Source organism: Bounagaea algeriensis, from assembly GCF_054491375.1.
The window spans coordinates 969,171-1,199,856 of the sequence record NZ_CM137102.1 but is presented as its reverse complement, the minus strand read 5'-3'; the positions used below and the strand labels follow the sequence as shown (position 1 = coordinate 1,199,856).

Here is a 230,686-nt window from a genome sequence, read left to right as displayed (position 1 = left end):
TCCTCGGCGCGGTGCCAGGACAGGATCTGCTCCAGCGCGTCCGCCCCGGTGATGAAGTACAGGTCCGCGTCCGGGTACTGGTGGTGCAGATCTGTGAGCGTGTCGACGGTGTAGGTCGGGCCGGGCCGGTTGATGTCCACCCTGCTGGTCAGGAACCGCGGGTTCGAGGCGGTGGCGATGACCGTCATCAGGTAGCGGTCCTCGGCCGCGGACACGCGCTCGTGGCTCTTCTGCCAGGGTTGGCCCGTGGGGACGAACACGACCTGCTCCATCCCGAACTGGGCCTGCACTTCACTGGCCGCGACCAGGTGACCGTGGTGGATGGGGTCGAAGGTTCCGCCCATGACACCGATGCGACGCCGCTGCGACATGGGTTCCAAGCCTAGGAATCCGCACCTGCGAAGGCCGCGCGGGGGTGCCCGCCGCGTGTCGCGGCACATGATCACCGTGCACCACGAAACGCCGTGTCCAGTCCGACACGGCGCGCGTTGTGGACAACTTGTCACTCGCTGGCGTGGGGACGGCTCTCAATTTTCATGAAAATTGAGTTTTCTGGAACGGATCCAGAGTGCGCCGCGGCAGGTAGTCGGCCGAGGACGGTCCGGCGGGCGAGGATCAGCTGGCCGGTCGCACGTGGCCGTCGCCGTGCACGAGCCACTTCGTCGAGGTCAGCTCGGGCAGTGCCATCGGCCCCCGCGCGTGCAGCTTCTGCGTGGAGATGCCGATCTCCGCACCCATGCCGAACTGGCCACCATCGGTGAACCCGGTCGAGGCGTTCACCGCCACCGCAGCCGCATCGACCCGCGCGGTGAACGCGTTCGCCGCACGCAGGTTCTCCGTCAGGATCGCCTCCGTGTGGCCCGTGCCGTGCGCGCGGATGTGCTCCACCGCGTCCTGCAGCGAGTCGACCACGCCCGCGGCGATGTCCATCGACAGGTACTCGGTGTCCCAGTCCTCGGCAGTGGCCGGAACCACGCTCGGCCCGCCGTAGGCGGCCACGCATTCGTCGGCGTGCACCGTCACCCCGGCCTGCCCCAGCTCCGCCAGCGCGCGGGGGACGAACTCCGCGGCGACGTCGGCGTGCACCAGCAGCGTCTCTGCCGCGTTGCACACGCTGGTGCGCCGCGTCTTCGCGTTGAGCAGCACCCGCAGGGCGGTGTCCACATCGGCCGCGGAATCCACGTAGACGTGCACGTTGCCCACCCCGGTTTCGATGGTGGGCACGGTCGCCTGCTGCACCACGGTGGAGATCAACCCCGCCCCGCCGCGCGGGATGACCACGTCGACCAGGCCGCGCGCGGTGATCAGCGCGTGCACCGAGGCGCGGTCGTGGCACGGCAGCAGCTGCACCGCATCCTCCGGCAGCCCGTGCTGCCGCAACACCCGGCCGAGCACCGACACGAGCACCCGGTTGGATTCCTCCGCCGAGGACGACCCCCGCAGCAGCACGGCGTTGCCCGACTTGAGCGCGAGCCCCGCGGCGTCGACCGTGACGTTCGGCCGCCCCTCGTAGACCATGCCGACGACGCCGAGCGGCACGCGCACCTGCTGCAACCGCAGACCGTTGGCCAGCGTGCCGCCCTGCACCACCTCACCGACCGGGTCCGGCAGGTCCGCGACGGAGCGCAGCCCGGCGGCCATGTCCCGGATCCGCTCCGGGGTCAGGCGCAGCCGGTCCACGATGCTCTCCGAGGTGCCCGCGGCGCGGGCCGCGGAGACGTCCTCGTCGTTGGCGGCGCGGATCTCCGCCTCGCCGTCGACGAGCGCATCGGCCATCGCCTGCAGCAGCGCGTCCTTCGCATCGCGCGTGGCCGCGGCCAGCTCGACCGACGCCGCCCGGGCGCGCTGAGCGGCGGAGCGGACCTGCTCCTGCAGCTGGGTCCCCTCGGCCGCCTCCTGGGTCTCTGCGGAATTCCTCGCGGTGGTCACGGTCCCAGGCTAGAGACCGCGCGGGCGCGCGCACCGGCCGGGTGCGGACGCCGGCCGGGCAGCGGGCACGGCGTGCGCGCGAGGTGCGGCAGTGCGCGGCCCGCTGGGCGCCGCATCGCGGACCGGTCCCGACACACCGCACGTCCTGCGTGCCCACCGCGCCCGAGGACGCCGCAGCGGTGCGGTAGGAATCGAGGTATGGACGAACACGTCGTGCGTGAGATGGCTCAGGAGCGGTTGCGCGCCCTCGCCGGGGAGGACGCCTCGCTGCGCGAGGACCAGTGGGAAGCGATCCGCGCGCTGGTGCTGCACCGCCGCCGCGCCCTGGTGGTGCAGCGCACCGGTTGGGGCAAGTCGGCGGTGTACTTCGTGGCGACGGCGCTGCTGCGCGAGCTCGGCGAGGGACCCACGCTGATCGTGTCGCCGCTGCTGGCGCTGATGCGCAACCAGGTCGCCGCCGCTGCCGCCGCCGACGTGCACGCGGCGACGATCAACTCGGCCAACGCCGAGGACTGGGGCGAGATCGAGGAGCAGGTCGCCATCGGCGAGGTGGACGTGCTGCTGATCAGCCCGGAACGGCTCAACAGCCCCGAGTTCCGCGAGAACGTGCTGCCCTCGCTGGCCTCCGAGCTCGGCCTGCTCGTCGTCGACGAAGCGCACTGCGTCTCCGACTGGGGGCACGACTTCCGCCCCGACTACCGGCGCCTGCGTGGCCTGCTCGGCGAACTCGCGCCCGACGTGCCGGTCCTGGCGACCACGGCCACGGCCAACGACCGCGTCGTCGAGGACGTCACCGAGCAGCTCGGCGTCGGCGCGGGCGAGCACGACGCGGGCGAAGCGGAAACCGGTGCGCTGGTGCTGCGCGGCAGCCTCGACCGGGAGAGCCTGCACCTGTCGGTGGTGCGGCTGCCGGACACGCGGACGCGTCTGGCCTGGCTGAGCGATCGGATGTCGCGGTTCACCGGCTCCGGCATCATCTACGCGCTGACGGTCGCCACCGCCGAGGAAGTCGCCGCTCACCTGCGCGAGCAGGGCCACGAGGTGGTGTCCTACTCCGGCCGCGACGAGACCGAACAGCGCCAGCGCATCGAGGACGACCTGCTGCACAACCGGGTCGAGGCGGTCGTGGCGACCTCCGCGCTGGGCATGGGCTTCGACAAGCCCGACCTGGGGTTCGTGGTGCACTTCGGGGCACCGGCCACGCCGATCGCCTACTACCAGCAGGTCGGTCGCGCCGGGCGCGGTGTGCAGCACGCCGACGTGGTGCTGCTGCCCGGCCCGGAGGACCAGGACATCTGGCGGTACTTCGCCTCGCTGGCCTTCCCTCCCGAACCGACGGTGCGGGCGGTGCTGGAGGCCCTGGGCAACGCCGACCGGGCGCTTTCCACCGCGGCGCTGGAGCCGCACGTGGAACTGGGGCGCGCCCGGTTGGAGATGGTGCTCAAGGTGCTCGACGTGGACGGGGCGGTACGCCGCGTCCGCGGCGGTTGGGAGGCCACCGGGCAGGAGTGGCACTACGACGCGCAGCGCTACGCACGCATCGCCGAACAGCGCGCCGCCGAGCAGCAGGCGATGCTGGAGTACCTGGACACCGGCGAGTGCCGGATGCGGTTCCTCCGGCGGCAGCTGGACGATCCGGAAGCGGCCGACTGCGGCCGGTGCGACAACTGCACCGGGAGGCAGCACGACGTCGACGTGCCGGAGGAGCTCCTGAACCAGGCGCAGGAGCGGTTGCAGCGGCCCGGCGTGGAGATCGCGCCGCGGCGGCAGTGGCCCAGCGGGCTGGACGCCTTCGACATTCCCGCCTCCGGTCGGATCGCTGCGGAGCACCGCGCCGAACCGGGCCGCGCTGTTGCCCGGTTGACCGACCTGTCCTGGGGTTCGCGGCTGCGCGGCCTGCTGGACGGATCGCAGCCGCCCGGGGAGGACCTGGTGCAGGCGTGCGTGCGCGTGCTCGCGGCGTGGGAGTGGGAACAGCGACCGGTGGGCATCGTGGCCGTGGAGTCGCGCCAGCGCCCCCACCTGGTCCGCGGGTTGGCCCAGCGCATCGGCTCGATCGGACGGCTTCCGCTGCTCGGCGAGGTCACCGCCACCACCGAGAGCGCGCCGCACGGCACGAACAGCGCCCGCCGGGTGCGGGCGCTGTGGTCGCGGTTCGCGCTGCCGGACGAGCTGGCGCAGCAGATCTCCGGCCTCGACGGACCGGTGTTGCTCGTCGACGACTACGTCGACACCGGTTGGACGGTGACGGTGCTCAGCGGCATGCTCCGGCAAGCCGGCGCTGCAGGGGTGCTGCCGCTGGCCCTGGCCAGCACGGGCTGACACGCGACCGCCATCGGAAAACACGTTCGGTGGAACCCGGTCGAGTGAGGAAGACCGTTCGTGTCATTGCGCGTGTCGATCAGACGGGAAAAATGGGCCGGACCAATGCGCGGACCCGCGGCTCGGACCGGTCGCACAACTCGAAAGCGTTGCGGCCCGATAGCGTTGCAGCGTGCCGCCCGGCAGCGCGACGTCACTGCCGGGTGCGGTCGCTGGGACGGTCGGGCTGCGGGTTCGTCGCAGTCGGGAAGGACGTACTCCGGGACTGCTCGCCACCGGCCACGCCATCGCGGGCGAGGCGGCGACGGGCGGACCGCAGCGACCCGACGCGAACAGGCGGTGATCCAGTCATGCCCCACCCGTTTCGCTGGCAACCCGGCGAGGGGAAGCGGCACGCGACGCTGATGCCACGTCCCCGCGGGGGTTTCCCGGACGGAACGGAGGTCGACACGCTCTGCGGAACGCGCGTGGCCGCCGACAACTCGGACATCGCCTGGCTGTGGAGCACGTGCACGGAGTGCAACGAACAAGCCCACGCGATGGCTGGAACACCGGGAGTGCCACCAAGCGCCCGCTCGTGACCGCACCGCCGCCGCAACGGCCGTATCAGCGCAGCGGCACCAGGTCGTCGGCGTGCACGACCTCGCGACGCTGCTCCGCCGGAAGTTCGTGGCTGGAACGCCCGACCAGCGCAGGCAACTCCGCCGAGTCGTAGGCGACGACGCCGCGTGCGGCCGTCTTCCCGCGCGGCGATACCAGATCCACCACGTCCCCGCCGTCGAACACGCCCTCCACGGCGGTGACGCCGGCGGCCAGCAGCGACTTGCGGCGCCGCGCGACCGCGTCGACCGCGCCCGAGTCCAACCAGAGCCGTCCGGAACTGCCGGCGGCGTGCGCCAGCCAGAACCGCCGCGGCGACAGCCGGTCCGCGCTGGCCGCGAAAGCGGTGCCCACATCGGCCGCGCGCAGCGCGCTTTCCGCCAGGTCGGAGGACGTCAGCAGCACCGGCACACCGGAGGTGCAGGCAACGCGCGCGGCCTGCACCTTCGAGGCCATGCCACCGGTGCCCACGCCGGAAGCGCCGGCCTCCCCGGCCTCCACGCCGTCCAGATCGGCGACCGAGGAGACCTCGCGCACGACGCTGGCGTCGCTGCGCCGCGGATCCCCGTCGTAGAGCGCGTCCACGTCGGACAGCAGGAGCAGCGCGTCGGCGTCGACGAGATGCGCCACGAGCGCGGCGAGCCGGTCGTTGTCCCCGAAGCGGATCTCGTGGGTGGCGACCGTGTCGTTCTCGTTGACCACCGGGGCGGCCCCGAGCGACAGCAGCTTGTGCAGCGTGCGCCGCGCGTTGCGGTAGTGCCCGCGGCGCACCACGTCCTCGGCGGTGAGCAGCACCTGCCCGACGATCATCCGGTGCCGTTCGAACGACGCCGCGTAAGCGCGGGCCAGCGCTTCCTGCCCCACGCTCGCAGCGGCCTGCTGCGCGGCGAGGTCACGCGGACGGCGGGAAAGTCCCAGCGGCGCCAGGCCCGCGGCGATCGCCCCGGAGGAGACGACGACCACTTGGGCGCCGGCGCTCGCACGCGCAGCCACCGCGTCCACGATCTTGTCCAGCCGCGCCCGGTCGAGCCCACCTCCGGGAGTGGTCAACGACGAGGAGCCGATCTTGACGACGATCCGCCGCGCGGCGCTGATCGCCTCCCGAGTACTCAGCTCCTGGCCGCTCACCGGCTGCTCCCCTCACCGTCCCATCCGTCGACGTCCTGCTCGTCATCCTCCTCGTCGGAGGCGTCCTCGACGATGTCGTCTTCGTCACCGACGTACGCCCCGGCCGCGTCGAGCGACTGGCGGCGTTGCTCCTTGGCCTGCTTGCGCGCCTCGGCCGACACGCGGCCGGTCTGCTCCAGCCGGGCGTCCCCGCCGCGACGTCCCTGCGTGGCGGCCATGCCAGCGGGTGTGGACGGCTCCCAGTCGAAGGTCATGCTGCCGATGGTGACCTGACTGCCCGGTTCCGCCCCCTGGCGCGCGAGCTCCTCCTCCACACCGAGGCGGGCCAGCCGGTCGCCGAGGAAGCCGACCGCTTCGTCGTTGTCGAAGTTCGTCTGCCGCACCCACCGTTCCGGTTTGGTACCGCGGACGACGAACGCGTCCGGTTCCTCCGCGTCGGGTTCGACGGTGAAGCTGTCGTCGTCGACCGCCTTCGGGCGCACCAGCACCCGCTCGGGCTGCGGCTCCGGCAGCTGCGCGCGGAAGGACTCGACCTCCTCGACGAGCGCGAACGTCAACTGCCGCAACCCCTCGTGCGCGGCGGTGGAGATCTCGAACACGCGCCAGCCGCGCTCCTCGAGTTCCGGCCGCACCAACTCGGCCAGCTCGCGCGCCTCGGGCACGTCGATCTTGTTGAGCACGACCACCCGCGGCCGATCGGCCAGGTCCGGCACCCCGTCGACACCGCTGAGCGCCGGGGTGTACTCGGCGAGTTCGCGCTCGAGCGTGTCGATGTCGGTCAGCGGGTCGCGCCCCGGTTCCAAGGTGGCGCAGTCGACCACGTGCGCCAGCACGGCGCACCGCTCGATGTGCCGCAGGAAGTCGAGCCCGAGACCGCGGCCTTCGCTCGCGCCCGGGAGCAGTCCGGGCACGTCGGCGACGGTGAAGGCCTTCTCGTCAGCGGTGACCACGCCCAGGTTCGGCGCGAGCGTGGTGAACGGGTACTCGGCGATCTTCGGTCGCGCCGCGGACAGCGCGGAGATCAGCGAGGACTTGCCGGCCGAGGGCAAGCCCAGCAGGCCGACGTCGGCGACGGACTTGACCTCCAGCACCAGGTCGAGCTGATCGCCGGGGTCCCCGAGCAGGGCGAAGCCGGGCGCTTTGCGCGCCCGCGAGACCAGGGCCGCGTTGCCGAGACCGCCGCGGCCGCCGCGGCCGGCGGTGAACGTCGTGCCCTCGCCGACGAGGTCGGTGAGGACCTCGCCCTGCTGGTTCAGCACGACCGTGCCGTCGGGCACCGGCAGCACGAGGTCCTCACCGGCAGCACCGTGCCGGTTGCTGCCCTTGCCGGCCCTGCCACTGCTGGCCTCGACGTTCGGCCGGTAGTGGAAGTCCAGCAGCGTGTGCACCCCGGGGTCGACGACGAGCCGGACGTCGCCACCGCGGCCGCCGTTCCCGCCGTCGGGCCCGGCCAGCGGTTTGTACTTCTCACGACGCACCGAGGCAACGCCATTACCCCCGTCGCCCGCTTTGATGCGGATGGTCACGCGGTCGACGAACCGCGACACGGACACGGATGCCTCCTGAGCAAAAAAGCGAGGGGCGGGTACCGGTGTCCCCGGACCCGCCCCTCGGCAGGATTCGTATCGGCCGAGAGCGGGTCAGCTCTCGGCCGGAACCACGGATACGGCCTTGTCCCGGCCGCGGTAGCGCCCGAACTGGACGGTGCCCTCGGACAGCGCGAACAGCGTGTCGTCCTTGCCGCGGCCGACGTTGGAGCCGGGGTGGAAGTGCGTTCCACGCTGCCGCACCAGGATCTCACCAGCCCTGACGACCTGACCGCCGAAGCGCTTCACACCGAGAAACTTCGGGTTCGAGTCGCGGCCGTTCCGGGAGCTCGATACACCCTTTTTCTGTGACATGACTCAGGCCCTCACTTGTTGATGCCGGTGACCTCAACACGGGTCAGCTTCTGCCGGTGACCCTGCCGCTTGTGGTAGCCGGTCTTGTTCTTGAACTTGTGGATGCGGATCTTGGGACCCTTGGTCTGCTCGACCAGTCGGCCGGTCACCGACGTGTTCGCCAGCTTGTCCGGGCCAACCGTGACCTCGGAGCCGTCGATGACCATCAGCGGCTGGAGGTTGACCTCGGAACCCGGCTCGCCATCGAGCTTCTCGACCTCGACGACGTCCCCGACAGCCACTTTGTACTGCTTGCCGCCGGTCTTGACGATCGCGTACATCAGTCGGAAGTCTCCTGCTGCTCGGTTTCGCTACTTCACCAGTTTTTCGGCGCTACGCCCCACTCCGACCGGGAGGCCGGAGGTCGACACGCCACTGGTGCAGCGTCTCGGTGGTTCCTGTCTCGACAGCCGAGCCACACGGGCGATCGCCGCCGCAACAGGCTTGCAGTCTCTCCGCCCGCAACGGCGGCGAGAAGTTCCCACCCATCGTACAGGCACCGCTCGGAGCACCAGGCGGCAGGGGCGACGACCCGCTCGTGCCACACCGCACCGCAGCGTTCCGCGGCGAAAGCCGGCAAGACCGGGCTCGGAATGACCCGGCGCGGAATGACCCGGCGCGGATTACCGAGGTCACGTCATCCAACCTCCGGGACGCTCCCCGATCGTACCGACAGCGTGCGCGCGTGTCGGGCCCGGGCCGCCCACCGCTCGACCCCGCTGCTCGACCGCGCTGCTCGACCGCGCCGACCGGGCCGACCGACCACCAGCGGAGACCGTCGCAGGAGGCGAACGGAACCCCGCCGAAACCCGCCCCGGCGGACGCGCAGCCCCGAGTGGAACAACACCACGAGTGACAACACGACTACGCAGCGGCCCGAGCTGCCGTATGGTGCTCCACGTGCCCCGCCTACCGCACACGTCAGCGCGTCGCGCGGCCGTGCTGGCCGGCCTGCTCGGAACGGTCCTGGCGCTGCTCGTCCCGTTCCTGCCGGTGCGGCACGACATCACCACGCTCGACTGGCCCACCCCCACCAACGGCACGCAGGCCGTCTCGGCCCCGCTCGTGGCCTACGCACCACTGCAGTTCGACGCGACGATCCCCTGCAGCACCCTGCGCGACGTGAACGCCCGCTCCGACGCCGGCGTCGTGCTGGCCACCACCCCGCCCGAGTCGCAGTACGGCCAGCTGACCGGACTGGCGCTGCGGGCGCGCGACGGCCAGGTGGAGCTGTTCAACACCGGCAGCAGCATCGGCTCCCGCGCCCTGCCCGCCGGCGACTGCACCGTGCGCGTGCACGCCGACGCCGAAGGCCTGCGCGCCGACCTGAACGGCCAGACCTGGGCCGAAACCTCCGGCGACCAGCGCCCCCAGCTCACCGGCATCTACTCCGACGTCGACGACGACGTCGACGACACGGCGGGCCTGGCGGTGCACGCCCGGGTGGACAACCGGTTCGACACCTCCGCGACCGCGGTCAAACTCGCCGCCATCGTGCTGGCCGTGGTCTCCTTCGCCATCGCGATGGCGGCGCTGCGCAGGATGGACAACACCACCGGACGCCGCCCGCGGCGACTGACCACCCCCAGGTGGGCGCGGTTGTCCACGCGCGACGCCGCCGTGTTCGCCGCGCTGCTCGCGTGGTGGCTGATCGGCGCCATGACCTCGGACGACGGCTACGTGCTCAGCATGCTGCGCGCGCGGGAGAGCGCCGGATACGTGAGCAACTACTACCGCTGGTTCGCCAACCCGGAATCCCCGTTCGGCTGGTTCTACGAGGTCTACGCCGGGTGGGTGCAGCTGTCCACGGCCACCCCGTGGGTGCGCCTGCCCGCCCTGGCGCTGGCCATCGGCAGCTGGCTGCTCATCAGCCGGGGAATGCTGCCCCGCCTGGGCCCGCAGCTGCGGCGCAGCGCGGCCGTCGGCTGGGCCGCCGCCGCGGTGTTCCTGGCGTTCTGGTTGCCGTACAACAACGGCCTGCGCCCCGAACCGGTCGTGGTGTTCTTCGCCCTGGCCGCCTGGTACGCGGTGGAACGCGCCGTCGCCTCCCAGCGGGTCACCCCGGCCGCCTGGGGGCTGCTGGCCGCGGCGTTGTCCACCGCCGCGAACCCGCACGGGCTCGTCGCGGTGCTGCCGTTCCTCGCCGCGATCCGCCCGCTGGTGCGCCTGCTGCGCCGCTTCGCGGCAGCGCACGGATGGTGGGCCGTGATCGCACCGGTGGCCTGCTCCGGATTCCTGGTGCTCGTGCTGGTGTACCTGGACCAGACCTGGCGCTCCGTGCTCGACGCGATGGCGCTGAAGACCCGCATCGGCCCGAACAGCCACTGGTACGAGGAGCTCGACCGCTACGCGCTGCTGTTCAGCCCCATCCCGGACGGGTCGCTCACCCGCCGGTTCCCCGTGCTGCTCATACTGCTGTGCCTGGCCACCTGCGCGTTCGTGATCGCGCGGCGCACCCGCGTCAACGGTGCGGCGGCCGGTCCGAGTCGCCGGCTGATCGCGATGACCGCGTTGTGCTTCGTGGTGCTGGCGCTCACGCCCACCAAGCACACGCACCACTTCGGGATCCTCGCCGCCTTCGGCGGCGGGCTGGCGGCCCTGACCGCGCTGGCCACGAGCAGCACCGTGCTGCGCTCGCGACGCAACCGGGCGGCGTTCCTCTCCGGGTTGATGCTCGTCGTCGCGCTGGCGTCCACCGGACCGAACGCGTGGTGGTACGTCTCCAACTGGGGCGTGCCCTGGTTCGACAAGGCGCCCTCGCTCGGCGGCTACGAGGCCAGCACGCTGTTCCTGCTGCTGGCCGGGATCGCCGCGCTCGTCGCCGTGATCGAACACGTGCGCATCGACCCGCGCGCGCCGCACGCGGGCACGCGACAGGACAGACCGGAGCAGCGCAGCCGCGCCCTGCGGCTGGGCACCGCACCGCTGTCGCTGGTGTGCGCCCTGCTCGTGCTCGGCGAACTGGCCGCCTTCGGCAAGGCCATCGCCGAGCAGGGCGGCCAGTACAGCCTCGGCGCGGACAACGTGCAGCAGCTCGTCGGCGCCAGCTGCGGACTCTCCGACGCGGTCATGGTGGAACCGCACCCGCGCGAAGGGGTGCTCACGCCTGCCGAACAGCAACCGACGGCGGCGGCGCCGGGAAGTCTGCCGCCGGAGCGCGGGCCCGAGTACCTGCAACCCGCGGAACGCGGATTCGACCGCTCCCGCCTGCCCCGCAGCGAGGAGGCCGTGCCGGAGGAGCCGAACTGGCACCCGCCGCACGGGTTCGGCGACGACCGGGCGCCGGTGTGGGGCAGCTACGCCCCGGACGGGACGAACACCGGGCAGCTGCGCACCCCCTGGTACGGGCTGCCGGCGCAGGCGCGCAACGGCGATCGCCCGGTGGCGCTGAGCCTGGCCGGCCAGGAATCCGACGCCAACCGGGTGGTGCTCGAGTACGGACGGCCCACGGCGGGAGGTTTCGAGATCCTCGGCCGCAGCACGGTGCGCGAAGGACCACCGCCGGGTTGGCGGGACTACCGCGGGGACGTCCCGGAGCGGGCCCGGCAGGCGACGATGGTGCGCGTGGTCGCCACCGACGCGGCGCTCGGCCCGGAGGGGTGGGTGGCCGTCAGCGCCCCGCGCGTACCGCGCGTGTCCACGCTCACCGAGGTCGTCGGCCAGGACCCGGCTTTCGTGGAGTGGCCCGCCGCTCTGGTGCACCCGTGCCTGCGGCAGCCGCGCCTCGAACACGGGATTGCGGAGCTGCCGCGTTACCGCGTCTCGGCCGGCACGGAGTTCCGCGGAACCGGTCAAGGGTGGTCGGCGCCGGACGCCGGCGGCCCGTTCGGTTGGCTCAACGTGGCCACCACCGCGCGGGAACTGCCCACGTACCTGCGGGGCGATTACGAACGCGACTGGGGGACGCTGTACCGCGTTCAGCGCTACGTCCGCGCCGCCCCGGCCGAGACCGCCCTGCGCATTCGTCCGGAGACGCACTGGGGAACGTGGTCGGCGGGGCCGCGGCCGGAACCGGTGCAGCTGCCCGGCGACATGCCCTCCACCGAGGAACGCGGCGACGTGCGCGGATTCGCCGAGGAGGACTGACCGGCCGAGCTTTCGCGAGCACCCCGCTCGGGGGTGTGCACGTTTCGCGCGAAAAGTACACACCCCCGCCGGGATGGGCGGAGTCAGTTCTCCTGCGGCGGTCCGGACTGGCGCGAGGACGCGCGGCGACGCCGCCGCACCGGCTGCGCTTCCGGCTCCGGTTCCACGACCGGTCCGGAGGTCCCGCCATCGGCCGGTTCGGCCGGCTTGGACACGACCACCGGCTGCGCGCTCGCACTGGTGCTGCCGCTCGACCGGGTGGCCTTGCGACGACCCCGGCCGCCCGCAGCGCTGCCGTTCGTGCTCGCCGCGGACGCGTCGGACTCCGCGGACGGCTCCTGCCCGGTCCCCGCGGCGGCAACGCTCGTGGAGGCCGTGGCCGCGGACGGCTCCGCGGTAGGAGCGGGCACGTGCGCATCCCGGCCCGACGCGGCCGCAGAACCGTCCGGCCCGTTCACCGAGGCCGATGGCGCGGCAGCCGCCCGGGAAGAGCCGGCGGCCCCGGCCGCCGTCTCCGCAGCGGCCGGGGCCGACTGCTCCGCGGGGGAGGATTCCGCTGCGGATTCGGACGGGGTCTCCTTGCCGGCCTCCCGCGCCTGCGCACCGCGCTTGTCGCGGCGGTTGCGCCGACGCCCCGCGGAGCGGGTGGGCTGCTCAGCCGTGTCCTGCGCGGCCTCCGCGGGCTTGCCCTCCGCCTTGGCGTCGACGCGCTGCGGCTCGGCCTCGCCCGAGCTCTCCTTGCCGTCACCGGAGTCCGCGCTCCTGTCCGAACCCTTGGCGGAGCCCTTGTCCGAGCTCTTCTCCGCGGCCTTGTCCGACCCCTTGCCAGCGCCCTTCTCGGAGCCCTTGTCAGACCCCTTGTCGGAGCCCTTGGCATCGGAGCGCGTCTCGTCCTGGCCCTTGCCGCGGCGGCGTCCTCGCCCGCCGTTGTCGCCGCCGTGGTGGTGCTGGTGGTGCACCGAATCCGTGGACACGAGCAGACCGCGGCCGCGGCAGTGCTCGCACGTCGAGCTGTAGGCCTCGATCAGGCCGGTGCCGACGCGCTTGCGGGTCATCTGCACCAGCCCCAGCGAGGTGACCTCGGCGACCTGGTGGCGCGTGCGGTCGCGGCCCAGGCACTCGGTCAGGCGGCGCAGCACGAGGTCGCGGTTGGCCTCCAGCACCATGTCGATGAAGTCGATGACGATGATGCCGCCGACGTCGCGCAACCGCAGCTGCCGCACCACCTCCTCGGCCGCCTCCAGGTTGTTGCGCGTGACCGTCTCCTCCAGGTTGCCCCCGGAGCCGGTGAACTTGCCGGTGTTGACGTCGATGACCGTCATCGCCTCGGTGCGGTCGATGACGAGGTAACCGCCGGAGGGCAGCCAGACCTTGCGGTCCAGCGCCTTGGAGATCTGCTCGTTGATCCGCCGCTCGGTGAACACGTCGTTCTTGCCGACGTGCTTGGACAGCCGCGAGACCAGGTCCGGCGCCACGTGCTGCACGTATGCCTCGATCGTGTCCCAGGCCTGGTCGCCCTGCACCGTCAGCTGCGAGAAGTCCTCGGTGAACAGGTCGCGGATGACCTTGATCAGCAGGTCCGGTTCCTCGTAGAGCAGCTGCGGCGCGTGCGTGTTCTTGGCCTCGGACTTCTCCTTGATGACCTCCCACTGCGCCTGCAGCCGCCGCACGTCGCGGTCCAGCGCTTCCTCGCTGGTGCCCTCCGAAGCCGTGCGGATGATCACGCCCGAGTCGTCGGGCACGATCCGCTTGAGGATGTCCTTGAGCCGTTTGCGCTCGTTGTCCGGCAGCTTGCGGCTGATACCGGTGGCGCTGCCGCCGGGCACGTAGACGAGGAACCGTCCGGGCAGGCTGATCTGCGTGGTCAGCCGCGCGCCCTTGTGCCCCATCGGGTCCTTGGTGACCTGCACGAGGACGTTGTCGCCGGTTTGCAGCGCCTGTTCGATGCGGCGCGCCTTGCCCGCGAGGCCGGCGGCGTCCCAGTCCACCTCGCCGGCGTAGAGCACCGCGTTGCGCCCGCGGCCGATGTCGACGAACGCCGCTTCCATGCTGGGCAGCACGTTCTGCACCCGGCCGAGGTAGACGTTGCCGACCAGCGAGCCGCTGCCGGAGGAGGTCACGAAGTTCTCGACGAGGATGTCGTCCTCGAGCACGGCGATCTGGGTCTGCTCGCCCTGCTGGCGCACCACCATCTGGCGGTCCACTGACTCGCGGCGCGCGAGGAACTCGGACTCGGACAGGACGGGAGCGCGGCGGCGGCCCGCATCCCGCCCGTCGCGGCGGCGCTGCCGCTTGGCCTCCAGCCGCGTCGAGCCCTTGACCGAGCGGACTTCGTTCTCGCTGCTCTCCTGCCGGCCTTCCGCGGATTCGCGCACGTGGACCACCGTGTTCGGCGGGTCGTCCTCGCGCGTGGAGCCGCCGCCGGAACCGCTGTCCTCCTCGCCGGAGCTCTTGCGGCGGCGCCGACGCCGACGGCGCCGGTTCCCGGCACCGGACTCGTCCTGTTCGGACTCGCCCTGCTCCGCGGCCGCGGTGGTCTCCTGCTGCTGGGACTCGCCCTGCTCCGCGGCCGCGGTGGTCTCCTGCTGCTGGGACTCGCCCTGCTGGGACTCGCCGGCGGAGTCGCCGACCTCCTCGCCCTCGGCGGGCTGCTCCTGCAGCGCCTGCTCGTTCTCCCCGCCGCGTCCGCGTCCGCGACCGCGCCGACCGCGGCGGCGCCGGCGGCGGTTGCCGCCCTGCTCGGAATCGTCGCCGCTCCGGTCGGCGGCTTCGTCCTCGGCCTCTTCCGCAGCCGTCTCGTCCGCAGCCGTCTCGTCCGCAGCGGTATGCGTCGGAGCACCGTCGGCGTCGGCCGCAGCGGCGGAGCCGTCCGAGGTCGTCCGCTGCTCGGAGCCGGACGCGGCCGGTGCGGACTCGGCCGCGGCCGTGCGGTTCTGCTGCGGTTCCGGCTCCAGGAACGTCGCGTTCGGCGCGGCGAACACCGGGGTCAGCGGTGGTGCCGCTTCCTTCTCGCCCGAGCCGGCGGACTCCTCGGCGGGCGCTGCGGCGGCGTCCGCGGTGGTGGCAGTATCCGCAGCAGCGCTGGACGCGGCAGCACTGGACGCGGCGGCCTCGGCCGCGGGCTGCTCCGGGGTTTTCGGCGCGGCGGTCCCGTTCGCGGAAACGGCCCCGCTCGCAGCGGTGCCCGCCTCGGCGGACGCTCCTGCGGCGGACGTCCCGGTGACGCCCTCGGCGCCTTCCGAGACGTCCCCTTCAGCACCGTCCTCCGCAGCGACCACCCGGTCCGGGAACAGCGCCTCGATCACGCGCAGCGCGACCTCCCGGGTGATGTTCGACTGCGCGCTGCGCACCGACTCGTCGAGTCCCTGCAGGGTCCGGATGACTTCCCGGCTGCTCGTGCCGAGCTTCTTCGCCAGCGCGTGCACCCGCAGCTTGGGCGGCAGTTCGAACGTTCCCTGCCCGGTCCCCTCACCGGCTGCGGCGCTCGCGGCGGTCTCCTGCGAACCCTGGTCCCCTCGTGCGGGTGTGGGCGATGACCCGCTGGGTGTCCCAGCGGGCGTGTCCGTGTTCAACATCCAGCTCCTCCGCCCCCGGGCGCGTCCGGAACGACGCGGGCCGCACAGGGGCATGCGTTCTTGTTCGTCTTTTCCGCCGTCCGCGGACGGCGGCAATCCTTTTCGGTCTGTTCCGCCCCGGCGAGACGCCGCGCGGCGGATTCGACGACCGCCCGGTGCTCCTCAGCCGCAGCGCCCCGGGTGCTGCGGCCGCGGACACCCGGGCACGGCTTCCCGTCACCCGTCCGGGCCGACGAGTCCCCGGTGGGCCTCCCCGTCAGCGAGCCGGCCGGCGCAGCGGTGAGCGGATCCCCTCCGCACCAGGTCCCGACTGGCGACGACACGCAGGCCGCGGCCTCGTCGTCGAACCGTTCGGTGGTGCTCTACCGGACGGCCACCACCAGTATCCCACACCGTCCCGGTGCGGTCCGCCGATCGTCCGACCGAGCGGGACGGATCGATTCCGTTCACGGAGCGCGACCGCCCCCCGCCGTGCACGGACCGGACCGACGCGCACGTCGCGGCGCCGCCAATGCACCCGCACCGGCGACGCCGCGCGAACTCACTCTCGCGTGTCGACTCAGGACGACCTCCCGATCAAGCTCACCGATGGCGGTCGCACCACGCGACCGCTTCGCCGACGATGCTTGCTCGTCGAACCACGTGCTGACAACACCCACGCGCCGACCGCGCGAAAGCTGCGCCGGTCCGAGTGGTTCCACGACCCCGCTGCGCCGGCCGGGCCGCGGTGGTTCACACCTCGCGGGTCAGCCAGATCCCGTCGCGCTCGTCCTCCGGGGAGATCCGGAACGCACCGGGCCAGCGCCCGCGCTCGACCCAGCCCTGGCCGGTGAAGAAGCGCTCCAGGTCATGGCCCGCGCGGACGAACACCTGGAGCCTGGCCAGGCCGCTGGCCTGCGCCTGCACGAGGACCGCGTCGAGCAGCTGCCGCCCCCACCCCCTGCCCTGGAGCAACGGGTCCACCATCAACCAGGTGAGCTGCCCGGTGTGCGCGTCCACCGGCAGCCGGCCCGGCACGAGCGCGGCCGCGCCCACGAGCACGTGCGACTGGCCGATCGTGAGCAGGCTCGTGCGCCGCTGCTGCGCGTCCTCGACCACCGATTCGGCTGCCGAGCGGACCTCGTCGACCTCGCTGGTCGAGCTGAATCCGATGGCGCCACCGGCGACCGTGACGCGTCCCCCCAGGTCGGTCAACGCATCCACGAGACCGGGGTGCGGGGTGTCCACGCGGTGCGGCCCCGTGACGAACCCGTCAGGATCGATAGCGGTTTCCGTCAACTCGCCTCAGAGCTCCGGGAACCAGAGCTTGATCTCGCGCTCGGCCGACTCCGGCGAGTCCGAGCCGTGCACCAGGTTGTACTGCACCTCGAGACCGTAGTCACCGCGGACGCTGCCCGCGTCGGCCTTCTCGACCGGGTCGGTGCCGCCGGCGATCTGGCGGAACGCGCCGACCGCCTTCGGGCCCTCCACGACGGCCGCCACGACCGGGGCCGAGGTGATGAACTCGACCAGCGACTCGTAGAACGGCTTGCCGTCGTGCTCGGCGTAGTGCTGGCGGGCGAGCTGCTCGTCCACCTGCCGCTGTTCCAGCGCGACCAGCTTCAGCCCCTTGCGCTCGATGCGGCTGATCACCTCGCCGATCAGGCCGCGCTGAACCCCGTCCGGCTTGACGAGAACCAGTGTGCGCTCGCTCACGGAAGTGCTCCTTCGTCGTCCCTGGGGCCGCCGCCGGGCGGCCCGGTGCCGCGCGCCCGCACCGTGCGGGCGCGCACACCCCGTTCGCCGCCAGGGTAGCGGCCCGAGTGCGCTGGTCACCGGCGAGGTCCGCGCAGCCGAGAGCGCCCCGGCGCACCACGCTCGGAACCGCCCCGCCCGGCACCTCTGGCCTGCGGGGCTTCGAGGCGGCTAGTGTTCAACACCACCTCGCACGACGGCGTCGACGGGAGCAGTTGGGATGCGTGCGGCAGTACACACCGCGGTGCACGAACCGATGCGGATCGAACAGTTGCAGCCACCGGAACCGCGCACGGGTGAAGTCGCCATCGACGTGCGGTCCTGCGGTGCCTGCCACTCCGACCTGCACGTGCTCAAGGGCGAGCTGCCCTTCCCCACCCCCGGCGTGCTCGGCCACGAAGTCGCCGGCACCGTCTCCGCGCTCGGTCCGGGCGTGCACGACCTGGCCGTCGGCGACCCGGTGGTCACGAGCTTCATCATGCCCTGCGGCGACTGCGGCCAGTGCGCCCGCGGCAACGAGGACATCTGCGAACGCTTCTTCGGCTACAACCGGGCGGCGGGCCTGCTCTACGACAACGACACGCGCCTGTTCCGCCCCGGTGGAGAACCGGTGGCGATGTACTCGATGGGCGGGCTCGCGGAACGCTGCATCACCCCCACCACCGCGGTCTACCGGGTGCCGGACGGGGTGGAGCTGGCCGACGTGGCTTCGGTGGGCTGTTCCACCATGACCGCCTACGGCGCGCTGCGGCACGCCGCCGACGTGCGGGTCGGGGACACGATCGCCGTCGTCGGTGCGGGCGGCGTGGGTTCGGCGCTGATCCAGTTGGCGGCCGTGTTCGGCGCGTCCACGATCGTCGCCGTCGACATCTCCGACGACAAGCTCGACACCGTGCGGCAGCTCGGCGCGACCCACGTGGTCAACGCCGCCACCGACGACGCGCCCGCGGTGATCCGGGAGATCACCGGCGGGCGCGGAGTCGACGTGGCCTTCGAAGCGCTCGGCTCGGTGGCCACGTTCGGCACCGCCCGCGACGCGGTCACCGAAGGCGGGCACATCGTGGTCGTCGGCATCGCCCCGCGCGGCACGATCGGCGAGTTCGACCTGGCCACCATCGCGCGCCGCAAGCTGCGGATCAGCGGCTCCTACGGGGCCAAACCGCGGCGCGACATGCCCGTGCTGCTCGACCTGGTCGCGCGGGGACAGCTGCGCCCGCAGGACGCCATCACCCGGCGCTACGACTTCGACCAGGTGCAGCAGGCCTACGACGCGCTCGACAAGCGGGAGGTCCTCGGCCGCGCCGTGATCGACATCGGCTGAAGCCCGCTGCCGGAGCTCCTCCCGCCCCGCCCATTGCACCTGCCTACTGGGCCGCCTATTGCACCCGCCTACTCCGCCTGGTCGGGGTAACCGGGCGGATGGCCGAGCTGGTCGTACAGCCGGCCTTCGCGCATCCGGCGGGCCACGTCGCGGCGCAGGTACAGCACGTAACCCCACACCGCGGCGAACAGCACGCCCATGATCCCGATGGCCGGATGCACGAACACGCACAGCACGGCGCAGACCTGCAGCGCCAAGGCCAGGCGCAGCCCCCACGGACGCTGCTGCACGAACCCGGCGAGCAGCATGAGCACGGCCAGCGCGGCGACGAGGCCGAAGCCGACGCTGGACACGCCGGCACCGAACTGCCACACGATGGGCAGGGCCAGACCGAACACGATGAACTCCAGCACGAGCGTGCCGGCCATCACCCCGCGCAATCCCTTCCACGGGTCGCGCACCCCTTCCGGCGGAACCGGAAGACCGCGTTCGGTGTTGCCGCCCACCTCGCTCACGCCGGGTCCTTGCCGAACAGGGCACGCCCCTCACCGGCGGTGACGACCGAACCGGTGATGAGCACACCGCCGCCGGAGACGGTCTCGCTCGGATCGCTGACCTCCTCGGCGAGCTGGATCGCGTGCTCCACGGCGTTGTCCAGCCGCGGTTCGACCACGATCCGCTCCTGACCGAAGACGTCCTTGGCCAGCGCGGCGAGCTCGTCGGGGTCCAGCGCGCGGGGCGAGGAGTTGCGGGTGATCACCAACTGCTCGACGACCGGTTCGAGCTCGGTGAGGATGCCGTGGGCGTCCTTGTCGCCGAGCACGCCGACCACCGCGACGAGCGTGCGGAAGGAGAACTCCGCGTTCACCGCCTGCGCCAGCGCCCGCGTTCCGTGCGGGTTGTGCGCCGCGTCGACCAGCACCGTGGGAGCGGCGCGCACGCGCTCCAACCGCCCCGGCGTGATCACGCTGGCGAAACCCTCGCGCACCGCGTCGATCTCCAGCTGCCGCTCGGCACCGGCGCCGAAGAAGGCTTCCACCGTGGCCAGGGCCACCGCCGCGTTGCGCGCCTGGTGCTCGCCGTGCACCGGCAGGAACACCTCGTCGTACACGCCTCCGAGGCCCTGCAGCCGCACCATCTGCCCGCCGACGGCGACGGTGCGCTCCAACACGCCGAACTCCTGCCCCTCACGGGCCACGGTCGAATCGACCGAGGCGGCGCGTTCCAGGATCACCCGTTCGGCTTCGGCCTGCTGCCCGGCGAGGATCGTGACGGAACCGGACTTGATGATGCCGGCCTTCTCCGCCGCGATCGAGCCGATGTCGTCGCCGAGGTAGTCCGCATGGTCCTTGGCGACGGGGCAGATCACGTTGATGAGGCCGTCGGCGACGTTGGTGGCGTCCCAGCTGCCGCCGAGCCCCACCTCGAGCACCGCGGCTTCCACCGGGGCGTCGGCGAAAGCGGCGAAGGCCATGCCGGTGAGCACCTCGAACTTGCTCATCGGGACGGGGCTGCGGTTGTCCACCAGCGTCACGTACGGCGCCACGTCGCGGTAGGCCTCGACGTAGCCCTCGGCGCTGATCGGCGCGGCGTCGATCGAGATCCGCTCCGTGGCCAGCTGCAGGTGCGGACTGGTGTAGCGGCCGGTGCGCAGGCCCAACCGGGTCAGCAGGGCATCGACCATGCGGGAGGTCGACGACTTGCCGTTGGTCCCCGCGATGTGCACCACCGGGTAGGTGCGCTGCGGCTCGGCGAGCAGATCGACCAACGCCCGGATGCGGTCCAGGGACGGTTCGATCTTGGTCTCCGGCCAGCGCTCGTTGAGCTCGTCCTCGACCAACCGCAGTTCGCGGAAGGACTGGGACTCGGTGCCGGGCACGTAGGTCACCTCTTCGCTCGGTTCAGCTCTCCGGCAGCGCGGCCAGTCGAGCGTCGATCCGCTCGATCTCCGCTTCGGCCGCGGCACGGCGGGTGCGGATCTTGTCCACCACGTCGGTCGGGGCCTTCGCCACGAACGACGGGTTGTTCAGCTTCTCGTCGGTGCCCTCGAGTTCCTTGCGCGCGGCCTCGAGGTCCTTGTTCAGGCGCTTGCGCTCGGCGGCCATGTCGACCGCACCGGACAGGTCCAGCTCGACCGCGACGGTCCCGCCCGGCAGCCCGACCTCCACCGAAGCCGAGGAGGTGAACTGCTCGCCCGGTTCGGTGACGCGCACCAGCGCGCGCACCCCGTCCGCGTGCTCGGCCAAACCGGCCTCGTCGATCCCGCCGAGCCGCGCGGCGACCTTCTGCCCCGGTTTGAGGCCCTGGTCCGAGCGGAACCGGCGGATCTCGGTGACGAGCTTCTGCACGGCGGCGACGCGCTCGGCCGCGCCCTCGTCGGCGGCCGCACCCGAGGGGGTCGGCCAGTCGGCCACGACCACCGAGTCGCGGCCGGTCAGCGCCGTCCACAACGCTTCGGTGACGAACGGCATCGTCGGGTGCAGCAGCCGCAGCAGCACGTCGAGCACCTGGCCGAGCACCTCGCGGGTGCGTTCGGCGCACGCCTCGTCCGCGTCGAGCTGCACCTTGGACAGCTCCACGTACCAGTCGCAGAACTCGTCCCAGGTGAAGTGGTACAGCGCCTCGGTGGCCTTGGCGAACTGGTAGTCGTCCAACAGGGAGTCCACATCGGACACCAGCTGGTCGAGCCGGCCGAGGATCCACCGGTCGGCATCGGTCAGCTCGGCCTCCTCCACCGGGAACTCCGGCACCCGCGCACCCTTTATCAGGGCGAACTTGGTGGCGTTGAACAGCTTCGTGCCGAAGTTCCGGGCGCCCGAGACCCACTCCTCGCTGATGGGCGCGTCCGCCCCCGGGTTCGCCCCGCGGGCGAGGGTGAACCGCAGCGCGTCGGCACCGTAGGTGTCCATCCACTCCAGCGGGTCGACCGTGTTGCCCGCGGACTTGGACATCTTCTTGCCGAAACCGTCGCGGACCATGCCGTGCAGCGCGATGACCTTGAACGGCGCGACCCCGTCCATGGCGTAGAGCCCGAACATCATCATCCGGGCCACCCAGAAGAACAGGATGTCGTAGCCGGTGACGAGCACGCTGGTCGGGTAGAACGTGCGCAGGTCGACCGTGTCCTCCGGCCAGCCCATCGTGGAGAACGGCCACAGGGCCGAGGAGAACCACGTGTCCAGCACGTCCTCGTCCTGGCGCCAGCCCGGTTCGGACGGCGGCTCCTCGTCCGGGCCGGGGCAGACCATCTCCCCGTTCGGCCCGTGCCACACCGGGATGCGGTGGCCCCACCACAGCTGGCGCGAGATGCACCAGTCGTGCATGTTGTCGACCCAGTCGAAGTAGCGCTTGGACATCTCCGTCGGGTGCACCGCGACCCGACCGTCGCGCACCGCGTCGCCGGCGGCCTCGGCCAGCGGGCCGACGCTGACGAACCACTGCTGCGACAGCCGCGGCTCGATCGGTTCCTTGGTGCGGGAGCTGTGCCCGACGCTGTGCACGTAGGGGCGCTTCTCGGCGACGATGCGGCCCTCGGCGCGCAACGCCTCGCGCACCTGCGCGCGGGCCTCGAAGCGCTCCGTGCCGTCGAACCGGGTGCCGGTGCCGTCGATCCGACCGCTCTCGTCCATGATCGTCGGCATCGGCAGGTCGTGCCGCTGGCCGATCTCGAAGTCGTTCGGGTCGTGCGCCGGGGTGATCTTGACCGCGCCGGTGCCGAATTCGGGATTGACGTGGTCGTCGGCCACCACCGGGATCTTCCGGCCGGTCAGCGGGTGCTCGAGCTCGGTGCCGACCAGCGCGCGGTAGCGCTCGTCCTCCGGGTGCACCGCGACGGCCGTGTCACCGAGCATCGTCTCCACGCGCGTGGTCGCCACGACCACGGACGCGTCGCCGTCGCCGTAGCGCATGGAGACGAGCTCGCCCTCGACGTCCTCGTAGTCCACCTCGATGTCGGACAGCGAGGTCTTCAGCTCCGGCGACCAGTTGACCAGGCGCTCGGCGCGGTAGATGAGGCCGTCGTCGTAGAGCTTCTTGAAGATCGTCCGCACCGCGCGCGAGAGCCCGTCGTCCATGGTGAACCGCTCGCGGGTCCAGTCGACGCTGTCGCCCAGCCGACTCATCTGCGACAGGATGGCGCCGCCGTGCTGGTGCTTCCACTCCCAGGCGCGGTCGACGAAGGCCTCGCGGCCGAGTTCGAGGGCGTCGGTGCCCTCCTCGTGCAGCTGGCGCTCCACCAGCGTCTGCACGGCGATGCTCGCGTGGTCCATGCCCGGCAGCCACAGGGCCTCGTAGCCCTGCATCCGGCGGCGCCGCGTGAGCAGGTCCATCAGCGTGTGCTCGTAGGCGTGGCCGATGTGCAGGCTGCCGGTCACGTTCGGTGGCGGGATGACGATCGAGAACGGCGGACGCCCGCTGTGCGGATCCGCCGTGAAGTAGCCGGCGTCCACCCAGCGCTGGTACAGCTCTGCCTCGGCGTCGGCGGGGTTCCAGCTCGACGGGAGTTCGCGGGGCTGCTGCTGCGCGCTGCGGGTCTGAGTCACGCCCGGAATTCTACGAGCCCCGGTGAGCACGCCTGTCGGGGAGTGCTCGTCCCCGCGGCGTGTCGGGCGCCCGGAAGGAGACTCGGCTACCACCGCCCGCGCGGGCCGTCGCGCACGGGCGCTTCCTCAGCCGCCGGCCCCTCCGGTTCCGCATCGGCGAAGCCGGGCGCACCGCAGCACTTCTTGTACTTGCGCTGCGAACCGCACCAGTGTCCCGCTGCGGCTGCGGCGCGAGCGGCTCGACGAACTCGTCGCGGGCGGTCCGGCGCCACTGCTCCGGTGCCCGGCAGCGCGACAGGCTCTCCCCAGGGCTTACATCGCGGGCCCGGCATGCGGCATCATCCTCGTATGGCGCGCGAAGCTCCCCGTGACGATGTGGACGAATCAGCCCTCGACGTTTCCGAGCGCGGAACGGCCGCCGCCGGCCTCACCGGCGTGTGGGTGTCGTTGCGGCGCGGCTGGGAGCAGATGGGGCTGTCGCGGACGATCCGGACGCTGCCGCTGCTGAACCAGCGCTCCGGCTACGACTGCCCGGGCTGCGCGTGGCCGGATCCGCGCAAGGAGGACGGCGAGAACCGCAGCCCCGCCGAGTTCTGCGAGAACGGCGCCAAGGCGGTGGCCGAAGAAGCCACGACCCGCCGCGTCGACCGGGAGTTCTTCGCCGCCCACCCCGTGTCCGAGCTCGCGGAGAAGACCGACTACTGGCTCGGGCAGCAGGGCCGGCTCACCGAACCGATGGTGCTGCGCGAGGGCGACACGCACTACCGCCCGATCGACTGGGACGAGGCCTTCGACCTCATCACCGAGCGGCTGCGGGGGTTGGACTCGCCGGACGGGGCGGCCTTCTACACCTCCGGGCGGACCAGCAACGAGGCCGCGTTCGCCTACCAGCTGCTGGCGCGGTCGTTCGGCACGAACAACCTGCCGGACTGCTCGAACATGTGCCACGAGTCCTCGGGATCGGCGCTTACCGAGACGATCGGCATCGGCAAGGGATCGGTGTCGCTGTCCGACGTGGAACACGCCGACCTGGTGCTCGTCGTGGGGCAGAACCCGGGCACGAACCACCCCCGCATGCTGTCCTCGCTGGAGAAGGTCAAGAACAACGGCGGGCGGATCATCGCCGTGAACCCGCTGCCGGAGACCGGGTTGATGCGGTTCAAGAACCCGCAGACCCCGAAGGGCCTGTTCGGCAAGGGCACCGCGCTGGCCGACGAGTTCGCGCAGATCCGCATCGGCGGCGACCTGATGCTGTTCAAGGCGTTGAACGCGCTGCTGCTGCAGCGCGGAGCGGTCGACCAGGCGTTCGTCGAGGAGCACACCGCCGGTTTCGCCGAGTTCACCGCCGGAGCCGAACAGGTCGACTGGGACCGCGTGGTCGAGGCGACCGGACTGGAGCAGGCGCAGATCGAGCGCATCGCCGACATGCTCGCCGCTTCCGAACGCACCGTCACCTGCTGGGCGATGGGGCTGACGCAGCACAAGCACGGCGTGGCCACGATCCGCGAGATCGTCAACACGATGCTGCTGCGCGGCATGATCGGCAAGCCGGGCGCCGGCCTGTGCCCGGTGCGCGGGCACTCCAACGTGCAGGGCGACCGGACCATGGGCATCTGGGAGCGGATGCCCGAGTCGTTCCTGTCCGCATTGGACGGCGAGTTCGGCATCACCTCGCCGCGTGAGCACGGCCGGGACACAGTGGACACGATCCGCGCGATGCGGTCCGGCGACGTGCGGGTGTTCGTCGGCATGGGCGGCAACTTCGTCTCGGCCACTCCGGACACCGAGGCGACCGCGCAGGCGCTGCGCGACTGCGAACTCACCGTCCAGGTGTCGACGAAGCTCAACCGCTCGCACGCCACGCCGGGACGCACGTCGCTGATCCTGCCCACGCTCGGCCGCACGGAACGCGACGTGCAGGAAACCGGGCAGCAGTTCGTCACCGTCGAGGACTCGATGTCGGTGGTGCACGCCTCGCGGGGCCGCCTGGAACCGTCCGGGCAGCAGCTGCTGTCCGAGGTGGCGATCATCTCGCGGCTGGCGCGGCGGCTGCTCGGCGAGGAGCACCCCGTGGCCTGGTCCGAGTTCGAGCGCGACTACGACACCGTCCGCGAGCACATCGCCCGCGTGGTGCCCGGCTGCGCCGACTACAACCGGAAGGTGCGCCAGGAGGACGGGTTCGTGCTGCCGCACCCGCCGCGGGACGAGCGCTCGTTCCCCACCGCCACCGGCAAGGCGAACTTCACGGTCAACACGGCCGAGCCGATCCACGTCCCGCGCGGGCGGCTGCTGCTGCAGACGCTGCGCAGCCACGACCAGTTCAACACCACGATCTACGGCCTGTCCGACCGCTACCGCGGCATCGAGGACGCCCGCCGGGTGGTGCTCGTCAACACCGAGGACCTGCAAGGGCTCGGCGTGGCCGACGGCGACGTGGTCGACCTGGTCTCCGAGTGGGAGGCTGCGGACGGCACGATCGAGGAGCGCCGCGCCAAGCGGTTCCGCGCGGTCGGCTACCCCACTGCGAGCGGGTGCGCCGCCGCCTACTATCCGGAGACCAACCCGCTGGTCGCGCTGGACTCCGTCGCCGACAAGTCGAACACCCCCGTGTCGAAGGCGATCATCGTCCGCCTCGAAGCGGCGTGACCGCGCGGGAAGCGCTGCCCGCCGGGCAGCCGGACCGACTCGACAGCCGGCGCGCTACCCGTCAGGGCCGACGACGCCACGCAGGCGGGCGCGACGCCGGTGGACGCGACGCAGGGAGTTGTGCATGGGACGAGTAACGGTGCGCCGGCCGATCCTTCGGGTCAGCCCCGGCAACACCGACAGGCGCCCGGACACGCTGGCCGCCGAGGAGCCGCTGGAGCTGCGGCTGGCCGGAGATCCCCTCACGGTGACCATGCGCACCCCGGGACACGACGTGGAACTGGCGCACGGTTTCCTGCTCACCGAAGGTGTGGTCGACGCGTCGGAGGACGTCAGCGGGGCACGCTACTGCGACAGCCCCGGCCCGGACGGGCGCAACACCTACAACGTGCTGGACCTCGTCCTGTCCCCCGGCGTGGCGCCACCGGACACCTCGGTGCAGCGGAACTTCTACACGACCTCCTCGTGCGGGGTGTGCGGCAAGGCCGCGCTCGACGCGGTCCGCGTGCGCACCCGCTTCTCCCCCGCCGCCGACCCGGTCTCCATCCCGGCCGACACGCTGGCCACGTTCGGCGACACGCTGCGCGCCTCGCAGCGGGTGTTCGCCAGCACCGGCGGACTGCACGCCGCCGGGCTGTTCACCCCCGACGGCACGCTGCTGGCAGCGCGGGAGGACGTGGGGCGGCACAACGCGGTGGACAAGGTGCTCGGGTGGGCGCTGCTGTCCCAGCGCGTCCCGCTGCGCAGCTGCGCGCTGATGGTTTCCGGCCGCGCGTCGTTCGAACTGGTGCAGAAGGCGGCGATGGCCGGGATCCCGGTGCTCGCGGCGGTGTCGGCGCCCTCCTCGCTCGCGGTGGAACTGGCCGCGGAGCAGGGGATGACGCTGGTCGGGTTCCTGCGCGGCGAGACGATGAACGTCTACACCCAGGCTGCTCGCGTGCTCACCGGTGCGGACTCCGATTGAGGCACCCCGCGGCCGCGGTGATGCCGTGACTTCGACCTCGGTGCCACGCGCTGAGCGGATCGACAGCGGTACCGTGAAGATGCGCGCCGAGCCTCGCGGGTTGCGCGGGCACGGCTGCGCGGGCACAGCCAGGGTCGACGTGTTCGGCGTCGGCCGAGGGCGCGTCGGCAGGAGCGGGTCGTTCCCCTCGTCGGCCGACGTGCTCGAGAGGAGGAGTGCATTGGCGCGAGAAGGACTGACCGGTTTGGTGCTCCCCGTCCCGGAGGCCGACCCCGTCCTGACGACCGTGAGCCAGGGTTATCCGGAGGCGGTGCGGGACGTCCCCGCGCACATCTCGCTGCTCTACCCGTTCCTGGACGCGGACGCGCTCGACGAGCAGCACATCAACATGCTGGACGACATCTTCCGCACGCAGCCCCCTGTTCCGGTCACTCTGTCCGAGTGCCGGCGACAGGAGGACGGTTTCGTCTACCTGCCGGCCACCAACGACGAGCTGACCACGCTGACGGAGACGGTGCGCGCCCGGTGGCCCGAGGCGGTGCCGCACGAGCGGCGCGCGAACGTGGCCGAGCCGCACGTGACCGTGGCGATGCAGGCTCCGGAGGAGTCCGCGACGCGGATCCAGGCGACGGTGACCGCCGCCCTGCCGATGGTCACCGTGCTGCAGGAGGCCTGGCTGGTGGTGTTCAGCGGCACCCGGTGGCACGTGCGTGAACACTTCTCCTTCGCCGTGGACGATCAGGCCGGTGACGTGGAGTGATACCGCCCCGCCAGGCGATTCGAACGAGCTCGCCGCGGATTCAAACGAGCTCGCCGCGGGGGAGCTCCGCGTCGTAGCGGTCCACCAGCGGGGCGGTGCCGTGCAGCACCCAGCGCAGCATCGCCGGCCACGGACCGTAACCGGCCTCGGTGGTGAGGTGCTCCCCGCCGAGGATGACGTCGAGGTCCACGCCGAGGCGCTCGGCCAGGGCGTGCGCCCGGGGCATGGGCAGCTGCTCGTCCCCAGTACCGACGACCAGGCGCGTCATTCCCGCGGCACGCCGGGTGGCGCTCACGTCCACATCGGGTGGCGGGTTTTCGGACGGCGCGCACAGCAGCACGCGGTCGGCCCGCCGGGTTGCCGGATCGAAGCGCGCCACGTGCTGCAACCACAGCGCGGCGCCGCGGGAGTAGGCCACGACGACGAGCTCATCGGTCTCGGACACGGCCTCGAGCGCACCGTGCAGCTCCGCGAGCAGCAGCGGGAGCGCAGGCCTGTCCGCGGCGGGCAGGCGCAGCGCGTTGAGCGCGACACCGTGCTCGGCCAACCGGTTGCTGAGCCACTGCTGCCAGTGCCACGGACCCGTGGCGCCATCGCGGAGTAGCAGCACGCGCAATTCGCTCATCGTCCCTCCCCCGAACGTCCGTCGCGGTCCCCACCATGATCGACGATGTTCGAGCATTCCGCAGCGGGAATCGCGATGTCGCGGGAACCGGTCCGGTGCGCGGCACGGGCTCGCGCCCAGAACTCGTACCGTCCGTCCACATGCGCGCGGGCGCCCCCGGTGCGGGGACGCCCGCGCGGCGGTGCTGAAGCCGGCTCAGGCGGACTTGTCGCGTCGCTCCCGACGCGTCGCCTGCCGGGCCACGATCGTGGGGTTGACGTTCTCCCGCACGGTCTGCTCGGTGATGACGACCTTGGCGACATCGGAGCGGCTCGGGATGTCGTACATGACCGGCAGCAGCACCTCTTCGAGGATCGCCCGCAGGCCGCGGGCACCGGTTCCCCGCAGGATCGACTGGTCGGCCACCGCCTCCAGTGCCGCCTTGGTGAACTCGAGCTCCACGTTGTCGAGCTCGAACAGGCGCTTGTACTGCTTGACCAGGGCGTTGCGCGGCTCCGTCAGGATCCGGATGAGCGCTTCCCTGTCCAGGTTCGAAACGCTGGCGACAGTGGGCAGCCGGCCGATGAACTCGGGGATGAGCCCGTACTTGATGAGGTCCTCGGGCATGACGTCGCCGAAGTGGTCGGTCGTGTCGACCTCCGACTTCGCCCGCAGGTCCGCGCCGAACCCGATGCTGTGCTTGCCGACGCGGTCCTCGACGATCTGATCCAGACCGCCGAACGCTCCCGCGACGATGAACAGCACGTTCGTCGTGTCGATCTGGATGAACTCCTGGTGCGGGTGCTTGCGCCCGCCCTGCGGCGGCACGCTCGCCTGCGTGCCCTCCAGGATCTTCAGCAGCGCCTGCTGCACGCCCTCGCCGGAGACGTCCCGCGTGATCGACGGGTTCTCGCTCTTGCGGGCCACCTTGTCGATCTCGTCGATGTAGATGATGCCCGTTTCGGCGCGCTTGACGTCGTAGTCCGCGGCCTGGATCAGCTTGAGCAGGATGTTCTCGACGTCCTCGCCCACGTAGCCGGCCTCGGTCAGCGCCGTGGCGTCGGCGATGGCGAACGGGACGTTGAGCATCTTCGCCAACGTCTGGGCGAGGTAGGTCTTGCCGCAGCCGGTCGGGCCGAGCATGAGGATGTTCGACTTGGCGAGGTCGACCTGCTCCTCGCTGCGGCTCTCCCGCTTCTCCGCGGACTGGATGCGTTTGTAGTGGTTGTAGACGGCAACCGAGAGATTGCGCTTCGCGGCGTCCTGGCCGATGACGTACTGGTCGAGGAAGTCGTGGATCTCGCCGGGCTTGGGCAGCTCGTCGAGCTTCGCATCACCCGTCTCGGCGAGTTCTTCCTCGATGATCTCGTTGCAGAGATCGATGCACTCGTCGCAGATATACACGCCGGGGCCGGCGATGAGCTTCTTCACCTGCTTCTGGCTCTTCCCGCAGAAGGAGCACTTCAGCAGGTCGCCGCCGTCACCGATACGTGCCATGACCGCTGACCCCGTCCCCTCCGGTGCGTCGTCCGGTGACGCACCTGACCGTGTTCGTGCCTTCGACAGTACCCGGCGTTCCCCTGCTTCGGGGAGACGCTGCGGCGCCGCGATCCTGGCATGCGCATCCGCGACGCGGCCACGCATCGCCACGCGGCGGGACGGCCGGGCGTGTCGTGCCCCGGCCGTGTCGCCCGGTTCGCTCGCTCACCGGGCGACACCCCAGGAAACCATTCGCGGACGGCGCAACGCCCGCGCCTGCCCGGCTCGGCGCCGGTGGCATCACTCACGAATGCGACAGCTTGCGGTAGGGCAGCACCTCGTCGACGATGCCGTACTCCATGGCGTCGTTGGCCGTGAGGATCTTGTCCCGGTCGATGTCCTGGCGGATCTCGTCGGACGTCCTGCCGGTGTGCGTGGCGAGCGTGCGCTCCATGAGCGTCCGCATCCGCTCCACCTCGGCGGCCTGGATCTCCAGGTCGGAGACCTGCCCGTAGAGACCTTCCACCGAGGGCTGGTGGATGAGCACGCGGGAGTTCGGCAGGGCGAGCCGCTTGCCCTTCGTGCCCGCGGCGAGGATCACCGCGGCCGCCGAGGCGGCCTGACCCAGGCAGATCGTGCTCACGTCCGGCCGCACGTACTGGATCGTGTCGTAGATCGCCATCAGCGCCGTGAACGAGCCGCCGGGCGAGTTGATGTAGATCTTGATCTCCCGGTCCGGGTCGTCGGACTCGAGGAAGAGCAGCTGGGCCATGACGTCGTTGGCCGAGGCGTCATCGATCTGCACCCCGAGGAACACGATGCGTTCCTCGAACAGCTTGTTGTACGGGTTGGATTCCTTGACCCCGTAAGGCGTGCGCTCGACGAAGGACGGCAGCACGTAACGGGACTGCGGTAGCTGGAACGAGCTCACGAGAGGTGACTCCTTGTCGCTGGAGTGGTTCACGAAGAGGCTGCACTGATTGCACGCCGCCGCTGTCCGCAGCGGCTGCGCACCCGCGACCGCGACCGGACGCGGCACGTCGAGGAGGCTCAGCTCTGCGGCAGGTTCGCCGCCGACGCGATGTGGTCGATGAAGCCGTACTCCTGGGCCTCCCGCGCGGTGAACCAGCGGTCGCGGTCGGAGTCCTGGAGGATCTTCTCCGGCGTCTGGCCCGTCTGCTCCGCGATCAGCTCGGCCATCTCCCGCTTGTGCTTGGAGAACACGTCCGCCTGGATCGCGATGTCCGAGGCCGTACCGCCCAGCCCGGCCGAGGGCTGGTGCATCATGATCCGCGCGTGCGGCAGCGAGAACCGCTTGCCCTGGGCGCCCGCCGACAGCAGGAACTGCCCCATCGACGCGGCGAAGCCCATCGCGACGGTGGCGACGTCCGGCTTGACCAGCTGCATCGTGTCGTAGATGGCCATGCCCGCGGTCACCGAGCCACCCGGCGAGTTGATGTACAGCGCGATGTCCCGCTCCGGATCCTCCGCGGCCAGCAGCAGCAGCTGCGAGCAGATCTGGTTGGCCATCGTGTCCTCGACCTGCGTGCCGAGGACGATGATGCGTTCCCGCAACAGCCGCTCGTACACCGAGTCGGTCAACGAGAGCCCGTTGGACGTGGTGGTTCGCATCTGCGGCGACCCGTCGGACGCCGGTTGAGTCAGGTGCTGCGTCACGATTCCCTGCCTTACTCCCACAACTGGGCTTTTCGCCGAGGGCGATGCTCCACAATGGACCGCCCAGGTGAGCCGAGCGGCTTTCGCGGTTGCGGGCCCACCCCCGGTGTGATCCGCTGACGTCGACCCTAACGAACGTGGGCGGCACCAGCTTCCCAGTACCGCCCACGTTCGCTCAGAGCATGTTCGTTTGACGTGCCGCCGGCGCGTCAGCCGCCCTTCTGCTCCGATTCGGACTCCGACTGCTCCGCGTCCGACTCGGACTCCGGCTCCGCTTCGGCGGAGACTTCCACGGACTCGCCCTCGACCTCCGTGATGGCCGGCTCGGACTCCTCGTCCTGCTCGCCGTTCTCGTTCTCGGTGCCGAACAGCTCGTCCATGTCCAGCTCGTTGCCGGAGGCGTCGGTGATCGTCGCCTGCCGCACGACGTCGAACAACGCCTTGCTGCGGCGGACATCGGCGTAGATCGCGCCCAGCTGACCGGACTGCTGCACCTGCTGCACGAACTGGTCGGGGCTCATGCCCGACTGCTGCGCCTGGTACATGATCCGCTCGGTGAGCTCGTTGTCCGAGACGGACACTTCCTCGGCGTCGGCGACGGTGTCCAGGACCAGCTGCGTCCGGACGGCCTTCTCCGCCTCCTCGCGGGTCTCGGCGTCCCAGTCCTCGCGAGTCCGGCCCTGCTGCCGCAACGACTCGTTGAACTGCTCGTCGTCGTGCTCGAACGGGTGCACGGCGTCGTGGTGCCGCGTCTCGATCTCGGACTCGACCGCCTGCTCCGGCACCGGCACGTCGGTGCTGTCCAGCAGGGCCTGCAGGACCTTGTCCCGAGCCTCCATGCCCTGCTGCATCCGCTTGACGCGCCCCATGCGCTCGCGCAGGTCCGCCATGAGCTCGTCGATCGAGTCGAACTCGCTCGCCATCTGCGCGAACTCGTCGTCGGCCTCGGGCAGGTGCCGCTCCTTGACCGAGCCGACCGTGGCGGTCACCTCGGCCTCGCGCTCGGCGTGGTCACCCGCGACGAGCGTCGTCGTGAACGTCGTGGTCTCGCCCGCGCTCAAACCGGTGATCGCGTCGTCCAGGCCCTCGATCAGGTTGTCCGAGCCGATCTCGTGGGACAGGCCGCTGGTGCTGGCGTCCTCGATCTCCTCGCCGTCGGCCGTGGCGGACAGGTCGAGGCTGACGAAGTCGCCCTGCTGGGCGGCGCGATCCACCCCGGTGAGGGTCCCGAAACGGGCCCGCAGGGTGTCGAGCTGCTCGTTGATCTCCTCCTCGGTGAGCTCGACGTCGTCCACGCTCACCGACAGCTCGCCGAAGGCGGGCACGGTGATCTCCGGGCGGACGTCCACATCGGCGGTGAACTCGATCTGCTCGCCGTCGGCGATGTTGGTCACCTCGATGTCCGGGCGGCCGAGGGGGCTCACCTCGGTGCTGTTGACCGCCTCGAGGTACTTCGACGGGACTGCCTCATTGACGACCTCGTCGAGCACTGGGGCACGACCGATGCGGCTTTCCAACACCCTGGCCGGCACCTTGCCCGGCCGGAAACCGGGAATGCGCACCTGCTGGGCGAGTGCCTTGTACGCGCGGTCGAAGTTCGGCTTGAGCTCCTCGAACGGCACCTCGACATTGATCCGGACGCGCGTCGGGCTCAGGTGCTCGACGGTGCTCTTCACGTGGTCTCCTAGTCGAACGTGCTTGCTCCCGGCGCTTTGCCTGCCGGGGTGACCTGACGGACCGCCGTCGACCGGCTCGCCGCCGTCACGCCCGCCAATGCCGGGCTGACCACTGAGTCTATTGCGTTGCGCGGCGGCTGCGCGCTCCGGGGTCAGCTGCTGCGGAGCCCATCGGCACCACCCGTGGCGGGCGAGCACGGAGACCACAGCGCACACGCCACGCACCACCACGCACGCAGCCACACACAGCCACGCACAGCCACTGCCGGCGGCTCCCGCGCAGCGCTGCGAGGGCGGTCCGCGGGACGGCTGCGGCGGGATGTCCCGGTGAGGTGGTCCCAGCGGGATGGTCCCGGTGAGGTGGTCCCGGCGAGGTGGTCGCGGCGGTTCAGCGCTGCGGAGGCGGCACGGCGGTACCGACCCGCTCGGACGGGACGTCCGGCTCGGGACCGTCGATCCCGAGGGACACGCCGACGAGCACCGCGACCACGAGCACGAGCCCCGCGCACACCAGCACCGCGGACCACCGGGGCGGCGAGGAGAATCTGTCCACGCCGTGAGCATCGCCCGATTCGCCGTGATCGTTACCCGTTCGGCGGACGACTGGAATGCGCTCGGTGATCGGCCGCGGCTGCAAGCACGTGCCGAGCAGGGGTCAAACCGGGCAGCCAAGCCGGGGAGCCAAACCGGGCAGCCAAGTGCCGAACAGGAGGCGCGGACGCATCTGCGGCCGCCCGCCGCACGACGAGCGGCCGCCCGGTCGGGGTGGCGATGTCCTGAGACATCACACCGCCTGAGACATCACACCGTCGGGGTGGCGGGATTTGAACCCACGGCCCCTCGCACCCAAAGCGAGTGCGCTACCAAACTGCGCCACACCCCGATCGCGTCCGCCCGGCGGACGCGCTGCCAGGAGCCTATCGCGCACCGACGAGCTCGGACACGCGTGGTCGAAGCCGCCCGACCGGGTGCGCGGCGAGCGCGGGGCGGGTGACTCGCCCGCAGCGGACTGGGTTAGGATCTCACCAGTCGTCACATCGGCACCGGCGGTGTCCGGCGCCGGTGGCACGGACGACCCGCGGGATCACGCAGGTGCCGCGGACAACGGAACACGCGCGGGCGTAGCTCAATGGCAGAGCCCCAGCCTTCCAAGCTGGTTATGCGGGTTCGATTCCCGTCGCCCGCTCCGCACGGGGTGCGTCGGCGCGATGCCGGCGCACCCCGTTCGTGTCGCGGGGGTTCTCGTCGCCGGGCTCTCCTCGCCGGGCTCTCCTCGCCGGGCTCTCCTCGCCGGGTTCTCGTCGCTGGAAACTCCCGCCGCGCGCCGTGCCCGCAACGGGCAAAACGACGCAACGAGATGGCTGCCCGATGTCGGGGGTCCCGGAGCGAGGCATCGCCGGAGGTTCCCCCACCTGACCCGCTACGCCAGCCGATCCGCGGACTCCCTAGGCTGGGCGGAACCGGGCCGGTGCGGCCGGGCGCGCGAACGGGCGGACTTTGACACGACCGGCGTGAGATAGCTCAATCTGACGCCACAGGCGAAAGGAACCGTGCAGTATGTGTGGTGTGATCGACATGCCACACGCCGATCAGGTGCGGAACTACGCCCGCTGGCGTCCCGGGTGGTACGCCGGGCGCACGAGCTACGCCTGGCTGCTGCCGCTGGGCGGCCAGCCTGGTCTGCGTGACCTCGTCAACCAGTACCAGTACGCGCTGCGCGACCTGCCCGGGTTCGACCCCGTCCCGCTGGAGTGGATGCACATCCTGGTCCAGGAGATCGGCTTCTCCGACGAGGTGGACCGGTCGAAGCTGGACTCGCTCGTCCCCGCGGTGCGCGAGCGCATCACCGGCACGGCCCCGCTGTCGCTGGTGTTCCAGCGCGCGGTCGTGCTGCCGGAGTCGCTGGCGCTGCCCGCGGAACCGCAGTCGACCGTGCGGGAGCTGCGCGACTCGGTGCGCTCCGGTGTCGCCGACGTGTTCGGCGGGGAGCACCTGCCGGGCGAACCGGAGGAGATCGACCAGCACATCAGCCTGGCGCATTCCAGCCAGGACGGGCCAGCGATCTTCGCCGTGGCCACCCTCGGGGCCACGAGCGTCGACCCGGCTTCGGTCCGGGTTCCCTCGTTGTCGCTGGTGGAGCTCAACCGCGACCACTCCTGCTCCGAATGGGAGACGATCGCCGAACTGCCCTTCGACGGAACTCCCGAATGACACGCCCGCCCGAGTGACGCGGGCGTGCGGGCGGCGCAGGCACGGTCACGCACGCAGCCACGCGGGCGGTGCGGGCGCGGATGATGCGCCCCGCAGGAGCGCGCCCGCGGAACCGATCGATCCGGCCCCGCGCAGCGCGTAGTCTCGGCAGCGAACGGACGTGTGCGGGAGGCAACGCGTGGAAGCGCTCATCATCATCGTGCTCGCGGCGGCAGTCATCATCGCCGCCGTCTGGTGGTCGCGGCGGAAGGCCGAGGACGCGCGCCGGCGAGAACTCGACGACGCCAAGGCGGAAGCGCGCCGCTGGGTCGAGCGGCTCGGCGGCCAGGTGCTGCACCTGGTGGGGACCAACGACGCCGCGAAGCAGGCCCTCGCCGACGCCTCGGAGCGGCACACCGCGGCGACGTCCCAGCTGGAGCAGGCGACGAGCACTCAGCAGGCGCGGTTGACCACGGACACCGCTCTGGAAGGCCTGTACTACGCGCGGGCCGCGCGCACCGCCATGGACATGGACCCGGGCCCGGAACTGCCGGACACCTCGGGCCGCGCCAGGGCCGGCCGGGTCACCGAGTACCGCGAGGTGGAGGTCGAAGGTCAGCAGCAGGTCGCCTCGCCCTCGCCGACCGAGCAGACGCCGCACTACTACCCCGGCGGCAACGTGGCCGGACGTCCCGTGCCCGAGGGCTGGTACAGCCAGCCGTGGTGGAAGCCGGCTCTCATGGCCGGCGCGTGGGGTGCGGGCTCTTTCCTGCTGATGAGCACCCTGTTCACCGGGATGGCCGGGGTGCCCGCGGCGGCCATGGCCGCCGATGGTGGCGGTGACGTGGGCGGCGACGCCGGCGACATGGGCGGTGACGCCGGTGACGGCGGCGATGCCGGTGACATGGGCGGCGACGGCGGCGGCCTGTTCGACGGCTTCGACTTCGACTTCTGACGAGCCGCGGATTCCCCGAAGTCCTACCGCGGGTCCTTCTGGCAGGCGGGGCACCAGTAGAGGTGCCTGCCGGCCAGCTTCTCGGTGAGCACCTCGCTGCTGCATACGAGGCAGGGCATGCCGGCGCGCCGGTAGACGTACACCTCGCCGCCGTGCCGGTCGCGCCGCGGTTCGCGCCCCGTGGTGACGGGATCGTGTTCGGTTCGGACCGTGTCGATGCGTCCGGTTCGCACGCCGTCGTGCATGAGGGCGACGAGGTCGGCCCAGGTGCTCTCCCACTGCTGCGGGGTCAGGTCGCGTCCGGGGGTGTGCGGGGGAATGCCGTGGCGGAACAGCACTTCGGCGCGGTAGACGTTGCCGACACCGGCGAGCACCGCCTGGTCCATGAGCAGCGCCGCGATCGTGGTGCGGCTGCGGGAGACGCGGCGCCAGGCGCGGTCCGGGTCGGCGTCGGCGCGCAGCGGGTCCGGTCCGAGCCGTTCGCGGACGGCTGCCACTTCGTCGGGGGTGAGCAGTTCGCAGGCCGTGGGGCCGCGCAGGTCCGTGCCGTGCGTGCCGCCGAGCAGGCGCATGCGCACTTGGCCGCGGGGTTCGGCCGCGGGCAGGTCGAATTCGGTGAACTTGCCGTACAGCCCGAGGTGGATGTGCACGATCCGGTCGCCGGCGTAGGTGTGGAACAGGTGCTTGCCGTGGGCTTGCGCGGAGCGCAGGACGGCACCGTCGACGTCGGCGGCGCCCGCGGCGAACCGCCCCTGCGGGCTGGACACGCGCACGGCAGCGCCGGCGTAGCGCTGCTCGTGCAATCGCGCGAGCCGGTGCAGGGTGTGGCCTTCGGGCATGAGTGATCGTCGACCGCGCAGATCGGCCCCGGCCCGTGCGGGACGGGCCGGGACGCCGTGGTTCGGGAAAGCTGGGACCTGCCGGGCCGTCAGTTCGGCAGGGCGGGCGGCTGGCCGGTCTTCTCGTAGTCGGCCAGCATGTCGATGCGCCGCTGGTGCCGGCCGCCCTCGAACTCGGTCGTCAGGAAGGCGTGGATGATGCCTTCGATCTCCTCGGTGCTGTGCATGCGGGCACCGATGCCGGCGACGAGGGCGTTGTTGTGCTTGCGGGAGAGCTCGGCGGTTGCCACGTTCCACGTCAACGCGGCCCGCACCCCGGGCACCTTGTTCGCGGCGATCTGCTCGCCGTTGCCGGAGCCGCCGATGACCAGTCCGCGGCTGCCCTCGTCAGCAGCGACGCGGCGTGCCGCTTCCACGCAGAACGGCGGGTAGTCGTCCTCGGCGTCGTAGACCTCCGGGCCCACGTCGACCGGTTCGTACCCGTTCTCGCGCAGCCACGCGACCAGGTGCTTCTTCAGTTCGAAACCTGCGTGATCAGAGCCTAGGTAGACGCGCACGCCGCGCAGTGTGCCAAACGCGCCGCGCCGTTCGGCAGCCCGGTAGGCTCTGCGCTCGAGGACCGGCCGGGCCGCACCGCAAGCGCTACCGGCCGCCCTGACTTCCCCGCACCCGAGCACGGAGGTGACCGGCGTGCCGTGGCACACGCTCGCTGCCGGGGTGCACATCCGCACCCACTCCGATCTGGATCTGACGGTCGGGCTCGTCACGGGTGCACGCGCGGCGCTGGTCGTCGACGCGCGGAGCGACGACGAGCAGGGCGCGGAGCTGGCACGCGCGGTGCGGGAACGGACCGCGCTGCCGCTGCAGCTGGTGCTCACGCACGGCCACTTCGACCACTGCTTCGGCGGCCGGGCGCTCGGCGCGGAGCACGTGTGGGCGCACCGCGGTTACCCGGCGTTCGTCGACGCGACCGCCGAGCAGCAGCGGCAGCAGTGGGCGCAGCACTTCACCGACCGGGGAGACGCGGCGCGGGCCGCCGCGCTGCGCCGGGCGGTGCCCGCGGCCGCGGACCGCCCGGTGGCCGAGCGGGCACGCCTCGACCTCGGTGGACGCACCGTGCGTTTCGTCCACTTCGGACGGGGGCACACCGATCACGACCTGCTCGTGCACGTCGAGGACGCCGGTGTCGTGTTCACCGGCGACCTCGTCGAACAGGCCGGGCCGCCGGATTTCGAGCACGCCCACCCGGCGCAGTGGCCTTCCACATTGGACGCGCTGCTGGCCGGGGGGAGCTGGCACACGGCCGTGCCGGGGCACGGCGAACCCGTGGACCGCGCGTTCGTGCGGCGCCAGCGCGACGACCTCGCCGCGCTGGCCGCGCTGTGCCGCGCCGTCGGCAACGGCGAGCTCGGCGCGGACGAAGCGCTGCCGCGCGCACCGTTCCCGGCGGAGACCACCGCTGCGGCGCTGCGCCGCTGCGGCCCCGGATGAGGTCGGTGGGCGCCGCTGCGGAACTCCCGCAACAGCACCCGATCCATCCGGACCTCACACCTGCGGCCCCTCGGTCCGAGTTCGCTTGAGCTCGAAGAAGTACGGGTAGCGCGCCATCGACACGGCGCCGTCGAACATGGCCGCGGCCTCCTCCCCGGTGGGGACCCGCGTGATGACCGGACCGAAGAACGCCACGCCGTCCACGTGCAGCGTCGGCGTGCCGACGTCGTCGCCGACCGGGTCCATCCCGGCGTGGTGGCTGCTGCGCAGCGCCTCGTCGTGCTCGGTGCTGTCCGCCGCCGCGGCGAGCTCGGCGGGCAGTCCGGCTTCCTGCAGGGACTCGGCGATGACCGCGTCGAAGTCCTTGCGGCCCTGCCCGTGCATGCGGTTTCCCATGGCGGTGTACAGCGGTTCGAGGACCTCGTTGCCGTGCTGCTGCTCCGCGGCGATCGCCACGCGCACCGGGCCCCACGCCTTGCTCATGAGCTCCTGGTAGTCCGCGGAGAGGTCGCCGCCCTCGTTGAGCACGGCCAAGCTCATCACGCGGAAGTTCAGGTCCATGTCGCGGACCTTGGCGACCTCGAGGATCCAGCGCGAGGAGATCCACGCGAAGGGGCAGAGCGGGTCGAAGTAGAAGTCCACCTGCGGACGGGACGTCGTCATCGCTTCTCCTTGCATCCAACGTGCGGTACCCGGCGGCGCACCGCCTCCACCGGAACAACTCGCGCGGCCCGCCGCGTCTTCCCGCATCCTCGGGGCACGCGTGCGCACCCGCCCGCGATGTCCGAAGCCGCCGGCGTGATTGGATTCGGCTGTCGACGCATTCGCGCCGGTGAAAACCGACCCGACGAGCAACGAGGTGATCCGTGGCACCGCCGAACCTCACCCGCGAGCAGGCCCGGGAACGCGCGGAGCTGCTGCGCGTGCAGTCCTACGTCATCGAGCTGGATCTGTCCGACGGCGCGGACGGCTCCGGGGCCGCGACGTTCTCCTCGACCACCACGGTGCGGTTCACCAGCGACCAGGTCGGCGGCCGGACCTGGATCGACCTGATCGCGACCCGCGTGCACCGCGCCGTGCTCAACGGCGTCGAGCTCGACCTGTCCGGCTACGACGAGTCCACCGGCATCCAGCTGCCGGACCTGGCCGCGGACAACGAGCTCGTCGTCCACGCGGACTGCTACTACACCAACACCGGTGAGGGCCTGCACCGCTTCGTCGACCCCGTGGACGGGGCCGCGTACCTGTACAGCCAGTTCGAGACGGCTGACGCGAAGCGCATGTTCGCCTGCTTCGACCAGCCGGACCTGAAGGCCACGTACCAGTTGACGGTGCACGCCCCCGAGTCGTGGAAGGTCATCTCCAACGCCGCGGTGGACGCGATCGAGGCGAACCCGAACGGCTCGCTGCGGCACGTGTTCGCGACGACGCGTCCGCTGTCGACCTACCTGGTCGCGCTCGTCGCCGGCCCGTACGCCGAGTGGCGCGACGTCTTCCACGGTGAGGAGGGCGACATCCCGCTGGGGCTGTACTGCCGCGCCTCGCTGGCCGAGCACTTCGACCCGGAACGCCTGTTCACCGAGACCAAGCAGGGTTTCGCGTTCTACCACCGGGCCTTCGGCGTGTCCTACCCGTTCGGCAAGTACGACCAGTGCTTCGTTCCCGAGTTCAACGCGGGGGCGATGGAGAACGCCGGCTGCGTCACCTTCCGCGAGGACTACGTGTTCCGGTCCAAGGTGACCGGTTACTTCTACGAGCGCCGCGCCGAGACCGTGCTGCACGAGATGGCGCACATGTGGTTCGGTGACCTGGTGACGATGCGCTGGTGGGACGACCTGTGGCTCAACGAGTCGTTCGCCACCTGGGCGAGCGTGCTGTGCCAGGTCAACGCCACGCAGTACGAGCACGCCTGGACCACGTTCGCGAACGTGGAGAAGTCCTGGGCCTACCGGCAGGACCAGCTGCCGTCCACGCACCCCATCGCCGCCGACATGACGGACCTGCAGGCGGTCGAGGTCAACTTCGACGGCATCACCTACGCCAAGGGCGCGTCGGTGCTCAAGCAGCTGGTCGCCTACGTCGGCCTGGAGAACTTCCTGGCCGGGCTGCGCGTCTACTTCGACCGGCACGCGTGGGGCAACGCCGCGCTGAGCGATTTGCTGCAGGCCCTGGAGGAGTCCTCCGGCCGGGACCTGTCCTGGTGGAGCGCGCAGTGGTTGGAGACCACCGGGCTGAACACGCTGCGGCCCGAGTTCGAAACGGACTCGCAAGGCCGGTTCACCTCGTTCGCCGTGCTGCAGGAGGGTGCCCGGCCGGGTGCGGGTGAGCTGCGCACGCACCGGCTGGCCATCGGCGTCTACGACGAGCAGGACGGCCGGCTCGTCCGCCAGCACCGCGTGGAAACCGACGTCTCCGGTGAGCGCACCGAGGTGCCGGACCTCGTCGGCGTGCACCGCGGCCAGCTCGTTCTGGTCAACGACGACGACCTGACCTACTGCTCGCTGCGGCTGGACCCGGAGTCGCTGCGCACCCTGGTGCGGCGGATCGGCGACCTGGAGGAGTCGCTGCCGCGCGCGCTGTGCTGGTCCACGGCGTGGGAGATGACGCGGAACGCGGAGATGCGCGCCCGCGACTTCGTCGACCTCGTCGTCGGTTCATCGGCGGATGCGGGCATCGGTGCTGAGACCGAAGTCGGCGTGGTGCAGCGGGTCCTCCTGCAGGCCCAGACCGCGCTGGCGTCCTATGTGGACCCCTCGTGGCAGGCCGAGAGCTGGCGGCGGTTCACCAGCAGGCTGTTCGAGCTGGCCGGCAAGGCCGAGCCGGGTTCGGACCACCAGCTGGCCTTCGTCACCTCGCTGGCCGGGTCCGTTCTGGACGGCGAGCAGCTCGGGGTGCTGCGCGGTTGGCTGGACGGTTCCGCCCCGCTGGAGGGACTGCACGTCGACACGGACCTGCGGTGGCAACTGCTGCAGGCGCTGGTGGCGCACGCCGCCGCGTCCGAGTCCGAGATCGACGCGCAGCTCGAGCAGGACTCCACGGCCATGGGCCAGCGGCGCGCCGAGCGGGCGCGGGCGCTCGTCCCCACCGCGGAGAACAAGTGGCGCGCCTGGCAGCGGGCGGTGCACGACGACGAGCTGCCGAACGCGATCAACGAGGCGATCATCGGCGGGTTCAGCCACCCGAACCAGAAGGAGCTGCTCGCCGACTACGTGCACACCTACTTCGCCGAGGTGGACGACGTCTGGCAGCGGCGTTCGAGCGAACGGGCCCAGCCGACGGTGATCGGCCTGTTCCCCTCGTGGTCCGTTTCCGAGGACACGGTCGCCGCAGCGGACGCGTGGCTGGCCGAGGAGCACCCGCCGGCGCTGCGGCGGCTCGTCTCGGAGGGCCGCGCCGGGGTGGTCCGCGCGCTGGCCGCGCGGGCGTTCGACCGCGGTGAGCAGCGCACCGGTTGACCGACCGGTGACGCGACCGACGGACACGGCCGGGGTTGGGCGATGCCCGCCCCGGCCGCCGCGTTTCCGGTGCCGTCACTCGGGGCGGGCCGTCACTCGGGGCGGTCGGATCGCTGCCCGGCCGCGTCGGCCAGCATGCGCAGCCCGCTCACCAGTCCTTCGGTGAGCTCGCCCTCCTGGAACGAAGCCATCATGCTCATGGCCGCGAGCTGGCAGCTGCGGTCGGTGATCCGCCGGTGCGCCTCCTCACCGGTGACGATCTCGAACGCGCGCTGCCCGGGCGAGACGGCGATGAGCACGCCGGACGAGGCGTACTCCCCCAGGCCGGCGTGCAGCTCCGCGGCTCGTGCGCGCGTCTCGTCGCCGAGGTCACCGAGGTAGATGGCGAATTCGAGGCCGGTGCTGCGACTGGAGAGCGCGAGGCCCTCGTCGATCCGTTCCAGCTGCGTGGGACTGAACGGCAGGCGGTAGTGATCCGGTTCCACGCGGCGGGCGATGGAGAGCCTGCCGGCGTCCATCACGACTTCACCCGAGGTCAGTTCCGCCTCGGCCCGAGCGGGGTCCCCCGCGACCTCACCAGTTGCCACGTGCGCCTCCCCGCGCCGTCTCGGGTCGCGTGCCCTCGGACGCCTCGGCGTCGGTGTCGGCGGGGACCGCCTTGCTCACCTCGGCCGGATTCGCGACCCAGAACACCGGAGAGAAGTTCCAATCCTGATCTGCGCGATAGCGCGGGCGGGTCAGCCGCGGCCACATCACCATGAGCGTGATCAACGCGTAGATGGCCGCCGGGATCACCGCCAGGACGAGCACAGCCTCAACGACAGTCACAGGACGTACGGTATCCGATGAGTCCTCTTCGATGCGGCACGACCGGCTCCTCGTTTCGGCGTCGGCCGCGCGTTCCCGGCCCGCACCCGGTCGTTTCACCGCAGGCACCGCACTGCCCAGCCGAAATCCTCCGGACACGCGCCACCCGGTAACGATTCGTGACTCAATTCACTCCTTTTGGCTCGAACGGAGTACCTTCGAGGTCCGTCCGAGCCCATCCAGGGGTACGCGCGGCGGGGCGACTTGGCGGCTTGTATCGAATGCGGAGCGGTTCTAGATTTCACCTGTCTGGATCTTGCACCGCTGTCCACGCACGTTCCAGAGGCCGACCGACCGTGGAGGGAACACTCGTGGCAACCACTGGGAGCACGATGGGGGCACCGTCCATCACCCGTACGGAGCGAAATCGAACACGCAACGCGCAGGGGGTGCGGATCAGCAGTCGGTGCACCCGGGGCGGCGAATCGCGCGGCCCCGCACGGGTCAGCAGCGCGGCCGGCGTGCGCATCAGCTGACCGCGCGCAACGGCCGATCGCGGCCGAGCGACCGCAGCTGATCAGCGGCAGCTGGTCGGAGGCAGCTGGTCGGAGGCAGCCGCCCGGAGGCGGGGCGACCCCGCTCCGGGCGGCACTACTCCGGGCGGCACCGGCCGGCGGAACGGACGAGAGCGCCGAACCGGCCGGCGCGTCCCGAGCCGCGGACTCGCCAAGCACCGCGGTGCTTCACCGGCCGGTCACGCGGCGACCTCGCCGAGGTACGGCAACCACATCGGATCGGCGTCCACGCCCATCAACCGCCAGTGCCGCCCGTGCGGCGTGCGCGGCACCACCAACAGCCGCCAGCCCAGCTCGGCCGGCGTCCGATCAGCCTTGCGGTGGTTGCACTTGCGGCAGGAAGCCACGCAGTTCTCCCAGGTGTGCTGCCCACCGCGACTGCGCGGGAGCACGTGGTCGATCGTTTCGGCCTTCGCACCGCAGTAGGCGCACCGGTGGTCGTCCCGCGCCAGCAGCGCCGCGCGACTGAGCGGCACCCGGCCGCGGTAGGGCACGCGCACGAACGTGCGCAACCGGATGACCGAGGGCACGGCCACCGCGTGGTTGGCCGAACGCAGCACCACGCCCGCCTCGTCGCCGTGCACGAGTTCGGCCTTGCCGCACACGAGCAACACCACCGCACGCCGCAGCGGCAGCGCCGTCAGCGGTTCGAACGTGGCGTTGAGCAGCAGCACCCGCCGCCGCACGGCCCGCGCGGGATCGCTGCGCTGCGTGCGGCTGCCCGTCACGCAGCGCACGGAAGATGCCGGCTCGCCATGGCCGCGCGCGGCACCGCTGTCCGGCGCGGTGCCGCCGTCCGGCGCGTTCGTCAGAGTCCGTTGCGGGTCGGGCACTCGACCACCTCCACGGGCTGTCCGGCAACAGTCGACCACACGCGCCGACCCGAACGCACGTGTGATTGGTCACGCCCGCTCGCCGGGACCCACGACCATTGTCCGCCACCCCGGACCGCTCTCCGCGGCCGCTGCCCCATCGCGTGATCACCTGGTTGAGCGAAAGCGCCGCGCTCAGGACGGATTCCGTATCGTCGGCGCCGTGAGCGAGTCACCAACCCAGTCCTGGCCGCACCACCCGCCCGCTGCGAACCCGCCCGCCTACCCCGAGGCGGAGCGCGAAGACCGGATCGACGTGCTGCACGGCCACTCCGTCAGCGATCCGTACCGCTGGTTGGAGGATCCGCAGGATCCCCGCGCGGTGAAGTGGAGCGAGGCTCAGGACGAGCTCGCACGCGCGCACCTCGACGCGCTGCCCGACCGCGAGGCGATCACCGAGCACCTCTCCGCGCTGCACGCCGCCGGCTCGGTGGGCACGCCGACCTGGCGCGCCGGCCGCGCCTTCTTCGTGCGCCGCGCACCCGCCGAGGAGTTCGCCGTGCTGCACGTGCGCGAACCGGACGGGACCGAGCGCGTGTTGCTGGACGTCATGCAGCTCGACCCGAGCGGTCTGACGACGCTCGACCGGTGGTCACCGAGCCGCGAAGGCGACCGGCTCGCCTATCAGATCTCGGTCGGCGGCGACGAGGAGTCACTGCTGCACGTGCTCGACGTGGACAGCGGCGAACTGCTCGAAGGCCCCATCGACCGGTGCCGCTACTCACCCGTGTCCTGGCTGCCCGGGGGCGCGGAGTTCTGCTACGTGCGCCGCCTGCCGCCGGAGGAGGTGCCGGCGGACGAGCAGCAGTTCCACCGCCGCGTGTGGCGCCACCGCGTCGGCACCGATCCGGCGCAGGACGTCCGGCTGCACGGGGACGGCCTCGACCCGACCTACTTCTTCGGCACGAGCGCCTCCCGCGACGGGCGCTGGTTGGTGATCAACGGCAGCCCCGGCACCGCGCGCAAGGACTCGGTGTGGCTGCTCGACCTGGACCCCGCTGCCGCGCAGCCGAAGCGGCAGCTCGTCGACACCACCGAGGGGTTCCGCGCGCACGCCTGGGTCGAACCGGACGGTCGGCTGTACGTGCTGACCACGCGCGATGCATCCCGGTGGGAGCTGTTCACGGCCGATCCGCAGCGGCCGGAGCAGCAGCACTGGAGCAAGCTGCTCGCCGCGGATCCCGAGGCGGTGCTCGACGCCGTGCGCTGGTTCGATCCGGGCGACGGGAAGCCACTGCTCGCGGCGCTGCGCACGCGGCACGCCGTCTCCGAGATCACCCTGCACGACCCGGCCAGCGGCGCGGCCGTGCGCGAGCTCCCGCTGCCGGGCACCGGCCAGGTCACCGGGCTCAGCACCGTCGACGAGCACACCGCGGGCGGTGCCGAGCACGTGTGGTTCGGCTGGACCGACTTCGGCACCCCGCCGTGCGTGCACCGCTACGCGCACACCACCGGTGAGGTCGTGCTCGAGCAGCGGGCGCCCGGGGCGAACCGGCTGCCCGAAGTGCGCACCCGCCAGGTGACCTACCGCTCCGCGGACGGCACACCGGTGCGGATGTTCCTGCTCACCCCGACCGAGCAGCCCGACGAACCGCGTCCGGCGCTGATGACCGGCTACGGCGGTTTCTCGCTGTCCCGCGAACCCGGCTACGCGCCGACCGCCCTGGCCTGGGTGGCCGCGGGCGGGGTGTGGGCTCTGCCGTCGCTGCGCGGCGGTGGCGAGGAGGGCGAGCAGTGGCACCGCGCGGGCATGCGGGAGAACAAGCAGAACACCTTCGACGACTTCCACGCGGCGGCGGAACACCTGATCGCCGAGGGCTGGACCGGCAGCGACCGGCTGGCGATATCCGGCGGTTCCAACGGCGGGCTGCTCGTCGGCGCGGCGCTGACCCAGCGGCCCGATCTCTACCGCGCGGTGGTGTGCTCGGCGCCGCTGCTGGACATGGTGCGCTTCGAGCACTTCCTGCTCGGACGCCTGTGGACCGAGGAGTACGGGTCCAGCGAGCACGCCGAAGAACTGGAGTGGTTGCTGTCCTACTCGCCGTACCACCACGTGCGTCCGGGCACGGGCTACCCGTCGGTGCTGTTCAGCGTGTTCGAGTCGGACACGCGGGTGGATCCGCTGCACGCCCGGAAGATGTGCGCCGCGTTGCAGCACGCGACCGGCGCCCCTCCCACCACCGCCCAACCGCACGGAACGGCTCAACCGCCCGAGCCCGTCCAACCGCGCGGGACCGCCCGCCCGCATGACGGGGGAGCCGCCGAGCAGCGACCCGTGCTGCTGCGCCGCGAGACGGAGGTGGGCCACGCGGCCCGCTCCGTGTCGCGCACGGTGGACCTGATCGCCGACCAGCTCGCGTTCCTGTCCGCGGCCACCGGTCTGCACTGGGTGACAGAATCGCCCGAATTCCCTGATCACATGGCGTGATAAGACCCATAAAAATCGGCGATCCGAGTAACGAACGGCCGTTGTCGTTCGACTGTCCGGGTGATGCGCGCCGTCTCCGTCCGCCCGGACGGCGGCGACCCCCGACGCCGTGCGCGGCGCGCATCCCCCGTCCCCCGATGGAGACCGCCGAGCATGGACCTACCCGATCTCTCGCAACCGAAGTGCGTGCAGGAAGTGGGCAGCTGGTGCCACGGCGTGTTCCGCATGACCGGCAACGAGTGGCTCGCCGCATCCTCCGACTTCTTGCTGGCCAAACCGTTCAAGATCGCGCTCATCCTGGTGGTGGCCTACACGATCCGCTGGGTCGTGCACCGGGTGATCACGCGGATGACCCAGCCGAACGGGCGGACCCCGAAGCTGCTGCAGCCGCTCAAGGAACGCTCGGACGTGCGCACCAACGCCGCGCTGTCCGAGCGGCGCCTGCAGCGGGCCCGCACCATCGGCTCGGTGATGAAGTCCGTCGCCTCGCTGCTCATCCTCGGCCTGGCGGTGATGTACATCCTGCAGGTGCTGGGTGTGCCCATCGGACCGCTGCTCACCTCCGCCGGGGTGCTCGGCATCGCCGTGTCCTTCGGCGCGCAGAACCTCGTGCGGGACTTCCTGTCCGGCATGTTCATGCTCGTCGAGGACCAGTACGGCGTGGGCGACTGGGTCGACGTCGGCGAGGCCGCCGGCACGGTCGAAGCGGTGGGCCTGCGCGTGACCACGCTGCGCGATGTGGACGGCACCGTCTGGTACGTGCGCAACGGGGAGATCCTGCGCGTCGGCAACTCCAGCCAGGGCTGGGCCGTCGCCGTGCTGGACCTGCCGATCTCGCACTCCAGCGACGTGCAGAAGGCCATCGAGGTCGCCTCGGAGGTCGCGGAGGAGGCCACCCAGCGCGACCCGCTCGCCGAGGATTGCCTGGAACCGCCGCAGATGCTCGGCGTGAACCAGGTCACAGTGGACGCGCTCAGCCTGCGGTTGACGATCAAGGTGCGCCCCGGCAAGCAGTGGACGGTGCAGCGCCAGTTGCACCGCGAGATCAAGCGCGCCTACGACCACGAGGACATCAAGCCCCCGTACCCGAACGGCCTGCCGCTGGGACCGGGCAGCAGCACGCAGCACAACTCGAAACAGCCGTGACGGTGTCATCGGAGTGCTGACAGGATGGGGACGTGACTTCGCAGACCTTCTACGACCAGGTGGGCGGCGAGGCGACCTTCGACAAGATCGTGGCGCGCTTCTACCAGGAGGTCGCCTCCGACGAGCTGCTGCGGCCGATCTACCCGGAGGAGGACCTGGGACCGGCGCAGGAACGCCTCAAGCTGTTCCTCATGCAGTACTGGGGAGGCCCGCGCACCTACTCCGAACAGCGCGGACATCCGCGTCTGCGGATGCGGCACGCGCCGTTCAAGATCGGCCTGGCCGAACGCGACGCGTGGCTGCGGTGCATGCGCATCGCCTTGGACGAGGCGGAGCTCAGCTCCGAACACCGCGAACAGCTCTGGTCGTACTTCGAGATGGCCGCGCACGGCATGGTGAATTCGTGGTTCTGACTCGGGTGGCGCGGTGATTGGCAACGAGGAGACGACCGACCGGCCGTGGTGGCGCGACGCGCTGTTCTACCGCGTGGACGTGCGCACGTTCGCCGATGCCGACGGCGACGGTGTGGGCGATCTCGAAGGGCTGCGGGCCCGGCTCGGCTACACGGAGCTGTTCGGGGCGGACGCGCTCGTGCTCACCGGCGTGCCCTCCCCGGAGGGTGATTCGTTCACCTCTCTCGTGGACGAGGTGCACCAGAGCGGCATGCGCCTGCTCATCGCCGCCGATTTCGACCCGTACGAGCAGGACGCGCGGGCGGTGCTCCAGCCGTGGCTGCGGCACGGCGTCGACGGCGTGCACCTCGCACCGCGGGACGATCCGGACGGGGTGGTGCGCGGCATCGTCGACGAGTTCCCCGAGCGCATCGTGCTCGGCACCGGCAAGGGGCCGTGGCACTTGGCGTTCAACCTGGAACTCGCCGTCACCGGGTTCGACCCGGCGGGACTGCCCGCGGTGATCGACCGCATCCTCGACGGCCCCAACGGCGCACCCACGCGGCAGGCCTGGGCGATGGCCAGCCGGGATGCCGAGAACAGCCGCACCGATGCCGCGCTGACGCCCGTGCGGTCCATGGCGCTGGTGCAGCTGGCACTGCCGGGTGCGGTGTGCCTGCGGCACGGCGAGGAACTCGGTCTTCCCGGTACCCGGCCGGTGCCGATGCCGTGGGAAGGCGGCACGCCGCCGTTCGGCTTCTCCCCGATGCCCGGTGACTGGGAGCAGATCCCGCCGGCGTGGTCCGAATTCACCGTGGAAAGCCAGCTCGAAGACGCCGACTCCACGCTGTCGCTGTACCGCAAGGCGGTGCAGCTGCGCAACGAGCACTCGGCGTTCACCGGCGACGGCGTCGAGTGGTTCGGCGCCCCGGAGGGCTGCTTCGCGTTCCGGCGCACCGGGCACGGGCTGACGTGCGCGCTGAACGTCTCGGCCGAACGAGTGCCCGCGCCCCCGGGCGAGTTGCTGCTGTCCAGCCGCCCGTTGCGCGACGGCGAACTGGAACCCGGCACGGCCGCCTGGTTGGCGGGCTAGGGACCGCCACCGGCCTGCGCTAGGTCCCCTGCGGCGTCACATCAGCAGGGGCAGCAGTGCGTGCCGACGCCGCACCACGGCACCGAACCGGGAGTCGATGCGCAGCCAGGACTCGGTGGCGCTGATCCGGACGACCTCCTCCTCGGGCGGTTCGGGAACCAAAAAGCCCATGCCGGACAGCGCGAACAGGCACCGCAGCGGCACCTTCACCTCCAAACCGGCGCCGTGCACGGTGAAGACCTCCTGGTCCATCAGCGACGCCGGCGGAGTGCCCTTCGGGCCGACGTTCTCGCGGGCGAGTTGAACCCCCTGGTCGGCGACCTCGCCGACGACCTTCGCGGGCAGGTCGTCGACGCGTCGCCAGCCCTCGGGCGGCGGCAGCTCGGAGCGCCACATGAGATCCCGCTCCGGACCGGGATCCATCCGCGGCCCGTTGGCCACGGTCAACGCGGCGAGCAGCTCACTACCTTGCACGCTCACGTCGGCCGGTTCGGCCTCCCCCTGCACCACGCGGGTGCACAGCGCGTCGAACGGGGTGGCGGTCCACACGTCCAACCGGTCGGTCCCGGCGCGGTTGCGCAGCCGCAGCACGGTCTGCTGCTCCAGGCGCACGGCGCGTGCCACGAACGCGCCGAGGTCCTCGCGCTGCGCGGCATCCGGCATTCGCAGTTCAGGCACTGGAAGGCTCCACGTTCTCCGCTCGCGCTGCGGCCGGTCGGCCCGGCCCCGGACCCTGCCAACCGCGGAGGAACGCGCGCTCCTCCGCGGTCAGCCGCCGCGGCCGGCCCGCAGCGAGGTCGTACGGAACCATGAGCGTTTCCGCGCTGGCCACCGTTTCCTCGGAGTGCGCGGTGTAGTCCACGACGAACGAAGCGGCCTTGACCTCCCGCACGGACATGCGCACGCGCAGCACGCGGTCCGCGTAGAACAGCGGGCTGTGGTAGTCGATCACCACGCGTGCCACCACCATGCCCGCGGACATGCCGTGCAACCCGCGCCGCTCCGCTTCGGCGAAGAGCATCTCGGCGCGCGCCTGCTCCAGCAGCGTGACCATCGTCGCGTGGTTGACGTGGCCGAACGCGTCCATGTCCGCCCAGCGCAGCGGGACTTCGGCCTCGAAGGCGCCCACCGGCCGCTCCTTTCAAGAAATCTCGTTCGCAGCAGGAAACGCCTGCTACCGCACCATGCCGCGCAGTTCGCGGACGGCGACGGACAGGGTAGCCAAGTCCAGTCTGCCCGATCCCATGATCTGGGCCAGCACCGAGCGGGCCCGCTGCAACCGGGAGGAATTGGCCGATTCCCACCGAGCGATCTTGTCCTCCGCGCTCTCCCCCGGCTCGCTCGCGCGCAGCACCTCCACCGCGATGTCCCGCAACGTGGCGTAGAAGTCGTCGCGCAGCGCCAACCGCGCCAGCGCGTGCCACCGGTTGCCGCGCTCCAGCTGGTTGACCGCCTGGAGCATGCGCTCCACGTCGAGGTGTTCCCACAGCGCGTAGTACAGCTCGGCGCTCTCCTGCGGACTGCGCTCGGGCGGAATGCCGGTGTCGCGTTCGGCCAGCTCCGCGACCTCGGTGATGTCCAGCAGCGCGAACGAGTCGAGCAGCGCTCCCACCCGTTCGGCCAAGGCCTCGGGCACGCCCTGCTCGACCCAGCTGCGGATCTTCTCCTCCGCGGCCGCGCTGGCCACGCCCCGCAGCAGGCCGCGCACCGACCCGGTGAGTTCCTGCACGACCGGCCGGAACCTGTTGATCTCCGCGCCGATGGCCAGCGGCTGCGGCCTGTTCGTCAGCATCCAGCGCGAGGCCCGGTCGAGCACCCGGCGGCTCTCCAGCACCAGGTCGTCGGTCACCGAAACGGGCACGCTGCCCGTCAGCTCGTCGATCTCGCGCCACACCGCGTGCAGGTCGTAGATGCTGGTGACCGCGGCGAACGCGCGCACGGCTTCAGCGGCCGTGGCGCTGATCTCCTCGGAAAGCCGGAAGGCGTAGGAGATCCCCGCGTTGTCCACCATCTCGTTGATCAGCAGCGTGGTGATGATCTGGCGCCGCAGCGGGTGGGCGTCGATCGCGCCGGAGTACTGCGAACGCAGCGGTTCCGGGAAGTACTCGGGCAGGCGCCGGGTGAACGCGTCCTCGTCCGGCAGGTCGCTGGAGAGCACCTCCTCCTTGAGGGAGAGCTTCACGTGCGCCATCAGCGTGGCCAGTTCCGGCGAGGTCAGCCCGGCTCCGGCGCGTTCGCGCTCGCGCACCTCGTCCTGCGTGGGCAGTGCTTCCAGCTCCCGGTCGAGGGCACCGGCGCGTTCCAGCGCGGTGATCTGCCGCGCGTGCACCGACAGCATTTCCGGCGCGTGCGAGCGGGCCACGCCGAGCAGGTGGTTCTGGCTGCGGTTGTCGTCCAGCACCAGTTCGGCCACGTCGTCGGTCATGTCCCCGAGCAGTTCGTTGCGCTGCTGCCGCGTCAGCTTCCCGGTCGATACCAGCCGGTCCAGCACGATCTTGATGTTGACCTCGTGGTCCGAGCAGTCCACGCCGGCCGAGTTGTCCAGCGCGTCGCTGTTGATCTTCCCGCCGGTGCGGGCGAATTCGATGCGACCGAGCTGGGTCGCGCCGAGGTTGCCGCCTTCTCCGACCACTTTCACGCGCAGCTGGTTGCCGTCGACGCGCACCGCGTCGTTGCCCTTGTCGCCGACGTCGGAGTGCGCCTCGCTCGAGGCCTTGACGTAGGTGCCGACCCCGCCGTTCCACAGCAGGTCGACGGGGGACTGCAGGATCGCCTTGATCAGTTCCGGCGGGGACAACTGCTGCACCGACTCGTCGATGCCCAGCGCGGTGCGGATTCGCGGGTTCAGCGGGATCGACTTGAGCGAACGCGACCACACGCCGCCGCCTTCGCTCAGCACCGAGCGGTCGTAGTCGTCCCACGTGGTCCGCGGTGTGGTGAACAGGCGCTGCCGCTCGGCGAACGACGCCGCCGGGTCGGGATCCGGGTCGATGAAGATGTGCACGTGGTTGAAAGCCGCGACGAGTTTGAGGTGCTCGGAGGAGAGCATCCCGTTGCCGAACACGTCACCACCCATGTCGCCCACGCCGACGGCGGTGAACTCCTCGCGCTGCGTGTCCACGCCGAGTTCGCGGAAGTGCCGCTTGACGCTCTCCCACGCGCCGCGGGCGGTGATGCCCATCTCCTTGTGGTCGTAGCCGACCGATCCGCCGGAGGCGAAGGCGTCGCCGAGCCAGAACCCGTAGGACGCGGCGACCTCGTTGGCGATGTCGGAGAAGCTCGCGGTGCCCTTGTCGGCCGCGACGACGAGGTAGTCGTCGTCGCCGTCGTGGCGAACCACCCCTCGCGGCGGGTCGATCTCACCGTCGACGAGGTTGTCCGTGAGGTCGAGCATGCCGGAGATGAACATGCGGTAGCAGGCGATGCCCTCGGCCTGCTGCGCCTCGCGGTCCGCGGCCGGGTCGCCCGTCGCCGCCGGCGGGTGCTTGACCACGAATCCGCCCTTGGCGCCGAGCGGCACGATCACCGCGTTCTTGATGGCCTGCGCCTTGACCAGTCCGAGTACCTCGGTGCGGAAGTCCTGCCTGCGGTCGGACCAGCGCAGACCGCCGCGCGCGACCGAACCGAACCGCAGGTGCACGCCCTCGGTCCGCGGCGAGTACACGAAGATCTCGTAGCGCGGCCGCGGTTCCGGCAGTCCGGAGATCGCCGCGGGTTCCAGCTTCAGCGCCAGGTAGGGCCGTGTTCCGTCCTCATCGGACATGAAGTAGTTCGTGCGCAACGTGGCGGTGACCAGGTTGAGGTAGCTGCGCAAGATCCGGTCGGTGTCCAGCCCGGCCACGTCCTCGAGCAGCGCGTCGACTTCCTCCCGCAGCCGCGCCTGCTGCTCTTCGCGTTCCGCTGTGGACAGTTGCGGGTCGAACCGCGCTTCGAAGAGCCGCACGAGCGCGAGCGCGATCTCCCGGTGGTCGAGGATCACGTTCTCGATGTAGTCCTGCGTGTAGGCGGTACCGACCTGGCGCAGGTACTTGGCGTAGGCGCGCAGCACGACGACCTGCTGCCAGCCGAGCCCGGCGCGCAGCACCAGCGCGTTGAACCTGTCCACTTCGGCGTCGCCCAGCCACGCGGCGCGGAAGGCCTGCTCGAAGCGCTCCTGCAACGTGTCCAGCGGCTGCGTGCCGTCATCGACGAGCAGGTCCTTCTCCACGCGCAGGCCGAAGTCGCAGATCCAGTAGCGCTCGCCGTCGAACACGACCTCGTAGGGACGCTCGTCGACGACCTCGACACCCATGGCCTGCAGCACCGGCAGCACGCGGGAGAGGCTGACCCGCCCGCCGCGCACGAAGATCTTGAACCGGCGCTCGTCCGGTGCCGAGCCCTGCGGGTCGTAGAAGTACATGTCGAGGTCCCGCTGCCCCGACAGCACCCGCAGCCGGGTGAGGTCGCGCAGCCCCTCCTCGGCGGGGAAGTCCTCCTTGTAGGCCTCCGGGAAACCGCCGGCCCACTGCTGGGCGAGCTGGTGGATGGCTTCCGAGCCGGCGGCGGGCCAGTCCGGGTGCGGCCGGGTGCGCTGCTCTGCGCGCAGCGCGTCGATCATCGCGTCGTCCCAGGTGCGCACGGCCTCGTTGAGGCGTTGCTGGATGCTGCCGAGATCCGGCCGCACCTGCTCCTGCGGGTCGGTGTGCACGGTGAAGTGCACCCGCGCCAGCGCCGACTCGCCGACCCGCGTGCTGTACTCCAGCCCGGTGCCGCCGAGTTCGTCGATCAGCACCTCCTGCATCGCCAGCCGCGAACTCGTCGTGTACCGGTCGCGCGGCAGGTACACCAGGCAGGAGTAGAACCGGCCGTACGGATCGCGCCGCAGGAACGGTTTGAGCTTGCGGCGGTCGGCCAGCGCGAGCACGCCGGTGATGATCTCGCGCAGCGTCCCCTCGTCGGTGGCGAACAGCTCGGTGCGCGGGTAGTCCTGGATCTCCTCCAGCATCTGCTGGCCGGAGTACGACTCGAGCGGGAAACCGGCGCGGTGGATGACGGTGCGCACGCGGCGTTCGATCACCGGGATGTCGAGCACGTTCTCGTGCAGCGCGGTCGTGGTGAACAACCCGAGGAAACGGTGTTCACCGGTCGTGCGGCCGTTCTCGTCGAAGGTCTGCACACCGACGTAGAACGGGTGCACCGGACGGTGCACAGTGGACGAAGCGCTGGCCTGGGTGAGCACCATCAGCTGCGGGGACAGCTCCGGAGACGGCGTGTCCGGTCCCGCGGTGAGCCGGCGGGATTCGACGCTGTCGCGGCGCAGCACGCCGAGCCCGGAGGCCAGCACCGCGCGCAGCGCCGGGGTCCGCCCCGTCCCGTCGGCACCGCTGCCGGCGGCCTCCTCGCCGGACTCGGAGCCCTCGAGCGCGTAGTGGCGGTAGCCGAGGAAGGTGAAGTGCCCGTCGGCCAGCCACCGCAGCAGTTGCGCGCCGTCGTGCACGTCCTCGGCGGGCAGCGGCGGCGGGCTCTGCTCGAGCTCCGCTGCGAGCGTGCGCGCCGTGGTGTGCATCCGGTCCGTGTCCTCGACGACCTCGCGGACGTCGTTGAGGACCTCGAGCAGCCGGCCTTCGAGCTCCGCCAACCGCGCGGGTTCGGCGATCTTGTCGACCTCCACGCACATCCAGGACTCGGTGATCGCACCGGACGGCGGAGCCGCGGGGTCGGCGCTGGGCAGCACCTCGCGCAGCTCGCCGGTCACGTCCCGGTCGGCAGCGATGATCGGGTGGATGATGCGGCGCACCTCGGCGCCGCTGCGGCCGAGCTCGGCGGCGACCGAATCCACCAGGTACGGCATGTCGTCGGTGACGATCTGCACGATCGTCGCCGAACTCTCCCAACCGTCGGTCTCCGGATCCGGGTTGAACACGCGCACCACGGCGCGTCCGGCCACGCGTTCCGCGGCGAGCCCGCGGTGCGCGCGCACCGCGGCGACCAGGTCGGCGGGCTCGTCCTGCGCGAACTCCTCACCGGGAACGTGCCGGTAGTAAGTACCGAGCAGTTCGGCGAGGTCGGGAGCCGAATCGGCCGCGCGGTCCAGCAGCCGGTTCCTGGTCTCCTCGGAGCCCTCGGGCCGTTCGTCCGCCACGTCTCCCCCAGCTTCGCGCGCCTGCGCTTCGGTGTCCAGCTGTTCAGCTCTCGAAATCATGCTCAGCTCCTGCTCCGCGGCACCTCGTTGTGCCCGCACGTCCACCATAAGCCTGCCAGGCCGACCCCTTGAGACGCGTCCCACAGCGAACATCCGGCACGAAATCACACGGCGGAAGGGTGCGGCCTCGCGAAGCATGATCAGCGCTCGGCACGGGAACTTCGCACGCAGTGCGTGGAAAAACAGCGGACGGCAGCGAAAACGGCGGAAAGCAGCGGGGAACGCATCGGCCTCGCGGGTGTTCGCGGTTCACCCGCCCGCGCGCCGGCGCCGACGCGGGCCTTCTGCTGCGTCTCCGTCGAGCACGGGATCCGCCGTTTTCTCCCCGCGCCGCAGGTTCTCCGCCGCGCGTAGGTCCGAAATGGACGCCGGGGCCCCGTGCGCGGGCAGACCGGCCGGGTCGGTGTCGTCGAACCGGCCGCCCCGCGTGCTCTCGAAGGCCGCGAGCGCACCGGCGAGCAGGTCCGCGAGGCCCGCGTTGCTCGGGTCGACCTCCTCGGCCGCGGGCGCACCGGTGGCTGCTGCCGCGCTCCCGCCCCCGGCATCCGCCAGCCCGGATTCCACCAGCCCGGATTCCGCCGGCCCGGCATCCGCTGGTGCGGCCACCGGCAGCGCGGACTCCTGCGCGGGCCGGTCGGAGCGCACCTCGCGCCCGGTGGGCGGCGCGACGCCAGCTTGATCGGCGAGCGCTGCGAGCTCCTCCGACTCGGAGGTCGGACGACCTCCGCCTCGCCCCTGATGTGCCGCGTCCCGGACGTCGGCTCTCGCGGCCCCGACCCCGGGCCCGGCATGACGGCCGCCGCTCGGCACGCGGGCTGCATCGCTGCGCGCCACCCGATGCCCGGTTCCGGTTTCGGCGGGCCACCCCGATGGCAGGTGACGGGCCAGCACCTCCGCGGCGGGCGTGCGCGTCCGCCGGGAGCGCGGCGAGGCCTCCGCACCCGGTTCCGCGGCCGCACCTGATTCCTGGGGCGCATCCGGCTCCGCGGCGTGCGCCGAACGCGACCGACCCGCGCGCCCGCCTCGTTCGTTCTCGCACGTGCCCGACTGCGCAGCGGAACCCTCCCGTCCGCGTGGTACGGGCACCGCCTCCGCCTCGCCCGGGGGAGGACCCGCGGACTTCACCGGAGCGGGCACGTCCGGCACGGGCCCCGTCGAGTCCGCCGGCCCGGTCGCTGCCGACCGGGTCCCCGCCGATCGATTCCCCGCCGGTCGGGGCTCCGCCCGGGCTGCCCGCGGCACCGGCAGCGCTGCGGGGACCTCGGTGCACAACCGCACCCGGACGGCATGCACGGCGCAGCGCCACCGCCGCTCGACGGCGTAGGCGGTGCGCAGCGCACGCAGGGCGGCGCGCGGACGATCGGTACGCTCGTGCAGCTGCGACAGAGCCCGCTGCACGTCGACACCGACCGCGTCCAGCCCGTGCCGCTCGGCAAGCGCCGCGGCGTCGTGCAGCACGCGCACGGCGGTGTCGAAGTCGCCGCGCGGGGCCTGCACGCGGGTGGCGAGCACGAGCCCGAGCCAGGCCAGGTGGGGCGCGGACGCTGCGCGGGCGGGCTGGCGCACGGCGTGCGCGGCGATGGTTTCGGCCTGTTCCCGCGAACCGAGTTCGAGCAGGGCCTGCACCCGTTCCAGCACGAGCCACGCCCAGGCCGCACCGCTGTCGGCCGCGGGATCGTCGAGCTCTTCCAGCCGCGCCAGACCGGCCTGCGCAGCCCCGGCCGCGGCGCGGAACTCCCCGCTGCGGCGCCGGTGCACCGCGCGCGCGGCGGCGACGCGCGCCAACGCGGGCAACGCGGCCCGCGCGGGCAGGGCGGAGTAGAGCCGTTCGGATTCGTCGAGTGCTGCGACGCGTTCCGCGGGCGGCTGCGGCAGGGCCGCTGCGGCCAGCAGGGCGTGCGCGCGCAAACCGGCGGGCACCTCGGAGTCGAGCACCGAGCGCAGCGCGCGCCGGGCGGTCTCGGGCGCACCGCACGCACCCGAGCACCAGGCGAGCTCGACGTACAGCTCGCCGAGGATCCGGTCGACGGCGGGATCGGCGGTGTGGCGGGCGGGCAGCTCCCGCACCACCGGCACCGCGCGTCCCGCCGCCGTGACGGGTCGACCGAGCCGATTGGCGGCGAAGGCGGCGAGCGTCTCGGTTTCGAGGCGGACGGTCCAGTCGCCGTCATCCCGGTCGCCGTCACCCCGGTCGCCGTCATCGGCTGCGCCCGCGCGGGCGCACCACGCCCAGGCCAGTTCGGGCGCTCGCCACCGCACATCACGTGCGGCGGCGAGCGCTGCCCGAACCGGGCCGCCGGCGTGGGGACCGGGTTCGTCCGCCACAGCCCCTCCTGTGCTTTCCGGGGCCTCCCGTGCCTTCCGGGCGCCCGCGTGTTCCGGGCGGTTCAGTCCCGGGTGAGCTTGCGGTGCGTGACCCGGTGCGGCCGGGCCGCTTCCGCACCCAACCGCTCGACCTTGTTCTTCTCGTAGCCCTCGAAGTTGCCCTCGAACCAGAACCACTTGGCGGGGTTCTCCTCGTCGCCCTCCCAGGCGAGGATGTGCGTGGCGACGCGGTCGAGGAACCAGCGGTCGTGCGAGGTGACCACGGCGCAACCGGGGAACTGCAGCAGGGCGTTCTCCAGCGAGCTCAGCGTTTCCACGTCGAGATCGTTGGTGGGCTCGTCCAGCAGCAGCAGGTTGCCGCCCTTCTTCAGCGTCAACGCCAGGTTGAGCCGGTTGCGTTCACCGCCGGAGAGCACGCCCGCGGGCTTTTGCTGGTCCGGTCCCTTGAACCCGAAGGCGCTCACGTAGGCCCGGGACGGCATCTCGACCTGGCCGACGTGGATGTAGTCGAGACCGTCGGAGACGACCTGCCACACGGTCTTGTCCGGGTCGATGTGCTCCCGGTTCTGGTCCACGTACGACAGCTTCACGGTGTCGCCGACGCGGACCGCGCCCTCGTCCGGCTCCTCCAGCCCGACGATGGTCTTGAACAGCGTGGTCTTGCCGACGCCGTTCGGACCGATCACGCCGACGATGCCGTTGCGCGGCAGGTCGAACGAGAGGTCGTCGATGAGCAGGTTGCCGTCGAAGCCCTTCTTCAGGTTCTCCACTTCGACGACCTGGTTGCCCAGGCGCGGACCCGGCGGGATCTGGATCTCCTCGAAGTCCAGCTTGCGGGTCTTCTCCGCCTCGGCGGCCATCTCCTCGTAGCGCTGCAACCGGGCACGCGACTTGCTCTGCCGCGCCTTGGCGTTGGAGCGAACCCATTCCAGTTCGTCCTTGAGGCGCTTCTGCAGCTTCGCGTCCCGACGTCCCTGCACTTCCAGCCGCTCCTGCTTCTTCTGCAGGTACGTCGAGTAGTTGCCCTCGTAGGGGTAGGTGTTGCCGCGGTCCAGTTCCAGGATCCAGCCGGCCACGTTGTCCAGGAAGTAGCGGTCGTGGGTGACGGCCAGCACGGCGCCGTGGTACTCCGACAGGAACTGCTCGAGCCACAGCACGCTCTCGGCGTCGAGGTGGTTGGTGGGCTCGTCCAGCAACAGCAGGTCAGGCTTGCTCAGCAGCAGCTTGCACAGGGCGACCCGGCGCCGCTCACCACCGGAGAGCTGCTGCACCGGAGCATCCGGCGGCGGGCAGCGCAGCGCGTCCATCGCCTGCTCCAGCTGGGAGTCCAACTCCCAGGCGTCCGCGTGGTCGAGCTCCTCCTGCAGCTTGCCCATCTCCGCCATGAGCTCGTCGGAGTAGTCGGTGGCGAGCTTCTCGGCGATCTCGTTGAAGCGGTCGAGCTTGCCCTTGATCTCGCCGACGCCCTCCTGGACGTTGCCCAGGACCGTCTTCTCCTCGTTCAGCGGAGGTTCCTGCTGGAGGATGCCCACGCTGTAGCCGGGCGAGAGGAACGCCTCCCCGTTGTTCGGCTGGTCGAGTCCCGCCATGATGTGCAGCACGGTCGACTTGCCAGCACCGTTCGGACCGACGACGCCGATCTTGGCACCGGGGTAGAACTGGAGGGTCGCATTCTCGAGGATGACCTTGTCGCCGTGCGTCTTGCGCACGTTCTTCATGGTGTAGATGAACTCGGCCATACCACGAATCGTAGTGGTGCGTCGCCACCTCGTCCGCATCCGGTGCGGCTATTCACCGCCCACCACCCGCCCACCACCTGCCCACCACCCGCACAGCGCCATCGCAGGCGACGCGGTCAGCCGCGCGTGCGGTCCTGCTCGGCGAGCTGCCGCAGCATCTCGTTGTAGGCGGCGAGCTCGGCGTCGCCGTCGGCATCGGCCTTGCGGTCGATGCGGCGCGCGCTGCGCAGGTCCGAACGCGACCACTGGACCAGCAGCGCCAGGGCGACCACGAGCAGCGGCGCCTCGCCCCCGGCCCAGGCGATGCCCCCGGCGACGTTCTGGTCCGCCAGCAGGTCCTGCAACCACGGCAGGTCCAGGCTGCGGTAGAAGTCACCACCGATCACCTCGTGCGACATCATCAGGATGATGCCGAAGAACGCGTGGAACGGCATCGACGCGAACACCAGGCCCAGCTTGCCGAGGTAGGGCAGCTCGCGCGGCGCCGGGTCCACCCCGATCGCGGGCCAGTAGTAGACGTAGCCGACGAGCAGGAAGTGCGCGTTCATCGCCAGGTGCGCCCAGTGCTCGGACACGGCGAGGTCGTACAGCGGGGTGAAGTACAGCACCCAGAACGAGCCGACGAACAGCGCCAGCGCCACCAGCGGGTGCGTGAGCAGCCGCGAGACCGGCGAGTGCACCGCGGCCAGCAGCCACTCCCGCGCACCCGGCGGTTCGCCCTTGCGCGCGGGTTTCAGCGCGCGCAGCGCCAGCGACGTGGGACCGCCGAGCACGAGGAACACCGGTACGAGCATGTTCAGCAGCATGTGCTGGACCATGTGCGCGCTGAACATCCCCATGGCGTACTTGCCGAGGCCGGTGGAGGTGCACAGCAGGATCGTGGCGCAGCCCGCCAGCCACGCCACCGTCCGCCCGACCGGCCAGCGGTCCCCGCGCTGCCGCAGCCGGTGCACGCCCGCCAGGTACGTCCCGGCCAGCACCAACGCCAGGGTGCCGAACACGAGGTCGAAGCGGAAGTCGAACAGCAGCGTGCTCACCGACGGCGGGTCGGGCAGCGGGAAGCCGATGAGCAGCTCGACCCGCCCGGGCGGCGGCCCCAGCTCCGCGGGCGGCGGGGTGCGTCCGAGCGCGACGGCCACCCCGACCGTGGCGAGCATGACCAGCACTTCCAGCGCACCGAAGCGCAGCAGCTCGCCCTTGCCCGCACCGCCGTCGAGCCGCCGAACCGACCGGCGGCGCTGCAGGTATCCGAACACGCCGAGCACGGCCAGGGCGACGATCTTGACCAGCAGCAGCGTGCCGTAGTCGGTGGTGAGCACCTCCGCCGGCGAGGTGCGCACGAACATGTTGACCACGCCGGAGAGGGCCATCGCGAACCAGCACCACAGCGCTACCGCGGAGAACCGGCGCGTTACCAGCGGCAGGTGCGCCCCGCCGCGCGCGGCGTGCGCCAGCAGCGCGACGAGCCCGCCGACCCAGAGCATCGCGCCGAACAGGTGCAGCAGCAGGCTGTTCATGGCCAGGTCGTGCGCCCCGCCGCTGGCCGAGTGCCCGGTGGCGATGATCGGGAAGACGCCCAGCAGCGCCAGCCCGAACAGGCCCACCGACCAGCCCCAGGACAGCACGAGGCGGCAGCCGATCGCGGTCAGCAGCGCCAGCACGGCGGTCAGCGCCCAGGCCTTCGCCTCGGCCAGCGCGTTGAACAGGCCGAACAGCACCTGCGCGTCCAGCATCCGCGACACGGGCGCGCCGCTGGCATCGGCGGCGGTGAACGGCACCACCAGGGCCGCGCCGACGCACCACACCGCGCCGGCCCAGCTGGCCGCACGCACCGCGGCCCAGCCGTCGGCGGTGAGCTCGCCCGAGCGGCGGGCGGGGATGCCGAACGCCGCCAGCAGCAACGAACCGATGGTGACCAGCGCTCCGACCTCGGCGATCGCGCGCACCACGGGCAGGCCGTAGTGCGTCAGGGCACCGGGATCGGGCAGCCCGAACAGCGCGTGGGAGTCGCCGGCGAAGGCGGCGGTCAGCGCGGCGGCGACGAACGCGGCCAGGACGGTGCCGGTGAGCACGAGGATGCCGATGGTGCGGGACTCGGCGCGGGAACCGCGCTGCGTCCGGGGTTGGTCGATCGGGGGCACGGCATCGTTCGCGGAGGGCACGCGTCGAGCGTAACGAGCACCTGATCGGCGCTTGCCCAGCGGTAGTGGTCGACCTTCGTGCGTGCGGGGCTCGGGCGCTACGGTGGATCGCCGTGAGTGCCGCCCGCCGCTTCCGGTTCGCGCTGTCCTGCGGCGCGGCCGTGCTGCTGCTCGGGTGCGCGGCGCAGATCCCCGGCAGGCCGATCCCCGCTGCGGGGTTCACCGACCCGCCGCAGGAGACGCCGGGCCCAGCGGCACCGGGTGCGGCGACACCGGTGCAGATCCCGCGTCCGCTGCGCGCCGCCGGCGACCCGTGCGCACTGTTGGATCCGCACGACCTGGAACCGGTGGGCGGGCTGCACGGGAGTCCGCACCCGGGCAACCCGTTCCCGGACACGTGCACGTTCCCGCTGGGCACGCCGGGCGACGGCGAAGGGCGCGGCGGGGCTGCGCGCAACACGGCCGCGGCCGGTTTCCACCGGCCGTACGCCGAGGCCGCGCGGGAACAGCCGGACGGGGTCGCGACCTCGGTGCGGGGCTATTCCAGCTGGCTGTACTGCGAGGTGGTGCAGGGCTTCCAGACGTGCACGGCGACCACGGCGGTGACCGAGGAGCGCTCGCTGGTGACGATGCTCTCGCTGCGCGACGCCGCGGCCGCCGACACGACCGCGCGTCTGCACGGCTTGACCGAGGCGGCGCTGCAGCGCCTGCGGCCGCGGTGAGCGGCTGGCCGCGCCGGACGCTGGGTCGCTGGGTCGCTGGGTCACTGGGTCGCTGGGTCACTGGGTCGCTGGGCATGGGAAACCTCCGCGGCGGGTATGCAGGGGGTGCGCGGCGCCGAGCCGATGGCGGTCGAACCGTCCGGTCCTGCGGCTACCGGTGCGCAGCACAGCGACCCTGCAGCACAGCGACCCTGCAGCACGGCGATGAGGAGGAACCGTGGCCGACGCGCAACTGCCGATCGCGGGATTCGACGAGCTCCCGCTGAACACCCTGCAGCACCGCATCCGCTCGTTGACCTCGGACCAGCTGGAGCAGCTGCTCACGCACGAGCGCGAGCACGCCGACCGCGTCCAGGTCGTGGAGCTGCTGAGCAACCGTTTGGAAGAGCTGGCCGAGGGCGCGGAGCCCACGCCGGGTGAGGGCGAGCCGATCGACGTGCCCGGCAAGTCGGCGCACGGCTCACCGGTCGGCCCCCAGGGGCCGCGCGAGAAGGGGCGTCCGGGCGTGCACGGCACGCGCAGCTCCACCGGCAAGGGCGCCGAGCACAAGTGAGCCCTCGCGCGGCCGCCAGCCCGACCGCCGCCGACATCTGGGACACCGTCGACCAGCTCCGCGAGCAGAACGCCGGCACGGGTGCCACCACCGAATCGATCGTCGCGGACGTGCGAGCCGTTCGTGGCGACTGACTGCGTCATCGACTGCTCGGCCCTGGTGGACGTGCTGCTCGGTGTCGATGCCGCGTCGAACTGGTCTCCTGAACCGCATCGTCCGGGGTGCCCCCAGCTGGACTCGAACCAGCGACCTAAGGATTAGAAGTCCTTCGCTCTGTCCTGCTGAGCTATGGGGGCCGAGCGGTTTCTCCCCATCAACCGCAGCAAGCAGGGTAGCGCTCCGTGGTCGATCTCGTGCCAACGATACCGGCCTGTTGCCGAGTCGGTATCGAACAGCAGCCCGTTCGGCGACAACCCGACCGCCGCCCGGCCGCGCACCTCCTGGCAGCGCCCTCCGCCGGCACCGCTGAACAGCCTTGCTGCGCTGCGATGAGCGCAGCGATCCGCACCCGCGCACGCAACGTCACCAAAAATGCACCCGCAACACGCGGAAAGCGCAGCGCTAGCGGCCGCGCCGCGGCGGGGACCCCGGCCGGACCACCAGCGCGGCCCCCGCCGTCAACGCAACCGCTCGATCACGTGCGGCGACTGGCGCAGCAGGCGACTGACCCCGCCGACGGTGAACTCGGTCAGCAGCTCGAGCAGCGCCTCGCGGCCGGGCGCACCCTCGGTGCGGGACAGGCGCACCATGGACTCCGTCATCGCGAAGTACAGGGCCACGAGCGCGTCGTCGGCACCTCCCGAGCTCACGCCCTCGGCTTCCCAGCGGCGCCGGCTCGCCGCTGCGTAGACGGGCGCGAGCCGGGTGCACAGCTCCGTGAGGCCGGGTCGGCCGGCTCGTTCTGCGACGTGCAGCAGGTCGTAGACCTCGGGGTGGCGCTCGACGAACTCGAACATCCGCGCGTAGCTGCGCCGCGCCACGGGTTCCAGCTCCCCGTCCTCCGGTTCGAGCGCCCCTGCGGACAACGCCGAGACCGCGCGGTCCAGCGCGCGCTGCGCCGCCACGTCGAACAACTCCTCCCGCCCGCCGAACAGTTCGTACACGGATTGGCGGGTGAGGCCGGCCGTGCGGGCGATGTCCTCGATGGTGGCCGAGTCGCCGCTGCGCGCGAACACGTGCACGGCGGCGTCGACGACGAGCTCCCGCTGGCGGTCGACCGGGATCTTGCGCGGGCGCCCCGGCCCGGCTCCCGTCCTACCCGTTGACACGTAACGCACCTCACAGCATTATTTCCGACAATCTTGTCGGATATTCCCCTCCGACGCCCGGTCGACCTCGAAGGAGAGGCGATGTCCCTGCTCCGCAGATTATCCCGTCTCACCGCCCTCACCGCGGCCACAGCGCTCGGCCTCACCGCAGCCACGAGCAGCGGCAGCGCCGCCCCCTCCTTCTACGACCCGCCCCGACCGCTGCCCGCCGGCACCAACGGCGACATCATCCGGCACGAACCCAGCAACTTCTACCTCGACCCGCTCCGCAGCGTCGAAGCCCCAGCCGACGTCGAACGGATCATGTACCGCAGCACCGACGCCCGCGGCCAACCCACCGCCGTCACGGGCACCGTGCTCACGCCGCAGCAGCCCTGGGGCGGCCCCGGACGACGTCCGCTCGTCACCTTCGCCCCGGGCACCCAGGGCATCGGCGACCAGTGCGCCCCGTCGAAGCGACTCGCCAGCGGCGAGGAGTACGAGGGCGCCATGCTGAAAGCCCTGCTGAACAAGGGCTACGGCGTGGTCGTCACGGACTACGAAGGCCTCGGCACGCCCGGCGTGCACACCTACGTCACCCGCGAATCCATGGGCCACGCGGTGCTCGACGCGGCACGCGCGGCGCAACGGCTGCCCGAAGCCGACCTGCCCGACTCCGGACCGGTCGCGACGTACGGTTACTCCCAGGGCGGCGGCGGCTCAGCCGCGGCCGCGGAACTGCAACCGGACTACGCTCCCGAACTCGACCTCCGCGGTTCCTACGCCGGCGCGGTTCCCGCCGACCTGCGGCAGGTGGCCGCAGCGCTGGACGGCAACGTCTCGGCCGGCCTGCTCGGATTCGCCCTCGTCGGCACCGACTCGGCCTACCCGGGGGCGGGCATCCCGGACATCCTCAACGAACGCGGCAAGGAGATGGCGCAGCGGATCCGCGAGGACTGCGTCACCGACGTCCCGCAGTACGCGTTCAACCGCTCCGAGGACCTCACCGCGGACGGCCGCTCGGTGCTCGACCACCTGGACGAGGAACCGTTCCGGTCCATCGTGGACGAGCAGACCATCGGCGAGCGCGCACCGGAAGTGCCCGTGCTCAGCGTGCACAGCATCGCCGACGACATCGTGCCGTACCAGCAGGGTCGCGAGATGACGCGGAAGTGGTGCCGCCAGGGCGCCCAGGTGCAGTTCTCCAGCTACGCCGCACCGACCCACGTCGCTCCCGCCGTGCTGGGAATCCCGGAAGCGGTGCACTTCCTGGAGCAGCGCTTCGCGGGGCAGGAACCGCCCGGCAACTGCGGCGAACTCCTCAACGAGTCCACATCGGACGCGATGGGGCGGCACGCGCGGGAGGCGTCGAACCGGTAGGACGTCGCCGGCCCGTCGCACCCGTTGCGGGAACGACGGGTTCACGCCCCGCCCTGCCGCGCCGCTCACGACCCGCCGCACTGCCAGCGGCGCCACTCGTGGTCCCAGAAGCGGGCCGCGTGCCTGCGCCCCACCACCTGGCACACCCGCGAGAGCAACCAGCAGGCCACCGCGGCGAGCAGCCACAGCAGCACGCCGGTGATACCCGCGACGAGGCCCCGTATCGGGGACGACATCGGTGGCGGGACGCGATCCCCGGATTGGTCCACCCACACGCGCACGGTGTCGCCGCGGGAGAGGTCCAGCGGCACGTCCACGGTGCGCGAACGCGTGCCCGCCTGGTTGTTCCACTGCACCGTGGCTTTCGCCGACTGCTGGTAGTAGCCGTTGCCCGCTGGTGACTGCATCCGCGGCTGCGAGACGAGCACGGCCTGCACCGGCTGCGCCGTGCGCATCGTCGAAGCCGCCCGCCGCTGCAGGTCGCGGTGCACCTCCGCGGCGGCCACCGCGGCCGCCGGGGCGGCCAGCAACGCCGCAGTCGCGAACAGCGCCGTGAGCCCGGCGACCACCCGGTCCACGCGCCGACACAGGGGATTGCCAGAACGCAGCGCGCTGCGCAGCCACGCCAGCTCCTCCCGCCACGCCGCGGCCATGCTCAACCCCCTCGCCGAACGCGCGGCGCACCGGAACGCGGCATGCCACCGGCGCACGCGCTGCCCTCCCGCAGTGACGGCCTCCGCCTGCGGCCTGTGCCACCACCCTGCCAGGGCGAAGCCAGCCCGCCAGCACCAGCAAACGCCCGGGCGCGGAAAGCAGCAGGCCACCCCGGTGGCGTGCTCCGCAGCTCGCCACCGGGGTGGCACGCCGGCTCGCTCGCCGAACCGAGCAAGGGGATCAGCGGCGGCTGATGAACCGACGGAACCACTCGCGTGGTCGCGGTGTGCGCTGGCTGCGGGGTCTGCGCGACAACTCCCGCAGCCACTCCTGCCACGCCCCCGCGGCGTCGTTGTCCACACCGCGCAGCAGGCGGTGCACGCGGATGTAGTCGCCCTGCCGATGCTCGCTCGCCCACTGCTCCAGACGCTTGTCCACCGCGCGCCGCACACCGTCGGGGGCGCTGTCGGACCAGGCCATGGCGAAGGCCAGCGCGACCGCCCGGTCCCGGCGCAGTTCACCGACGCCGCTGTCCTGCCACACCCCGGGCAGGCGTTCGGCCAGCAGCTGCGCGAACGTCTCCCCGCTGCCGATGGCGATCTCCAGCGCCACCCGCAACGACACGTCGAGGACGGAGGAGGCCAGCTCGTCGGCCCGGGCGGTCAGCACCGGTTCGGACACCGACTGCGGCACCTCCACTCCGGACGCGGGCAATTCACCGGTGCGTTGCAGCGCGCCGAGCCAGTGCCGCAGCCGCCCGTCCTCCTCCCACAGCTGGCGCAGATGTTCGTGCTCAGGGCCGGCGTGGTGCACCACCAGCCGCAGCACGTCCAACAGCCCCGCCGACATGGTCGCCCCGTCGAGCACGGCGAACACGCGTTGCGCCAGCGGCTCCCCCACCGCCGAGGACGGCACCACCGCCAGCAGCTCGGCCATCTCCTCGATGCTCGGACGAACCTCGTCGAACAGCGCCCGCCACGCGGCTTCGACGTCGATGTCCGCTTCGGATTTCGCGAGCAGGTCGCGGCAGCGGTCGATCGCCTCCCGGCGGGACTCCGCACCGCGAGCCACGGCTGTGCGCAGCACGAGGGCGTCCAGTTCGGAGGCCGGATCGCGCACCAGCGGCAGCAGCAGCGGCCACCAGTGGTCGCGCACGGCAGCGGCCGCACCACCGCGCTCGGTTCCCGCCGCGCTCTCCGCCGATTCGCGCTCCACCCGGCGGGCGAGTTCCTGCCGCAGCAGTTCCACCAGCTGCTCGCCGCAACTCCAGCGCTGCACGTCGAAGCCGAGCCGGGGTCGTTCGGCCCACCAGCGCACGAACCGCTCCATGGCTTCCCCGGTGCGTTCCAGCCGCGGCGCCAGGTCGAACCGGGTGGCGGTGCGCAGCACAGCGTCCACGCGTTCCGGCTCCGCGCTGTTCACGAACCGTTCGACCAGTTCGGTGGCGTGCTCGACGTCCCGCTCGGACCAGTCCAGCTCCGCCGGCAACGGCACCGCGTCGCCCACGCCCGCGGCCGAGTCCCGCGCCGCGATCAGCTCGGCCCGCAGCATCGCCAGCCACAGCCGCCCGGCACGGGCGCCCAGGTCCACATCGGCGAGGCGGTGCAGCACGCCGCGGTCGGGGTCGGTGGCCAGCAGGGCGTCGAGCACGGGCGCCCACGTCTCCGCTTCGAGCACGTACGGGGCGGTGCGCAGCCATTCGGCGAGCGCGTCGACCGCCTCGGGTGGCGCGGGTTCGTCGAAGGTCAGCACGGCGGCAGCGTGGCGGTCGGCGGCTTCCGGACGGCGCTGCCGCCGTTGCCGTCCGAACTCGTGCGCGCGTTCGACCGCGTCGACCACGCCGAACGGGTCGCCTTCGAGGAACCGCCGCACCCAGAACGCCGCAGCCGGGGTGGGGGTGATGTGACTGCGGGTGCCCTCGGCCACGTTGAACACCACCGCTTCGGACACGCCCGAAGAGTCGGCGAGCGCACCGGCGTTGTCCGGGGTCACGGCAACCACCGGGTAGCGGTGGTCGCGCAGCTCGGGACTGAACACCCGAAACCCCACGCGCAGCGCGCGTTCGCGGGGCAGCAGCAGGGTGGCGGCGACCAGCCAGCGGATCACCGCGGCGGCCTCGGAGGCGATGAACACCACCCGCGCCGGACTCGCCCCCTCGAGCTCTTCCACCGCGGACAGCAGCGCCAGCAGCCAGGACTCGCCTTCCGGTTGTGACAGCACCCAGTCGCGCACGCTCTGCGCGTCCAGGAGACCGGCCTCCGCGGCGCCGACCGCCGGGCATTCGCCCTCCGCGGGAGCGTCGGCCCAGCAGTTCGCGTCCCACAGCTGCGCGGGACGGACGGTGCCGTAGGTGGCGGGCTCGTCGGCCACGAGCGCGTGGGTGAACCGTCCGGGCTCAGCACCGTCGCCGTCGCGGGGCACGCCGCGGGCGGTGACGTAGGCGGTGTCGCAGGCGTGCAGCAGCGAGGGCTGCCGCCGCGCCGGCCCCTCCGGATCGGCTTCGGCGGCCACGCACCGCTCGACGAGGGTGCGCGTGTGCGCATCCGCGTTCGGCGATGCCGCGTGGAACGACAGGCCGCCCCGGTCCACATCCCGCACCGGGGTCTCGACGCAGTGCACTGCTTGGAACTCCCGCGCGCTCATGTCCCGTCCGCTCCGTTCCGTTCCGGTCACTCGCGGTGGGCGACCGTCGTTCGCCGTGTTCACCGAGCAGGCCGCTGATCCGGTGGCCGCTGATCCGGTGGCCGCGGATCAAGCCCTCATGATCCGCTCGACGGACACCGTAGGACACCGCGAAACAGCGGAACCTGATGTGGCCTCGGTCATGCGCGTGTCGGGCACCCCGGGCGAAGACGCGGCCGGCCCGATCTGGGGCGGACCGATCTGGCCGGACCGATCTGGGCGGTGCGGTCTGGGCGGTGCGAACCGGGCGGCCCGGCACGGCTGACCGGGCGCGGCTGTCCCGGCACGGCTGTCCGGGCGCGGCTGTCCGGCGCGGGCCGGAGTAGCGGGGAGTGCGGGCCGGGCGGCCCCGGCTCAGGCGAGCACGGGCAGGCCGAGCGCGGAGTCCACGGCGATGCCCACGAACAGCAGCGCCAGGTACGAGTTCGACAGGTGGAACAGGCGCATCGGGTTGACCGCGGCCCCGCGACGCACCGCGCCGTGCAGCCGCTGCGCCACGACGAGGAGCACGAGCCCGGAGGCCACGGCCAGCGCGACGTAGATCCAGCTGGTCACCGGCACGAGCAGCAACGTGCACGCCACGGTGGCGTAGCTGTAGGCGAGGATGCGGGCCGAGACCTGGCTGGGCGTTTTCACCACCGGCAGCATCGGCACACCCGCCCGCGCGTAGTCCTCGCGGTACTTCATCGCCAGCGACCAGAAGTGCGGCGGGGTCCACAGGAACACCACGCCGAACATGACCAGCGCGGGCCACTCGACCCGCCCGGTCACCGCGGCCCAGCCGACCAGCACGGGCATGCACCCGGCGGCACCGCCCCAGACGATGTTCTGCGTGGTGCGCCGTTTGAGCACCAGCGTGTAGACGAACACGTAGAACAGCAGCGCAGCGGTGGCCAGCACCGCGGCGAGCAGGTTCGCCCCCGCCCACAGCACGGCGAAGGAGGCGACGCCGAGGGCGACGCCGAACACGAGCGCGTGCCGCCGCGGCACCGTGTAGGTGGCCAGCGGGCGCTTCTTCGTGCGGTCCATGACCTGGTCGATGTCCGAGTCGGCCACGCAGTTCAGCGCGTTCGCGCTGCCCGCGGACATGGTCCCGCCGACGAGGGTGGCCAGCACCAGCCAGAGGCTCGGGACCCCGCGCTCGGCGAGGAACATCGCCGGGATGGTGGTCACCAGCAGCAGTTCGATCACGCGCGGCTTGGTCAGGGCCAGGTAGGCACCGAGCACGCCGCGGACGCCGGGTCCGTGCCCGGACGGGTCGCCCCCGGAGCGCGCGTCGTCGTCGTCGTGTGCGTGCGCCGAGGTGGTCATGACGTCCGGTCTTCCTCCGCGAGCCGTGACCGCTCCTGCGAGGTGATCGGTTCGCCCGCGGCACGCGCGCGGAACCAGCGCGTCACCTTGCGCTCCGCGAAGAACGCGCCGAACGGGATGGTGCCGGCCAGCAGGACCAGCAGCATCCACCCCAGCGGGATGCGCAGCCGCGTGGTGAGCACGAAGGCCACGAGCAGGTAGACGAAGTACAACCAGCCGTGCAGGAAGCCGATCCGCGCCACCCAGGTGTCACCGGCCACCTGCGTGGCCGTGCCCTGGTCCCAGCCGTACTTGAACACCATGGCCACGCACAGTCCGATCAGCAGGACCGCGGTGACGTAGGCCATGATCCGGTAGAAGGTCAACAGCCCGGGTTTCACGGCTATCGGCTTCACGACTACCCCTCAAATCCCGCGTCGCGCGACACGGTGTCCCCGCTCGTCCCCGGTGCGCGGGCGCGGAGCTCGCCGCCGCGGGACCGCCGGAACACCCGTGTCAGCGACCGTACGGCACGCGCCGACCACCGGCGTGACCGACCTGACCGCGGAGTGGCCCCGCACACCCTCGGCAGGTCCGCTCACCGGCGGCAGGTCTGCTCACCGGCGGCGCGCACGCGGTGCACCCGCGCGGCTCAGCACACGCCCGCGCGGTCGCCGGCACGCCCGGGCACCAGCCGGGAGGACAGCAGCGAGTCGCGGATCTCGCCGGCCCGCACCGCCCCGTTGGACAGCAGCGAGGAGGTGATGCCGTGCGTGTGCTCGGTGCCGCCCTGCAGGTAGATCCCGGCGTCGACGTCGGCGGTGGTGCGCACCCGGTAGTCGACGTCGACGGACGGGCGCCCCTGCTCGTCGCGCAGGCAGTGGGCACCGGCCTCGCCGAGCAGGGCGAAGGAGTCCCGCGGGCGGCAGCCGGTGGCGTAGACGACGACGTCGCTGTCCAGCACCTGCCGTTCGCCGGTGGGCAGGAACTCGACGTCCGCGCACACGCCGCCGGCGTGCTCGTCCAGCCCGCGCACCTCGCTGGCGTGGTGCACCCGCAGCCGGCGCTCGCCGGTGACCTTCTCCTGGTAGTGGCGCCGGTACAGCTCTTCGATCAGCCCCGTGTCGACCACGGAGTAGTTCGTGTTGGCGTGGTACTCGGTCAGCATGCCCTGGACGCTCTCCGGCGCCGCGTAGAAGTCCTGCACGGCCTGCGGATCGAAGATGCGGTTGGCGAAGGGGCTGTCGTCGGACGGGCTGTATCCGTAGCGGCGGAACACCGCGTGCACCTCGGAGTCGGGGAACGCGCGGTGCAGGTACTCCACCGTTTCGGCGGCGCTCTGACCCGCGCCGACGACGGTGAACCGCCGCGGCCGCCCGTCACCCAGCTCCTGCGTTCGCTGCAGCAGGTCGAGGTTGTGCCAGACGCGCTCGCTCTCGGCCACTCCCGGCGGCAGCGACGCTTCCAGTCCGAGACCGAGGACGAGGTTGCGGGCGCGGTAGGTGCGGTAGCCGTCGGCGCTGCGGGTGGTGACCGCGAACCGGCTGATCCGCTCCCCGTCGCGGATGGGGACGACCGAGACCACCTCGCTGCCGTAGCGCACCTGGTGGGCCATCTTGCCCGCGGCCCACTCGAGGTAGTCGTGGTACTCGATGCGGGTGGGGAACAGCGTCTTGTGGTTGATGAAGTCGACCAGCCGCCCGCGTTCGCGCAGGTAGCACAGGAAGGAGAACTCGCTGGCCGGGTCGCGCAGCGTCACCAGGTCCTTGAGGAAGGACACCTGCAGCGTGGTGCCGTCGATGAGCATGCCCCGGTGCCAGCCGAAACTCTCCTGCTGTTCCAGGAAGAGACTGGACAGCGGCGCTCCGGTGCGGGAGCGGTTGTGCTCCTCGATCGCGATGGACAGGGCCAGGTTGGACGGGCCGAAACCGACGCCGAGCACGTCGTAGTCGCCTTCGCCGGGATGTTCACCGTCCTGTCCGCTCATCGGATCCGTCGCCTCCCTGCTCGGGTGCACTGCGGTGGCCACGTGTCTCCTCGTCAGTCGCGGTCGTGGTTGTGCTTGTCGTGGTACTCCGGTTCGGGCATGCCGCGCTTCCAGTAGCCGATCGCCAGCACGGAGTCCGCACCGATGCCGCGGTCGCCGCGCAAGTGCCGGCGCATGTCGCGGACGAGCCCGGACTCGCCGGCGACCCAGGCGGAGACGTCGGCTCCGGCTGGCATGTCCACGGCGCGCACCGCGTCGGGCAGTGCGCGGCAGTGGCCCGGGGCGGCGCCGTCGCGGTGCAGCCACGTCCAGGTGATCCCGGGCGGGCATTCGACGGGTTGCTGCTCGGACTCGTCGGCGATCTCGACGAACACCTGCCCCCGGGCCGTGTCCGGGAGGGATTCGACGAGGGAGGAGACCGCCGGCAGCGCGGTCTCGTCCCCGGCCAGCAGGTACCAGCCCGCGGGGCGGCGGCAGGTCTTGCCGCCGGGTCCCATCACACCGAGGTGGTCGCCGGCTCGCGCGTCGCGCGCCCACGTGGCGGCGACGCCGCTGTCACCGTGCAGCACGAAGTCGATGTCGAGTTCGCCGCGCTCGGCGTCGTAGCGGCGGACGGTGTAGGTGCGCATGGTCGACCGCTGCGGGAGCTCGGGCCAGACGTAGCGCCCGGTGCCGCTGTCGAGCTGCGGCAGCGCCGGCCGGTCCTGGTCCTCGCGGGGGACGAAGACCTTGACGTTCGGGCCGCTGTAGCCGTCCTGGAATCCGGCCAGTTCCTCACCGCCGAGGGTGACGCGCCGCATCCCGGGGCTGAGCTGCGCCGTGCGCAGCACCTCGAGGGTGCGGGCCGGCGGGCGGGGGTGCTGCGCGCGGTGCGGGCGGCGGACATCCGCGGTGCTCATCGACGGGCTGCTCCTTCTCCCTGTGATCACCATTGATTAAGGTAAGGCTAACCATACATTTTTGTCCTGTCTGCCGCACAGTGGTCCAGATCTCCCCCTTCCGGCCCCTGCGAGCGATCAGTGCGGCGATGTTCGGAACTGCGGCGATGTTCGGAACTGCCCTGTTCGGAACTGCCCTGCCGACCGGAATTCCCGGTTCGGAACCGCAGCGCCAGCGCGGCCCCGAGCAGGGCGCAGACGGCCGAGAAGCCCATCGCCGCGTGGTAGGCCGCCGGATGCGCCGGCGAACCGCCGGAAGCGCCCCCGACTCCCGCCACGGCGAGCACACCCGCCGTCAGCGCCACCCCCACGGCCGATCCGACCTGCCGCTGCACCGTGAACAGCGTCGACGCCGACCCCGTGGCGGCACCGGAGATCGTCGCGAACGCGACCACCTGCAGCTCCGTGCTCGCAAGCCCCACGAAGAAGCCCGAGGCGAACTGCACCAGCGCCGCGTACCAGAGCCCGGCCGCACCCACGGTCGACATCGCCGCGAACGACACGGCCGCCCCGGCCATCGACGCGCTGACCAGCACGCGCGGTCCGAACGTGCGGTCGGCCCAGGCCAGCAGCTGCGAGGCCACCATCAACCCGAGCGCCTTCGGCACGGTCACCAGACCCGTCTGCCAGGCCGAGGCCCCCAGCTCCGACTGGTACAGCAGCGTGAACCCGTACAACGTGCCGAGGAACCCGGCCACGCACGTGACCAGCACCAGGCTCGCCAGCCGGAACGAGCGGTCGCGGAACAGCCGCAGGTTCAGCAGCGGCGCGGCGCGCCGCAACTGGCCGCGCACCAGCACCACCAGCAGCAGCACCCCGGTCCCGCCGGCCAGCCACGCCACCGGCGAGGCCCCGCCGGTGCGCGGCAGGGCCTGCAGCGCGTAGATCACCGCGCCCACACCCGGCACGGCCAGGGCGAAACCGGTCACGTCGAACCGCAGCGCCGCCGACTCCACGTGCTCGACCAGGTAGCGCGCACCGAAGGCCAGGCCCAGCAGCCCGACCGGCAGGTTCACGAAGAAGCCCCACCGCCAGTCGAGGTAGTCCACGAAGAAGCCGCCGAGCAGCGGCCCCAGCGCGGGCGCCACCGCGGTCGGCAGCACGAGCAGCCGCGACAGCCGGATCCGCTGCTCCGGCGGATACGCCCGGAACAGCATCGTCAACGCCACCGGGCTGACCACGCCCGCGCCCGCGCCCTGCGCGATGCGCGCCGCGGTCAACTCGCCCAGCCCCCCGGCCAGCCCGCACCACAGCGACGCGGCCACGAACACGCCGAACGCGGCGAGGAACACCCGCTTGGTGCCGAACCGGTCGCCGAGCCACCCCGACACGGGGATGCACATGGCGAGGCTGACCAGGTATGCCACGTTCACCGGCGCGGTGGCGTGCTCCGGGACCGCGTACTCCGCGGCGATCGCCGGCAGCGCCACGTTGACGATCGTCGCGTCCATGCCGCTGGTGAACATGGCCACGACGTAGACGACGCACACCGCGACCTTCGGATCGACGCGCCGCCTGCGCCCCCCGGCGTGCAACGTCGCCGCCATCAGCGGCCCGTCGCCCGCGGTCGGTCGTCGACGACCGACCGCGCCGGGCGGATGTCCGTCCACTGCGCCTCGATGTGGTCCAGGCACGCTTGCCGCCCCGCGGGGCCGAACGCGACCGACCACCCCGCCGGCACGTCCAGGGCTGCCGGCCACAACGAGTACTGGTCCTGGTCGTTGAGCAGCGCGCAGTACTCCGCCTGCTGATCCGCGAACGGGTTCGTCACCGCTACCTCCTGCTCTCGCCGGGCGGTCCCCAGTCGGGGGTTCCCGGGGCGTGGTTCCTCGGGGCGGTCACGGCGCGTCGGCCAGGCGCCGGTCCACCACCCGGGCGATCTCGGCGATCGGCCCGGGTCCGGTCATGTCCTTGTGCTCGCAGGCGATGTCGTGGTTCCGCACGGAGCCGCGCACGTACGGCTCCCACATCCGCGGCGTCAACGACGGTTTGGCCTGGTTCTCGGTGGCCGTGAAGAACAGCACCTCGCCGTCGAACGGGTCGTGCTCGGAGGTGTTCTCCAGCACCGCGCAGTTGACGAAGTTGTCGATGATCGCGTCGATCGTGTGCTCGGCCAGGTTCGCCAGCGCGCTGCCGTCCGCGGAGAGGATCTCGGCCACCGCGTCCCGGGTGAACTCGCCCTCGGCCATGCCGGAGGTGTCGTGCCCGGCCATGTACAGCAGCGCGCGCAGCGCGTCGACCTCGCCGGGCAGCTCGTCCCAGACGTCCTTCGGATAGGCGTCGAGCATGCACAGCAGGTCGACCTTCTCCCCCTGCGCCTGCAACCGCGTGCTCATCTCGTGCGCCACGACGCCGCCGAACGACCACCCGAGCAGCTGGTACGGCCCGTGCGGTTGCACCGAGCGCACGTGCTGCAGGTACTCCTCGGCCATCTCCGCCAGCGTCGCCGGCACCGGCCGCGGTTCGGCCAACCCGCGCGCCTGCAGCCCGTACACCGGGCGTTCGGGGTCGATGTGCTTGAGCAGTCCGGAGAACGGCCAGGACAGGCCGGCCGCGGGGTGCACGCAGAACAGCGGGTTGCGCTCGCCGCGGGTGCGCAGCGGCAGCAGGATCTCCAGCGCGTCCCGCCCGGTGTCGCCGTGCAACCGGTCGGCCAGCTCGGCCACCGTCGGCGCGGAGAACAGCGTGCCGACGTTGATCCGCACGCCCAGCTCGTCGCGCACCAGCCCCATCAGCTTCGCCGCCAGCAGCGAGTGGCCGCCGAGGTCGAAGAAGTCGTCGTGCACGCCCGCGCGGGTGATGCCGAGCGCCTGCGCGAACAGGCGGCACAGCGTCTCCTCCGCCGGCGTGCGCGGCGTCGTGATCTCCGCGGGCTCGTCGTCGCGGTCCGGCGCGGGCAGCGCGTTGCGGTCGAGCTTGCCGTTCGGCAGCAGCGGCAGCGCCTCGAGCAGCACCACCGTCGGCACCATGTGGTCCGGCAGCCGGTCGGCCACGTGCCTCCGCAGCTGGGCAGGGGTGACCTCCGCGGCGGCCTCGTCCTGCGGCACCACGTAGCCCACGGGCCGCCGGTCGCCCGACTCGTCGGTGTGCACCACGACGGCCGTGCCGGCCGCGGCCGGGTGCTCGCCGAGAGCCGCTTCGATCTCGCCGAGCTCGATGCGGAACCCGCGGATCTTGACCTGGTCGTCGACGCGTTCGACGAACTCCAGCGTGCCGTCGCGGCGCCACCGCACCACGTCGCCGGTGCGGTACATGCGCGAGCCCGGCGGGCCGTACGGGTCGGCGACGAACCGCTCGGCCGTCAGCCCCGGCCGGCCCAGGTAGCCGAGCGCCAAACCGGTCCCGGCGATGTGCAGCTCGCCCTCGACCCCGGCCGGCACCGGCCGCAGCGCCGAGTCCAGCACGTACAACCGCACGCCCGGGTCGGGCACCCCGATCGGCACCGAGCTGCCCACCTCATCGGTGGTGCACTCCCACAGCGTCGAGTTCACCGTGGCTTCGGTGGGCCCGTAGCAGTTGAACATGCGGCGGCCCCGCCCGAAGCGGCGCACCACCTCCGGCGGCACCTTCTCCGCGCCGCACAGCAACGTCGCCCGCTGCGGGAGTTCGGCCTCGGCGTCGAGCGTGCTCAGCACCGACGGCCCCAACGCCAGGTGCGTGACCTCGTGCCGCCGGGCGTATTCCGCCAGCGGCTCGGCCGGCACGCGCAGCTCGCTCGGCACGATCACGAGCGCCGCCCCGCTCAGCAGGCCCATGCAGGTCTCCCAGAACGCCACGTCGAAGCTCGGCGAGGCGAACTGCAACACCCTGCTGGCGGCGGTGACGCCGATGCGTTCGCGCTGCGTGGCCAGCAGCTTGCCGATGCCCCGGTGCGGCACCAGCACACCCTTGGGCTTGCCGGTCGAGCCCGAGGTGTAGATCAGGTAGGCCGCGTCGTCCAGCAGCGGCCCCTGCGGCTGGTCCTGTCCGCGCGGTTGGGCGTGCGACGGCACCACGGGCGGTCCCAGGTCCGCACCGGAAGTCTCGGGGGTGCTGATCACGCAGCGCGGCCGCGCGTCGCCGACCATCGCGCGCAGGCGCTCGTCCGGGTACTCCGGGTCCAGCGCCAGGTACGCGGCCCCCGCCGACATGGCCGCGAGCAGCCCGATGAACAACTCCGGCGACCGCGGCAGCAGCACGCCCACGACGTCACCGCGCCCCACCCCCCGTTCGGCGAGCACGCGGGCGAGGCGCTCGACCCGCTCGTGCAGCTCGCGGTAGGTCAGCTCCGCTCCGTCGAAGACCAGCGCGGTCGCCTCCGGGGTGCGCCGCACCTGTTCGGCGAACAGCTCCGGGAACGTGCCGCGGTCCGACTCGCGCATCTCGTCCTCCGCGCTGCCCCAGGCGGACAGCTGCTCCCGCTCGGCCGCCGAGAGCAGTTCCAGCCGCTGCAGCGGCGCGGTCGGGTCGTCCGCGGCCGCCCGCAGCAGCCCGAGGAACCGGTCCGCGAGCCGCTGCACCGTGACCTCGTCGAACAGGTCGCGGCTGAACTGGACGATCCCGTCCGCGCCGCCTTCGGCGTTGTCGGTGAGGTTGACCGCCAGGTCGAACTTGGCCGTACCGAGGTCCACTTCGGACACTTCGCCCGTTCGCACGCGCAGCCCGGGCAGCTCCGGCGGCTCGGGGCCCGGCTCGCCCCAGTAGGTGAGCATGACCTGGAACAGCGGGTTGCGCGCGGGTGAGCGGTGCGGCCGCAGCAGTTCCGCGAGCCGTTCGAACGGCATGTCCGCGTGCTCGTAGGCCGCCAGCGCGCGGTCGCGGGTGCGTTCGACGAGCTCGGTGAACGTCGGATCACCACCGGTGTCCACCCGCAGCACGAGGGTGTTCACGAAGAACCCGACGAGATCGTCGAGCGCGGTGTCGTCCCGGCCGGCCACCGGTGTGCCCAGCGGGACGTCCGTGCCCGCGCCGATCCGGGTGAGCAGCGCGGCGAAACCGGCCTGCAGCACCATCAGCGGGCTGGCGCGGTGCGCCGCTGCGAGCTCGCCGATCCGCGCTCGCAGCGCGGAGTCCACCGTGAACCGCACGGTCCCGCCGCGTCGGCTCGGCTCGGCCGGGCGGGGCCGGTCCGTCGGCAGGTCGAGCTCCTCGGGAACCCCGTCGAGCTCGCGCATCCAGAACGCGCGGGATCCGTCCGCATCGGACTCGGCCGCCTCCACGGCGGCGCGCTGGCACAGCGCGTGGTCGACGTACTGCACCGGCAACTCCGTCCACTGCGGATCCTCCCCGGAGCACCGCGCCCGGTAGGCGGTGGCCAGGTCTGCCAGCAGCGGCCGCAGCGACCACTCGTCCACGGCGATGTGCTGCAGCAGCAGCAACAGCACGTGCGCCTGCGGGCCGGTGCGCAGCAGCACCGGGCGCAGCGGCAGTTCGCCGGCCAGGTCGAAACCGGTGCGGGCGTGCTCGTCGAGCTCCGCGGGCAGCTGCTGCTCGCTGGTGTCGACCACGCGCAGCTCGGGCACCTCGTCGACGACCCGCTGCTCCGGTTCCCCCGCAGTTTCCGGGAAAACGGTCCGCAAGCTCTCGTGCCGCACGGCGACGTCGGCGACGGCCCGGCGCAGGGCCTGCTCGTCGAGTTCGCCGTCCAGGCGCAGCGTCACCGGCATGTTGTACGTCGGGTCCGGCCCCCACAACCGGTTGAGGAACCACAGGCGCTGCTGGGCGTAGGACAGCGGCACGCGGGCGGGGCGCGGCATGCGCCGCACTCCCGCCGAGCGGGCGCCCGCGTCCATCCGGCCCGCCAGGCCGGCCACCGTGGGGTTGTCGAACAGGGTGCGCACGGACACGTCGCCGCCCAGCCGCGCCCGCATCAGCGACAGCAGCCGCGTGGCCAGCAGCGAGTGGCCGCCCAGTTCGAAGAAGTCGGCGTCGACGGGAACTTCCGGCACGCCCAGGACTTCGGCGAACAGCCCGCACAGCGCGCGTTCCCACTCGTCCCGCGGAGCACGCCCCTGCGTGGACTCGCCGAACTGCGGCTGCGGCAGCGCGCGCACGTCGCGTTTGCCGTTGGCGGTGATCGGAATCCGCTCCACCGGCGTGAACGCGGCGGGAACCATGTACTCGGGCACGCGCGCGAGCAGGTGATCGCGCAGCTCGCCGGACCCGGCGGTGCCGACCACGTAGCCGACGAGGCGGCGCTCGCCGGCGCCGTCGGTAGTCACGACCACGGCGGTGTCGTGCACCGCGGGATGCTCGAGCAGCCGCGCCTCGATCTCGCCGGGTTCGATGCGGAAACCGCGCACCTTGACCTGTTCGTCGGCCCGGCCGCGGTACTCGAGTTCGCCGAAGGGCTCGCCGTCGGCGCGCCAGCGGGCGAGGTCGCCGGTGCGGTACATCCTGCTGCCCGGGCGCCCGAACGGATCGGCGACGAACCGCTCCGCCGTCAGCGCGCGCTTGCCCAGGTAACCGAGGGCCAACCCGGCGCCGGCGACGTAGAGCTCACCGGTCACCCCGGACGGCAGCGGGCGCAGCCACTCGTCCAGCACGTACGCCCGCAGGTCGGGGATGGGGGCGCCGATGACGCTGCCGCGGTCGGTGGCCACCCGCTCCGGGTCGAGCGGGTGGTGGGTGACGTGCACGGTGGTCTCGGTGATGCCGTACATGTTCACCAGCGCCGGCCCGCGCGGGTGCCGGGCGAACCAGTCGCCGAGCCGCGCGGGTTCCAGCGCCTCACCGCCGAAGATCACGAAGCGCAGGGCGAGTCCGCCCGCTTCGGCCGCTGCGGTGAGCTCCGCGTCCACCCGGTCGAGCTCGTGGAACGCCGAGGGGGTCTGGTTGAGCACGGTGACCCGTTCCCGTTCCAGCAGCCGGCGGAACTCCACTGCGGACCGCGCGGTATCGCGGTCGACGACGACGACCCGTCCGCCGTGCAGCAGCGCTCCCCACAGCTCCCAGACGGAGAAGTCGAAGGCGTAGGAGTGGAACAGCGTCCACACGTCATCGGCGCCGAAGTGGAACCAGGGGGCTGTGGCGGTGAACAACCGGACCACGTTGGCGTGCGGCACGCCCACGCCCTTGGGTTCGCCGGTCGAACCGGAGGTGTAGATGACGTAGGCGCTGTGCTCCGGGGTCAGGCGGCCGCGCGCGCCGGGCCGCGGGTCGCGTTCCGGCAGCTGCGCGAGCGCGCGCCGCGTCCGGGGACTGTCGACGACGATGCGGCCCGGACCGTCGGCTCCGTCCGCGGCGGGCTCTTCGGTACCTGCCGACTCCGCCGAGGCGGAGTCGGTGAGCACCAGCACGGGGCTCGCGTCGGCGAGGATGTGCGCGCGGCGGTGGTGCGGCTGCTCCGGGTCCAGCGGCAGGTACGCCGCACCGGACTTCAACGTGCCCAGCACGGCCACGACGAGTTCGACCGAGCGCTGGAACGTGAGCGCGACCAGCTGCTCCGGTCCCACCCCGCGATCGATGAGGTGCTGGGCGAGGCGGTTGGCGCGGGCGTTCAGCTCGCTGTAGGTGATGCCCTCGCCGCCGTCGCGCACGGCGACGGCCTCGGGGGTGAGCTGCACCTGCTGCTCGAACAGCTCCGGCAGGGTGCGGCCGTTCGGCACCGCTTCCGCCGCGGGGCGATGCACCGGTGCCGCATCGAGCCCGAGCGCCCGCTGCCGCTCCGCGTCCTCGAGCAGCGGCAGCTCCCGCAGGCGCGCGGAGCCCTCCGCGGTGGCGAACGTGCCCAGGAAGCGCAGGAAGCGCTGCCGGTGCCCGGTGAGCTCCTCCGCGGAGTAGCGGGCGGGGTCCGCGTCGAACTCCACGCGTCCGTCCTGCGTGAACAGCGCGACGGTGAGGTCGTCGACAGGTCCGGCGACGACGTTGTGCACCTCGGCGGGGCTGCCGGCGAAGTTCAGCTCGTAGTCGAACGGCTTGATGTTCACCTGCGGGCCGAACAGCGGGCGCTGGCCGCTGAGCAGGCCGAGGTCGCGGCGCAGGTCCTCGGCGCGGTAGCGCTGGTGCCGGCGCAGCCGGCCTCCCTCGGCGGCCACGCGGCGAACCAGGTCGTCGCGGGTGTCCGCGCCGTCGATGGCCAGCCGCAGCGGTAGCACGTTGACCGCCGGAGCGGGCACGCGCATCGCGCCCGAGCCGAGCCGAGCCGTCACCGGTACGCCGAGCACCACCTCGGGATTTCCGGTCAGCGCGCGGACGTAGGCGGCGAAGGCCGCCTGGAAGACGTCGGGCCAGACAGCACCGACCGGCTCGGCCGCTGCGGACAGCGCCGCGCGCAGGTCTTCGGGCAACTGATCGACCTGGCGCCGGAACTCGGGGGTCGCAGAGCTCGCCCCTCCGCCGAGGGAGGCGATCTCCGGCCAGTCCGCGCACTGCTCGGTCCAGTACGAGGCATCGGTGGCGAACCGCTCGGAGGCGCGGTACTCCCGCTCCACCTCGAGCAATGTGGACAGCTCGCGGAAGGGTGATTCCCCGGGGTCGCGCTGCTCGGCCAGCGCGGTGTAGATCTCGGCGGTGCGGCGCAGCAGCAGGGAGAAACCGTACCCGTCGACGGCGACGTGGTGGATGCGCTGGTACCACCACCACCGGTCGGTTCCCAGGCGCAGCAGCGCTCCGGTGGTCAGCCCGTTGGCGAACGCCCCGGTGCCACGGCCGCCGAGGGCGACCGGCGTGCGCAGGTCCGCCCGGATCCACTCCTGGGCACGGGATTCCGGGTCGTCCTCGGCGGCGAGGTCGACAACCGCGAGCGGGGCAGCGCCGGCGGGGTCGATGCTCTGCCGCGGGCCCGCACTCCCGGTGTGCACCCGGATGCGCAGGTTGTCGGCCTCGGCCACGACCTGCTGCCAGGCCGCGCGGAACCGCTCGGGATCGATCGGTCCGCGGATCTCCACCCGTTCGGCGGTGTTGTAGTGCGAACCGCGCGGTTCGCCGGTCGCCGCGGCGAGCTGGTCCGCGACGAGCACCCCGGCCTGCGCACTGGTCAACGGCATGCTCGCGGCAGCCTCGTCCTGCCCGGAATCACCCCGCGCGGAATCCTCCGGTGCAGCACCCTGCGCGGCGCCGTCCGATCCAGGAACCTCCGGCACCGGCCGTTCGCCGGCGCGCACCGGCAGCTGCTCCCCCTCGGACCGAGCAGCCCCTCCGGGCCGAGCAACAGACTCCCGCGGCATGACCTCTTCCTCCTCGAACGAAGTTAGCCTTACCTTAGTGCACCGCGGAAAGGAACGAACAGATCGGGTGGGACGACTCACCCGCGCGAACGCGTCGCCCGAAGTCCGCCCGCGCAGCGCACGGGCGGTTCATGAGCGCTCGAACACCATCAGCGCCGAGTTCTTCGTCGGCAGCCCCACCTCGCCCCGCTGCACGAAGCCCGCCTTGCCGAACGCCGCCACCGAGGCCGCGTTGCGCACGTCCGGCTCCGCCACGACCCGGCGCACCCCGGGGTCGGCCGCCAGCACGCCCTCGGCGAGCTGGCGCAGCAGTTCCGCACCGGTTCCGCGTCCCGTGCGGGCGGGATCGCCGATGGCGATGTGCACACCGACGTCGCGGTCGTCGAAGGAGTAGCAGGGGGCGAGCTTGTCCCGCACCACGCGGTAGATCTCGACGTAGGCGAACTCCCGTCCGCCCCCGCCCACGAGGCACGGGGCGGAATGCCGCCCGGAGAGCTGGGTGGACAACTCGTCGTACCAGGCCTGCCAGCTCCAGTCCTGGTTCCAGTTCACCGCGACGTGCTCGGCGTTCATCCACCGGTGCACCGTGGTGACGTCCGGATCACCGTCACCTCCGCCCAGGCGCACCGGGCGGAGCGCGAAGTCGGGCAGCTCGGGGATCGCGACGCCCGGAACCGCGGTGCCGTCGCGGTGCGGATCCGCGTGGGCGCGCAACGGGTTCGGCACCCGGTACGGCACCGCCTGCGCCCCGCCCTCGCCGATGCCCGAACCGTTGAGCACGGCGAGGTCGGCCAGCGTCGCCTCCCGCAACCACGAGCGGAGCACCGCACCGGCCCTCCCCTCGGTCGCCCCGGCGGTCTCTTCGGCGGCCTCTTCGGCGGCCTCTTCGGCAGCAGCCGCGGAGAGGCGCCCGGCGAGTTCGGCGAGCAGCTCGTCCTCCGCCGCCACACCGCGCCGCCCCAGGGCCCCGATCGCAGGCAGGAGTCCGCGGGTGAGCAGTTCCACCGTCGCCCGCTCCGGACCCGCGGCACCGCGCAGCGCCGGCAGCACGTGCCGATCGACGTGCTCGGCCAGGGCCGAACGCGCCTGCTGCGCATCGGTGACCTGCGCACCCCAGGACGGGGTCTCGACGCCGAGGTCCGGCGGCCCGGCCACGGCTGCGCGCACGGTGCGCTCCAGCAGCTGCTCACCGTCGAGCGCGTTGATCGGCGCGTCGGGAAGGGCGCGGCGGCGCGCCTCGAGAGCGCACGCCGTCGCCAGCAGCGCCGGTTCGGCCACCGCGACCGGTTCTTCCGCGTCGTCCAGCACGTGGATCGGCCCGAACCCGTGTTGGCCCGTCGGCGAGCGGTGGACGACATCCGCGCCGATGCGCAGCGGTCCGATGGACAGCCGCAGCGGTTCCGCGGCCACCGGGGTGTGCGTCTCCGCCAACCAGCACCGCAGCAGGGAGGCGGCCCGCTCGTGCGCGACTTCGGCGAGCTCCGCTTCATCGGTCACAGCAACTCTCCTTTCCAAGAAAGGAAGCCTAACCTAACCCGTCGGGTTTGTTAACTCCGCGGCTGCGATCGCCCCGGACGCCCCGCCATCGCGAAGATCATGCACGGTGCGTACACAGTGGACGCCAACGAAGTTGATCACTACCTGATCAGGTGGCGATCAGCGTTTCTCGTTGAGCGAAGCAACGCGAACCCTCCTACCCTCCACTCAGCGAGGCCGTCCACACGTCCGGAGGGAGTTTCCGTCATGGAAGACGCCGCCGATGCCGTCGTCCCGCTCCGTCCGGGTTTCGACATCCAGATCCGCGGGTTCAACCGCAACCAGGTCGTCGAGCACATCGAGCACCTGGAAGACCAGCTCAAGCTCGTCACCCTGGATCGCAACGAGGCGGCCCGCCTCAACAGCGATCTGCGCAAGCTCTGCGACGAAACCCGCAGCGCCCTCGACGAGACGGAACGGCGCCTGAAGACCGTCGAAGCCTCGGACACGGGACTTCCCGCCGCCTCCCACCGCGTGCACAACATGCTCACCAGCGCCGAGGAGGAAGTGCAAACCCTCCGTTCCGAAGCGCAACGGCAGGCCGAGATCATCCGCGGCACCGCCGAGACCGAAGCGCGCGAGCTGATCACGCAAGCCGAGGAGAACGCCCGCCAGCTGCGCGACGAATGCAGCTCGCTGATCGCCGAGGTCGAGGCCCGGCGCGACCGGATGCGCCGCGAGCACGACCAGAACCTCAGCGAACTCCGCAACCGCGAACAGCGCCTGCGCCAGGAGATCCGCAACGAGTACAAGCGGGTCATCGACGCCGCGCAGGACGAGGCCGACGCCGTGCTCGGCGATGCGCGACGCCGCTGCGGCGAATGGGACGCCGAGACCGAACGCATGCGCCTGGAAGCGCTCGAGGAGATCCACGCCAAGCACACGCAGCTCGAGCAGCTGCGCCACGGCGTACTGGCCACAATGGAGAACGCGCGCAGCCTGCTGGACAACTCCGCGGACACGTTGCGTTATCACGACTGGCAGACGCTGACCACGCCGGTGCAGGTCACCACCCCTGAGTCCACCGCGGAGTCCACCGCGGAGCCCGCCAACGGCGAAGCCCCGGCGGGCAGCGCGGTGAACCTGCCGGAACAGCGGGAAAACCAGCAGGACTACTCGCCAGCGCTCAACGACGCTGCACTCAACGACGCTGCGCACCAGCCCAACGGCGCCGACAACCACGACACCGGCGCCCTGCGGCAGAACTGATCCGCTGCTGCACGCAGCGAGGACCACCGCGGGGGTGCGCGCACAGCCCCGGAACCAACGAAGCGGAGACCGCAGTGGACATCGTGCTCGTAACCTTCGTCGGCGGTTTCATCCTGGCCACGCTGATCTTCTGGCCCCTGCTGCGCCGCTCGCAGCGGCGCAGCAGGGCCGCGCAGCGGCGCAACCGCGCGCTGCTCGTGCAGCAGTCCGTGGCCGGCAACGAGTCCTCCGCAGCGCGCGGGCGGCACGCCGCACCCGAACCGGACACGACCGGTGGCGAGCGCGACACCGCGGAGGCGGACACCGCGCGAACGGCGCAGGCGCAGACCGCGGCCCCCGACGCGGCGATCGACGGGACAGCCGCACCACCAGCCGCCCGCGGCAGGCACGAGGCGCGCGTTCCGGATGCCCCGGAGTCGCCGGGCGGAACCGCACCCGCAGGCGCGCGCCTGGCCGGCAGGCATGCCGACCCGGAGTACGCGGAGGCAGTTCGCCTGGACGGCGACCTGGGTGACGCCCTCGGCCACGGGAGCGCCCGAAGCGCAGCCGGCACGGCACCCGAGCCGCGGCACGGCGAACGCGCGGCGGCCTCCATCGTACCCGCCGAGCTGTACGAGCGGAAGTACGCCTGGCGATTCGCGCGCTCGCGCAAGCGGCTCGAACGCCTGCGCACCGAACTCGGCGAAACGCAGAAGACCGCATAACAAGCACGAGACGGGCGGACCGGGCGCAGCACCACGAGGTGGCGCCCGGTCCGTCGCATTCGGCCCGCCGCGTCCCCTGCGCGGACGGGCAAACCGGACCGCTGCGCCCGTCGAGAGCAGCCGGTGCCCACCGGATTGCTAGTTTCAGGTCCTCCCCATCGTGGACCCCGACAGGCTGGAGCAGTCGTGAACAGCAGTGCCGCAGCACCTCCGGGCACCATCTACCTGGTCAGCACCACCGGGAACCCGAACTACGGGGACGAGGTGATCGCCGCGACCTGGCTCCGCCACCTCGCGCGCATCGCCCCGCACAGCGACGTGTGGGTGGACTGCCCCAACCCGGGACCCAGCGCGACCCTGCTCGACGGGCTGCACCCGCGGGTGCGTTTCACCGACACCTTCTGGCGACTCTGCTGGGAAGCTCCTGCCGAGGAACCGTGGGAAGTGTCCGCGTTCGTGCAAAACGCCATCAACGACCCGGGCATCGCCCCGCGCTGGATCTCCGGGATCGAACTCGCCGCGCGCGCCGATCTCGTCCACGTCATCGGCGGCGGCTACATCAACGAGATCTGGCCGCGCCACTACGGCCTGCTGGCCGCCGCCGTCGCCGCCACCCGGCGCTCCGGTGGTCGCGCCGCGCTCACCGGTCAAGGACTGTGGCCCGCTGCCGAGGAGACGCGGCCGCTGCTGCGCAACCTGGCCGGCCAGTTCTCCCTCGTCGACGTGCGCGACACCCCCTCCGCCGAGCTCCTCGGCGACGGCATCCGCACGTCGAACAGCGGTGACGACATGTTCTTCGGCCTCCAGTCGGACCGCTACCGCGACGACGACCTGTGCGAGTTCATGCTCTGCCTGCAGTCGGACCTGCTGACGACCTCGCTGCCGAACCTCGCCGGGTTCGTGCTCGACACGCTGCGCTCCTGGGGGGTGCACCCGAGCCAGGTCGGCGTGGTCGAGGGCATCCCCCGCGTGGACCGCGAACTCTACAGCCTCGTCGAACACGACCTCACCGGTGCGCGGTTCTACCCGTTCTCCGAGATCATGGAGCGGGGACTGCCCGCGGCCGAGGGGCAGTACTGGCTGTCCACCCGGTTCCACATGCACCTCATGGCCGCGGCCGTCGGCGCCGACGGCGTCGCCGTGTCCGTCAACCCGGAGTACTACGCCAACAAGCACCGCTCGCTGATCGAGCGCGGATCCAGCTGGACCCTCAGCGAAGCCACCGACGTCCCGGAGCTGCCCCGCGGCGGCGGGTTCCCGCCCGACCGCTTGCGGGCGCTGCAGGAGGACAAGGCCAAGCTCGCCTGGTCCATCTACGGCGGCTGAGCCGGGCGGAGCGCGGCCGCTCCGCCCGGCGATGCGGCGACCACCCGCAACCTCGCCAGGTCGGCCCCGACAGTCCCGGGACCGGGCCAGCGGCGGGTCGGCGCAGCGGGCTTCAGCCCAGCAGCAGTTCAACGCACCGGGCTGCGGCGCCCCGGTGCGAGTTCACGCCTCCGCCGTGGCGGGCTCCGGTCGCCACTGGGCGGTGGGCCACTGCTCCCGCTGCCAGGCGCTGTTCCAGAACAGCCACTCGTACTCGGTCGCGCGGGTGAACGCGTCGAACATGCGGCGCCGGGTGTCCGCGTCCGCCCGCTCGGCCAGGCGGTCGGCCAGCTCCCGCGCGGTGAGCACGGAATCGGCGAACGCCTCGTCGGCGTAGGTCTCGATCCACGCCCGGTAGGGGTGGTCCGACACGTCGCCCACGGACTCCAGGATCGCGCTGCCCACGTGCTGGTACACCCAGAAGCACGGCAGGATGGCCGCCACCAGCACCGGGTAGGGCTCGCTGCCCGCGCATGCCCGCAGGTACGAGGTGTAGGCGTCGCAGGACGGCGACGTCCGCACCGCCGCGATGTCCTCATCGGACAGTCCGAGCTCGTTGATGTAGCCGGCGTGCAGCCGGCGTTCCTCCACCACCGCTTCCCGCGCGGCTCCGGCGAGGAAGGCCGCGTCGACCGGTTCGTCCGCGCGGCTGGCGGCCGCCGCCAGCGCCTGCGCGAAGGCGACGAGGTAGCGCCCGTCCTGGACGATGTAGAACGCGAACCGCTCCCGCTGCAGGCTCCCGTCGGCGAGCGCCGCGTTGAAGGGGTGCTGCACGATCGCGTCCTGCAGCTCGGCGGTGCGGTCCCACGCGCGGGCGCAGAACCCGCCCGGTGTCGGCGGGGGAAGGCTGGTCATGAGTGGTTCTCCTCGAATCGGCGTTGAACGGTCCGGCCGTGCGGCCGGTGCGGCCCGGGAACGCGGCAAGAACTCGGCCCGGCCGTGAACCCCTGCAGCGGTGAACCCCTGCGGTGAACCCCTGCGGCGGTGAACTCCTGCGGCGGTGAACTCCTGCGGCGGCCGAATCACCACCACTGGTGGAAGTGGTGCACCGGCCCGTGCCCGTGACCGACGTCGAGGCGCTCCGAGTGCCGGAGCGCTGCGGTGAGGTAGTGCTTCGCCTCGCGCACCGCACCCGCCCAGTCCGCGCGCTGCGGCCGCAGCGCCGCGATCGCGGAGGACAGGGTGCAGCCGGTGCCGTGGTCGTTGTCGGTGCGCACGCGCTCGCTGCGGAGGGTTTCCACGTCGCTGCCCGCCAGCAGCACGTCCACACTGGATTCCCCGCTGAGATGCCCGCCCTTGAGCAGCACGTTCTTCGCCCCCAACCCGGCCAGGCGCTGCGCCTGCCCGGACATGCCCGGTTCGGCGTCCAGCTCCGGCTCGGCGAGCAGGTCGGCCGCTTCCGGCAGGTTCGGCGTGATCAGGTCCACCCGCGGAACCAGGTCGTCGCGCAGCACGCGGACCGCCTCCGCTGCCAGCAGCCGGTCGCCGCTCTTGGCGACCATGACGGGGTCGAGCACCACGTGCGGCGGGTGGTAGCGGTCGAGCGCGTTCACCACCGCCCGGATCACGTCGGCGTTGCCGAGCATGCCGATCTTGACCGCGTCCACCCGCACGTCGTCGAACAGCGTGACGAGCTGCGAGCTGACGAACTCCGACGGGATCTCCCGCACTTCGGCGACCCCCGTGGTCGTCTGCGCGACCAGAGCGGTGACCACCGACATGCCGTAGGCGCCCTGCGCGGAGAACGCCTTGAGATCGGCCTGCGTCCCCGCGCCCCCGCTGGGGTCGGTTCCGGCGATGCTGACGACATTGGCGACCATGACGTCCCTCCGCTAGTGCGAGCTAGGTCAGGTTCGACGGGTCTGCTCTCAGCCCGGCCCACCGGGCACCCCGCGTCACTGGGGATCCAACCTAGCAACTCCACCGCCGCAAGAACACAGCCGAGCCGCTCGCGGTGATCGCGGACCGGCACCAACGCCTCGCGAGCACCGGCATGTCGGATTTGACCAACATCACAGCGACGGTCGTCACACCCCGCCGACGAGGCGGTGAAACACCCGGTGTAGGCCCACTACAGTGGAAAAGATGGAGACGACAACCGATGCCGTGAGCTCCACGCGTGCGCGCTCGGACAAGCCGGCGGAGGACCCCGCCAGGGTCTGGGAACCGCTGACCAAGCTGACCGAAGCCGCGGCGGCAGCCGCCGGACCGGCGGCGAGCGTGGCCATCACGCGCGGATTCGACCGCACCAACCGCGAACGCGCCAAGGCGCTGCGCTCGCTGCTGCAGGAGCGGAACATCCCGGCCATCGAGGTCACGCCGGCACCGGGCAGCGAACGGTTGCTCGCCGGCGCCGACATCGCGGCCGTGGTCAACCTGATCGGCGCCGGCAGCTGGCAGCCCTACCGGATCGCCGCCGAACTGCGGGCTCCGGTGCTGACCCCGAACCCCACGGAGCAGCCGGCCGAGGAGGTCCAGCGGCACGTGGTCGCGCTCGAAGCCGAGGACGGCAAGCGCGACATCGCACTGTCGCACGTCGCGATCCGAGCGGAGAACCCCGACGGCAAGCTGACCATCGCGCACGACACCGACGAGGTGTCCACGAGCGGCGGTTGGCTCAGCGTCACCGTTCAGGACGGCGCGCTGCAGCTGGAACTCGGCGGCCCGGACGTGTCCACCCGGCAGCTGTCCACGACGAGCCTGCGGGTGCAGGTCGAGGACACCCCGCACCGGCTGGTGCGCGATGAACTGCCGATCGCCGACTACGAGGGCACGCTGACCCTCACCGCCGAGGCGAACGGGCTCACCGTCCGCCCGGTCTGATCCCGTTCCGCCCCGCACACGATGGCCCGGCCCGCGCGCCGGGCCTTTTCGCGTCCGGGGCCTTTTCGCGTCCGGGGCCTTTTCGCGTCCGGGGCCTTTTCCTGCCCAGGTTCTTTTCGCGTCCAGGGCCTTTCGTGCTCTGAACCGCGGCGGGGCCGGCCCGCAGCCCGCACCGGTGTCGTCACACTACCCCTCGAACCGGGTATTCCCGACTTCCGTCGGCTTCCGGGGGCAACCCCTCCGATCTCCTCGGCGTCTCTGTGACGTGGACCATTCGCGGAACCGCCGCGAACGGTCCCGTGCACCAACCGCGGCGCGCGGCAGGTCTGCACCTCTGCAGCGTGCCGACCCACCGACCGAGGAGGCTCGATCAGATGTCATCCACGAAGTTCCGCATGCCACGGTCGCTGCGCGCCGTGGCAGCGACCACCGGTGCCACCGCCCTGGCCATGGGCGCGGTCTTCGCCGGCCAGGCCGCAGCCCAGGAGAACCAGGACGGCCTGGAGGCCATGGACGCCGCGTGCAACGAGGGCTACCTGTGCATCTGGGACGGCCCCAACGGCAGCGGTGACCGCATGGACCTCTACGTCTGCGACTACGTCAACGTCCGCGAGGGCGCCGAGGGGCAAGCTCCGATCCGCGGCGTCGGTTCCTTCGTGAACAACCAGACCGACGGAACGGTCACCGGTTTCCACGGACCGCTGCCCGAGGACCCGGAGGGTCCGCCGCAGCACCAGTACGACTCCACCGCCTTCGACATCCGCGGCGACACGACCGACCTCAACACCTACGAGGTGCAGGTCTGCTGACAACCACCGGCCCGGCGCCCCGGTGCTCCACCGGACCACCGGGGCAGCCGGCGCCGTCCGGCGGCGCCCGCTCGATGCACCGCGGTCCTCTCGCGATCGCCCTTTTCACGACTCCACTGCCACGGCATCATCTACTCCGAGCAGACAGCCGGCGAAAGGTGGACCGTGCACTCGCGAGCGACCCCGGCCTTGCTGCGTCACCTGGTCAACGGAGCAGCCCGCCTCTCCCCGGGCCTGCGCACCGCGTACGTCCTCGCCCGACAGGGAGTGCTGCGCCCCCTGCGCCCGGACAAGATCGTCCGCATCGCCGCTGCGTACCGCCGGTGGGGCGTCACCCCGCCACTGGGCTTCGCCATCGGCGCCGTGCGCCACCCGGACAGGCCCGCCGTGATCGACGAACGCGGCGTGCTCAGCTACGCCGAGGTGGAGCACCGCACCACGCGGCTCGCGCACGGGTTGCGGGACCGGCTGCACCCGGGCGAACGCATCGGGGTGCTGTGCCGCAACCACCACGGCGCCGTCGAAACGATCGTCGCCGCCGGCAAGCTCGGCACCGACGTGGTGCTGCTCAACACCGGCCTGAGCAGCGCGCAGATCGCCGGTGTAGTCGAGCAGCAGCGCGTCGGCGTGCTCGTCCTCGACGAGGAGTTCGCCGACCACCGCGACGAGCTCCCCGGCGAGCTGGAGACCGTGCTGGCCTGGACCGACGGGACGACGCGGCGCGCCACCCTCGAACACCTCATCGCGCGCGGCCCCAACCGGGCGCTGCCGCAACCGGCGCGGCACTCCCGGATGATCGTGCTCACCTCCGGCACCACGGGCTCGCCGAAGGGCGCACGGCGCCCGGACCCGCCGAGCCTGGAGCCCGCCGCGACGATCTTCTCCCGCATGCCGCTGCGCCACGGCGAACGCGTCCTCGTCAGCGCACCGCTGTTCCACACCTGGGGCGTGGCCGCGTTCCAGCTCGGCACCGTGCTCGGGGCGACGCTGGTGCTGCAGCGCAAGTTCACCCCCGAAGGAACCATCGAGGTGCTGCGGCGCCAGCGCTGCACCGCGCTGTTCGCCGTGCCGGTCATGTTGCAGCGCATCCTCGACCTACCGGAGGGCGTGCTGGCACGTTCGGCTCCACCCGTGCTGCGCACGGTCGCCAGCAGCGGCTCGGCCCTGCCCGCGGACCTCGCTGCGCGCTTCCAACGGCGGTTCGGCCGCGTGCTGTACAACTTCTACGGCTCGACGGAGGTGTCGTGGGTGAGCATCGCAACACCGAACGAGCTGCACGCCGCGCCCGACACCGCAGGCCGCCCGCCCCGGGGGACGACGGTCCGCATCCTCGACGATGCCGGGGATCCGGTGAGTTCGGGCTCGATCGGACGCATCTTCGTGCGCAACGACATGCTTTTCGAGGGATACACCGGCGGCGGCGACCGGGACCGGCACGACGGGATGATGGCCACCGGGGACCTCGGCAGGTTCGACGCCAAGGGCCGGCTGTTCATCGTCGGCCGGGAGGACGACATGATCGTCTCCGGCGGGGAGAACGTGTACCCGAAGGAGACCGAGGACGCCGTGGCCTCTCTCGAGGAGGTGGCCGAAGCCGCCGTCATCGGCGTGCGGGACGCGGAGTTCGGCCAGCGGCTCGCGGCCTTCGTCGTGCCGCGCGAGGCGGGGGCACTCACCGCCGACGGGGTCCGCGAGCACGTGCGCGCACGCCTGTCCCGCCAGGCCGTGCCGCGTGACGTGACGTTCCTCGACGAGCTGCCGCGCAACACCACCGGCAAGGTCGTGCCCGCCGAGCTGCAGGCGCGGCTGCAGGGCTGACCACCGGTACGAATGTTGGGCCGCCGCGTTAGGCTCAGCCGCGTGAACGACCGCCTGGTGTGGATCGACTGCGAAATGACCGGTCTCGATCTCCGCTCGGATGCGCTGGTGGAGATCGCGGGCCTGGTGACCGATGCCGAGCTCAACATCCTCGGCGAGGGCGTGGACCTCGTGGTGCACGCCGACGACGACGCGTTGGACCGGATGCAACCGGTGGTGCGGGACATGCACGAGCGTTCCGGGCTCACCGAGGAGATCCGCCGGTCGACGGTGACGCTCGCGGAGGCCGAGCAGCGGGTGCTGGAGTACGTGCGCGAGCACGTCCCCGACGGCCGCTCGGCGCCGCTGGCCGGCAACTCCATCGCGACCGACCGCGGGTTCATCGCCCGGGACATGCCCGAGTTGGACGCGCACCTGCACTACCGCATGGTCGACGTCTCCTCCGTCAAGGAACTCGTCCGGCGCTGGTACCCGCGGGTGTACTACGCCCAGCCCGAGAAGGGGCTGGCGCACCGCGCGCTGAACGACATCCGGGAATCGATCCGCGAGCTGGCCTACTACCGGCAAACCGTGTTCGTGCCCCAGCCGGGCCCGAGCACCGAGCAGGCCCAGCAGTCCGCTGCGGCGCTGCTCGATCCGGAACAAGCTGAATGACCTGCATCAACAGTGAACGACAACCCGTTTCACGATCGCGGAAGAAGGCGCGCTAGGATAGACGTGTTGCTGCGGTGGCTGCGGCCAACACGGTTGCGGCCAACACGGTTGCGGCCAACACGGTTGCGGCCAACACGGTTGCGGCCAACACGGCTGCGGCCAACACGGCTGCGAACGACGCGGTTGCGGCCAACGCTGCCGGGATTCCGCGAGCAAGCATGGTGGGTGTAGCTCAGGCGGTAGAGCACTGGGTTGTGGTCCCAGGTGTCGCGGGTTCGAATCCCGTCACTCACCCCACGAGGAAAGGGCCCCGTTCTGCGGAACGGGGCCCTTTCGCCTTGCGGTGTCAGCGATTGCCGCCGACCCACTCCTCCCAGGGCACCTGCCAGTCGCCGAAGCCGTCCCACGCCTCGAGCTGCGGCCCGCCCGAGTTGGTGATCTCGACGACGTCGCCCTTCTTCAGCAGGTCGAACACCCACTTCGCATCCGCCTCGCTGAGGTTGATGCACCCGTGGCTGGTGTTGGTGTTGCCCTGCTGCGGCACCGACCACGGGGCCGCGTGGATGAACTCGCCCCCGTTGGAGATCCGCACGGCCCAGTCGACCTCGGTCTGGTAACCGCCGTCCTCCACCGGCAGCCCGAAGGTTTCCGAGTCCATGAAGTACGAATCGTGCTTCTGCGTGACCACGTGCGTGCCGTTGCTGGACGGGTACTCCGGCTTGCCGATCGACACCGGCAGGGTGCGCAGGAGCTCACCGTTGCGCTTGACGGTCATCTGGTGAGTGCTGCCGTCGGCGTGCAGCTCGATCCCGTCCCCGATGGTGATCTGCGCGCTCCGGTCCTCGTCTCCCCAGACGCCGTCGCCGAGCTGCCGGCCGTAGACGTCGATGTCGATGTCGATGCGGGTTCCCGGTTTCCAGTACTCCTTCGGCCGCCAATGGACCTCGCGGTCGTTGAACCAGTAGAAGGCCCCCTGCACCTCCGGTTCGGTCCGGATCCGGATCGCTTCTTCGGCGCGCTCCTTGTCCGGCGCCGGGGCGTCCTCGCTGAAGTAGAAGGCCAGCGGCTGACCGATGCCCACGGTCTGCCCGTCGATCGGGTTCATCGACACGTACGTCCGGGCCTGCGGGCGCGCCGTGTGGAACGTCGTCCGGCGCTGCACCGGCTCGCCGCCTCCGCGAACGGTGACGGCCAGCGTGTAGTCGCGGTCGTAGCCGAGCTTGCCGTCGGCGGACCAGCGCGTGCCGTCCTCGCTGATCGCGCCCGGGATCTTCTCGCCCGTTCCGTTGGTCAGTTCCGCGTGCACGATCTTGCCGCCATCGGCCTCAGCGGTCACCGCGTCGGCCGGGCGCACGTCTTCCGCACCGTCTTCCGGGGTGAACCGCACTTCGGGCGAGGATGCGGGCGTGTCATCGGTGCGCCCTGCGCTGGTTCCCGCGCAACCGGCGATGAGCGCGACGAGCACACCGAAAAGCACGACGAGCATCGACCGACGTCCCGCCGCGGGAACACGTGACACCTGCATTGACGACAGTCCGTTCTCCGTTGCGACCTCTCCGCCTACTCGTGTGAGTGACCACGCCCACGCGAGCAGGCGGACGTTGTTTCCCCTCTGGAGACACAACGCCCCCCCCTTTCGGGTTGCGTTCCCGAAGAGATGAAATTGAGACCGGGCGCTCACCAGGGCTTCGTCCAGCGCGGTACCCGCCGTACCCGCGCCGCGGCATCCGAAGGGACCCCCCGTGAATCCGCCCCGCAGCGGGGTGCTAAAGTATTTTTCGTCAGCAGCGAGGGAACAGGAATGCTGCGAAGCAACACCGGGAACCTCGCTGGAGACGAGCGCCAATAGCTCAACAGGCAGAGCAGCAGACTCTTAATCTGCGGGTTCGGGGTTCGAGTCCCTGTTGGCGCACAGAAAGCCCAGGCCGCAAGGTCTGGGCTTATTCTTTCTGCGGATCCGTCCACATTTCCGCCGCATTCCCGCGCGGATTCGGTGCGCACCGGTGCCCGGGATCACGTGCCCGACGTGGCGTGCACGCCGCGACCTCCCGTTCGTAGCGCGGGAGCGGGCTCCACCCCTTGGCCGCACCACTCCAATTAGGTTAGGTTTACCTAAAGCACTGCCAGCGACGGTGGCGCGACTACGACCAGCGCACCAGGCAGCTCCGCGAACTCGTGGGCGGTGGGGAGAACGCCCCCACGGTCAGCGCGCTGCGCGCCACCGGCGAACAGCTCCGCCTGTTCGGCATCGGACCGCTCGCGGCCAACTGCGTGCTCGACGACCTGCACCGCGTGTTCAGCGAGTAACAACGGACGCGCAGAAACGCTCGTCGCCCGCGCTCAGCGGACGGTCAACCGCAGATCGCCCACGGACCGCCCGGCGGCCAAGCCGTGCTCCCCCTCGGCCAGTTCGTCCAGTTCCACCGGCACCTCCGCCCGGCTGCCCCGCTCGACGTGGACTTTGGCGAACCCGACCAGCCGCGGTGGTCGTTCCTCGGACGTGGCGTAGACCTGCACGACCTCGCTGCCCGCGCGCGGACCGACGTTGCGGATCCACACCCGGACGCTGTCGCCGTCGTCGGCCACCTCCGCGTAATCCCACTCGGTGTAGCCGAGTCCTTCCCCGAAGTGGAACGCCGGCATCGTTCCGGCACGGGCGTAGGCGCGGTAGCCGAGCACGTCGCCCTCCTCGTAGCGGAGATGACCGTCCCGCGGGTGAATCGCCGGCAGCGGAACCGGCACGTCGGCGAGCTCCGCCGGCACGGTCGTGGGCATCCGCCCGCTCGGCTCTCCCTCCCCGGTCAGCACGTCGGCCAACGCACCACCGAACTCCTGACTGCCGAACCATGCCCACAGCACCGCCGGAACCGACTCCGCCCACGGCAGCAACACCGGCGCCCCCGCGTTGACCACCGCGACGGTGCGCGGATTGACGGCGGCGACCCGGCGAACCAGCTCGTCCTGCCCTCCGGGCAGGCTCAGGTCGGACCGGTCGAACCCCTCGCTCTCCACCTCGGCACTCGTCCCGACCACCACCACCGCCACGTCCGCGTCCCGCGCGGCCTCCACCGCTGCGGTGAACTCGCGCTGCTCGTCCCATTCCTCCGGGCGCCAACCGAGCCCCACCGAGGTGATCCCGTCGAGGTCGGCGGGATCGAAGTCCACCGCGAGCAGCACGGTGCCGTCGGCGTCGAAGTCAGTGTCCAACAGCACCGCGGTCACGCGCCGCTGCGGTGGGGCCACGAGTTCCACGGCAGGATCGGTGGTGGAATCCTCCCGGCTCACGTACTCGTCGAAAAGCTCCCGGCCGGCGATGCGCAGCGCCACCCGACCGGTCCCGCTCACACCGAACAGGTTCTCGCCGGAGCGCGCCCGCACATGCGCGCTCAGCCGCAGACGACGCGTTTCCGGCGGCATGCCCTCGCGCCCCAGCCACACCAGGCGCTGCACCCCGCGGACCTCACTGCTCAGCACGTTTCCCTGCGCGTCGAGGTACTCCACCCGCAGTCCGCGGGAGCGTTCACCGTCCTCGTCCGCGTCCGCAGGGGCGAGAACGGCCTCGGGATCGAGCGGTTCCAGCAGGTGCTGGTGCCGGACCCCGCGTTGCGCCAGCACGGTCGCGTCCGGGAAGGCCTGCCGCAGTCCGTCCACCGGGCTGACCACGTGCATCGGCATCACCTGGGACGTTCCGCCGCCCTGCACGACGGGGGCGAACGCGTTCTCCCCGAGCACCGCGATCGTGCGCACCTTCCGCGGCAGCGGCAGGAGTGGAGATCCCCCGACGGGGTCGTTGCGCAGCAGCACGAACGTCCGAACCGCCATGTCGCGGATCACCTCCGCCGTCCCGGCCGCGTCCGGAGCTCCGGTCTCCGCGGGAGTCTCGGCCGTGACGTCCAACGCACCGGTGCGCCACGCCAGGCGGAGCAGGCGCAGCACCTTGTCGTCGAGGACGTCCTCGGGGACTCGCCCGGCCTGGACCGCTCCCGCCAGCGCACCTCCCGCCCACGGACTGCCGGTTCCGGGCATCGTCAGGTCGAGCCCCGCCAGAGCGGAAGCGTCCACCGAGGAAGTGGCGAACCAGTCCGAGACGAGCGCGCCGTCCCAGTTCCACTCGCTTTTGAGGACGTCGCTGATCAACGTGCGGTTCTCGGTCATCGTGCGCCCGTTGACGCTGTTGCAGGCGGCCATGAGCATCCAGGGGTCGGCGCGGCGCACGATCCTGCGGAACGGCTTGAGATGCACGTCCCGCAACGTGTCCGCGTCGACGACCACGTCGTAGCTGTTCCGCCCGGTTTCGGTGTCGTTGGCGGCGAAGTGCTTCGGCGTCGCCGCCACTCCGCGCCCCTGGATCCCCGCGACGAGTTCAGCACCGAGCTCGGCGACCAGCAGGGGGTCCTCCGCGAGGTTCTCGAAGTTCCGACCGCCGTACGGGCTTCGATGCAGGTTGACCGTCGGCGCGAGCACAGCGTGCACCCCGCGGTGTCGTGCTTGCGCCCCGAGCACCGATCCCGCTGCCCGCGCGACATCCCGATCCCAACTCGCGCCGATCGCGGCACCCACCGGTATCAGCGCCGAGGGATCGCGCTCATCCCAGCGCTGCCCGCGCACTCCGTTCGGACCGTCCGACAGCACGATCTCGGACAACCCGATCTTCGGTAGGGACGGGGTCGTCCAGAACCCGGCGCCGGCGACGAGCGTCGCCTTTTCCACGACGGAGAGCTCCGCGAGCAGGGCACGCAACGCCGTGTCGTCCGGCGCCTCCCGCTGACCCGTGGTTGTCATCCGGACACCTCTCTCCAGCAACGACCGGTGCAGGTGCCGAGGAGGCGCGGGATCATCGCGCGCAACTCCCGGGCGCGGTCCAGTCTCGGACCGCGGAGAGGGGTTGTCGAGCACACCGGGAACGGGGACGTCCGGTGGCCGGGCGGCGGGGTGGGTGCGCTGCGAGGGCGGGTGCCCGAGCGCCGGGTGCCGGCGTGTCGTGTACCGGAGCGGCCAGCGCTGGCCGTGCTGCTGGGGTACGGCATGCAGGGGCATGCCCCCGTCGCCGCGGGCGGTTCGCCGCCGCGGGGGGTGTGAAATGGGAAGAGCGGGGCAGGGGGATGTGGTCACCCCGTGCCCCGCTCTTCCTCCTTTTGTGGGTGTGTGTCGGCGGCGACTTACTCTCCCACACCCCACCGGGTGCAGTACCATCAGCGCTGGGAGACTTCGCTACCGGGTTCGGTATGGGATCCGGGCCTACCCCTCCCGCTATGGCCACCGACAACTCACAAACCCCTCACACCCGCACCGGGGTGGGGGGTGGGTGGTTGAGAAGCCGATCAGCAGGTGTGAACACCCCACCACCAGCAATACTGGCGCGTCGTGTCCGTGATGCTCGAGGATTGTGCCCTCACAAGAGGGGGTAAGCCGCTCGGCCGTTTAGTACCGGTCGGCTGAACTCGTTACCGAGCGTGCACCACCGGCCTATCCACCCAGTCATCTCCTGGAGGCCTTAACCCACATGGGGCGGGACACCTCATCTTGAGGCTGGCTTCCCGCTTAGATGCTTTCAGCGGTTATCCGTACCGAACGTAGCTAACCAGCCGTGCCCCTGGCGGGACAACTGGCACACCAGAGGTCCGTCCGTCCCGGTCCTCTCGTACTAGGGACAGCTCCTCGCAAGTGTCCTCCGCGCGCGGCGGATAGGGACCGAACTGTCTCACGACGTTCTAAACCCAGCTCGCGTGCCGCTTTAATGGGCGAACAGCCCAACCCTTGGGACCCACTACAGCCCCAGGATGCGACGAGCCGACATCGAGGTGCCAAACCATGCCGTCGATACGGACTCTCGGGCATGATTAGCCTGTTATCCCCGGGGTACCTTTTATCCGTTGAGCGACACCCCAGCCACCTGGAAGTGCCGGATCACTAAGACCTGCTTTCGCACCTGCTCGACCCGTCAGTCTCACAGTCAAGCCCCCTTGTGCCCTTGCACTCACCACCTGATTCCCAACCAAGCTGAGGGGACCTTTGTGCGCCTCCGTTACTCTTTGGGAGGCAACCGCCCCAGTTAAACTACCCACCAGGCACTGTCCCCAATCCGGATCACGGACCTAGGTTAGATGCCCGGAACGGCCAGAGTGGTATTTCACCAACGACTCCGCGCACACTGGCGTGCCCGCATCACCGTCTCCCACCTATCCTACACAAGCCGCACCACACACCAATGCCAAGCTGCAGTAAAGGTCCCGGGGTCTTTCCGTCCTGCCGCGCGAAACGAGCATCTTAACTCGTCGTGCAATTTCGTCGAGTCCGTGGTCGAGACAGCGCCCGATTCGTTACGCCATTCGTGCGGGTCGGAACTTACCCGACAAGGAATTTCGCTACCTTAGGATGGTTATAGTTACCACCGCCGTTTACCGGCGCTTCGGTTCAGAGCCTCGCCCCCCACAGGGGGCTCACCCCTCCCCTTAACGTTCCGGCACCGGGCAGGCGTCAGTCCATATACTTCGCAACCACGCTTCGCATGGACCTGTGTTTTTAGTAAACAGTCGATCAGGCCTCGTCACTGCGGCCGGCCCGCGCTTCCGCCGCCACGGGCGTACACGCCAACCGGCTCCCCATCTCCCGAAGTTACGGGGACAATTTGCCGAATTCCTTAACCACGGTTCGCTCGCTCGCCTCGGTATACTCTACCTGGCCACCAGTGTCGGTTTCGGGTACGGACCACCGACGCGTCCGCTAGAGGCTTTTCGAGACAGCATGGGCTCACCCACTTCGCCACTCAGGCTCGGCATCAGGTCTCAGGCACCCGGTGCACGGATTTGCCTGTACACCGCCCTACACCCTTACCCCGGCACAACCACCGGCCGGGCTGGACTACCCTTCTGCGTCCCCCCATCGCGGGCCCGCACACCCAGCGCGGCGCCACGGCCCGCCACGACGCGCAGCCCAAAGGCCACACGCCGCACGAACGATGACACCACCACCACGATGCCGGGCGGATCAGCGCCGGCAGGTACGGGACTATCAACCCGTTGCCCTTCGACTACGCCTGTCGGCCTCGCCTTAGGATCCGACTCACCCAGGGCGGATCAACCTTCCCCTGGAACCCTTGGCCATCCGGCGGAGGAGATTCTCACTCCTCAAACACTACTCATGCCTGCATTCTCACTTCCGGCTCCTCCACACCCGGTTACCCGGCATGCTTCACCGTCACCGGAACGCTCCCCTACCCAAACAACCCCCCACCAGGGGGCTGCTTGTCGCGGCTTCGGCGGTGTGCTTTCCAGCCCCGCTGAATTTTCGGCGCAAAGTCGCTTAACCAGTGAGCTATTACGCACTCTTTCAAGGATGGCTGCTTCTAAGCCAACCTCCTGGCTGTCCCAGCGACCCCACATCCTTTCCCACTCAGCACACACTTCGGGGCCTTAGCCGACGATCTGGGCTGTTTCCCTCTCGACCATGGAGCTTTTCCCCCACAGACTCACTGCCACGCTCAAACCCAGGCGTATTCACCGTTTAGCTGATCTCGGTAACCCACCGGGCCCCTCGACCAACCAGCGCACTACCCCACCCAGGAACCACGCAACGCTGCACCTAAATGCATTTCGGGGAGAACCAGCTATCACCGAGTTTGATTGGCCTTTCACCCCTGCCCGCAGCTCATCCTCCAGGTTTGCAACCCTGGTAGGTTCGGGCCTCCACCCGGTATTACCCGGGCTTCACCCTGACCACGGGAAGATCACTCGGTTTCGGGTCCAGAGCACGCGACTCCACCGCCCTCTGCAGACTCGCTTTCGCTGCGGCTACCCCACACACGGGTTAACCTCGCCACGCACCACTAACTCGCAGGCTCATTCTTCAAAAGGCACGCCATCACACCCCGCAGGTGCTCTGACGGCTTGTAGGCGCACGGTTTCAGGAACTCTTTCACTCCCCTCCCGGGGTACTTTTCACCATTCCCTCACGGTACTGATCCACTATCGGTCACCAGGGAGTATTTAGGCTTACCAGGTGGGCCTGGCAGATTCACACGGAATTCCACGGGCACCGTGCTACTCGGGAACAACCCAGACTTCCACGACAACTTTCACCTACGGGGGTCTCACCCACTCCGCCAGCGCCTTCCAACGCCTTCGGCTAGCCACGCTTCCATCCCCCGGAGCGGCAGCCCCGGAACAAGCCGTCCCAACAACCCCGGACACGCAACGCCTGCCGACTCTCCCACGCACCCGGTTTAGCCTCTTCCCCTTCCGCTCGCCACTACTCAGGGAATCGCTCTTGCTTTCTCCTCCTGCAGGTACTGAGATGTTTCAGTTCCCCGCGTTACCACCCACTGCCCTATACATTCAGACAGCAGCGACCGGACAACACTCCGGCCAGGTTCACCCGTTCGGACACCCTGGGATCACAGCTCGGTCGGCAACTCACCCAGGCTTATCGCAGCCACCCACGTCCTTCAACAACTCCTGGTGCCAAGGCATCCACCGTACGCCCTTCACAACTTACCACCACGAAGGACCACAACCAACAACACCACGACAGGATGTTCACACCCACTATCCACTTCTCAAACACCCAGAAACACCACCCCAGCCGGGCCGTGTTCCCTCACAACCCGACAGCGAATGCCTGTGCCACCACGCGCACGAACCCCAAAACACCACAAAACCAACACGAAACCCACACCACACGCTCCGAGGACACTCCCCGAAACACTCGCGGGCTTCTCCTTAGAAAGGAGGTGATCCAGCCGCACCTTCCGGTACGGCTACCTTGTTACGACTTCGTCCCAATCGCCAGTCCCACCTTCGACCACTCCTGCCGGACGCATCCGGTTGGGCCATGGGCTTCGGGTGTTACCGACTTTCATGACGTGACGGGCAGTGTGTACAAGGCCCGGGAACGTATTCACCGCAACGTTGCTGATCTGCGATTACTAGCGACTCCGCCTTCACGGGGTCGAGTTGCAGACCCCGATCCGAACTACGACCGGCTTTGCGAGATTCGCCCACCCTTGCGGGATCGCCACCCTCTGTACCGGCCATTGTAGCATGTGTGAAGCCCTGGGCATCAGGGGCATGATGACTTGACGTCGTCCCCACCTTCCTCCGAGTTACCTCGGCAGTCTCCCGTGAGTCCCCAACCACATTGCTGGTAACACGGGACAAGGGTTGCGCTCGTTGCGGGACTTAACCCAACATCTCACGACACGAGCTGACGACAGCCATGCACCACCTGTCCACCGGCCCCAAGGGAAACCCCATCTCTGAGGCGATCCGATGGATGTCAAACCCAGGTAAGGTTCTTCGCGTTGCATCGAATTAATCCACATGCTCCGCCGCTTGTTCGGGCCCCCGTCAATTCCTTTGAGTTTTAGCCTTGCGGCCGTACTCCCCAGGCGGGGCGCTTAACGCGTTAGCTGTGGCACGGAAACCACGACGGTCCCCACACCTAGCGCCCAACGTTTACGGCGTGGACTACCAGGGTATCTAATCCTGTTCGCTCCCCACGCTTTCGCTCCTCAGCGTCAGGCACGGCCCAGCAAGCTGCCTTCGCCGTCGGTGTTCCTCCCGATATCTGCGCATTTCACCGCTACACCGGGAATTCCGCTTGCCTCTACCGCCCTCAAGTGTGCCCGTATCGGCCGCCCGTCCGCGGTTGAGCCGCAGGATTTCACGGCCGACGCGACACACCGCCTACGAGCCCTTTACGCCCAGTAACTCCGGACAACGCTCGCGCCCTACGTATTACCGCGGCTGCTGGCACGTAGTTAGCCGGCGCTTCTTCTGCCCCTACCATCACCTTTGTCAGGGCTGAAAGAGGTTTACAACCCGAAGGCCGTCCTCCCCCACGCGGCGTCGCTGCGTCAGGCTTTCGCCCATTGCGCAAGATTCCCCACTGCTGCCTCCCGTAGGAGTCTGGGCCGTGTCTCAGTCCCAGTGTGGCCGATCACCCTCTCAGGCCGGCTACCCGTCGTCGCCTTGGTAGGCCCTGACCCCACCAACCAGCTGATGGGCCGCGAGCCCATTCCGGACCGGGCACCGCACCTCACAGCACGGCACCTTTCCGTCCCCCCGGATGCCCGAGAAGACGGCTATCCGGTATTAGCCCCGGTTTCCCAGGGTTATCCCCGAGTCCAGAGTAGATTACTCACGTGTTACTCACCCGTTCGCCGCTCGGTTATCTCCCGAAAGAGACACCTCGCTCGACTTGCATGTGTCAAGCGCGCCGCTAGCGTTCGTCCTGAGCCAGGATCAAACTCTCCAACAACAAATCCCAGCAAAAAAACAAGGGCCACGCACACGCGTGGACACAAACATCCGCTGTCGAGTTCTCAAAGAACACGCCACCACAACCCCGCGGCGGCACCACACAACCCTAACAAGCCACCACCAACCACCCCCACAACGGGGGCCCGCAGCAGAACGCCACCATCACACCAACAGCAGCACCCACACCGCAGCAGCAGCAGCAAGCTCAGGTATTCCACTCTAACAAACAACACCCGACAACACCGGACCGGCCCCGCAGTGCACCCTCGGAATCAAGAGAACCCGGAATCGGCCCGTCGTCGCCGACGCAGGACAATCTACACCCATCCCACCCCTCCTCGCGCACCCACCCCCCCACCACACGCGAAACACCAGGTCAGATGGCGGGGCACGACTCACCGGCGAAGTCGGCACCGCCCGCACGAGCGAGCCACGGTCGGGTGATCCCGGACGCACCGCCCTCCAGTCTCGCGGACGCAGTGCCGATAACCTGGCGGAAAGTCCCGTCGGAGCTCGGCTCCAGCGACGGACGATGCAAGTGCACGAGGCACGCGTCAGGACGGGGGACGATGAACGCGACGCCGATCTACGCCGAACTGCAGCAGACGGTCATGGACCCGGAGACGACGGACTGGGACGTGAGCTCACCTCCCGCCTTCGCCGCGGAGCTCGCCGAAGCGGCCAAGCGCCACGCCGCCGCGGAAGCGACGTCCGAGGACACCGACTCGACTGCGCACGCGGCGCGTACCGGGAGCAAGCGGAGCGGAAAAGCGGCGAACAGCCGTGCGCGCAGCGAGGACCAGACCACTGCGACCGGTTCCACGTCGGCGCACAGCGCCGCATCGGCCGGTTCCCGCGGCCGCAGCAACCGCCGGCACCGCGCCGGCGAATGACGACCGGCCCGTGCGCGGTTCCGGCGCGCACGGGCTTCAGCCGAGCACCACCTGCCGAGCCTGCTGCGCGTCCGGGTCCGCGACCGGGGCCGCTGCCAGCAGTTGCCGCGTGTGGGGGTGCGTCGGCTGCGCGAGCACCTGTTTCCGCCCGGCGCACTCCACGAGCTCACCCGCCCGCAGGACCGCCACGCGATCGGCCAGCCGGTTGATCACGGCGAGGTCGTGGCTGATGAACAGGCACCCGAACCCGTGTTCCTGCTGCAACCGCTGGAGCAGGCCCAGCACCGCGTCCTGCACGGACACGTCCAGGGCGCTGGTGGGTTCATCGGCGATCAGCAGTTCCGGCTCCAGCGCCAGTGCCCGGGCGATGCTCACACGCTGCCGCTGACCGCCGGACAGTTCGTGCGGATACCGCCGCTCAGTGCCCTCGCCGAGTTCGACCGCATCCAGCAGTTCGGCCACGCGCCGCGCACGCGCCCCGCGCTCGCCCCTGCGGTGCACCCGAAGCGGCTCAGCAATGCTGTCGCCGACGGTGCGCCGGGGATCCAGGGACGAACCGGGATCCTGGAACACCACACCGATGTGCCCTCGCCACCGCCGCAACGCGCGCTGCGGCAGGCGAGTGACGTCCTGCCCGAGCAGCTCCACCGCTCCCGCTGACGGACGGATCAACCGTGCCGCGCATCGCCCGATCGTGGATTTGCCCGACCCGGACTCGCCCACCAGACCGAGCACCTCCGCCCGGTCGATGCGCAGCGACACCCGGTCGACGACGCGGCGGGAACCATAATCGACACTCAGGTCCGAGATCTGCAACACCGGCTGGTCCCGGCTCGGTCGGCCGTCCGCGCCGGTGTCCTCCACTCGCAGGCTGGGCACCGCCGCGAGCAACCGGGCGGTGTAGTCGTGCCGCGGTTCGCGGAACAGCTCGCGCACGGGAGCCTGTTCCACGACCTCCCCGTGCCGCATCACGAGGACCCGGTCGGCGAGGTCCGCGACCACGCCCATGTCGTGCGTGATGAGCAGCACCGACATGCCGAACCGCTCGCGCAGGTCCCGCAGCAGCGCCAGGATGTCGGCCTGCGCCGTCACGTCCAACGCGGTCGTCGGCTCATCGGCGACGAGCACCTGCGGTCGGCACGCGAGCGCCAAAGCGAGCACGACGCGTTGCCGCTGCCCGCCGGAGAGCTGGTGCGGGTAGTACCGCAACCTCCTCCGGGGCTCCGGGATGCCGACGAGTCCCAGCAGTTCCGCGGCGCGTTCCCGCGCTCGGCCGGCACCGTCCTCGTCGTGCAGTCGCACGGTCTCGACGAGCTGCCAACCGATGGTGAAAACCGGGTTCAGCGAGGTCATCGGCTCTTGGAAGACCATCGCGATCCGACGTCCCCGCAGGCGGCGCAGTTCGGCCTCGTCCTGCCCGACCAGCTCGGTGCCGCCCAGGGCGAGACTGCCGCGGACCTCAGCGTTCTGCGGGAGCAGTCCGAGGGCGGACAGGGCGGTGACGCTCTTGCCCGAACCGGACTCGCCGACGACCGCGAGGACCTCCCCCCGGTCCAGGTGGAATCCGATGCCGTTGACCGCGTCCGCGTCACCGTCGTCCGCGCGGAAGCGCACGCGGAGATCCGTGCACTGCAGTAGCGGGCTCTCGCTCATCGCCTTGCTGCCGCGCGGTCACTCGGCCGAGGAGAACTGCGGCATCACCACGGCGGGAACGCGCGAGTCGGGTTCCGCTTCGTCGGATTCGGCTTCGTCGGGTTCCGCGTCGGAGCCCGTGCCGTTCGCAGCGGCCGGCTCACCGGTCGCAGGCTCGTCGTCCCGCGCGGACGGTGCGGCCGTCCCGCTGATGTCCAGCGGTTCCTCCGAGATGACCTCTTCCTGCTCGGCGGCTCCGGCGCCGGCGTCGGCGTCGTGCGCGGCTTCCTTGCTGAGGCGCTCCTTCGTGCGCTGGGCCGCGCCGCGGATCTGGTCGGTGAGATCGCGGTTGACCTTGCGGGAGCGGTGCTCTTCCTGTTCTTTCTGCCGCGACTTCGCGGGCTGCGGAATTCGCGCTCGCCGGACGTAGTGATCGAGCAGCGCTCTCAGCTCGCGGGCATGGCGTTCGTTCAGGTCAATTTCGTAAGTGACACCGTCCAGCGCGAAGGTGACGGTGTACTGAGCTGTCGAGCCGTCGAGGTCATCGACGAGTTCGACCTGAATGCGTTCGGCCATGATCACCTGTCTTGGGAACGTACCCCGCCGGACTCGCGCCGTGGCGGGACTGCTGCGAACCTCTGCCACGTTGTAGCACGCGGCCGATGCCGTTGTCTCTTTACTCCGCGAAGATTCGCGCAGCGGGCCGTGTTCTCCAATACCGGGGCCGCAACGCTGCCCGAGCACCCCGAAAACGCCCCACCGGACCGACCGGTGACCATCGGCACACCAGTTTCCAGAACAGACCCACGTCGCAATGTGCTTTCGCCGTCTTCAGCATACACAATACCGGAGTAGTCGACGACAGGAGTTTCCCGTGCTCGGCGGCGCGGAAACTCACGTAACGCGCACGAGCCCGTACCGAGCGCGTGCGCGCGCAAGTTCCCGAAACCGCTGGTCAGCGGTCGCGCCCGCCACCGCGGCAGTTGGAAACGCCGCCCGCCGAAAGGGCAGCATTGCGCCGCCGCCCAATTCGGCGAATGTGCACGAACCCCCGAAATCCCGGTCTGCCACCTCCCCATTCCGCCGCGCAGCGGGCCGGGTGAAACCGCGGACGTGCCCCCACGGCACCACCGCCGGCACCCGGCAACCTACCGCGCCAGCAGCGGTGACGGAAGCACCGCACTCCCCGGTGCGGGGCGCAGCCGTGCGGCGGTGAGCAATCACCCCCGGACGGAGCAGTGCCGAACCGAGCAAGGCGGACGAACAGCGCAGCGGTCGTTCAGCACAGCTGTCATTCGCCGAGGAAATCGAGGATCTCCGCGCGGTCGGGCATGGAACTGCTCGCTCCGCGCCGCCCCACCGACACGGCCGCCCCGGCGGAAGCCCAGCGCAGCGACTCCGGCACCGAGCGGCCTTCGCCCAGGGCCAGGCACAGCACGCCGACGAACGTGTCACCGGCGGCGGTGGTGTCCACCGCGTCGACCGGGTAGCTCGGAACGTGCACCTGCTCACCGCCGCGGCTGCCGTACAACGCGCCTTCCGACCCCAGCGTGATGACGACCTCCGGCACCCGCTCCAACAGGGTGGGCAGGGCCTGCCGCGGCTCCTCGTGCCCGGTCAGCACGGCGGCTTCGTGCTCGTTCGGCACGAGCAGATCGACGTTGGCCAGGATCTCGGCGGGCAGTTCCGCCGCGGGCGCCGGCGTGAGCACCACGCGCACGCCGTTGCGCCGCCCGGCGCGCGCCGCCGCCGCCACACCGTCCAGCGGGATCTCCAGCTGCAACAGCAGGCTGTCGGAACCGGCGATGCGCTCCTCGTCCCCCTCTGCGAGCTCGTCGACCGCGTCGTTGGCACCGCCGATGACGACGATGGAGTTGGCGCCCTCGTCGTCGACGACGATGTGCGCGGTGCCGCTGCGGCCGGGGACGGTGCGCAGCCCCTCGACGTCCACCGCGGAAGTGCTCAACGTCCGGCGCAGCTGCTCACCGAACTCGTCGCGGCCGACCGCACCGATCATCCGCGCCCGCGCCCCCGCCTTGGCGGCGGCGAGGACCTGGTTGGCGCCCTTGCCGCCGGGAACGGTGGTGAACTCGTGCCCGTGTACCGTCTCGCCCCGGTGCGGGGCCCGCGGCACGGACGCCACCAAGTCCATGTTGCAACTGCCGAAGACCACGAGATCCGTCACGGGCCTCATCATCGCGGACGGCGGCGCGGCCGCACCGCCCGGGCCGCGCACCCCGCGCACAGCTGCTCGCGACCGTGCGCGGATGATCGGCACGAGACGCGCCGGCGGGACCGAGCGATCCGGCCCGCCGACGCCGCGAGACGTACCATTCCCGCAACCCGTATGGAGAGGCGTGACACGGTGGATTACGCGGTGACCGCGGAGCTCAAGACCCCCGGGGAGGCCGAGCTCGACGCATTGCAGCAGGAAGGCGTCGCGGCGGTGCTGGACCGCCAGCTGGCGCTGATCGAGGGCATCGCCGGCGAGGACGAAGGCGAGATCGATGTGCTGGACTATCGCATCGCCGTGCACGCGAGCGGGGCGAGCGTGGTCCTGGCCCTGGACGCGCCGTCGCTGACGGACGCCGAGCAGGCCGCCGCCGCTGTGCTGGACCAGTTGCTGCAGGAGAGCGAGCTGCTCACGACCTGGACCGTGGACCACTCCGAAGTGCAGATCACCGAGGACGAGTTCAACCTCAGCCTGGCGGCCGCCGAGGGTGCCGAAGACGGCGGGGGTGCGTTGGAGACGTCCGAGGGCCAGCCCGACGAGCAGCTGCTCGCCGCGCTCGAACAGGCGCTCACCGAGGCGGAGGACGACACCGAGCTGGGCAGCGACGAGTGGCGCGAAGTGCTCGGTACGCAGGCGGATCAGCTGCGCGCGTTCGACCTGACCGCGTTCGTGGCCGCGCCGGAGGACGACGAGTCGGAGCAGCGCGCCCGCCTGGCGGCCGGGGCCTTGGTGCACGCGGCCACGTTCGTCACCGAAGCGCTGTACCAGGACGAACTGACCCTGGCGCTGCAGGGCGCGTCGGTCGCGGACGTGGACGACCTGCTCGTCCTGACCGACCTGCCCCCGTGCTACGACTTCCGCTACACGACGACGTTCGCCCGGGCGCTGCTGCTGTCCACCGCGGCGGTGGCCACGCGGCTGACCGCCCGCGAGTGGGTTCCGCCGCGCACCGTGGCCGAGTGCTGGGGGGTGCGACTGATGGTCGACGCCGCCCGGGAGACCCTCGAGGCCGCCGAGCTGCTCAGCGCGGAGGTCGCGGCGCAGCTGTTCGACACGTTCCTGGAGCAGGCGCTGCCGAACCGCTCGTTCGAGGAGCTCTACGAGATCGACCGCTCGCTCGACTCGGCCGAGGACACCGGTGCACCGGGTGAGCGCCCCGCCGAGGAGGTCGAGGACGAGTTGCGCGGCCGCGGGTTGGCCATCGACCAGTGGTTCGTACCGGAGGACACCGAGGGGCTGCACCCCTACCTGCTGCTGACCTGAGCCGGCGCCCGGTGCGCGGGGTCGCTACCGGGCGCACGGGGTGTCACTGCGCGCAGGGCCGGGTGGTCGCGGAGACCACCCGGCCCTGACGTGTCCGGCGTTGTGCTCGTCGGGCGGTGCCCGCCGGTCAAGCCTGCTGGTTGCGCACCGAGTACGGCGGCACGGTGCACCCGATGATGCTGGCGTCGTCGATCGTCCGCGGCCGGTAGGCGGATATCGGGAAGTTGTCCAGCATCAGGTTGGTCGGGTCGTCCACGTATTCGCCGCGGCCGAACAGGAACGACCACTCGTGCTCGTCGGAGCCGAAGTACACGGTGGTGTCGAACACGGACTGGAAGCGGTTGTAGGCGCGGACGAGCGTGGTGTTGCGCCACACGGTCGGCGAGCCGGCCTGGAACGCGGCGACACCCCCGGGCGACAGGACCGTGTGGCACTGCTGCACGAAGTCCTGCCCGTACAGCCGGTTGTGCTGCGCCTCGCCGGCGTCGGCCCGCTCGTCCGGCAGGTCCAGCACGACGACGTCGTAGCCCTCCGGGGGAGCCTTCTGCAGGAAGGTCTCCCCGTCCTGGTAGTGCACGGCGATCGGACCGTCACCGCTCTCCGCGCGGGAGAGCTCGTCCGCGGAGTAGCCGTACGGCAGCGTCTCGGCGCACAGCCGCACGCACTCCTGGTCGATGTCGACGTGGTCGACCTGCGAGGCGCCGGCCTGCACCGACATGCGGCTCGCCACGCCCTCGCTGGAGCCGATGATGAGCACGCGCTCGATCTTCTCGGCGAGCAGGAACGCCGGCACCATCATCGCCTCGTGGTAGACGAGCTGCGAGAACTCCGTGCTCTGTCGGTCGTCGTCGCAGAACAGCGAGATCCCTTGGCCGGTGCGGGCGATCACGACGTGCTGGTACGCCGTGTCCCGTTCGGCCAGCACCTCGTCGACCCGCCAGAGGCGCTGCATGTCAGCACCCATCGGTTCCTGGATCCACCGGTGCCCGTCGAGTTCGATCAACGGTGCTCCTCCTAGCATTCTGCGCCCGGCAGGGCGGCTCACGACAGGTGGGCGAAGTCTCGGCCGCGGCGAATGGATTGCAGGTTCGTCGAGGTGGGGCTCAACGCATCCGCGAGCAGCTGCACGGCACGCTCCGGCTGCGCAGTGTTGCCGCAGGTGAAGACGTCGATGAAAATCGACCCGTCTTCGGGATACGTATGCAGCGAAGCATGCGATTCCGACAGCAGCGCCAGGACGGTGACGCCCTGCGGGTCGAACTTCTCGGCGATCACCTGGCACACCGTGGCGTCCGAGCGATCGAGCGCGGATTCCAAGGTTTCCCGCAGGAACTGTTCGTCGTCGAGCAGTTCCGGCGCGACGCCTTCAAGTTCAGCGAGAACGTGCTGGCCGGCGAAGAGGCCGACCGGCGGCGTGGCGGTGTCCACGGACATTGAAGACCTCCCGACGAAGCGGCGGTTTTCCCTCCCCACTGGAGGCGATATCGCGTACGGATTTCTCCTGGTTGCTTCCCCGAACCGCGAGCGCGGTACACACCGGGGAAGATTCATCGGGCGAGGCTGTCGAAGCAGTGCGTGGGCAGCGGTGCGAAACCGTTGAAGCCCACGGACGCGTAGCTCGCCGTATAAGCGCCGGCGCTGAGCAGGTCCACCCAATCGCCGGCACGCAGCGTCACCGGTAGTTCGTACCGCGTGCGCTGGTACAGCACGTCGTCCCCGTCGCAGGTGGGCCCCGCCAGCACGACGGGCCCTCGCGGGTCACCGTCGCGCGCGGTGCGGAGCCGGTAGGTGATGGCCTCCCCCTCCGCTTCGGCCAGCCCGTTGTACCGGCCGATGTCCAGGTACAGCCATCGCACGGGGTCCGTGCCCGAGCGTTCGTCCCCGTCGGCGACGAGGACGACTTCCGAACGCAGCACGCCCGCGTCGCCCACGAGGAACCTGCCAGGCTCCACGAGCAGTTCCGGGCGCGCAGCGCCGAAGGCTTGGTCGAGCGCGCGCTCGATCCGCGTCACGTAGTCGGACACCTCGGGTGCCGACTCGGTGTAGGTCGCGGGCAGGCCACCGCCGATGTTGATCATCCGCAGCGTCAGCCCGTTGTCGGCGCATTCGCGAAAAACCCGCTGTGCGGCCGCAATTCCCTGCTCGAAAGCGGCCGGATCGTGCTGTTGTGATCCACTGTGGAACGACACGCCGTAGGGGTCGAGCCCGAGCTCGGTCGCGCGCAGCAGCAGCGTCGCGGCGTGCTCCGGCGGGCAGCCGAACTTCGTGCCGAACGGTGTGCGCGAACCGCTGTCGTCCACCAGCACCCGGCAGAACACGCTGGCACCGGGCGCCGACTCGGCGATCGCGGCGAGGTCGGCGGCGCTGTCGGTGGCGAACAGCCGCACGCCGCGCCGGTGGGCGGCGGCGATGTCCGCGGGCTTTTTGATGGTGTTGCCGTACGAGAGCGACTCGACCGCGGCGCCCGCGGTCAGGCACAGGTCGATTTCACCGATGCTGGCGACGTCGAAGGCGCTGCCGAGCCGGACGAGTTCCGCGACGACCTCGCGGGCGGGATTGGCCTTGACCGCATAGCAGATCCGCGCGTCCGGCAACGTGGCGCGCAGCTGCTCGAAGCGACTGCGCACCTGCGCCAAATCGACGACGAGGCACGGCGTTTCGGGATAGTACTGGTCGAAGTACTCCCGAATCGCTTCCGGCGCGGGAGCGTCGGCTGCTTGTGCGGTGCCGCTGGGGCGGTCCGTCACACCGAAGGTGGCGGACAGGTTGGTCAATCCCGGTACCTCCGTCTCGCATGGAAGTGCAATGACGGGCTGGCGAGCGCCCCCCGCTGAACATGACGCGACCCGATACGATACCGCACCGGGATGTGGATTTCGAACCGCTCACCGACGTAGCTCGTGCTGGCCGGCAGATCTGCTATCACCCCGCCCGGTACCTGCGGCGGGGACGCCCCCCATCGTACAAATCCCGTTCCGCGCGGCGACACCCACCTCGGGGATCTCACCGGCGCGCGCCGCACCAGCGTCATCGCTGGTCAGCTGGCCCGCGGCGCGTTGCCCGCCGGGCACGCCCGGACAGCGGTCGCACCCGGCGGTGCGGCACCGGTGCCGGCGCGGCGCACCGCCGGGCAGCGGTCGGCTCAAGGAGTTGTCCGCTCCAACCGCAGCGCCAGGTAGAAGTCCACGCGCGTGGCGAACGCGCCGAGGTCGCGGCCGGTGATCTGCTCGACCCGCCGCAGGCGGTAACGCAGCGTGTTGACGTGGACGTGCAGCCGTTGCGCGCAGCGCGCCCACGATCCGGAGCACGCCAGGAACTCGTGCAGTGTGCGCACGAGTTCGGAGTGGTGCTGCGCGTCGTACTCGTGCAGTTCCGCCAGCAGCCGCGCGCGGTACGAGCGGCGCAGGTCCTCCGGCACGGAGGCCAGCAGCACGTCATGGGTGCGCAGCTCCTCGGCCGTGGCGACCCGCGTCTCCGAACCGGTTGCCGTCCCGCGGCTTTCGACGAGGCGGCGCGCGTGCGCGGCCTCCTCCACCGCGGCGCGCAACTCGGTGGCGGCCTGCACCCCGCTGATCCCCACGGCGAGGTCCTCGCCGCACCGCGCGGCCGCGGCGTCGACGAGCCCGCGCACCCGCACGTCCAAATCGGACAGCTCGTCCGCCTGCGCGGAGAACAGCGTCACGGCCCCGTCCTCGAGCGGGGCGGTCACGGCCAGCGTTCCCGCCGCCGCTGCCAACTCGCGCAGCAGCGCCGCACTGCGCGCGGCATCGCCCGCGGTCAGCGAAACCACCCGCAGCGGGTCGCTCGCGGACATGCCGATGCTCTCCAACCGCGAGGTCACCTCGGCGGCCCCGGCCGTGCCGTCGAGCAGCCCGGGCAGCACCGCCTGCACGGCGCGCCCGGCGATGCGCCGCGCCTGCTCGACGCGGCCGCGCACGAGGGACACGACGGTGGCCACGTCGGCGGCGACGGCCTCCCGCCCCTCCGCGTCGTCGCCGTGCCGCACGACGACCCACCAGCGGGCGACCTCCACCGCGTCGCCGGTGTCCACCGGCCACAGCAGGAACGTCCCGTCCGGACCATCGGACCCGTCGGTGCGCCCCGCGCCGACCGCTGCCGCGGGCGCGCGCACCGTGCGCGGCACGGGGTGCCGCGGAAGCTCCGCCGCCAGCCGGGAGCGCACCGCGTCGGACAACGCGGCGCTGCCCGCCACCTGCGAGCCGATCGCCGAGAGCACCCAGCAGTCCGTGCCCGTGTCACCACCGGCCAGGGCGAGCACGTGCTCGAGGTCGGCCCCGGCGGCGACCGCGGCCATCAACTCCCGGCGCGGCGCCGCGTACGGCTGGACCCGGTCGGCGAGGGTGTTGAAGCTGACCGACAGCGGCACCTGCACCGCCGGCACGCCGTGCCGTTCGCACGCGGCCACCAGATCCTGCGGAGTATCACCCATCCGTGCGGTTCCGCAGGCGAGCGCGGCGACACCGGCCTCGGCCAGCGCGCGCACGAACCGCTCGGAGGAGTCCTCACCGGTCCACCACATGAGCCCGCTGAGCACGAGTTCCCCACCGTGCAGGTAGCGGCGCGGATCCAGCAGGTCGGTGACGTACACACCGCGGATCGGGCGCTCCTCCCCCGCAGGGGTGAGCCAGCGCAGCCCCAGGTCGGACTCCGCCACCAGTTCACCCAGCAGCACTTCGCACCTCCTCGCCCCGGCACCACCCCTGGTAGCGCGCGGATCCCACGCGGTGATTGGAGAAACATACAAACCACCCCGCGTCACCGGGAAGGCTTTTCGGCGGATCCACCGCTAGGCACCGGGCGGACGCGGGCGGTGTACTCGTCGGCAACCCGAACGTCGTTGGGAGGACGCCGTGGAATTCCTGCAGCCGACTTCGTGGGAGCAGGCCCTCGAAGTCAAGGCCGAGCACCCCGACGCGGTTCCCCTGTGCGGCGGCACTGACGTCATGGTGGAGCTCAACTTCGACCGCGCCCGCCCCCAGGCACTGCTGGACCTCACCCACGTCCCCGGGCTGAACTCCTGGTCGGAACGCGAGGGCGTGCTGCGCCTCGGCGCGGGGCTGACCTACGCGCAGCTGATCACCGAGCTCGCCGACCGGCTGCCCGCGCTGGCCATGGCGGCGCGCACCGTGGGCTCACCGCAGATCCGCAACCGCGGCACGCTCGCCGGCAACCTCGGATCGGCATCCCCCGCGGGGGACTCGCACCCGCCGCTGCTGGCGGGCACCGCGGAGGTGGAACTCGCCTCGACCCGCGGGACGCGGCGCGTTCCCGTCTCCGAGTTCTACACCGGGCCGAAACGCTCCGCCCTCGCCGCGGACGAACTCATCGCCGCCGTGCACACCCCCGTCGCGCACGGTCCGCAGCAGTTCAGCAAGATCGGCCCGCGCAACGCCATGGTCATCGCCGTGTGCGCCTTCTCCCTCGTGCTCGAACCGGAAACCGGTCGCGTCGGCACCGGCATCGGCTCGGCGGGACCGACCCCGCTGCGCGCTCCGGACGCGGAGGACTTCCTCACCTCCGCGCTCGACGAGCACTGGGCGCGCGGCGACCGCCTGCCGGAGGAGCTCACCCGCACCTTCGGCGAGCGGGTGGCCGCCGCGGCGCAACCGATCGACGACGTGCGCGGCTCCGCCGACTACCGACGACACGCCCTGTCCGTGCTGGCCCGCCGCACGCTCACCTGGGCCTGGGACGAATTCCGCACCGGGAGGCAACGATGCGCCTGAACCTCACGCTCAACGGCCGCTCCGCTCAGGTCGACAACGTCGCCGCGGACGAGAGCCTGCTGCGCGCGCTGCGCGAACGACTCGGCCTCGCCGGGTCGAAGAACGCCTGCGAACAGGGCGAGTGCGGCTCGTGCACCGTCTACCTCGACGACGTGCCCGTGTGCTCCTGCATGGTCGCGGCCGGGCAGGCGCAGGGGCGGACCGTGCGCACCGTCGAAGGGCTGGCCTCCGGTGAGCGGCTGGACCGCGTGCAGGAGGCGTTCGTCGAGACCGGGGCGGTGCAGTGCGGCTTCTGCACCCCGGGACTGGTGGTGCAGGCCCACGACCTGCTCGACCGCGTTTCCGAGCCCTCCGACGCGGAGATCCGGGAGGCGCTGGCGGGCAACCTGTGCCGCTGCACCGGCTACGAGAAGATCATGAGCGCCGTCCGGCTGGCGGCCCAGCGCGACGCGGAGGGCGCGGGATGAGCCGCACCGTGCTCGAAGGCGGCGCCGTCGTCGCCGTGGACGACGCGGGCTCGGAGTACCGCGACGGCCACGTGGTCGTCGACGACGGGCGCATCACCGCGGTCGGCCCGGGCTCGGCTCCGCCGCAGGACGTTCCCACCACCCGGATCGACCTGCGCGGGTGCCTGGTCACCCCGGGTCTGGTGAACACGCACCACCACCTCTACCAGTGGGCCACGCGCGGGCTGGCCGCCGACGAAGGCCTGTACACGTGGCTCACCACGCTGTACCCGGCGTGGGCGCGCATGGACGAGTGGGCGGTGCACGCCGCCGCGAGCGCGGGCCTGGCGCGGTTGGCCCGCAGCGGCTGCACGACGGTCGCCGATCACCACTACCTGTTCCCCCGCTCGGGCGGCGACGTGTTCGGCGCGGTCGTGCGGGCGGCCGAACGGCTCGGGACGCGGCTGCACGCGGTGCGCGGCTCGATGGACCGGGGGCAGCGGCACGGCGGCCTCCCGCCCGACGACGTGGTGGAGGACCGGGACGCGGCGCTGGCGGCCACGGCCGAAGCCGTCGACCGGTGGCACGACCCGTCCGATGACGCCGCGGTGCGCGTGGCCGTCGGGCCGTGCTCGCCGTTCACCGTCACCTCCGAACTCATGCGCCAGGCCGCGGACCTGGCGCGGCGGCGCGGAGTGCGGCTGCACACCCATCTGGCCGAGACCCAGGACGAGCACCACCAGTGCACCCGCGAGCACGGCTGCACGCCCGCGGAGTACGTCGACCGGCTCGGCTGGCTCGGCGCGGACACGTGGGTGGCGCACGGGGTGCACCTGGCCGCGGACGGGGTGCAGCGGCTCGCCGCCGCGGGCACGGGGGTGGCGCACTGCCCCTCGTCGAACGCGCGGCTGGGGGCGGGCAGCGCACCCGTGCGCGAGCTGCTGCGCGCGGACGCGCCCGTGGGCCTGGGCGTGGACGGGGCGGCCTCCAACGAGGACGGCGGCCTGGTCCGCGAACTGCCGCAGGCCCTGTTCACCGCACGCGTGCGCGGCGGACCCCGCGCCCTGGGGGTGCGCGAGGTGCTGTGGATGGCCACGCGCGGCGGTGCGCGCTGCCTCGGGCGGGATGCCGAGCTGGGCGCGCTGACCCCGGGCATGCTCGCCGACCTCGCCGTGTGGCGGCTCGACGGGCTCGACCACGCCGGGATCTCCGACCCGGTCGCGGCGCTCGTCCTCGGCCCGCCGCCCGCGGTGGAACTGCTGCTGCGCGGCGGCGAGACCGTCGTGCAGCACGGCGCGACCAGCGCGGTCGGCGAACGCGAACTGGCACACGACCTCAGCCGGGCATGCGCCCGGACGACGGACTGGGAGGTGGGACATGACCAGCAGGGCTCCCGCTGACGCGACGGGCACGCTCGTGTCCGAAGTCGCCGGCGGCATCGGCGAATCGGCGGCTCGTTCGGACGGTCCGGCGAAGGTGCGCGGCGACTTCGCCTACGCGTCCGACCTGTGGGTGGAGAACATGGTGTGGGGTGCGACCCTGCGCAGCCCGCACCCGTACGCGCGGATCCGCAGCATCGACATCGGCCCCGCGCTGCGGATGCGCGGGGTGCACGCGGTGCTCACCGCCGAGGACGTGCCCGGGGTGAACCGCTACGGCCTGAAGCACGCCGACCAGCCCGCGCTGGCCGAGGACGTGGTGCGCTTCCGGGGCGAGCCGGTGGCGCTGGTCGCCGCCGAGGACCCGGACACCGCGCGGCGGGCGACGGAGAGCGTCGTCGTCGACTACGAGGTGCTCACTCCGGTGACCGATCCGCAGCGGGCGGCGCACGACACCGAGCTGCCCGCGCTGCACCCGGACGACTCGGGCCACTCGGGCAACTCGGGCAACTCGGGCAACAACGTGGTGCGGTACCAGCCGATCCGGCGCGGCGACCCGTCCGCGCACGCCGGCCGCGCCGACGTGGTGGTGTCCGATGTGTACACCGTGGGCATGCAGGACCAGGCGTTCCTCGGCCCGGAGGCGGGCTTGGCGCTGCCCGCCGAGGACGGCGGTGTGGACCTCTTCCTGGCCACGCAGGACCTGCACACCGACCGGGCGCAGACGGCGCGGTGCCTGGGGCTCGACGCGGAGCGGGTGCGCATGACCCTGTCCGGGGTCGGCGGTGCGTTCGGCGGCCGCGAGGACCTGTCGATCCAGGTGCACGTGTCGATGCTGGCGCTGCACACCGGACGCCCGGTGAAGATGGTCTACGACCGGGAGGAGTCGTTCTTCGGCCACGTGCACCGGCACCCGGCCACGCTGCGCTACGAGCACGGGGCCACCCGCGACGGCGAACTGGTCTACGTCGAGGCGGTGCAGTACTTCGACGGCGGCGCGTACGCTTCGAAAACCCCTGTGGTGGTGGGAAACGGATCCACGCTCGGCGTCGGCCCGTACCGGGTGCCGAACGTGCGCATCGACAGCTGGGGCGTGTACACGAACAACCCGCCGTGCGGCGCGATGCGCGGATTGGGCGCGGTGCAGCCGACGTTCGCCTACGAGTCCCAGATGGACAAGCTCGCCGCCGCCCTCGGGATGGATCCGGTGGAACTGCGGCGCAAGAACGCCGTCGACAAGGGCGACGTGACACCGACCGGGCAGGTGCTCGACTACCCCACCTCGGTCGACGAGATGCTGCGCCGCGTCCGCGACATGCCGATGCCCGCCGCGGCGCCCTCCGGACCCGACGCGGACATCCGCGATCTGCCGGGCGGCGCGGCGAACACCACGCACGGCGAAGGAGTGGTGCGCGGCGTCGGGTACGGCACGACGATCAAGAACGTCTGCTACGCCGAAGGCGCCGACGACTTCTCCACCGCCCGGGTGCGGCTGGAACTGCTGGGCGGGCAGCCGGCGGCGGTGGTGCACACCGCCGCGGCCGAAGTCGGCCAGGGCCTGCTGACGGTGCAGCAGCAGATCGTGCGCACCGAACTCGGCGTGACGCGGGTGACGGTGCACCCCAACGACACCGATGTCGGCCCCTCCGGGTCCAGTTCGGCCTCCCGCCAGACCTACGTCACCGGCGGTGCGGTGCGCGAGGCCGCCACCGCGGTGCGCGAGGAGCTGCTGCGGCGCGCCGGACAGCAGCACGGTGTGGTCGCCCACCGGTTGTCGCTGATGGACGGTGCCGTCGTCGACGCGGAATCCGGCGAGCTCGCGGACCTGTCCGCGGTGCTCGCCGCCGGCCCCGTGGAGGCCACCCGCGAGTTCCACCACCGGGAGACCTTCCCGATGGACGAGAACGGCACGAGCGAGCGCGTGCACGTGCAGCACGCCTTCTCCGCGCACCGTGCGGTCGTCGACGTCGACGTGGACCTCGGCCTGGTGAAGGTCGTGCAGCTGGCCTGTTCGCAGGACGTGGGAAAGGCGATGAACCCGGAGGCGGTGCACGGCCAGATCCAGGGCGGTTCGGCGCAGGGCCTGGGGCTGGCCGTCATGGAGGAGATCCACGTCGCCGACGGGGCGATCCGCAACCCGTCGTTCACCGACTACCTCATCCCGACGATCGCGGACATGCCGCCGATGGAGATCGACGTGCTGGAAAGCGCCGACCCCAACGCCCCCTACGGGGTGCGCGGCGTGGGCGAGCCGCCGACGATCTCGTCGACCCCGGCGATCGTGGCGGCGATCCGCGACGCCACCGGCAAGTCGCTCGCGCACACCCCCGTCACCGCAGAACACATCACAGCGGAGGATTGAGCATGAACTCGAGAAGCACTACCACCGCCGACATCGAGCAGCGGTGGATGAACCGGGCGATCGAACTGGCCACCGACAACGTCGGCGACGGCGGCGGACCGTTCGGCGCGCTCGTCGTGCGCGGCGAGGAACTGGTGGCCACCGGGACGAACCGGGTCACCGCGGAGCTCGACCCGACCGCGCACGCCGAGGTCGGCGCGATCCGCAACGCCTGCCGCACCCTGGGCGCGTTCAGCCTGGCCGGCTGCGTGCTCGTCAGCTCCTGCGAACCGTGCCCGATGTGCCTGGCCAGCGCGTTGTGGGCGCGTCTGGACGCGGTCCTCTACGCCGCGGACCGCCAGGAGGCGGCCGAAGCGGGCTTCGACGATCGCGAGTTCCACCGCCTGTTCGAGGACCCCCACGCGGTGCGGCCGACGGAGGTCCGCCGCCTGGACGTGCCGAACCGCAACGCGGCGTTCGACGCCTGGCTCGCCAAACCCGACCGCGTCGAGTACTGATCCCGGGGCGCCGCCCCCGCTTCCGGCGGGAGTGAACGCCGGAAAACGGTGACCGGACCGGATCCGCGCGCGGAATCGTCGTTCCGCGCGCTTTCACCAATTCCTCTGCGGAGCGTGCCACCGGCATTCGCTCCGGCGGCCCGCGCGTGCTCCGCAGATTTCGCCCAGCAGCCGCACGGCGGCGGAATACCAGAGGACCCACCGGCAAGGGAGAAATCATGGGCGAACGCACCGCGACGAGCGAATCCACGGCAAGACCGGGAATCCTCGACACGTATTTTCGGATCTCACCTCGCGGGTCCACGTTGTCCCGCGAATTGCGCGGGGGCGTGACGACGTTCGTCGCGATGGCCTACATCGTCATGCTCAACCCGCTGATCCTCGGCTCCTCCAGCGACGCGACGGGAGCCGAGCTCACCACCGAACAGCTCACCACCGCCACCGCCGCCACGGCCGGCGTGATCACCATCCTCATGGGACTGGTCGGCAACGCGCCGCTGGCGCTCGCCTCCGGTCTCGGGGTCAACGCGGTGGTCGCGTTCACCATCGCACCGGCGATGACGTGGGCGCAGGCCTTCGGCCTGGTGGTGCTCGAAGGTTTCGTCATCATCGCGATGGCCATCAGCGGGATTCGCGAACGGATCATCAACGCCATTCCCGGTCCGCTGAAAACCGCTCTGGCAGTGGGGATCGGCCTTTACATCGCGCTGATCGGGTTCGTCAGCGCCGGTTTCGTCACCCGCAAACCGGATTCGGCCGACACGGACGTGCCGGTCCAGCTCGGACAGGGCGCGGAAGGGCATCTCGTCGGCGCGCCGATCGCGATCTTCTGCTTCAGCCTGCTGCTCATGCTCGTGCTCGTGGTGCGTCGCGTGCCGGGTGCGATGCTCATCGGCATCGCGACGAGCACGTTGGTGGCCATCGGCGCCAACGCGATGCTGGACATTCCCGGGCAGGAGTGGGGAACGGTGGTCCCGCAGCTGCCGGACCAGGCCGTCGGGAGCCCGGACTTCAGCCTGTTCGGCACCGTCGACCTGTTCGGCGGGTTCACCTCCGCGGGCGCGCTGGCCGCAACGGTGTTCCTGTTCACCCTGGTGCTGTCCGGCTTCTTCGACGCGATGGGCACGATCACCAGCGTCGGCAACGAGGCCGGGCTCATGCGCAACGGCCGCGTCGAGGGCATGGGGCGCATCCTGGCGGTCGACGGCCTGGGCGCCACCGCCGGCGGGTTGACCGGTTCGTCGCCGAACACGGTGTTCCTCGAATCGGCCACGGGCGTGGCCGAAGGCGCGCGCACGGGGCTGGCCAGCGTCGTCACCGGGGGCTTGTTCTGCCTGACGCTGCTGTTCACCCCGCTGGCCTCGGTCGTTCCCGCGCAGGCCGCGGCGCCGGCGCTGGTGCTCGTCGGCGGCATGATGATGGCCCAGGTCCGGCACATCCCGTGGGACGATCCGGACTACGTCGTGCCGTCGTTCCTGACGATCGCCGTCATCCCGTTCACCTACATGATCACCAACGGCATCGGGGCGGGCATCATCGCCTTCACCGTGATCAAGCTCGCGCGCGGCAAGGTGCGGGAGATCGGCTGGCTGGTGGGTGCGCTCGCCGTCGTGTTCACGCTGTACTTCGGGGTGGAGGCCGTCGAGGCGCTGCTGGGATAACCTCCGCGGCAGCAGGACCGCTGCGCCGGTGCCGCACCGCGAACGGAGGAACCGCATGCCCGCGGGAGTCGTCCTGGCCGCCGGAGCCGGACGTCGTTTCGGCCGTCCCAAGGCCCTCGTCGAGCACGGCGGGGAGCTGCTGGTGGAACGCGCCTGCCGGGTGCTGCGGGAGGGCGGCTGCTCGCCCGTGTTCGTGGTGCTCGGCGCCGCCGCGGAACAGGTGCGCGCGACGGCGCGGCTGCCGGACGTGCGACCGGTGGACAACCCCGATTGGCCCAGCGGCATGGGTTCCTCGCTGCGCACGGGCTTGGCGGCCGCGGAGGCGTCGGCGGCGCAGGCGGTGCTCGTGCTGCCGGTGGACATGCCGGGCATCACCGCCGAAGCGGTGCGCCGGGTGGCTGCGCGGGCCGCTCCGGACGCGCTCGCTGCGGCGTCGTTCGCCGGAGCGCGGGGGCATCCGGTGCTGCTCGGCCGGGAGCACTGGCCCGGGGTGCGCGAGGCGGCGCACGGGGACGTGGGGGCGCGGGATTACCTGCGGACCCGCCACGTCGCCCTCGTCGACTGCACGGACTGCTCCGATCAACGCGACGTGGACCGCCCCGCGGACCTTCCGGACGTTCCGCACCGTAGAGTCGACGGCGCCCCGCGAGGCTGCCGCGGTTCAGGGTGAGCGCCGTTCACCCGCCCGGCGGGACAGGCGGCGGTGCACGGCCCGCCGTGCGCTGCGCTGCCATCGCCGTGCACTGCGATCCCCCGCCCGTGCCGGTCGGACAGCCTCGTACAGTCGAGTGCCACGCGGGTCGCTCCAGTCCGCGTCCCGGGACGCGATCCCCCGCGCCGGCGCACTGGACGTGACCAGGCCGACGACGAGCAGGCCGGAGGCTTCGACAACAGCATGGCTACCGGACACATCACAGCCGACTACACCCTCGACGGTGCGGACTGGTTGGTCACCGTCACCGCGGGCTCCGACCAGCGGACCGTCCGCGCGCCCGGGCTGGTCGCCGCGCGCGACAAGGCGGAGCAGCTCATCGAGCAGCTCGCCGGCAGCGCGAGCGGGCGCGTGGTCATCCACCTGCTCGACGGGGACGGCTTCGCGTTCACCACCGCCTACCTGCAGGCCCGCACCGGGCTCTCCGACGAGGCGACGCAGCAGGCCGCGGCCGCGGCGAACGCGGGCACCGCGCAGCACCCGCTCGCCCAGTGACGGTCCCCCGTGATGTCCCCCAGTGACGGTCCCCCGTGATGTCCCCCAGTGACGGTCCCCGGTGACGGTCCACCCAGCCGGGTGAGCCCCCAGAAGCCGGGTGAACCCCCGATGAGCTGCCGCCGCGGAGCCGCACCACCGGGCGAGCAACCGCGTGCGCGCGCCCACCCGGCCGCTGCGCTTAGGATGTTCCCAGCGTCCACCCCGGAATGCTAGGAGGCACCAGCCGTGACCAGCGTCGAACCCACTCGGCCCGGCACGGGGCGGGGGCGTCCCCGGGATTCCAGCCGGGACGCGGCGCTGCGCGAAGCGGCGATGGAGGTCCTCGCCAACGTGGGCTACCGCGCGTTGACCATGGACGCGGTGGCCGCGCAGGCACGCGCCGGCAAGGCCACGATCTACCGTCGCTGGGAATCGAAGCTCGACCTGGTCATCGACACCTGCAACCAGCTGGTGCGGCGCAACATCCCCGAGCCCGACTCGGGCTCGGTCGAAACGGACCTGCGCGAGTTCCTCCGCGCCTTCGGCGGCTTCCTCACCGGACCGGTGGGCAAAGCCGCTCAGGCCCTGGTGGGCGAGCTGCCCCACGAACCCGAACTGGCCACCGCGTTCCGTCGGTCGTTCCTGCACCCGCAGCGGGGCATCCTGTGGCGCATCATCGAGCGGGGCATCGACCGCGGCGAGATCCGCGAGGACGTGCCGGTGGACACCGTGGTCGAGCTCGCGGGAGCGGCGCTGCTGTACCGCTTGATGCTCACCGACGAGCCGCTGGACACCGATTTCGTCGACCGGCTCATCGACGAGGGACTGCTGCGGCTGCTGCACTGAGATCCGGTGCGCTGCACCCGATTTCCGCCGCTTCGCCGCCAGGTAAGGTCGAGCGCGGCCTGGCGACGGATTCGGGGGAGGGCGCGGTGGAGCAGGACCGGGCGCAGACGCCGCACGGCAACGCACCGGTTGGGACGGTGGCGCAGTTGCACCGCTGGCCGGTGAAGTCCCTGCGCGGCGAGGACGTCGACGCCGCCCGGTTCGACGGGACGGGCATGACCGGCGACCGCGCCTACGCGCTGCTCGACGGCCGGGAGAAGCGCTCGGGCAAGGTGCTCACCGTGCGGCAGAACGCGGCGATGCTGCAGTGGGGTGCCGGGTACGGCGGCACGGTGGCCCCCGCCGAACCGCCCGCGCTCGTCTCCCCCGCCGGTGAGCAGTGGTCCTGGTCCGACGCGGGCCTCGGCGCAGCGCTGAGCACCGCCCTCGGCACTGCCGCCCGGCCGCACGCGGCTCCCGGCCAGCAGGACCGCGGGCCGTCGGTGCTGGTGACGTTCGCGGCCTCGCTCGCTGCGCTGAGCCGGGAGGTCGGCACCGCGGTGGACCTGCTGCGCTTCCGGCCGAACCTGCACGTCGACGCGGACCTGCCGGCGTTCGCCGAGACCGCGTGGCAGCCGGGAACGAGCCTGACCGCCGGCGAGGTGACGCTGCGCATCAGCACCGAGCGCACCGGACCGTGCGTGCGCTGCGCGGTGCCCAGCTGGGACCGCGCGGGCAGCCAGCGGTGGCCCGAGTTGCAGAGCCATCTGGTCGAGCAGCACGACAACCGCTTCGGCGTGATCATGGACGTGGCGGAGTCCGGCGTGGTGCGCCGCGGCGACGCGGTGCACCTGACCGAACCGACCGCCAACGGCTGAGGCGGGGGCGGACGGCGGACCCGGCTGGCGCGCTGCCGCCGAGTCCGCCGCGAGGTCAGCGCAGGATCTTGCGCACGACGACGAGCGCCGCCAACGCGCCCACGCCGATGAGGGCGTAGCGCACCCGCGGATCGTTGAGCTTGTCCTGAGCCATGGACTTGCCGTAGTCGACCGCCCGTTTCGGGTGCGCGCGCTCACTGAGGTGGTTCAGCGAATCGGCAAGCGCGTCCCGCGCCTGCTCGATGTCGCGCTCGATAGCATCGGGGTCACGAGCCACGTGTCTTCCTGCTTTCTTCTCCTGGGCACATGTGTGCACTGTGGGCGGGGTACGCAGATGTTCCGCTCTCCACCCGCCGTGGCGGGTCGGAGTTCTGGAGGAGCAGTCTCCTCCGGTCGGCGATCCAGGTGACCTTCACGACCTGCTCCCGAACTCGTCTTTGAGCTGCTTCTCGTAGCGCCGCAACCCGTCGAGGCGGCCGGCGAAGCCGTGCACGATCGTCACCAGGTCGTCGACGAGTTCCTGCTGCGGCGACAGCGATTCGGTGTTGGCGGCGGTGATGCGGCACCCGTTGCGCTGGGCCACGTGGTCGAGGTAGTCGAACCCGAAGCGAGCGAGCCGGTCCTGGTGCGCCACCAGCACGTGCTCGACCTGCCCGTCCTCGATGCGGTCCATGAGCTTCAGGAACTTCGGCCGGTGCAGGTCCATGCCACCACCGATCTCGCGGATCCACTCGTCCACGGCCACCCCTCGGGCGAGGCAGAACTGCCCCATGGATGTGACCTGCGATTCCAGCTCGCCGCGCTGTCCGCTGCTGGACGCGCGGCAGTACACCACCGTGGACCGGTCGGCGTGCTGAGCGGGCAGGTTCAGCGCGGCGCGCACGTCGATCTCATCGAAGTAGCGCTGACCGGTGCTGGTGCGCTTGGGCGTGATGCGTCCTTCCCGTTCCCACCGCCGCACGGTCGAGGCGGAACGACCGATCCGTTCCGCGAACTCACCGATCCGATACACCTTTTCCATGACAGAAAAATCTAGCCAACAGTAGTCAATGAATCAACCACTAATCAGACCTCCTGTTCACCCGCCTGCGCCCACGGTAGATCACTTGAGCTCCGCGGGCGCACCGGTGGTTGACCGTGTCGCGCTCGCTCGCGATCGCCCGAGCGGTGCTCCAGCGGTGTTGCCCGGCCCGGTGCTGCCCGGCCCGGTGCTGCCCGGCCCGGTGCTGTCCGGGCGATGCTCGAGTCGCCGGGCGGTGCGCCTGGTCCGTCGGGCGGTGCGCTGCCCGAGTCGCCGGTCGCGCCGCTGGCGACCACCGGTGGCGCCGCCCGCGTGCCGCGTCGATCACGCCCCGGATACGCTGGAGGCCGCGGGGCCGTAGCCCAATCGGCAGAGGCACTAGGTTTAGGTCCTAGGCAGTGTGAGTTCGAATCTCATCGGCCCCACGAGCGGGGAAAACGGAGATCGGTGGCTGCGCTCCAACCCTCCCGGAACGCACATGGAGCGCAAGCGAACACGCGGCGCGCTCCACAGAACGCACGACGGCGCCCCCGCTCCCGACGTGGGAGGGGGCGCCGTGTCTCCTGGGACGGACTACTCCGGTGCTGTGGCAACCGCCGGGAGCGGCCGTGCCCATTGCACAGCGAGAGCGCGCCAGCTCCGGTAGCGGGCGACGATGGTCGGATCGCTGTACACACACGCGCCGCGCAACACGTGATCGCAACCGTAGGCCGGCACGAGCACGCGCTCGTCGTCGACGAGCCAGAAGTCCCAATCGGGCAGCTCGAGCTCGAGCGCGTGCCCTCGCCGACGGCGGCGACCGTTTCACCGGCACGGCGGTGCACCTCGTCGGCAGCGCACCAGAACCGCTCGTGCGCGGTCGGAGGATCGCTGACCGCGCCCACGCGGGTCACCGACACCGCCGGGTAGCCATCGACCATCCGAACGGAGCAACCGCGCTAGGGCGCCTATACCAGGGTTGCGCACACGAAACGCCGCCGCTGGCTGTGTGCAGCGACGACGGCGCGGTGACCGTGCGTGTCCAGGTCATCGACAGGGTTTCGTACCGTCGATGTATCTGCGAGACGCGTGCAACTGGCAGGTCGGCAGCGCCACCGGGCAACGACCGCCAACTCGTAGCGGTACTACGTCTTCCCGTTGTCCTTGCGCAGCTTTGTGCTCAGTTCGTCGGGCAGTGGAAGATGGCGGCGTGCGGCGAAGTTCGCTGTGACTTCGCCGCTGGCGACGGAGTGCAGGATGCCGTTGTAGACGAGGTCCCACAGCGCCGGGTTGCTCTGCAGTTCGTGCAGGTCGCAGCCGGCTCTGCCGCCTTGACCGTCTTGCAGGAGAACGGAGAAGCCACCGGGTTTGGTGGTGTATTTGATCGACGTCAGTTCGTAGGTGCGCACCCAGTGGCGGCGACTTTGGAACCAGTCGGCGCCGGCGGCGAGGTACGTGCCGCGTACGTTCCACGCGATCAAAGCGGCACATACTACGGGGATGCTCCAGGGCCAAATTTGGAAGAGCACTTGCCCTTGGGTAGCAAGCAATCCTCCGACGATGATGATGCCCAGGCCGGTTAGCCCCGTCATCAGCGTCTCGCGCTTGCTGAGGCGGTAGTACTCGAGCATGGGGCCCTGTCCCGCAGGCGAGCTGGGATCCTTGCCGGGGCGGTAGGCATGGTCCGGTGGGCTGTAGTCATCGCTGGAGCCCGGGGCTTGCGGTGGGCGTGGCTCGCCGGTGATCGGGTCCGGGCGAGGGGGGAGCTGGGCGAGGTCCATCGTCATCACGCTGTCAGAACAGGTCGCGGAAGAAGTCTTTGGCGCCGGTGTTCTCGACGAGGGCGCCGACTCCGGCGGAGACGGCGGTACCGATGCCGACCGCACCGAGCACGGCCCAGCCGCCGCTTCCGAGGACGAGGCCGGCTCCGGCGGTGACCAACGCTCCGGTGGCGAAGGTGGTGACGCTGCTGCCGATCGCCTCGCTCTTGTCCTTGCCCTGGTTGATGGCCGAAGCGGTACTGAAGGCCGTGATGCCGACACCGACATAGGGCACTTTGCTCAGCACTGCTTTGCTGCCGCGAGCGAACGTCTTCGCGCTGTTGTCCAGCACGCTCTTGCCCGGGTAGGCCACCTTCCACGGTGCGACCGACGTTGATCAACGTCCTCTTCCCCTGTTTCCTACCATCGAAAACGTTGGTCAGGCACGCGGACGGTGGCGGCAAACCACCGCATACACGGTCATCGGTGCAATGGTCGAGTAGTCTGCCAGGGTTGCCCGAGGCGTAGCACGAAAACGCCTCGCACCCCGAAACATGTTCCGAACACGGGGTATTGATGTGCAATGACAGTGTCTGCTTCTGCATGCATTGCGACAAGCGCTTATAGCGCTTTGGAAGGGCATCCACCTGGCACTGCTAGGGAGAGAAACAACAAGATGACCACTCGCGAAGAAGTGATTGAAGCGGCCGGTCAGGTGCTCGCACAGGCACGCGCCGAGCGTGACTCGCTGCCCCGCGAGTCGCAGCAGAACGCGCCCACTACAGCGGCGGACCGAGCGTAGACGAGATCGAACGCCAGATCCGTCGACAACGTGGCCTGCCCCTATCAGAGTCGGAATGACCAGTGCACACACGTAAGCGCCCCGCACCCGGCTACGGTCGGGTGCGGGGGCGCTGTTCATGAACGCGTGCCGCTCATGTCGGGACCGGCTCTTCGCCGACGGCTCTGCGAGGTGCTCGCTCCGTAGCCACTGGAGCACCGTGGTCAGCGGTCAGCCCGCCACCCGATGAGCAGTGAGGTCGCGTGGTAGCCGGGGTCTCCCGAGTGCAGCCATTCCTCGGTTGCGCGCCGTTCGGCTGCTTGTCTGTCGGTGTAGACGGCGACGCCGATCGGGTCACGATCGGGGTCGTCCGGTTCGTTCCCTCCGCCGAGCAGCACCACGTGGACGATCTCGCCGTCGGCCAGCGGTGTCGTCCTGCCCGCAGCTCCTTGCAACGGGTGCTTCTCCCAGGAGGCGTACCGGTCGCGCGCGGTGCTTTCCGCCCTGATCAGCTCGGCTTCCTCCTCGGTGGCGCACACCGCGATCAACGGCTCGACCCCGGCGTCCACCCCGAACGGAGCGGTGCGTTCGTAGACCAAGCGCACGATGGATTCAGTCACCGCAGGATTTCTCCGCAGCATCGGCGTGGAACGGCGTCAGCCGAGCCAGCCGGCTTGATCGGCAGCGATCACGGCGGGCAGCGGCAACGCCAACAGCAGCCACCACGACAGCACACGACGACGCAGGACGAGCCGCGCGCAGGCGATCCCCAGCAATCCGGCGAGGACGGAGGCGACCAGCAGGTCCCAGTTCTCGACTACTCGCTGCGGGCGCTGCACACCCGTGTCGAAACCCATCAGAAAAGCCAGGAACGCCGACCAGTACAAGAAAAACGCGAGCACAACGACCGCGGCGAGCCACCGCAGCACCACGTGGAGAGTGTTGTTGACCACTGTGCCCCTGGATCATTGCACCGTGACGGGGTGTGACAGCCGTGCTGCCGCACCCCGCATGCTGTCAGACCGACCGGATCAGCGTACGTACTGGTACTGACGCGAACCGCGAACGGGCGAGAACAGGCACCTCGGGTCTTCGAATTCGTGATTGAAGATCAACTCGATGTCCCGCGTGCCGTCCGCGTCACGGGCGAGTTGCCGAGCGGTTTCATCCCATCCGGTTGGCCCTTCTCGACTTCGTAGAAGGGCACGTTCGGCCCCGACGTCGGGCTGGACATCACCGAGGAAGCGGCGTTGCTACGGCCAGGTTTCGATGACGGCGCTGTGTCCTGCGGTCTTGGCGAATTTGTGGTCGTCGGTAAGCAGGGGCATGTCCAGCGACTCGGCCAGCGCCACGTAGAAGGCATCGCAGGCGGTGACGTTGTCCCGCAATGCCAGGGCCCGTCGCTGGTAGGGCTGCATCGGGTAGCGCAGTCGTGACCAGCGCCATCGACCGACCGTTGATCGCCGGGCCCTGATCCGAGCCCATGCTGCGAAGCACAACGTTCTCCACCGGACCAGCGACGGAGGCTCGGGACGCTCATCGCCCGAGAGGCACGGCGGGTCGTGAGCGCCGCGAACCGCGGGTATCAGGTGTCGGTTCCGGGGTCGGCGGGCAGGTGCACCTCGCGGGTGATCACCTGCCGGGCCAGTTCGGCCAGCGAGAGGTCGTGGCTCATGGCGTGCGCCCGCAGCCGGGTGAAGGACTCCTGCAGGCCCACCCCCAGCTGCACGGCCAGCACGCCGACCGCTTGGTGCACCTCATCGCGCTCGCCGGCGCACCCCTCGGCCGGCCGGGTTTCGGCGGTCAGCGGCTGCGCGGGCTCGGCCGGCAGCAGCTGGCCCGCCAGCTCGGCCAAGACGTTCATGTCCGCCAGCGCCCGCGGCGGCAGGCCCCCGGGACTGGCCCGGTGGGTGGTCAGCACACCGGTCTGGGTGGAGGTGCCCAGGGGCAGCGCGAAGACCGCGACCACGTCCCGGGCCAGTGCGGCCGGCGCGAATCCCGGCCATCGGCGCGTGCTCTCGTGCAGGTCCGGGACCAGGATCGGAGCAGCGCGCGTGAACGCCTCCGTGCTGGGGCCTTCTCCCAGGGTCAGGTGCAGTTCTTCCAGGCGGGTGCTGGCGGCACCGCTGGTCGCGACAGGTTCCTGCCGCAGCTGGGCGCGCGCTGCCGGCTCGTGGCCGCCGGGCGGGGCCATCAGCGTCACGCTGGCCCCGTCCACCTCCAGATGCTGGCAGGCGGTGCGGCACAGCACCGCATTCGAGATCGGCTCGTTGCTGCTGCGGGCATCGGCGGCAAGCCACGCATAGACGGCCTCGGCACGGTTGCTTGCCATCATCTCCATGCTGACACAGCGACCCGGGCGAGCTGATCGGTCGCACCGGCTGCGGCCGGCTAGCATCGGCAGTGATGCGCACGCACGGCACCGTCGACTCCGCCCGCGGGCACGTGCCGGCCGGTCACCTGTGCTGGGCCTACACCAGCCGGTCCGAGTTCCACGACCGGGCAGTGGAGTACCTCCGCGACGGCATCGCCGCCGGCCAGTGGATCGAATACGTCGGTTCCGGCAGCACCGAGGCGTTGCGAGCCGAACTCGGCGAGGCCGACGGGCTCGGCCCCGCCCTGCAGGCCGGCACCATCGCGGTGACCCCGGTCGAGGACTTCTACACCCTGCACCCCGGCAGCAGCACCGTGGATCCGCACGCGGCCGTGAAAGCGCGCATCGCGGCCACCGAGCAGGCCCTGACGGCCGGCTACACCGGTTTCCGCGCCGTCGTCGACGCCACCACCATGGTCGCCAGCGCCGGGCAACGCGCCGCCTTCGTGCAGTTCGAACGCCTCATCGACCAGACCATGAGCACCCTGCCGGTCACCGCGCTGTGCGGCTACGACCTCACCGAACTCGGCAGCGCCGCGGTGGCCGAGCTGGCCTGCCTGCATCCGCTGACCAACCTCGAGACCCCCTTCCAGCTGTACTCCCAGCCCGACGGCAGCCTCGCCCTGGCCGGGGTCGTCGACCAGCACTGCGCGGAACTGTTCGCCCGCGCACTCGGCCACGCCGCCGAGTTGACCCCCGATCAGGACATCGTCCTCGACGTGCAGCACCTGACCGCCATCGAACCCGCCGGGCTGCTCGACCTGAACCGCCTCGCCCGCGAACACGACCGCCGGATCGTGCTCCGCTCCGCCCCGCCCGCCACGGCACAGCTGATCCAGCAGCTCCAGCCGAGACACCTCCGCACCGAGCCCGAGCCCGACCACGAGCCGGGCTAGCCGCCCGGCCAGCAGCGCTCGGAGCGCTCGCCCACCGCCTCCACCGGGTCCACCCTTGGGTACGGGCGATGCGATACGCGCGGCATCACCGGGCAGCAGGCGGTGTCGCGCTTCGACCGGAGGCGAGGCGGCGATGGCGGATACGGTCCTGGTTACGGGCGGCACCGGCACGCTCGGCGGCGCCCTCGTGGCGCAGCTGGTCGAGGCTGGTCACGCGGTCCGCGTGCTGAGTCGCACGCCCGTGCCCGCCGCGCACCGGCAGTACGAGTGGGCCCAGGGCGATCTGCGCACCGCTACCGGACTGGACGCGGCGGTCGCGGGCATCGACGTGATCATCCACTGCGCGACCGCCACCGGGCGCGGGGACGTGGTCGCGACCCGCAACCTCCTCCGCGCGGCCCGCGGCGAGCCGTCGCACCTGGTGTACGTGTCGATCGTCGGTTGCGACCGGATCCCGCTGCCGTACTACCGGGCGAAGACCGAATGCGAACGGATGGTGGAGCACTCCGAACTGCCGTCGACGGTCGTGCGCGCCACCCAGTTCCACGACCTGCTCGCCAAGTTCTTCGCCGCGCAGCGGCGTCTTCCGTTCGTGATCGTGCCCGCCGGCGTCAGCTTCCAACCGGTCGACGTGCGCGATGTGGCTGATCGGCTCGTCGTGATCGTCGAACGTCCGCCTGCCGGCCGGGTCTCCGACATCGGCGGACCCCAGGTGCGCACCACCACCGATCTCGCCCGCACGTACCGCGCGGCGACCGGGAACCGGCGCCTCGCGCTTCCGGTGCTCGTTCCCGGGAAGGTCTTCCGCGGCTACCGGCGGGGTGAGCACCTCGCCCCCGAGCAGGCGTCGGGCCGCATCACGTTCGAGGACTACCTCGGCGACCCGCCGAGCGGCCTCGGCTGAGGCCGAGGCGACCGGTCAGCACCACCAGTCCGATCGCCCTGCCCCGGCGCCGACGTCTGGACCCGCGCCGACGAGTGACGCGGACAGCGCAACGGGCCCGCGCCAGGCGCTCCGGGAGGAGGCCCCGCGGGCTCGCCACGATCACTGCCGCTGTCCGACGCCGGTGCACAACTCGCCCAGCCGTCCACCGGGCACGCGCGAACGCAGCGGTGGTGTGGACACGCCTTCCCCGCGCTGCAATCCCTCCAGGAACGCGAGCACCGCTTCCCGCGCGGTGTAGCGGGGTGACCACCCGAGTTCCTCGTGCGCACGGGTGGAATCCATGAGCGGGAGCCGCAGCACCGCGTCGAACAGGTGCGGCGAGGCCGGCACGAAACGCCCCGACCACGCCAGCGCCAGCGCCGAACGCGCCACCTCCGCGGGAACGTGCACGGTGCGCGCGCCGAAGGTCTCGGCCAGTGCGGGCGCGTCGAGAACCGGTTCGGCGGCGATGTTGAACGCCCCGCTGACCGGTTGGTGCACCGCGAGCCGGTAGGCCTCGGCCAGGTCCTCGCTGTGCACGGCCTGCACCCGCATGCCGGGCACGTCGGGCAGCACCGGCAGCACCTCGGGCCGCGCGAGCGATCCGGGCAGCAGCGGTCCGGCGAACAGCCTGCGCTGCTGCGCAGCCGAGCCAACCTGGAACACGAACGCAGGGCGCAACCGCACGACCCGCGTGCGTTCGTGCCGACGTTCGAACGCGTCGAGGCAGCGTTCCAGGTAGGCCTTCTCCCGGGTGTAGGCGGCGCCGGGCCAACCGTGCGTGGGCCAGGATTCGTCCACGGTCCTGTTCTTCGGTCCGGGCGAGTACGCACCGACCGAGGAGGCGTGGATCAGCGCGGGCACGCCGGCTTCGGCCACGGCGTCGAACACGCGCAGCGTGCCCAGCACGTTGTTGCGCCACGTGACCGCCGGATCGCGGGTCGGCTGGAAGATCCAGGCCAGGTGGATCACGGCGTCGGCGCCGCGCATGTGCTCGCTGAGCTCGTCGCGCGTGATGTCCGCGGCGAGCACCCGCGTCTTGCCGCCGAATCCCGCCGAGTCGCCCGCCGCCGAATCGCCCGGTGCACGCCGGGCGAGCGCGGTGATCCCGGCGACGTCCGGGTCGGCTTCCAACGCGTGCAGCACGCTCGTGCCCGCGTTGCCGGTGGCGCCGACGACGACGACGTGCTTGCCGGGGCTCGGTGTGCTCATCTCCCCTCCCGGTGCCTGCGGCATTTCGCTCGGTAATGCCCACTCGGGATACCCGCATCGGCTGCTGCGAACGCGTCCGCACCGCCGCGGAGCGCACCGTCCACCCGGACGGGCGAAACGAACAGGCCGCGGCAGCGGTGCCCCGCAGGCCACCGCGCACATCCGCGCGGTCGCGGAAAGTTCCGGAGGATTTCTTCCGCCCGCACCCGCAACCCCTCAGGACTCGGCGGCCACGGGGGTGTTCTCACCGGCGCGGTAGGTCCACCAGCGCAGCGCGGCGACCACGAGCACCAGCAGCCCGAGCACCACCAGCAGCCCCACCAGACCACTGCCGGTCAGCCCCAGCACGATGTAGCCGACCGCGGACACGGCCGCGATGACCAGTGCGTACGGCAGCTGGGTGACGACGTGGTCGATGTGGTGCACCTGCGCACCCGCCGAGGACATGATCGTGGTGTCCGAGATCGGCGAGCAGTGGTCGCCGAAGATCGCTCCGGCCAGCACGGCACCGAGCAGCGGGAACAGCAACGCGGGGTCGACGGCCACGGCGATCTGCCCGGCGATCGGCAGCATGATGCCGAACGTGCCCCACGACGTCCCCGTGGACACGGACATGAACCCGCAGACGAGGAACGTCAGCACCGGCATGAGCGCCAGGCTCAGCCGGCCGCTGACCAACCCGGCCAGGTACTCGCCCGTGCCCAGGTCGTCGATGACCTCGATGACCGTCCAGGCGAACAGCAGGATCCAGATCGCGGGCATCATCGACCGCGCACCGGTGCCCAGGCCGCGCAGGAACAGCGGGCGCGACACGGGACGTCGCGCGGCGAACCCCACCGACACCAGCCAGCCGAGGAAGCTGCCGATGAGCAGCGAGGTCGGCACGTCGGTGTTCTCGAAGACCACCAGCGGATCGGTGCTGCCGCCGGCCCGCGCACCGGTGACGACCATGGCCGCGACGGTGCCGACGACGAGCACGGCGATCGGCAGCACCAGGTCGCGGATCTTGCCGTTCGACGCCGCGCTCTCCTCCAGTGCGCTGGCGTCCCGCTCGAGTTCGCCGAGGCCCTCGCCGCCGACGGCGCGCCGCTCGTGCCGCCGCATCGGCCCGAGGTCGATGTTCAGGGCCACCACGCACAGCACCATCACGAGCGCGGCCACGGCGTAGTAGTTCAACGGGACCGTGCGCACGAACCCTTCCAGCCCGCCCGTGTTGATCCCGTGCGCGGCGAACACGCCCGCCAGCACCGAGACGATGTAGGCGCCCCAGCTGGACACGGGCATGCACACGCACACCGGCGCCGAGGTGGAGTCGACCGCGTAGGCCAGTTTCGCGCGCGAGATGCGGAACCGGTCGGTGACCGGGCGGCTGACGTTGCCCACCACCAGCGCGTTGAAGTAGTCGTCGATGAACACGATGACGCCCGCCACCGCGGGCAGGAACAGCGCGCCGCGGCGGGTGCGGATGCGGCGCCGCGCCCACTCGCCGAAGGCGCGGCTGCCACCGCACACCGAGATCAGCGCGGCCATCATTCCGAGGAACAGCAGGAACGCCAGGTTGAACACCTTCTCGGTGTTCACCCCGCCGTCGGCGACGAAGATCCCCGCCACGATCTCGAACAGCCGCTGCCCACCGGCGACCGGGTCGAAATCGTGCACCAGCGCGATGCCGGCGAGGATGCCGGCTCCCAGCGACAGCAGCACCTTGCGCGTGACGATGACGAGCGCGATCGCCAGCACGGGTGGAACGAGGGACAAGAACGAGTCGGCCATCAGCACGCTCCCCGGGGTCTGCCGCACGCGGCTCGGTAGCCGCACGGAATCACTGCACGGGCGGCTCGGAATCGCCGGCGAGCAACCGTACCGGTGCCGCACCGCGCAGCGTCACGGAGCCGGGCGAACGTCCACGCCGCCACGTGCGGTGTTCGCCTCGCCCGCCAACGCGCATGCCATTGCACACCTGATGTTTCCCGCCGCGCTTCCGCCGCGCCGCCGTTACCGCGTTGCGCCGCTCGCGCCAACTCGAGCCCCCGTTCGGACCTGCGGCTGCGCACGCACGTGCCCCCGCGGCCGGGATTGTGCGCACAGTGCCCACGCGTTCGCGCTCACAATTTTCATGAAAATTGTGAAAATACAGCCCGATGGGAGTAGTTCTCCGACTGCGGGCCGGCGGGGCGCGTCATTCGCCGAGCCACTCCAGTGCGGCGGTGGTCAACGCGGTCACCCCGGTGGTCAACGTGGGTTCGATGACCGGAGCGAAGGACGGCGAGTGGTTCGAGGCGACGTCGCGCCGCAGCGTGCCCGCCTGTTCGGCCGAGGCGAAGGCCTCCGCGTCCGCACCGCCCAGCAACCAGTAGGAAGTGGGAGCTCCGGCTTCGACGCCGAAGATGCCGACGTCCTCGCTGCCGTTGATGGACGGCAGTTCGTGCACCCGCTCGGCACCGAACTGCTCCCGCAGCGACTCGGCGACCCGCTGGCTGGCGTCCACATCGTTAACCAGCACCGGGAAGCTGTGCAGCGTGGTGAACTCCGGCTTTCGCAACGCACCCGAGGCATCGGCCTCGGCGTGCACGATGCGCTTGATCGCGGCGAGCACGCGTTCGCGCACCTCCGGATCGTAAGTGCGCACGTTCACCCGGATCTCGGCCTGGTCGGGGATGATGTTGTCCTTCGTGCCCGCGTGGATCGACCCCACGGTGACCACGGCCGTGTCGGAGGCCGACACTTCGCGGGAAACGACCGTCTGCAGCCGCAGCACCGTCGACGCCGCCAGCACCACCGGATCCACCGCGTGTTCCGGCTGCGAACCGTGCCCGCCCTGCCCGAACAGCGTGATCCGCAGCCCGTCGGCCGCGGCCATGCTCGGACCCGAGTTCCACCCCAGCGACCCGGCCGGGAACGGGAACACGTGCTGGCCCAGGCACACGTCCGGCTTGCCGAACCGCTCGAACAGGCCGTCGTCGACCATGGCTCGAGCCCCGCCACCGAGCTCCTCCGCGGGCTGGAACACGGCGACGACCGTGCCGGACCACCGTTGCCGGGCGTGCGCCAGCACGTCGAGCGCGCCGATCAGGCACGTGGTGTGCATGTCGTGGCCGCACGCGTGCATCACCGGCACGTCGTTGCCGTCCGGGTCGACACCCCGCTCGGTGCTGGCGTACTCCAGTCCGGTGCGCTCCTCGACGGGCAGCGCGTCGAAATCCGCCCGCAGCAGCACCGTCGGGCCGTCGCCGTTGCGCAGCACTCCGACCACGCCCGTTCCGCCGACGCCGGTGGTCGTCTCCAGCCCGATCCCCTCGAGCCGGCGCGCGACCTCGGCCGCGGTGCGATGCTCCTGGAACGACAGCTCCGGATGGGCGTGCAGGTCCTTGTAGAGCGATGCCAGGTCCTCCCGGATCTCGCCCAGCCGTCCCAGTACCGCACCACGATCCACGTCGCTCACCTCCAGCGGAAATCCCGTCGCCCGCGACGGTAGCTCGCTCGCGCACGGGTGAACCACTCGGCCTGCGGGTGAACCACTCGGCGCACGGGGCCCACCACTGTGCACGGACGCGCACCGGCGCGGCGTTGCCACCCCGCGGAGCTACTCCCGCGGGCGGTGCTCGGGGAACTCGACCACCTGCTGGTACGTCGGGCGGTTTTGCCAGCTGATCGGATCGTGGCTGATGCCGCCGAGTTCGGAGTGCACCAGCGCGTCCGCGCACCACTGGTCCCCGGCCTCGCAGGTGTCATCGCCCGGGTAGGTCTGCTCGGGCGGGGTGCGCTCGGCCTGGCGCAGCGTGTCGAGCAGCATCGCGCGGCACTGCGCCTGATCACCTCCGCCGCACTTCGCCCCGTCCGGCCCACCGGGGACGTCCTCGCCGAGGACGGTGCGCAGGTCGTCGAGAACCTGCCCGTACCAACCGCTTTGGAACGCCGATCCCTGGTGGCCCTGCCCGGCCTGCTGGTCCGGGTCGGCATTCTGCCACCCGGAGGGCGACTCGTTGACGCCCATGGCACCGGTGAGCGCGGTGAACGCCCGCTCGCCCACGGCCGGCTCGAACACACCGCGCACCAGCCGCGGCCACCAGGCGTCCATGAGTCGGATCGCCTCGGCGTGCGCGTACTCGCGGCTGCCCGGTTCGGTTTCCGCGCGCTGCCCGCCGGAGGACTGCCAGGTCCGCAACTCCTCGACGAGTGCGGCGGTGCGCTGATCGTCGACCGGGGCGCTGTCGATGATCCGCAGCAGCGCGGGCAGCACGCGTTCGGCCCGCAGATCGGTCAGCCCGGCGTCCGCCATCGCCGCGGTGAGATCGGCGCGGTCGACGCCGCCGCGTTCGACGAGCCCGCGCACCCGGCCGTCCAGCAGGTCCACCCGCTGCACCGCGCCCTTGTTCGGCTGCGCAGCGGCGGTGCCGGCGGCCTGCTTGTTGTTCCAGTCCACGAAGTAGTCCTGGTCGCGGGCCTGCGGGTGCTGCTCCGCCGGTGCGTAGTCCGCGGTGTTGCCCCGCGGATCCCACCCGCGCCACTCGTTGTTCGGGTCGGAGGCGATCGGCAGGCTCGGGTCGACGTGCGGCGGGCGGATCACGTTGTCGCCCGAGTTGAAGTAGGCCGTGTCCCGGTCATCGGCGTAGAACCAGTTGAAGGTGAAGTTCACGTCCTCGGCCGCGCGCTGGAAGTCCGCACCGGACCGGATCGCAGAGGGGTCGTTGAACTGCTGGAAACCGGTGATCGAGTCGACCTCGTGCAGGAACGTCGACCGCGCGGTCGTGTAGGCCACCGGACTGCCGTCCACTGTGGCCCGGTGCGTCACCGGACCGTAGGCGGTGCGGTAGGCGCGCAGCGTGTAGGAGCCCGCTCCGGTGCCGTCGCCGAGCGTGGGTTCCCAGGAGTTCTCGCGTTCCACGGTGCGCATCGGCACGCACTCGCCGCGGAACTCGTAGTGCTCGGAGGACCGGGTGGGCGCACTGCCGTCGGGTTCGCACAGCCGCACCGCGTAGGTGTCCACGATGTCCTGCTCCGCGCTCGTGGCGCTCCAGGCGTAGTCCTGGCCGCGGCCCAGCAGGGTGTAGAAGCTCAGGCCGGCGAACGAGGCGCCGCGCGAGGAGATGCCGGGTCCGTGCAGTTCCTGCAGCGTCAGCAGCTGCGGGGCGAAGTAGCCGGTCTGCGGCCCGAACACGGCGATCGGATGCCCGCTGCCGGTGTGCTCGCCGGAGACGACGAGCGCGTTCGACATGCCGCGCTGCCGCGCCATTCCCTCGGGCACGACGCCGTCGGAGAACATCCCGCGCAACGCCTCCCGCGGATGTTCGCGGGGGTCGCCGCGCGGCTGCGGTGAAGTCGCGGGCCCGGAGCCGGTTTCGGCGGCGGTGCCCTGCTCGTCGAAGGTGATGTCCTGCTCGATCACCGACCCGGGATCGGGCAGCGCCGTCCCCTTCGGGTTCTCCGGGGACTGCCCGTAGGGGAAGCTCGCGTCGTGCACCGTCGTGGTCGCGCCGGGGTGGTCCTGCGCCTGGAAGGTGCGCCAGGCGCGGTCGCCGCGTTCCGGTCCGAGGCGTTCCTGCAGTCGCATGCGGGCGACGGCGTTGTCCACTTCCCCGCCGCCACCGCCGCCGAACTGGGCACCGACGAGCGCGGCGAGCACGACCAGGTCGGTCAGGCGGAACGGTTCGATCTCGCCGACGTCGGTGATCGGGTCGACGTGACCGGTCGCCACGTACTCGCCCGGGAAGTCGCGGTTCTCCCGCGCGTGTCCGATGTAGGCGTTGATACCTTCCACATAGGACTTCGCGTCGCGCAGCGCTTGTTCACCGCGTTCGCCCTGGCCGGCCACGTCGGCGATCTGCGCGCGCAGTTCGTGCTCGGTGTACGGAGCGGCGGCGAAGAACTGCTGCTCCAGCTCGCGGTTCTGCTCGGCTCCGCCGGCGAACGAGCTGACCTGACCGCGTCCGGCGCGCCGCAGCACGTCCATGAGGAACAGCTTGTCCTCCGCCGTGGTGTAGCCCGCGCCGAAGGACGTGCCCGAGCGGGTCTCGCCGTAGATGTGCGGCACTGCCAGCTGCTCGTCGCGGACCACGGTGACGTCCTGCCGCGGCCGGTACTCGCGGGCGATGTCCTGTTCGTCCACGCCGAAGGAATTGTCCCGGAAGAACCGGTCGATGGTGCCGGTGTCCAGCTCCCGGTACCCGTCGGCCAGCCGCGCGTACGGTTCGAGCTGGTCGTCGGTGTGCGGTGGTTTCGTGCCCAGCAGGATGTGCCCGACCAGATCGCCGAAGGTGGCGTTGCCGTTCTGCCCGGGCGGCAGGATGTGGTCGCACTGGCCATCGCAGTAGTCGGTGGGTCCGCCCGGTGTCGCGTCGACGTCCCGCTGCGCTCCGGCGGCGGGGGCGAGCAGGCCTCCGGTCAGCACCGCGGCGAGCGCCAGGGCCGTGGCCGCGACCCACCGGCCCGTCCGGCTGCGCCGGTTCGTCCTGCCCCACCGGAACCGCGCGGCGCGCTCGTGCCCCGGCGTGCGCGCGTGTCGACCTCGTGCCATGCCTCGCGGCCCTCCCGTCGTTGACCTCCTGGCACAACGATCACGACGTTCCCGACGAAACGATCACCGGGTGGAAATGATCCGAACGGAGTAGCTCGCCGCGGTCTGCGCGAGAATGGGCGCACGAGCCCGCACCCCCGGCGGGCTCCGACCACCGACCGCAGCGGAGGCCACTGTGTCCACCCCGGAAGACCTGCCGCGCCCGTCGAGCGGTGCCGCGGCCGCCCTGCCGCGCGCTCCGCGGCACCGCGTGCACCGACGGGCGATCGCGTGGTGGACGGTGCGCTCCGCCGCCGGATTCCTGGTCGCGCTCGCCGCACTCGCGGTGCCGACGCTGCTGCTGCCGCCGGCCCGCGGGTGGCTCGTGGCGGCACTGGTGGTGCTCGCCGTGGCCGGTCTCGCGCACGCCACGGTCATGCCGCAGTGGCGTTACCGCGTGCACCGGTGGGAGGTCGCCGCCGAAGCCGTCTACACCCGCTCCGGTTGGATCAACCAGGAGTGGCGGATCGCGCCGATGTCGCGGATCCAGACCGTCGACACCGCCCGCGGACCGCTGCAGCGGGCGCTGCGGTTGGCCAGCGTCACGGTCACCACGGCTTCCGCGGCCGGGCCGATCACCGTCGAAGGGCTCGACCGGGAGGTCGCCGAACGACTCGTCGCGCACCTGACCGAAACCACGCAGGCCACACCGGGAGACGCGACGTGAACGCACCGCACGGATCCGACCCGGCAAGCGACCCGGCAAGCGGCGCGGCAAGCGACCCGGAAAAAACCCCGGGAAACGGCGTCCAACCCCCCGCCCCGTGGCGGCGGTTGGACGCGCGCGTGCTGCTGGCCACCGCCGCGCTCACCCTCGCCCCGCTCGTGCCGACGGTGCTGGTGATGCTGCTCGGGCCGGCCCGGATGACCACGGTGGTCCTCACCGCGGCGGCCTGGATCGCGTTCACCGCACTGGCCGTCGCGTCCAGCGCGGTCGACTGGTCCGTCACCCGCTACCGCGTCACGACCGAGCGGTTCGAACTGCACCGCGGCGTGCTCACGCGCAGCCACCGGTCGATCCCCCGCGACCGCATCCGCAGCGTCGATCTCACCGCCAATCCGGCGCAACGCGCCCTCGGCATCGCGGTGGTCAGCATCGGCACGGCCGAGCAGGGCGAGCAGGAGGCAGCGCTCAAGCTCGACGCGCTCGCCCGCGCGGATGCCGAGGCGCTGCGCGGTGCGCTGCTCGACCACCCGCAGGCCGCCGAGCAGCACGCCGACACCGGTGACGTGCTCGCCCGGATGCGGGCGCGGTGGTTCGGCTACGCCGCGCTGACCGCGTCACTGGTCCTCACCGTGTGGGGTGCGGTGCTGTCCGCGCTCAGTTCGCTGCGCGACCTGCTCGTGGCGTGGGGAACGCCCGAGCAGGCCGGCAGGCTCGCCGGCAGTCTTCCGCTGTGGCTGGTGATCGCCGCCGCGGTCGTGTTCGGACTGCTGCTCGGCATCGCCGGATCACTGGTGATCTCGGTGGAGCAGTGGTGGCGCTTCCGGCTCAGCCGGCGGCCGGACGGCACGCTGCTGGTGCACCGCGGTCTGCTCACCACGCGCGCGGTGTCGCTGGAGGAACGCCGCCTGCGCGGCGCGGAACTGGCCGAGCCGCTGCTGCTGCGACTGTTCCGCGGCGCCCGGCTCACCGCGGTGACCACGGGACTCGGGGGTGCGGCCGGACGCGGCGGCACGGAGAAGTCGGCCCTGCTGCCGCCGGCGCCGCGCTCCGCGGCCGAAAGCGTCGCCGCGGCCGTGCTGCAACGCCCGTGGCCCGCCGCCGCGCTCGTGCGGCACCCGCGCGCCGCGTTGCGCCGGCGCCTGCTGCGCGCTGCGGTGGTTGTGCTGCCGCCGGCCGCCGTGCTCGCCGCGGGCGCGTGGTGGGGGTGGCTGCCCGTGCCGGCGGCGGTGGCGCTCGGCGCGGTGGTGCTGGTGGCGGCCGCGGCGTTCGCCGTCGACGCCTACCGCAGTCTGGGGCACCGGCTGGACGCTGAGCTGCTGCTGGCGCGGTCGGGAACAGGGGTGCGCAGGACGGCGGTGCTCTACCGCGGCGGGATCATCGGTTGGCGCGTGCGCCAGACCTGGCTGCAGCGGCGCGCCGGCGTGCTCACGCTCGGAGCAACCACCGCAGCCGGCAGCGGTCATTACACCGTGCGGGACGTCGGCGTCGCGGACGGGTGGGCGCTGGCCGATCGGGCGGTGCCGGGACTGCTCGCGCCGTTCCGCGCGGACGAGTCCACCGCGGATACCACCGCGGACGCCGAGGAGTAGTGCGCCCCAGTGGTTTCGAGTTCCGCCGAGGCGGCGGAGGCCCGCTGGGCCAGTGGAGTGGTGCGGGAGCGGCGGTGGTCACCGCCCGCGGCGGCCGAGCCGCTCCCCCGCGGCGGCGTCAGCCGTCGAAGCCGCCCCGCTTGACCCGTTCGGTGAACAGCTGCCATTGCCACGGCGAGCACGTGACGTGCCCCGCAGCTCGGTTTTTCGTGTCGCGTACGCCGACGCGGTCGGCTCCGAAGCCGACTTCGACGCACTGCCCCTGCCCCTGCGTGCGGGTGCTGGTGCGCCAGTCGGAGATGTAGCCCGTCACAACTCCTCCATGCGGTCGTTGATCAACTGCACCGAGCCTCGCGGGCTCATCGCGTGCGCTCGCAAATGCTCCATCATCATCACGTAGTTCGACAGTTCAGCTTCCCGCTCCAGGTACAAACCGCCCACCTGGGTTTCCAGGTAGACCACGTCCGGGTCAACGTTGCTGGAGTACCGCAGGATCACGAACGGACCCGCCTGCGCCGGATGCGCGCCCGCCTCCAGCGGCATGACCTGGACGGTGACGTTGGGCAGTTCCCCGAGTTTGAGCACGTACTCCAATTGGCGGCGCAGCACGTCGGACCCGCCGACCGACCGGCGCAGCGCCGCCTCCCCGATCACCGTCCACAGCTCCAGCGGGTGGTCGCCGTGGACGCGGTCCTGCCGCTGCATCCGCAGTTCCACGCGACGCGCGATTTCCGCCTCGTCGGCGCGGAAGAGCGTGGCCCGGGTGATCGCGTGGGCGTATTCGCGGGTTTGCAGCAGACCGGGAATCGCCTCGGCCTCGTAGGTGTGGATCGACGATGCTTCGGCCTCCAAGCCGACGTACGTCTCGTACCACTCCGGCAGCACGTCGCTGTAGGAGTGCCACCAGCCGCGTTTGCGCGCGTCCCGGGCCAGGTTGACGAGCTGCTCCCTTTCCTCCCCGCGCACGCCGTAGAAGTCGAGCAGGCCGGAGACGTCGCCCACGGACGGCGAGCGCTTCGCCGTTTCGAACCGCCCGATCTTGGCCTGCGTGCACCCGAGGTGCGCGGCGGCCTGGTTCTGGGTGACTTCCGCGCGGCCGCGAAGCCTGCGCAGCTCCGCGGCCAGCCTCCGACGACGCACGGTGGGACTGACTGTCATGATCTCCAGTCTCCACGCGCGCACACCGCGCGTCACCACCTCGTCACCCGGACGGCAGCCAGTGGCGCACCACCCGCCGGCCGTGATCACCGCTGCCCGGGATCGACTCATCTCTCCCCTCACGGGCGGGGGACGTTGCGGATGTTGGACCGCGCCAACTGCAACATCTTCCCCACACCGCCGGAGAGCACGGTGCGGCTGACGGCGAGCGCGAAACCCTTGACCTGTTCACCGGTGATCTTCGGCGGCAGCGACAGCGCGTTCGGATCGGTGACGACGTCCACCAACGCGGGCCCGGGCCGGTTGAGCGTCTCCTGCAGCGCGCTGTCCACTTCACCGGGTTTCTCCACGCGCACCGCGGGGATTCCCATGGCCGTGGCGACGGCGGCGAAGTCGGTGCCCGCGTCGTCGGTGCCGAAGTCCGGCAGACCGTCCACGAGCATCTCCAGTTTCACCATGCCCAGGGACGCGTTGTTGAACAGCACGACCTTGACCGGCAGCTGGTGCAGCCGCAGCGTCAGCAGATCACCGAGCAGCATGGACAGACCACCGTCACCGGCCATCGCGATGACCTGCCGGTTCGGATCGGCCTGCTGCACGCCGATGGCTTGCGGCAGCGCGTTGGCCATCGACCCGTGCACGAAGGAGCCGAGCACGCGCCGCCGACCGTTGGGGGTGACGTAGCGCGCGGCCCACACGTTGCACATCCCGGTGTCCACTGTGAACACCGCGTCGTCGGTGGCGGCCGTGTCGAGCTTGTCGGCGACGTACTCGGGGTGGATCGGCACGTGGCTTTCCACGTTGCGGGTGTAGGCGTCCACCACGCGCTCCAGCGTCTGCGCGTGCTCGGACAGCATCCGGTCCAGGTAGGAGCGGTCCTGCTTCTGCTCCACCTGCGGCAGCACGGCGCGGATCGTTTCGGCCACGTCGCCCTGCACGGCCACGTCGAGCACGGTGCGGCGGCCGAGGTGCGAGGGTTCGATGTCCACCTGCACGGTGTTGGCCTGCGGCAGGAAGTTGTCGTAGGGGAAGTCGGTGCCCAGCAGCACCACCAGGTCGGCGCGGTGCATCGCCTCGTGGCACGCGCCGTAGCCGAGCAGACCGCTCATCCCGACGTCGTACGGGTTGTCGTACTGGATGCACTCCTTGCCGCGCAGCGCGTGGCCCACCGGCGCGTTGACGCGTTCGGCCAGCTGCATGACCTCGCTGTGCGCACCGCGGGTGCCCATGCCGCAGAAGAGCATCACCCGCTGCGCCTCGTTGAGCTTGCTGGCGAGTTCGCGCACCTGCCCCGCGGAGGGGACGACGGTGGGTGGCTCGCTGTGCACCAGGGCCTGCTCCGCGGGGTTCACCGAACTGCGTTCGGCGACATCGCCCGGCAGCACCAGCACGGACACCCCGCGGCGCCCGATCGCGTGCTGGATGGCCGTGCGCAGCAGCCGCGGCATCTGCTCCGGCTGGGACAGCAGCTCGCAGAACCGGCTGCACTCGGCGAACACCGACTGGGGGTGGGTTTCCTGGAAGAACCCGGTCCCGATCTGCTCGGACGGGATGTGCGAGGCCAGCGCCAGCACCGGCGCCCCGCTGCGGTGCGCGTCGTAGAGGCCGTTGATCAGGTGCAGGTTGCCCGGTCCGCAGCTGCCGGCGCACACCGCGAGCTTGCCGGTCACCTGGGCTTCCGCGCCTGCCGCGAACGCGGCGGTCTCCTCGTGCCGGACGGGAACCCATTCGATGCCTTCCGTCCGTCGGACCGCGTCCACCACGGGGTTGAGGCTGTCGCCGACGATGCCGTAGATCCGTTCGACGCCCACCTGCTTCAGCACCTCGATGAACTGGTCCGCGACCGTGGCCATCGTCCTCCGCCCTTCGGAATCGATCTCCGCCCGCTGGATCCGCCGACGCGCAGGCCCGGCGCACACCTCGAGGCGCTTCCCGCGGGCCCCGTTCCCCGGCCTACGCGTGCGGGCGGGCACGCGCAACTCGGACGCGCCCGGGCAGTCCCGGGACGCGTTCGGACAGCCCTGCCTGTTCGAATCTTCCGGCGGCGGATAACGTCGCGAACATGAGTGAACAGCAACCGTTGCAGGTGGGCGATCCCGCCCCCGATTTCACGCTGACCGACGCGGACGGCAACCAGGTCTCGCTGACCGACTACCGGGGCCGTTCCGTGGTGGTGTACTTCTACCCGGCCGCGAGCACACCAGGGTGCACGCGCGAGGCCTGCGATTTCCGGGACAACCTGGGCGAGCTGAACGACGCCGGTTTCACCGTGCTCGGCGTCTCGCCGGACAAGCCCGACAAGCTCGCCCAGTTCCGCGACGACGAGGGGCTGACGTTCCCGCTGCTGTCCGATCCGGACAAGGAGATCATGTCCGAGTGGGGCGCGTTCGGTGAGAAGAACAACTACGGCCGCGTCGTGCAGGGCGTGATCCGTTCGACGTTCGTGGTCGGACCGGACGGGACGATCGCGCAGGCGCTGCGCAACGTGCAGGCAACCGGCCACGTCGACCGGCTGCGCCGCGAAATCGGGGTCTAAAGGCCCCGCACTCCCCGCCACTGCTCTCCCGGCGGGCAGTGGAGGGACGCACGCTCACTCGAGGAACAGCCAGATCGCCACCGCGACAGTGATGCCGACGACGACGTAGCGCAGCAGCGTGCCCGGAAGCCGCTGGGCGAGCTTGCCCCCGAGGAACCCGCCGACCACCGTGGTCGGCACCAGCGTCGCCACCGCGATCCAGTCCACCGGGGCGACGAGCGAGTACACCACGAGCGTGACCGCGCTGCCGAGCAGGCCCAGCCAGCTCTTCAACGCGTTGAGACTGCGCATCGTGGCCGAGGCGCCGAGCATGAGCAGCGCGATCAGCACGACGCTGCGGGCGCCGCCGAAGTACCCGCCGTACACCGAGGCCAGCAGGATCCCCACGAACAGCAGCGCAGTCCGGTCGCCCCGCACGCCGTCGTCGGACGTGCCGAGCAACCGGCGGATCTGCTTCTGCAGCGCCATGAGCACCGCCGACAGTGCCACCAGCACCGGCACCACCGCGTCGAAGACCGAGCTCGGCAGCACCAGCAGCAGTACGCAGCCGCCGGCGGAACCGAGCACCGCCGCGATCGACGTGAGCACGAGGCGACGGGGAGCTCCTTCCAGGTCGGCGCGCTGGCTGTAGGCCGCACCGACGAAACCGGGGCCCTGCGCCACGGAGTTCGTCACGTTCGCGACCAGCGGCGGCATGCCGGTGGCCAGCAGTGCGGGAAACACCAGCAGCGAGCCGCCGCCGGCGACCGCGTTGATCGCGCCGGAGAAAAACCCGACGAGCGCCAGCAGGGCGGGTTCCAACCAATCGGTGAGCACGGGCCTCGAAATTAGTCGGTCCGCCACGCACGGTCAGAGCAAGGCGAGATCGATCACACCCGCGCTCGTCGTGCCCGGTCCGTGCGGTACCGCTGTCCGGCAGCCGCACCGCACGGACCGCCGGCCGACGCGAATCCCGCTACTCGGCGAGTGCGCGCAGACTCGGCAGCAACGCCCGCAACGCCCGGCCGCGGTGCGAATCGGCGTCCTTCTCCTCCGGTGGGAGTTCCGCGCTGGTGCGGGTCTCCCCTTCCGGCACGAACACCGGGTCGTAGCCGAAGCCGTTCTTCCCGCGGGGTTCGCGGACGATGGTGCCGGGCCACTCGCCCCGCACGACGGTGTGCGAACCGTCGGGGCGGGCCAGCGCCGCCGCGGCAACGAACGCACCGCCGCGCCGCTCGTCCGGGACGTCGTGCAACTGCCCCAGCAGCAGCTCCAGGTTCGCCCGGTCGTCGCCGTGCCTACCGGACCAGCGCGCGGACAGCACACCGGGCATCCCGCCCAGCGCGTCCACGGTGATGCCGGAATCGTCGGCCACCGCCGGGTAGCCGGTGGCGCGCATCGCATCGACCGCCTTGGCCACCGCGTTGTCCTCGAACGTCGCCCCGGTCTCCGGGGCTTCCGGGAACGCGGGCACGTCGCCGAGCCCGATGACTTCGAGCCCGGTCACACCCGCCTCGGCGAGGATGCGCCGCAGTTCGCCGAGCTTCGCCGCGTTGCGCGTGGCCAACAGCAGGTGGCTCATCACCCGCTCCCCGGCAACGTGCCCGGGTACGGCGCGGCCAGCGCCTCCGCCTGGAGCTCGGCCAGCCGGGAGCAACCTGCCTGGGCGGAGTCCAGCATCTGGTCCATCGTGGAACGTGGGAACGTGGCACCTTCGCCGGTGCCCTGCACCTCCACGAGGGTGCCGTGGTCGGTGGCGACGACGTTCATGTCCACCTCGGCGCGGGAGTCCTCCTCGTAGGGCAGGTCCAGCCGCACGCGGCCGTCCACCACGCCGACGCTGATCGCCGAGACACCGCAGGACAGCGGCTTCGGGTCGGACAGCCGGCGCGCCGCGCGGAGGTAGGTCACCGCATCCGCCAGCGCGACGTACGCACCGGTGATCGCGGCGGTGCGCGTGCCCCCGTCGGCCTGGATCACGTCGCAGTCGAGGGTGATGGTGTTCTCGCCGAGGGCGGACATGTCGATGCACGCCCGCAGCGACCGACCCACCAGCCTGCTGATCTCGTGCGTGCGTCCGCCGATGCGTCCCTTCACGGATTCGCGCACGCCCCGCGTGTTCGTCGCCGAGGGCAGCATCGCGTACTCCGCCGTGACCCAGCCGAGGCCGGATCCGGCGCGCCACCGCGGCACTCCTTCCTGCACGCTCGCCGCGCACAACACGCGCGTCCGACCGAACTCCACGAGTACCGACCCGGCCGGCCAGTCCTGGTACCCGCGCGTCAACCGCACCTCTCGGAGCTCGTCATCGCTCCGTCCGTCAACTCGTGCCACGTCTCCCACCTTAGGCACTCGATCGCTGCCGCCACGCGCCGCCTCTGCTCGGCGGCCGGCGGCCCTCGTCGTCGTCAGAGTCGTCAGATCTCGTAGCGGCCGCCCGCGACGACGAGCTCCACCGGACCTGCGTACTCCGCGGCGGCCTCGCCCCGCACCCGCTCGGCATCCATCCACGGCTGCAGGTGCGTGAGCAGCAGTCGACCGGCCCCGCCCGCCTGCGCCAACCGCCCGGCCTGCGTACCGGACAGGTGCAGGCCCTCCGGCACGTCCGGTGAATGCGGCCAGGACGCCTCCGCCAGCAACGCGCTGCCGCCCGCGGCGAGCGCGGTCAGCCCCGGGAACGGCCCGGTGTCGCCGGTGTAGGCCAGCAGGCCTTGCCCGTCCGAGATGCGGAAGCCCCACGTGGGGCAGACGTGGTGCACCGGCACCGGTTGCACGTCGAAGGCGCCGATCCGCAGCGGCAGCTCGGACAGCGGGTGGAAGTCGAACACGTCGCCGAGATCGGTCTCGCCCCACTCGGGCACGCTCGTGGCGTACAGCGCGGCCAGTCGCTGCGCAGCGCCTTCCGGGGCGTACACGGGCAGGCGCCGACTGCGCGGATCGTAGGGTGGCGACGGGTGGTACCGCCGCAGCACCGTCATCGTCGCCACGTCCGCGCAGTGGTCGGCGTGCAGGTGGCTCAGCAGCAGCGCGTCCAGGTCGAACGGGTCCGCGTGCCGCTGCAGCGGGCCGAGCGTGCCGTTGCCGAGTTCGAGCGCGATCCGCGTGCCCGCCGATTCGAGCAGGTATCCCGAGCAGGGCGAGTCCGGTGCGGGGATGCTCCCGGAACACCCCAGAATCGTCAGATCCACGCGCTCGAGCGTGCCACGGCCCGCGGCTGGACGGCATCGGCCACCAGGCCGGGACCGATGAACCTCGTGGCCAGCCGGCTGAACCGTTCGGGCGAGCCGGTGCAGCGGAACTCGTGGTGGGCAACCCGATCGGGTTCGGCCAGAAGATCCTGTTCGGTGAGCACGCGGAGCACGTCCTTGGCGGTCTCCTCGGCGCTGGAGACCAGCGTCACGTGCTCGCCCATCGCGAGCTGCACCACCCCGGTCAGCAGCGGGTAGTGCGTGCAGCCCAGCACGAGCGTGTCCACCCCCGCCTGCTGCAGCGGGTCGAGGTAGCTCTGCGCGAGGCCGAGGATCTGCCGCCCGCTGGTGGTGCCGCGTTCGACGAACTCGGCGAACCGCGGGCAGGCGCTCGTGGTCAGCACGATGTCCGGGGCCGCGGTGAAGGCGTCCTCGTAGGCCCGGGACGAGATGGTGGCGCGGGTGCCGATCACGCCGACGCGCCGGTTGCGCGTCGTGGACACGGCTCGGCGCACAGCGGGCAGCACCACTTCGACCACGGGCACGCCGTAGCGCTCCCGGGCGTCGCGCAGGCAGGCCGCCGAGGCGGTGTTGCAGGCGATGACCAGCGCCTTGACGCCCTCCTCGACGAGCGCGTCGGTCTGCTCCAGGGTTCGCGCGCGGATGTCGGACAGCGGCCGCGGGCCGTACGGCGCGTTCGCGGTGTCGCCCACGTAGCGCAGGGACTCCGCGGGCAGCTGGTCCATGATCGCGCGGGCGACGGTCAGACCGCCCACGCCCGAATCGAAGATGCCGATCGGCGCGTTGCTCACCGGTACAGTGTGCCACCGGGCGCGGACCCGGACGGGCGGCGCGTGCTGCGCGCCACCAGCCACGCGGCCAGCGCACCGCCGAACGCGCCGAACAGGTGCCCCTCCCAGGACACGCCCGGCTGCCCGGGCAGCACGCCCCACAGCATCGATCCCCAGAAGATGAACAGCACGATCGCCACCGCGATCTGCCCCGTGTTGCGCTGCAGGAATCCGCGCAGCAGCAGGAACACCATCCAGCCGAACACGAGGCTGGACGCGCCGATGTGCGGATCGGGCGCGCCGACGAGCCACGTGCCCACACCGGCGGTGATCCACACGGTCGCGGTGACCACGAGGAACTGCCGCACACCGCCCGACAGCGCGAGCCAGCCGAGCACGAAGAACGGCACGGTGTTCGAGACCAGGTGCGACCAGCCGCCGTGCAGCAGCGGGGCCCAGAGGATCCCGTCGAGGCCATCGACCTCCCGCGGGACGATGCCGTACTCGTTGATCAGTCGCAGGCTGTTGACCGCGCCCATGGCGAGATAGCTCTGCACGGCGTACAGCACGGCGAGGAACAGCAGCATGCCCACTGCCGACCGGGCCGGGTTGGCCGGGAGCACGCGCGCGTTCGGACGTTGCGGCAGCCTGTTCACGCCCCCGAGGCTACTGGTCGAAACGTCCGTTGACGCCAGGCCGGCCCGGAATCGTCCACCACCGGTAAGCTGACCGGCGTTCGCCCTCGTCGGCTGCTGCGACATGACTGCTGCGACACACCTGCTGCGACATGCCTGCCGGAAAGGTCTGGATTGGTCGAGTTCGACGTCGCCGTGCGCACCGCGGTGCGGCACGGCCGCTCACCCGTGTGGGACTCCCGAACCGACACCGTGCTGTGGGTCGATCACCCGGCGGCGAGCGCGCACCGCTACTCGCCCGGCCGCGGCACCGACTCCGCCATGCCCGCACCGCAACCGGTGGGGGCGGCGCTGCCGCGGGCGCGCGGCGGGCTGCTGCTGCACCTCGACGACGGGCTCGCGCTGTTCGAGGCGGACGGCGAGACGCGCACGTGGCTGGCGTACTGGGCGCGGGAGGGGTTGCACGCGGCCACGAGCGCCGTCGACCTGCACGGCCGCGCCTGGGCTGCGAGCACACCGCTGGGGGCACCCGCGCAGTGCGGCGGCTTTCCCGCAGAGCAGGCCTGGCCCGCCGAGCAGGCCTGGCCCGCCGAGGACGGGCAGGACGCGACGGCTGGCCGCGACGGCGAGCGCGCCCGCTCGACCGCGTCCGGAGGGGAACGTCACGCCGAGCGCGGGCAGGTCGCCGAGCGCGGGCAGGTCGCCGAGCGCGGGCAGGTCGCCGAGCGCGGGCAGGTCGCGGAGCGTGTCCGGCCCGTCGAAAGCGAGCAAGCCGCGGACGGCGGCGGGTGGCTGGTGCGCGTGGCCCCGTCCGGTCCGGTGCGCACGGGATTGCGTGCGCTGCCGGATCCGCGCGGATTGGCTTTCGCTCCGGACGGCACGCGGTTGTACCTGGCCGATGGCGCGACCGGGCGGGTCGAGGTGATCGCGTTCGACGCGGACGGCGCCGAACTCGGCCGGCGCCGAGCGCTGGCCGAACCCGGTGCACCGGCGGGCGGCCTCTGCGTGGACGCGGCCGGCTGCCCGTGGGTGGCGCTGCCCGGTGCGGGCGTCGTGCGCCGCTACACACCGGAAGGGGTGCTCGACCGCGAAGTGGCGCTGCCCGGGCACCGGCCGACGGACTGCTGCTTCGGCGGGACGCGCCTGAACGACCTGTACGTCACGACTGCCGACGGTCCGACCGGTGCCGCACCCGGCCCTCCCGCCGACTCGGCCGGTTCTCCGTCCAGCCCGCCCGGCGCCTCACCCGGTGGTCGAGGAGCCTCACCCGATGCTGCCGGCACAGCGGAGGGCACCGAGGAGGGCGCCGCGGAGCGGGCGGCGCTGCTCGTCGTCCCGGACGCGGGCGAGGGCGTGCGCACCCCCGCCTTCGCGGGCTGAGGCCCGAGCACGACCGCATCACGCACCTCACCCGCTCGGGCTGTGTGGACATTTCTCGAGAAATGTCCGCGACTTTTCTCGAGAAATGTCCGCACGCCCCGGGTGCGCGCTCGGCGCGTCAGGCCCAGAGCTGGCCGTCCAACCGCTCCGCCGCCTCGTCGATCGTGCCGCTGTAAGCACCGGTGGACAGGTACTTCCACCCCGCGTCGGCGACGGGGAACACGATGTCGGCGGACTCGCCGGCGGCAGCCGAACGTTCCGCCATGGTCATGGCCGCGTGCAGCACGCCACCGGTGGAGATCCCGGCGAAGATGCCCTCGCTCTCCAGCAGCTGGCGGGTGCGCCGCAGCGCGTCGTACGAGCCGACGGAGAACCGCCGGCTGAGCACGTCCTCGTCGTAGAGCTCGGGCACGAAGCCCTCGTCCAGGTTCCGCAGCCCGTACACGAGCTCGCCGTAGCGCGGTTCGGCGGCGACGATCTGCACGCCGGGCCGCTGCTGGCGCAGGTAGCGCCCCACGCCGACGAGGGTGCCGGTGGTGCCCAGCCCGGCCACGAAGTGCGTGACGCTGGGCAGGTCGCGCAGGATTTCCGGGCCGGTGCCGCGGTAGTGCGCGTCCGCGTTGGCCTGGTTGCCGTACTGGTACAGCATGACCCAGTCGGGGTTCTGCTCGGCCAGCTGCTTGGCCACCGAGACGGCCTGGTTCGAGCCACCGGCGGCGGGCGAGGAGACGATCCGCGCGCCGAAGGCCTGCAGCAGCTGGCGGCGCTCCTCCGAGGTGTTCTCGGGCATCACGCACACCAGGCCGTAGCCCTTGAGCTTGGCGGCCATGGCCAGCGAGATCCCGGTGTTTCCGGAGGTGGGTTCCAGGATGGTGCACCCGGGGGTGAGGCGGCCTTCCTTCTCCGCCGCCTCAATCATGCCCAGCGCAGGGCGGTCCTTGATCGAACCAGTGGGGTTGCGGTCCTCGAGCTTCGCCCACAACCGGACGTCCGGGGAAGGCGACAACCCCGGAAGCCCCACCATCGGAGTGTCCCCGAGGGCGTCCAACAGCGAGTCGTAGCGGGCCACGTTCTGCCTCCAAGATCAGGGCTGTGAGATCGAAGGACCACCCGTGCGCGGGCCGTTGCCGCGGCCTCCGCCGGCGGGAACGGCCCGGGGCGGTGCGTCAGCGCATGCCACCGGCGACGGCTGGCAGGATCGTGACGCTGTCCCCGTCGGACACCGGGGCCTCGAGACCACCGGTGAAGCGCACGTCCTCGTCGTTGACGTAGACGTTGACGAACCGGTGCAGGCTGCCCTCCCGGACGAGCCGGTCCTTGAGCCCGCTGAAGTTGCCGTCGAGGTCGTTGATGACCTCGCCCAGCGTGTTGCCGGCGGCCTCGACCGACTTCTCACCGCTGGTGTACGAGCGCAGGATCGTCGGGATGGACACCTTGACTGCCATGGAAATACCTCCTGATCGGGATACGCGGGACGGGACGACAGCGCGCCGCCGCGCCGGAACTCGGCGCGGCGTCGGGAAATGCGGGCTCAGCCCCGGTCGGGCACCTCGTCGGCACCGGTGTGGGCGAACATGTACGACTCCACGACCTCGACCGGCTCCTCGGTGACGGTTCCGTCCACGATGCGGTAGGAGCGCAGCTCGTAGGTCTCCGGGTCCCGGGTGGACACGAGCACGTAGTGCGCGTTCGGCTCCGAGGCGTACGAGACATCCGTGCGGGAGGGATAGGCCTCCGTCGAGGTGTGCGAGTGGTAGACCACCACCGGCTCCTCGTCGTTGGCGTCCATCTCCCGCCACACCCGCAGCTGTTCCTGCGAGTCGAAGCGGTAGAAGGTGGGCGAACGCTCGGCGTTGATCATCTCGATGAAGCGCTCCGGGCGCTCCGACCCCTCCGGGCCGGCGATGACACCGCACGCTTCGTCCGGGTGGTCCCGTCGGGCATGCGCGACCATCGCGTCGACGAGGTCGCGTCGGATCACCAGCACAGACACCATCCTAATGAATGCGGCACCGGCCTCCCATCATGTGGGAGCACGCTCTTCTCCGGTGCGGTTTCCCTGTCCAACGTCCCGTCCACCATGATTCATTCCCGCGTCGACGGGTACCGAGCCGTGTAGCAGCTCACCTCGCCGACCGGCTCCGCGGCGAGCACGCCGCGCACGATCGCCCGGGCGGTCACCTCGGCCGCGGCGGCGCACAGCGCGTCCAGCGCCGCCGGCCACCCCGCCGAACCGACCTCCGGCCACCCGGAGCGCCGCCCCGTGGCCAGGGCGAAGGCCGTGTCCCCGTCGGTGATCCCGTGCGCCGGGCGCACCGCCCGGGCGATGCCGTCGTGCGCGGCCACGGCCAGGCGCCGCGCCTGCGCCTTGTCCAGGGCCGCGTCCGTGGCCACCGCCCCGATGGTGGTGTTCAGCGGCCGGCCGACGGGACCGTGCCGGCCCGGCCGCTCACCCGCGTGCTCGCGCGCGGCGGCCACCTCGGCCGGGTCGGGCGCGCGCAGGTCCGGCGGAGGGTGCCAGGGCAGCCCCGTGCCCGCGTCGACGACCGGGCCGGCGGAGTTCACCGCCCACAGCGCGCCCACCGTGCTGCCCGCTGCGGCCGTGTCCCCGCCCACGGTGGCCGAGGCGGTGCCCAGCCCGCCCTTGAGGTCGCCCGCGACCGCACCGGTCCCCGCGCCGGTGTTGCCCTGGGGGAACTGCTCCGCCGTGGCCGCTGCGCAGGCCCGGTAGCCGAAGTCCGCGTCCGGGTGGTGGCGGTACTCGTTCAGCGGCAGGTCGAACAGCACGGCCGCGGGCACGACGGGCACGACCTGCGCCGGGTCCGGGCCCACCGGCACACCGCGTCCGCGCTCGGCCAGCCAGCGCATCACCCCGTCCGCGGCGGCCAGGCCGAACGCGCTGCCGCCGGCGAGCAGCACCGCCTGCACGCGCTGGACGAGGTGCTCCGGGGCGAGCACGTCGGTCTCCCGCGTGCCCGGACCGCCGCCGCGGACGTCGACGGCCGCGGCCGCACCGCCCGGGGTGAGGAGCACGCTGGCGCCGGTGGCCCGCTCCTCGTCGAGCTGCTGGTCGTGCCCCACCTGCACGCCGGGCACGTCGGTGATCGCGTCGCGCGCTACCACGCCACGGTCACTCCACCAGCGCGGTCACGAGGTTGTCCTGCACCCAGGTCAGCCAGTGGTAGACGCCGAGGTGCTCGCGGCGGAGCTCGTCGGTCTCCGCGTCGTCGACGAGGTCGTCCTCACCGTCCTCGCCGACCTCGAGCGCGGTGCCCAGGGCCAGCCGCACGTCGTTGAGGGCGGTCAGCCACTGGTCGGCCTGCTCACCGGTCAGCTGCACGGATCCCCCGTCGACCGGGCACGTGTTCAGCACCAGGTCGGCCACTTCGGTCTTGGCCTGCACGAGCTCCGGCTCGTGCAGCGAGCGCAGCGCGCCGGCGGCGTTCTCGTCGGTCTCGCCGTCGGACTCCGCGGCCGCGTCGGCGGCGTCGGTGCGGAAGAAGTCCGGCAGCAGCCGCTCCAGCACCTTGTCCTCGGGCGGCTCGGTGGGGCCGGTGCGGATCCCGGTCAGCTCGGCCAACTCGTCCTGCGGCGCCTCCCCCGACCGCGCGGTGAGCATGTCCTTGATCTGGCTCACGAGGCCGCGGATGACGGCGGCCTCCTGCTGGGACAGCTGGGTCACCACGTGACCGTTCCTCCGGGTCCAGCCCTCCACGTGACGTCCTCACTCCTCGTCTCGGCGTAGTGGGTCTCGGCGCAATGGGTCTCGGCGTGGGGCTCGACGTGCAGCCCGCCGCCCTCGCGCGGTGCGCGGCGGACGGTCAGGAGTCCTTCTGCATCGTCGCCCACAGGCCCGCGGCGTGGAGCTTGGCCACATCGCCCTCCACCTTCTCCTTGGAACCGGAGGAGACCACCGCGCGGCCCTTGTGGTGGACGTCCAGCATCAGCTTCGTCGCGTGGTCCTTGCTGTAGCCGAAGATCTTCTGGAAGACGTAGGTCACGTACGACATGAGGTTGACCGGATCGTTCCACACCACGGCCAGCCACGGCTGGTCCTCGGTGCCGTGCTCGGCCGGTTCGAGCTGCGCACGCTCAGCTTCAGCGGGCGAGGTCATGTCCCCAGTCTGGCACGGGCCTTCCGGCGCGGGTCGGCCGCGTGCTCACCGGGTGGCCCGCGCCCCGCCCCGGCGGGCGGCCGGTTTCACCCGCGCGGGGCAAAACGCCGACGAAGACGCCGACGAGGGCGAGCGGGCGCGACGGCCGAGCCTGGCGCGGACGACGCCACCGCAACACGTAGCCTCTGCGGCATGACCGCTGCGAGCACTCCGACCACAGCGCTGCGCACCGACCAGTACGAGTTGACCATGCTCGCCAGCTCGCTGCGCGACGGAACGGCGCACCGGCAGTGCGTGTTCGAGGTGTTCACCCGGCGCCTGCCGAACGGTCGCCGCTACGGCGTGTTCGCGGGCATGCCCCGGGTCCTCGAGGCGATCGAGAACTTCCGCTTCGACGAGCAGACCCTGCGGCACCTCGGCGAGAACGGGCTCGTGAACGAGCGGACCCGGCAGTGGCTGGCCGACTACCGCTTCAGCGGCGACATCGACGGCTACTCCGAGGGCGAGCTGCACTTCCCGGGCTCACCGGTGCTGACGGTGCGCGGCACGTTCGCCGAATGCGTGCTGCTGGAGACCGTGGTGCTGTCGATCATCAACCACGACAGCGCGATCGCCGCGGCCGCGGCGCGCATGGTCTCGGCCGCGAACGGGCGAAGCATCACGGAGATGGGATCGCGCCGCACGCACGAGCACGCGGCGGTGGCCGCCGCCCGCGCGGCCTACCTGGCCGGGTTCGGCGCGACGTCCAACCTCCAGGCCGGGGCGCACTACGGCATCCCCACGGCGGGCACCGCCGCGCACTCCTTCACCCTGCTGCACGACTCGGAGCGCGCCGCGTTCGAGGCGCAGGTGGCCGAGCTCGGTCCGCACACGACGCTGCTCGTGGACACCTACGACATCACCCGGGGCATCGAACTCGCCGTCGACGTGGCCGGCACCGACCTGCGGGGGGTGCGCATCGACTCCGGGGACGTCGGCGTGCTGGCGCGGCAGGCGCGGCAGCAGTTGGACGAGCTGGGCGCAACGGCCACGCGGGTGATCGTCTCCGGCGACCTCGACGAGTACGCGATCGCCTCGCTGCGGGCCGAGCCCGTCGACTCCTACGGGGTGGGCACCTCGCTGGTGACCGGCTCCGGTGCGCCGACCGCCGGGATGGTCTACAAGCTCGCCGAGGTGGAAGGCCGGCCGGTGGCCAAGCGCAGTTCGAACAAGGAGTCTCGCGGCGGCCGCAAGGCGGCGATCCGGCGGCACAAGGACACCGGCACGGCCGTGGAGGAGGTCGTGTACCGGCTGGCCCCGGACGTGGCGGAACCACCGGCGGGGCCGCACGACCGGCACATGCAGCGCCCGCTGATGCGCGGCGGGCAGCGGGTGGACGACCTGCCCACGTTGGAGGAGGACCGCGAACGGCTGCGGCACGCGCTGGTGAGCCTGCCGTGGGAGGGGTTGAAGCTCTCGCACGGCGAGCCGGCCATCCCGACGGTCTTCCCCCGGCCCTGATCCCCCCCCGGGCGAGCCCTTCTCGGACCCGGTCCTTCCCCGACCCGACCCGGCTGGGCATCCCTGCCTGGCCGCATCCCTGCCTGGCCCCACCCCGGCTGGGCCGTCCCCGGCCTGAACCAGGTCCGGGTCGGACGCCGGTCCCGGGGCGAGCTGGGAGCAGGACCTCCCCGGCGGCCGGGCCGCTGAACCCGCGCCTGTTCACCGCCGCCGGTGCACCGGCGCATACTGGGCGGCACAGCTCCCGCGGGCGGAGCTACCGAACCTCCCGCCGCGCGCAGGCGCGGCGGGAAGCAGGCGTCGCGCAGGCGCGGCAGGAAGCAGGTCGCAATGTCCAGGGCACTGATCATCGTGGACGTGCAGAACGACTTCTGCGAAGGCGGGGCGCTGGCCGTCACCGGCGGCGCGCGGGTCGCCTCGGCGATCACCGCCCGGCTCGGCGCGGACGAGCACGACGTCGTCGTGGCCACCCGCGACTACCACATCGACCCGGGGGCGCATTTCAGCGACCAGCCGGACTTCGTGCGCTCGTGGCCGCGCCACTGCGTCGCCGGCACACCGGGAGCGGCGTTCCACCCGGAGCTGGACGTCGGCCCGATCACCGCGGTGTTCGACAAGGGCCAGTACGACGACGGCTACTCGGGGTTCACCGGTGTGGATCCGCAGCAGCGGCGGCTGCCGGACTGGCTGGCGCAGCGCGGTGTGGAGCACGTCGACGTCGTCGGGCTGGCCACCGACCACTGCGTGCGTGCCACGGCGCTGGACGCCGCGCGGTCCGGGTTGGGCACGGCGGTGCTGCTCGACCTGACCGCGGGCGTGGCGGCCTCCACAGTGGACGCGGCGATGCTCGAGATGGACGAGGCCGGCGTGGAGCTCACCGGCAACCCCGTCGTGGCCTGACCGCCGTGGTCTGACCGCTGTGGCCTGAACCAGCGGGGTTGCGCCGCGGAACCCCGCGCGCAGAACGCAGTCCTGCTCCCGCCGCCCGGCGCGGTAACGTCGGAGCGTGGCCCGTTCCGTTCCCCGCTGGTCGAACCCCGACGCCTTCGCCCCCGATGAGGACGACACCCCACCGCCGGAGATCGCCGCGGCACTGCCGACCTCCGGCGGGGACTCCGGCCCGGTGGCGGACCTGTCGACGCTGCTGAGCGCGGCCGTGGAGGCCGTCGGCGGCACGGAACGCAGCGGGCAGGCGCGCATGGCCGAAGCCGTGGAGCACGCCATCGACACCGGCGAACACCTGGCCGTGCAGGCGGGCACCGGCACGGGCAAATCGCTGGCCTACCTGGTTCCGGCGCTGCGGCACGCGGTGCGGCAGGGCAAAACGGTGGTCGTGTCGACCTCGACGATCGCGCTGCAGCGGCAACTCATCGACCGCGACCTGCCCCGCCTGGCCGAGGCGCTGACCGGCGTGCTGGGTCGGCGGCCCACCTTCGCGATCCTCAAGGGTCGGCGGAACTACCTGTGCCTCAACCGGATCCACGGCAACGCCCCGGCCGAGCCGGAGGAGGGGCTGTTCGACCCGTTCGCCGCCTCGTCGCTGGAACGCCAGATCAACCGCTTGCAGGAGTGGGCGCAGGAGACGGAGACCGGTGACCGCGACGAACTGGTCCCGGGCGTGAGCGACCGCGCGTGGCGCCAGGTGTCCGTGACGGCGAAGGAGTGCCTCGGGGCGCACCGCTGCCCCATGGGCGACGAGTGCTTCGCCGAGCTGGCCCGCGCGGCCACCGCGCAGGTCGACATCGTGGTGACGAACCACTCGCTGCTGGCCATCGACGCGCTCGACGACCGCTCGATCCTGCCGGAGGCCGACGTGGTCGTCGTCGACGAGGCGCACGACCTCGTCGACCGCGTCACCTCCGCCGCGACGGGCGAGCTCACCGCACCGCTGGTGAGCAACGCGGCGCGGCGCTGCGGCCGCGTGTTGGACGAGCGCATCGCCGACGCGCTCGCCGAAACCGCCGACGGGGTGGAGACCCTGCTCGGCGACGCGCCGGTCGGCCGGGTGGACGAGCTGCCGGAGCAGCTGGCGGGGCTGCTGCGCTCGGTGCGGGACGCGGCCTCCTCGTGCGTCATCGCGCTCAAGCCCACGCGCGGCGAGGACGTGAGCGGTGACAGCGCCCGCGCGCTCGCGCACGCGGCGACCGAGGAGGTGCACGAGACCGCCGTGCGCCTGCTGGACGCGTTCGACGACGGCGAGACGCGCGACGTCGTGTGGGTCGCGGCGGAGCACAACCGGCCGCGGGCGCTGTGCGTGGCACCGCTCGGCGTGGGCGGGCTGCTGCGCGAGCGGCTGTTCGGCAAGCGCACCGCCGTGCTCACCTCGGCGACGCTGGCGCTGGGCGGGTCGTTCGACACGCTGGCCCGGCAGTGGGGGCTGCCGCCGCGCGAGTCGGCGCGGCTGGCGGCGGACGCGGCCACCGACCGCGACGTGCCCGCAGACGGCTCGGGGCCGAAGTGGACCGGGTTGGACGTGGGATCACCGTTCGACTACCCGCGCAGCGGCATCCTCTACATCGCGCGGAAACTCCCCTCGCCCGGACGCGACGGGCTGCCGACCGAGTACCTGGACGAACTGGCCGAGCTGGTCACCGCCGCGGGCGGGCGCACGTTGGGGCTGTTCTCCTCGATGCGCGCCGCGCGCCAGGCGGCCGAGGAGCTGCGCGAGCGGCTGGACCTGCCGGTGCTGTGCCAGGGCGAGGAGTCCACGTCCCAGCTGGTCGCCCGGTTCGCCGAGGAGGAGTCCGCCTCGCTGTTCGGCACGCTGTCGCTGTGGCAGGGCGTGGACGTGCCCGGGTCCTCGCTGAGCCTGGTCATCATGGACCGCATTCCGTTCCCGCGCCCGGACGACCCACTGGCCTCGGCGCGGCAGAAGGCGTTGAACGAACGCGGCGGCAACGGTTTCCTCACCATCGCGGGCACGCACGCGGCGCTGCTGCTCGCCCAGGGCGCGGGCAGGTTGCTGCGCACAGCCGCCGACCGCGGCGTCGTCGCCGTGCTCGACCCGCGGTTGGCGACGGCGCGCTACGCCGGTTTCCTGCGCGCCTCGCTGCCGCCGTTCTGGACGACGCACGACCCGCAGGTGGTGCGCGGCGCGCTGCAGCGGCTCACCACCACGTCCTGAGCTCGTTGCCCAACAGCACGATAAGCACAACTATTGCGACCCATTGATCTCAGTGACTGCAGTTCACATTACTGCAGGTACAGTGCACCCATGAGCGCGGAAGGGTTCCATCAGGACGATCCGTCCGACGGCGTCGACGTGAACCTGTCAAACGCCCGCCCCCACCTCTCCGACTACGCCGAGAAGGCCAAGCAGGGACAGACCGTCTACCTGACCAATCGCGGCAAGCGGGTCGCCGCGCTCGTACCGGTCGACGTCGCCGAAGCCCACGCCGAACTCGAAGACACCTACTGGGCCCGCCGCGCAGCTGAAGCCGAAGAGTCCGGCATCATCTCCTGGGACGAGGCCATCATCGCCCTCGAGGGTGGCGATCGGTGAGTCACCGGCACCTCGAAATCACCCGCGACGCCGCGAAATCTACGACCGATAACACCCGTTCCTGCTGCAGCGAACACCGACCACCGCTCCCGGCCGCCCGCCGAAGCGGGAACGGTCCGACCCGCCCGGCCGCCGCGCAGCTGAGGGCTCACGGGCCCGCGCCCGCGTGAGCCCGGGGGCCTGTGCACCGGATCCCCTGTGAGCCGGGACACGCCCGCCGTTGTGGACGTTCCACAACGCGGACCGCTTCTTTCTGTACCGCCGGGGACGCCGGGTACGTTGTGCCCGTTCGCCGCGCGGGCCACCCGCAACGGCGAAGCCCAGGATCGATCCAGGCTCCGCGGAGCACGACCGAGGGGAGACCGTTGTCCGCAGGAAGCGACGCGCTGCCCGCCGCCAACCTCGCGCGCACCGTCGTCTTCGCAGCGTTCATCGCCGTGCTGGGGTTGTTCCCCGGGTTGCAGTTCGCCGCCGTCCCGATCGTTCTGCAGAACATGGGGCCGCTGCTGGCGGGCAGCATCCTGGGGGCGCGACGCGGCGGTGCCGCCGTGCTGCTGTTCCTCGTGCTCGTGGCGATCGGCCTGCCGCTGCTGTCCGGCGGCCGCGGCGGGCTCGCCCCGCTGTTCTCACCGAGCGGCGGTTTCATCCTCGGCTGGCTCCTCTCGGCCGTGGTGACCGGTTGGATCGCCACCCGCTCGCCCGGGCCGCCGCGGATCCCGCTGCTGCTGCTCGCCAACACCGCCGGTGTCGCGGTGGACTACCTCGTCGGCATCCCCTACTGGGGCGTGCTGGTCGGCGACCTCCCCGCGGCCGCCCTGCAATCGGGGGTTTTCCTCCCCGGCGACGTCGCGAAGATCGTGCTCGTGTCGCTGGTCGCAGCAGCGGTGCACCGCGCCGCCCCGGCGGCCCCGGCCGCCGCGACGAGCCGGAGCGGGTGAGCCGTGCACCTGCCGATCCTGGACCGCACCCCGACCTCGCGGATCACGCACCTGCCCGCCGGTGACGAGCAGGCCCGCGAGCACGCGCCCGCCGACTGGCCCGCCCGCGTGCGCGCCGGCGCGACGCGCCTGCCCGCGGGCGTGCGGGTGGGGCTCACCGGCTCCGACGCGCACGCGCGGCTGTGCTGGTTCCTCGCCGCCGACCTCGCCGGCTGCGCCACGCTAATCACCGACACGTCGTGGAGCCGCGGCGAGCTCGACGCGGTGTGCGCCGACGCGCGCCCGGCGGTGTTCGTGCCCGGCGACTCCCCGCCGCCCGCGGAGGCGGACGCACCGCCGCGCGGACCGGCCGGTGACGCGGACACGCTGTTCTACCTGCCCACGACCTCGGGCAGCAGCGGCCGCCCCCGCGTGCTGGCGCGCACCCGCGAGTCGTGGCTGCGCAGTTACGAGGCGTTCGACGTGGGGGTGGGCGGCGACGACCGCGTGCTCGTACCCGGGCCGCTGAGCTCCTCGCTGTTCCTGTTCGCCGCCCTGCACGGCCTGCACGCGGGTGCCGACCTGTGGCTGCTGGACCGGTGGAACGTCGCCGAGGCCGCGGCCGCCTGCCGCCACGTCACCGCGGCGCACCTGGTGCCGGCGATGCTCGCGGCGCTGCTGGACCGCTGGGAGCACTCCCCGGAGGAGGCCGCCGCACTGCGGCTGCGCCGCGTGGTGCTCGGCGGTGCCCGCGTGGACGAGCAGCTCGCGCAGCGGCTGCACCGGGTGCTGCCCGACTGCGAACTCGTCGAGTACTACGGGTCCGCGGAAACCTCGGTGATCGCGGTGGGGCGCCGCGGCGCGCTGCACCCGGTGGTGGATGTGCGGCTCGACGAGCAGTCCGGAACGCTGCGGACGCGCTCCCCGCTGCTGTGCTCCGGACACCTGCGGGGCGGGGTGCTCGAACAGCTGGAAACCGAGCAGGGGTGGTTCAGCGTGGGCGACCGGGCGAGCCGGCACGACGACGGCTCGCTGCGGATCCTGGGCCGGCAGGGCGGCACGATCAACACCGGCGGTGCGCTCGTCGCGGCCGAGGAGGTCGAGGCCGTCCTCCGCGCGGTACCCGGCGTGCGCGACGCGGTGGTCGCGGGTACGCCGCACTCCCGCTTCGGCGAACTCGTCACCGCGGTGCTGGAGGGCGCCGGCGAGGCCGAGCTGGCCGCGGCGCGGCGTCACGCGCAGCAGGAGTTGAAACCCGACAAGCGCCCGCGCCGCTGGCTGCCGGTGCGGCGACTGCCGCGCACCACCTCGGGCAAGCCGGCGCGGGCCCGGGTGAGCGAGCTCCTCGCCCGCGGGCTACCGCCGGACGACGCCGCCGAATCACCGGCACCCGAGAATCCGGCACCCGAGAGCCCGACACCCGAAAGCCCGAACCCCGGCAGCTCCGCCTCGCCAGGCACTGCTTCACCGGGCACTGCCTCGCCAGGCACTGGCTCGCCAGGCACTGGGAGCGGCGATGGCTGACCGCACGCCGGTGGCCGTGGCCGCGCGCCGCTGCCCGATCACCACCGCCGGGCACGGCCTGCGCGACGTGCCCGTCGACCAGCTGGCCGCGCCCGTGCTGCGCGCCGCGCTCGCCGATGCCGGGCGCGAGGCGGCCGACGAGGTGGTGCTCGGCAACGTGCTCGGCCCCGGCGGCAACCCGGCGCGCGTGGCGGCGCTGCGCGCCGGACTCGGGTGCGACGTGCCGGGGATGACGGTCGACCGGCAGTGCGCCAGCGGGCTCAGCGCCATCACCACGGCCGCGGCGCTGCTGCGTGCGGGCCAGGTCGAATGGGTGCTGGCCGGCGGTGCGGAAAGCCCGTCGACCATGCCGTGGCGTGCGTGGCGATCGTCCTCGGCGACGGAACCGCCCCGCTTCTACACGCGCGCCCCGTTCGCGCCGGCCGACATCGGCGATCCGGACATGGGGCCCGCTGCGGACCTCGTCGCGGCCGAAGCGGGCATCGACCGGGCGCGGCAGGACGCGTTCGCCGCGCGCAGCCACGCGCGCGCAGTGGAAGCCCGGCGCGCCGGGCGGCTGGACGCGGAGCTGGTCGAGATCGCCGGCACCGACGCCGACGACCGGCCGCGGACCGGGTTCACCGCGCAGCGGCTCGCCCGGTTCCGCCCGGCGTTCACCGCCGGGGGCACGGCGACCGCGGCGAACTCCTGCGGGCTCAGCGACGGGGCCGCCGCGGTGCTGCTGACCACCGAGGACAATCGGAGGCGCCACGAGCTCGCGGGGATGCGCCTGGTCGGCGCGGAACACTCCGGTGTCGATCCGAACCGGTTGGGGCTGGGCGCGGTCGGCGCGATGCGCGCCGTCCGGGACGTGCGCGAGCCGGAGGTGGTCGAGTTCAACGAGGCGTTCGCGGGGCAGGCGCTGGCGTGCCTGGACGCGTGCGGGCTCGACGAGGAGCGCACCAGCCCGGACGGGGGCGCGATCGCCCTCGGCCACCCGTGGGGAGCTTCCGGCGCGGTGCTGGTGGTGCGGTTGTTCAGCCGCCTCGTGCGGCAGCAGTCGGAGCGCACCGGGATGGCGGCGCTGTCCTCCGGTGGCGGCCTCGGCGCGGCGACGGTCTGGGAGCGGGTGTGATCGAGTTCGACGACGTGGGCCATTCCTACGACGCGCGGACGGTGCTGACCGGCGTGCGGCTGCGGTTGGAGGAGCAGCGCGTCGCGTTCGTCGGGGCCAACGGCTCCGGCAAGTCGACACTGGCCCGGATGATCAACGGACTGGTCAACCCGACGCGGGGCCGCGTGCTCGTCGACGGCGTCGACCCGGCGCGCAACGGCCGCCGGGTGCGGCGCCGGGTCGGATTCCTGTTCACCCACCCGGACAGCCAGATCGTCATGCCCACCGCGGTCGAGGACGTGGCCTTCTCGCTGCGCCGCACGAGCCTGCCGAAATCCCAGCGGCGGGAACGGGCGGTGCAGGTCCTCACCCGCCACGGCCTGGGTGAGCACGTGGACCACCCGGCGCACCAGCTCTCCGGCGGACAGAAGCAGCTGCTCGCGCTGTGCGCGATGCTCGCCGTCGAACCGGACGTGCTCGTCTGCGACGAGCCGACGACGCTGCTGGACCTGCGCAACAAGCGCCACTTCCGGGACGTGCTCGCGGGGTTGGAGCAGCAGGTCGTGCTCGTCACCCACGACCTGGAGCTCGTGGAGGACTTCGACCGCGTCGTCGTGCTCGACGAGGGCCGCGTGGTCGCCGACGACAAGCCGCGTCCGGCGCTGGCGCACTACCGGGAGTTGATCGGTTGAGTCCGCTCGGGTTGTACGAGCCGGGGAACAGCCCGCTGCACCGGGCGCCGGCCGGGCCGAAGTTCCTCGGACTGCTGGCGTTCGCGGTGGTCGTGCTCGTCGTCGACGGGGCGTCCGCCCTCGCGGTGTGCGCGGGGCTGGTGGTCGCGGCCTACGCGCTCGCGCGGGTTCCGCTGCGGCGGTGCCTGCGGATGCTGCGGCTGTTCGTGCCGCTGCTGGTGCTCGTGTTCCTCGTGCAGTGGTGGCTGATCGGTTGGGACACGGCCTGGGCGGTGAGCCTGCGGCTGGCCGCCGCGCTCGGCGCGGCCAACCTGCTGACGATCACCACCCGGGTCGAGGACGTGGTCACCGCGGTGGAGCGCGGCCTCGGCCCGCTGCGCCGGTTCGGGGTGCGACCGGAGCGGTTGGGCCTGCTCGTCGGGTTGACGATGCAGGCGGTCGCGACGCTGTCCGCGCTCGCCGCCCAGACCCGCGAGGCCCAGTGGGCGCGGCACGCGGAGGGCTCCGTGGTCGCCTTCGCCGTGCCGTTCCTCGTGCGCACCCTGCGGCACTCCGATCAGCTCGGCGAGGCGCTGGCCGCCCGCGGCGTCGGCGACGAGGAGTGAACCGGCGCGCGCTGGCGCGGACTGCGTGCAGTGCCAGGCGCGGTCCGAGGGCGCGGTCCTCTTGTGTTCTGCGACACACTTTGGCGCCGTATGAGTTGCCGGGGTAAAGCCCGGGGATCGACCCGAGGAGCGCAGTGGCCCGGACGACCGGCCGCCCGACCTAGTGGCCCGGACGACCGAGGGCCGCCCGAGACCTAGCGATACGAGATCGCGAAACGCTTCTCGGGTCCGATCTGTGTCCGGCCCCAGGTGACGTAAACCTGCTCGGCCTCCGTCTTCCAGATCGCCAGGAACGCGTCCGCCTCGACGCGAAGCGGCGAGCAGGGCTCACGATCGGGCGCCCCGCGGATGCTTCTCAGCGTTTTCCTGGCGAGGACGGCCCCGAGGGTGCTCCACTCCCGCTGTTCGGGGAGGGTGGTCGGGGGCAGCTGGGAGTAGGTGACTACCCGATGTCGAAGCTCCCGGAACGAGGACCGCGCCTGAGGTTCCGCTGCGGAACCCGCTGCGCACAACGCCTCAACCGGTTGAGCGATCTCCTGGCCACTGGACGGCGACGGTGACGGTGCCGGGGTCGATCTCGGTGAATCCGGCGTCGCGGACGAAGGCCACGCCGTGTTCGAACCACGCCTCGCGGGCGCTCGCCGCGGTGGTGAACCGCCGCCACGTGGGGTCGTCGGCGACGCGGACCGAGCACGGCAGTCCTGCCTCGATCCACGCCTGAAGCTCGTCGTGCCTGTCCGTTCCGCGCAGCAGGGCGGCCAGGAACATCGTGGCGTGCCCGACCTGCGCAGCGGTTTTGCCGGCGCTCATCGGTGCGTCCGGGTTGAGCCACAGCACGGGCGCGTCCGGGCGGGGCGGGCCGGGGGAGTCGGCGTCGAGTTCGCTGCCGGAGATCTGCAGCCGCGTCAGCTCCTTCGGCATGTCCGCGACGCGGCAGGGCGGGAAGGCGCGCACCTGCGCTCGGCCGACCTGCACCGTGCGACCGGGCAGCTCTTCGACCGCCCGCCAGTGCGAGCCGCGGGCGCGCCGCGCCACCTTGCGGATGCGCCCGGAGGTCCAGCCGAGGACCGCGTCGTGCCACGCGCCGCCGGGTTCGCTGCGTTCGTCGACGCAGACCGCCAGGGCGGCCGCGGCGGCCGCCGCCAGCAGGTCCGAACGCGCCGGTGGGGCATTGCGCTCCAGGCGCAGCACGAGCGGCATGAGCACCACGGCCTCCGGATCCTCGTCGGAGGTGTCGGCCGTGGCATCGCTCGGCAGCCGCATCCAGGTGGCGTAGCGGGCGAGCAGTGGTTCGAGAACGGCGGCTGTGTCCGACACGCCTCCCATTCTCCGCGGCCCGTTCTCCGCACCGCGCCCGGCCACCGCACCCGCACCTCCCCTGCCGCCGTGGCACCGGTCACCCTCACCTGCTCGACGGTGGGGACATTTCTCGAGAAACGTCGCGTACTTTTCTCGAGAAATGTCCTCACCCCCAGCGGAGCGGGCGCACTGAGCCGGGGCTCCGGGGCGCTGATTCAGGCCAGCGTCTCCTCCAGCGGCACGCGGCGCAGCACGCCGTCCTCGGCGTCGGCGGCCTCGATCTCGGCGCGCGTGACACCCAGCACGAACAACACCGTGTCCAGGAACGGGTAGGACAGCGCGGTGTCGGCGACCTCCTGCAACGCGGGTTTGGCGTTGAACGCCACACCGAGCCCGGCGCTGGAGAGCATGTCCATGTCGTTGGCCCCGTCGCCGACGGCCACGCACTGCTCCAGCGGCACGGAGAACGACTCGGCGAAGCGGCGCAGCGCCTTGGCCTTGCCCGGCCGGTCGACGATCTCACCGATCACGCGGCCGGTGAGCTTGCCGTCGACGACTTCCAGGTCGTTGGCGGCGCTGAAGTCGAGCCCGAGGTCGTCGACCAGCGAGTCGATGATCTTCGTGAACCCGCCGGAGACGACGCCGGTGTGGAAGCCGAGGCGGCGCAGCGTGCGGATCGTGGTGCGCGCACCCGGGGTGAGTTCGAGGTCGGCGGCCACCTCGTCGAGCACCGAGGCGGGCAGGCCTTCCAGCACGGCCACGCGTTCGCGCAGCGACTGGGCGAAGTCGAGCTCGCCCTGCATGGCGCGTTCGGTGACCTCGCGCACTTCCCGCTCGCGGCCGGCCTTGGCGGCGAGCATCTCGATGACCTCGCCCTGGATGAGCGTGGAGTCGACGTCGAACACGACGAGCCGCTTGGCGCGCCGCGCCAGGCCGATGCGTTCGACCGCGATGTCCAGCTTCGAGCGGGCCGCCAGGTCGGCCATCGTCGAGGTGAGCTGGTCCTCGACGGGGTCTTCCTGCTCGGGCGCGCTCACCTGCAGTTCCAGCCCGGTCACCGGGTAGTCGGCGACGCGGTTGATCGCGTCGATGTTCACGTCGACGTCGGCCAGCGCCCGGGCGACGTCGCTGAAGCTGCGCGCGGTGACCGGCTGGCCCATGACGACGACCGCGTGCGTGGAGCGCAGCGTGTCGGCGTCACCGTCCTCGACGCCGATCTCGACCTCCACGGACATGCCGACGGTGGCCATGGCCTGCTCCACCGCTTCCTGGAGGGTTTCGGGGTCGTCGGGTGTGGACACCAGGACGCCGAGCGTCAGGCGGTCGCGGATCACCACCTGCTCCACGTCCACGATGTCGACGCCGTGGGCGGTGAGCGCGGCGAACAGCACCGAGGTGACGCCTGGTTTGTCCTTGCCGGTAACGGTGATGAGGACCGTGCTGGAGTTGGTTGTGCTCACGACTGACGACGTCCTTTCTCTCGAAACACTGCGAGCCCCGGCAAGACCTGCTTGCCGGGGCTCGTCGTCGAGCTGGCGTCCAGATTGGCACACCGCCGGGCGCCGGAACTATCGTTCAGGTCACTCCTCGCGCTCCTTGACCGCGGTGCCGCCGCGCCCGTCGTCGGAGCCGTGGTTGCCGCCCACCGGCTTGCCGGTCAGACCCACGTGCGCTTCCAGCCGCATGCGCTCGGCCACGTGCGGGTAGTGCAGCTCGAACGCCGGGCGTTCGGAGCGGATCCGCGGCAGCTCGGTGAAGTTGTGCCGCGGCGGCGGGCAGGAGGTGGCCCACTCCAGCGAGTTGCCGTAGCCCCACGGGTCGTCGACCGTGGCCACCTCGCCGTAGCGGTAGCTCTTGAACACGTTGTACAGGAACGGAAGCATCGAAGCGCCCAGGACGAACGCGCCGATCGTCGAGATCATGTTCAGCGTGGTGAACCCGTCCGAGGGCAGGTAGTCGGCGTAGCGCCGCGGCATGCCCTCGTTGCCCAGCCAGTGCTGCACCAGGAACGTGCCGTGGAAGCCGATGAACGTCAGCCAGAAGTGCAGCTTGGCCAGCCGCTCGTCCATCATCCGCCCGGTCATCTTGGGGAACCAGAAGTAGATGCCGGCGAAGGTGGCGAACACGATCGTGCCGTAGAGCACGTAGTGGAAGTGCGCCACGACGAAGTACGTGTCCGAGACGTGGAAGTCCACCGGGGGCATCGCCAGCAGCACACCGGTCAGCCCGCCGAAGAGGAACGTCACCAGGAAGCCGACGCTGAACAGCATCGGCGATTCGAACGTCAACTGGCCGCGCCACATCGTGCCGATCCAGTTGAAGAACTTGATGCCGGTGGGAATGGCGATGAGGAACGTGGTGAAGGCGAAGAACGGCAGCAGCACCGCGCCGGTGGCGTACATGTGGTGCGCCCACACGACCATCGACAGCACGGCGATGCCCAGCGTCGCGAAGACCAGGCCGGTGTAGCCGAACAGCGGCTTGCGGCTGAACACCGGGAAGATCTCGGAGACGATGCCGAAGAACGGCAGCGCGACGATGTAGACCTCGGGGTGGCCGAAGAACCAGAACAGGTGCTGCCACAGGATCACGCCGCCGTTGGCGGGGTCGAACACGTGCGCGCCCAGGTGCCGGTCCGCGGCCAGGCCCACCAGCGCGGCGGTGAGGATCGGGAACGCCATCAGCACCAGCACGCTGGTGATCAGGATGTTCCAGGTGAAGATCGGCATCCGCCACATGGTCATGCCCGGTGCGCGCAGGCAGACCACGGTGGTGATCATGTTGACCGCACCGAGGATGGTGCCGAGACCGGACACGAGCAGACCCGCGACCCACATGTCCGGCCCGGTCCCCGGGGAGTGGATCGCGTTCGACAGCGGCGTGTAGGCGAACCAGCCGAAGTCGGCCGCACCGCCGGGCATGAGGAAGCCGGCGATGACGATGATGCCACCGAAGGAGAACAGCCAGTAGGAGAAGGCGTTCAGCCGCGGGAACGCCACGTCCGGGGAGCCGATCTGCAGCGGCAGGATGTAGTTCGCGAAGCCGAACAGGATCGGCGTCGCGTACAGCAGCAGCATGATCGTGCCGTGCATGGTGAACAGCTGGTTGTACTGCTCCTGGGACAGGAACTGCATCCCCGGCACGGCGAGCTCACCACGGATCAGCATGGCCAGCAGGCCGCCGATCATGAAGAACGCCATCGACGTGGTGAGGTAAAGGATGCCGATCTGCTTGTGGTCGGTGGTGCGGAACATCCCCACCAGGAACGACCCCTTGCTGGGCCTGTGCCCCTGTTGGGGCCGCGTGGCGATCGGCTGTGGCGCGACGGCCGTCACGATGCCTCCTGCACTGATCCCTCGATGCGTCGGGGAACTCGCCCGAGTTCCCCCCGGCCCCGGTGGGCCGACGGTTCGGCAGCGCGCGGACCGGTTTCGGACGCCGGGGCGCCACCTGCCACCGCGGATACTAGTCGCCGCCCATGCGCACACGAGCAGCGGGCTGTAGCCAACCTAGTCATGGAGCAGCCGTCGATCACCCCGAGTGAGACGCAGGTGACACGACGGAACGGAGCGTGATCCGCATCGCGCAACCCCGCGGTGGATCCCCTCGGTGCGGCGCCGCTCCGGCGAGGTCACCAGGACGCGCCGACTCGGCGCCGGTTAACCTACGTCCGAGAGGTTCCGGCAGCCCAAGCCCGGCAGCCAAGCACCGGCGAGCGGCAGCACCGGCGAGCCGCGATCGCGGACCCCGCGGGAGCACGCCGGGGGCCGGTCGACTCGCCGTGCGGGTCTCGCCGGGTCGTCGGACCGGGTCGTCGGACCGGGTCGTCGGACCGGGAGGCACCGGTTGGGCCGCGCTGGGACGACCAACGCACACTTGTTGGAGGGGAAGCACGTGCGGAGGAGCACGATCATCGGCGCCGTGCTGGTCGGCGGGCTCGCACTCGCGGGCTGCTCGCCGTCGCAGGAAGCCAGCGACATGCCGCCGGCGCCGGGCACGCCGCCGGCGCACGCTCCGGAGCGCGCCCAGGACACCGGCGGGGGCGGCGAAGGCGAGCAGGCTTCCGGGCAGCAGTTCCAGCAGCAGTTGGTCGCCAGCCAGCGGCGCCTCGCGGAACTCGCCCAGGCCGGGCAGCAGAGCCAGAACCAGCAGATCAGCGAACTGGCCGGCCGGATCGGGCAGCAGGCGCAGGCGCATTTGGACTCGCTGCCGCAGCAGCTGCGCAGCAACGTCGAGGACGCCGGGCTCGCGGAGACCGAGGGGCTGCCGACCGGCGAGGAGATCGAGCAGCTGACCACGCTCAGCGGCGACCGGTTCCGCGAGCAGTGGACCTCGACGACGCTCGAGCTCGAGCAGTTCGTGCTCCAGCTGGCCGACAACGAGGCCTCGCAGGGCGAGCAGCCCGCTGAGATCCAGCAGCTGGCGCAGCAGGTCGCTTCCGAGGCGGAGAGCAACATCGCGGAGCTCGAGGCGCTGAACTGATCGGTGGGCGCGGTGGCGCCACCGCGCCCCGCAAAGCAGGTCCCCTGCACGGCCGGGCCTGCCGAACCGGGAGCCTGCGCAGCCCGGGCCTGCCACCCGGGTCCGGGCCGGGTTCCGCGCAGCGGCGGACCCGCACGGCCGGAGCCCTGCGCAGCCGGGCCGATGCGGAGCGGTGCGCCGTTCGCATCGGCCCGTTCTCTCGTCCCCGGTCGCTACCGGTGCCGCGGGCACCGCCGCAGTGGACTCGCCGCACCCCCTTCCGCCGCCGACCGACAGAACCTACTATCAGTAACCTACTGATCGGTAAGCGGTCGCGCTCAGCAGGGAGGCGTTCATGGCGAAGTCGTCCGGCCCCGTCCTTTCCGGCAAAGTCGTGTTGATCACCGGTGCGGCCCGAGGCATCGGCGCGGAGACCGCGCGGCGACTCGCCCGCCGCGGCGCACGACTGGCCCTGGTGGGACTCGAACCCGAGGAGCTGGCCCGCGTGGCCGACGAGCTCGGCCCCGAGCACTTCTGGACCGAAGCGGACGTCACCGACGGCGAATCCATCGGCGGCGCGGTGACCGCCGCGGTCGAGCACTTCGGCCGGCTCGACGCGGTGATCGCGAACGCCGGCCTGGCCCCGCTCTCCACGGTCCGGATGAGCGAGCCGCAGGCGTTCCGCAAGACGATCGACGTCAACCTCAACGGCGTCTTCGAGACGGTGCACGCCGCGCTGCCGCACATCATCGAAAGCCGCGGCTACGTCCTCGCCGTCTCCTCGCTGTCCGCGTTCGCCCCGGTCGCGGGCATGGCCGCCTACACCGCGAGCAAGGCGGGCGTCGAGGCCCTGGCGAGCGCGCTGCACTCGGAGGTCGCCTACCTCGGCGTGGCGGTCGGCTCGGCGCACCCATCGTGGGTGGACACCGACCTGGTGCGCGACGCCTCGAGCGATCTGCCGACGTTCCGCGAGATGCGCGCCAAGCTGCCGTGGCCGATGCGGTCGACGACGACGGTGCAGGCCTGCGCGGAGGCGATGGCCGACGGCGTGCAGCGCCGCGCGCGGCGGATCTACGTCCCGCGGGCGATCATGCTCATGCACTGGCTGCGCAACCTGCCCGCCTCGAAGCTCGTCTCCCGCCTGATGGCCAAGACCGAACGCGAGCTCGTGCCGAAGATGGAGCGCGAGGTCGCCGAGCTCGGCCGCCAGTTCAGCGCGCGCAACAGCCGCATCCAGCGCTGAGGCCGGTCGCCGAGCGCGTCCGCAGCGGCGCCCGGATGCGCGCACCCCTTTTCCGCGTACCTCGTTGCACCCACCCCTGCGCGTGCCCCTTTCCGCGGGAGCGAGCGCACACCGCGCGGGCATCCCCGGAGACACCGCCCTTCCGGGGATGCTCGAACACGCGCGAAACCGCCCGTCTCGGGCCGGGCGGGCCCGGAGAACCCGACGGGCTCGGACACGGGTGGGGCCACCGCCTCCGCCCGGCGGCCCCACCTGTTCAGGCGCGCGCGGGCTGCGCGGTCAGCTCCTTGACCATCTCGTCCAGCTGGGAGACCAGCTTGCGGTTGTCCGCCGGGGCGATGGTGCACCACTCGCGCCCGTCACCACTGGTTTTGCGGCGGAGGAAGTAGGTGCCTTCGGTGGTGGTGAAGAACTGGAGGTTGCTGCTGAGCTTGTGCGGCCGCTGCAACTTCCGGTCGTAGGCCCGCAGGGTGAACACCCCGTCCATGGTGCGTTCGCCGGTCAGCGCCTTGACGAGGACCTGCGCGTCGCTGCCGCCCACGCCGGCCGAGCGCAGCGCGGCCAGCAGTCCCCCGCTGCCGCGCCTGCTGCCGACCCGGTCGAGCTGTTCGGTGGGCAGCGAGACCGACCCGCCGGTGGCCGCGCTGACACCGCCGAGCAGGTCGACCGCGTTGCGCGCGGGCCCGCCGAACTCGTGCCGGCTGAGGCGGATCTCCCGCACCTGCTCGGCGTTCTCCCCGTCGGGCTGGTAGGCCTGGATCGTGTCCCGCCCCTGCTCGACGAGGACCGCGTTGAAGTCCTCGCCGGCGGGCACGCGCGCGGCCAGCGCCACCGCCAGCGGCGGTTTGGCCAGCAGGTGCAGCGCATCGTCGACGAACGGGTGCGGATCGCCCTCGTCCAGCAGGCCCTGCTGGACGAGTTCGTCGTGGGCGCGCCGCTCCAGGGCACGCCGGTCGTCGTCGGTGGCCTCCACCGGGAACCACCCCACGCGCAGCACGGGGTGCAGGCGCAGGTCGAACCGCTCGCACAGGTAGTGCACGGCTTCCGGGGAGAGGCTGAGTTGCCGTTGTGCGCGGGTGTTCATCAGCGCCCTTCGTTCGGATCGCCGAGCACCGGCGGCGCGACCCGCTGCATGTCGTTGGTGAACACGTCCTCGTTCTCCACCAGCCAGCTGGGACGCTCGTGTTCCTCGTCCTCGCCCTGGCCGCCCTGGGCACCGCGGCCACCGCCGCCCATCGGGCCGCCGCGCGCGTTCTGCGCGTTGTTCGAAGCGGCGTTGGCGCCCGCGTTCCCGCTGCCGGGAGAGGCGGTGTTGCCGATGCCCGCGCGTCCGCCCGGACCTGGTTGGCCACCCTGAGCGCCGGGGCCGCCGCGGGGCGCGCCCGCTTGCGCACCGCCAGGGCCGCCCGCCGCGCGGGGACCTCCCGCGGCGCGCGGTCCACCGCCGGAACCGGGGCCGCCGGGGCCGTAGGGAGCCGGCGCCCACCGGCCGTTGTGCGGGTTCTGCCGCTCCCACGCACCGGTCTGCGGGTTCTGCCGGTACATCATGCCGCCGTGCCCGGGCACACCGGCGGAGTTCGCCCAGGACGAGCTCGTCGGCGCCGGCGCGGAGGGCGCGGGGGTCGCGGTGGATGCCGCGCTCGGCGCGGCCGCCGGGGCCGCCGAGACGGAGGAGGTGGCCGCCGGGGTCGCCGTGCCCGCGCCGGAGCCGGCAGGACTCGCGCTGGCACTGCTCGTGCTGCTGCTCGGCGGCGGGGAGGACGGCGCGTCCTCCTCCGGCCGCTCGAACCGCGGGGTGCCGTCGACGACGCCCTCGGTCTCCGAGCGGTAGCGCCGCATCGCGGTCTCGGCCTTCTGGCTGGTGGTGGCGAAGTCCTCCTGGCGCTCCTCGTAGTCGCTCATCCAGCCGGTGACCGGGTTGCCGTCCAGCCCCGTGTTCTCCACCCAGCCCTTCTCGGGCGGGTCGAGCTGCACGTCCCGGCCGTTCTCCAGCTTGTCCCCCCGCGCCGGCAGGTCGTTGAACGCCGTGTGCTGGTACTGCACCTGCTGTTCGAGGGAGGACTTCACCCCGCGCGCGGTGCCGGCCGCCTGCTCCGCGAGCGGCTTGATCTCGGCGATCGAGGCGTTCGCCGCGTCGGCGGCGCGGCCCTGGTGCGCCGACTCGGCCTGCCGCAGCGCGCCGGCGACGTCCTCCATGATGCCGTCGAACTCCTTGCCGACCCGCTCCCAGGCCTGAACGCCCTCCTGCGTGGGCCCCGGCAGGCTCGTCGCCTCCACCGAGCCGCCCATCTGCTTGCGGTACTCCTTCGCCGGGCTCTCGTAGCAGAGCGAAGCGATTTCCGTACTCACGAAACCCCCACCATCACACTGTTCTTCATCGAGTCACTTCGCATCGGGAATGTTCGACACGGCTTCTTCGAGCGCCTGCTGCGCCGCACCGCAGGGATCATTCCTTGCTGGGCCATCCATGATATCGATCTGCGAGCTTACGACCTGGTTTTCGCTGGTAGCGAGGAACACATCGCACGCTCCGATCTCCTGCGGATTGGCCTTGTTCGCCCGAACCGCCGGATAGCCGGCAATATCAAGCTCAGCGAAGTCCGTGTACGTATTCCGCTTTTGCAGGTAGGACTGAATCGAACGGTCCTCAATCACCGCCATGTCGAGGTGATTTCCGGAATCGGGGTTATCCCAACCGCACGTCTGCGAACCGGTGGTCACCGAGCTCCGCTCTTCTCCCTCGGGATTCATGCCCAACGACTCCGCCTTCTGCGGCGAGAGAAAATCGCAGGGTGAAACGCCGGACGCATTCTTCGGATTTTCGACCTGCTTGCCAGAGCTCGCGGACTGCTCCGGTTGAGCGGATTCGGACTGCGCGCCGCCCTCCGGAGAGCCTCCACCAGAACACGCCGTCAGCACACCCGCAGCAGCAAGCAGCAGACTTGCTGCCGCATTGCGCTTCAACACTTGACCTCCCAACGTCAAAGCGTCATTTCCACCGCAGGAAATCACAGTCGAGATTGGAGTTCCGCGGCACTTTGATCGGCTTCCTCGTATTGCTTCAAGGTTTGCTCGTACGCATCGATCTTTTCCTGGATCTTATCCGCCAGGAACCTGCTGAACTCCTGCAAGGAGTGCTGTTGAGTGGAGGCACGACCATCGAAAGCCTTTCGTGCAGTGTCAGTCGCAGCATCGTTTGCCGTGAGCTCGCCTGCCTCAAGCCTGCTGGCCTCGTTGCCCAGACTCAGCGTCCGCTTCCGCGCTTCCTTCAGCTTGTTGATGGCGCTGCGCAACGCCACCGGGTCCACGTCGTAGCCCGACATCGCCACGCCTCCTCCCCTGGGACGCACTCACCTCCGATCGAGCCATCTTCTCGAACGCCCCTCATCGGACGCAGGGGAATCGCACGATCAAAGGTGTGGCGATGATCACGGGCCAGTTCGGCTCATCCGAAGACCGACCCCCGAAAAGAGCAGCCCGCGAGCGCCCGCGAAGACACGGAGGGTCCACGAAGACCTGACGCAGATCCGAAACCGGTGATCACCGCTCGAAGCTCCCGTTGCGCACCGCGGCGAGAAAGCGCGCCCAACCGGCCGAATCCTGCCACAACCGCGGTCCCGAACGATCCTTCGAGTCGCGGGTCGCCACGCAACGCACCGGCCCGCCGAGACCAGCCCGAACAGCGCCCCGTGACCCGACTTGACCCGCGCGGTCACCGAGCCACCGCGGTCACCGAGCCGCCGCGCACACCGCCGGGGCCTTCCGCCCCCGGAACGCCCCCATCCAGATCAGCACCGCCCAGCTCAGCGCCGCCCAGCTCAGTGCCGGTCAGCGCCGACGACCCGGCCGGTCAGCCCCCGTGCAGCTGGCCGCCGAGCCCCTCGTCGTCGACGTGCCCCCACAGGGACGGGTCGTGCTCGGCCTCCGGGACGAACACGGTCCCCTCCTGCCGGCCACCGCCGGTCCGGGAAGCTCCGGCCGACCCCTCCGCACCGGACCGGGGTTGCCCACCCGCCGGCGGCTGCTGCGGCAGCTGCCCGAGGAGAACGCCCAGTTCGGCGATGTCGATCTGCAACCGCTCCACGTCCTCGTCCACCGCGATCAGCTGCGGATGCTCGCCGTACCGCGCCCGCAGGGCGTGGGCCGTGCTCCGCAGCTGCCCGACGAGCCGCCGCAGGTCGGCCAGCTCCACCCTCATCGCCATCGCGCCACCTCGCTGCGCACCGGGCCTGGTCACCTCCAGGGTTGCCCACGACGAGCGGGAACGACACACGTTCGCGCAACCCGGGAAGTGAAACCTCGTTCATCGCACACTCTTTCGATCGCCCTGGCTGCCGCGCCGGGTGAAGCATTGCACGCCTGAACCGCCCTGGCTTAGGCTCTCGGCAGCGGCGCGGCGCCGATCGCGCGCACCGCGCTCGCCGTCCACGACAGGAGCCGGCTGGATGACCTTCGCGCCCGCGTACGTGGCCAGGATCGCGCGTCTCGCCCAGTTCTCCGCCGAACTCGGCATCCCCGGATGACCCGGCCGACACCACGGAGGAGCACGATGCCAGCGCTGCACGAGAACCTGCGGACGGAGCCGGCGAGCGTCGGCGGGTGGTGCTCCATCCCCAGCCCGTTCGCCGCCGAACTCATGGGCCGGTGCGGCTTCGACTGGGTGTGCGTGGACACCCAGCACGGGCTGATCGGCTACGACGCGCTGGTGCCGATGCTGCAGGCGCTGCACGCCACCGGAACGCCGAGCCTGGTGCGCGTGCCGTGGAACGCGCCCGAGCACATCATGAAGGCCCTCGACTCCGGTGCGCAGGGCGTCATCGTGCCCATGGTGGACAACGCCGAGCAGGCGCGCGCGGCCGTGGCCGCGGCGAAGTACCCGCCGCTGGGAACGCGCAGCTGGGGCCCGATCCGCGCGTCCTTCGACGTGCCCGACTACTCACCGGAGACCGCGAACCACCGCACCATCGTGGCCACGATGATCGAAACCCCCGACGGGGTGCGCAACATGGACGACATCCTGTCCACGCCCGGTGTGGACGCGGCCTACGTCGGCCCGTCCGACCTCGCGCTGGGACACGGGATCGCGCCGCGCCTCGACGTGGTCGAACCGGAGCACGAGCAGCTCGTGCGGTCCATTCTGGCCAGTGCTCGGCGCAACCGCGTCATCCCCGGCATCCACTGCGCCGACGCGGCCACCGCCCAGCGGTGGCGGGGCCTGGGATTCGGGATGCTGACCCTCGCCACCGACGCCGCCCTCATGCGCTCGGCGGCCACCGAAGGCCTCCGGCACGTCCGCGGAACCGACGAGGAGGTGACGCCCCGGCCCACGACGTACGCCTGAGACGGCGCTGCCCGCGTCGTTGACCCACTGCGCAGCGGTGGCCGGGTTCCGCCGGGAAATCCCCTGCCGGGAAACCCCCTGCCGGCGCCCGTTTCCGAACGCCCGACGTCGGAAGCGCCACCACTCCCCCACCACGAAGCGACTGCGAGGAAGCATTGAGCATTCTCGGCACCCGGGTCGAACGCCGCGAAGACCCGCGTTTGCTCACCGAGGGTGGCACCTACGTGGACGACCTCGACGAACCCGAACTGTCCGGTGCCGCCCACGTGACGTTCGTGCGCAGCCCCATGGCGCACGCCCGGATCACGGCGATCGACACCGCCGAAGCCCGCACCCGGCCCGGTGTGGTCGCGGTGTTCACGGGCGCGGACCTGGACATCCCGCCGCTCGGACCGGGTGGGCAGCTCGGCGGCCCCGCTCCGGAGGCCATGAGCCGCCCGCACCTGGCCCGCGACGCGGTGCGCTACGCCGGTGAGCCCGTGGCCGCCGTGCTCACCGAAACCCGCGAGCAGGGCAAGGACGCGGCCGAGCTCGTCGAGGTGGACTACGACCCGCTCGACGCGGTCGTCGACGCCCGCGAAGCCGCACGCGACGAGCTGGTGCTGTTCGACGAGGCGGGCACGAACGTCGTCGGGTCCACCGGCGAGGTCGACGAGGACATCTTCGCCGACTGCGAAGTGGTCGTCACCCGCGAGATCGAGAACCAGCGCGTCGCCGCCGTGCCGCTGGAAGGCCGCGCCGCGGCCTGCGCCTGGGACGGCGACAAGGTGACGCTGTGGCTGTCCAACCAGAACGCGCAGTCCTGCCGCGACGTGGTGCAGGAGAACCTGGGGCTCGCAACCGAGCAGATCCGCGTGGTCACGCCCGACGTGGGCGGGGGTTTCGGCGCGAAGATCGGCATCGACCAGGAATCGGTGCTGCTGCCGTGGCTGGCCCGGCGCAGCGGCCGGGCGCTGCGCTGGGGCGAGGACCGCGGCGACAACATGCTCGGCATGACGCACGGCCGCGGGCAGTGGCACACGATCACCATCGGCGGCCGCCGCGACGGCACCATCGAGGCCTACCGGCTGGACATCACGCAGGACACCGGCGCCTACCCGCGGCTGGCCGCGTTCCTGCCCACGTTCACCCGCATGATGGTCTCCGGCGTGTACGACATCCCGCGGGTGCGCTCGACCGCGCGCGCCGTGGTCACCAACACCACGCCGACCGGCGCCTACCGCGGCGCGGGACGCCCGGAGGCCACCGCCGCCGTCGAACGCGCCGTGGACCTGTTCGCCGCCGAGATCGGCGCCGACCCGGCCGAGGTGCGGCGCAGGAACTTCATCCAACCCGAGCAGTTCCCGTACACCACGGCGGGCGGCCCGGTCTACGACACCGGCGAGTACGAGCAGGCCCTGGACAAGGTGCTCGCGGCGGTGGACTACGACGAGCTGCGCGCGGAGCAGCGGCGCCGGCGGGAACGCGGCGACGTGCACCAGCTCGGCGTCGGCGTGTCGGCGTACGTGGAGATCACCGCGCCCGACGCGAAGGCGGGCGAAACCGGCCGCGTCGAGATCCGCCCCGACGGCAGCGCGCTGGTGCTCACCGGCAGCTCCCCGCACGGGCAGGGCCACTGGACCTCCTACGCCATGCTCGTGTCCGACCAGCTCGGCATCGACCTCGACCACATCGAGGTGGTGCACGGCGACACCGACCGCATCCCGCAGGGCGTGGGCACCATGGGTTCGCGGTCGCTGCAACTCGCCGGCACCGCGGTGCACCGGGCGACGGAGCAGGTGCTGGAGAAGGGCCGGGCGCTGGCGGCCGAACTCGTCGAGATCGACGAGCAGGACCTGGAGCTGGACCTCGAAGCCGGGTCCTGGCGGGTCCGCGGCTCGCCGAACGTGTCGGTGTCCTGGGCGCAGCTGGCCGCGCGCGACGCGGAACGGCTGGCCGCCGACGACCACTTCACCGAGGAGAGCCCCACGTTCCCGTTCGGCGCGCACGTGGCCGTGGTCGAAGTGGACACCGAGACCGGCAAGGTCGAGCACCGGCGGCACATCACCGTCGACGACGCCGGCACGGTGCTCAACCCGGTGCTCACCGAGGGGCAGCGGCACGGCGGCATCGCCCAGGGCGCGGCGCAGGCGCTGCTGGAGCACATGTCCTACGACGAGGAGGGCAACCCGCAGACCGGCAACCTCGCCGACTACGCCATCGTCACCGCGCCCGACCTGCCCAGCTTCGAACTGCTCGAGCAGGAAACCCCGACGACGCTGAACCCGCTGGGAGTCAAGGGCATCGGCGAGGCCGGCACGATCGGTTCCACTCCCGCGGTGCACAGTGCGGTCATCGACGCCGTGTCGCACCTGGGAGTGCGGCACTTCGACATGCCCGCCACGCCGGAGCGGGTGTGGCGAGCGATCCGGCAGGCGAACGAGCAGCGCTGAACGAACTTCGAGGAGCTTTTCCGTGCGCGTTTCCACCACCGTCAACGGCACACCACGCGAGCACGACGTCCAGGACCGGACGCTGCTGGTCAACTACCTCCGCGATGCCTGCGGGCTCACCGGCACCAACACCGGCTGCGACACGACCTCCTGCGGCGCGTGCACCGTGCTGCTGGACGGCGAGTCGGTCAAGTCCTGCACGGTGCTCGCCGCGCAGGCCGACGGCCGCGAGGTGACCACCATCGAAGGCCTCGCCGACGGCGAGCAGCTGCACCCGATGCAGCGGGCCTTCCAGGAGGAGCACGGCCTGCAGTGCGGCTTCTGCACCCCCGGCATGGTCATGGCCGGGGTGTCGCTGCTGCGGGAGAACGACGACCCCACCGAGCAGGACGTGCGCTCCGGACTGGAAGGCAACCTGTGCCGCTGCACCGGCTACCACAACATCGTGCGGGCCGTGCTCAGCGCGGCCCAGGACGGCGCCGCGGCCACCGCGACCCCGCAGGGCTCGGCGCGGACGGGAGGTGACGCATGATCCCCGCAGGATTCACCTACCGCCGGGCGAGCTCGGTGGACGAGGCGCTGAACCTGCTGTCCGAGCACGGCGACGACGCGAAGCTGCTCGCGGGCGGGCATTCGCTGCTGCCGCTGATGAAGCTGCGGCTGGCCGCGCCCGAGGTGCTCGTCGACGTGGGCGGCATCCGCGAGCTGTCCTACGTCCGGCGCGCGGACGGCGAGGTGCGCATCGGGGCGCTCACCCGGCACCACGATCTGGCCGCATCGGACGTGCTGCGGGCGGACGCGCCGCTGCTGGCCCACGCCGCGGGCACGATCGGTGATCCGCAGGTGCGCCACCGCGGCACGCTCGGCGGCTCGGTGGTGCACGGCGACCCGGCCTCGGACCTGCCCGCGGTGCTGCTGGCGATGCAGGCCGTGTTCGTCGCGCAGGGGCCGAACGGCACCCGCGAGGTCCCGGCGGCCGAGTTCTTCGCCGACTTCTTCGAAACGGCCGTCGGCGAGGACGAGGTGCTCACCGAGGTGCGGGTGCCGAACGCCGCGGGCCGGGCCTGGGACTTCCAGAAGTTCACGCGCCGCGCGATCGACTGGGCCGTGGTCGGCGTGGCCGTGTGCGGCGACCGCGTCGGGCTGGTGAACATGGGGCCGACACCGCTGCGCGCCGCGGGCGTGGAGCAGGCCCTGGCCGCGGGAGCGGGCCACGCGGAGGCGGCCGAACGCGCCGCCGAGGGCACCTCCCCGGCGGACGAGGCCGGCGCCAGCTCCGAGTACCGCGAGCACCTGGCGCGCGTGCTGGTGCGGCGCGCGCTGGACAACGCCGCGTCCGGCTGAGCACCGGGCCACCCGGGTCGGCACCGCCCGGCCCGGGTGGCCTCCGCCGGTGCGCGATGAGGACGTCCTCCCGTGCTGCACCGCGCGACTGCGTCTGCGTCTGCGACTGCGCATCATGGCGTCGAGTTGTGGCGCCCTGCGGTGCTGCCGCGCGCGATCGAATCACGCCCGGAGGGCGGACCGGGTACAACGGGCGCACCGCGCGGAGGGTGACGGCCCCTGCGGGCTCGGATCGCTACGGTGGGGGTGTCCATGGCCGCCGCGAAGCATCCCGCCGTCCGCATCGGCACGTCCGGCTGGGTCTACGACGAGTGGTACGGGGCGTTCTACCCCCGCGATCTGAAGCGCGGCGGCGAGCTGGCCCACCTGTCGCAACGTCTGGGCTCGGCGGAGATCAACGCGTCGTTCTACTCGCTGCAGAAGCCCGAAACCTACCGCAAGTGGGCCGAGCAGGTCCCCGCGGACTTCGTGTTCGCGGTCAAGGGCAGCCGGTTCCTCACGCACATGAAGAAGCTGCGCAACGTCGAGACGCCGCTGGCGAACTTCCTGGCTTCCGGCGTGCTGGCGCTGGGCGGCAAGCTCGGTCCGATGCTGTGGCAGCTGCCGTCGTCGCTGCCGTTCGAGGCCGAGCGGATGGCGGGGTTCTTCGAGCTGCTGCCGCGAAGCGCCGGCGAGGCCGCCGAAGTGGCCGCGCGCCACGACGAGCGGCTGCGGGGTCGCGCGCTGACCGAGGTGGACGACGCGGACCGGCCGCTGCGGCACGCCGTGGAGGTGCGGCACAGCAGCCACGCCACGGCCGAGGCGGTGCAGCTGCTGCGGGAGCACGACATCGGCCTGGTCATCGCCGACACCGCCGGGGAGTGGCCGTATCTCGAAGACGTCACCAGCGATTTCGTCTACGTGCGGCTGCACGGGGCGCAGGAGCTCTACGCCAGCGACTACGGACCGGCGGAGCTGGCGGAGTGGGCGCGGCGCATCCGCGCCTGGTGCGCCGGCGAGAACGGCGGCACCGAGCACGCGGTGGCGCCGGCGATGGAGCGCCGAGCCCGCGACGTGTACGTCTACTTCGACAACAGCATGCATGCGCACGCCCCGCTCGACGCGGTCGATCTGATCGAGCGCTGCGACGCCGGGTTTCCACCGACCGGAGGCTCATGAGCAACGACGTGACCGTGATCATCGGAGCGGGTGGCGGCGCGAGCCCGCCCGCCGGGCGAGCGCGCGTTGAGCGGTCCGATACCTTCGAGGGGTGATCACAGCGACGGAGTCGTGGGTGCAGGGCGACCTGCTGGCGCTCGATTTCGAAACGACCGGTACGGACACGGCCACCGACCGGATCGTCACCGGCACGGTCGTGTCCATCGTCGCCGGGCAAGCCCCGGACATCCGCACGTGGCTGGCCGCGCCCGGGGTGGACATCCCCGAGGAGGCGGCGGCCGTGCACGGCATCAGCACCGAGCACGCCGCCACCCACGGGCAGCCTCCCGCCGCGGTGCTCACCGAGGTGCTCAAGGCGCTGGCGCCGTGGTCGGACGCGGTGCCGCTGCTGGTGTTCAACGCGCCGTTCGACCTGTCGCTGCTGCACGCGGAGCTGCGCCGCCACCACGAGCGCGAGTGGGAGCCGGCCGGCCCGGTCGTCGACCCGCTGTGCCTGGGCCGGGCGATGCTGGGACCGAAGGGCAAGCGCACGCTCACCGCGCTGTGCGAGCACTACGGCGTCCAGCAGGAGCAGGCGCACAGCTCCGCCGGCGACGCGCTGTCCACGGCGCGGCTCGCGTGGAAGATGGCCAAGGCGCATCCGGACGAGATCGGCTACACCGCGCTGTCCACCCTGCACGAGCAGCAGACGGCGTGGTACCGCGAGCAGCAGCGCGGTTTCGCGGAGTTCCTCCAACGCAAGGCCACGCCCGGCAATCCCGAGGCGGAGCAGTTGCGGCAGCGCGCCGCGCAGGTGCGCGCCGAAGCGGACGGGTGGCCGTTGCTGACCGAAAAACCCGCCGTGCCGGTGGAGACCGAGCAGCCGCAGCACGTGTGGCTCGACGTGCCGTTCGCGGAGAAGGACGCGGCCAAGGCCGCGGGCGCCCGCTGGGACCGGCACGAGAAGCGCTGGTACGCACCGCGACCGGGCATGGCGGAATTGGCCGCGTGGGAGGCGCTCGAGGACGTCGACGACCTGCTGCCCGGTGAGGACCGCTCGTTCGGTTCCGGGCTGTTCGTCGACCTCGTGCCGTCGACCTGCTGGTTCACCAACGTGCGTTCCTGCGTCAGCGGCAAGGACTGGGAGCGGCTGCGGCGGATGATCACCCGGCGCGCCGAGCACCGCTGCGAGGTGTGCGGGCGCGGCCAGGACCGCGACAGCGGCCGGTGGCTGGAGGCGCACGAGCGCTGGTCCTACGACGATGCCGCGCGCACCCAGACGCTGCGGCGGTTGATCTGCCTGTGCACCGACTGCCACGCGGCGACGCACTTCGGCTACGCGCAGGTGCGCGGACGCGACGAGGAGGCGCTGCGGCACCTGTGCTCGGTGACGGGACTGTCCGAACAGGACGCGAACGAGCACGTCCAGGCGGCCTTCGAGCTGTGGAGCAAGCGCTCGGCGATCACCTGGGAGCTGGACCTGAGCATCCTCACCAACGTCGGTGTGACCATCACGCCACCCCCGCAGGCCGAGGACCGCGCCGAGATCGCCCACGAGGAACTCGACCGGCGGAACTGAGCCCGGGCCGCGGCCGCCGCGGGGGTGTACATTTCGCGCGAAATGCACACCCCCGCCGCTTGACATCGAGCGCGCTCGAAGTCCCACGCTCGATGCCGACAGCGTCTCTGTCTCTCGGCACAGCAGGAGGCCCCGCGATGACCGTCGAGCTCAATCACACGATCGTGCAGTCCCGGGACAAGGAATCCTCCGCCCGGTGGTTGGGTGACCTGCTCGGGCTGCAGGTCCAGCCGCAGTTCGGGCCGTTCATCCCGGTGCAGACGGGCAACGGCGTCACGCTCGACTACCGCGACACGGACGAAGAGATCGCCCCGCAGCACTACGCGTTCCTCGTGTCCGAAGCCGAGTTCGACACGATCTACTCCCGGCTGCAGCAGGCCGGGATCGCTTGCTACGCCGACCCGGCGCGCGAGAGCACCGAGAGCATCAACACGCGCGACGGCGGCCGGGGCACGTACTTCGACGATCCGAACGGCCACGTCATGGAAATCCTCACGCGTCCCTACGGCAGCGGCGAGCAACGCGCGTGAGCAGCCGCTGACCACGGCGGCACCGTCCGCTGACGCGCAGCTGCTCCGCGAGCGCGCCGACCGCGCCCGGCACCGCCGGATGCCCGCGAATGCCATGATGCGTGTGGATCACGTTCACCGGGGCGGCGTCGCTGCGGGGCTCCGGCGAACGCATCCGGCAGAAGCGGACGCGAGGAGTGATCATGCTCAGCGAGGACCAGCGGACCAGGCTGCGCGCGCTGTCCATCGGCGCGGCGCTCGTGTGGATCGCCTTAGGACTGATCAGCGGCTGGCCCGCGTGGGTGTGGATCGCGCTCGCGGTGGCCAGCGCGTTCGTGCCCACGATCGTCGCCTACGTGCAGGCCGAACGCGTGCTCCGCCGCAGCGGACGCGGCGCGCGCCGCCGCAGCGCCCGGCGGTCCCGCGCGGCCGAGGACTCCGACGAGGACTCCGACGGCGAGGGCGGCACGCTCAACGCGCAGGAGTCCGCCCCGGCGGCCGCGCTCGCCGCCGACCGCGCACCGGCCCCGCGTCGCGAGGCCACCGCGGCCGACCACGCGCTCGCGCTCGTCGCCGCCCTCCCCCCGTCCCAGCGGCACCGCTTCGCCCGCGACCTCGCCCGCCTGCTCGACGACAACGAGCTGCGCACCGCGGCCCGCGCCGTGCGCCAGGAACGCGCCGAAGCCGTCCGCCAGGAGGACGCGCGCCCCGCGCGCAGCGGCGCGACCGGCGCGTCCCGGGTCAGCGGCTCCCCCGACAGCGGGCCCCGCGGCAGCAGCTCCCCCAGCAACGGCTCCCCCAGCAGCGGCTCCCCCGGCACCGAATCCCGCAGCAGCAGCTCCCCCAGCAGCACCGGGTCCCGCAACGCAGGGGCGCACAGCGCAGGAGCTCGCAACGGCCCAGCGGTCCGCAGCAGCGGCCGGAGCATCGCCGAGGACGCCGATCCGGACGACGTCGTACTCGCAGGGGTCTCGCCGGAGAACCGCTCGGCGGTGGAGAACTTCCTCGATGCGCGCCCGCGCATCCACATGCCCGAGCCCCCTGCCGAACGCGTGCCCGCGCGCGATTCCCACGACGAGGCGGACGAGGACGACGACGGCTGAGCACGGCGGGACGACCGTTGTGACGCGGAGCGGGCAGCGGGTGGCCACGATCAGCCCCGCATCCCGGGCGAACGGGTTCGCGGTGCGGAAGGTGCTGCACCGCTGGCGCGAAAATCCTCCGGGGGATGCGGCGTTCGCCGAGCGAGTGGCGCAGGCGCGGCGGGCCACGAGCGGCGAAGACGCGGACCCGCTCGCCTAACGCGCAGCGGTGGTTTCGCTCCTCACCTGCGCGCTCACGTTCAGCCGCGAGGCCACCAGGCAGCCGATGGCCAGCAGCACCGCGGAGACGATGAACGGGACGACCCAGCTGCCCGTGCGGTCGACCAGCAGCCCGAAGAGCGCCGGCGAGAGCATGCCCGCCAGGCCGAACCCGGTGTTCATCACGCCGCCGGCTGTTCCGGCGTGCTCCGGTGCCATGTCCATGGCCGTGGCCCACAGCACGGGGTTGCAGATCTCCAGGAAGAAGAACGCCACCGCGAGGCACAGCGTGACGAGCACGAGGTCGTGCACGAGCAGGGTCGGGATGACGAACACGAACGAACCGGCCAGGCCGCCGACGAGGATGCGGCGCCGGGCGATGCGCGCGTCGCCGGTGCGGGCCAGCAGCCAGTCGGACAGCAGCCCGCCGACGGTGTCGCCGACGACGCCCGCCACCAGCACCAGCGAGGTGAACAGGGTGAACTTCTCGAGTTCGAGGTCGAAGCTGCCGGAGAAGAACGACGGGATCCACGTCAGGTAGATCCACAGCATCCAGCCGTAGCAGAAGTCCACGAACGTCAGCGGCAGCACGGTCGGCAGCAGGCGCCGCCACGGCGTTTTCGGCTTGGCGCTGCGCTGCTGCTCGGCGGGCAGCTCGTCCAGTTCCTCCTGCGTGACGCCGGGGTGGGCCGCGGGACGGTCCCGGTAGAACCACCACCAGATGACGACCCAGACGATGCTGGCCGCACCGAGGATCCAGAACGCCGCGCGCCAGTTCCACATGGCGATGATCGCGCCGACCAGCACCGGGGTGACGGCGTTGCCGATGCGGGAGAACGCGTGCGTGATGCCCTGTCCCCAGGAGCGGCGTTCGGGCGGCAGCCAGCGGGCCATGGCCTGCGTGGCCGAGGGGAACGAGGCGCCCTCACCGAAGCCCAGCGCCAACCGGGCGGCGAACAGGCTGATGATGCCGCCGGCGAACCCGGTGAGCACGGTGGACAGCGCCCAGACGATGCCGAAGATCCCGAGGATGCGGCGCGGCCCGAACCGGTCGGCCAGGATGCCGCCGAACGCCTGGAAGAACGCGTACGGCACGGCGAACGCGGACAGCGCGAGCCCGAACTGGGTGTTGTTCAGGCCGAGGTCCTCGCGGATCGCCGGGCCGGCGGCGGAGATGTTGACCCGGTCGACGTAGGTGATGAAGTACATGGCGCACAGCAGCGCCAACAGCCGACTGCGCACCTTCACCCGCGGCAACAGCGACCGCCGGGCACCGTTCGTTGGCAAGGGCGTTCCCATGGTGCTTCTTCGTCCTCGATCGTTGGGAATGGCCGAGCGGCGTCACCGCAGGAAGTGCCCCCAGGGCACGCGGGGACGCCCGGTCAGGACCTTGCTCGCGGGCAGACGCCGCAACACGTCCGCGAGCACCACGGTTCCGATGACCGTGGCCAGGTACAGCAGTACGACGGCGGGGACCACGCCGATCACTCCTGCCAGCGCCCGCGCCGGGATGACCAGGGCGATCAGCACGAGCGGGTGCGCGAGGAAGATCCCGAAGGAGCGGTCGGAGGCGTAGTCCACGATGCGCGAGGCGGTACCGCCGAGGCGACGCCGCGCCGCCCACCACGCGCCGGCCGCGTACAGCGCGGCGATGACCGCCACGAAGTACGGGATCACGAAGGGTTGGAACACGTGGCTGGCCAGCACCGGCGACTCGCCCCGCGCGACGATGGCGGAGTACGCGCCGACCGCCCAGGCCAGCGCCGCGACCAGCGCCGCGCCGATCCAGATGCCGTGGCGGCGCACCCACGCGTGCCACGCGTCGAAGTGCATCGCGATGACCGCGCCGAGCACCGTGTAGAACTGGTAGCCGAGGACCGTGACGTCCACGTTGTCCCACAGCCCGCGGGCGAACGGTGCGGTGATGACGCACCACGCCACGGCGATCTGCACGACGAGGCTGACCAGCAACACCCACCTGTGCCCGCCGGCGGTGGCGCGCAGCAGACCCACCAGCGCGGGGAACACGAGGTAGACCTGCAGCGTCACCAGCAGGAAGTACAGGTGGTACCAGCCGCTGCCGGTGGCCATGCCGGGCAGCAGCCCGCCGACGACGGCCTCGCCGAAGGTAACGTCGTCGCGCTCGGGCCAGGTGGCGACGAACCAGTACACCACCGTCCACACCACGTACGGCGCGGCGACCAGCGGGAACCTCTTGCGCCAGAACTTCACCGCGGGCAGCGGACGCCGCAGCGCCTGGTAGGTCAGCACGAACCCGGTGAGCGCGAAGAACGCCTCGCGGGTGAAGTGCAGCAGCGTCTGCGCCAGCTGTCCCGACCACAGCGGCAGCAGCGCCACGGCGCTGAGCGTGTGCACCAGGATCACGGCGGCGAAGGTCAGCAGCCGGAACAGGTCGATCTGGTACAGGTGTCCGTGTCCGCCCGACTTGCCGGATCCCGCGGAGCCCGATCCCGCGGATCCGGGCTGTGCTGCCTCGGGGCCCGCAGCGGCGGCAGGCCCCGTGGCTGCGGAGGAGCCCGTGGTCGCCGATCCCGCGGCTGCGGGGGCCGCCTCGTCCTCGGGAGCGGTCGCCGCGGGGGCCGCTTCGTTGCCGGAACCGGCCGCGGCCCGCTCGGTGCTGCGCGCGCTCATGTCGGAACGGAGGTCGGTTCGTGCAGGCGGTGGCGCTGCACCTTGCCGGTGGACGCGCGCGGGAAGTCCGGCACGAGCCGGATCTCCTCCGGTTGCTTGAAGCGGCTCAGCCGCTCGGCGCACCGCGCGTTCAACCGCTCCACGACCGCGTCGCGCCCGGCCTGCTCGTCGGGCATTTCCTCCGGGATGACGTGCGCGACCGGCACGGCCCCCAGCACCTCGTGGCTCTTGCCGACCACGGCGACCTCGTGCACCTGCGGGTCCGCCAGCACGACTTCCTCGATCTCGCGCGGGTAGATGTTCTCCCCGCCGCGGTTGATCACGTCGTCGGCGCGGCCGACGAGGTAGACGAAGCCGTCGGTGTCGGTGTAGCCCACGTCGCGGGTGTCCAGCCAGCCGTCGGCGTCGAAGCGCTCGGCGGCGCGCCCGCCGACGTAGCCGGTGATCACGCCGCTGCCGCGGATCCACACCTCGCCGACCTCGCCGACGGGCAGGACCTCGCGTTCGGCACCGCGCACCTCCAGCTGCACACCCACCGGTCGGCCGCAGGAGCCTTCGGGGGCGCTGCCGTCCAGCGGGGTGGCGGTGATCTGGCTGGCCGCTTCGGTCATCCCGTAGCTCTCGACCACGGGTGCGCCGATGTGCTGGCTGATCCGGTGCCGCACGGCGGTCGGCAGCGGTGCCGAGGCGGAGCGGACGAACCGCAGGCGCGGCGGCCGCGCGGGCACGGGCTCCTCGGAGAGGATGGTCAGGATCGCGGGGACCGCGTTGATCCAGGTGACGTCCAGGGCGGCCATCCGCTCCCAGAAGCCGTGCCGCTGGAACCGCTCGTCGAGCACGAGGCAGGCCCCGGCGTGCAGGCTGGCCAGCAGTGCGACGACCTCGGCGTTGATGTGGAACAGCGGCAGCGAGTTGTAGCCGCGGTCGGCTTCGGTCAGCCCGTTGTGCGCGGCGATGGCCGCCGCCACGTGCAGCAGCCGGTGCTCGGACAGCTCCACCGCCTTCGGCGCGCTCGTGGAGCCGGAGGTCACCAGCAGTGCCGAGCCGGTGGCCCCGGCCGCGTCAGCGGCGGATCCGGCCGCGTCAGCGGCGGATCCGCGGACGTCAGCGGCGGTTTCGGTGGACTCGGCGGAGTCGGTCGGCCCGGTGGGATCGGTGGTCCCGGCAGGATCGATGTCGTGCCCGCCGGCGGGCCCGTCGACGTCCACGGTCAGGGCGGGCAGGCCGTACTCCTCGAAGCGCTCCTGCCGATCGGTGATCGCCAGGCACGGCTCGGCGGCCGCCGTGTCGCGGTGGACCTCGGCGATGGGGGCCTTCGGGTTCACCGGCACGGCACAGCGTCCGGAGGCGATGAGTCCCAGGTAGGCGCCGGCGAAGGCGAGGGGGTTGACCACGTCCACGAGGACGCGGCCACCGCCGGGCACGCCCGCGCCCGTCAGCGCGCGGTCGTAGCGCTGCACCAGGTGGTGGACACCGGTGTAGCTCAGCCGACGCCCGCTGCGCGCGTCCTGCAGGAACGTCGCCTCCGCGCGTGCGCGCGCCCTCCGGGCGAGAAGCCGGGCGAGCGGACGGGGGAGTTTCTCGTCACCGCTCTCCGCTGAATGCTGGTCAGTCACTGCGTCGATCCTGTTTCGTCACTCGGTTAGCACGGATGGACGGGAACACTCCCCGAAACGAACACACGCCAATCTTCTATTTCACACCCTCAGTAACAGGCGTGCCCGCAAATCGTGCGACAGCGTTGCACCGTTCGAGGGGCGAGCCGGTCTGCAGCACCCGCAGAACGCTAACAGACCGTCGCGCGGCCGCGGCGAACCCTTCCGGATCCCCCGCCTTTCCACCGAACGAAACACGAGCACTGCCCCGCATTTCTGCCTTTTCGGCACGGGCAGCGCATTCCGGTCGACCGGAACGGCCGATTCATTCTCCGATGTGCGGATTGCCAGAATTCCGGACGGGTGCCGCCGGGGCACTTCAGGCGCCGGGGCGCCTCGCGATTTTCCGCGCTTTTCGCCGACCGTATCGGAACGATCACAGCGCGCAACATCGCGCCGGATCCCGCCCCACCCCTACCCGAGGATTCCCCGCGACGCACCGCCGTGCGGCAACAGCGAGGTCACGACCACCACACACCGGTAGCTGTCCCGCAATTCGGGCGCGTAGTCTCACTCGGTCGGACGTTGTGGGCGTCGGGAGGACCGCTGTGCGACAGATCAAAGCAGTGAGCGACTTCGTGGGCCGCTGGTTCGCACCGATCGTGCTCGTGGCCGGGGCGATCGCGCTCACCGCGCCGGGGGCGTTCGGCGCGCTCGAGCCGGCCGTTCCCTGGCTGCTCGCGCTGATCATGTTCGGCATGGGCATGACGCTGCGCGCCACCGACTTCGGCTACGTCGTCCGCAGGCCCGGCGCGTTCCTCATCGGACTGGCCGCGCAGTTCGTCGTCATGCCCGGCCTCGGATGGATCGTCGCCACCGCGCTGCAACTGCGGCCGGAGCTGACCACCGGCGTGCTGCTCGTCGCCTGCTCCCCTGGCGGCACGGCCTCGAACGTCATGGTCTACCTCTCCCGCGGCGACACCGCCCTGTCCGTCGCGATGACCTCGGTGTCCACGCTCGTCGCGCCGCTTGTCACACCGTTGCTGGTGCTCGGGCTGGCCGGCCGCTACCTCGAGGTGGGCTTCGCCGACCTGTTCACGTCGATCCTGCAGGTGGTGCTGCTGCCGGTGCTGCTCGGCGTGCTCGTGCGCCGCTTCGCCGCTCCGGTCGTCGACCGGGCGCAGCCAGCTCTGCCGCTGGTCAGCGTCCTCGGCATCACGCTCGTGGTGATGGCCGTGGTCGCCGGCAGCGCAGCCGATCTCGTCTCGGTCGGACTCGCCGCGCTGATCGCCGTGGTGCTGCACAACTGCCTCGGCCTCGCCGTCGGCTACGGCGCCGCGCGGGTGTGCGGGCTGGACGAACCCGCCCGCCGCGCGGTGAGCATCGAGGTCGGCATGCAGAACTCGGGGCTTGCCGCGACTCTGGCGACCACGCACTTCAACCCGGTCACCGCGCTGCCCGCCGCGATCTTCTCGGTGTGGCACAACATCTCCGGCTCGCTCGTGGCCGGGTACTGGGCGCGCCGCGCGGACGAGGCCGAAGAGCAACCCGCGAGCTGAGCACGGGGCAACTGCAACGCCGCGAGTCCAGGTCGTGGCCGCTGATCGTTTCGCCGGCGGTGTCCGCGAGGGGTTCCCTTGCGTGCACGTGTCGGCGGGTTCCAGCTACGTGTTCGCGCTCTGTGCCGTGAAGTTGCGGTGCCACCGGCATATGACCGTGCGACCTGGCCACGAGCAAGATCATCGGCTGGTGCCCTCGATGCCGACGGGACAGAACACCCGCGATCGGTGATCGGATAATCTGGCGGGCGCCGCCCCGCAGGACAACAGGCCCCAGGAGTGCACCAGCGATGACCGACGCCCTGTCTCTGACGCAGCTTCGCGATGCGGTCGACCGGACAGTCGCTGCTGGTGCGGCACGCGTCACCCTGCACCTGGACTTCGCGCAGAACCGGGCGAAATTCGACGCCGCAGTACCGCGACGCCGCGGGATCCTGCCCGCCCTCACCAGGGCGATCATCCGTCGTCTGCCCAAGGGCCTGGATGCCGAAGGATTCCTCGATCTCGCAGGACGCCGCGCCATGTTCGACGAGGGCCGCCTCGCGCTGCTGCAACTCGAAGACCGGGTGTGGACTGGTCGCCCTGGACGCACGCTCGATTCCCTCGACGCCGAAGCACCACCGCAGTTCGTCACCCCGCTGTGGCTGTTCGACACGCTCACCGATGTCACGGCGCTGGAGGACCACGGGGTCGATGACGGCCCGACGCGGCCATGGCGACACATCACCGCCCGGACAACCGCGCAGGGCAACGACGAAACGGTCGAGGTGTGGCTCGACGACACGCACATCCGACGGCTCCGGCTCGGAAGGGACACGACGACCATGACGCTGAACGAGTTCGGCGTCGATGCCGACGAGCTGGATTGGACGCGTCTGCCGAGCTACCAAGCAAACGCCGGCACGTCCTGATCTGACACGACCACCCCGCAGGTGTTCTCGCCGAATCCGTGCAGGGCCGCTCAGCGCAGCCGGGCGAGCATCACGAGCTCGGACCCGGAACGCCCGCGCACCTGCTGGCCGGTCGGTTCGAAACCGCACTTGCGGTAGGCCCGCTGCCCCGCACGGTTGTCGGCGTGCACGGTCAGCACGACCACGGCCGCGTCGGGGAACCGCGAGCGCGCCAGTTCGACCGCGGTCCGGGTCGCCGCCGTGCCGATCCCCCGGCCCTGCCACCGCGCGTCGACGACGAAGCCCCGCAGCAGCACGTGCGGCTCCCGGCACACCGCGGGGCTGGCGGCGCCCGGGTGGAGCGCGCCGATGCCCGCCACGGTGGCTTCGGCGGCGTCCTGCTGCTCGACGAGGATCGCGAACGTCCGCCGCGCCGGGTTGTCCTCGCCCTTGCGCAGGACGACCTCCGGCGGCAGGCAGAAGCGCTCCTGCTCCCGGGCCAGCTGCACGGTTGGAAGCATTTCGGCCAGCCGTGCCCGATGCACGGGCCCGACCTCGTCGAGCAGCACCGTCTTGACCCCGTTCACCCGCGTGCGAGTCCGCATCGGACGAAGATAGCGCGGCACGGGTAGCGCCCCCACCGCCGCCTCACCGCAGACCCGCACCACCCCCGAGTCCGGCCCTGCCCCAGTTCACCGGTCCTGCCCCAGTTCACCGGTCCTGCCCGTGGAGCCCCGCCAGCGCGATGCGGCATGCGCGCACGGCGCAGAACCGGTGTACTCGCCGGGGAAGACTGTCGCACCGACCAGGACGCAGGTGAGCTATGGGTTCCCCCTCGAACACGGGACAGGCGCAGATCGGCGTGACCGGTCTGGCGGTGATGGGCCGCAACCTCGCCCGCAACTTCGCCCGCAACGGCTACGCGGTGGCCCTGCACAACCGCACCCCGGCACGCACCCGCGAGCTCGTTGACGAGTTCGGCCACGAGGGCCGGTTCGTGCCGACCGAATCCCCCGCCGAGTGCGTGGCCGCGCTGCAACGCCCGCGGCGGCTGGTCACCATGGTCCAGGCCGGCCCCGCGACGGACACGGTGATCACCGAGTTCGCCTCGCACATGGACGAGGGCGACATCATCGTCGACGCGGGCAACGCGCACTTCGCCGACACGATCCGCCGCGAACGGGCGCTGGCCGAACGCGGCATCCACTTCGTCGGCACCGGGGTCTCCGGCGGCGAGGAGGGAGCGCTGCACGGTCCGAGCATCATGCCTGGCGGTTCGGAGCAGTCCTGGCGGACGCTCGGCCCGATGCTGGAGGCGGTCGCAGCACGCGCACCCGACGGCAGCCCCTGCGTGACGCACGTCGGCCCGGACGCGGCTGGGCACTTCACCAAAATGGTCCACAATGGAATCGAGTACGCCGACATGCAGCTCATCGCCGAGGCCTACGATCTGCTGCGCCGAGGTGCCGGCATGTCCTGCGAGCAGATCGCCGAGGTCTTCCGCGAGTGGAACCGGGGGCGGTTGGACTCCTTCCTCATCGACATCACCGCCGAGGTCCTCGCCCACCGCGACCCCGAAACCGGCGCACCGTTCGTGGACGTGGTGCTGGACCGGGCCGAGCAGAAGGGCACCGGCCGCTGGACGGTGCGCCAAGCGCTCGACCTCGGCGTGCCCGTCAACAGCATCGCCGAGGCCGTGTTCGCCCGCTCCCTGTCCGGCCACACCGATCAGCGCGACGCGGCGCGCGGCCTGCCGGGGCCGCAGGCCACAGTGGACGCGGGCACCGCGCAGCAGCTGGCCGAGGACACCGAAAAGGCGCTGTACGCATCGAAGATCGTCGCCTACGCGCAGGGCTTCCACCAGATAGCCGCCGGCAGCGCGGAGAACGAGTGGAACATCGACCGCGGCCGCGTCGCAGCGATCTGGCGCGCCGGTTGCATCATCCGGGCCCGGTTCCTCGACGACATCCGAGCGGCCTTCGACGCCCGTCCGGACCTGGCGAGCCTGCTGGGCGACCCGTCCTTCGCGGCCGCGTTGTCCGAAGCACAGGAACCCTGGCGCCGCGTGGTGTCCACATCGGCCACTCTGGGCATCCCCACACCCGGTTTCTCGGCCGCGCTGGCCTACTACGACGCCCTCCGGGCCGACCCGCTGCCGGCGGCGCTGACGCAGGCGCAGCGCGACTTCTTCGGCGCGCACACCTACCGCCGCACCGACCGCGAAGGCACCTTCCACACGCGCTGGGCCGAGCAGGGCCGCCCCGAGGAACGCGTGGACTGACGCGGCGCACCCGCCCGGTCGAGCGGCGGGTGCGAAGCCCGGGCCCCGGGGCTCCGGTGCACAACCGCGCCGTCTCGCGCGCCACCGGCTGCGCCGCGGCCGGCTACGACCGCGGTGCAGCGGTCCCTCCCGGGCGGGCCGGTCCGGAGCACCGGTGGATCCTTCAGCTGGGGCAGCCGGCCTCGATCCAGGCGCGGAATCGCTGCACGTGCTCGGCCGACCAGGCTTCGTCGCAGGGCATGTCGCCCGCGGCGAGCCGCTGGTGGATGTTCTCGGCGTTGGCGCGCACGTCCTGGTAGGAGGACAGGTCGAAAGCACCCGACATGGCCTCGACGTCCTCCGCGCGGAACAGCGGCCGGATGTCGCGTTCGAAACTCGGCTGCTGGATCGCGGTTCGCCCGCCTTCGGTCGCGACCTCCCCGGTGGGGCGGCGGACGTCCGAGCGGGCGCGGCGCAGTTCGATCGTGCCGTCCCGGACCCGCGCCTCGTACGTCATCTGCGGGAACACCGCGGGTCCTTCGACGACCCCGCCGGTGCGCACGTCGAACCGTGAGCCGTGCCAGGGGCAGGTCACCACGTCACCACTGCGCTCGCCGGACGCGAGCGGTCCGCCGAGGTGGCTGCACGTGTTGGCGATGGCGCACGGCTCCCCCGCCCGATCGCGGGTGAGCAGCACCGGGAAGCCGTCGACGTCGACCGCGCGCATCGACTCCGCGGACAGCTCGCTCTCGCTGAGCACCGGGGTGAAATCGGCCGGCGCGCTGCGGGCGGTGAAGGCGCTCCGATTCACGCGCACACCCAGGCCGAAGCTGAGCTCTCCCCCGAGGTGGGCCGCCAGCCCCGACAAGCCCAGACCGGTCGCGCTCAGCACGCGGCCGCTGCGGCGACGACCTCGCGCCCGCTGCACCAGCGCGGCGACGGTGCAGCCGAGACCGACCATGTTGAGGAACGCGTGCAGGGTGGCGATCCGCCGCTCCTGCCCCTTCAGGTCCCGCCAGTCACCCGTGCCGGTCACCGCGGCCGGCAACGCGCCGAGGGTGCCGATCGTCAACGCGGCATCGGCGGCGCGCTCAACCGCGGGATCAGCGCGGAAACCCCCGTACGTGTCCAGCACGAACGCGCTGGTCCACGATCCGAGCGGAACATCGGTCAGCGCCGCGTGCAGCGGAACGCCCAACCAGGTCCCGTCCGACACGTCGTGCAGCCGTCGAATTCGCCTGAACCGCTCGCGGACGCCCGGCTGCACCTTGTCGGCCAGCCGGTCCAGCCACGGCTGGGAATCAGCGAGCCGTCTCGCCAGTCTCAGGGACATGCCACACCCACCTCGTGTCGGACCGCCAGCCGCCTGGCCGCGGGGAGCTCTCCGGCACTGCCCGGTTGCTCGTGCAGCGCGCAGGCCGTGCAGGATCTTCAGTGCCACCCGGTCGCGATCCGGCCCAGCCCGTCGAGGGCCACTCTAAGCCGCACCGGCGGTGCGCACCTGTTGGCAGGCTCAGCCGCGCGGGGGTCGTACCGGCTGTTCGGGTTCGCGCGGGCAGGCGGGGCTCCGCGCCCAACGTGCCGGGCACGCAACGTGCCGGCTTCCCGCGGCGCGGGCTTCTCGGCGTGCGGGCTTCCCGGCGTGCGGATTTCTCGGCGCGCGGATTTCTCGGCTTGCGGGCTTTTCGAGGTGCAGGTCTCACGTGCGCGGGCTGTGGTCGACGTGGTGCCAGAAGCGCGCGCGGAGCTGATGCCGAACCTTGTCGGAGAGGTCGTAGATGCCCAGGGCGTCGGAGAGGTCCAGCAGCAGCGCGCGATCGACGTCCTGCGGGATCGAGGGCCGGTTCGCCCGGAGGTCGAAGTGGCGGTCTGCCGTGCCGTCGAGCCAGGTGGCCAGAACCCGTTGCGCCACGCGGTCAATCGTTTCGGACAGTTCACCCTCGTCCGGAACTTCGGAGACCTCCGCGCCCCCGTCAGTGCTGCTGGAGTACACGACCCTTTCAGCGGCATCGCCCGCGTCCGGTGCGGCAGGCCGGGCGGCCGCGGCACCCCGGCTCCGCTGGGCGAGCCAAGCGGGCGAGGGGACGGGGGCTCGCGATTCCGCGGCGGCAGGGGCGGCGGGACCACCCCGCCGCGGCGTGACCGCAGCGTCGAAAGCATCCACGTCCAACAGCTCCAGCCCGTCCGCCGCGGCCTGCAGGTGCCTGCTGACGCCGCGCGGATTCCCCTCGGTGGTGGGCACGCCCAGGACCATGACCTGCACCCCGTGGGCCTGGGCTTCCTCGACCGCCTCGGTGAGGTCGTCATCGCCGGAGACGAGGTACATCACCTCCACACCCGCGGTACGCGCGTGCGCGACCAGATCGAGCCCGATGCGCAGGTCCACGCCCTTCTGCTCACCGTCGACCCCGATCCGCCCGAGCCGGAGCTTCACGCGCGGCAGCAGCCCGATCGCCTCCTGCGTCTGGTCCGGCATGCCGTGGCGCGCCGAGTCGTACCAGTGCACCCGCAGCAGCGGCAGCTGCGCGTGACTCGTGGCGTGCGCGGTCAGAGTCTCGACGAGGCGCTCGTGGTCGGCCCGGATGCTCCCCCGCAGGGACGTTCCGGTGACCCGCGTAGCTGCCGCTGCCAGCAGGTAGCCGGCGTCGACGTAGACCGCACAGTGCGATCGCATGGTGATGTTCCCCCACTGCTCCTCGGCGGCAACGAAGCTCCTCGGCGTCAACGAACCGAACGTGCCATCAGTATCGCCTGCGGTCTCCCCGCCCCTGCACCGGCCGGGTCAGTGCAGGTGCCGCCACCGAGCGTGCACGCGGGCCGAGAACGTCGAACGCAGTGAGCCCCACCAGCGCGGCAGTCCTCGGGCATGACGAGCCCGGGCATGAAGTCGATGTCTTCTTCGGTCGAGTTGATGACCTGGCGAAAGCCGACGGCAACGAGCGCGAGCGCCCGCCCACCCGCGCGCTGGTGAGCGCAGCGCCGACTGACTATCACAGCTGTGATAGTCTCCTGGGCGTGTCCACCTCCACCACTGCCGCGTCCGCCACCGCGAAGACGCGCATCCTCGAGGCCGTCCTCCGCCTCGTCGTCCGCGGCGGGATCGCCGAGGCGTCGCTGCGCAAGGTCGCCGAGGAAGCCGGCATCAACATCGGCTCGGTGCGGCACTACTTCGGCAGCGCCGAGAGCCTGATGACCGCGGCGGCCGAGGAGGTCGGTGCGCGCATGGCGCAGCGGCTCGACGAAGCCCTGCCGCCGGGAGCGGACGCACAACCGGCCGGATTCGAGCACCCGGCCGACTCCGCGGGCCCGATCGGACTCGGGGACGCGGCCGAGCCCGGCAACGATGCCGAATCCGGGAACGGCGCCGCCCCGGGGCGCCCGGCCGGGTTCGGGGACGCGGAGGTTCGGCGCGAGCGGCTCGAGGCCGTGTGCCGGGCCGTGCTGCCGCTGGCGGAATCGGACCGCGCCGAACTGGTCGTGCTCGTCGAGCTGATCACGGCTGCGCGGCTGCGCCCGGAGTTCCGACCGATCGCCGTGCGCATGGGCGAGGACCTGCGCGCGGTCCTGCGCCAGGCCCTGCGCACGGCGCACGTGCCCGACGCCGAGGTCGAGGCCGAACGGCTGCACGCCGTGATCGGCGGGCTCACCTTCGAGCTCGTCTATCCGCACGGACCTGCCGACGGCGACGCGGCGCTGGAAGTGCTGCGCAAGCACATCGCCGAACTCGTCCCCGCATGACCCGAACTCGTCCCCGCACGACCCGGCGGCGGGAACGAGCCGCCGTCCCGACTTCTCCCAGGAGAACCCCGTGGGCCACATCGCCGTGCAGAACGCGCACCACGTCCTGCCGGACGGGCGCGTGCTCTTCGACGACGTCTCGTTCCGCGTGGGCGAAGGCGCCAAAGCCGCCCTGATCGGCGCGAACGGCAGCGGCAAGTCCACCTTGATCCGGCTGCTGACCGGCGAGACGGCCCCCGCCGGCGGCGCCGTCACCTGTTCCGGCGGTCTCGGCGTCATGCCGCAGTTCATCGGCCACGCCCGCGACGGCGAGACCGTGCAGGACCTGCTGGTGTCGCTGTCCGGAACACGGCTGCGCACGGCGGCGCGGCGACTGGAACGGGCCGAGGAGCGCGCGATCGAGAACGCGGACGACGCCACGCAGATGGCCTACGCCGAAGCGCTCGCCGAGTACGCCGACGCCGGCGGGCACGACGCCGAGGTGCGCTGGGACCACTGCTGCACGGCGGCCCTCGGCCTGCCCTACGACCGGTGCCGCTTCCGCGAGCTGCGGCGGCTGTCCGGCGGGCAGCAGAAGCGGCTCGCGCTGGAGCACTTGCTGCGCGGCCAGGACCGGGTGCTGCTGCTCGACGAACCGGACAACTACCTCGACGTGCCCGGCAAGGAGTGGCTGGAGCAGCGGCTGCGGGAAACACCGAAGACCGTGCTGTTCGTGACCCACGACCGGGAGCTGCTGCACCGCACGGCGGACCGCATCGTCACCGTCGAACTCGGCGCGGCCGGCAACCGCGCGTGGGTCCACGGTGGAGGGTTCGCCAGCTACGACCAGGCCCGCGAGGACCGCCTGTCGCGGTTGGCGGAATCGCGGCGCCGCTGGGAGGAGGAGCGCGCGAAACTGCGGCGGCTCGTCGCCGAGCTCAAGCAGAAGGCCTCGTACAACGACGACATGGCCGCCCGCTACCAGGCCGCGCGCACGCGGCTGCAACGGTTCGAGGAAGCCGGCCCGCCGGAGGATGTCCCGCGCACGCAGCAGGTGCGGATGCGGCTGCGCGGTTCTCGGACCGGGCGCCGCGCGGTGGTCTGCGCAGACCTCGCGCTCGACGGGTTGACCGGAGCTTTCGACGCGGAGTTCCGCTACGGCGAACGGATCGCCGTGCTCGGCGCGAACGGCACCGGAAAGTCGCACTTCCTGCGGTTGCTCGCCCGCGGCGGCAGCGATCCCCGGACGGTCGTCGAGGGGGCGAGCGAGCCGGTCGGCCACAGCGGCAGCGCACGTCTGGGCGCGCGGGTGGTGCCGGGCATGTTCGCGCAGACGCACGAGCATCCGGAGTTCCGCGGGGTGCGGCTGCTGGAACTGCTCACCGGCGGCGGTCCGAACCGCTCCGGGGTGGAACGCGAGCAGGCCCACCGGGCACTGGCGCGCTACGACCTCGTGCACGCCGCGCAGCGGCCGTTCGACACGCTCTCCGGGGGCCAGCAGGCCCGGCTGCAGATCCTGCTGCTCGAACTGGAGGGCGCCAACCTGCTGCTGCTCGACGAGCCCACGGACAACCTCGACCTGCTCTCGGCCGAGGCGCTGCAGGCAGGGCTCGAGCAGTTCGCGGGCACCGTGCTCGCCGTGACGCACGACCGCTGGTTCGCCCGCTCGTTCGACCGGTTCCTCGTCTTCCACGGCAACGGGCACGTGCGCGAGAGCGCCGAGCCGGTCTGGCACGACCCGGCCGGCTGACGCGCTCGTCGCATTTCGGACCCGCCCACCGGCCGCAGCCATCCACCGGCCGCAGCCATCCACCGGCCGCAGCCATCAACCGGCCGCAGCCATCAACCGGCCGCAGTCAACCACCGGCCGCAGTCAACCACCGGCCGCAGTCAACCACCGGCGGGGCGAGACCTGACCGTGGCTGCACCCCGCAAGCGCCTCACCTGACCGAGGGGTTTGTACATTTCTCGAGAAACGTACAAACCCCAGGTCAGGGAAGTCGCAGGCGAGGCGGGAGCTCCGGGCCGATCACGATCCGGGCACGGCACATCGCACGGGGTTTTCACCCGAAAGACGCACTGCCATGCTGCGTGTCCGCGGTGAGAGGTCTCGCGGTGAGGGGTCGAGGCTTCAACGAAGAACCTGGAGGCACGCATGGCCGCCGGATTCCTGGATCGCAGCAGGATCGTGGCACCGCTGGACTGGAACCGATGGCTCATCCCGCCCGCCGCGCTGTCGGTGCACCTGGCGATCGGCCAGGTCTACGCGTGGAGCGTGTTCAAACCGCCGCTGGAAGGCTCGCTCGGGCTGAGCGGGACGCAGAGCGCGCTGCCGTTCCAACTCGCCATCGTCATGCTCGGGCTCTCGGCCGCCTTCGGCGGGACCGTGGTGGAGCGCAACGGCCCCCGCTGGGCGATGTTCGTGTCCCTGGTGTGCTTCTGCACCGGATTCCTCGTCTCCGCGCTCGGCGCGCTGACCGGCCAGTACTGGCTCGTGGTGCTCGGCTACGGCGCGATCGGCGGCATCGGGCTCGGCATCGGCTACATCTCACCGGTGTCCACATTGATCAAGTGGTTCCCGGACCGGCCGGGCATGGCCACCGGCATCGCCATCATGGGCTTCGGCGGTGGCGCGCTGATCGCATCTCCGTGGTCCAACCAGATGCTCGCGTCCTTCGGCACCTCGGCCGACGGGATCGCCGCGAGCTTCGCCGTGCACGGCGTGGTCTACGCGGTGTTCATGACGCTCGGCGTGCTGCTCATCCGCCTGCCCGCCGAGGGTTGGCGGCCGAAGGGATGGCACCCCGAGCGGGCCGCCAGCGGCGGGATGATCACCACCGCCAACGTCGCGGCGAACACGGCCCTGCGCACCCCGCAGTTCTGGTTGCTGTGGACAGTGCTGTGCCTCAACGTCACCGCGGGCATCGGCATCCTGGAGAAGGCCTCGCCGATGATCACCGACTTCTTCGCGGACACCCCCGCGCCGGTCTCGGTCGCGGCTGCGTCCGGATTCGTCGCGATGCTGTCGCTGACGAACATGCTCGGCCGGTTCGTCTGGTCCTCCGCTTCGGACGTCGTGGGCCGCAAGAACATCTACCGCCTCTACCTCGGCGGCGGCGCGCTGCTCTACCTGGCGATCGTGCTCAACGGGGACGCCTCGAAGGCCGTGTTCATCCTCGCCGCGCTGGTGATCCTGTCGTTCTACGGAGCCGGCTTCTCCACCGTTCCCGCGTACCTCAAGGACCTGTTCGGCACCTACCAGGTCGGCGCCATCCACGGCCGCCTGCTCACCGCCTGGTCGGCGGCCGGTGTGCTCGGCCCGCTCATCGTCAACGCGGTGGCAGACAGCCAGGCAGGACTGGGCAAGTCCGGTGTCGAGCTGTACAGCGTGTCGCTGTACATCATGATCGCCCTGCTGGCCGTGGGCTTCGTCGCCAACGAACTGATCCGCCCGGTGCACCCGAAGCACCAACTGCCCAGCGACGAGCGCTCGAAGACCGCGCAGGAGGCCCGCGATGAATGAGCAGACCCCGACGAACCCGCGTCCCGCCCTGCTCGCGGTCACGTGGCTGTGGGTGGTGCTGCCGTTCGGCTACGGCCTCGTCGAGCTCGCGCGCCAGATCGTGCAGCTGTTCACCGGCTGAGGCAGCACCGGGCGGGTGCTCGCCGCGCGCTCACCGGCGGCGGAACGGCCGCCACCCCTTGCGCGGCGCGGCCTCAGCCGCGGTGAGCAGGTGCGGGGCGCGTTCGCGGACGAGCTCCTCGACCTGGCGGAAACGCGGGTTGACGAGGGCGCGGTCACCGACGAAGACGGTGGGCACGGTTTCGTCGCCGCCCGTGGCCTCGCGGACCCGGTCCGCCGCGTCCCGGTCCTGCCAGATGTTGATCTCCCGCACGGGCAGGCCGCTGCGGCGCAGCGGACGCCGCAGCGCCATGCAGAACGGGCAGCCAGGCCGCCAGTAGAACTCGACGGCGCCGATCGACGCCGGGGACTCGTCAGCGTGGTCGTTGGCCATGCACCGCAATCTACGCCGCCGGTGCGGAGCACGGCTCACTGCGCGAGCCGGCGAAGGCGTGCAGGTCCGGTCGTCGGTACCGTCGTCAGCGCAGATCGCGGTGCCGGAAACCGGGGGTGGGCGTTGTCCGTCGACTCGGTGCGTGCGCTCGCGCGCCCGTTGCGCACGCTGGATCCCGACAGCCGCGAGCACGCCGACCTCGACCCGCTGCGCGAGGTGATCGGTGATGCGCGGGTGGTCTGCCTCGGTGAGAGCACGCATTTCGCATCGGAGTTGTACCGCCTGCGCGACCGGGTGCTGCGCTTGCTCGTGCGGGAGTTGGGCTTTTCCGCGTTCGTGCTGGAATCCGGGCTGCCGGAGGGCCTGGCCGTGCACGACTGGGTGCGCGGTGCTCCGGGACGGCTGCCGACGATCGCCCGCGACGGCACCACGTGGGCGATGGGACGTTGCACGGAGATGCACGACCAGCTGCGCTGGATGCGGGAGCGCAGCGCCATGAGCGATCGCCCCGTCGGGTTCTACGGCATGGACGTCCCGGGCTGGCTGAGCAACCCGGCCCCCGGGGTGAACGCGTGCCTGGCACGGCTCGAACCGCGCGCGGGGGACGAACGGCTGCGGGCGATGGCCGAGCTCGGCGAGCGCACCAGCGCGCCGGCACCGGACGGATCGGAAACCGCACCGGTGCCGGACGGACTTCCCGGACGCCTCGATCAGCTGCTCGAACGCGCGGAGTCCGCCGGCGACCGGTTGGCGGTGCAGTGCGCGCGCGGCGCCCGGCGAGTCGTGGAGTTCCTGGAGCACGGCCTGCACCCGGGCCCCGGACGGAACCTGCGCAACGAGGTGATGGCCGAGAACCTGCGCTGGATCCTCGAACGCGAGGAGCGCGTGCTGGTCAGCGCGCACAACGTGCACCTGCAACGCGTGCCGTCCTTCGACGGGACCGACCCCCTCGGACGGCTGTTGGGCCCCGAGCTCGGCGAGGACCTGGTGGTGATCGGCACGACCCGGGCCGGCGGACCGGTTCCCGACCCCGACCTGGCCGCCGGACCGGAGCACCGGTACGCCACCTCCGCCGGCGCACCGGTGGCCCCGCCGCACTCGCTCGATGCGCTGTTGGACACCGCGGGGCCGCTGCACCTGACCGATCTGCGGCACGTGGCGAGCGAGGCTCGCACCGGGACCACCGCGATGCTGGGCCAGCACGCGGTCCTCGAGCTGGACCCGTTCGAGGCGTTCGACGCCATCGTGCACGTTCGGGAGCTCACCCCGGTGCACGGCGCGGAAGACACCCGCACCTGACCGGACGCGCCCGCGGGCCTCGCACGGACGAGCAGGCACTGGTCACCGCGCGAAAAGAGATCACCGCACTGGGTGCCTGAAACGACGCTGGTGAACGTTCTGCTTCCGTCACGGCTGCGCACCTTTTCAGTTGCGGCGGAGCAGCAGGCTGCCACCCCACAAGAGGAAGAGAATCGCGATTCCTATGCGCGCCGGGGGCGGGCCGTCGGTGTGCGTCCCTCCGGGAACCTCCCAGGTGCACGTACGACCCGGCGGAAGCCACGACCAACCAGCGGTGCCGTGGAAGGACGAGGTGGGAGTCAGCGGGCATGCCGCCGGTCCGCTGAAGTACCACTCGATCGCCATGAGGACGATCCAGCCGAGCAGGGCGAGTGCCCACAGCGCACCGAGGCCGGTGATCCACCGACCCTGCCTGCTTCCACTCGTCGTATCGGCGTCTGCTCGCAATTCGGCTCCTCCGACGAACGCCCTGAACCTGCTGCCCACGAACTGGGTTTTCGATCAACTCGCGGCCGTGTCCTGCCAGGTGCCGCAGCACGTCGTCCCCGTCCGATCGACAACGGCCGGGCCGTCTTTCGACTACAGCGGTCCGAGCACGTCGTAGCGGAGCTGCACCATCCCGTTTCCGAAGCGTCGTTCGTCGACGAGCTCGAGCTCTGCTCCCAGCTCCGCCGGCAAGCAGCTCTTACCTGCTCCGACGAGCACCGGCACGGCCATGAGCTGGAGCTCGTCGATCAGGTTGGATCGGAAGGCGTGACCGGCCAGCTCGGGGCCGGCGATGTTCAGATCGGAGCTGCAGGCCGCTTTCAACTGCCGGACCGACTCGGGGTCGAATTCGCGTTCCAGCTTGGTCCTGCTGGTGAACACCCGCGGCAACGTGGTGGAGTAGACGACCTTGTCGGCGGCTTGCCACACCTCGGCGAACTCGGCTGACTTGGGTGATTGGGCGGCCGCTGCGGGATCGGTCTCCCAGACCGCCATGAGCTCGTACATGCGGCGTCCGTACAGGTAGGTGCCGACGGCTCGTTCCTGCGCGTTCACGAAGTCGAGCACCTCTTCGCTGGGCACCGCCCAGTCGAAGTTGCCGGCCCGGTCGGCGACGTAGCCGTCGAGGGAGCAGATCACCGAGTAGATCAGCCGCGCCATGGAACACCTCCACCGGGTGTGTGCGCTGGTCGCCGAAGCACAGCCGTCCGCAGGGCGGACTGACCTCGACGCCACAACTCGTCACGCATCGCAGTTCAGCGACCGCCGTTGCGCCGAGGGCCTCCCCATCGTCGGCCCGTTCCGCACGCACGGCAACGGCGCCCGGGACCGTCCGGACAGCGGTGCTGCCCGACAGCGGTTGAGCGCATTCGGGCACAGCCCCATCGGCGTGACCACGAACGTCTACGCCCACGTGCTCGACGACAGCAAGCGGGAGATGACCAGCCGGATGGACCGCTTCCCGAGCGAGGACTGATGTCAGCCGTAGATGTCAAATGCGGATGTCAAATGCGGATGTCAAATGCGGATGTCAAATGCGGATGCGAAAAGGGGCCACCGGAAGAATCCGGTGGCCCCTTTTCGCTGGTGGAGCTGAGGGGATTCGAACCCCTGACCCTCTGACTGCCAGTCAGATGCGCTACCACTGCGCCACAGCCCCGTGTGCTCTTGGTGGCAACTCGGGCTCGCCGTTTCCGGTCCCTTCCGTTGCCTGCGGTGGACACTCTACACGACCTTCACGCTCGGCCTCGCAGGGGGCCTCCGCCCCGCAGGTGCCCTGGAAACAGCGCTGAACCGCCGCCCACGCCCGCACGCCCCGAACACCGCGCGAACGACTGCCCCGCAAGCCGCTCGGCCGGGCCTACCGCGCGTCGCCGTGAGCTGTTACACCATGAAGTGTGACCGCGACTCAACGCGTTTCTCCCCCACTGGTCGCGCCGGAGGTGGAGGGGGCGGACCCGGAAAGACGGCGCACCAACCAGCAACGCCGCCTGCGCCGGCTCATCGATCGGCTGCTGCACGCGGACGGTGTGCAGGGCCGCCGCCTGCGGGAAGCGGGGGTGTCCGCGGGTGCGGACGTGACGATCGACGACCTGCCCCGCCTGCCGTTCACCGGCAAGCAGGACTTCGCGGAGCACTACCCCTTCGGGCTCCGCACCGCGGAGGAGGACGAGGTCGTGTGCGTGCACGGCTCCTCCGGCACCAGCGGCCGCCCGACGCTCGTGCCCTACACCACGCACGACATCGACGTGTGGTCCGAGGTCATGGCCCGCGCGCTCGGCGGCGCCGGGGCCACCCGCCGCAGCCTGGTGCACTGCGCCTACGGCTACGGCCTGTTCACCGGCGGGCTCGGGGTGCACCACGGCACGGTGCGGCTCGGCGGCACCGTGCTGCCGGCTTCCAGCGGCGCCACCGACCGACAGCTGCGGCTGCTGCTGGACCTGGCCCCGGACGTGCTGTGCTGCACCCCGTCCTACGCCGTCTACCTCGGGGAGGCGTTCCGCTCGACCGGCATCACACCCGAGCAGCTCTCGCTGCGCTACGGCGTGTTCGGCGCGGAGCTGTGGACCGAGGAAATGCGCGCGGAGATCGAAGAGCTGCTCGGCCTGCGGGCGCTGAACATCTACGGGCTCACCGAGGTCATCGGACCCGGGGTGGCCTGCGAATCCCTCGACTCGCAGGGCATGCTCAACATCGCCGAGGACCACTTCTACCCCGAGGTGGTCGACGCCGACGGCACCGCCCTGCCGGACGGCGTGCCCGGTGAGCTCGTGTTCACCACGCTCACCAAGACCGGCATGCCGCTGCTGCGCTACCGCACCGGCGACACCGCCTCGCTGCACCCGCCGTCGCCGGACTCACCGCGCACGCTGCGGCGCATGGGACGCGTGCTCGGGCGCACCGACGACATGCTCATCATCCGCGGGGTCAACGTCTACCCCGCGGAGATCGAACAGGTGCTGCTGGCCGACGCGCGCGTGGCGCCGCACTACCTGATCGTGGAGGACCGGCGCGACAGCTCCCGCCCGGAGCTGCGCATCGGCGTCGAGGTGCACGGTTCGGGGCAGAACACCGAGCAGCTGGAGCAGGAGCTGGCCACCGCGCTGCGCAACCGCCTCGGCTTCAGCTGTGCGGTGCGAGCGTTCCCGCCGCACCACATCCCCCGGGCCGAATCGGGCAAGACGACCCGGCTGGTGCGGTGGCGCCACGGCCCGCCCCCGCTGCCGGGCCTGGAATGAGACGTCCTCACCGGTGCGCCCGGCAGGGCAGAGGGGCTGCCGAGAACTGCGTCATCCGAGTTCACGGCGAGGGGTGGACGTTTCTCGAGAAAAGTCGGGAACTTTTCTCGAGAAACGTCCACACCCCCGGCGGGTGAGTTCGAAGCAGCGGGGGCCGGTGCTACCCGGCCTGGTCCTTGGGTTGGGGCAGGCCGCGGGTGTTCGCCGCCTTGACGAACTCGGCGCGCGGGTGGTGCAGCTCGCCGAGCGCCACCAGCTGGCGCCGCAGCGGCAGCTCCATCAGCCAGTCGCCGAGGATGCGGCCCTTCGACGACCACGTGGGCATCTTGGCCAGGTGGTAGACGCGGTGCAGCAGCCACGCCGGCAGCCCCTTGAGCTTCACGCCGTAGACCTCGGCCGCGCCCTGGTAGAGGCCCAGCCCGGCCACGGACCCGGCGTGCTTGTGCTTGTACACCTGCATCGGCTCATCGCGCAGCACGGCCAGCAGGTTGTCGGCGAGCACGCGCGCCTCCCGCACGGCGTGCTGCGCCGACGGGCCCAGCGTGGCGTCGGGGTCCTTGCTGGTCAGATCGGGCACGGCGGCGCAGTCACCGGCGGCGAACACGTTGTCGGTCCCGCGCACCTGCAGCTGCGTGGTGCACTGCACGCGGCCCGCGCCGTCCCGCGGCAGGTCGCTCTCCTCGAGCATCGGGTGCGCCTTCACGCCCGCGGTCCACACGACGGTGTCGGTTTCGAACTCGTCGCCGTCGGAGAGCTGGGCGTAGCCGTCGGTGAAGGAGTGCGCCGTGGTGCCCAGCTTCACCTCGATGCCGCGCTCTTCGAGCCGACGACGGGTGTAGTCGCCCATCGCGGGGCTGACCTCGGGCATGATGCGGTCCATCGCCTCGATGAGCACCCAGCGCATGTCGCGCTTCCGCAGCTGCGGGTAGTGCTCCATCGCGTGGCGGGCCATGCATTCCAGTTCGGCCATGGCTTCGATGCCCGCGTACCCGCCGCCGACGAAGGTGAAGGTCAGCAGCCGGCGCCGCAGCTTCTCGTCGGCCGTGCTCGCCGCGATGTCCAGCCGGGACAGCACGTGGTTGCGCAGGTAGATCGCCTCGCCGACCGTCTTGAAGCCCACGCCCTGCTCGGCCAGCCCGGGGATCGGCAGCGCGCGCGAGATCGAACCGGGCACGACGACGAGGTAGTCGTACCCGAGCTGCTCCTCGGTGCCGTCGGCCAGCGTCGTGCTCACGCGCTGGTGCTCCTGGTCGATGCCGCTGACCTGCGCGGTGAGCACTTCGCACCGGGGCAGGGCCGCGCGCAGCGGCACGACGACGTGCCGCGGTTCGAGCGAGCCGGCCGCCGCTTCGGGCAGGAACGGCTGGTAGGTCATGTGCGGCTGCGTGTCGACCAGGGTCACACGTGCCTCCTGCGGCCGGACCTTCTCCTGCAGCCGCAAGGCCAGGGTCAAGCCGACGTGCCCGCCTCCGATGACGACGATGCGCGGCTCAGGCATGGTGCGCCTCCCTCGCGCCGATACGGGTGCGTCGCGGATCGACATCCCGCTCCGGATGCCGCCGCAGGTATTCCTGCTCCAACTCGAACGTGCGGGCGGTGTGCTCCCGCAACGAGTCGTCGGATCCGTGCATGAAGGTCTCTGAGCGCGTGTAGTGCAGGTGCCTCAGTTCGCGCAGCAGTGCGTCCTCGTCGAGTGCGTGACCCGGCACTCCGCTGTGCGTGGTCATGTCGTCCTCCAGCGCTGGCCGGCCTGGCTGCAGTGGCGCCGGACGCGTGCACGACCCGGCGCCACTGCAGACCTACCCGGAGATCGCGGTGCGGAAAACCTGTGATCTGTGGCTTTTCGTCCGCGCAGCACGCCTGCGCGGGCGGCGGTCAGCGCGTCTGCTTCGCACGGGTTTCGGGGGCGGTGGTCCACACGGCGAAGGCCAGCACGGCCGCGAGCCCGGTGGCGGTGAACGCCAGTTGGAACGACACGGCGTCGGCGATCATGCCGGTCACGAGCGGGCCGAGGATCGCCCCGAGGTCGGCCGACATCTGGAAGCCGGCCAGCACCGGTCCGCCGCTGCCCTTGCTGCCGACCACGTCGGCCACGGCGGCGTTCTGCGCCGGGTTGAGCAGGCCGGCGCCGATTCCGGCGATCAACGAGGCGAGCAGGAACCACACGATCGTGCCACTGAAGCCCAGGGCCACGCTGCCCGCGGCGGAGACGGCGAGTCCGAGCAGCACGAGGGGTTTGCGCCCGTAGGCGTCGGAGAGCCGTCCGGACACGAGCAGCACGGCGGCGTTGCCGGCGGCGAACACGGACAGCGCCACCCCGGACATCGAGCGGTCGACGTGCAGCACCTCGACGACGAACAGCGGGATGAGCGACATGCGCACGCCGAAGACGGCCCAGCCGTTGCTGAAGTTGGACAGCAGCGCGGCACGGTAGCTGCGCAGCCGCAGCGCGCTGCGCACGCTCATGGCCGGTCGCTCGCCGCCGGTGGCGGGGGCGGCGAGCCGGGAACGGCGCAGCATCAGCCAGCCGACCAGGGTCGCCAGCGCCAGCGCCACCGCGTAGGAGACGAACGGAAGGCGCAGCGAGAACCCGACGAGCACACCACCGACGATCGGACCGCTGATGTTGCCGAGCAGGAAGCTCGTCGCCCACATCCCGGTGGCGCGGCCGCGCAGGTGCGGCGGGGCCAGCCGCACGAGCAGGGCGACGCCGGAGACGGTGAACATGGTCGAGCCGATGCCGCCGAGCCCGCGGAACAGCAGCAGCTGCCAGTACGCCCCGGCGAGCGCGCAGGCCGCCGTGCTCACGCCGACGATGGCGATGCCCCACAGGTAGACGGGCCGTTCGCCGAAGAAACCCACGAGCCGGCCGCTGACCGGGGCGAAGGCCAGGCGCATGAAGGCGAAACCGCTGATGACCATGGACACGGCGGTGACGCCGACGTTGAAGCTGGTGGCGAAGGCGGGCAGGGCGGGCGCGACGATGCCGGTGCCGACGGCGATGATGAAGTTGCCGAAGACGAGGATCCAGATCTCCGAGGGCATCCGCTCCGCGGCGGGGTTCGCCGACGCGCCCTCGGGGGCGTCGCCGGAGTGCGCCGGTGCTCCTGCCGACCCACCCACGCAGACCTCCTTCGCTCGGCGAACGGACAGGCAAGCACGCCGACCACCGCCGCTGAAAGACGCGTGTGCCAATGCGCACAACACCGCCGAGCGGTGACTGATTCCCGCGGGAGCGGCCGCGCGCTGCTCCCGGCAGGTCGGCGGAACGCTCAGAGCAGTTCGTCGATGCTGCGGGCATAGGTCGTCACCGGGTAGACGGTTTCGAAACCGCACTTCTCGGCGAAGCGCTCGGCCACCCCGCCTTCTTCGCCGTGCGCGGCGACGAGCAGGGCACCGCGCTCGCGCAGCGCCTGCACCGTCTCCCGCGCCAACGCCTGGCCGAGCCCGCGGCGCCGGCGCCCCGGGCGCACGTGCAGCTGTTCGACGAGCCCCACCCCGCGGTGGACGTAGCCCTGGGCGAACCCCGCGACCCGTTCGTCGCCGGTGTCGGTGGTCTCGGCGACGACGCGCAGCACGCAGTGCGCATCGTCCACCCGGTGGCCGAGGTTGCGCTGCAGCCGTTGCTCGGCGGTGGTCGACAGCCCTTCCTCGTCGGCGAGCAGTTCGACGATCCCGGGCAGATCCTCGCCGGTGCAGCGGCGGGTGTGCTCGGTACCGGCCTGCTCGACGCGGTGCAGCAGCGCCACCCCCTCCTCGACCGCCCGCCAGCCCGTGTCGTCGGCGATGCCGTCGATCTCGGCAACGGTCGTCGGGGAGGCGTGCACGACGGCTTCGGCACGTCCGGCTTCGGCGAAGACCTGCTCCAGCTCCAGCAGCGTGTTGCCGACCTCGGCGAGCGTTCCCCACAGCCCGCAGGCGTGGTTGGCCTGCGACAGCGGGTTGTCCTGGTTGAGCACGACCGTCGCCGCCCCCACCCGGGTCCGGGTGCCGTACCGCACCACGGCCGAGGCCATCCGGGTGTTCTCCACCAGCCCCGCGAGGTCGCGCGCTTGCCGCGGGCTCAGCAGCGCCTCGTCGTCCGGATCGTGCAATGGGTCCACCCGGCCATTCTGACCGCACGATCGGCGGCCGGTGCACTCGCCCGGTCGGGCCTTTCCGCGCGCACACGGGTGACCCGCCGCGCAGCACTGTCCACACCGGAGCCTTCGCGCGGATGCCGCGCCCTACCTGCTACATCCGGGTGATCAACTCGGCTGTCCCCCGAAAACGCGCCGCACAGCAGTGAAGCCGGCACAGCGCGTGCCCGCGGTGGTGATCCGGAACGCCGGTGCGTTCACCGGGGAGGGCGTTGCGGCGAACGCGGCGGCCGGTTCGTCCCGCGCTGCGCCGAGCCCTGGGAGGATCCGCGCTGCGTCCGGTCCGCACCGGGACGCGCGCCGGCACCGCCGCGGGAGCGCTGCTGCGAGCCGCCGCGCGCGGACCGCGCGTCCTCGCGTCTGGCCGGCCGGGACGGCCGCGCCTGCGGGAACGGGCGGTTCGCCCACGAGTCGAACAGCAGCAGCAGCCCGACCATGACGAGCGCCACGAAGCCGAGCACCCACGTGCCCAGCACGGCCAGCGCGATCGCGATGATCACCCCGGGAACGGCCGCCAGCCAGCAGAACGGGTCGATGCGCCCGAACGTCTTGAGCGGTTTCACCCCGCCACGCGGCATCGACGAGCTCCTTCCCCTCCGTCGGGGCCGTACCGGCACCCCGACCACGCGGCTGGCCAGCATGCCACACGTGCGCGCCACCACCGACAACGAGGGGCGCGTGCCCAGCAAAATCGCCGAAAGCGGGCAGATTCCGCGCCCGCCGGCCGACCACGGACACGGGCCACCTCAGCCGCGTGCTCCCGGCACGCGCTCCGCCACGCCCACCGAAACGCGGTGCAGGACCCGTTCGAGCGGCCCGCGGCCGAGCAGCCACCGCCACAGACCGCACAGCAGCAGCGTCGCGAAGGTGAACGCGCCGAGCAGCAGCCACGGCCACCGGGCGAAGGCGTCCGCGCTCCCACCCAGCACGGGGATGAGCGCGAGCGCCTGCGCGGTGTAGGTGCTCAGCGCGAGCGCCCCGGTCGCGGCCAGCGGCGACAGCACCGCTGCGCCGCGCGCATCACCGAGGAACAGGCAGACCGCGAGCACGGCCAGGGCGCACCCGCCGGAACCGAGGATCTCGAACGGAGTGCCGGAGTGCGGCCCGGACAGCAGCAGGGCCGCGGGGCCACCGGTGGTGGGCACGGTGCCGAACGTGCTCATCGTCAGCATTTCGAGCGGGTCCGCGCCCGTTTGCTCGCCCAGCGGGCGCAGCAGGTCCAGCAGCGGTTCCAGAGCTCGGACGCCGCCGAAAACGTGCAGCCCGAGCCACGAACCGCCGTAGCCGAGCACGGCCAAGCCCGCTCCGGTGGCGAACACGCGCAGGCGCACGGCGTTCGCGCGCAGGTCGAGACGCCCGAGGGCCATGCCGGCGAGGACGAACGGCATCCACGTCAGCACCGGGTAGGTCCCGGTCAGCAGCAGCCGCAGCACGGCCTGCCCCGCATCGGCGGGCGAGGCCACGTCGGAGAAGGCGATGGCGCCGCCGGCCGTGCTCTGCTCGAGGCCGCTGCGCAGCGCGAACGAGATCACCGGGCCGAGCAGGGCCCAGACGGCGGCGGTGGCGGCGAGCACCGCGGGAGGCATCCGCAGCAGCGGCAGCGCCAGCAGGAAGTACACGCCGTAGAACGACAGGATCACCATGATCGGTGCTCCGAGCTCGGTCAGGACCATGCCCAGCAGGAGGAGCGCCACGGCGCGCACGGCGATGCGCACCCGGTCCCGCCGCAGCGCCGCGCGGTCGCGGGGTGCGCGTCCGCCGCTGAGCAGGGCCAGTGACACCCCGGCCAGGGTGGCGAAGAGGATCGCGGCGTGGCCTGCGGACAACGCGTCGAGGACCGCGGCGGCGGCCCCGCCCTCGCCCGCTGCGAACCGGCTCGGGCCGAAGTGCGCGACGAACATGCCGAGCACGGCCAGGCCGCGGGCGATGTCCACGCCGATCACGCGTGCCGGGCGCGTTCGCGCCGAGCTGCCGGGCGGTTCCGCGGTGGTGCGCGCGGCGCCGGACGCCGCGTCGGGAGCGTTCACATCGTTCACGCTGTCAGCTTGCCCCCGACGCGCCCGCGGACGCGTCGGGCACGAGTCGTGACTTCGACCTGCCCCCGCGGGTGGAGGTGCCTCGCACCGCGGGTTGACCACGTGCTGCTTCCCGACCGGTTCGGCGCGCCCTCCCCGACCGGTCCCGCCCGGCGATCCCGCTGCTCCGAGCGGTCACGCACTGCACGACGAGGCGATGCACGAAAAGGGGCCACCCGCCGGGCGGGTGGCCCCTTTTCGCAGTGCTGTGGAGGTGCCGGGATTCGAACCCGGGTCCTTCGCAGCCTCACCAAGGCTTCTCCGTGCGCAGTCCGCTAAGTCGCTACTCGGCTCCACCGGTCACGCGGACGAGCCGGTGTGACGAGCCCAGTCGCTGTGCGATGTCCCACGAAGCTCCGCGACCGAGCGACGTGGTGAGCCTCCTAGTCGATGCCGGATTTCGGGCCGGAGGCTTACCCCGATCCGACAGAGTCGCTCCTCGCTCAGGCGGCGAGGGCGAACTCGCGCTGACTCTTGTTGTCGGCGCTTATTGGTTACGGCGACGCTTCACGGTGGTCTCCCGCCTGCACCGGCACGCTTCCCTCGGATCAACCTACGAAGTCGAAACCAGTCACCCCCTCGTCCTGACACGGCCGTCCTGACACGGCGTCATCTCGATACCGCGTGTTTCACTACCGCGTATCTCGCTGCTGCGTGTCCCGGCACGGTGTTCGAGCCGTGCACCCAGCATAACGCCCGGGGGCGCGCCGATCATTCCCGGTTCCCGAGATTCATTCCAGCGGGTGCCGGATCGACCCGCTCAGCGGCGCCCCTTCCGGGCCAAGCCGATCGCGCGCTGCATCTCCCGCTCGGCATCGCGCTTGGCCATGTCACGGCGCTTGTCGTGCTTCTGCTTGCCCCGGGCCAACGCCAGCTCGACCTTGGCCTTGCCGTCCGAGAAGTACAACGACAGCGGCACCAGGCTCATTCCGCTTTCCTGGACCCGCCCCAGCAGCTTGGCGATCTCCTCGCCGTGCAGCAGCAGCTTGCGGGAACGCCGCGGTTCGTGGTTGGTCCACGTGCCCTCGGTGTACTCCGGGATGTGCACGTGGCGCAGCCACACCTCGCCGTCGTCCACGGTGGCGAAGCCGTCCACCAGGGACGCCTTGCCCTGGCGGAGGCTCTTCACCTCGGTCCCGGTCAGCACGATGCCGGCCTCGTAGGTGTCCAGCACCGACCAGTCGTGCCGCGCGCGCCGGTTCTGCGCGATCAGCTTGCGACCGCTCTCCTTGCCCATGCGGACAGCCTACAGCCGGACGTACAGCCGCAGCGTCACGTACCCGGTGACCGCCGAGATGCCCGCCGCCACCAGCAGCAGGATCGGCGCCACCACGGCGATGTCGCCCATCCCGATCGGCGGCACGACCCCCGCGGACGCGATCGGCGTGATCATGTTGTCCAGGAAGGCGAACTTCGCGACCACGAGCCCGCCGACCGCGAGCAGCGCGCCGATCAGCCCGGACACGACCGCTTCCAGCAGGAACGGCAACTGCGTGTACCAGCGGGACGCGCCGACGAGGCGCATGATGCCGGTTTCCGTCCTGCGGGTGAACGCGGAGAGCTGGATCGTGTTGGAGATCAGCAGCAGGGCCGCCAGGGCCTGCACCAGCGCCACCGAGAACGTCGCGTTGCGCACCCCGTTGAGCATGTCGAACAGGCGGTCGAGGTACTCGGCCTGGTCGGTGACCGTGTCGACGCCGGGCTGGCCGCTGAACTGCTGCACCAGCGCCTGCGAGCGCGACTCGTCCGAGAGCTTCACCCGCAGCGAGGCCGGCAGCGCCTCCTTGCGGACCACGTCGCGCAGCTCCGGCTGCGACTCGAAGACCCGGTTGAAGTTCTGGAACGCCTCGTCCCGGTTCTCGTAGTTCACCGACTCCACGGCGGGCAGCTGTTGCAGCTCCGAGCTGAGGTTCGAGCACGGCTGCTGGTCGCAGGAGGGGTCGTTGGCGCTGACGTCGTCGGTCATGAACACGACGACCTCGACGCGGTCCTGGTAGGTGGCCTGCATCTTGTCGATCATGCGCACGACGAGCAGGCCACCGCCGAGCAGGCCGACCGAGATCGCGGTCGTCAGGATCATGGCGATCGTCATCGTCACGTTCCGGCGCAGGCCGTTGACGACCTCGCTGAGTACGAAGCTGGCGCGCATCTGAGTTCCCTGGCTGGGTTCGGGGTTCGGGGGAAGCGGGGAGTTACCGGCCCACGCCGTAGACACCGCGGGCGTCGTCCCGGATCACCCGGCCGACACTGAGTTCGACGACGCGGCGGCGCATCGAGTCGACGATCGAGTGGTCGTGCGTGGCCATCAGGACCGTCGTGCCGGTGCGGTTGATGCGCTCCAGCAGCAGCATGATGTCCTGGCTGGTGTCCGGGTCGAGGTTCCCGGTCGGCTCGTCGCACATCAGCACCAGCGGCCGGTTCACGAACGCGCGGGCGATCGCGACCCGCTGCTGCTCACCACCGGAGAGCTCGTGCGGCATCCGGTCGGCGTTGCCGTCCAGCCCGACCAGCTGCAGCACCTCGGGGACGACGCGCCGGATGGTGTGCCGGGGCTTGCCGATGACTTCGAGCGCGAACGCCACGTTCTCGGCGACCGTCTTGTTGTTCAGCAGCCGGAAGTCCTGGAACACGCAGCCGACGCGCTGGCGCAGTCGGGGGACGCGCCGCCGCGGCAGCTTGGCCACGTTCCAGTCACCCACGAGGACCCGGCCCTGGGACGGCACTTCCTCGCGCAGCAGCAGCCGCAGGGCCGTTGACTTCCCCGACCCGGACGGGCCGATGAGGAACACGAACTCGCCCTTGTCGACATGCATCGAAACGTCGTCGAGGGCGGGCCTGGACGACGTCTTGTACGTCTTGGACACGTGCTCGAGGCGGATCACGCCAGCGAAGTCTAGTCACGGGCCGTGCCCGCTCCGCCGCCCGGCCCAGCATGACGGCCTCACCAGTAGTTTCGCCGCAACTACGACACGCCGCGCATCCGAGTGATGACGCAGGCGATTCACCACGTTATGAGGTGATCACGGGGTGATCATGCGCGGTGATCACGCGCGGAGCGCTCCGCAACCGGGGACCACGCAGTGCACACGGAATGTCGGGATGATGCCGCCGCGGGCGGTCCCTCAGCAGCGTTCGGACCCACCGATGAGCGCGCCGGTGCGCGCCCGGGGAATCTGATCCGCCGGGAAGCCGTTCGGCCGGAAGCCGACTCCCCGGGAAGTCGGGTCAGGCCGCTTCCTGCTCCTGCTGGCGGCGCCAGCGGATGCCCGCTTCGAGCAGCCCGTCGATCTCCCCCTCCAGCACGGCCTCCGGATTGCCCACTTCGTAGTTCGTGCGCAGATCCTTGACCATCTGGTACGGGTGCAGCACGTAGGAGCGCATCTGGTTGCCCCAGCTGGTGCCGGAGTCCTTCAGCGCATCCATCTCGGCCCGTTCCTCCTCGCGCTTGCGCGCCAGCAGCTTGGACTGCAGCACGCGCATCGCCGCTTCCCGGTTCTGCAGCTGCGACTTCTCGTTCTGGCAGGACACGACGATGCCCGTCGGCAGGTGGGTGAGGCGCACCGCCGAGTCCGTGGTGTTCACGCTCTGACCGCCGGGCCCCGAGGAGCGGAAGACGTCCATCCGCAGGTCCTTCTCGTGGACCTCGACGTGGTCGGTCTCCTCCACGACGGGCAGCACCTCGACCCCGGCGAAGGAGGTCTGCCGGCGCCCCTGGTTGTCGAACGGGGAGATGCGCACCAGCCGGTGCGTGCCCTGCTCCACCGAGAGCGTTCCGTAGGCGTAGGAGGCGTTCACCCGGAACGTCGCGGACTTCACCCCGGCCTCCTCGGCGTAGGAGGTGTCGTAGATCTCGACCGGGTAGTCGTGGCGCTCGGCCCACCGCACGTACATGCGCATGAGCATCTCGGCGAAGTCGGCCGCGTCCACACCGCCGGCTTCCGCGCGGATGGTGACCATGGCCCCGCGCTCGTCGTACTCGCCGGACAGCAGCGTGCGCACCTCGAGCGCCTCGAGGTCCTCCTTCAGCTGCGCGCGTTCCTGCTCGGCCTGCTGCAGCTCGGCGGTGTCGCCCTCGTCCTCACCGAGCTCGTAGAGGACCTGCAGGTCTTCCAGGCGCTGCCGGAGCGCGGTGACCTTCCGCAGGTCGCTCTGCCGGTGCACGAGCTGGCTGTTGACCCGCTGGGCGTACTCGACGTCCTCCCAGAGGTCGGGCTTGGCCGCTTCGGCCTCCAGCTCGGAGATCTTCGCGCGCAACGACTCCAGGTCCAGCACGCTCTCGATGCTCTCCAGCGTGCTGGACAGTTCCTTGAGTTCAGCGCCGACGTCGGACTTCACGGTTTCAGCGTACTGCACGGATGCGGCTCACCGACATGCGGACGCGTCCCGTCGCGGACGGCGGTGCGGCGCAGGCGCGCCCGGGCGGGCGCTCGAGAGGTGCTCGGGCCGGCGTTCGGGTGAGCGCCCGCACCCCGCATTGTTCATCCGTTCGTGTGAAACCTGGTTCGGCCGCGTCGGCCGAGGGCGCGGAGCACCACTGCGGCGCCCCTGCGAACGGGCGCCGCGGCACCGCACGAGCCCCGCAGGAAGCTCACTCCGGGATGGCGTCGATGAGCTTGATGAGCGCCCGGTTGTAGGAAACGGTGAAATCAGCGGCGGCCTTCTCGTACGGGTCGCTCGCCGCCTTCGCCGCGGCCTTGGACGCGTCGAGCTTCTCCTGGTATTGGACACGCGCCGAGGACTTGAGATTGGCCCGCTGCTTCGGAGTCAGCGATCCGGAGTAGACCAATCGCAGGATCAGCGGGCTGCGCACGTTGTCCGGCCCCGGCTCGGTGTTCAACCAGGACTTGAACGCGCGCTTGCCTGCCGCGGTGATCACGTACTGCTGACTCGACCGCGGCCCCTGCTTGCCCAGGCGCAAGTAGCCGGCATCGGTCAACGCGGGCAGCTCGCGGTACACCTGGCTGCGCGTCACGCTGAAGAAACCGCCGAAACGCTCGGTGGCGGCAGCAACGAGCTCACCACCGGTTTTCGGCCCGTCGTGCAGTAGCCCCAGAAGGGCAGCGGATGTCGCATTCAGCTCGCTCACACCTTCACGGTGCCACGACCGGGCCGTGCTGTCCACAATGGTCCTGTTTTCTGTCCACAGTGGTTGTAGTGGACTGGTCCGAGTGGACGAATGCCCGCCCCCGGGCCGCGCGCCGGGCGAGCACGCGAACACGCTTGCGGGCCGGGGCCGCGCGCGATGCGCACGCTGTGCAGCCACCCTCCCGTTGACTCCCCTGAACGGGCGGTTCCCGAGCGCGACACGGTTCTCTTCGGCCGCCGGGTCTGTCCAGGCGGGCCCCGCGAGGAGCACCATGCGGGGCACCCGGCGAACGGAGGTCGGCCATGCACGGGCGATGGAACCGCACCGAAGTCATCCGCGGCCGCACGCGAACCGCGGCCCGCTGCGGTGAGCACGGCGCTGCGGCACCGCCGCGGCAGGCGCACGACCCGTGCGTGGTGTGCGGACGACTCCTCCCCCGCCTCGCAGAGGCGCGGGCCGGCGAGCGCGTGTGCTCGGCCGCGTGCGCCCGCTCCTGGGCCGCGCGCCGCTGACTCCGCGGAAGCGTGGCGGTTCTGTGGCCGTTCGCACAGCACCACGCCCGCCTCCGCAGGCGGAACACATCAGTGCCGGCCAGGCACCACGCCGGCCGGGCACGAGGCTGGCCGGGCACGATGGCTGGCCGGGCACGATGGCTGGCCGGGCACGATGGCTGGCCGGGCACGAGGCTGGCCGGGCACGATGGCTGGCCGGGCACGATGGCTGGCCGGGCACGATGGCTGGCCGGGCACGATGGCTGGCCGGGCACGAAAAACCGGGAAGGGTGCACCACCCTTCCCGGTTACCAGTAGCGGGGGCAGGATTCGAACCTGCGACCTCTGGGTTATGAGCCCAGCGAGCTACCGAGCTGCTCCACCCCGCGCCGTATGCGGACTTTCCGTCCTTGTGATGACCACTCTACACCCGCTGCGGAGGGCGTTCACACGGGGTCCCCGCGGCGGCGCACGCTGCTCGGATCGTGGCAGAACAAGCAGCCGTGTCGAACCGGGAGGCGAAAAGTCGGGAGGGGCGTCAACCCCTCCCGACTTCCAGTAGCGGGGGCAGGATTCGAACCTGCGACCTCTGGGTTATGAGCCCAGCGAGCTACCGAGCTGCTCCACCCCGCGTCACCACGGCTCACGGTGGCCGTGCATCACGCTGTCCACGAACTCACCACCGTCAACGCATCAGCGAATTGCCGCATTCCGGGAGCCGACCACTCAATCCGGTTGCGTCCGCGGCCTGAGCACGTGGAACACCGTGTTCGGTTGTACGCACAGCTTAACAACCGTCCAACCACGCCCCGCACGGGGGGTCGATCGGCCGGCACGGAGCCACCCCGGTCCGCCCGGCGGCCAGCAGACCAGCGGGCCAACGCGGAGCCCACCGCACGTCACCCGCCGAGGTGGTGAACATTTCGCGCGGGTGCTCACCACCTCGGCGGGGACTCCAGGTCACTCGCCCTGCGCCTGCCGGTAGGCCTCGATCGCGGAACCGAGCTCCTGGTAGGCGGCGCCGATCTGGTCGTAGTTGTTGGACGACTGGGCGTTGCGCAGGTTTTCCAGTGCCGAGTTGATGCGCTCGACCGCCTGGGAGGTCTGCTGGTCGTTCCCCTGGCCGTCCTGCGGCGGACGCTGCTGCTGGTCCTGGCCGTCCTGCTGCTGGTCCTGACCGTCCTGGCCGGTGTCGGCACCGCTGCCGGCGCCCGCACCGAAGACCTGCTCCAGCGCCCCGTTCAGGGTTTCGTGGAACCCGACGCGGCCGCCGAAGGAGACCAGCACCCGCGCCAGCTGCGGGTACGAGTCCTCCTCGTTGCGCTGGATGTAGATCGGCTCGACGTAGAGCAGACCACCCGCCACGGGCAGCGTCAGCAGGTTCCCGAAGATCGCCGTCACGTTCGGGTTGTTGAACAACGTGCGGTTCTCGGTGACCTCCGGGGTGGACTCCATCTGGTTCTGCACCTGGTTGGGGCCCGGTGTCTGCGTGTTCGTCGGCAACCGCAGCACGTTGATCTCACCGTAGTTCTGCGGGTCCGAGGAGGCCGACATCCACCCGGCCAGGTTCTGCCGCCGCAGCTGCGTCATCGGGCTCATCAGCTGGAACGTCGGCTCGTCCTGACCGCGCGTCTGGGCCACCACGTAGTACGGCGGCTGCGGCCCGGACTCGCCCTCGCCCTTCTTCGTCGGGTCGGGCGGGACCTCCCAGAAGGTCTGCGTCGCGTAGAACGCACCCGGGTCGTCGACGTGGTACTTCGTGAGGATCTCCCGCTGCGTCTTGAACAGGTCCTCCGGGTACCGGAAGTGCTGCCGCAGCTCGGGGCTGACCTCGCTGGAGGGTTTGATCAACCCGGGGAAGACGCCCTTCCACGCCTTGAGCACCGGGTCCTGCTCGTCGTTGGTGTACAGGTTCACGGACCCGTCGTAGGCGTCGACGGTGGCCTTCACCGAGTTGCGGATGTAGTTGACCTGCTCGTTCGGCTGGCCCGTGACGCCGCTGCCGGTCTGGCTGTCCTGGGTGGCCTGGCCGAACTCCGTCCGCTGCGAGTACGGGTAGTTGTCCAGCGTGGTGTAGCCGTCGATGATCCACTTGATCCGCCCGTCGACCACGGCCGGGTACGGATCGCCGTCCAGCTTGAGGAACGGCGCCACCTTCTGCACGCGCTCCCGCGGGTTGCGGTCGTACAGGATCTTCGACTCGGAGCCGATGGCCTGGTTGAACAGGATGTTGCGCTCGCCGTGATGGGCGGCGAACACGAGCCGCTTGAACAGGTTGTCCAGCGGAACGCCGCCCTGGCCGTCGTAGGTGTAGCGCCGCGTGTCGGTGTCGTACTCCCGCGGCTGGTCACCCGGGTCGCCACCGGTGATCGCGTAGTCGTCCTTGTCACCGACCAGCTCGCCGTAGTAGATGCGCGGCTGGTCCACGGGGATGCGGCCCTGGCCCCCGTTGGCCACGTCGCTGATCGAGAACTCCGGGTAGCCGCCTTCGGAACCGCCTTGCTCGGGCGCGGAGTTGACCCGGTCGGCCGGCGCGGACACGAGCCCGTTGCCGTGCGTGTAGACCATGTGGCGGTTGATCCAGGTGCGCTGGTTCGCCGCCAGGTTGTCGGTGTTGATCTCGCGCAGCGCGAGCAGGTAGTCCTGCAGCTCGCCGCCGGGACCGCGGTAGCGGCCCACGTCGAGCTTGTCGGGGAAGCCGTAGAAGTTGTACTGCTGCGTGAGCTGGGTGAACGTCGGCGACAGCACGGCCGGGTCGAGCAGCCGGATGTTCGGGATGGTGCCCTGGTCCTGGGCGACCTCCTGCGGTTGCAGCTCGGTCCGCCCCGGGTAGGGGTGGAAGTTCACGTGCTCGTCGCCGACCCGGTACGCGTCCTTGGTGGCCGCGAGGTTGCGCTCGATCGACTGCGCTTCGCGCTGGTTGGCGTTCGGCCGCACCGAGAACTGCTCCATCAGCGCCGGCCAGATCGCCCCGAGGACCACGCTGGACAGCACCAGCAGCACCGTGGCCAGCGCGGGGATCTGCAGGTTCTGCAGGAAGATCACGGCGAAGAACGCCACCGCGCAGAACAGCGCGATGAACATGAGGATGAGCTTCGCCGGCAGCACCGCGTGCAGGTCGGTGTAGCTGGCGCCGGTGAACAGGTCGTTGCGCGAGGACAGCAGCAGGTCGTAGCGCGCCAGGAAGTAGTCGACGGCCTTGAGCAGCACGAAGATGCCGGCCCAGACCGCCAGCTGCACCCGCGCGGCCACGGAGAACTGCCCCGTGCGGCCGGCGAGCCGGATGCCGCCGAAGATGTACTGCGTCACCAGCGCGGCGAAGAACGCCAGTGCCACGGCGATGAACGCCCACGTCAGCAGCAGCCGCCAGAACGGCAGCTCGAACGTGTAGAAGCTGATGTCGTTGCCGAACTGGGGATCGGTCTGGCCGAACGGCACGCTGTTGAAGAACAGCTGCACGACCTGCCACTGCGCCTGCCCGGCCAAGCCGCTGAAGACCGCCACCACGATCGGGATGCCCAGTCCGAACAGGCGGGACCGCTCGGTGGCGACGGTGCGGTAGCGCGCCAGCGGGTCGTCCGGACCGCTCGCGGGCACGAACACGGGCCGGCTGCGGTAGGCCGACCACAGCGACAGCAGCACGACGGCGCCGACGAACACCGCCACGGCCACGCCCAGCCCGAGCCTCGTCAGCAGCTGAGTGGTCATGACCTGGCGGTAGTCGACCGCACCGAACCACAGCCAGTTCACATAGGTCCCGAGCAGCCGCGATCCAGCGATCAGGGCGACGAGCACGACGCCGCCGAGGATCAGCAGGATCCGGGCTCGCCTGGACAGCTTGGGCATCCCTGCCGGGGGCCGCATGGCCACAGCGCACGCTCCTGGTCACGATCGTCGGGCCCGGGCGGCGGCACGCTCCGCCCTCGTGAGTTTTCACTCTACGATGTCGGAAAAGCACTCGCGGAAGCGCCTGCACGAACTGGATGTACCGGGCATTCGGCGGGATCCGTCCCCCGGTCGGAGACCCGGGCAAGCCTCCCGGTCACGCGGGGTGTCGACACCCCCGGCCGAGCGCGGCCACCCGGCCTGCCGCGGTCACTCGGCCTGCCGTGATCACCCGGTTGCCCGCGGTCACCCGGTTGCCCGCGGTCACCCGGTCGTCCGCGGTCACCCGGTCGTCCGCGGTCACCCGGCGAGCGTCTCGTGCAGCGCGCGCAGCAGGTTCGGTGCCAGCGAGGCGTCCTGGACCAGCTCACCGTCCGCGGCGCCCTCCAGGTCCTGCGGAGATTCCCCGTCCTGGGGGGGCTGCTGCCCCTGGCCGACCTCCCGATCCTGCGGGGCCTGCTGGCCCTGCGCCAACTCCTGGTCCTGGGCGCGCAGCCGCAGCACGCACGTCTCCGACCCGTCGCGGAGCACCGCGGCCACCAGACGCGCCTCGTGCCGCTCCGGGTGTTCGGCAGCGGCCTGCCGGGCGGCCTCGTCCTCGCCGGGCAGTTCCGCCTCCGCCTCCGGCGGCAGGACGACGATCTCCTGCGCGACGGCGCACCCGGCGACCTGCTCGGGCCAGGCGATGCGCGCCAGTGCCTCGCCGAGGTCCTCGCTCGGCAGCGATTCCTGGGCGATCGGCGTGAGCACGGCTCCGGGATCCACCTGCTCGGCCAACCCCGGCTCGGCTGACAGCAGCTGCCCGGTGGGCACCAGGGCGAACAACTGCACCGGCTGGTTCCAGCCGTGGGCGTGCACGAACTCTTCGATCTCGCGGGTGGCCGAGGGCAGCGCCGCGGCGGTTTCCTCGGGGATCTGCGCGGACATGACCCCATGCTCCCCGGCGGCCCGTGCAACGCCGCACCGGGTCCGGCCCGAACCGTCCGCGAACGTCCGGCCAACGACCAGCAACGTCCCCGTGGCAGCGAGAGCACTGTTCGGCAGCACCCCGTGCGGCAGCACCCCGCGCCGGCAGGGCCCTCGCTCAGCGAGGCCACAGCCCAGCCAGCCCCTCCAGTCAGACCACGGCTGCCAGGCCACCATTCAGCAGGGCGCCACAGCTCAGCCAGACCCCGTCCAGCCAGACCCCGTCCAGCAGGGCGCCACAGCTCAGCAGGTCCGGGGCTGCTCGCCCGCGCGCACGGCGTCGAGGGCGCGGACCGCGTCGTCGAGCGTGCCGACCTTGACCAGCCGCAGCCCGTCCGGGGCCTGCGCGCTCGCTTCGGCGCAGTTGCCCGCCGGCACGAGGAACGTCGTGGCCCCCGCTTCGCGCGCCTTGGTCATCTTGAACGGGATCCCGCCGATCGGCCCGACCTCGCCGCTCGGGGTGATCTCCCCGGTGCCCGCGACGAACTCGCCGCCGGTGAGCGGGCCCGGCGTGAGCTTGTCGATGATCGCCAGCGAGAACATCAACCCGGCCGAGGGGCCGCCGACGTCGGCCAGGCTGATGTCGACGCCGAAGTCGACGTCGGCCTGCTTCTGCGCCTGCACGCCGAGGAAGCCCTGCCCGTTCTGCCCGTTCTGCTGGTCCTGGCCGTGCGGCCGCTCCGCCAGCCGGACCGTGGCGTTGCGTTCCGGTTGCCCGTCGCGCTGGTAGCGGATGTCGACCCGGTCGCCGGGCTGCGTGTCGCTGAGCGCCTGGTGCAGCGACTGCGCGTTGCGCACCGGGTCGCCGTCGGCGCGGATGATCGTGTCGCCGGGTTCCAGCACGCCCGCGGCGGGACTGCCACCGACGACCTGGCCGACGGACACCTCGGTGGGATAGCCCAGATAGCTCAGCGCGGCGGTCTCGGCGGTGGTGCGCGAGTCGTTGAACGCCGCGGTGTTCTCCCGCTCGACCTCGCGCTCGCTCTTGCCCGGCGGGAAGTACACCTCGCGCGGGGTCAGCGCGTAGCGGCCGCTGGCCCACATGCTCAGTGCGCTGAACAGGGACAGCCGGTCCGTGACGGAGACGGTGGTCATGTTCAGCTGCCCCTCGGTGGGGTAGGTCCGCTCCCCTTCGATGCCGATCACCGGCGCGTTCCCGTCGGTGCCGAGCGTGTCGTAGGTGGGACCGGGCCCCAACGCCACGTACGGCACCGGAGCGGCCGCACCGAGCAGCCCGAACACGACGACCAGTCCGACGCTGAGCACCAGCGTCCACGTGCGGCGACTCACGGGCCGCCAGGATACGTGTTCGCCCTGCGCGATGCCGCAACCGGCCGGTGCGGCCGCCACCTCCGTCCCGATCGCCGCCTACGCCCGGGTTGCCGCGGGTCAGGCGTCCGGGCCCCGGGCACGGGGCCGCTGCCGGGGCGCGCGGAGCCCGCCTGCCTGTTCTGTGCACCGACCGCGGCCGCGTATCGTGGGGGCTATGAGCAACTCGCCGTTCGGGTTCGACCCGCAGGATCCCGACGACCCGGACCAGCCCAACGAGCCCGGCCGAGGCGGGTCCTCGGAGGGTGGCGGGAATTCCGGGGACCCCTCGGGCTTCGGTTTCTCCGGCATGCCCGGTCCCGGCGGCATGCCCAACTTCGACCTCGGGCAGCTCGGCCAGATGCTGACCCAGCTCGGGCAGGCGATGAGCCAGTCCGGCAGCTCGGGCAGTTCGTCCGGCCCGGTCAACTACGACATGGCCAAGCAACTGGCGGTGCAGCAGCTGCAGAACACCGGGCGCACCGAACGCCCGAAGCAGGAGCAGGTCAAGGCGGTCGAGGACGCGGTGCACCTCGCCGAGCTGTGGCTCGATCCGAACACCGCCCTGCCCGCCGGGGTCCGCTCGGTGCGCACCTGGTCGTCGGTGGACTGGGTGGAGAACACCCTGCCCACGTGGCGCCAGCTGTGCGACCCGGTGGCGCAGCGGATGTCCAACGCCTGGTTGGAGGCGCTGCCGGAGGAGGCCAAGCAGGCGGCGGGACCGCTGCTGTCCATGCTCGGCCAGATGGGCGGCATGACCTTCGGCACCCAGCTCGGCAACGGGCTCGCCCAGCTCGGCGGTGAGGTGCTCACCTCCACCGACGTGGGCCTGCCGCTGGGGCCGAGCGGAACGGCCGCGCTGCTGCCGGCGAACATCGAGAGCTTCGTCGAGGGGCTCGACCGCGATGCCGGCGAGGCGACCGTGTTCCTGGCGGCGCGGGAGGCCGCGCACCACCGGCTGTTCGGGCACGTGCCGTGGCTGGGCCAGCGGCTGCTGTCCACGGTCGAGGAGTTCGCCCGCGGCATCCACATCGACACCTCCTCGCTGGAGGACATGGCCAGCAAGATCGACCCGTCGGACCCGAGCTCGATGCAGGAGATGATGAACTCCGGCATGCTCGAGCCGCAGAACACGCCGGAGCAGCAGGCCGCGCTGAGCCGGCTGGAGACGCTGCTGGCGCTGGTCGAGGGCTGGGTCGACGTGGTCGTGGCCGACGCGCTCGCCGACCGCCTGCCCGGTGCGGAGGCGCTCGGCGAGATGGTGCGGCGGCGCCGCGCCACCGGTGGTCCGGCCGAGCAGACCTTCGCCACGCTCATCGGCCTTCAGCTGCGGCCGCGGCGGATGCGCGATGCGGCGAACCTGTGGCGGATCATGACCGAGCGGCACGGCACCGCCGGCCGCGACCAGGTCTGGGACCACCCGGACCTGCTGCCGACCGCCGAGGACCTGGACGAGCCGCTGGACTTCGCCGACCGGTGGGGCCGCCCCGGCGATCTGGACGACCCGATCGCGGCGATCAAGCGCGCCGAGGAACGCGAATCCGGTGATCAGAGCTCCGGCGACTCCGGTGGGGCCGAGTCCGCGGGCTCCGAGGAGTCCGGGCGCGGTGACGATTCCGCCGACGACTCCGAGGGCGGCAGCGGTTCGGACCGCGGCTGAGCCGAGCAGTCGACGCGAAGCGCACTCGGCCGCGTGGTGGCCCCGGGCAACCTGCCGCGGCGCGCTCGTCGGGCCGGCCCGACGAGCTGGTGCGCGGACGCGCGGGGCCGGCCCCCGCGCGACGACGGCTGCCGCCGGTGTTCGGGCACGGTTGCGCAGTCACCGGGGACGCCGGCCGCGGGCACCGAGGACGGTGCGCCAGCCCTCGGTGCCCGCTCCCGTCGCCGGACCGGCTCCGCGGCTCTCAGCCGTCGTTGTCCGCGTCGTCGCCGAGTTCGAGGTGCGCGGCCGCGGAGAGCCCCTCCAGGTAGCCGATGGCCCGGTCGGTCTTGTCGTAGCGCCGAACCCACGCCCAGAAGTCCGAGCCGTGCCCGGGCACGAGCAGGTGCGCCAGTTCGTGCACGAGCACGTAGTCCAACACCCAGGCCGGCACTTCGCGCAGCCGCCGGCTCACGCGGATCGACCCCTCGGCCGGGGTGCACGAGGCCCAGCGGGTGCGCATCGGACGCACCCAGCGGGCGACATCGGGAAGCGCCAGCCCGTCCAGGTAAGTGCGGGACAGCTCATCGCAGCGGCGCAGCAGGTCCCCGTCGGACTCGCGCGCCGGTGAGCGCCGGCGCGTCTCACTGCGTTCGAGCCGGCTGAGCATGTCCGAGACCCATCGCTTTTCTTCCGCAGCGCTCATGCGAGCCGGGAGCAGCACCACGACCCTGTCGCCGTCGCGGTAGGCGCTCACGCTCTTCTTGCGGCGAGCACTGCGGCGTACTTCCACCCGCGGTTCAGCCACGTCGTGCGAGCTTAGTCGGTGCCGCCACCCGTGCTAGCCCCCTGTGATCCGTACCGCACCCGATGTTTCCCGGTGATCTCGGGACACTGCTCCATTCAGTCGAACACGCGATGCGTCAGATGCATGCGTGCCCGGGGTGCCGCCTGTACCTTCCTGAACAACACGCCGAGCCGCGCGGAGGCACCGCGCGGAACGGCTCGACGCCGGAGACGAAGGAGGGCGGCCCCGTGGCCGACACGTACAACGGCTACTGCGTCAAGTGCCGTGAGAAGCGGGACTTCAGCGGCGAGGTCGCGGAAACCAACGGACGCCGCATGGCCAAGGGCACCTGCCCGGTCTGCGGCACGAAGATGACGCGCATTCTCGGCAAATCCTCCTGAAACAGGACGCGCGGCGAAGCACCGGAACGATCAACGGGCCACACCGCGGCGCGCAGCCTCTAGCATGGCGTGGGGATGCCCGCATCCGCATCCCTGTTCGTCATGGAGGTCCCACCCGCTCCCGAGGAGAACCCGTGACCGACATCCCCCGCCGCGCGGCACGCCGGACCGCCAAGCTCGCCGGCCTCCCCTTCGGGGTGGCCGGCCGCTGGGCGACTGGATGGGGGAAGCGGCTGACCGGGCACGACGCCGAGGAGGTCAGCAACGAGGTCTCCGCCAAGACCGCGGAGCAGCTGTTCGCGGTGCTCGGACAGCTCAAGGGCGGCGCGATGAAGTTCGGCCAGGCCCTGAGCGTGTTCGAAGCGGCCGTGCCGGAGGACCTGGCCGGGCCGTACCGGGAGGCGCTGAACCGGCTGCAGGCGGACGCGCCGCCGATGACGACGGGCAGCGTGCACCGGGTGCTCGACGAGCAGCTCGGCACGGCCTGGCGGCAGCGGTTCGCCGAGTTCGACGACACCCCGGTGGCCGCGGCCAGCATCGGCCAGGTGCATCGCGCCACCTGGCACGACGGCCGGCTCGTGGCTGTGAAGATCCAGTACCCCGGTGCTGGTGAGGCTTTGCAGTCCGATCTGCGGCAGCTGTCCCGGTTCTCCCGCCTGTTCCAGTCGCTGGCACCGGGCGCCGAGGTGAAGCCGCTGCTGGCGGAGTTGCAGGACCGCATGGTCGAGGAGCTGGACTACCGCACGGAGGCGAACTACCAGCGGGCGTTCGCGGCGGCTTTCGACGGCGACCCCGAGGTGCACGTCCCGCGGGTGGTGGCCAGTTCACCGCGGGTGCTCGTGTCCGAGTGGGTGGACGGCCGCCCGTTCGGCGAACTGATCACCTCCGGCGAGCGCGCCGAGCGCGACCGGGCCGGGTGGGCGCTGGCCGCGTTCCACTTCTCCGCACCCGCGCGGGTGGGGCTGTTGCACGGGGATCCGCATCCGGGCAACTTCCGGTTGCTGTCCGACGGCCGGCTCGCGGTGATCGACTTCGGCGCGGTGGCCAACCTGCCGCACGGGCTGCCGGACACGCTCGGCCGGATGATGCGGCTGTCGCTGCAGGAGCAGTCCGCCGACCTGCTCGAGCTGCTGCGCGCCGAGCGGTTCGTCCAGCCGGAGCAGGAGATCACCGCCGAGGACGTGCACGCCTACCTCAACCCGTTCACCGAGCCGGCGCGCACGGAGGCGTTCCACTTCACCCGCACGTGGCTGCAGCAGCAGGCCGAGCGGGTGGGGGACCTGCACAGCCCGGACTTCCACACCGGCCGCCTGCTGAACCTGCCGCCGGAGTACCTGGTGATCCACCGGGTGACGCTGGGCACCACGGGCATCCTGTGCCAGCTCGACGCGGAGGTGCCCGCGCGGGAGATCATGAACCGCTGGTTGCCCGGGTTCACCACCGATGAACAGCCGCAGGGCGCGTGAGCACCACCTTCGGTGGTCTGCTGGGTGGCCGCTGAAGCGCGTGGCCGAGTTGCTCGGGAGGCACGACGCCCAGTACGTACCGATGGTCACCGCAGGGACGGCTTGATCGGAGCGTTCGATCCCCGCTGTCTCATTCCGGCACGGCAGCTCCCGAACGCTCTCCACCCGCAACCGGGCCCACCGCAGGTTCTCAGGTGCGGCCCGTGCGAGGAAGGCTCGAGGAACAGCTCCATTCCGTTGCCCGGGGCGGGCGGCCGGGGGCAGCTGGGAGTAGGTGGCTACTCGATGTCGAGCACCCCGGAGCACGGGCCGCGCCTGAGGTTCTGCCACGGAAAGTCCGCACGCAGACCGATCCGAAGTCTTCTAAGGAACGGTGCCGACGACGACGGTGTTGGCGGCGAGGTAGTACAGGTCCTCCCGGTTGCCGGCGTAGTGCGGATCCTCCGGGTCGAGCAGCCGCTCCAGCACCGCGGCGTCCTCGGCTCCGACCCGTTCCGCGGCGTGCCGGTGCAGGTGTTCGAGGCGGCCGAGCACGACGTCGCGGGTGTTCTCGTCGAGCGGCGCGGGCCGGTCGATGAGGTAGCTCCAGGTCCGCACGTCCTGCAGGCCGGCTTCGCGCATGGCGCTGCCCCACCCCACGGGCAGCCGCACCGCGCCTTCCATGTCGGCGCGCATGCGGCGGAACCACTCGTAGTTGGTGGCGGCGAGCCGCTCCTCCAGGCCCGGTTCGCCGAGGCCCACGTCCCACGGCAGCACGCGGGGCGAGACCCCGGTTTCGACGATGGCCACGCGTCCGCCGGGGCGAGCCAGCCCGGCCAGTC

193 protein-coding genes, 9 tRNA genes, 3 rRNA genes, 1 other RNA gene, 1 pseudogene and 1 riboswitch (2 of these 208 only partly in view) are annotated in these 230,686 nt (G+C 71.3%); of the genes and pseudogenes, 83 read left to right on the top strand and 124 right to left on the bottom strand.

The window, feature by feature from the left end; translation table 11 throughout:
* Together nadD and ACVGV2_RS05450 are read right to left on the bottom strand one after the other, a co-directional pair.
* A protein-coding gene (nadD, locus tag ACVGV2_RS05455) for a nicotinate-nucleotide adenylyltransferase (protein ID WP_459164953.1) crosses the window boundary here: on the bottom strand, positions 1-371 show its 5' portion. Its footprint begins 253 nt before the window's first position; the window shows 371 of its 624 coding nt (coding positions 1-371); the start codon lies at positions 369-371; its stop codon lies beyond the left edge, outside the window.
* 244 nt (positions 372-615) lie between these two features.
* Positions 616-1,929: a glutamate-5-semialdehyde dehydrogenase gene (locus ACVGV2_RS05450; RefSeq protein WP_459164952.1), complete on the bottom strand. Its 1,314-nt coding sequence runs from the start codon at positions 1,927-1,929 to the stop codon at positions 616-618.
* A gap of 198 nt (positions 1,930-2,127) precedes the next feature.
* Here ACVGV2_RS05450 and ACVGV2_RS05445 point away from each other — a divergent pair, with 198 nt between their 5' ends.
* Together ACVGV2_RS05445 and ACVGV2_RS05440 are read left to right on the top strand one after the other, a co-directional pair.
* The gene (locus ACVGV2_RS05445) at positions 2,128-4,251 is read left to right on the top strand and encodes a RecQ family ATP-dependent DNA helicase (protein ID WP_459164951.1); all 2,124 of its coding nucleotides are present in this window, start codon (positions 2,128-2,130) and stop codon (positions 4,249-4,251) included.
* A gap of 92 nt (positions 4,252-4,343) precedes the next feature.
* Entirely contained in the window at positions 4,344-4,832 is a 489-nt protein-coding gene (locus tag ACVGV2_RS05440; protein WP_459165882.1) for a zinc finger protein, read from the top strand.
* Positions 4,833-4,857: 25 nt separating this feature from the next.
* Here the strand turns inward: ACVGV2_RS05440 and proB are convergent, their stop codons facing one another.
* From proB to rplU, 4 genes are all read right to left on the bottom strand, one after another.
* Positions 4,858-5,979 carry a glutamate 5-kinase gene (gene proB / locus ACVGV2_RS05435; protein ID WP_459164950.1) on the bottom strand — a complete coding sequence of 374 codons (1,122 nt, stop codon included), beginning with the start codon at positions 5,977-5,979 and terminating at the stop codon, positions 4,858-4,860.
* Positions 5,976-7,526, bottom strand: coding sequence for a GTPase ObgE (obgE, locus tag ACVGV2_RS05430; RefSeq protein ID WP_459165881.1), 1,551 nt, complete (start codon positions 7,524-7,526; stop codon positions 5,976-5,978). Before obgE ends, proB begins: the two co-directional genes overlap by 4 nt.
* Before the next feature lie 93 nt (positions 7,527-7,619).
* Positions 7,620-7,880 carry a 50S ribosomal protein L27 gene (rpmA, locus tag ACVGV2_RS05425; RefSeq protein ID WP_459164949.1) on the bottom strand — a complete coding sequence of 87 codons (261 nt, stop codon included), beginning with the start codon at positions 7,878-7,880 and terminating at the stop codon, positions 7,620-7,622.
* An 11-nt stretch (positions 7,881-7,891) separates the two neighbouring features.
* Positions 7,892-8,200, bottom strand: coding sequence for a 50S ribosomal protein L21 (rplU, locus tag ACVGV2_RS05420; protein WP_459164948.1), 309 nt, complete (start codon positions 8,198-8,200; stop codon positions 7,892-7,894).
* A gap of 619 nt (positions 8,201-8,819) precedes the next feature.
* On the opposite strand from rplU, the gene ACVGV2_RS05415 reads away from it, so the two are divergent.
* Entirely contained in the window at positions 8,820-12,005 is a 3,186-nt protein-coding gene (locus ACVGV2_RS05415; protein ID WP_459164947.1) for an arabinosyltransferase domain-containing protein, read from the top strand.
* An 83-nt stretch (positions 12,006-12,088) separates the two neighbouring features.
* Here ACVGV2_RS05415 and ACVGV2_RS05410 read toward each other — a convergent pair whose 3' ends face one another.
* From ACVGV2_RS05410 to ndk, 3 genes are all read right to left on the bottom strand, one after another.
* Entirely contained in the window at positions 12,089-15,580 is a 3,492-nt protein-coding gene (locus ACVGV2_RS05410; RefSeq protein ID WP_459164946.1) for a translation initiation factor IF-2 N-terminal domain-containing protein, read from the bottom strand.
* A 732-nt stretch (positions 15,581-16,312) separates the two neighbouring features.
* Positions 16,313-16,858, bottom strand: a complete 546-nt coding sequence (locus tag ACVGV2_RS05405; protein ID WP_459164945.1) for a GNAT family N-acetyltransferase — start codon at positions 16,856-16,858, stop codon at positions 16,313-16,315.
* Positions 16,859-16,864: 6 nt separating this feature from the next.
* The gene (ndk, locus tag ACVGV2_RS05400; protein WP_459164944.1) at positions 16,865-17,275 is read right to left on the bottom strand and encodes a nucleoside-diphosphate kinase; all 411 of its coding nucleotides are present in this window, start codon (positions 17,273-17,275) and stop codon (positions 16,865-16,867) included.
* A gap of 259 nt (positions 17,276-17,534) precedes the next feature.
* Here ndk and ACVGV2_RS05395 point away from each other — a divergent pair, with 259 nt between their 5' ends.
* Positions 17,535-18,635 (top strand): zinc-binding dehydrogenase, encoded by a 1,101-nt coding sequence (locus ACVGV2_RS05395; protein WP_459164943.1) that lies wholly within the window; start codon positions 17,535-17,537, stop codon positions 18,633-18,635.
* A gap of 68 nt (positions 18,636-18,703) precedes the next feature.
* Here ACVGV2_RS05395 and ACVGV2_RS05390 read toward each other — a convergent pair whose 3' ends face one another.
* The 4 genes from ACVGV2_RS05390 to ACVGV2_RS05375 form a co-directional block, all read right to left on the bottom strand.
* Positions 18,704-19,150, bottom strand: coding sequence for a DUF4233 domain-containing protein (locus tag ACVGV2_RS05390; RefSeq protein WP_459164942.1), 447 nt, complete (start codon positions 19,148-19,150; stop codon positions 18,704-18,706).
* A complete protein-coding gene (gene folC, locus ACVGV2_RS05385; protein WP_459164941.1) occupies positions 19,147-20,514 on the bottom strand; it encodes a bifunctional tetrahydrofolate synthase/dihydrofolate synthase in 1,368 nt (455 codons plus the stop codon). Before folC ends, ACVGV2_RS05390 begins: the two co-directional genes overlap by 4 nt.
* A gap of 22 nt (positions 20,515-20,536) precedes the next feature.
* Complete coding sequence (locus ACVGV2_RS05380; protein WP_459164940.1) at positions 20,537-23,176, bottom strand: valine--tRNA ligase; 2,640 nt, start codon at positions 23,174-23,176, stop codon at positions 20,537-20,539.
* 86 nt (positions 23,177-23,262) lie between these two features.
* Entirely contained in the window at positions 23,263-23,508 is a 246-nt protein-coding gene (locus tag ACVGV2_RS05375) for an SEC-C metal-binding domain-containing protein (RefSeq protein WP_459164939.1), read from the bottom strand.
* Between the two features lie 16 nt (positions 23,509-23,524).
* Here ACVGV2_RS05375 and ACVGV2_RS05370 point away from each other — a divergent pair, with 16 nt between their 5' ends.
* The 3 genes from ACVGV2_RS05370 (at position 23,525) to ACVGV2_RS05360 (ending at position 27,546) form a co-directional block, all read left to right on the top strand.
* Positions 23,525-25,822, top strand: coding sequence for an FdhF/YdeP family oxidoreductase (locus ACVGV2_RS05370; RefSeq protein WP_459164938.1), 2,298 nt, complete (start codon positions 23,525-23,527; stop codon positions 25,820-25,822).
* A 124-nt stretch (positions 25,823-25,946) separates the two neighbouring features.
* Positions 25,947-26,786 carry a formate dehydrogenase accessory sulfurtransferase FdhD gene (gene fdhD, locus ACVGV2_RS05365; protein ID WP_459164937.1) on the top strand — a complete coding sequence of 280 codons (840 nt, stop codon included), beginning with the start codon at positions 25,947-25,949 and terminating at the stop codon, positions 26,784-26,786.
* A gap of 220 nt (positions 26,787-27,006) precedes the next feature.
* Entirely contained in the window at positions 27,007-27,546 is a 540-nt protein-coding gene (locus ACVGV2_RS05360; protein ID WP_459164936.1) for a 2'-5' RNA ligase family protein, read from the top strand.
* A gap of 40 nt (positions 27,547-27,586) precedes the next feature.
* On the opposite strand, the gene ACVGV2_RS05355 is transcribed toward ACVGV2_RS05360, so the two are convergent.
* The 7 genes from ACVGV2_RS05355 to ACVGV2_RS05325 all read right to left on the bottom strand — a co-directional run bounded on the left by ACVGV2_RS05355 (position 27,587) and on the right by ACVGV2_RS05325 (position 33,865).
* Positions 27,587-28,171: an alpha/beta hydrolase gene (locus ACVGV2_RS05355; RefSeq protein WP_459164935.1), complete on the bottom strand. Its 585-nt coding sequence runs from the start codon at positions 28,169-28,171 to the stop codon at positions 27,587-27,589.
* A 195-nt stretch (positions 28,172-28,366) separates the two neighbouring features.
* The gene (gene clpX / locus ACVGV2_RS05350) at positions 28,367-29,647 is read right to left on the bottom strand and encodes an ATP-dependent Clp protease ATP-binding subunit ClpX (protein ID WP_459164934.1); all 1,281 of its coding nucleotides are present in this window, start codon (positions 29,645-29,647) and stop codon (positions 28,367-28,369) included.
* A gap of 286 nt (positions 29,648-29,933) precedes the next feature.
* On the bottom strand, positions 29,934-30,560 hold the full coding sequence (locus tag ACVGV2_RS05345) for an ATP-dependent Clp protease proteolytic subunit (RefSeq protein ID WP_459164933.1): 627 nt from the start codon (positions 30,558-30,560) through the stop codon (positions 29,934-29,936).
* A 119-nt stretch (positions 30,561-30,679) separates the two neighbouring features.
* The gene (locus ACVGV2_RS05340; RefSeq protein ID WP_459164932.1) at positions 30,680-31,261 is read right to left on the bottom strand and encodes a ClpP family protease; all 582 of its coding nucleotides are present in this window, start codon (positions 31,259-31,261) and stop codon (positions 30,680-30,682) included.
* Between the two features lie 254 nt (positions 31,262-31,515).
* Positions 31,516-32,982: a trigger factor gene (gene tig / locus ACVGV2_RS05335; RefSeq protein ID WP_459164931.1), complete on the bottom strand. Its 1,467-nt coding sequence runs from the start codon at positions 32,980-32,982 to the stop codon at positions 31,516-31,518.
* Positions 32,983-33,370: 388 nt separating this feature from the next.
* A complete protein-coding gene (locus ACVGV2_RS05330; protein ID WP_459164930.1) occupies positions 33,371-33,535 on the bottom strand; it encodes a hypothetical protein in 165 nt (54 codons plus the stop codon).
* 256 nt (positions 33,536-33,791) lie between these two features.
* Positions 33,792-33,865: transfer RNA gene (locus tag ACVGV2_RS05325), tRNA-Pro, on the bottom strand.
* Between the two features lie 232 nt (positions 33,866-34,097).
* Between ACVGV2_RS05325 and ACVGV2_RS05320 the strand changes: the two genes are divergently transcribed.
* The 3 genes from ACVGV2_RS05320 to ACVGV2_RS05310 all read left to right on the top strand — a co-directional run bounded on the left by ACVGV2_RS05320 (position 34,098) and on the right by ACVGV2_RS05310 (position 36,127).
* Positions 34,098-34,168, top strand: a tRNA-Gly gene (locus ACVGV2_RS05320).
* A 371-nt stretch (positions 34,169-34,539) separates the two neighbouring features.
* Positions 34,540-35,193, top strand: a complete 654-nt coding sequence (locus tag ACVGV2_RS05315; RefSeq protein WP_459164929.1) for a 2'-5' RNA ligase family protein — start codon at positions 34,540-34,542, stop codon at positions 35,191-35,193.
* Positions 35,194-35,371: 178 nt separating this feature from the next.
* Positions 35,372-36,127 (top strand): hypothetical protein, encoded by a 756-nt coding sequence (locus ACVGV2_RS05310; RefSeq protein ID WP_459164928.1) that lies wholly within the window; start codon positions 35,372-35,374, stop codon positions 36,125-36,127.
* Positions 36,128-36,150: 23 nt separating this feature from the next.
* On the opposite strand, the gene ACVGV2_RS05305 is transcribed toward ACVGV2_RS05310, so the two are convergent.
* Both ACVGV2_RS05305 and ACVGV2_RS05300 read right to left on the bottom strand, forming a co-directional pair.
* Complete coding sequence (locus ACVGV2_RS05305; RefSeq protein ID WP_459164927.1) at positions 36,151-36,966, bottom strand: Fpg/Nei family DNA glycosylase; 816 nt, start codon at positions 36,964-36,966, stop codon at positions 36,151-36,153.
* An 89-nt stretch (positions 36,967-37,055) separates the two neighbouring features.
* Positions 37,056-37,523 (bottom strand): ribose-5-phosphate isomerase, encoded by a 468-nt coding sequence (locus tag ACVGV2_RS05300; RefSeq protein ID WP_459164926.1) that lies wholly within the window; start codon positions 37,521-37,523, stop codon positions 37,056-37,058.
* Between the two features lie 133 nt (positions 37,524-37,656).
* On the opposite strand from ACVGV2_RS05300, the gene ACVGV2_RS05295 reads away from it, so the two are divergent.
* On the top strand, positions 37,657-38,457 hold the full coding sequence (locus ACVGV2_RS05295; protein WP_459164925.1) for an MBL fold metallo-hydrolase: 801 nt from the start codon (positions 37,657-37,659) through the stop codon (positions 38,455-38,457).
* A 54-nt stretch (positions 38,458-38,511) separates the two neighbouring features.
* Here the strand turns inward: ACVGV2_RS05295 and ACVGV2_RS05290 are convergent, their stop codons facing one another.
* Positions 38,512-39,120, bottom strand: coding sequence for a mycothiol-dependent nitroreductase Rv2466c family protein (locus ACVGV2_RS05290; protein ID WP_459164924.1), 609 nt, complete (start codon positions 39,118-39,120; stop codon positions 38,512-38,514).
* Positions 39,121-39,323: 203 nt separating this feature from the next.
* Between ACVGV2_RS05290 and pepN the strand changes: the two genes are divergently transcribed.
* Complete coding sequence (pepN, locus tag ACVGV2_RS05285) at positions 39,324-41,912, top strand: aminopeptidase N (protein ID WP_459164923.1); 2,589 nt, start codon at positions 39,324-39,326, stop codon at positions 41,910-41,912.
* Between the two features lie 92 nt (positions 41,913-42,004).
* Here pepN and ACVGV2_RS05280 read toward each other — a convergent pair whose 3' ends face one another.
* From ACVGV2_RS05280 to ACVGV2_RS05270, 3 genes are all read right to left on the bottom strand, one after another.
* Entirely contained in the window at positions 42,005-42,499 is a 495-nt protein-coding gene (locus ACVGV2_RS05280) for a DUF5130 family protein (protein WP_459164922.1), read from the bottom strand.
* Entirely contained in the window at positions 42,486-42,740 is a 255-nt protein-coding gene (gene ctaJ, locus ACVGV2_RS05275; RefSeq protein ID WP_459164921.1) for an aa3-type cytochrome oxidase subunit CtaJ, read from the bottom strand. The genes ACVGV2_RS05280 and ctaJ overlap by 14 nt, the downstream gene beginning before the upstream one ends.
* Positions 42,741-43,473: 733 nt before the next feature.
* Positions 43,474-44,022: an HNH endonuclease gene (locus ACVGV2_RS05270; RefSeq protein WP_459165880.1), complete on the bottom strand. Its 549-nt coding sequence runs from the start codon at positions 44,020-44,022 to the stop codon at positions 43,474-43,476.
* Positions 44,023-44,329: 307 nt separating this feature from the next.
* On the opposite strand from ACVGV2_RS05270, the gene ACVGV2_RS05265 reads away from it, so the two are divergent.
* The 4 genes from ACVGV2_RS05265 (at position 44,330) to ACVGV2_RS05250 (ending at position 49,225) form a co-directional block, all read left to right on the top strand.
* Positions 44,330-46,594: a prolyl oligopeptidase family serine peptidase gene (locus ACVGV2_RS05265; RefSeq protein ID WP_459164920.1), complete on the top strand. Its 2,265-nt coding sequence runs from the start codon at positions 44,330-44,332 to the stop codon at positions 46,592-46,594.
* 153 nt (positions 46,595-46,747) lie between these two features.
* The gene (locus ACVGV2_RS05260) at positions 46,748-47,740 is read left to right on the top strand and encodes a mechanosensitive ion channel family protein (protein WP_459164919.1); all 993 of its coding nucleotides are present in this window, start codon (positions 46,748-46,750) and stop codon (positions 47,738-47,740) included.
* Between the two features lie 32 nt (positions 47,741-47,772).
* Positions 47,773-48,153, top strand: a complete 381-nt coding sequence (locus ACVGV2_RS05255) for a globin (RefSeq protein WP_459164918.1) — start codon at positions 47,773-47,775, stop codon at positions 48,151-48,153.
* 13 nt (positions 48,154-48,166) lie between these two features.
* Positions 48,167-49,225: a DUF3459 domain-containing protein gene (locus tag ACVGV2_RS05250; protein WP_459164917.1), complete on the top strand. Its 1,059-nt coding sequence runs from the start codon at positions 48,167-48,169 to the stop codon at positions 49,223-49,225.
* Positions 49,226-49,261: 36 nt separating this feature from the next.
* On the opposite strand, the gene ACVGV2_RS05245 is transcribed toward ACVGV2_RS05250, so the two are convergent.
* The 6 genes from ACVGV2_RS05245 to ACVGV2_RS05220 form a co-directional block, all read right to left on the bottom strand.
* Entirely contained in the window at positions 49,262-49,903 is a 642-nt protein-coding gene (locus ACVGV2_RS05245; RefSeq protein WP_459164916.1) for a hypothetical protein, read from the bottom strand.
* Positions 49,896-50,354: an acyl-CoA thioesterase gene (locus ACVGV2_RS05240; protein ID WP_459164915.1), complete on the bottom strand. Its 459-nt coding sequence runs from the start codon at positions 50,352-50,354 to the stop codon at positions 49,896-49,898. Before ACVGV2_RS05240 ends, ACVGV2_RS05245 begins: the two co-directional genes overlap by 8 nt.
* A 45-nt stretch (positions 50,355-50,399) precedes the next feature.
* Positions 50,400-55,406, bottom strand: a complete 5,007-nt coding sequence (locus ACVGV2_RS05235) for an NAD-glutamate dehydrogenase (protein ID WP_459164914.1) — start codon at positions 55,404-55,406, stop codon at positions 50,400-50,402.
* A 249-nt stretch (positions 55,407-55,655) separates the two neighbouring features.
* Positions 55,656-57,731, bottom strand: a complete 2,076-nt coding sequence (locus ACVGV2_RS05230; RefSeq protein ID WP_459164913.1) for a hypothetical protein — start codon at positions 57,729-57,731, stop codon at positions 55,656-55,658.
* 62 nt (positions 57,732-57,793) lie between these two features.
* A complete protein-coding gene (ettA, locus tag ACVGV2_RS05225; RefSeq protein ID WP_459164912.1) occupies positions 57,794-59,470 on the bottom strand; it encodes an energy-dependent translational throttle protein EttA in 1,677 nt (558 codons plus the stop codon).
* A 116-nt stretch (positions 59,471-59,586) separates the two neighbouring features.
* The gene (locus ACVGV2_RS05220; RefSeq protein ID WP_459165879.1) at positions 59,587-61,602 is read right to left on the bottom strand and encodes a cytochrome c oxidase assembly protein; all 2,016 of its coding nucleotides are present in this window, start codon (positions 61,600-61,602) and stop codon (positions 59,587-59,589) included.
* A gap of 122 nt (positions 61,603-61,724) precedes the next feature.
* Between ACVGV2_RS05220 and ACVGV2_RS05215 the strand changes: the two genes are divergently transcribed.
* The 3 genes from ACVGV2_RS05215 (at position 61,725) to ACVGV2_RS05205 (ending at position 63,020) form a co-directional block, all read left to right on the top strand.
* Positions 61,725-62,333 (top strand): DUF3558 domain-containing protein, encoded by a 609-nt coding sequence (locus ACVGV2_RS05215; RefSeq protein ID WP_459164911.1) that lies wholly within the window; start codon positions 61,725-61,727, stop codon positions 62,331-62,333.
* A gap of 217 nt (positions 62,334-62,550) precedes the next feature.
* Positions 62,551-62,886 carry a hypothetical protein gene (locus ACVGV2_RS05210; protein WP_459164910.1) on the top strand — a complete coding sequence of 112 codons (336 nt, stop codon included), beginning with the start codon at positions 62,551-62,553 and terminating at the stop codon, positions 62,884-62,886.
* The gene (locus tag ACVGV2_RS05205) at positions 62,883-63,020 is read left to right on the top strand and encodes a hypothetical protein (protein ID WP_459164909.1); all 138 of its coding nucleotides are present in this window, start codon (positions 62,883-62,885) and stop codon (positions 63,018-63,020) included. The genes ACVGV2_RS05210 and ACVGV2_RS05205 overlap by 4 nt, the downstream gene beginning before the upstream one ends.
* A gap of 88 nt (positions 63,021-63,108) precedes the next feature.
* Here the strand turns inward: ACVGV2_RS05205 and ACVGV2_RS05200 are convergent.
* Together ACVGV2_RS05200 and ACVGV2_RS05195 are read right to left on the bottom strand one after the other, a co-directional pair.
* Positions 63,109-63,182 (bottom strand) — tRNA-Arg (locus ACVGV2_RS05200).
* A 321-nt stretch (positions 63,183-63,503) separates the two neighbouring features.
* Positions 63,504-64,154, bottom strand: a complete 651-nt coding sequence (locus tag ACVGV2_RS05195) for a TetR/AcrR family transcriptional regulator (protein WP_459164908.1) — start codon at positions 64,152-64,154, stop codon at positions 63,504-63,506.
* 81 nt (positions 64,155-64,235) lie between these two features.
* On the opposite strand from ACVGV2_RS05195, the gene ACVGV2_RS05190 reads away from it, so the two are divergent.
* On the top strand, positions 64,236-65,513 hold the full coding sequence (locus tag ACVGV2_RS05190) for a lipase family protein (RefSeq protein WP_459164907.1): 1,278 nt from the start codon (positions 64,236-64,238) through the stop codon (positions 65,511-65,513).
* A 65-nt stretch (positions 65,514-65,578) separates the two neighbouring features.
* On the opposite strand, the gene ACVGV2_RS05185 is transcribed toward ACVGV2_RS05190, so the two are convergent.
* Complete coding sequence (locus ACVGV2_RS05185; protein ID WP_459164906.1) at positions 65,579-66,166, bottom strand: Rv1733c family protein; 588 nt, start codon at positions 66,164-66,166, stop codon at positions 65,579-65,581.
* 241 nt (positions 66,167-66,407) lie between these two features.
* The gene (locus ACVGV2_RS05180; RefSeq protein WP_459164905.1) at positions 66,408-68,810 is read right to left on the bottom strand and encodes a GTPase-associated protein 1-related protein; all 2,403 of its coding nucleotides are present in this window, start codon (positions 68,808-68,810) and stop codon (positions 66,408-66,410) included.
* Positions 68,811-68,865: 55 nt separating this feature from the next.
* Between ACVGV2_RS05180 and ACVGV2_RS05175 the strand changes: the two genes are divergently transcribed.
* Positions 68,866-69,114, top strand: a complete 249-nt coding sequence (locus ACVGV2_RS05175; RefSeq protein WP_459164904.1) for a hypothetical protein — start codon at positions 68,866-68,868, stop codon at positions 69,112-69,114.
* A gap of 89 nt (positions 69,115-69,203) precedes the next feature.
* Here the strand turns inward: ACVGV2_RS05175 and ACVGV2_RS05170 are convergent, their stop codons facing one another.
* The 8 genes from ACVGV2_RS05170 to ACVGV2_RS05135 form a co-directional block, all read right to left on the bottom strand.
* Positions 69,204-70,160 (bottom strand): heme o synthase, encoded by a 957-nt coding sequence (locus ACVGV2_RS05170; RefSeq protein WP_459164903.1) that lies wholly within the window; start codon positions 70,158-70,160, stop codon positions 69,204-69,206.
* Positions 70,157-70,540, bottom strand: coding sequence for a DUF3817 domain-containing protein (locus tag ACVGV2_RS05165; RefSeq protein WP_459165878.1), 384 nt, complete (start codon positions 70,538-70,540; stop codon positions 70,157-70,159). Before ACVGV2_RS05165 ends, ACVGV2_RS05170 begins: the two co-directional genes overlap by 4 nt.
* 251 nt (positions 70,541-70,791) lie before the next feature.
* Entirely contained in the window at positions 70,792-72,126 is a 1,335-nt protein-coding gene (locus tag ACVGV2_RS05160) for a lysine N(6)-hydroxylase/L-ornithine N(5)-oxygenase family protein (protein WP_459165877.1), read from the bottom strand.
* A gap of 53 nt (positions 72,127-72,179) precedes the next feature.
* On the bottom strand, positions 72,180-73,025 hold the full coding sequence (locus ACVGV2_RS05155) for a siderophore-interacting protein (protein ID WP_459164902.1): 846 nt from the start codon (positions 73,023-73,025) through the stop codon (positions 72,180-72,182).
* 47 nt (positions 73,026-73,072) lie between these two features.
* Positions 73,073-74,611 carry an MDR family MFS transporter gene (locus tag ACVGV2_RS05150; RefSeq protein ID WP_459164901.1) on the bottom strand — a complete coding sequence of 513 codons (1,539 nt, stop codon included), beginning with the start codon at positions 74,609-74,611 and terminating at the stop codon, positions 73,073-73,075.
* Entirely contained in the window at positions 74,611-74,835 is a 225-nt protein-coding gene (locus ACVGV2_RS05145) for an MbtH family protein (protein ID WP_459164900.1), read from the bottom strand. The genes ACVGV2_RS05150 and ACVGV2_RS05145 overlap by 1 nt, the downstream gene beginning before the upstream one ends.
* Before the next feature lie 67 nt (positions 74,836-74,902).
* Entirely contained in the window at positions 74,903-82,030 is a 7,128-nt protein-coding gene (locus ACVGV2_RS05140; protein WP_459164899.1) for an amino acid adenylation domain-containing protein, read from the bottom strand.
* A gap of 309 nt (positions 82,031-82,339) precedes the next feature.
* On the bottom strand, positions 82,340-83,707 hold the full coding sequence (locus ACVGV2_RS05135) for a GNAT family N-acetyltransferase (RefSeq protein WP_459164898.1): 1,368 nt from the start codon (positions 83,705-83,707) through the stop codon (positions 82,340-82,342).
* Between the two features lie 246 nt (positions 83,708-83,953).
* On the opposite strand from ACVGV2_RS05135, the gene ACVGV2_RS05130 reads away from it, so the two are divergent.
* The 3 genes from ACVGV2_RS05130 (at position 83,954) to ACVGV2_RS05120 (ending at position 86,985) form a co-directional block, all read left to right on the top strand.
* The gene (locus ACVGV2_RS05130; RefSeq protein ID WP_459164897.1) at positions 83,954-84,955 is read left to right on the top strand and encodes a hypothetical protein; all 1,002 of its coding nucleotides are present in this window, start codon (positions 83,954-83,956) and stop codon (positions 84,953-84,955) included.
* A gap of 74 nt (positions 84,956-85,029) precedes the next feature.
* Positions 85,030-85,659: a hypothetical protein gene (locus tag ACVGV2_RS05125; RefSeq protein ID WP_459164896.1), complete on the top strand. Its 630-nt coding sequence runs from the start codon at positions 85,030-85,032 to the stop codon at positions 85,657-85,659.
* Between the two features lie 186 nt (positions 85,660-85,845).
* Positions 85,846-86,985 (top strand): polysaccharide pyruvyl transferase family protein, encoded by a 1,140-nt coding sequence (locus tag ACVGV2_RS05120; RefSeq protein WP_459164895.1) that lies wholly within the window; start codon positions 85,846-85,848, stop codon positions 86,983-86,985.
* 162 nt (positions 86,986-87,147) lie between these two features.
* Here the strand turns inward: ACVGV2_RS05120 and tenA are convergent, their stop codons facing one another.
* Positions 87,148-87,879: a thiaminase II gene (tenA, locus tag ACVGV2_RS05115; protein WP_459164894.1), complete on the bottom strand. Its 732-nt coding sequence runs from the start codon at positions 87,877-87,879 to the stop codon at positions 87,148-87,150.
* Positions 87,880-88,046: 167 nt separating this feature from the next.
* Positions 88,047-88,844 carry a bifunctional hydroxymethylpyrimidine kinase/phosphomethylpyrimidine kinase gene (gene thiD / locus ACVGV2_RS05110; RefSeq protein WP_459164893.1) on the bottom strand — a complete coding sequence of 266 codons (798 nt, stop codon included), beginning with the start codon at positions 88,842-88,844 and terminating at the stop codon, positions 88,047-88,049.
* A riboswitch (TPP riboswitch) is annotated at positions 88,832-88,927 on the bottom strand. (Overlaps the previous gene by 13 nt.)
* A gap of 182 nt (positions 88,928-89,109) precedes the next feature.
* Here thiD and ACVGV2_RS05105 point away from each other — a divergent pair.
* The 5 genes from ACVGV2_RS05105 (at position 89,110) to ACVGV2_RS05085 (ending at position 93,425) form a co-directional block, all read left to right on the top strand.
* Complete coding sequence (locus ACVGV2_RS05105; RefSeq protein WP_459164892.1) at positions 89,110-89,847, top strand: hypothetical protein; 738 nt, start codon at positions 89,110-89,112, stop codon at positions 89,845-89,847.
* Positions 89,848-90,221: 374 nt separating this feature from the next.
* On the top strand, positions 90,222-90,656 hold the full coding sequence (locus tag ACVGV2_RS05100; protein WP_459164891.1) for a peptidase inhibitor family I36 protein: 435 nt from the start codon (positions 90,222-90,224) through the stop codon (positions 90,654-90,656).
* 165 nt (positions 90,657-90,821) lie between these two features.
* Complete coding sequence (locus tag ACVGV2_RS05095) at positions 90,822-92,474, top strand: AMP-binding protein (protein WP_459164890.1); 1,653 nt, start codon at positions 90,822-90,824, stop codon at positions 92,472-92,474.
* Between the two features lie 42 nt (positions 92,475-92,516).
* Positions 92,517-93,128 (top strand): oligoribonuclease, encoded by a 612-nt coding sequence (gene orn, locus ACVGV2_RS05090; protein WP_459164889.1) that lies wholly within the window; start codon positions 92,517-92,519, stop codon positions 93,126-93,128.
* Positions 93,129-93,349: 221 nt separating this feature from the next.
* A tRNA-His gene (locus ACVGV2_RS05085) sits at positions 93,350-93,425 on the top strand.
* 49 nt (positions 93,426-93,474) lie between these two features.
* Here the strand turns inward: ACVGV2_RS05085 and ACVGV2_RS05080 are convergent.
* The gene (locus tag ACVGV2_RS05080; protein WP_459164888.1) at positions 93,475-94,614 is read right to left on the bottom strand and encodes a L,D-transpeptidase; all 1,140 of its coding nucleotides are present in this window, start codon (positions 94,612-94,614) and stop codon (positions 93,475-93,477) included.
* A gap of 353 nt (positions 94,615-94,967) precedes the next feature.
* Between ACVGV2_RS05080 and ACVGV2_RS05075 the strand changes: the two genes are divergently transcribed.
* Positions 94,968-95,040: transfer RNA gene (locus ACVGV2_RS05075), tRNA-Lys, on the top strand.
* 263 nt (positions 95,041-95,303) lie between these two features.
* Entirely contained in the window at positions 95,304-95,435 is a 132-nt protein-coding gene (locus tag ACVGV2_RS05070; protein WP_459164887.1) for a hypothetical protein, read from the top strand.
* Between the two features lie 33 nt (positions 95,436-95,468).
* On the opposite strand, the gene ACVGV2_RS05065 is transcribed toward ACVGV2_RS05070, so the two are convergent.
* The 4 genes from ACVGV2_RS05065 to ACVGV2_RS05050 form a co-directional block, all read right to left on the bottom strand.
* Positions 95,469-97,910: a beta-glucosidase gene (locus tag ACVGV2_RS05065; RefSeq protein ID WP_459164886.1), complete on the bottom strand. Its 2,442-nt coding sequence runs from the start codon at positions 97,908-97,910 to the stop codon at positions 95,469-95,471.
* Positions 97,911-98,274: 364 nt separating this feature from the next.
* Positions 98,275-98,392: ribosomal RNA gene (rrf, locus tag ACVGV2_RS05060) — 5S ribosomal RNA — on the bottom strand.
* A 136-nt stretch (positions 98,393-98,528) separates the two neighbouring features.
* Positions 98,529-101,623: ribosomal RNA gene (locus tag ACVGV2_RS05055) — 23S ribosomal RNA — on the bottom strand.
* Positions 101,624-101,849: 226 nt separating this feature from the next.
* Positions 101,850-103,385 (bottom strand): 16S ribosomal RNA (locus ACVGV2_RS05050).
* The 16S, 23S and 5S rRNA genes sit together here, the layout of an rRNA operon.
* A gap of 571 nt (positions 103,386-103,956) precedes the next feature.
* Here ACVGV2_RS05050 and ACVGV2_RS05045 point away from each other — a divergent pair.
* The gene (locus ACVGV2_RS05045) at positions 103,957-104,280 is read left to right on the top strand and encodes a hypothetical protein (protein WP_459164885.1); all 324 of its coding nucleotides are present in this window, start codon (positions 103,957-103,959) and stop codon (positions 104,278-104,280) included.
* A 36-nt stretch (positions 104,281-104,316) separates the two neighbouring features.
* On the opposite strand, the gene ACVGV2_RS05040 is transcribed toward ACVGV2_RS05045, so the two are convergent.
* The 3 genes from ACVGV2_RS05040 to rbsK form a co-directional block, all read right to left on the bottom strand.
* Positions 104,317-105,933 carry a dipeptide ABC transporter ATP-binding protein gene (locus ACVGV2_RS05040; RefSeq protein ID WP_459164884.1) on the bottom strand — a complete coding sequence of 539 codons (1,617 nt, stop codon included), beginning with the start codon at positions 105,931-105,933 and terminating at the stop codon, positions 104,317-104,319.
* A gap of 18 nt (positions 105,934-105,951) precedes the next feature.
* On the bottom strand, positions 105,952-106,557 hold the full coding sequence (locus ACVGV2_RS05035) for an Lsr2 dimerization domain-containing protein (protein WP_459164883.1): 606 nt from the start codon (positions 106,555-106,557) through the stop codon (positions 105,952-105,954).
* 646 nt (positions 106,558-107,203) lie between these two features.
* Positions 107,204-108,106: a ribokinase gene (gene rbsK / locus ACVGV2_RS05030; RefSeq protein ID WP_459164882.1), complete on the bottom strand. Its 903-nt coding sequence runs from the start codon at positions 108,104-108,106 to the stop codon at positions 107,204-107,206.
* Between the two features lie 153 nt (positions 108,107-108,259).
* Between rbsK and ACVGV2_RS05025 the strand changes: the two genes are divergently transcribed.
* Positions 108,260-109,408: a hypothetical protein gene (locus ACVGV2_RS05025; RefSeq protein ID WP_459164881.1), complete on the top strand. Its 1,149-nt coding sequence runs from the start codon at positions 108,260-108,262 to the stop codon at positions 109,406-109,408.
* A 127-nt stretch (positions 109,409-109,535) separates the two neighbouring features.
* Here the strand turns inward: ACVGV2_RS05025 and ACVGV2_RS05020 are convergent, their stop codons facing one another.
* From ACVGV2_RS05020 to ACVGV2_RS05005, 4 genes are all read right to left on the bottom strand, one after another.
* Positions 109,536-110,411, bottom strand: a complete 876-nt coding sequence (locus tag ACVGV2_RS05020; protein ID WP_459164880.1) for a spermidine synthase — start codon at positions 110,409-110,411, stop codon at positions 109,536-109,538.
* A gap of 38 nt (positions 110,412-110,449) precedes the next feature.
* The gene (speD, locus tag ACVGV2_RS05015) at positions 110,450-110,842 is read right to left on the bottom strand and encodes an adenosylmethionine decarboxylase (protein WP_459164879.1); all 393 of its coding nucleotides are present in this window, start codon (positions 110,840-110,842) and stop codon (positions 110,450-110,452) included.
* Positions 110,843-110,955: 113 nt separating this feature from the next.
* Positions 110,956-112,182, bottom strand: coding sequence for a type III PLP-dependent enzyme (locus ACVGV2_RS05010; RefSeq protein ID WP_459164878.1), 1,227 nt, complete (start codon positions 112,180-112,182; stop codon positions 110,956-110,958).
* A 368-nt stretch (positions 112,183-112,550) separates the two neighbouring features.
* Positions 112,551-114,101, bottom strand: coding sequence for a PucR family transcriptional regulator (locus ACVGV2_RS05005; RefSeq protein ID WP_459164877.1), 1,551 nt, complete (start codon positions 114,099-114,101; stop codon positions 112,551-112,553).
* A gap of 178 nt (positions 114,102-114,279) precedes the next feature.
* On the opposite strand from ACVGV2_RS05005, the gene ACVGV2_RS05000 reads away from it, so the two are divergent.
* From ACVGV2_RS05000 to ACVGV2_RS04955, 10 genes are all read left to right on the top strand, one after another.
* Positions 114,280-115,155: an FAD binding domain-containing protein gene (locus ACVGV2_RS05000; RefSeq protein WP_459164876.1), complete on the top strand. Its 876-nt coding sequence runs from the start codon at positions 114,280-114,282 to the stop codon at positions 115,153-115,155.
* Entirely contained in the window at positions 115,146-115,622 is a 477-nt protein-coding gene (locus tag ACVGV2_RS04995) for a (2Fe-2S)-binding protein (protein ID WP_459164875.1), read from the top strand. Before ACVGV2_RS05000 ends, ACVGV2_RS04995 begins: the two co-directional genes overlap by 10 nt.
* Complete coding sequence (locus ACVGV2_RS04990) at positions 115,619-117,001, top strand: 8-oxoguanine deaminase (protein WP_459164874.1); 1,383 nt, start codon at positions 115,619-115,621, stop codon at positions 116,999-117,001. Before ACVGV2_RS04995 ends, ACVGV2_RS04990 begins: the two co-directional genes overlap by 4 nt.
* Positions 116,979-119,342 (top strand): xanthine dehydrogenase subunit D, encoded by a 2,364-nt coding sequence (gene pucD / locus ACVGV2_RS04985; protein WP_459164873.1) that lies wholly within the window; start codon positions 116,979-116,981, stop codon positions 119,340-119,342. Before ACVGV2_RS04990 ends, pucD begins: the two co-directional genes overlap by 23 nt.
* Positions 119,339-119,839, top strand: a complete 501-nt coding sequence (locus ACVGV2_RS04980) for a nucleoside deaminase (RefSeq protein ID WP_459164872.1) — start codon at positions 119,339-119,341, stop codon at positions 119,837-119,839. Before pucD ends, ACVGV2_RS04980 begins: the two co-directional genes overlap by 4 nt.
* 218 nt (positions 119,840-120,057) lie before the next feature.
* The gene (locus tag ACVGV2_RS04975; protein WP_459164871.1) at positions 120,058-121,500 is read left to right on the top strand and encodes an NCS2 family permease; all 1,443 of its coding nucleotides are present in this window, start codon (positions 120,058-120,060) and stop codon (positions 121,498-121,500) included.
* Positions 121,501-121,555: 55 nt separating this feature from the next.
* Positions 121,556-122,170 (top strand): nucleotidyltransferase family protein, encoded by a 615-nt coding sequence (locus ACVGV2_RS04970; protein WP_459164870.1) that lies wholly within the window; start codon positions 121,556-121,558, stop codon positions 122,168-122,170.
* 225 nt (positions 122,171-122,395) lie between these two features.
* A complete protein-coding gene (locus ACVGV2_RS04965; protein WP_459164869.1) occupies positions 122,396-122,707 on the top strand; it encodes a hypothetical protein in 312 nt (103 codons plus the stop codon).
* Between the two features lie 228 nt (positions 122,708-122,935).
* Positions 122,936-123,535: a TetR/AcrR family transcriptional regulator gene (locus tag ACVGV2_RS04960; RefSeq protein ID WP_459164868.1), complete on the top strand. Its 600-nt coding sequence runs from the start codon at positions 122,936-122,938 to the stop codon at positions 123,533-123,535.
* Between the two features lie 86 nt (positions 123,536-123,621).
* Positions 123,622-124,392, top strand: a complete 771-nt coding sequence (locus tag ACVGV2_RS04955; RefSeq protein WP_459164867.1) for an MOSC domain-containing protein — start codon at positions 123,622-123,624, stop codon at positions 124,390-124,392.
* Positions 124,393-124,447: 55 nt separating this feature from the next.
* On the opposite strand, the gene ACVGV2_RS04950 is transcribed toward ACVGV2_RS04955, so the two are convergent.
* A complete protein-coding gene (locus ACVGV2_RS04950; RefSeq protein WP_459164866.1) occupies positions 124,448-124,669 on the bottom strand; it encodes a DUF3618 domain-containing protein in 222 nt (73 codons plus the stop codon).
* A gap of 135 nt (positions 124,670-124,804) precedes the next feature.
* Complete coding sequence (locus ACVGV2_RS04945) at positions 124,805-125,413, bottom strand: IS607 family transposase (protein ID WP_459164865.1); 609 nt, start codon at positions 125,411-125,413, stop codon at positions 124,805-124,807.
* 351 nt (positions 125,414-125,764) lie between these two features.
* On the opposite strand from ACVGV2_RS04945, the gene ACVGV2_RS04940 reads away from it, so the two are divergent.
* A tRNA-Leu gene (locus ACVGV2_RS04940) sits at positions 125,765-125,838 on the top strand.
* A 148-nt stretch (positions 125,839-125,986) separates the two neighbouring features.
* Here the strand turns inward: ACVGV2_RS04940 and ACVGV2_RS04935 are convergent.
* From ACVGV2_RS04935 to ACVGV2_RS04905, 7 genes and pseudogenes are all read right to left on the bottom strand, one after another.
* Positions 125,987-126,184: pseudogene (locus tag ACVGV2_RS04935) on the bottom strand (DUF6879 family protein); the annotation flags it as partial.
* A 353-nt stretch (positions 126,185-126,537) separates the two neighbouring features.
* Positions 126,538-127,023 carry a hypothetical protein gene (locus ACVGV2_RS04930; protein ID WP_459164864.1) on the bottom strand — a complete coding sequence of 162 codons (486 nt, stop codon included), beginning with the start codon at positions 127,021-127,023 and terminating at the stop codon, positions 126,538-126,540.
* Between the two features lie 163 nt (positions 127,024-127,186).
* Positions 127,187-127,525 carry a hypothetical protein gene (locus ACVGV2_RS04925; RefSeq protein ID WP_459164863.1) on the bottom strand — a complete coding sequence of 113 codons (339 nt, stop codon included), beginning with the start codon at positions 127,523-127,525 and terminating at the stop codon, positions 127,187-127,189.
* A gap of 632 nt (positions 127,526-128,157) precedes the next feature.
* Complete coding sequence (locus tag ACVGV2_RS04920; RefSeq protein WP_459164862.1) at positions 128,158-128,553, bottom strand: hypothetical protein; 396 nt, start codon at positions 128,551-128,553, stop codon at positions 128,158-128,160.
* 36 nt (positions 128,554-128,589) lie between these two features.
* Positions 128,590-128,865, bottom strand: coding sequence for a hypothetical protein (locus ACVGV2_RS04915; protein ID WP_459164861.1), 276 nt, complete (start codon positions 128,863-128,865; stop codon positions 128,590-128,592).
* Positions 128,866-129,186: 321 nt separating this feature from the next.
* Positions 129,187-129,432 carry a type II toxin-antitoxin system VapC family toxin gene (locus ACVGV2_RS04910; protein WP_459164860.1) on the bottom strand — a complete coding sequence of 82 codons (246 nt, stop codon included), beginning with the start codon at positions 129,430-129,432 and terminating at the stop codon, positions 129,187-129,189.
* An 86-nt stretch (positions 129,433-129,518) separates the two neighbouring features.
* On the bottom strand, positions 129,519-130,265 hold the full coding sequence (locus ACVGV2_RS04905; protein ID WP_459164859.1) for a GAF and ANTAR domain-containing protein: 747 nt from the start codon (positions 130,263-130,265) through the stop codon (positions 129,519-129,521).
* 74 nt (positions 130,266-130,339) lie between these two features.
* Here ACVGV2_RS04905 and ACVGV2_RS04900 point away from each other — a divergent pair, with 74 nt between their 5' ends.
* The gene (locus tag ACVGV2_RS04900; protein ID WP_459164858.1) at positions 130,340-131,203 is read left to right on the top strand and encodes an MEDS domain-containing protein; all 864 of its coding nucleotides are present in this window, start codon (positions 130,340-130,342) and stop codon (positions 131,201-131,203) included.
* Between the two features lie 133 nt (positions 131,204-131,336).
* The gene (locus ACVGV2_RS04895; RefSeq protein ID WP_459164857.1) at positions 131,337-132,107 is read left to right on the top strand and encodes an SDR family oxidoreductase; all 771 of its coding nucleotides are present in this window, start codon (positions 131,337-131,339) and stop codon (positions 132,105-132,107) included.
* Between the two features lie 141 nt (positions 132,108-132,248).
* Here the strand turns inward: ACVGV2_RS04895 and ACVGV2_RS04890 are convergent, their stop codons facing one another.
* The 4 genes from ACVGV2_RS04890 to ACVGV2_RS04875 all read right to left on the bottom strand — a co-directional run bounded on the left by ACVGV2_RS04890 (position 132,249) and on the right by ACVGV2_RS04875 (position 139,854).
* The gene (locus ACVGV2_RS04890; RefSeq protein WP_459164856.1) at positions 132,249-133,340 is read right to left on the bottom strand and encodes an NAD-dependent epimerase/dehydratase family protein; all 1,092 of its coding nucleotides are present in this window, start codon (positions 133,338-133,340) and stop codon (positions 132,249-132,251) included.
* A gap of 216 nt (positions 133,341-133,556) precedes the next feature.
* Positions 133,557-135,113, bottom strand: coding sequence for a Na+/H+ antiporter NhaC family protein (locus tag ACVGV2_RS04885; protein ID WP_459164855.1), 1,557 nt, complete (start codon positions 135,111-135,113; stop codon positions 133,557-133,559).
* Positions 135,114-135,519: 406 nt separating this feature from the next.
* The gene (locus ACVGV2_RS04880; RefSeq protein ID WP_459164854.1) at positions 135,520-136,773 is read right to left on the bottom strand and encodes an amidohydrolase; all 1,254 of its coding nucleotides are present in this window, start codon (positions 136,771-136,773) and stop codon (positions 135,520-135,522) included.
* A 150-nt stretch (positions 136,774-136,923) separates the two neighbouring features.
* A complete protein-coding gene (locus tag ACVGV2_RS04875; protein ID WP_459164853.1) occupies positions 136,924-139,854 on the bottom strand; it encodes a penicillin acylase family protein in 2,931 nt (976 codons plus the stop codon).
* 175 nt (positions 139,855-140,029) lie between these two features.
* Between ACVGV2_RS04875 and ACVGV2_RS04870 the strand changes: the two genes are divergently transcribed.
* Together ACVGV2_RS04870 and ACVGV2_RS04865 are read left to right on the top strand one after the other, a co-directional pair.
* Positions 140,030-140,560, top strand: coding sequence for a PH domain-containing protein (locus ACVGV2_RS04870; protein WP_459164852.1), 531 nt, complete (start codon positions 140,030-140,032; stop codon positions 140,558-140,560).
* 107 nt (positions 140,561-140,667) lie between these two features.
* Positions 140,668-142,149, top strand: a complete 1,482-nt coding sequence (locus ACVGV2_RS04865; protein ID WP_459164851.1) for a PH domain-containing protein — start codon at positions 140,668-140,670, stop codon at positions 142,147-142,149.
* 118 nt (positions 142,150-142,267) lie between these two features.
* Here ACVGV2_RS04865 and ACVGV2_RS04860 read toward each other — a convergent pair whose 3' ends face one another.
* From ACVGV2_RS04860 to ACVGV2_RS04850, 3 genes are all read right to left on the bottom strand, one after another.
* A complete protein-coding gene (locus tag ACVGV2_RS04860; RefSeq protein ID WP_459164850.1) occupies positions 142,268-142,462 on the bottom strand; it encodes a DUF397 domain-containing protein in 195 nt (64 codons plus the stop codon).
* The gene (locus tag ACVGV2_RS04855) at positions 142,459-143,307 is read right to left on the bottom strand and encodes a helix-turn-helix domain-containing protein (RefSeq protein ID WP_459164849.1); all 849 of its coding nucleotides are present in this window, start codon (positions 143,305-143,307) and stop codon (positions 142,459-142,461) included. Before ACVGV2_RS04855 ends, ACVGV2_RS04860 begins: the two co-directional genes overlap by 4 nt.
* Positions 143,308-143,426: 119 nt before the next feature.
* Entirely contained in the window at positions 143,427-145,160 is a 1,734-nt protein-coding gene (locus tag ACVGV2_RS04850; RefSeq protein WP_459164848.1) for a pyruvate dehydrogenase, read from the bottom strand.
* 209 nt (positions 145,161-145,369) lie between these two features.
* Between ACVGV2_RS04850 and bcp the strand changes: the two genes are divergently transcribed.
* Positions 145,370-145,843 (top strand): thioredoxin-dependent thiol peroxidase, encoded by a 474-nt coding sequence (bcp, locus tag ACVGV2_RS04845; RefSeq protein WP_459164847.1) that lies wholly within the window; start codon positions 145,370-145,372, stop codon positions 145,841-145,843.
* A gap of 54 nt (positions 145,844-145,897) precedes the next feature.
* Here bcp and ACVGV2_RS04840 read toward each other — a convergent pair whose 3' ends face one another.
* The 6 genes from ACVGV2_RS04840 to ACVGV2_RS04815 all read right to left on the bottom strand — a co-directional run bounded on the left by ACVGV2_RS04840 (position 145,898) and on the right by ACVGV2_RS04815 (position 150,457).
* Positions 145,898-146,659, bottom strand: coding sequence for a sulfite exporter TauE/SafE family protein (locus tag ACVGV2_RS04840; RefSeq protein ID WP_459164846.1), 762 nt, complete (start codon positions 146,657-146,659; stop codon positions 145,898-145,900).
* Between the two features lie 139 nt (positions 146,660-146,798).
* The gene (rdgB, locus tag ACVGV2_RS04835) at positions 146,799-147,404 is read right to left on the bottom strand and encodes an RdgB/HAM1 family non-canonical purine NTP pyrophosphatase (protein ID WP_459164845.1); all 606 of its coding nucleotides are present in this window, start codon (positions 147,402-147,404) and stop codon (positions 146,799-146,801) included.
* Positions 147,404-148,156 (bottom strand): ribonuclease PH, encoded by a 753-nt coding sequence (rph, locus tag ACVGV2_RS04830; protein ID WP_459164844.1) that lies wholly within the window; start codon positions 148,154-148,156, stop codon positions 147,404-147,406. Before rph ends, rdgB begins: the two co-directional genes overlap by 1 nt.
* 83 nt (positions 148,157-148,239) lie before the next feature.
* Positions 148,240-149,010, bottom strand: a complete 771-nt coding sequence (locus ACVGV2_RS04825) for an MBL fold metallo-hydrolase (protein ID WP_459164843.1) — start codon at positions 149,008-149,010, stop codon at positions 148,240-148,242.
* Complete coding sequence (gene murI, locus ACVGV2_RS04820) at positions 149,001-149,822, bottom strand: glutamate racemase (protein ID WP_459164842.1); 822 nt, start codon at positions 149,820-149,822, stop codon at positions 149,001-149,003. Before murI ends, ACVGV2_RS04825 begins: the two co-directional genes overlap by 10 nt.
* Positions 149,819-150,457 carry a rhomboid family intramembrane serine protease gene (locus tag ACVGV2_RS04815; protein WP_459164841.1) on the bottom strand — a complete coding sequence of 213 codons (639 nt, stop codon included), beginning with the start codon at positions 150,455-150,457 and terminating at the stop codon, positions 149,819-149,821. The genes murI and ACVGV2_RS04815 overlap by 4 nt, the downstream gene beginning before the upstream one ends.
* A gap of 153 nt (positions 150,458-150,610) precedes the next feature.
* Between ACVGV2_RS04815 and ACVGV2_RS04810 the strand changes: the two genes are divergently transcribed.
* Positions 150,611-151,816 (top strand): SMP-30/gluconolactonase/LRE family protein, encoded by a 1,206-nt coding sequence (locus ACVGV2_RS04810; protein WP_459164840.1) that lies wholly within the window; start codon positions 150,611-150,613, stop codon positions 151,814-151,816.
* A gap of 118 nt (positions 151,817-151,934) precedes the next feature.
* On the opposite strand, the gene ACVGV2_RS04805 is transcribed toward ACVGV2_RS04810, so the two are convergent.
* The 6 genes from ACVGV2_RS04805 to clpS form a co-directional block, all read right to left on the bottom strand.
* Positions 151,935-152,885: a PLP-dependent cysteine synthase family protein gene (locus tag ACVGV2_RS04805; RefSeq protein WP_459164839.1), complete on the bottom strand. Its 951-nt coding sequence runs from the start codon at positions 152,883-152,885 to the stop codon at positions 151,935-151,937.
* A 97-nt stretch (positions 152,886-152,982) separates the two neighbouring features.
* Complete coding sequence (locus ACVGV2_RS04800) at positions 152,983-153,261, bottom strand: MoaD/ThiS family protein (RefSeq protein WP_459164838.1); 279 nt, start codon at positions 153,259-153,261, stop codon at positions 152,983-152,985.
* An 86-nt stretch (positions 153,262-153,347) separates the two neighbouring features.
* Positions 153,348-153,803 carry a M67 family metallopeptidase gene (locus ACVGV2_RS04795; protein WP_459164837.1) on the bottom strand — a complete coding sequence of 152 codons (456 nt, stop codon included), beginning with the start codon at positions 153,801-153,803 and terminating at the stop codon, positions 153,348-153,350.
* 98 nt (positions 153,804-153,901) lie between these two features.
* Positions 153,902-154,939: a P1 family peptidase gene (locus tag ACVGV2_RS04790; protein WP_459164836.1), complete on the bottom strand. Its 1,038-nt coding sequence runs from the start codon at positions 154,937-154,939 to the stop codon at positions 153,902-153,904.
* Between the two features lie 7 nt (positions 154,940-154,946).
* A complete protein-coding gene (locus ACVGV2_RS04785) occupies positions 154,947-155,531 on the bottom strand; it encodes a DUF2017 domain-containing protein (protein ID WP_459164835.1) in 585 nt (194 codons plus the stop codon).
* Positions 155,532-155,637: 106 nt separating this feature from the next.
* Positions 155,638-155,931, bottom strand: a complete 294-nt coding sequence (gene clpS, locus ACVGV2_RS04780) for an ATP-dependent Clp protease adapter ClpS (RefSeq protein WP_459164834.1) — start codon at positions 155,929-155,931, stop codon at positions 155,638-155,640.
* A gap of 192 nt (positions 155,932-156,123) precedes the next feature.
* Between clpS and ACVGV2_RS04775 the strand changes: the two genes are divergently transcribed.
* The 9 genes from ACVGV2_RS04775 to ACVGV2_RS04735 all read left to right on the top strand — a co-directional run bounded on the left by ACVGV2_RS04775 (position 156,124) and on the right by ACVGV2_RS04735 (position 165,764).
* The gene (locus tag ACVGV2_RS04775; protein ID WP_459164833.1) at positions 156,124-157,431 is read left to right on the top strand and encodes a nicotinate phosphoribosyltransferase; all 1,308 of its coding nucleotides are present in this window, start codon (positions 156,124-156,126) and stop codon (positions 157,429-157,431) included.
* A 330-nt stretch (positions 157,432-157,761) separates the two neighbouring features.
* The gene (locus tag ACVGV2_RS04770; RefSeq protein ID WP_459164832.1) at positions 157,762-158,331 is read left to right on the top strand and encodes an isochorismatase family protein; all 570 of its coding nucleotides are present in this window, start codon (positions 157,762-157,764) and stop codon (positions 158,329-158,331) included.
* A gap of 298 nt (positions 158,332-158,629) precedes the next feature.
* Positions 158,630-160,555, top strand: coding sequence for an ATP-dependent DNA helicase (locus ACVGV2_RS04765; RefSeq protein WP_459165876.1), 1,926 nt, complete (start codon positions 158,630-158,632; stop codon positions 160,553-160,555).
* A gap of 90 nt (positions 160,556-160,645) precedes the next feature.
* Positions 160,646-160,933, top strand: coding sequence for a type II toxin-antitoxin system Phd/YefM family antitoxin (locus ACVGV2_RS04760; RefSeq protein WP_459164831.1), 288 nt, complete (start codon positions 160,646-160,648; stop codon positions 160,931-160,933).
* Between the two features lie 365 nt (positions 160,934-161,298).
* Positions 161,299-161,871: a biotin transporter BioY gene (locus tag ACVGV2_RS04755; protein ID WP_459164830.1), complete on the top strand. Its 573-nt coding sequence runs from the start codon at positions 161,299-161,301 to the stop codon at positions 161,869-161,871.
* A 3-nt stretch (positions 161,872-161,874) separates the two neighbouring features.
* Entirely contained in the window at positions 161,875-163,374 is a 1,500-nt protein-coding gene (locus ACVGV2_RS04750; RefSeq protein ID WP_459164829.1) for an AMP-binding protein, read from the top strand.
* Complete coding sequence (locus tag ACVGV2_RS04745; RefSeq protein WP_459164828.1) at positions 163,367-164,488, top strand: thiolase family protein; 1,122 nt, start codon at positions 163,367-163,369, stop codon at positions 164,486-164,488. The genes ACVGV2_RS04750 and ACVGV2_RS04745 overlap by 8 nt, the downstream gene beginning before the upstream one ends.
* Positions 164,485-165,159 carry an energy-coupling factor ABC transporter ATP-binding protein gene (locus ACVGV2_RS04740; protein ID WP_459164827.1) on the top strand — a complete coding sequence of 225 codons (675 nt, stop codon included), beginning with the start codon at positions 164,485-164,487 and terminating at the stop codon, positions 165,157-165,159. The genes ACVGV2_RS04745 and ACVGV2_RS04740 overlap by 4 nt, the downstream gene beginning before the upstream one ends.
* The gene (locus ACVGV2_RS04735; RefSeq protein ID WP_459164826.1) at positions 165,156-165,764 is read left to right on the top strand and encodes an energy-coupling factor transporter transmembrane component T family protein; all 609 of its coding nucleotides are present in this window, start codon (positions 165,156-165,158) and stop codon (positions 165,762-165,764) included. Before ACVGV2_RS04740 ends, ACVGV2_RS04735 begins: the two co-directional genes overlap by 4 nt.
* Before the next feature lie 516 nt (positions 165,765-166,280).
* Here the strand turns inward: ACVGV2_RS04735 and ACVGV2_RS04730 are convergent.
* The 3 genes from ACVGV2_RS04730 to ctaD form a co-directional block, all read right to left on the bottom strand.
* Positions 166,281-167,090: a peptidyl-tRNA hydrolase gene (locus tag ACVGV2_RS04730; protein WP_459164825.1), complete on the bottom strand. Its 810-nt coding sequence runs from the start codon at positions 167,088-167,090 to the stop codon at positions 166,281-166,283.
* Between the two features lie 188 nt (positions 167,091-167,278).
* Positions 167,279-168,523 carry a phosphoserine phosphatase SerB gene (gene serB / locus ACVGV2_RS04725; protein ID WP_459164824.1) on the bottom strand — a complete coding sequence of 415 codons (1,245 nt, stop codon included), beginning with the start codon at positions 168,521-168,523 and terminating at the stop codon, positions 167,279-167,281.
* A gap of 120 nt (positions 168,524-168,643) precedes the next feature.
* Positions 168,644-170,398 (bottom strand): aa3-type cytochrome oxidase subunit I, encoded by a 1,755-nt coding sequence (ctaD, locus tag ACVGV2_RS04720; protein WP_459164823.1) that lies wholly within the window; start codon positions 170,396-170,398, stop codon positions 168,644-168,646.
* Between the two features lie 559 nt (positions 170,399-170,957).
* Here ctaD and ACVGV2_RS04715 point away from each other — a divergent pair.
* Entirely contained in the window at positions 170,958-171,545 is a 588-nt protein-coding gene (locus ACVGV2_RS04715; RefSeq protein ID WP_459164822.1) for a DUF4142 domain-containing protein, read from the top strand.
* Positions 171,546-171,879: 334 nt separating this feature from the next.
* Positions 171,880-172,767, top strand: coding sequence for an SDR family oxidoreductase (locus ACVGV2_RS04710; RefSeq protein WP_459164821.1), 888 nt, complete (start codon positions 171,880-171,882; stop codon positions 172,765-172,767).
* A 256-nt stretch (positions 172,768-173,023) separates the two neighbouring features.
* Here the strand turns inward: ACVGV2_RS04710 and ACVGV2_RS04705 are convergent, their stop codons facing one another.
* From ACVGV2_RS04705 to ACVGV2_RS04680, 6 genes are all read right to left on the bottom strand, one after another.
* Positions 173,024-173,851 carry an ESX secretion-associated protein EspG gene (locus ACVGV2_RS04705; RefSeq protein WP_459164820.1) on the bottom strand — a complete coding sequence of 276 codons (828 nt, stop codon included), beginning with the start codon at positions 173,849-173,851 and terminating at the stop codon, positions 173,024-173,026.
* A complete protein-coding gene (locus ACVGV2_RS04700) occupies positions 173,851-175,116 on the bottom strand; it encodes a hypothetical protein (RefSeq protein ID WP_459164819.1) in 1,266 nt (421 codons plus the stop codon). The genes ACVGV2_RS04705 and ACVGV2_RS04700 overlap by 1 nt, the downstream gene beginning before the upstream one ends.
* Before the next feature lie 33 nt (positions 175,117-175,149).
* Positions 175,150-175,734: a DUF3558 domain-containing protein gene (locus ACVGV2_RS04695; RefSeq protein ID WP_459164818.1), complete on the bottom strand. Its 585-nt coding sequence runs from the start codon at positions 175,732-175,734 to the stop codon at positions 175,150-175,152.
* 41 nt (positions 175,735-175,775) lie between these two features.
* The gene (locus tag ACVGV2_RS04690; protein ID WP_459164817.1) at positions 175,776-176,090 is read right to left on the bottom strand and encodes a hypothetical protein; all 315 of its coding nucleotides are present in this window, start codon (positions 176,088-176,090) and stop codon (positions 175,776-175,778) included.
* A 217-nt stretch (positions 176,091-176,307) separates the two neighbouring features.
* Positions 176,308-176,424, bottom strand: a complete 117-nt coding sequence (locus ACVGV2_RS04685; protein ID WP_459164816.1) for a DUF397 domain-containing protein — start codon at positions 176,422-176,424, stop codon at positions 176,308-176,310.
* A gap of 193 nt (positions 176,425-176,617) precedes the next feature.
* A complete protein-coding gene (locus ACVGV2_RS04680; RefSeq protein ID WP_459164815.1) occupies positions 176,618-176,971 on the bottom strand; it encodes a thioesterase in 354 nt (117 codons plus the stop codon).
* A gap of 345 nt (positions 176,972-177,316) precedes the next feature.
* Between ACVGV2_RS04680 and ACVGV2_RS04675 the strand changes: the two genes are divergently transcribed.
* The 9 genes from ACVGV2_RS04675 to ACVGV2_RS04635 all read left to right on the top strand — a co-directional run bounded on the left by ACVGV2_RS04675 (position 177,317) and on the right by ACVGV2_RS04635 (position 186,411).
* Positions 177,317-178,108, top strand: coding sequence for an HpcH/HpaI aldolase family protein (locus tag ACVGV2_RS04675; protein WP_459164814.1), 792 nt, complete (start codon positions 177,317-177,319; stop codon positions 178,106-178,108).
* A 155-nt stretch (positions 178,109-178,263) separates the two neighbouring features.
* The gene (locus tag ACVGV2_RS04670; protein ID WP_459164813.1) at positions 178,264-180,540 is read left to right on the top strand and encodes a xanthine dehydrogenase family protein molybdopterin-binding subunit; all 2,277 of its coding nucleotides are present in this window, start codon (positions 178,264-178,266) and stop codon (positions 180,538-180,540) included.
* 22 nt (positions 180,541-180,562) lie between these two features.
* Complete coding sequence (locus ACVGV2_RS04665) at positions 180,563-181,072, top strand: (2Fe-2S)-binding protein (protein ID WP_459164812.1); 510 nt, start codon at positions 180,563-180,565, stop codon at positions 181,070-181,072.
* Positions 181,069-181,884, top strand: a complete 816-nt coding sequence (locus ACVGV2_RS04660; protein WP_459164811.1) for an FAD binding domain-containing protein — start codon at positions 181,069-181,071, stop codon at positions 181,882-181,884. Before ACVGV2_RS04665 ends, ACVGV2_RS04660 begins: the two co-directional genes overlap by 4 nt.
* Positions 181,885-182,136: 252 nt before the next feature.
* The gene (locus ACVGV2_RS04655; protein ID WP_459164810.1) at positions 182,137-183,042 is read left to right on the top strand and encodes a DUF72 domain-containing protein; all 906 of its coding nucleotides are present in this window, start codon (positions 182,137-182,139) and stop codon (positions 183,040-183,042) included.
* 91 nt (positions 183,043-183,133) lie between these two features.
* Positions 183,134-184,600 (top strand): exonuclease domain-containing protein, encoded by a 1,467-nt coding sequence (locus ACVGV2_RS04650; protein ID WP_459164809.1) that lies wholly within the window; start codon positions 183,134-183,136, stop codon positions 184,598-184,600.
* 137 nt (positions 184,601-184,737) lie between these two features.
* A complete protein-coding gene (locus ACVGV2_RS04645; RefSeq protein ID WP_459164808.1) occupies positions 184,738-185,130 on the top strand; it encodes a VOC family protein in 393 nt (130 codons plus the stop codon).
* A 182-nt stretch (positions 185,131-185,312) separates the two neighbouring features.
* Positions 185,313-186,212 carry a hypothetical protein gene (locus ACVGV2_RS04640; protein ID WP_459164807.1) on the top strand — a complete coding sequence of 300 codons (900 nt, stop codon included), beginning with the start codon at positions 185,313-185,315 and terminating at the stop codon, positions 186,210-186,212.
* A 40-nt stretch (positions 186,213-186,252) separates the two neighbouring features.
* Positions 186,253-186,411, top strand: a complete 159-nt coding sequence (locus tag ACVGV2_RS04635) for a hypothetical protein (RefSeq protein WP_459164806.1) — start codon at positions 186,253-186,255, stop codon at positions 186,409-186,411.
* Here ACVGV2_RS04635 and ACVGV2_RS04630 read toward each other — a convergent pair.
* Genes ACVGV2_RS04630 through ACVGV2_RS04620 form a run of 3 tightly spaced genes read right to left on the bottom strand, consistent with a single transcriptional unit; the run spans position 186,408 to position 190,678 of the window.
* Positions 186,408-187,697, bottom strand: a complete 1,290-nt coding sequence (locus tag ACVGV2_RS04630; RefSeq protein ID WP_459164805.1) for an MFS transporter — start codon at positions 187,695-187,697, stop codon at positions 186,408-186,410. The two genes, ACVGV2_RS04635 and ACVGV2_RS04630, sit on opposite strands and share 4 nt — an antisense overlap.
* Positions 187,698-187,751: 54 nt before the next feature.
* Complete coding sequence (locus ACVGV2_RS04625; RefSeq protein ID WP_459164804.1) at positions 187,752-189,062, bottom strand: acyltransferase; 1,311 nt, start codon at positions 189,060-189,062, stop codon at positions 187,752-187,754.
* Positions 189,059-190,678 (bottom strand): AMP-binding protein, encoded by a 1,620-nt coding sequence (locus tag ACVGV2_RS04620; protein ID WP_459164803.1) that lies wholly within the window; start codon positions 190,676-190,678, stop codon positions 189,059-189,061. The genes ACVGV2_RS04625 and ACVGV2_RS04620 overlap by 4 nt, the downstream gene beginning before the upstream one ends.
* 605 nt (positions 190,679-191,283) lie before the next feature.
* Between ACVGV2_RS04620 and ACVGV2_RS04615 the strand changes: the two genes are divergently transcribed.
* Both ACVGV2_RS04615 and ACVGV2_RS04610 read left to right on the top strand, forming a co-directional pair.
* Positions 191,284-192,216, top strand: a complete 933-nt coding sequence (locus ACVGV2_RS04615) for a bile acid:sodium symporter family protein (RefSeq protein WP_459164802.1) — start codon at positions 191,284-191,286, stop codon at positions 192,214-192,216.
* Between the two features lie 290 nt (positions 192,217-192,506).
* On the top strand, positions 192,507-193,127 hold the full coding sequence (locus ACVGV2_RS04610; protein ID WP_459164801.1) for a hypothetical protein: 621 nt from the start codon (positions 192,507-192,509) through the stop codon (positions 193,125-193,127).
* A gap of 50 nt (positions 193,128-193,177) precedes the next feature.
* Here ACVGV2_RS04610 and ACVGV2_RS04605 read toward each other — a convergent pair whose 3' ends face one another.
* Positions 193,178-193,711 (bottom strand): GNAT family N-acetyltransferase, encoded by a 534-nt coding sequence (locus ACVGV2_RS04605; RefSeq protein ID WP_459164800.1) that lies wholly within the window; start codon positions 193,709-193,711, stop codon positions 193,178-193,180.
* Positions 193,712-193,929: 218 nt separating this feature from the next.
* Here ACVGV2_RS04605 and gndA point away from each other — a divergent pair, with 218 nt between their 5' ends.
* Positions 193,930-195,387 (top strand): NADP-dependent phosphogluconate dehydrogenase, encoded by a 1,458-nt coding sequence (gndA, locus tag ACVGV2_RS04600; protein ID WP_459164799.1) that lies wholly within the window; start codon positions 193,930-193,932, stop codon positions 195,385-195,387.
* Between the two features lie 163 nt (positions 195,388-195,550).
* Here gndA and ACVGV2_RS04595 read toward each other — a convergent pair whose 3' ends face one another.
* The gene (locus tag ACVGV2_RS04595) at positions 195,551-196,699 is read right to left on the bottom strand and encodes a Rieske (2Fe-2S) protein (RefSeq protein ID WP_459164798.1); all 1,149 of its coding nucleotides are present in this window, start codon (positions 196,697-196,699) and stop codon (positions 195,551-195,553) included.
* A 366-nt stretch (positions 196,700-197,065) separates the two neighbouring features.
* The gene (locus ACVGV2_RS04590; RefSeq protein WP_459164797.1) at positions 197,066-198,040 is read right to left on the bottom strand and encodes an NYN domain-containing protein; all 975 of its coding nucleotides are present in this window, start codon (positions 198,038-198,040) and stop codon (positions 197,066-197,068) included.
* 341 nt (positions 198,041-198,381) lie between these two features.
* Here ACVGV2_RS04590 and ACVGV2_RS04585 point away from each other — a divergent pair, with 341 nt between their 5' ends.
* From ACVGV2_RS04585 to ACVGV2_RS04570, 4 genes are all read left to right on the top strand, one after another.
* Positions 198,382-199,104, top strand: coding sequence for a TetR/AcrR family transcriptional regulator (locus tag ACVGV2_RS04585; RefSeq protein ID WP_459164796.1), 723 nt, complete (start codon positions 198,382-198,384; stop codon positions 199,102-199,104).
* A 70-nt stretch (positions 199,105-199,174) separates the two neighbouring features.
* Positions 199,175-200,833: an ABC-F family ATP-binding cassette domain-containing protein gene (locus tag ACVGV2_RS04580; protein WP_459164795.1), complete on the top strand. Its 1,659-nt coding sequence runs from the start codon at positions 199,175-199,177 to the stop codon at positions 200,831-200,833.
* 405 nt (positions 200,834-201,238) lie between these two features.
* Entirely contained in the window at positions 201,239-202,606 is a 1,368-nt protein-coding gene (locus tag ACVGV2_RS04575; RefSeq protein ID WP_459164794.1) for an OFA family MFS transporter, read from the top strand.
* Entirely contained in the window at positions 202,599-202,727 is a 129-nt protein-coding gene (locus ACVGV2_RS04570) for an MFS transporter small subunit (protein ID WP_459164793.1), read from the top strand. The genes ACVGV2_RS04575 and ACVGV2_RS04570 overlap by 8 nt, the downstream gene beginning before the upstream one ends.
* Positions 202,728-202,757: 30 nt before the next feature.
* Here the strand turns inward: ACVGV2_RS04570 and ACVGV2_RS04565 are convergent, their stop codons facing one another.
* Positions 202,758-203,099 carry a glutaredoxin family protein gene (locus ACVGV2_RS04565; RefSeq protein WP_459164792.1) on the bottom strand — a complete coding sequence of 114 codons (342 nt, stop codon included), beginning with the start codon at positions 203,097-203,099 and terminating at the stop codon, positions 202,758-202,760.
* Positions 203,100-203,222: 123 nt separating this feature from the next.
* Here ACVGV2_RS04565 and ACVGV2_RS04560 point away from each other — a divergent pair, with 123 nt between their 5' ends.
* Entirely contained in the window at positions 203,223-204,398 is a 1,176-nt protein-coding gene (locus ACVGV2_RS04560) for an erythromycin esterase family protein (RefSeq protein ID WP_459164791.1), read from the top strand.
* 579 nt (positions 204,399-204,977) lie between these two features.
* On the opposite strand, the gene ACVGV2_RS04555 is transcribed toward ACVGV2_RS04560, so the two are convergent.
* Complete coding sequence (locus tag ACVGV2_RS04555; protein WP_459164790.1) at positions 204,978-205,544, bottom strand: dihydrofolate reductase family protein; 567 nt, start codon at positions 205,542-205,544, stop codon at positions 204,978-204,980.
* On the opposite strand from ACVGV2_RS04555, the gene ACVGV2_RS04550 reads away from it, so the two are divergent.
* Positions 205,543-205,860 carry a hypothetical protein gene (locus ACVGV2_RS04550; RefSeq protein ID WP_459164789.1) on the top strand — a complete coding sequence of 106 codons (318 nt, stop codon included), beginning with the start codon at positions 205,543-205,545 and terminating at the stop codon, positions 205,858-205,860. The genes ACVGV2_RS04555 and ACVGV2_RS04550 overlap by 2 nt on opposite strands.
* A gap of 108 nt (positions 205,861-205,968) precedes the next feature.
* Here the strand turns inward: ACVGV2_RS04550 and ACVGV2_RS04545 are convergent.
* Positions 205,969-206,043, bottom strand: a tRNA-Ala gene (locus tag ACVGV2_RS04545).
* A gap of 238 nt (positions 206,044-206,281) precedes the next feature.
* Here ACVGV2_RS04545 and ACVGV2_RS04540 point away from each other — a divergent pair.
* The gene (locus ACVGV2_RS04540; protein ID WP_459164788.1) at positions 206,282-207,622 is read left to right on the top strand and encodes a phenylacetate--CoA ligase family protein; all 1,341 of its coding nucleotides are present in this window, start codon (positions 206,282-206,284) and stop codon (positions 207,620-207,622) included.
* Between the two features lie 160 nt (positions 207,623-207,782).
* On the opposite strand, the gene ACVGV2_RS04535 is transcribed toward ACVGV2_RS04540, so the two are convergent.
* From ACVGV2_RS04535 to ACVGV2_RS04450, 18 genes are all read right to left on the bottom strand, one after another.
* Entirely contained in the window at positions 207,783-209,120 is a 1,338-nt protein-coding gene (locus ACVGV2_RS04535; RefSeq protein WP_459164787.1) for an NAD(P)/FAD-dependent oxidoreductase, read from the bottom strand.
* The gene (locus ACVGV2_RS04530; RefSeq protein WP_459164786.1) at positions 209,113-209,349 is read right to left on the bottom strand and encodes a DUF6158 family protein; all 237 of its coding nucleotides are present in this window, start codon (positions 209,347-209,349) and stop codon (positions 209,113-209,115) included. The genes ACVGV2_RS04535 and ACVGV2_RS04530 overlap by 8 nt, the downstream gene beginning before the upstream one ends.
* A 148-nt stretch (positions 209,350-209,497) precedes the next feature.
* The gene (locus tag ACVGV2_RS04525) at positions 209,498-210,667 is read right to left on the bottom strand and encodes an MFS transporter (protein ID WP_459165875.1); all 1,170 of its coding nucleotides are present in this window, start codon (positions 210,665-210,667) and stop codon (positions 209,498-209,500) included.
* Positions 210,668-210,894: 227 nt separating this feature from the next.
* A complete protein-coding gene (locus tag ACVGV2_RS04520; protein ID WP_459164785.1) occupies positions 210,895-211,725 on the bottom strand; it encodes a GNAT family N-acetyltransferase in 831 nt (276 codons plus the stop codon).
* A gap of 233 nt (positions 211,726-211,958) precedes the next feature.
* A complete protein-coding gene (locus ACVGV2_RS04515) occupies positions 211,959-212,339 on the bottom strand; it encodes a hypothetical protein (protein WP_459164784.1) in 381 nt (126 codons plus the stop codon).
* Between the two features lie 168 nt (positions 212,340-212,507).
* Positions 212,508-213,797: a heparan-alpha-glucosaminide N-acetyltransferase domain-containing protein gene (locus ACVGV2_RS04510; protein ID WP_459164783.1), complete on the bottom strand. Its 1,290-nt coding sequence runs from the start codon at positions 213,795-213,797 to the stop codon at positions 212,508-212,510.
* Positions 213,798-214,042: 245 nt separating this feature from the next.
* Positions 214,043-214,415, bottom strand: a transfer-messenger RNA (tmRNA) gene (gene ssrA / locus ACVGV2_RS04505).
* Positions 214,416-214,596: 181 nt separating this feature from the next.
* Positions 214,597-215,073 carry an SsrA-binding protein SmpB gene (gene smpB / locus ACVGV2_RS04500; RefSeq protein WP_459164782.1) on the bottom strand — a complete coding sequence of 159 codons (477 nt, stop codon included), beginning with the start codon at positions 215,071-215,073 and terminating at the stop codon, positions 214,597-214,599.
* Between the two features lie 9 nt (positions 215,074-215,082).
* Entirely contained in the window at positions 215,083-215,985 is a 903-nt protein-coding gene (gene ftsX, locus ACVGV2_RS04495; RefSeq protein ID WP_459164781.1) for a permease-like cell division protein FtsX, read from the bottom strand.
* Between the two features lie 43 nt (positions 215,986-216,028).
* The gene (ftsE, locus tag ACVGV2_RS04490; protein WP_459164780.1) at positions 216,029-216,718 is read right to left on the bottom strand and encodes a cell division ATP-binding protein FtsE; all 690 of its coding nucleotides are present in this window, start codon (positions 216,716-216,718) and stop codon (positions 216,029-216,031) included.
* A 343-nt stretch (positions 216,719-217,061) separates the two neighbouring features.
* The gene (gene prfB, locus ACVGV2_RS04485) at positions 217,062-218,171 is read right to left on the bottom strand and encodes a peptide chain release factor 2 (protein WP_459164779.1); all 1,110 of its coding nucleotides are present in this window, start codon (positions 218,169-218,171) and stop codon (positions 217,062-217,064) included.
* 253 nt (positions 218,172-218,424) lie between these two features.
* Entirely contained in the window at positions 218,425-218,922 is a 498-nt protein-coding gene (locus tag ACVGV2_RS04480) for a PadR family transcriptional regulator (protein ID WP_459164778.1), read from the bottom strand.
* An 806-nt stretch (positions 218,923-219,728) separates the two neighbouring features.
* A tRNA-Met gene (locus ACVGV2_RS04475) sits at positions 219,729-219,802 on the bottom strand.
* A 170-nt stretch (positions 219,803-219,972) separates the two neighbouring features.
* Positions 219,973-220,046 (bottom strand) — tRNA-Met (locus ACVGV2_RS04470).
* 327 nt (positions 220,047-220,373) lie between these two features.
* Complete coding sequence (locus ACVGV2_RS04465; protein WP_459165874.1) at positions 220,374-223,277, bottom strand: UPF0182 family protein; 2,904 nt, start codon at positions 223,275-223,277, stop codon at positions 220,374-220,376.
* Positions 223,278-223,455: 178 nt separating this feature from the next.
* Positions 223,456-223,602, bottom strand: a complete 147-nt coding sequence (locus ACVGV2_RS04460; RefSeq protein ID WP_459164777.1) for a hypothetical protein — start codon at positions 223,600-223,602, stop codon at positions 223,456-223,458.
* Positions 223,599-224,225, bottom strand: coding sequence for a PPA1309 family protein (locus ACVGV2_RS04455; protein WP_459164776.1), 627 nt, complete (start codon positions 224,223-224,225; stop codon positions 223,599-223,601). Before ACVGV2_RS04455 ends, ACVGV2_RS04460 begins: the two co-directional genes overlap by 4 nt.
* Before the next feature lie 282 nt (positions 224,226-224,507).
* On the bottom strand, positions 224,508-225,554 hold the full coding sequence (locus ACVGV2_RS04450) for a YlbL family protein (protein WP_459164775.1): 1,047 nt from the start codon (positions 225,552-225,554) through the stop codon (positions 224,508-224,510).
* A 196-nt stretch (positions 225,555-225,750) separates the two neighbouring features.
* Here ACVGV2_RS04450 and ACVGV2_RS04445 point away from each other — a divergent pair, with 196 nt between their 5' ends.
* Complete coding sequence (locus ACVGV2_RS04445; RefSeq protein ID WP_459164774.1) at positions 225,751-227,232, top strand: zinc-dependent metalloprotease; 1,482 nt, start codon at positions 225,751-225,753, stop codon at positions 227,230-227,232.
* Between the two features lie 244 nt (positions 227,233-227,476).
* On the opposite strand, the gene ACVGV2_RS04440 is transcribed toward ACVGV2_RS04445, so the two are convergent.
* The gene (locus ACVGV2_RS04440; protein WP_459164773.1) at positions 227,477-228,019 is read right to left on the bottom strand and encodes a M48 metallopeptidase family protein; all 543 of its coding nucleotides are present in this window, start codon (positions 228,017-228,019) and stop codon (positions 227,477-227,479) included.
* Positions 228,020-228,246: 227 nt separating this feature from the next.
* Between ACVGV2_RS04440 and ACVGV2_RS04435 the strand changes: the two genes are divergently transcribed.
* Positions 228,247-228,399, top strand: coding sequence for a DUF5679 domain-containing protein (locus ACVGV2_RS04435; protein ID WP_459164772.1), 153 nt, complete (start codon positions 228,247-228,249; stop codon positions 228,397-228,399).
* Between the two features lie 134 nt (positions 228,400-228,533).
* Positions 228,534-229,865, top strand: a complete 1,332-nt coding sequence (locus tag ACVGV2_RS04430; RefSeq protein ID WP_459164771.1) for an ABC1 kinase family protein — start codon at positions 228,534-228,536, stop codon at positions 229,863-229,865.
* 363 nt (positions 229,866-230,228) lie between these two features.
* Here ACVGV2_RS04430 and ACVGV2_RS04425 read toward each other — a convergent pair whose 3' ends face one another.
* Positions 230,229-230,686, bottom strand: partial view of a class I SAM-dependent methyltransferase gene (locus ACVGV2_RS04425; protein WP_459164770.1) — the 3' portion only. Its footprint extends 424 nt past the window's final position; only the last 458 of its 882 coding nucleotides appear in the window; the start codon falls outside the window, past its right edge; it ends in the stop codon at positions 230,229-230,231.

Coding starts and splice junctions, on each gene's coding strand:
- ACVGV2_RS05290 (WP_459164924.1), bottom strand. CDS start 39,120: ATGACGACGTCCCGTCCGCAGGTGGACTTCTACTTCGACCCGCTCTGC.
- ACVGV2_RS04930 (WP_459164864.1), bottom strand. CDS start 127,023: ATGCTCGAGTACTACCGCCTCAGCAAGCGCGAGACGCTGATGACGGGG.
- ACVGV2_RS05260 (WP_459164919.1), top strand. CDS start 46,748: ATGGACCTACCCGATCTCTCGCAACCGAAGTGCGTGCAGGAAGTGGGC.
- ACVGV2_RS05160 (WP_459165877.1), bottom strand. CDS start 72,126: ATGAGCGGACAGGACGGTGAACATCCCGGCGAAGGCGACTACGACGTG.
- ACVGV2_RS04970 (WP_459164870.1), top strand. CDS start 121,556: ATGCCCGCGGGAGTCGTCCTGGCCGCCGGAGCCGGACGTCGTTTCGGC.
- ACVGV2_RS04965 (WP_459164869.1), top strand. CDS start 122,396: ATGGCTACCGGACACATCACAGCCGACTACACCCTCGACGGTGCGGAC.
- ACVGV2_RS04975 (WP_459164871.1), top strand. CDS start 120,058: ATGGGCGAACGCACCGCGACGAGCGAATCCACGGCAAGACCGGGAATC.
- ACVGV2_RS05080 (WP_459164888.1), bottom strand. CDS start 94,614: ATGCTCGTCGTGCTTTTCGGTGTGCTCGTCGCGCTCATCGCCGGTTGC.
- ACVGV2_RS04885 (WP_459164855.1), bottom strand. CDS start 135,113: ATGGCCGACTCGTTCTTGTCCCTCGTTCCACCCGTGCTGGCGATCGCG.
- thiD (WP_459164893.1), bottom strand. CDS start 88,844: ATGGTCGCCAATGTCGTCAGCATCGCCGGAACCGACCCCAGCGGGGGC.
- smpB (WP_459164782.1), bottom strand. CDS start 215,073: ATGGGCAAGGAGAGCGGTCGCAAGCTGATCGCGCAGAACCGGCGCGCG.
- ACVGV2_RS04595 (WP_459164798.1), bottom strand. CDS start 196,699: ATGTCCCTGAGACTGGCGAGACGGCTCGCTGATTCCCAGCCGTGGCTG.
- ACVGV2_RS04995 (WP_459164875.1), top strand. CDS start 115,146: ATGCGCCTGAACCTCACGCTCAACGGCCGCTCCGCTCAGGTCGACAAC.
- ACVGV2_RS04770 (WP_459164832.1), top strand. CDS start 157,762: ATGTCCAGGGCACTGATCATCGTGGACGTGCAGAACGACTTCTGCGAA.
- ACVGV2_RS05025 (WP_459164881.1), top strand. CDS start 108,260: ATGGAGAGGCGTGACACGGTGGATTACGCGGTGACCGCGGAGCTCAAG.
- speD (WP_459164879.1), bottom strand. CDS start 110,842: ATGTCCGTGGACACCGCCACGCCGCCGGTCGGCCTCTTCGCCGGCCAG.
- ACVGV2_RS04465 (WP_459165874.1), bottom strand. CDS start 223,277: ATGCGGCCCCCGGCAGGGATGCCCAAGCTGTCCAGGCGAGCCCGGATC.
- rbsK (WP_459164882.1), bottom strand. CDS start 108,106: ATGAGGCCCGTGACGGATCTCGTGGTCTTCGGCAGTTGCAACATGGAC.
- ACVGV2_RS04445 (WP_459164774.1), top strand. CDS start 225,751: ATGAGCAACTCGCCGTTCGGGTTCGACCCGCAGGATCCCGACGACCCG.
- ACVGV2_RS04855 (WP_459164849.1), bottom strand. CDS start 143,307: ATGACAGTCAGTCCCACCGTGCGTCGTCGGAGGCTGGCCGCGGAGCTG.
- ACVGV2_RS05395 (WP_459164943.1), top strand. CDS start 17,535: ATGCGTGCGGCAGTACACACCGCGGTGCACGAACCGATGCGGATCGAA.
- ACVGV2_RS04550 (WP_459164789.1), top strand. CDS start 205,543: ATGGAACACCTCCACCGGGTGTGTGCGCTGGTCGCCGAAGCACAGCCG.
- ACVGV2_RS05445 (WP_459164951.1), top strand. CDS start 2,128: ATGGACGAACACGTCGTGCGTGAGATGGCTCAGGAGCGGTTGCGCGCC.
- ACVGV2_RS04730 (WP_459164825.1), bottom strand. CDS start 167,090: ATGGGAGGCGTGTCGGACACAGCCGCCGTTCTCGAACCACTGCTCGCC.
- ACVGV2_RS04555 (WP_459164790.1), bottom strand. CDS start 205,544: ATGGCGCGGCTGATCTACTCGGTGATCTGCTCCCTCGACGGCTACGTC.
- ACVGV2_RS05150 (WP_459164901.1), bottom strand. CDS start 74,611: ATGGCGGCGACGTTGCACGCCGGGGGGCGCAGGCGGCGCGTCGATCCG.
- ACVGV2_RS04455 (WP_459164776.1), bottom strand. CDS start 224,225: ATGTCCGCGCAGATCCCCGAGGAAACCGCCGCGGCGCTGCCCTCGGCC.
- ACVGV2_RS04565 (WP_459164792.1), bottom strand. CDS start 203,099: ATGGCCAACGACCACGCTGACGAGTCCCCGGCGTCGATCGGCGCCGTC.
- ACVGV2_RS04645 (WP_459164808.1), top strand. CDS start 184,738: ATGACCGTCGAGCTCAATCACACGATCGTGCAGTCCCGGGACAAGGAA.
- ACVGV2_RS04875 (WP_459164853.1), bottom strand. CDS start 139,854: ATGGCACGAGGTCGACACGCGCGCACGCCGGGGCACGAGCGCGCCGCG.
- ACVGV2_RS05190 (WP_459164907.1), top strand. CDS start 64,236: ATGTCCCTGCTCCGCAGATTATCCCGTCTCACCGCCCTCACCGCGGCC.
- ACVGV2_RS04655 (WP_459164810.1), top strand. CDS start 182,137: ATGGCCGCCGCGAAGCATCCCGCCGTCCGCATCGGCACGTCCGGCTGG.
- ACVGV2_RS04530 (WP_459164786.1), bottom strand. CDS start 209,349: ATGACCACGCACAGCGGAGTGCCGGGTCACGCACTCGACGAGGACGCA.
- ACVGV2_RS04605 (WP_459164800.1), bottom strand. CDS start 193,711: ATGCGGACTCGCACGCGGGTGAACGGGGTCAAGACGGTGCTGCTCGAC.
- ACVGV2_RS04515 (WP_459164784.1), bottom strand. CDS start 212,339: ATGCCGCGTGGCGGGGTGAAACCGCTCAAGACGTTCGGGCGCATCGAC.
- ACVGV2_RS04525 (WP_459165875.1), bottom strand. CDS start 210,667: ATGCCCTCGGAGATCTGGATCCTCGTCTTCGGCAACTTCATCATCGCC.
- clpX (WP_459164934.1), bottom strand. CDS start 29,647: ATGGCACGTATCGGTGACGGCGGCGACCTGCTGAAGTGCTCCTTCTGC.
- ACVGV2_RS04590 (WP_459164797.1), bottom strand. CDS start 198,040: ATGCGATCGCACTGTGCGGTCTACGTCGACGCCGGCTACCTGCTGGCA.
- ACVGV2_RS05045 (WP_459164885.1), top strand. CDS start 103,957: ATGAACGCGACGCCGATCTACGCCGAACTGCAGCAGACGGTCATGGAC.
- rplU (WP_459164948.1), bottom strand. CDS start 8,200: ATGTACGCGATCGTCAAGACCGGCGGCAAGCAGTACAAAGTGGCTGTC.
- ACVGV2_RS05355 (WP_459164935.1), bottom strand. CDS start 28,171: ATGAGCGAATTGCGCGTGCTGCTACTCCGCGATGGCGCCACGGGTCCG.
- ACVGV2_RS05375 (WP_459164939.1), bottom strand. CDS start 23,508: ATGCCGGGCCCGCGATGTAAGCCCTGGGGAGAGCCTGTCGCGCTGCCG.
- ACVGV2_RS04570 (WP_459164793.1), top strand. CDS start 202,599: ATGAATGAGCAGACCCCGACGAACCCGCGTCCCGCCCTGCTCGCGGTC.
- gndA (WP_459164799.1), top strand. CDS start 193,930: ATGGGTTCCCCCTCGAACACGGGACAGGCGCAGATCGGCGTGACCGGT.
- ACVGV2_RS04895 (WP_459164857.1), top strand. CDS start 131,337: ATGGCGGATACGGTCCTGGTTACGGGCGGCACCGGCACGCTCGGCGGC.
- ettA (WP_459164912.1), bottom strand. CDS start 59,470: ATGGCCGAGTTCATCTACACCATGAAGAACGTGCGCAAGACGCACGGC.
- ACVGV2_RS04765 (WP_459165876.1), top strand. CDS start 158,630: ATGGCCGAAGCCGTGGAGCACGCCATCGACACCGGCGAACACCTGGCC.
- ACVGV2_RS05185 (WP_459164906.1), bottom strand. CDS start 66,166: ATGGCCGCGGCGTGGCGGGAGGAGCTGGCGTGGCTGCGCAGCGCGCTG.
- bcp (WP_459164847.1), top strand. CDS start 145,370: ATGAGTGAACAGCAACCGTTGCAGGTGGGCGATCCCGCCCCCGATTTC.
- ACVGV2_RS04690 (WP_459164817.1), bottom strand. CDS start 176,090: ATGTCGGGCTACGACGTGGACCCGGTGGCGTTGCGCAGCGCCATCAAC.
- ACVGV2_RS04705 (WP_459164820.1), bottom strand. CDS start 173,851: ATGAACACCCGCGCACAACGGCAACTCAGCCTCTCCCCGGAAGCCGTG.
- ACVGV2_RS05130 (WP_459164897.1), top strand. CDS start 83,954: ATGGAAGACGCCGCCGATGCCGTCGTCCCGCTCCGTCCGGGTTTCGAC.
- ACVGV2_RS05370 (WP_459164938.1), top strand. CDS start 23,525: ATGGCGCGCGAAGCTCCCCGTGACGATGTGGACGAATCAGCCCTCGAC.
- ACVGV2_RS05235 (WP_459164914.1), bottom strand. CDS start 55,406: ATGATTTCGAGAGCTGAACAGCTGGACACCGAAGCGCAGGCGCGCGAA.
- ACVGV2_RS04610 (WP_459164801.1), top strand. CDS start 192,507: ATGACCGACGCCCTGTCTCTGACGCAGCTTCGCGATGCGGTCGACCGG.
- ACVGV2_RS04850 (WP_459164848.1), bottom strand. CDS start 145,160: ATGGCCACGGTCGCGGACCAGTTCATCGAGGTGCTGAAGCAGGTGGGC.
- ACVGV2_RS04800 (WP_459164838.1), bottom strand. CDS start 153,261: ATGGCAGTCAAGGTGTCCATCCCGACGATCCTGCGCTCGTACACCAGC.
- fdhD (WP_459164937.1), top strand. CDS start 25,947: ATGGGACGAGTAACGGTGCGCCGGCCGATCCTTCGGGTCAGCCCCGGC.
- pucD (WP_459164873.1), top strand. CDS start 116,979: ATGACCAGCAGGGCTCCCGCTGACGCGACGGGCACGCTCGTGTCCGAA.
- ACVGV2_RS05040 (WP_459164884.1), bottom strand. CDS start 105,933: ATGAGCGAGAGCCCGCTACTGCAGTGCACGGATCTCCGCGTGCGCTTC.
- ACVGV2_RS04535 (WP_459164787.1), bottom strand. CDS start 209,120: ATGCCTGAGCCGCGCATCGTCGTCATCGGAGGCGGGCACGTCGGCTTG.
- ACVGV2_RS04905 (WP_459164859.1), bottom strand. CDS start 130,265: ATGGCAAGCAACCGTGCCGAGGCCGTCTATGCGTGGCTTGCCGCCGAT.
- ACVGV2_RS04890 (WP_459164856.1), bottom strand. CDS start 133,340: ATGAGCACACCGAGCCCCGGCAAGCACGTCGTCGTCGTCGGCGCCACC.
- ACVGV2_RS05140 (WP_459164899.1), bottom strand. CDS start 82,030: ATGCCGTTGACCAGTGCGCAGGCCGGGGTGCTCGTCGCGGACCAGCTC.
- ACVGV2_RS05340 (WP_459164932.1), bottom strand. CDS start 31,261: ATGCGAACCACCACGTCCAACGGGCTCTCGTTGACCGACTCGGTGTAC.
- clpS (WP_459164834.1), bottom strand. CDS start 155,931: ATGACCTCGCCCGCTGAAGCTGAGCGTGCGCAGCTCGAACCGGCCGAG.
- ACVGV2_RS04710 (WP_459164821.1), top strand. CDS start 171,880: ATGGCGAAGTCGTCCGGCCCCGTCCTTTCCGGCAAAGTCGTGTTGATC.
- rpmA (WP_459164949.1), bottom strand. CDS start 7,880: ATGTCACAGAAAAAGGGTGTATCGAGCTCCCGGAACGGCCGCGACTCG.
- ACVGV2_RS05315 (WP_459164929.1), top strand. CDS start 34,540: ATGTGTGGTGTGATCGACATGCCACACGCCGATCAGGTGCGGAACTAC.
- tenA (WP_459164894.1), bottom strand. CDS start 87,879: ATGACCAGCCTTCCCCCGCCGACACCGGGCGGGTTCTGCGCCCGCGCG.
- ftsX (WP_459164781.1), bottom strand. CDS start 215,985: ATGCGCGCCAGCTTCGTACTCAGCGAGGTCGTCAACGGCCTGCGCCGG.
- ACVGV2_RS04625 (WP_459164804.1), bottom strand. CDS start 189,062: ATGAGCGCGCGCAGCACCGAGCGGGCCGCGGCCGGTTCCGGCAACGAA.
- ACVGV2_RS05440 (WP_459165882.1), top strand. CDS start 4,344: ATGGGCCGGACCAATGCGCGGACCCGCGGCTCGGACCGGTCGCACAAC.
- ACVGV2_RS04575 (WP_459164794.1), top strand. CDS start 201,239: ATGGCCGCCGGATTCCTGGATCGCAGCAGGATCGTGGCACCGCTGGAC.
- ACVGV2_RS04680 (WP_459164815.1), bottom strand. CDS start 176,971: ATGGCGATGAGGGTGGAGCTGGCCGACCTGCGGCGGCTCGTCGGGCAG.
- ACVGV2_RS05305 (WP_459164927.1), bottom strand. CDS start 36,966: ATGCCCGAAGGCCACACCCTGCACCGGCTCGCGCGATTGCACGAGCAG.
- ACVGV2_RS04745 (WP_459164828.1), top strand. CDS start 163,367: ATGGCTGACCGCACGCCGGTGGCCGTGGCCGCGCGCCGCTGCCCGATC.
- ACVGV2_RS04640 (WP_459164807.1), top strand. CDS start 185,313: ATGCTCAGCGAGGACCAGCGGACCAGGCTGCGCGCGCTGTCCATCGGC.
- ACVGV2_RS04675 (WP_459164814.1), top strand. CDS start 177,317: ATGCCAGCGCTGCACGAGAACCTGCGGACGGAGCCGGCGAGCGTCGGC.
- rdgB (WP_459164845.1), bottom strand. CDS start 147,404: ATGAGCCACCTGCTGTTGGCCACGCGCAACGCGGCGAAGCTCGGCGAA.
- ACVGV2_RS04775 (WP_459164833.1), top strand. CDS start 156,124: ATGACCGCTGCGAGCACTCCGACCACAGCGCTGCGCACCGACCAGTAC.
- ACVGV2_RS05065 (WP_459164886.1), bottom strand. CDS start 97,910: ATGACAACCACGGGTCAGCGGGAGGCGCCGGACGACACGGCGTTGCGT.
- ACVGV2_RS04990 (WP_459164874.1), top strand. CDS start 115,619: ATGAGCCGCACCGTGCTCGAAGGCGGCGCCGTCGTCGCCGTGGACGAC.
- ACVGV2_RS05180 (WP_459164905.1), bottom strand. CDS start 68,810: ATGAGCGCGCGGGAGTTCCAAGCAGTGCACTGCGTCGAGACCCCGGTG.
- ACVGV2_RS05170 (WP_459164903.1), bottom strand. CDS start 70,160: ATGACCACCTCGGCGCACGCACACGACGACGACGACGCGCGCTCCGGG.
- ACVGV2_RS05105 (WP_459164892.1), top strand. CDS start 89,110: ATGGAGACGACAACCGATGCCGTGAGCTCCACGCGTGCGCGCTCGGAC.
- ACVGV2_RS04945 (WP_459164865.1), bottom strand. CDS start 125,413: ATGGAAAAGGTGTATCGGATCGGTGAGTTCGCGGAACGGATCGGTCGT.
- ACVGV2_RS04660 (WP_459164811.1), top strand. CDS start 181,069: ATGATCCCCGCAGGATTCACCTACCGCCGGGCGAGCTCGGTGGACGAG.
- ACVGV2_RS05155 (WP_459164902.1), bottom strand. CDS start 73,025: ATGAGCACCGCGGATGTCCGCCGCCCGCACCGCGCGCAGCACCCCCGC.
- ACVGV2_RS04900 (WP_459164858.1), top strand. CDS start 130,340: ATGCGCACGCACGGCACCGTCGACTCCGCCCGCGGGCACGTGCCGGCC.
- ACVGV2_RS05100 (WP_459164891.1), top strand. CDS start 90,222: ATGTCATCCACGAAGTTCCGCATGCCACGGTCGCTGCGCGCCGTGGCA.
- ACVGV2_RS04760 (WP_459164831.1), top strand. CDS start 160,646: ATGAGCGCGGAAGGGTTCCATCAGGACGATCCGTCCGACGGCGTCGAC.
- ACVGV2_RS05410 (WP_459164946.1), bottom strand. CDS start 15,580: ATGTTGAACACGGACACGCCCGCTGGGACACCCAGCGGGTCATCGCCC.